This is a genomic window from Nitrosopumilus maritimus SCM1, assembly GCF_000018465.1.
GTDB classification, from domain to species: domain Archaea; phylum Thermoproteota; class Nitrososphaeria; order Nitrososphaerales; family Nitrosopumilaceae; genus Nitrosopumilus; species Nitrosopumilus maritimus.
The window spans coordinates 453843-681145 of the sequence record NC_010085.1 but is presented as its reverse complement, the minus strand read 5'-3'; the positions used below and the strand labels follow the sequence as shown (position 1 = coordinate 681145).

Genomic DNA, 227303 nt, shown 5'->3' with positions numbered 1-227303 from the left:
TTTTAATTTTTGATTCTTTAATTTAATTTGTTGTTCTGTTTTTTCACGTTTCTTTTTAAGTGATTCATAGACTTTTTCTTCTTTTTTGAGTTGTTTTGCTAAGTTTTCTTGAGATTTTAGACGTTCTTTTTCTTCATTAGTTTTTTTGGTTATTGCTTCTTTTTCTTTAGAGATGGTGTTTATCAAAGTAAGACGTTCTTCTTTTGCTTTTATCAAATCTGTCTCTTGAGATTTTATCAAATTCTTGAGTTTTTCAGATTCTGCAAATTTTGCTTTTTCTTCATTGACTTGTGAAACGATAAATTCGTAATCTTTCTTAGTTTTTTCCAAGTCACTTTGTTTTGATTTGATTTCATTTGCAATAGATGCTTGTTCAAGTAAGCGTGATTTTTGTTCTTCAATCATATTTGTGAGCAGGGTTTGTTCAATTTCAACTTGTTTTTCTATTTTCTCTTGTTCTAATTGTGCTTGAGCTAGTTGGCGCTTTTGTTGTGCAAGTTCTTTTGAAATTTTTGTTTTTTCTAGATTAATATTTTTAATAATGTTAGTTCGCTCTTTTTTCACTTTAGCCAATTCTTCTTTTTGAGCAATAATTTCTTCAGAAAGTTTTGTCTGAGATTTAATTTTTAGACGTTCTTCTTGAATTTGTGCTTCTAATGTTGCTTTTTCTTGAGTTACTTTTTGCTCGTATTCTTTTCGATGAGATACTAATTGTGTTAATTTTGAACGGTGCGCATCAATTTCACTTGAAATTGATTTTTGTTTTTGGATTTTTTCTTCTTCTTTTTGAATATCTTTAGAAATTTTTTCAATTTCTGTAGAGTCTAATGAAGAGTTCCATCCTTTTGGCATACTTCCTCTAGACACAGGTTTTTCTTCAGGTGTGGGTTTTACTTCAGGTTGAGGTTTTGGAGGAGGGATTGTTTCTGTATGTTGCGATTCATGAATTGTTGTATACTCTGCAGATTTTGGAGTAATAGGTTCATTTAGTTTTGATTCTAAATATGCAGCATCAGAATGATACAGAGTTTTGTTATTTGAAATCATGTCAAAAATATGCTGTAATCTTCCAGGATCACCATTTCCTGAGTTGATTAGTTCTTGTATTTTTGGCAGAACATCACTGCCAGTAACAGGTTCTGATTCATCTTCGAGACTAAATGAGGATTCTAGTTTTTGTTCAAGATAATTTTGATCAGAATGGTATAGTGGACGATTATTTTTTAGACACTCTAGTATGTGATATAATCTTCCAGGATCACCATTTCCAGAATCAATCAGAGATTGTACATTTTCAATTGTTTGGGAAAGAGTCAATTGTGACATATCAGGCCTTGGTTAATTTTCTCATAGTCTAGTAAAAATAACTTTTTAAAAAAAATTTACCCACGCATAAATTTTAGGTGATTTATTAATCAGAAAATTGTCAACAAATTATGCGTGCAGGGACATCAATGATCTTCATAGGAGGAGGGATGTTTCTAGCAGGATTGGTAATGTTTTATTCAATTGAAATAGGTCAAGTACAACCTGTTTTGAGATTAATTAAAAACATTGGAACATTTGTGGGTCTTTCAGGAATAGGTGTAGGCGTAGCAGGGATTTTGTTATATCTTATTAGTAGAAATCAACCACCAATTCAAGAAAATTTTGATTCAGGAGAATAATTCTCAAAAAAAATACATCACCATAAGATCTTGTGACAACTAAATTATATCATAACAACTACCACTTTTTGTAATGGCTGAAAAAGTGTGGATGGGAGCAATTTTCCTAAAAGATGAGGGAGGATATGAAATTGTATTAAAATCACTAGAGCATTATCGAAAAAGATTACGTACAATTGCACAAAGTCCAGAACTAAAAGATTCTGCTGCCATGTTTGCATCAGTTTTGAATCAACAAGCAATGAAAACAGTTCCAAAAATTGATGAAGTGGTTGAAAAGATCAAAACCAGTATTAACGATATCCAAGCAATGCAAAATCTTAGTAATGAAATTTCATTCTTTGAAAAAGCACTGATGTGTTATGAATCAGATATTGACAAAGCACAAAACACAGGTCACGAATATTTTGTGAATTTAGTAGGGGATTTAGCAGCAGCAAAAAATGATATAGAGATCATAAAAACAGCATTAAAGAAAATAAAAGAATTTTCAGAATAAAATTATAGTCCTTGCAAATACCAATCCAAGTAAGGAGTCAATGCTTTGCATTGTTTCTTTTTTTCAGATTCATCTTCAATATCCACAATTTTCTGAATTTTTCCATCAAGGTATTCTAATGTCAAATTGCTCTTAAATTGAGGCTGAATTTGCTTTAAGACATCAATAATTTCTTCTGATGATGTATTATCAAAGTTTTCTAAAATTTTAGAAACTTGCTCATTTAAAGACATAATTCCAATTCAGATAAAGCCCATTATAATTTTTCTAATCCAAAACATCATCATCATTCCAAGTTAGTCGAAATCTTCCAGTAACTCGGAACATCTGAATTTTTCCACCTTCTCTAAAATGTAGTTTGTAAAAGTTATGAGATGCGTCTTCAATCTCCAAAGTAACATTTTCTTTTTTGGTCTGAAATATTATAGGATCATTTGAAATTTGATTCCAATCATCTTCATCAAAATCAAGATAAAATTTTGTGTATAATAGTCCCATGAATTATTCTAAAATGAACCTGAATAAATAACTAAAGAATATACTATTTATCTGATGGATTTTTTGGCACAATAACTCCTAGAAAACTAATAATTGTTGGAACCAATAATTCAGAGTCCTTATCATTTTGAATTATCGCATAAACTTGGTAGATTAGTTGTTGAATTGTTAAATGCTCGTCTCTATACAATGTTTTTTTAGGATTTTTAATAGCATCCAAAATCGTAAAGCCGTTGTCGGTTTGCAATAACCGTCTCAAAATAGAATTTGAAATGTTTATTTTTTCATCAATGTCCTTATGAGGAAAATCAGTTTCTAATCGTTTGATTTGAATTTTAAGATCATGAAAAGAATTGTTTGTAGTTTGCTCAATGTGCTGTGCTGCTTTGTGAGTGTAATTTTCAGTAAGATGATAGAATTTCATATTACTTTTAGAATTTACCAAGATGATCTCTTTCTCAATAAGAGAGTCACGAGTTTTCTCAAAAGTAGTTTTTGCCATGAATTTTGGAACTATTAGTTTTAGTAATGCATTATGATGCAGATCAGGATTTTCTTTGATATGCTCTAGAATTATCCTTTCACGCTCATACATCATTAAAGTAGGCTCAGATTGACTCATTTCATCTAGGTCAACCTATTATTGGTAGGTCAACTATTAAAAAATTGCGGAATAAGAAAAATCAAGAATATTTGAAAACGTATGAGTGGTTTTACTCTTTATCGATGAATTCGTTTGCACCAGGTGGATCTGGAGCAAGACCTTTTCTCTTTCGAATATCAGAGACTGCAGCAGACAACATTGATTTTGGGACTTCAGTCCATGCTTTGAATGAAGTATTCCATGTTGCACGACCGGCTGTTTGACCTCTCATCTCTTCAGATAGCGTAAAGGTTTCAGAAGCTGGTATCTCTCCAGTAACAATACTTGATGCACCTTTTTGAGCCATATCTAGAACTTTACCACGTTTTCCTGAAAGAACAGTTGCAACATTTCCTACCAAATCAGTTGGTACACGAACTTCAATTGCTAAGGTTGGTTCAAGTACAGCAGTTCCTGCAGTAAGTAATGCCCCCATACATGCTCTACGAGATGCAGGTCCTAATTGAGATAGACCTCTGTGTGCAGTATCCTCATGAGGAACAAAGTGAGTGAATGTGAATTTACAGTCTCTCATTTGCTCTTTACAGAGAGGGCCTTCTTTCATTACTTCATCAAATCCAGAATTAATAGAATCAGTTGATTCTTGTACAAATTGAACACCTTTTGTTCCGTTAATCAAAACATTACCACGAGAATCAAATTTCATAACTCTCTTGATTGTATCAGTATCCCATCCAGCACCTTTGAGCAAATCAGAGACTACTTTCTTGTCTTTCATGTCACTGATTTCACCAGTTCTAAGCATAGTAGCAATTTCAGGCTCGAGTGGCTCTACTTTCATGAAAATCTTGTTGTGTCTGTTTGGGGATTTTGCCATAATTGGTTCACAACCAGCTTTGACAGTTTCTCTGTAGTTAATCAAAGGTTCAGAAGTTACAATCTCGACTTTAGCATCTTGAATACGGTGAGTTGCAACATCCAAGTGCAATACACCCATACCTGCAACAATAGTCTCACCACTCTCCTCATCAATCTTTACGACAAGGTTAGGATCTTCGATTGTTAATTGTTTGAGAACTTCAACTAGTTTAGGTAAATCTTTAGGATGTTTTGGTTCAATTGCAACTTGAACAACAGGTTCTGAAACGTATTTGACACCTTCAAACATTGGAATATCTTTAACAGTAGATAGTGTATTACCTGCTCTAGCTTCAGTTAATCCCAATAATGCAGGAATGTTTCCAGCTCCAAGTTCACCTACTTGTTCTCTTTGGTTTCCCATGAAAAAGTTAACAGATTGAACTCTTCCTTCACGTTTTTCATCTATAATTTGAATAGTTTGTCCATCTTTGATTGTTCCAGAGAACAACCTTCCAATTGCAACAGGTCCTGCTGCAGGATCTAATACCATGTTTACAATCATCATAATTGTTGGACCATCATCACTGCATGAGAGTAACGCTTTACCAACATCAGAATCCAAATCACCTTTCCAAATTTGCGGAATTCTGTATTTCACAGCTTCAGCAGGAGCTGGATGATGTTTTACAACCATTCCAAGTACTGCATCAGCTAAAGGTGCTTTCTCGACTAGGTCTGCAACCTTTTCATTTTCATATGCATCAATAACGTCTTTGAATGTAATTCCTCTCTCTTTCATCAAATCAACATTGATTGCCCATCTGTCTTTTGCAGAACCAAACGTCACGCTAGCATCTTGAATTGAAACTTTCCATTTTTCTTTGTATTCTGGTTCAGCATAAGTATCAATTAATTGGTTAAAGTTTGAAACAACTTCTGCAAGTTGCGCCTGCATTTTTTCAGGAGTTAAACGTAATTCTTTGATGAGTCTGTCTACTTTGTTGATAAACAATACAGGTTTTACTCTCTCTTCAAGAGCCATTCTAGTTACAGTTTCAGTCTGAGTCATGATACCTTCAACTGCATCACAAACAACAACTGCACCATCAATTGCTCTAAGACTACGAATTACCCTTCCACTAAAGTCAACGTGTCCAGGGGTATCAATCATGTTAATGACGTATTCTTTGTCTTTTTGTTGAAAGAGTAAAGTGACGTTTGCTTGATAAATTGTAATTCCTCTTTGTTGTTCTTCTTTATCAAAGTCCATGGCAAGTGCTTTTCCAGCAGCAGATGGCGCAATGATTCCAGAATAAGCTAAAAGGCTGTCACTCATGGTAGTTTTTCCATGGTCAACGTGAGCAATTACACCAAAGTTTCGGATCTGATCCTTATTTTTGATAATTTTCATAACATCGCTAGTTGACTTGAATTTTACCATATTCGCAAACCCTAGGATTCAGCTATTAAACCTTAGCCTTGCAAAAAGATCAATAGATCATTTGGTTGCTTACATTACGAATCTTTTTTGCAGTAACAAAATGGCAATCTTTCTTGTGTTTCTTTTTTGCCTCATAGAGTGCAAGAAATTCGGAGAAAAATATGCAATACAATAGTTGTGGTATCTTACCAGATGGAAGATTAGGATGAATCACGTTAATGCCAACTCTGGCCAAATTTTTAGCAAGTTGTCTGTTGTGAGTATTTTTTTCTTCAAAGATTATCACAGTGTCACTCCTTTTTGCAGAAAATAACTCCATGTGAGAGAACTGTTCTATTCTAGAATAATGCACATCATATCCCAATACCTCATAGAATTTGGCTGCACAAAACATTGCAATAGGAAATGTCAAGAGGTTGCCTAGAACATAGACCTTTTTTGAGAGGTTGGATTTTTTGGCATCAAACTTTGCTTTCTTGAATACTTCCTCAGATTTTGAAATAGAGAGAGGTTTAACAAGGGAGATACAAGTAAGGGCACTTTCCAAAAAGGTGATGCTTCCTGCAGTGAAGACATGATTAGTTGGAGCATCTAGTAAAATTACATCATCAGATGCTTTTGCTAGTCTGCTATCAGATTTTGAAGTGATTGCAATTGATTTTTTTGTTAGTTTAGCAACTTTGATGTTTGTAATTGTATTTCCTGAGATGGAAACAAAATATACTCGTTTTGATTTTACCAAATGTTTGTTCTTGTACAAATCTAACGGATCCATTGCGTGTACCATGCCCTCTGAAAAAGATTCAGCAAGCATTGAAGAGATTAACGAATCCCCACTGCCAGTAAAAATAGTATTTTTTTGAAGAGATTTTGAAATTGGTTTTTGTTTTTTAAAGGATTTTAGAAAATCAACTTGCAGATGAATGTCTTTCTCAAATGCATCAATGGTATTCACAAAGTTGAATGAATTTTCGGCATATATTAGAAAACCTATTCTGATCATGTTTTGATTTTTATTACGACTGTCTTTGGAGAAAAATATGGAAATTTCAGTAGGTCATACTCCTGATTCAGATGATGCATTCATGTTTTATGGAATGTTTACAGGAAAAGTTCCATCACCAGATTTCAAAGTGAATCATGTCATTGAAGATATCGAGAAATTAAATCAGAAAGCTACTGATCCGCAATTAGATGTCACAGCAGTTTCAGTACATGCTTGCGCATACATCCCAGGATACACAATATTGCGTAGTGGTGGAAGTTTTGGAATTGGATATGGTCCAATTGTTACTGCAAGAGGACAGATGACTATTGATGAGATAAAAAAATGTAAAATTGCAATTCCAGGAAAGATGACATCTGCATTTTTGTTGCTACAATTAATGATTGGAAAGTTTGATTATGTTGAAATGAATTTTAGTGATATTCCAGAGGCTGTAAAATCAGGTAAAGTTGATGCAGGATTGGTAATTCATGAGACACAATTATCATATGCACAGGAAGGAAATGTCAAAATTCTAGATGTAGGAGAATGGTGGGATAAAACCACAAATGGATTACCAGTTCCACTAGGAATCAATGTTATGAAAACAGATTTGGGAATGGATACAATCCACAAATTTGACAAGTATCTACAAGCATCAATTGAGTATGGATTAGATAATTTAGAAGATGCAATAGAATATGCAATGCAATACTCTAGGGGAAAACCAAGAGATTTGATTGAAAAATTTGTAAAAATGTATGTCAATAAAGTAACTGTAAACATGGGAGATGCTGGAGAAGAATCAATTCGAAGGGTGTTTGAAATGGCAAAAGAAAAAGATCTTGTTCCAGATTTTGAATTAAGCATCGCCATCAAGTAATTATAGAACAAAAAGAGGAAAAAATTATGGGAGATGGTATTGGTGGTGCGGTCATCAACATTCTTACAAATAACGCATTTGAATTACTAATCAGTCACACTAGAAAAGACAATCAAGAAGAATATGGTAAAGTTGAAAAAATAATCATGAGTAAAATTGACAATCCAGATCAACCACAATACGAAGAAAAAACGAAAGAAGATCTAGAAAGAGCATTAAAAGGAAAATTTGTTTCATGTAATGTGCAATATAGAGACAAAAAGACAGATGCACTCATTTGTAATGTATTTGTGCAAAGACCGCCAGAAGGATTTTAGAAATTTTTAGAAAACAGACACAGCATCATTAACCATACCTAAAAAATGGATAACTGTGAGTTTTACATCCAATTCCTAATATATGATAGATTCAAAATAATATCAGTTGGTGTTAATAGATAAGAAAATTTTTGCAGGAGGCATGATCATGATTATTGTAGGCGTGATAATTGGAGTTACAACAGGTCAAGGACCAACAGGCCATGTAGGAATGACTGAAGAAGAGATTATCGATTTAATGGTAGCAGAAGATGAAAATCAAGCACTACAATTATTGTATGGATTGTTGATTGGTGTAGGATTTTTACTGGTTTTGATAAGTTTTGGGGCAAGACGCAGAAAAGGCAGTGCAAAAAGAACAGAGAAAAAACCTGCAGAATAGTTTAATCTTTTTGTATATCAAAAAATAAAGAAAAGAAATGATTCATGCAGAAATTAGCGTTTATCCAATGGCAACAAAAACTACCAGCGCAAGTTTTTACATTGCAAAAGCAATTGAATCAATTCAAAAAATTGAAAATCTGAAATATGAAATTAATCCAATGGGCACCATTTTAGAATCGGATGACATGGAGACAATCAATAAAGCTACAAAACAAATGACTGAAACAGTGCATAATTTAGGAATTGACAGAGTGGAAGTAATAATAAAAATTGATTCAAGGAAAGACAAACAGCAAAGTGGAGAAGAAAAATTAGAATCTATTAAAAAACATCTAAATTAAAAATTCTTTAAAATTCCAAAATGAGTATTTCGTTGTGCAGGAACACGTCCTATCTCTTTTACCATAGTTGCGAGTTCATCTACTGAAGAGTTAGTTGCTTTTCCTGCAGCGCGATAAATTTCTTCAGAAAAGGCAGTACCAACAAGATCACTACCACCATTAGATAATGCTACTTGAGCAAGTTTCTTACCATATGCTACCCAATAAACAGAAATGTTGTTCAAATAATTTGCAAGCATTAAACGAGACAATGCAATCACTCTCAAGTCATACACAGAAGAACATTCATTATTTACTAAATGTTCTTGTTCTAATTCAGTATTATCAAGGCTAAATTTGAGAGGAATAAGAGTGATAAATCCATTTGTCTTTTTTTGCAAGTCACGAATTTTAATGAGATGATCAACAATGTGCTCAGGTTTTTCTATATGTCCATAAAGCATAGTTACATTACTTTGAATTCCCATGGTATGTGCTTCTTCAATTACATCTAACCATTCTTGTCCAGTACATTTTCCTCGAACAATTTGTTTTCTAATTTCTGGATGAAATAGTTCAGCACCACCACCAGGCATTGAATCAAGTCCAGCATCTTTTAAACGAGATAAAATTTCTTTAGTAGAATTTTTTGTCAGTTTTGATAAATAGAAAATTTCTGCAGCAGTTAATGCTTTAATGTTTAGTTGAGGATGATGTTTTTTGATTATTCTCATCATGTCTTCATAGTATTCTAATGGAAGTTTTGGATGAAATCCTCCAACAATGTGTACTTCAGTTGCTCCCATTTGTTTTGCAATTCCAACTCTTTGTTCAATTTCTTGAGGAGTTAGCGTATATGCATCTTCAGCACCATCTTTTCGGTAAAAGGCACACATTTGACAACTTGCAGCACAGACATTTGTGTAATTCATGTAATAAGATGCTGCAAAAGTTACAGTATCACCAACCAACTCTTTTCTTCGAGCATCAGCAACTGCACCAAGAAGATGTAAATTATCATAATTCATCAAATCCATACCGTCATTGTAGGACAAATCTTCTCCTGCAATTGCTCGATCTAATGCCTTAGAGTCACCTACTAATTGCTCCAACATACCATAAAACAACCTCATCATGATATATTCCTTAGTCAGGCTCAAGAAATAAGTAGGCAAACAGGAATATCAGAATATGGTACTCCCTTTAGTAGATGAACACAAGCCAAAATGCTATCTATGTCATGAAGGATTTGAGAATTTGGAGGATCTTAGAAAACATCAAAATTCAGAACATACAGAATTTTTTGAATCGCATGAAAAAGAGATGAATAAAGAACCTGCTCCAGGGGATGTTACTGTGTTTTGATTTTATTCTGATTAATTGATTTTAGTAAATCTTTAGCAATATCTTTTGAAATACTTGCTAAATCAAATTCTTTGTCGATGGATAATGCTTTCTTAAAATGTTTTAATGCATCTTGAAGTTTTCCAGTTTCTCCTAAAGACAATCCCTTGTATGCCAATGCCATTGCACATTTTTTATCAACTTTTAAAACAGCATCATAACATTCCATTGCTTCATCATATTTTTGAGCAGAATGTAATGCAGTTCCTTTATTTAGTAATGCATCGATGTTTTGAGGAGAAAGCAATAATGCTTTATCATAAGTTCTGACTGCAAGTTTTATTCGGCCCATATTTTGCAGTGTTACACCTTTATCGATTAGAGCTCCAATGTTTGAAGGCTCGCGTTTGAGTACAAGATCATAAAGACTGATTGCATCATGAAAGTCACCTTCTTCAACACATTCATAGGCTTCAGCCAGCATACGATCTATGTTATTCAATATACCAGATAATATTTTGTTAATAATATAGATTCACTATTTGTCAACATTAGATCAAGAAGAATGTCTATCTCGAGGATCAATTTTTAGAGATTTGTTAAAACAATCCATTGCTTCTTCGTATCTACCAAGGCTTCGTAATGTGATACCCTTGTAATTCCACAAATCAGGATCTTCTTGATTCAGAAGAAGTGCTTGTTCAAAAAATCCCAAGGCATCATCAAATTTTCCATCTTCTAAGAGAGCCTTACCATGAAATACAAGTTCTTGGATTTTTTCCACAAATAGTGATATTTTGTATTTGTATTAAATTTGAAAAATCATTGAAGAATACGAGCCTAACAAATTAAACAAATTTACAGAAAATTAATGAAAATTTAAATAAATTTTTCAAGCATAGACTGTGTGGATTTAGATAAAACTGATGAAAAAATTCTCAGAAATTTGATGGTGGATGCACGACTATCAGCAAGGCAATTAGCACTAAAACTTGGAATGTCTACTGTAACAGTTCTATCAAGAATTAAAAAAATGGAAAAAGAGAAGATCATTAACGGGTATTCTGCAATAATTGATCATGAAAAACTTGGATATTCGCTTACTGCAATAATTGAAATCATTGCAAAAAATGACAAAGTTGTAGATATTGAAGAAGAAATATCAAAATTTGAGAATGTTTGTGGAGTTTACGACATTACAGGTTCCACAGATACCATAATCATTGCAAAATTTAAAGAAAGAAATGAGCTGAGTAGATTTGTTAAAAAATTGGCTTCAATCCCTAATGTTGAAAATACAATTACACATGTAGTATTAAATACTGCAAAAGAAGATTTCAGATTATCATAGTGAAAAAACATTGAAGATTGCAAGTATTTTTCTAATATCATTAGTTTTACTGTTAGTTCAAACATCATATGCACAAGAAAAAGAACTAGATATGGAATTAGAGATATCAGATGAAGAAAAAATAATTATTTTTGGAGGATTTTCAATTGCAGTGATTGGATTGTTTTTGTTTTTAGCAAGAGATGTTATTCTTAGAAGAAAAACAACATATGACAAAGAAGAATTAGAATCAAAAAAAGACAAAACAAATGAAAAATATCATTCAGATTGGGGGGATGATTATGAAGAGATTGGAACTAGAAGAAATACTATCAAAGATAAAGAATTCAGAGAAGCTGCACGAAATGATGAACTACCAAACTATTATGAGATTTTAAGAGTGTCACGAGATGCAACACAAGAAGAAATAAAGAAAAGTTTCAGAGAACTTGCAAAAAAGACACATCCAGACAAAACAAAAGAAGATTCAGAAGAAGAGATGTCAAAATTAAACAAAGCATATGAGATTTTATCTGATGAAGAGAGTAGAGAAAGATATGACAAGTATTTTGTAGATTAGACAGATTCCAATTTTACAATAATCATACTAAGTTCTATAGAATTCGGGGTTTGAACACTGTTTGTGAGATTTGTATGAATTTCTAGGTGTTTTATGCTATTTTCAAGAGTAATAGAAGTTGTTATTTTCAATTCACCAAATTCAGTATTTGGGCCAAGCATTTTCTTTGTGAGTAAAGGAACAATTGAAAGATCATTAACAGTTCCTTTCATTTTGTATGCAAATTTATCTGAAAAATATACCCCTCCACGAGTTGTAGGTTCATTTACAGGAACAGAAGAATGAGAAACTTGAACGTGAGTAAGAGGATATGAATTGTTTTTTAGATAAAGTGTAAATTCTAATGAGTCTGATTCAGAAAAATCAATTAAAGATTTTAAGAGATTTTTATCCACGGTCATTTAAAAACAAAAAATTTGCAATTCTATTGAATCTTTCCATATTAGAAAACATTCCATTTTCAGATCAACTTTAAAAAGAAGAGAAAGAACTTTTGGTTATGCAAATATTTGCAAATACTCAAGTTATGAGAAATAATATTTTGGATTTGCTAATAGAAAACAGATTAGAAGATGATTGTTATGTTGAAATGTTAGATTACACCATAGATTTGTTTGAAAGTAGAGGATTGGGTAGAGATTATTACGGATATCACAACATCAACCATGAATTAGAGGTAACGTATTTTTCACTGTTAGCATCAAAACAAGAAAAAATAAAATTCACACATGATGATATAAAATACCTGTATGTTGCAGCATTGTTTCATGACTTTGATCCAGAGAAAAGTGTAGACAAACCACATGAAGAAAGTGTTTTAAAATTTATTGCAACAGATAGAAAGCTTAGTCAATTAATCAAAACAGCAAATATTGATTTAGAAATTATCAAAGTGTTAATTTTAAGAACAACATATCCATGGATGGGGGAATTGAAAAAAAATGCAGAAGAACAAATCAAACAATGTTTTCAAAACTCAGAATTAACAAGAAACAATGTAGAATATCAAAAACACATAATGGATATTGGATGGTATCTTACCGTAGTAGACAGGATTAGTGGGTATGCATTAGGAGACTTTGCAAAGGCTATGGAGATGGCCAAGATGAATGCGCATGCACTTGCATGGAGACCATCATTAATTGTCAGAAGCGCAGTGGCATACTTTGAAGAATTACTAAATAAAGAAACAGATATGGTAAAACCAGTTCTCAAAGTACTTTCAAATGAAATGAGAAAAAACTTTTTTGATACAGTTTTATCATTTATGAGAATTAGACAGCAGGAAATTACAATTCAAGCTGATTGCGCATACAAGAATCTCAAATTGATACCAACTATAGAATGTATGTCAACTAGAAATGAACCAGAATTCATTAATTCATTACACGATATTTTGCTAGAATTACCAAGACCATTACAATTTTTAGATAATTTTGAAAAATCAGTAAAGGATCCAGACACAATCATCACCACATTGAGATTAAATGATGAAAACGGAGAAATTGTAGGATATGCAAAAGGTGGACTATTAGAAAATTATCACCTAAGAGAAGAGATTAGAGATGAAAATTACGGTTTGGGAAATACAGTGTTTTTAGAGCCAATCGCAGTTAAAATGGGGTATTGGGGATTAAAAGGAGGCAGTGAAATGCGTCACATGTTTGTAATGCAGGCACATTCTAAAAAATTCAAGTATCTTACAAGTTTTGCATTAAGAGATGTAATTAATGCCAGAATTGAAAAGGAACAAGCAGAATTTGTGGCCAAGTTTGACCCAGAACGATGGGATTATTATCGAATTAGAATTTAGTTCATCAAATGAATTCAGTAGAAACACAACTAAAAAAAATCATCAGGGGAAAAGTTCATTCAGAAACAGAATTTAGGAAATTTTATTCTGTGGATGCTAGTTCGTATCAAATATTTCCAAAAACAATAGTTATTCCAAAAAATGAAAAGGATGTAATAAACACAATAAAAATTGCAAAAAAATACAAAACCAATGTGACTGTACGTGGTGCAGGTACAGGTTTAGTTGGAAGTGCGTTAAATAATGGAATCATTTTAGATATGAAAAATTTTGATTCAATCAAAATAAAGAAAAATTATGCAATAGTTGGAACAGGGGTAGTAAAAGGAAAATTAGATGAAAAATTAGAGAGATATAGAAAATTTTTTCCACCAAATCCTTCAGTAGGATCATTTTGTTCAATTGGAGGAATGTTAGGAAATAATTCCAGTGGAAGTAGAAGTTTAAAGTATGGAAGTATGATTGACAATGTATTAGAAGTAACAATTATTGATGGCAATGAAAAAAAAATTGTTCTCCCAAAAGATGAAAAATTATCCAATAAAATTCAAAAGAAAATAAAAATTGATGAAAAGAAAATTCCAAAAGTATCTAAAAATTCTTCAGGATACAGAATAGATAAAATTATTTCAAATAAAGATAGTCACAAAATCATTGTTGGTTCTGAAGGAACATTAGGAATTATAATATCAGCAAAATTAAAAATAAAAAATATACCAAAAAAAAGAATTCTTTTTGTTGTAGAGTATAACTCAATTAAAAATGCAATAAATGATTGCTTGACAATAAACAAAACAAATCCATCTGCTATGGAATTTGTTGATAAAATAACATTACAACAAATTAATCATAAATTTCATAAAAATACAAAATGTTTACTTTTTGTAGAATATGATGAAAAAATTAGTCAAAATATGAAAAAATTCAAAATGATAATTTCAGGAAATATTATAAAAAAACTGACAAAAAAACAAGACATCTTCCAATGGTGGAAATATAGAGATTCATCGTTATATTATAGCCTCAAAAACATAAAAAAAGAAAATAGAATCCCCCACGTAATTGAAGATGCAGCAGTACCAATAGAAAAGTTACCAGAATTATTCGACATACTAGATAAGATCAATAAAAAATTCAAAACAAAATCAGTAATCTATGGCCATATTGGAAATGGGAATCTTCATGTAAGATTAATTGGGAAAAGAAAGAAAATAACACAAATTAAAAATATTGCAAAACAATACTTTGATGAAATTATCAATATTGGAGGGACGATAACTGCAGAACATGGAGATGGTTTAGCACGTTCAGAATTTATCAAAAAACAATATGGAAAAATTAACTTTGAGACATTTCAAAAAATAAAAAACCAATTTGACCCAAACAACGTATTAAATCCAGGAAAAATAATTAGTGAAAAAAGTACAATAATCAAAAATTTTGAAAAATTGTAATTATGTTAAACAATTCAGACAACATTACAAAATTAATGGTCAAACATGATTTGAAATGTTAACAAAACATTGTTTTGATTAAAACTAAAACATTACAAACTGATCAAATTTGAAATTACTGATCAAAAATAAAAATAAAAACTAGAGCAAAAACAATAATTATTTAAAAAATACGTATGATTTGTTCATAATTTAATCGAAAAAACATCCAATACGAAAAAAATGGTTCTAAAACACAATAATTAAGATCGGAGGTTTGCCTAATTGTGAAAAAAGTTCAACAAGTTCTTGCTAATAGAACCTCGAGCCTAGTGAGCATATGACAATAGGATATTGCGTAAAGTGCCGAGACAAACGAGAAATCGGTGGCGCTAAACCATACACAATGAAAAATGGTAAACCTGCAATCAAAGGCACATGCCCAACATGTAGTACAGCCATTTTCAGAATCGGTAGAGGATAAATTTCTAATTAGGAATTTAATACTGCCATTCGTCAGTAATGCCATTCCATAGCGAACGCATAGGGGATGGATCTTTTTCTATTTCTTCAGTAATTCTGTTTTTTAATACAAAAAAGAAGTTTTCCAATGCATCAACACCACCATCATCATACAATTCACGTCCAATCTCAGAAATTCGTTTATGTTTTTCAGAAACTTCAGGAGAGTCAGAATTTTGTAAACAGAATGTCATTAAATCGATCAATTCCTCTTCAAGCATGAAATCCATATAGAAGCATGAAATGATTGATCAAAATAAGGTTTTAGGAATAAAAAAGGAGATTATTTGAGACGTCTGTAAATCTCTTTGAATTCTAAGGACATGCTGTACGACAGGTTAAGTAAATGAACAAGTTGATTCATGGATGTCTTATCATGTCCAAGTTGTCTTAGAATGGTTAACGCTTTTTGAGGAGAGCTAGACAATAATGGATTTTGTCCAGACCATGTCTTGAATGCTTCCTCAACATCCAGACTAAAGTTCAAAACAAATTCTTTCCAATTAGGCATTGCCTTAAGAGCTTTTTCAGTTAACAGTACTTGAGACAATTCTCTAAATTCGTTTTTTCTATCAATGTATAACATGTCTAAAGCTTGTTTGATTTTTTCTTCTTGATATTCAGGTACATTTAGCATGTACATTCCTGCAATACTCATACAAGGTTATTCACATAATTCAAGATAAACAGTGTAGTCAATTCTCTGAAAATTTGTTAGAATTTTTAATGTAAATTGAACAGATGTTAAAAAATAAAAAAGAGGATCTTATTGGAATGGGTCAATGAATGGACAGTTGACAATATGATCACTATCCATAGGACGTGCAATACCAATATCGATCAAGCCAGCTTCTCTGTATGCATTCAAGTCATCAATGGTTTCTAACAATTGTGCATTTTCTGGATTAGCCCAACTTGTCATGAAAATTCTCCACATAGGAGAATAATTTTCATCACCGGGAGCTCCGGCAGCAATTCCAGGTTGGAATCCTAACGGACCAGTACTAGTCAAACCATTTTTGAATTGAAATAGATCAACTGCTGCTGAATTTGCAATCAAACTTGCAGATGTTGGAGAACTAACAACACCCATCATTCCTGCAGGGCCACTAGGAGTAGCATCTGTTACAATGTAATAGATTGTTCTACCATCAGGACCCCATCCACGATGAGCTATGAAAGTTACATTCATCTCTTCTGTATCAATATCAAGAACTTGTCCGCCACCATATGGTGTTTCATCAGTCAAAGTTTTGTCTTCCTTTACCATCATCTGTCCATCAGGCCAAACAATTTGAGGCATATTCAAAACTACATCAACAGATGTTAATGTGATTTCACCATTATCTGCAGCTTCCATTACCATGGCATCAGAAGTTAATACTCTAGGTGTTTTGTTTTCATTCCACGTTACATGTACGTGAGAAGTTAGTGCACTGTATACATCTGGTTGTGCAGGAGTGCTAGTGAATACTTCTCCTTGGAAACCATGTACACCATCACCTTCTATTCCGTTGGTAAACATGTAGGTTTTTGAAAGTGCAGTGTCAGGAGCATTCTTTAACAGTGGTGCAAGTTCCACTTTCCATCCTTGGTTTTCTGTAATCAAGTCTGCATGAGTAGGGTCACTTGAATCAGTAATGATGTAGTAAACATCTCCACCATCATAGAAACCTTGATGCATTGGAATTGTAGCTGGAACATTTGCTCTTGATAATCTAAGTACAGAGCCCAAGTCTGCTTCAGTTAAATCTTCGGATTCTTCCATCATGGTTTCTTCCATGTGTTTTTCTTCATGGGTTTTTTCCATGACATCCATCTTTTCTTTTTCAACTGGAGCTACAGGTGTGGTTGCACTGTCTTGATCTGCTTCCCAGCCAGCTCTGCCGCCAGGATAGTTAGAACATAGATCTAGCCCACAAATACCAGTACTAGAACCATATTGAGAGGTTGCAGTACCTTTGCTTTTTTTAGCATCGGCATCTGAGAAATAGTCAGTTCCCAAACCTGTTGTCAACAAGGGTAAAATTGCAAGTAATGCAATGTATCTTAGACTCTTGTTCATTGAATGAAAAATTGAATTTTTGTTTAAAAGAATTTGTCCAAATCATAAATCAACCTACAAGTTCTGAAAAACGATTTTCAACATAATCCCAATTAACAATATTCCACCATTCTTTAACATAATCAGGTCTACGATTTTGATATTTTAGATAGTAAGCATGTTCCCAAACATCCAATCCCAGTAAAGGTATTTTTTGTAATGTCCAAGGACTGGTTTGATTTTCAGTAGAAAGAATTTCTATTTTGCTGTATGTTGAATTAAAAACCAACCAACACCATCCACTACCCTGAATTCCAATTGCAGTGTTAGAAAAAATCTCTTTAAAGTTATCAAAACTATCAAAATAAACATCAATTGCATCCTCAATCTTTCCACCAGGGGAACCATCACCATTAGGAGTCATTATTTCCCAAAATAATCTGTGATTTTCAAAGCCTCCACCAAAGAAATTGATTTTGTTTCTACCAGACTCAGGTATGGCTTTTAGATCAGACAATATTGATGTGATGTATTGAGGGTGAGATGCAGATCCAATTTCTATAAGAGATTTGTTTAGTCCATCAACATACGACTGATGGTGTTTTTGATGGTGAATTTTCATTGTTTCAGTATCAATGTAAGGTTCCAATTCATCATATCCATAAGGCAATCTTGGAAGTTCGTATTGAACCATAAAACAGATCACTATAATCCACATATAATCTTCAAGAAAGAATCAAGTTTTTATCCAAAATTATATTGTTCAAAATATGGTTCATCCAGTAATTACAGAAATTTTTTCAAATGAAGAAAATGTAATTTTGTTTTTTGAACGGATGTCAAATCAAATAAAACAAAAAGAAAGATTAGAAGAATTCTTCAAGTGGCATTTAGAAGTTATTTCAGAAGTAATTAACGAAATAGACAAAACTACAAAAATTGATTTTTCAGAAAAAGATGAATCTGAAAATTGGGCAAAAGAATTTTTGAGAAATTATGATGAAAAAATAAGGACGATGAGAAAAAACAGTAATCAGATATTTGAAAGGTTTCATGAATTAAAAACAGAATTTGACAAAATCATTCCAAAAGAAAATCAATATGGAAAGGAATCAGATGAAATAATGCAAGTATTTCTCAATAAGGAAGAATTACTTATCGGAAAAATTATTTTTGCATACAGAGAATTATGGTTTGTTGCAAATCAGATTAATGATTCAAATTTTAAAATAGGTTCAATTAATGATTATCAAGAGTGGCTCAAAACCAATTATTCAAATCTTAAAAGTGTAAAAATTATACTACAACAAATTCAACACAAGATTTTAGGGTAGAAAAGATGATAAGACTTGAAAGATCAAAAAAAACATGAGGAAATTAGGAACAATTGATTTAGAAGTTTTACATTTAGCAGTTAAAGAAAATGGAACATTTGATGAAACAAATCTAGAAAATTCAGAATTAAAGAGATTGGGGGTTGGAAAGATTCTAGATACGCTAGGGTCATTAAAAGATAGAAAATTTATTTCACTTAACAGTAATGGTTCGTTTTCAATTACTCCGGTTGCAAGAGAAATTCTATGGGGAGAGAAAATTCCAGTTTGGGCCAAAATATTACGACTGCTTCAGATAAAATCATGCAATATTGATCAAATTATTGATATTTTACAAGTGTCAGAAACAGAGATTTTGCAAGAGATAGAAAAATTGAGACAAAACCAATTTGTTCTCATGTCACCTCAAAGACAAGATGAAAAAATTATCAAAGTATATGAGATATTACCTGAAGGAGTAGAAGAAATTGATAAAACAGAAACAGATGGATTTGATAAAATAAAATTTGGTGAAATAAAACCTGAAATTGAAATTCTTAGTTTAATAGATGATGTAGTAAAAGAAATACAAGATTCTCAAATTGAACTAGAAAAGAAGACAAACATTATTGAAAAATTATCAAAACTCAAAACAAAATTAAATGTCTAGTTATTTTGAACGTATTTTGTCTTGAATTTGTGCAAGAATAAGTTGTGCTTTGTCTTTATTTTCAAAGGTTTCAACACTTTCATCCATAATTTCATCGATTTCATAACTCTTGTCTACCAAAACATTTGCAACATGATCATCAAGTGTGCCATTACCAATCAAATAATATGCAAATACAGTATTCTGTTGTCCAATTCTATGCAAACGATCTTCAGCTTGTCTGTGGATTGCAGGACTCCAATCAAGTTCTGCAAAAATAACATATTTTGCTCGAGTTAAATTAATTCCTACATTTCCTGCACGAATTCCTGCAATCATTAATTTTGATTCGCCTTTTTGGAATTTATCTATCTGATCTTGTCTCAGGGTATCAGATTGGCCTCCAATTATCGATACAGGTGAGAATTCTTGAAGACTCTCATGGAGTAATTTGTGAATTACTTTATGATGACAAAAAACTACAACACTTTCCTCAATTTCCATGATATTTTTTACAAAATTGATAACATGAGGTAGTTTTGCCAAGCCTGCAATTTGTCTTTCACTCTGTATTGCTCTATGATATGAAGCTGATTTTGAAAATTCGGATTCAGCCTCTTTTTGCTCTTCTTCTAAGCGTTTCCAAATTTTGTCTAATTCTTCAACATAGTAATCAGTGTCTGCTGCAATGACTTCCTTGTAGCGTACTTTATCTTTGAGTTCTTTTAGCACATCAGATTTTTTGCGTCTAAGCATAACATGTTTTTGGAGTTCGTTTCTAAGTGATGCACGTTTATTTTCCAATACAATTGCCTTACCCTTTTCATTTACATAACAAAAGTATTCACAAAATTCTTTGAAACTTCCAAGGAGTCCAGGTTTCAAAATATCAATGATTGGCCAAATTTCAGAACCACGGTTGTAGATAGGGGTTCCGGAAAGTCCAATTCGATAAGACACTGATGGTAATGCAGCTAATTTTTTTATTGATTTGTATTTTTGAGTTGTTTTAGATCTTAAATTATGGACTTCATCACATACAACAGTTTTGATTCCAACTTTTGCCAAATCATCATATCTTTTGAAAAGTAATTCATAATTTATTACATAAATGTCAGTTTTAGGAAGTTTTTTTTTCTTTCCAGTTCTAATTAAGGTAACAGTAGGAGATTCAGATTCAAGTAATCTTCCATTTCGGCTTTTTTTCTTAAGAAATTTTTCAATTTCTCGTTCCCAATTGTTTAATGTAACTAATGGTGCAACAACTAAAACGGGAAATGTTTGTTTCTCAGTTGCAACATAAGATAATGTTTGTACTGTTTTTCCAAGACCCATTTCATCAGCTAATAATGCATTACCAGAGGATTTCATTAAGAAATCTAAACCTTCTTTTTGGAAGTTTAGTAATTTTCCTCTAAATTGGTCTCCTGTTTTTGCTCGTTTTAGTTTGTGTTTTACTGGAGGCAAAGTAGGTTTGGGAGCATAGGTTTTGACGATTTTTCTTTGCCAAGTGGTTTTTGATAAAATATCAAGAGGATACCTATCAAGGATCAGTTTGATTTGTTTTACACTTTCAGTACTATCAGGAATAATCACTTCGTTGACATTTTCCCCATACCAAGCCTCAGGCACCAATCTAGAGATCATGCTTACAGCACGCTCACCAGTTATCTTCCAGCACCAGATTTTTGAGTATTTGTCAAGAACATACTCCAATGTTCCGATGTTTTCCATGGATGTTTCCATAATTTGTCGATAGAATGTTTTTTTGCCTTATGAATCTTCATGTTTTTCTCGATCATTAAAAAAAGAAACAAAGATCTCCAAGAGTTAAAATATGATAATGTTTTTACCTATTGGAAAAATCATGTTTTTCGATTAGGCTCAAAATTAGACATTAAAAATTTGAGAAAACATTAGTGTTGCATACAAAGTTGAAAAAATTTAGACATAAAATCAGCATATGTTTAAAGTTGATGAAATTTGTAACGAAGTGTGGATTTCAGACAAGACCAAGAACCAGATGTTGAAAAACCCATCATCATTGCAGCAATGCAAGACATGGGAAATGTTGGAAGTATTGTCATTAATTTTATCAATGAATCATTAAGAACTAAAACATTTAGAATTTCTACAACTCCGTTTCCAACATATGTTGTAGATAGAGGTGGATATATTGATCTTCCAGATGAAAGTTGGGAATATAGATACACTGACGATTTAATTATTTTTGGTGGAGGAAAAGGACAACCACAAAGTACTGCGGAATTAAATGCATTGTGTCAAGATGTTATTGATGTTGCAAAAAAATATTCTACAAAATTCATCTATACACTTGGAGGATTTCATACAAATAGACCATACAAAAATAATCCAAAAACATACATCACTACAACATCTAGAGAGTTGACTAAACAGATGGAGGGATTAGGAGTAGATATGACTCCACAAAAATCAATCATTACAGGTTTTAATGGATTAATTTTGGGATTTGCAAAAAAGAACGAAATTCACGGAATTGGCATGTATGGAGAATTAAATGAGCCTGAAATACCTCAGTATCGGGCAGCAATTAGCATAATTAAGACTCTTGAAAAACTGACATACAGAAAGTTTGGAGATACAAGTAAACTAGAAGTTATGGCTCAAGAAATTGAAAGAAAATTCAAGAGTTAATTTAATGGGATTTTCCTATTGGGTGAGGTTCAGTATTTTCATCATGGCAATCACATGAACATAGATAGGTTTTATGATTATTCATACAATCAATGCATTCAAAATGTTTCCTAGTTTCACAAGCAGCACAGATCATCTTATTATAGATATTTCATAGATGAATTTGAATTTTTTCGTAGATTTGTACCTAGTATTCTATTTCACTTCGACTCAATAGATCGTTTGTTAAATCAACATACCCTTGTGGATCTAATTCTTTTACAAATCCACCATCAATGTTAATCAAATAAACAGAGTGTAGATGGGCATTCAAGATATCATCATATTCTATTGGAGGGTTTTTGTAATATTTGTCACAGAGATCTTTGACTTTTTGAACATCTTCTTTCTTTCTAGCATTAGGAGGAAGTAAGAAAATTTTCGGGATGGGTAAAATTCCAGTTGCAGGACTGGCCAAGGAAAATTTAGAACAATGTTGACTATACCTTGCAATTTTGCTCATTATTCTTGCAGTAAAGTAATCTATAGTATCCATTGCATGTTCAGGAGGAGTAAAGCCTGTTTCAATTTCTATAATGGTATTACCACCGCCTTTTTTGGCAAAAATATCACAAACTAAAATTTCAGAAATTTCTTTTTCAACATCTACAGCGTATCCTCTAGAAATTAAATTACTTGCACAAATTAACTCCAAAATAGAATGGTTAATTTTTACCAAGTTTTTCTGATACATTTCAATTAATTGTTGTCGTACATAGTTTAGTTTTGGAAAGTCTTTTTCTTTCAAATTTACAGATAATTTTTCAGTCATATCATACACATCGTTCCGAAATTTTTCTAAATCCATGATTTAAGATAAGATGATTTTGGGGGTTTAAGAATAATCTGCAATCAAATAATCGTTTCAAGCATGAAAAATGTCAAAATTAATCAAATAAAATTGAAAATTAGCGAATTTTTCTTCATACTTTGTCTTAACAACAAAAATCAACACAACTTCAAGTGTACAAAAAAGCAGGAATAGTAGGAATATTCTCAGTTTTAATGATATTTTCCACAATTCAAACATCTGAGGCGGAATTACTAGATTTCGTTATAGACCTCCATGTAGAAAAAGGGGCAATAGTATCAGGCGAAACATTAGTCGTTTCGGGCAAAGTTGTAGACCATGCATACAAACCAATTCGAGGTGCAGAAGTACTAGTTAGAACAGGTTCTGAAACAACAAAAACATTTACTGATCCGTGGGGAGTTTTCAGGGCAGAGTTTGAAAACTTTGAAAGAGTTCCAGGAACGTATACAATTAATGTAATTGCAAATTGGTATGGAATGACAGGATTAGAAACCACTCAAGTTCAAGTTAAAGGTGATGCGTCAGCCGTTTCATTATTACAACAAAAATTAAACACAGAAGAGGCAAAAAAATACCTTAGTGCAAATGAAGAAGATTTTGAGAAAGACCCAATAGGACAAATGCTCTTCAAATACTATCACGGATTATTGCAAGAATTAATTTTAGAAAATAAAGAAGCATTACAACCAAATGAAGAAGAATTGTATGTAGAAGAACAAAGAAGTATTGCAGAGGCATTTAGAGAAGAAGCAATTGACGAATATAAGCCCAGTAATGGGGTTTTTGAAGGACTGAACTATGAATATTATGTAAGTAATTTAAATTCGGAAATACGCGATATGGTAGTTAGCCAGCTAAACTTTACAAAAAATATTTTTGAAGAAGCCCAAATTGTAAAAGCACAAATTATTGCAAATGGAGGAACATATGAAGAAGCTCAGCAAGCATATCTTGAAATGCTGTCAGTTCCAAAAGAAAAACTAGAAGAGTTTAATGATCAAAAATTAAAAGAGTTAGAGAATCCCGAAGTAAGTTCTGAAGAAGAAGAAGTAAGTTCTGAAGAAGAAGAAGTAAGTTCTGAAGAAAAGAACGATTGATAAATTCTACGTGCTTCTTATATTCAAAATTCACCTAAATCACTTATGAAAATAGATATCCCAATACCCTGTCCTAGTTGTGGCGGAAAAATGTATTCAGTTTGCTATGAATCATCATTTTCGCTTTTGAAGAAAAGAAGTTGGCAAGTATGTAAAGAATGCAGTTTTGAAAGAAATTCAGAAGACTTCAAAAAATCAATTTGCTGTGCATAACAGCATGTATTTTTTCTAAACAATTTTTAACCGTATTCAGGAAAAAAGTACGAATTGAAGATATATCATAAACCCACTTGTATTACTTGTAAAAAAACAATATCGGAAATTGAAAGGATGAAAACAGATATTGAAAAACGAGATTTCTTCAAAGAGCCATTTTCCGAATCAGAATTAAAAAAAATTGTAAAAATGACTGGAAAAAAACCATCAGAATTATTGAGAAAGAGAGACAAGATGTACAAAGAACTCGACTTAGAGAATAATAAAAAAACAGATTCTCAAATAATCAAATTGATGGTACAATATCCAGGGTTAATTTTAAGACCAATAATAATATCGAAGAATAAAGCATATGTTGGAAAAGTAGACGCATCCAAAATAAAATAATTCAAGAATTTTCTTTTTTGAATATTCTAATTGCTTCTAAATGAGAACAATTTGCTTTAAGTCCTTTTCCATGATGGAATTTGTAGAAGTTTTTGAATCCAGGACATTCACAAGTATCAGATGTTACAATGTATGATTGTTCGGGATTAGACGATGATTTTACTTGAAAAAGATCATCCTCTAATTTAACAACACCACCTGCTTCAACTAATTTTTTTGCTTTGCGAATAGTGTTTGCACTCATAACTATACAGAGAATATCTCATTTTTTATTCTTTAATTTTTTTAACATGTTTGCCCATTCTTCGTCTTGTGCCATTGCATTCTCATAGAGAAGCTCAAAAGTCCACGCAATAATTTCAGACCATATTGCTTTTAGGGACTCATCATCAGTCCACAAGACACTAGTTTTTACAGCATTCATTGCTAGAATATTTTTAGCATTTTTTGAAGGATTTTGATTCCATTTTTTTATCACACGGTCACAAAATCCCAAGATTTCAGTTTTTGTTAAGACTAATTCATCAGGATCAAACAAATTTTTAGCATTGGTTTTGCCATTCTTTACCATACTTTACCAGTAAGATACAGAATTATAATTTTTTAGAAGAATATTTTCATAAATTCTTAAATAATTTTCTTACGATAGTATAATGACGAGAGACCTGCTTTTCTGCCCAGATTATGCCTAGAGTTCGTTTCACTCTCGTCAAATTCTTTTACGGTTACTTTCAAATGATTATAAACTGATTTTCATATTTGTGATTAGTGAGTATGAAAAGATATGTTGCAACAAGGGCTGCAACAATGTTTGGAGTTTTGATGATTACACTGCTAATCACAATTTCATTAGTTGGTTCAAACATGGACACCATACTAAAACAAGGAATGGTTTTTCAAGTTCGTTCAGAAATCACAGAAAATCCTGCAATCGCAGAGAGTTTTTCATCTGTGGAAGAATTTGAAAAATTCATTCAAAGTCAAATTGATCAAAGAATGAAGGTTATGGGTCTAGATGAACCGTGGTATTCACCTCAAAGAATAGGACTAACAATGTACAAGATTTTATTGTTAGATTTTGGTCATGCTACTTTTCTTACTAGTGATGCAGGATCATCTGATGTAAAGGATATAATATTTGAAAAACTACCAAGAACAATTCTCCTATTTACAACAGCCACAATAATTATTTCAGTAATTGGCATATTCTTAGGAGCATTATCAGCAAGTAAGGTAGGCTCAGTTATAGATAGAATCACATCAAGTTTTGCGATTATCAGTTCAAGTTTTCCAGTTTGGTGGATAGGAATGTTGATGATATTTTTATTTGCCTTCACGTACCAGATATTTCCTGCAAGAGCGACACCAGACATTCCTTCATCGGATCCAGGATACATAGGATCATTGTTGTATCATATGGCATTGCCACTTATCACAATTGTAATGATTGGTTTTGGTTCATGGGCATATTTGGTAAGAAATTTCATGGTAGGAATTATGCAAGAAGATTTCATCATGGCAAAAAAAACAATCGGCATTAAACGAAAAAAGATAATCTATACTCATGCATTAAAAAATGCGGCACCACCAATCGTCACCATTTTAGCTTTAAGTTTATCAGGTTCGTTAGGAGGGGCAATCATCACAGAAGCAGTATTTGACTGGCCAGGAATGGGAAGATTGTACTTTGAAGCAATTACAGTAATGGATTTACCAGTAATAATTGGTGCAACGTACATTCTAACAGTGTTCTTTCTAGTTAGCATATTCATTGCAGATTTGCTTTATGGGTACTTTGATCCAAGAGTGAGGACAGGGCAATGAGCAGTATAACACCTCAGGAAATCAAGCAAGAGTTTCTTAAAAGCAAAATAGGAATTGCAGGGATTACAATTTTGAGCATACTCGTAACAACATCAATTATTGCAATTATTGCAATTCCAGTAGAAACATTTCAAGAATGGAATAATCCAGGAAATTGGATTTCATATCCCAAAGTTGCAGTTCCAATTTGGATAAATATTTTCATGACTGAAAAAATTCCTGAACATAAAATTCTAGAAAATCCACACATTCAAACAAATTCAGAAGGAGAGATTATGTTATCATCCCATAAATTTGGAATAAATTTTGATTATGAATTTTTTCCAAATGATTTTATCTATGTTTTTTCATCAGAGTATTCTGAATCAGTGTTATTACAAATGTCAGTCACAAGACCAGATGGAATAAAATTAGAATTATCATCCACATCATTACCTTATTCACATACTAAAACAGTTCATAGTGAAAGAATTTTTTCAACAGATGAAACAATAAAGAAAAATTTGTTATTGCAATCAGACTTGTTTGATTTCAATTTAGAAAGACTATCAGCTGAAGATATTGTATTTTCAAATACCAAAACAAATGAACCGCTAAAAGGAAATTATATTTTTTCAGTTGACACATATTCTATTAATTCTGAAATTAAAAGCCATGAATCAAAATTGATCATAGGTGGAAAAGCATTTGGAATGATGGGGACAGATGAATTAAGACGAGACCTTGCCATAGGACTGTTATGGGGAACTCCACTTGCTTTGTTTATCGGTTTAGTGGTATCCATTGCATCGGTAATAATGGGATTATTGTATGGGGTGTATGCAGGATTCAAAGGTAAAAAAACAGACGAGGTGATGATGAGATTCAATGATGTAATCTATGCATTACCGGCACTTCCATTTTTGATAATTTTATCAGTCACGATTAGTAACAGTATATTCGTTCTAGTAGGGTTTTTGATGATTTTTGGATGGGTAGGAATTGCAAAGGTTGCAAGAAGTATGTCTTTACAAATCAAGACCAAAGGATATGTGGATGCAGCAAACATGATGGGGCAAAAAAATTCCAAAATTGTACTCAAACACATCTTACCGCAGTTACTCCCATATGCATTTGCGAGCATTGCGATATCAGTACCAGCAGCAATAACTACGGAGGCAGGTTTGAGTTTTCTAGGATTAGGAGACCCATCATTTCCAACATGGGGACATATACTTCATGATGCAAATACATTCGGAGCAGCTGCAAGAGGATTATGGTGGTGGATCATGCCTCCAGGAGTAATGATTGCAATTGCAGGACTTGCATTTGTATTCATAGGAAATGCACTTGATGCAATTGTCAATCCAAAGTTAAAAAGATGATTAGAAATAACTTCGAATTGTGGATATTGCTGAATCATTTAATTTGATTGTGTAAGTTTTTGAATTTGGATCAGTTTCTTTTGTTTGAGCTAGGATTTCAGTAAATTTTGTTTTTTCTTCTTCAGTAGCTCCTGCTTCATGAGTACAAAGATTGAATGCCTTAAGATTGAGATTGTTTTTTAGCAAATGTGCAATGAATTGTTTGTAATCTTCGGGATTTGTCCAATCTTTGTTTTTTTCACCACATGCAGAAATCCATACATCAACAGAATTATGGAAGATTACCTTTTGACTAATTTCATTAAGAGACATTTTTAGAAGTCAGCACGTTGCATTTTAGAGCCACATCGTGGACAAGAGCCACCTTTGTGTTTGTTGTTACATACAAGACATACATAACGTACACCACCAGAGCCACCTTGGGAACCCATTCCAAAGAATCCACCGCCTCCGGCACCAGAGTCACTACCGCCATAACCACCTCTCATACGATTCATGTATCGTCTTCTCAAAATTAATGGAAATGCGATAAAGATTGCAAGTGCAGCTCCCAATCCATATGGGAATGGCAATACCATTTGCAATCCTATGCTGATAGCCAATGATGCAAATAAGAAAATCAAATATGTTTTGTAATTAAACAATTCATAGAAAGTACCTCCAAAAAGGTTATAAAGTTTTGTCAGTTTTTTTGAAATTCCACTAGAATTTTGAATTATTGTTTTATTGAGAGGGGGATAGCATTGCCACTACTATCCCAAGCAAAGACAGATTCATCAGAATACGGAGATTTGACAATTAAAGAAACCAATCCAAAGAAATTATGCAAATCAGTAACAGAAGGTTCTGCTGAGCCACTTGGATGTGAATGCACAATTCCAACATAGCTCATATCAAAAGGCAAGAAAGAGTGTGGAAATCCTGCAAATGTAGGTCCAGTGTAATTAAATGGAGGAATTACTAGTCCATCAATGTTAATTTCACCGTTTTTTGATTTTCCTTTGAGAATTAAGATTCCTTCATTAGGATGTTTCATTTGACAATATGAGAGAATACTATCAAGAACTTCTTTGTTAAGGATAACTTTGCGTTCAAATTTTTTCTTTTTGAACAACATGAATGATATTAGATTTTGAACTAATTTAATTTTAGGACATCAAAACGGTGTATTTTGTATTAGAAAATGACCTCAATTTTTTCTCTATTTCAGTAACAAGTTGGGGTATGCTAGTGTCAATTTCATCAATCTCACCTTGAAACGTTTCAGACTTTAGTTCTAAATCATTTTTCGAATCAGATGTTTTAGCAAATTCAGATTCCAATGAGGTTAATTTTTCAGATCGAAGAGAATCTAAATCATTAGACATTTTTTGATGTTTTTGAAAATATGTTGAAACTTGAGAAATGAATCCATCTAAGGTTTCTACAGTTTCAGTGATTTGTGATAATGTCTTTTCAACATCTTTTACAGATATAGAACCAGATGTGACATTTTTTCGAACATTTTCTAAGATCACAATTATAGAATCTTTATTTTCAGAAGTCAATACATCAAAGGGATTTTCTACTAATTTGGTGAGGATGTTTTTTTGATCTTTTTCTAAAGATGATGTGTACTCATATCTACCAAGAGGTCTAGAAATCTTTGTAAACTGAGAGTTGATTTCATTTTTGATTTTTGCTTTTTCATTTTCAAATAATTCAAGGGATTTTTTTGATTCAAGATATTTTTTATATTCATCAGAGGATTTAATCTCATCAATATTTTTTTCTAAAGAGGAAAGTTGTTCTTTTGTGGATTCTAATTCATTATTTGTGTTGATAATTTTTTGATCTTTTTCTATTTTTTTAGATTTTAGAGTTTCAATTTTTTTTAATGCATTAATAATTTCACTAGAAGTAGATTCCGTGTTTTCAAAATTTTGAAGAACATCATGAATGTTAGAACGATTTTGATTCATAACTTCCAAATTATCTTTTAATTGATTAGCATATTTTTTGGCAAAAATATGAATAACTCTAGTTTGACGTCCCAAAACATCACCCACTTTTTTTAAAATTTGATTCAAAGAATTATCTAGTTTCTTTGCACTTTCAATTGAAGATACATCTGGAAGAGAGACAACACCTCTCTTAATTACATCAATTACCTGTTTTTTTCCTCTAACAACAATAACGGCAAGATGTTTATCAATGTCATCAACATTCAGAGTGTCTTTTTCAAGCATGTTTCCAATTTTGATTAAATCCTCAATTAGAGGAGCAGTACTATTTCGAAGATGTTTTACCTCAGATACTGTTTGGGATTCGCGTAGTTTTTTCAGATCATCTACAATTTTCTCAACATCATCAAGAGAGACATCTTTTGACTGAGGGATCTCTTCTACAACTTTTTCTTCTTGTTTCTTTTTGCCCCATCCAAAGACCATTTGATAATATTGGTTAAAGGGGATTAAAAATGGTTGTACAAAATTTAAAACTCACAAGATTGTGGGTGCCATATGGTTAAATCTGTAAAAAAATCATTTCATACAGGCACAGTCAAAAAAACAATAAAGATCAAAGCATCAAAAGACAAAGTTTGGAGAAAAGTTAGCAATATTGTAGGACTGCCAACATGGTTAGTCGATGTAAAAAAAACAGTTTATCTTTCTAAAAAGAAAAAAGACGTAGGAGCAATAAGATTAATCACATTTGCAGATGGAAACCAAATAGAAGAACATGTGGTAGCATGGAAGACAGGTGAATATTTTACGTATGTAGCAACTGAAGGTTTACCATTAAGGGCATATGTGGCAACAATATCAATTAAACCAAAATCAAAAAATCTTGTAGAATTAACATGGCAATCATATATCAATAGTAAAAAAATGTCAGAAAAGCAATTTACAGACTTCTTATTGTTTATGGGTTCATTTTATGAAGCATCACTTGAAAATCTAAAAACACTGTTAGAAAAATAACACTAGCAGTTTTTTGGGTTAAAATGTAAATACTGTGAATCAGAAAAAGACATTATGAGTGATATGAGGTTTATCCTAATTGGAATAGGTCTAACTTTTGCAGGATTTATTGTGTTAGGCGTATTTGGTGAACAGTATCAAGCTGCAACATTTGAGGAAAATGAATTTGGAACATGTTATGAGTATTTTGAAGATAAACCACCTCAGGAGATTAATTGTTCATTTAAGGTAATGGACCAAACGGTATTTTTTGCACTAGTGATAGGATTACTTGGAGCAGGAGCTATTGCGTTGGTTAAAGGTGCAAGGGGAGATTGGGACAGTAAAGTAAAACCTGAGGATGTTGTAGGTCCTGGTAGTTCACAAAATGAAGATTCAGAAGGAAAACAAGACTAGTAAGTTTTTTTAGATTTTATTTTTTCATATACTTCAGGATCATCTTCTTCCAATCTTTGAAAATATACTTCTTCATATGGCATTTTTATCAATACATCATATCCAAATTTGTTTTTAAGCTTAAGGAATGATTTCTACGTAATCTAGGCTCAGTTAAGAAGACTCGATGATTTGTTTCATGTTATTAACTAGTTCTCCAATTTCTTCTACTCTTTTATTGAATTGTTTATCAGTTAATTCATCAGGTTTATTCAGAGTAATCAAAATTTCAGAATAATCTCCATTTGAAACAACTCTCATAGGAACATCCCATACAGATTCTTCATCAACATATTGATGATCTAAAATTCCAAGAGGTTTATTCTCATTAAATTTCAGTTTAGATTTACCATGAGGCCCAGTAAAAGACCACCAACCATCATCATGAAATTTTGCATCAGGCATCATTTTAGGAGGTAATTGTAAAATTGCATCAAATGCATCACCTGTTTTTTTCTTTACAGTAATAGTAATTGTTCTAGATCTTGGCACGGTTTTAAATTCGATTAATGATTAAAAAGGATATAGTAGTAATGACACTAATCAGATTGAAATCTATTTGTTAAGAAATTCTTTGATTTTTTTCAAATTTTCAACATTTGATTCATGAAACATAACCATAGATTCTGCAAGTGAGTTGGGCAAAACTGTTTTAAGATTATCAACTAGTTCATCCCCACTAGTAATCATATTATCGATGAGTTTGTCTATCTCGTTTTTATCATCAACCATATGAGAAGATTATGTTAATCTTAATTATCTTTTTTTATGAGAGTTGCAGTAGAACGAACTTTGTCTAATTTTTGAATATTCCAAGAAACGATCTCTCTAATCTTTTCAAAATTCTCAGCTTGTAATTTGACTAGCATATCATGAGTTCCAATAGTTTCAAAGACATCTACGACTTGTTCAAGTTCTTTGAGTTTTTCAATAATTTCAGTTTCTGCGCCTAACTCACAATTTAACATAACGTAAGCATCAGTCATGAATCTAACAAATAGTACTCGCTATTTAAAGATGGATAATTTTAGGTAAAGCTTACCACGTTACATGAACCAAGTCCTTGAGATTTCGTCTTGGCTTTGGGAATTTAGTTTGTTTAGGATATCCAATACACAATACAGAAGAAGGCACCAAATCAGTTCCAATTACATCCATTACCTTTTGTTCATCAAACATTCCAATCCAAATCGAACTCAATCCTAAAGCCTGTGCAGCTAATTGAGAATATCCAGCTGCCAAAGTAGCATCTTGAATGGCAAATTTTTTTAAAACATATTCAGGAAAATCAAATTTTACTCTAGAAGGATTTTTACAGAAAACTAACACCACAGGTGCATTAACATAAGGTTGATTGTTACATGCTTCAATTAGTTGTTTTTTCTTTTCAGGACTTTTTACGTAAAAAATTTCAAAGCCTTGATAGTTTCCAGCAGTTGGAGCAGTATCAGCTGCTGCAATAATTTTATCTATTTTTGCAGTTTCAACAGGTTTATCCAAAAATTTTCTTGTTGAACGCCTCTTTGCCATAACTGCAAACAAATCAGTATCTACAACTTCAGTTGGTCCAGATTTTAAAATGAAGTTAATCAATTGATTTCTTACATTAGGATCAGTTGATTCAGGAGTTGTTTCAGGTTCATAGCCCAACGGATAAATTTTTTCTTCTTTTACGTCAGGGGCCATAAAAGAACTAGATAAAATAAGTATTAAAGAATTTGAAATTATTCTGCTTCAAATTTGTCACAGCCAGAAGTACAAGGTTTGTTCATTACACCTTCACATTTTCCTATTGCATCATGCATGATTCTATGGTGACCGCAGATTTTGCATTTTTCTCTAAAATGTAAAATCAATTCTTCAGTTGAAATTTCTGATTGTTGAATCTTTGACTCTAATTCTTTAGTCATAAGGATATTCTTTGAATCAGCCATAAAAATTATGAATACGCCGGAAGAGAGATTCGAACTCCCGCACGCTTGCGCGTAGCCGTTTTCGAGACGGCCGCCTTACCACTTGGCTATTCCGGCAATTAACCTAAAATTTTCTCCATAATAAAGCAAATCAGAACTAGGATTTTTTATCAATGTTAAACAATTCATCATTAAATCTTTTTTTGATTTGGTCTTTAGTTCGATTCCATTCTTCATCAGAAACAGTGTCAGTAAAAATAGAATGAAATTCAAGGAAATCCACATTAACAATAGAAGTAATCTCTTGTTTTTCAGAGTCTGAAAAAGGAAAATAAGAAGTTATTTTAGAAACAGTGTTAGAGTCATATTTTATTTCAAATATTTTATCTTCTAGATGAGGAGGAAAAACAATTTTTGACATTTTATTCAAGCATATCATTCATGCAAATTTGAAATAAAGGTTTTAGTTGAATGGTGTGATGAAATTTCTTTCATGTTAGATCTTAAGGATTGGAGGATGTCATCATACGATTCACCAAACAAATCTTGTAAAACATGTTTTAGATCTTCTGGATTATCATAACAGTCATCTAATGTTAAATTATAGTCTTTTTTCAGGATTGACATTACTTTGTCAAGTTCATCATGACCTAATTCAAGTAATGTATTTTTTAATGCCAAAGTAATCATTGTTTTTTGCATGTTTTCTAATTCATCTTTTGGAGGCAAACAAAAACGATGAGTATTTTGAATTATTTCATCAACATCAAGAGGTTCTCGAAATACAAAAGAAGGATTCAATCGATTCATTTTCATTTCAGATTTTAAGGACATTTTCTCAACAATTAAGAAAACTATTGCATTTGGATTAATTTCTCGAATTTTTTCCAAAGCATACAATCCATCATAAACAGGCATTGAGACATCAAGATATACAACATCGGGTTTTAATTTTTGAAACAAAAATAGTGCCTCTTGACCATTATGTCCCTTACCAACAACCTGGATATTGTGAGTAGTCAAAAGTTCAGAAAATAGATCAAGTGTTTCTTTTTCATCATCTATAACCAATGCACGAATGCTCATTTTTTACACACTGCCATTCCTGATTCGTGCCCATTATACAATACCCGCATAGCATCTACATTGCATTCTGAAATATAAGGAAATTCAGTCAGTATTGTAGGAGCCATTAGGTCTTCTGGATCGGTAGAATGACCTAGTCCCAAAGCATGTCCAAATTCATGTCGTACAATTGTTGCTAATTCAGATGCATCCAAGTTATCAACATCATAAATTGTGATATATGATTTTAATATTTCACCATCTTGTATGACAGATTTGGTGTATCCTGTAAAACCATCAGTATCAATCAAATTTGAAAAATTAATTATGATTTGACCTTCACCATTTTCAGATTGAAAGATATTGAAAGTTGTAGGGACTGTGTAGGCAGTATCAGTTTTTGCAGCTTCTTCCATTGCACCAGCCCAACCTAGAAAATATATAGATTCAGAGCCTGGTGGACCTCGATTAATAATATGATCGTCTATTAGTATAGAGTCTGTAGAATTAATGACTTTTAATACAGCATTGTGTTGTTCAGATGTTAAAATATCTCCATTAATTAGATTAACATTTAATGCATCACCATCTAATATTCTCCAAGACTTTACAGTATCAATTGTGTCACCACGTAAATTTTCAATTAAAAATTTTGTTTTCATAGGAGACTCAAGAACAACAGCATCAGCTACAATATCATCGTGTAGAAAATATGTATTAATCAAAAATGGAGTCATAATTGAAAAAAACACGAATGATGCAAAAAGCACGAGATGTTTAATTGAAATTATTTTTGTATCAAAATTAAGTTTTAAAGAATTTTGATTATGTTTTTTATTATTTTTAAAACTAGAATCATGTGTTAAATCATTTAATGAATCAATTTCAAAGTCATTAATTTGTGAACTAGTTTTTGTTAATTCATTTTGTAAAAATTTGGCTTTTCTTTGAAGTAATTGAAATTGTTGATTTTCAATTTCATCTAGGGCATTGATATAGTCCTTTTTTGCAAAGGTGTTTGCAACCATGGAATTCGTAATGTCATATCAATTAAGAGCAGTTGTATGTAATTTTTAGAACAGACAAAAAGAAGCATAATTGAATCAAATATCAAAGTATGAGCCTAGGGATTTAGTAATTTATCAAAATAATGTCAATAGCGATCAAATTTATCAAAAAATATTCACATATGGAGGATAAATCAAAGTAATGCCCAGAAATGGGAATATGGTCACAGGCATGAAGAGTGTAATAGTAGAAGAAAATCAGGATTTATCATTAGATAATATTGAAAAATCCTTTGAAAAGATCCAAATAGAATTAGAGAAATTTGGACTTTCTGCAAATCAATCTAAAGTCTACATGTTCCTAGGAAAATATGGTACCAAAACAGCATCAGAGATTAATCAGGCACTAAAAATTCCTAGAACAGAAACATATCATATTTTATCCACATTACAAAACAAGGGAATTGTGTCTGCAATGTTCGGACATCCTGTAAAATTTACGGCAATAGAGATTACAAATGCAATGACACAAATAATTAACTCTGAGAAACAAAAAATCAAAAAGTTAGAGAATCAAAAAACATCTTTGATTAAACTTTGGGAAACAATTCCAATTAGAACTAATGAAGAAAAGGTAGAAGAGAAATTCCAAATGCTTCAAGGCGAAAATCAAATTAATTCAAAAATTAATGAAATGATGAATACACAAGAAGAAGTATTAATGATTGGTAATGAAAAAGACTTTGCTAATTTTTATCATACAAATATCTTAGATAACGTTAATGAGTTAAAAAAATTCAAGATACTTACAACATCTACAAAAACAAACTATGTATATGAAAATCTAAACAATGACAACATCAAAGTTTTACCAGAACAAATTGCTAATAATCTATGTTTCATCGTAAAAGATAATGAAGTCTTGTTTTATTTGAAAAACAATTCAAAAAAAGAATCAACAGCTATGTGGACAAATTCAAGTGCCATGAATTATTCAAAAAAATTACTTTTTGAAGAGTTGTGGAAAAAATCAATGGAGTTCAAAAATGAGTAATTTGAAAAAACAAGATACAATTGGGATCATAGCTGCAATTGCAATTACAATAGTTTCTGTCGGATTCGCAATAGCAGGGACTGCACCTACAGATATGCCTCAAAAACAAGCACAAAATATCGAGGTAATTGGATTTGGAGGTATTACGGATGCTAAAGAAAGTATCAAAATTTTGTTAGAGAGTAAATCAATTGATCTAGATACATCAAATGGATTCATTAGAGGAAATGTGGTGTATGAGGGTTTTCAACCACAAATGGGATTAGTGTATTTGGAGATATTTTCACCAACAGGTGACAAAGTCAACAAATCAGAACTACAACTTAGAGATAGAGGAAATGATGTATACGAAGCAGAGTTTACTCAATATTTTGATAAAAGTGACTTTTTGAACAATAATGAAAAAACAGGACAGTATATGATGCGTATTAGTACAGAATACGGCATGTTAGCAAAACAAACACCATTTGATGTAATAATGTCAAGTCAAGAACAACCAAAAATAAACACTGTCGTGATGGAGTCAAATGAAGAAATAGGTTTAGGAGGAATTTTGCATGAAAAAAAGATCAGGACAGGATATGACATAGGAGTCATGGAAAAAGATCTAGAAAATACAATACTTAAGAAATATCTCACTAAAGTTCTCAAAGGATATCATAATGGAGACATTTCAAAAGATGATGTTGAAAAATTAGCAGAGTTTAAGAGCATTGATTGTAATTTTACTGATCAAACATCTCAAAATAAAGACGTCTTACAGTTATCCTGTGAAATAATACCAGAAAACTAATCTTAACATCAAAATACCATTAGAGAATAACAGTAACTCATGGGATTAAATCTAAAAGATTTAGTTGTCAGAGAAAAAACCACACTAGAGGCATTTTCAAACAAAGTAATTGCGATTGATGCATACAATGCTATCTACCAATTTTTAGCAAGTATAAGAGGTCCAGACGGGTTACAATTATCAGATTCAGAAGGCAGAATTACTAGTCATCTCAGTGGGTTACTGTACAGAAATGTAAATTTTCTATCTCTAGGAATAAAACCAGTTTACGTATTTGATGGAAAACCACCATCTCTAAAAACAGCAGAAATTGAGCGTAGAAAACAAATCAAAATGGATGCAACCATAAAATATGAAAAAGCAATTGCAGATGGAAATATGGAAGATGCTAGAAAATATGCTCAACAGACAACAAGTATGAAAGATGGGATGGTAAAAGAATCAAAGCAACTTTTGACATATTTTGGCATACCATACATTGAAGCACCATCAGAGGGGGAAGCAACTGCAGCCCATCTCACAAACACAGGTCAAGCATATGCTTCAGCAAGTCAAGACTTTGACTCAATTTTGTGTGGAGCAAAAAGATTGGTGAGAAATTTTACAAATAGCGGTAGAAGGAAAATCCCAAACAAGAACACATACATCGATATTGTTCCAGAGATTATTGAAACACAAAAAACATTAGACTCACTAGAATTAACACGTGAAGAATTAATTGATGTTGGAATTTTAATTGGGACAGACTTTAATCCAAATGGATTTGAAAGAGTAGGTCCAAAAACCGCACTAAAAATGATCAAACAACATTCAAAGTTGGAAGAGATTCCACAAATTCAAGAGCAGTTAGAAGAAATAGATTATCAAGAAATTAGAAAAATATTTTTGAATCCAGAAGTTGCAGATGTAAAAGAAATTGTTTTTGAGAATGTCAACTATGAAGGAATGAGCAATTATCTTGTAAGAGAAAGAAGTTTTTCTGAAGACAGAGTAAATTCAACATTGAATCGATTGAAAAAGGCATTAGAAAAGAAAAGCCAAAACTTGGATCAGTGGTTTTGAAAATATTTCAATTTAATAACTAGTGTTTACAATTTTAAAAAATGCCACAAACAGAAGCACGAAAAACGCTCAAAGATGCACCAGTAATGTGGAGAAGAATCAACTCGATTGGAGCAATACTTGATTGTAATTCAACATATGCAGTAAATCTAGGATACTCAAAATCCGAGATTTTAGGAAAGACAATCTTTGAACACGTGCCTAAAGAAGAGTGGCAAGACATGAATAATTCACTCAAAACATGGTTTGAGACTGGAAAAGTAACAGATAGAAAAATTATCTTCAAAAGACAAGATGGCAGCACATTTCCAGGGGTATTGCATGCAACCAGTCTATATGATGAAAACAAAAATCTTCTTGGAAGTAATACTGTAATTTTTGATTTGACTCAAATGAATGATGACAAAATAAAAGAATATGAACAATTTTTCAAAGATGCAAATAGCAGATTAGATGAGATTAAAGATAAAGAATACAACGAGTTAGACGAAGAATCAAAATCAGAGTACGATGGACTCAAGGACATGTTTGAAATGTTGTCTACAATTGACTTGAAAAAAATCTAGTTTGATTCTTTGATTGATTTTTGAATCTCATCAAAAGCAGTTTGAACTTCAATAACAGCAGCGCCATCTTCCAGAGTACTAACATCACCAATCTTTTCATTATTTCCAATTGCTTTTAGTAATCGACGCATAATCTTTCCACTTCTTGTCTTTGGCAATTTAGATACAAAGTAGATTTGTTTTGGAGTAGCAATAGCACCAATATCGGTTCTTATTTTTTCAACAAGTTCTTTTTCTAAAACTTTGGTTTCAGTGTTAATGCCTTCTTTTAGTACAACAAATGCAATAATTACTTCACCTTTTACTTCATCAGGAATACCACATGCAGCAGACTCAGCAACATCATCATGCGAGACAATGCAACTTTCAAGTTCTGCAGTTCCAATTCTATGACCTGCAACTTTTAGAACATCATCAGCACGTCCAAGTAACCAAAGATATCCATCTGCATCCTTTAGTGCGTAATCACCAGGATAGTAGCAATTTTCGTATTTTGACCAGTATACTGTCTTGTATTTTTCATCATCACCCCACAATGTCAAAAGCATTCCAGGCCAAGGGTTCTTGACAACAAGATATCCCTTGGTATTAGGCTCAACATCTTTGCCATTTTCATCTACAACAGTGATATTCACACCAGGTATTGGAAGAGTTCCAGAGCCAGGTTTGAGAGGAATTGTTTCAAGGCCAGGAAGTGGGGAAATCAACATTCCTCCCGTTTCAGTTTGCCACCAAGTATCAATGATTGGACATTTTTCTTTACCAATGGTTTTGAAATACCATCTCCAAACTTCAGGATTGATTGGTTCGCCAACTGTTCCAAGCAATCGTAATGTAGAAAGATCAAAGGAATTTGGAATGTCGTCTCCAAACTTCATAAACATTCTAAGAGCAGTTGGGGTGGTGTAGAAAATTGTGGCTTTGTATTTTTGTAAAATATCCCACATCCTTGATGCGTCAGGAAAATCAGGTGCGCCTTCATACATAATTTCAGTTGCGCCATGTAGTAATGGTGCATAAACAACATAGCTGTGTCCAGTTACCCACCCAATATCAGCAGTACAAAAAAACACATCAGAATCTTTAATGTCAAATGCCCATTTGAAAGTAGAATAAAGATGAGTCAAGTATCCGCCAGTACCATGTAAAACACCTTTTGGTTTTCCAGTTGTTCCAGAAGTATACAAAATGTAAAGTGGGTGTGCACTGTCTAATTTTTCTGCAGGGCAATTATCAGATGCATCATTCATTAAATCATTCCAAAGTTTATCTTTACAAGTCATTGGAATTTCATTTTTGGTTCTCTCTACAACAACAACATTTTTTACAAAATCAAAGTCTTCAATTGCCTCATCAACTACTTCTTTTAGTTTTACAATTTTTCCACGACGATAACCACCATCAGCAGTAACTATAACTTTGGATTTTGAATCATCAACTCTATCTCTAATTGATGTTGCACTAAATCCTGAAAAGATAACAGTATGAGTTGCGCCAATTCTAGCACACGCAAGCATTGCAATTGGCAATTCAGGAATCATTGGAAGATACAAAGTAACACGATCACCTTTTTCCACACCAAGAGATTTGAGAATATTTGAGAATTTTTGGACCTCAGTGAGTATCTGGCCATATGTGAGAATTCTAGAGTCACCATTCTCACCCTCCCATAGGATAGCAGGTTTTTCAGATTTTGAGTCCTGGTGTACATCTAATGCATTATGAGAAGCATTAATCGTGCCTCCAACAAACCATTTTGCAAAGGGTGGCTGCCAATCCAAAGTCTCATTCCAAGGAGAAAACCAAGTTAGGTTTTTTGCCTGATCATTCCAAAATGAAACAAAATCTGAATCAGCCTTTATTCTAGTGTCAGTGTCATTATTTCCAAGCCCAATATTGTAGGTATCAGACATCAAAAAGTGTATGAGCTATGATCCTTCTAAATGTTAAAAAAATAATTAAAAAAATTATTGTGCTTCCATTCTAGCAAGCCAATCATTATCGTTGTCGTCTTTTGGAGTCTCTGGTGTCACCTGTTGAGGTGGTTCTGGAAATGCAAATGTTACTTCAGATTCTGTTGGAGGTTCTGGCATAGGGGCTGCACTTACCTCAATTGGTTCTGAAGGTGTTGTAACGGGTTCTGTTGGTGCTTCCGGAAGACTTGTTTGAACTACTTGTTGTGGTTCATTTGTCTCCAGATATGAAACGGCTGATTCTTGGATGTCTGGTGTAGGAGGGGCTGTTATCTCTTGTACTTCCAATCCCAAGTCTGCAATTCTACTCTTAACATTTTCAATTTCTGATACTTCGTGAGTAACATGCTCAATTACCTCAGTTGTGCATGATTTCACGGTTTCAAATGTTTCTTCAGAGATTTCATTGCTCTTGAATTGTACTTTTGCATCAAATGATAACATTTTTGCAGACTTCATTTGTTCATCTAGCTCAGTCAATCTTGCCTCAAGTTTGGCTTTGATTTCACTTTCTGTCTCATCTAATGATACAAGTTTTGACTTGTATTTTTCATGAATTATTTCTGCATCTTCTTTCATGTCATCATTTTCTGAAACAATATCAATCAAGGCCTTTAGACGACGTAGAGTTAGTTGTTTTTCACGAATGAGTCTTTGAGAGTCGAGTCTCCATTTTGGAATGAAAATAACTACATCGCCTTGAACTACTAGTTGCTCATATTGGATTTGCTGTAATCCTTGAGAACCGCAGTCAACGCCAACGGATTGAATACTTCCGTCAATGTCAGTTATTGTTCCTGCGACTTTACCCATGAATGTTCCGTACATGTCTTTGACGTTTTTACCGATTATCTCGATATCGTCTTGGGTCATGTGTGTAACTTTAGAGATTTGTATAACCAGCAAAGTGTAAGAATTCTTTTTAGTTTTAGTAAGATTATTTTTACTAACTCAAAATCCCGTATTTTGTAGAAATTTTAAAATTTAGAGCCTAAGTAGTAGGCACATGATTCAAAGAGAAGAACTTGAACAAATTTTGAATTTTGTATCAAACAGATGGTCAGAAGTTGCTAAAGAAAAAGACAGTAAAATCATGGAGAATTTGCCAAGTGATTTTTGGATGAATTCTGTTGGAGGAAAAACTGCCAATAATGGTTTTTGGGTCACCACTTTGATGTACACTGAAAATGAAGCTGATGCAGCAGCATTCAAAGAAGTGTTACTTAGATGGCAAGCAAAAGGTCAAGAAGGTGACAAAGACAAGGCCCCCGATCTAATTCAAATTGGAAAAAAGAAATAGACTATTAATAATTGAAAAGCCTGACATCAATATTGTCAGAATTTTCAGTTAAAGAAAAAAAGATTCTATCAGATCATTTTTCAAATACTGATGGCAATGTGTTTGCCATAATAACACCACAACAAGTTGATCGTGGTGCATTGATGTCAAGATACAGTAGAACAGACAAAAGTATGAGACGAATTTTTCTTGACGAATTTCTAAATAACAAAAACAGAGGAGAGGAATTTTACAACAGAGTACTTTTAGAATATGGAGATGATTCAGTTGCAGAACTTGGAGAAGCTCAAATTGCAATTGAAGGATTGTCAAACATTGCAGTAAAAAAAATCGAAGATAGAAGAATTGGGTTATCATATTTAGAAAAATCATCAAGATATGTTGCATGGAATAAAAAAGAAAATGGAAAATACAGATTTTATAGAGATCCAGAAATCATGAAATCAAAATTTGCAGACATGTATGAAGATACATGTAATTTTTCATTTGATGTTTATTCAAAAAACATTGAACCAATGATAAATTATGTTAGAGAAAAATATCCAATTGAAAAATATAATTTTAAAGATTCTAGAGATGGAAAAGAAAAATCATTTTCTAAATTGAAAAATGAAAGTGACATAAAATCTGCAAATATGATTTACAGGGGTTCTACTAAAGCTAAAGCATTAGATATTTTGAGAGGATTGCTACCTGCATCAACTTTGACAAATGTTGGAATTACAGGCAATGGACGTGCGTTTGAATATCTACTAACGGTTTTAGGCTCATCAGAGCTCAAAGAAGAGCAAGATTTAGCCTCAAAAATCAAGAAAGAGCTCGATAAAATCATCAAATCGTTTGTTCGAAGAGCAGATGACAAACATGGAAAAGCATTTCAAAAATATCTCAGAGATGTAAAAAATAAATCAAAAACAATTTCTTCAAAACAGATTAAATCAAATCCAAAAAAAGGAACAAGGACAAAGTTAGTAGATTACGAATCAGAGAAAACTGCAATTGATAAAATAATTACCAGTATAATGTATGAACAATCACCAAGTACATCATATCAAGACATTTTACAGCAAGTCAAAAAAATGTCAATGCAAAATAAAGCAAAAATTATTGACGAGTTTGCAAAACTTCGAACAAATAGAAGGCACAGACCATCACGAGCATTTGAGAATATCTATTACACATTTGATTTGTACAATAATTTTGGAATGTTCAGAGATTTTCACAGACATAGAGCATTAACGTTAGAAAGACAACTACTTACAACAGATCATGGATACAACATACCTAATGAAATAAAGATTCTTGGGATTGAAAAGGACTTTAAAGATTGTATGAACAAAACAAAAGAAACATTTGATGAAATTAGAAAAAAATATCCAGAGCAAGGACAATATGTAGTAAATTTTGCATACAATTATCCTTACTTTATGAAATTTAATTTAAGAGAAGCATGTCATTTAATTGAATTAAGAACAGTTCCTCAAGGTCATGTAGACTATAGAAGAGTTGCACAACAAATGTTCCAACAAATTAACAAGGTTCATCCAAATTTGAGTAAAATTATGAAGTTTGTAGATATGAAAGAGTATGATTTAGAGAGATTTGAATCAGAGAAAAGAACTGAAGAAAAAAGAAAGAAGCTAAAATAGAAGAATATTCAAATAATTTCAAAAGTAAATTAAGACATGTCAGAAAAAATTAGAAAAACCCCTGAGGAATGGAAGGATCAACTAACACCGGATCAATACGAAATTTGCATAAATCATGGAACCGAACCGCCATTTTCTGGCAAATACAACAATACAAAACTGGAAGGGAAGTTCAAATGCACTTGTTGCGGAGAAGAATTATTCTCATCAGACGCAAAATTTGATTCAGGTTCAGGATGGCCAAGTTTTTGGGAACCACTTTCAGAAGACAAGATAGAGTACATATCTGACACATCATATGGAATGGTAAGAACCGAAGTTAACTGCAACAAGTGTGGAGCACATTTGGGACATGTTTTTGATGATGGTCCCAAGCCTACAAACCAGAGATATTGTATCAATTCAATTTCATTACAACATGAAAAAGATGAAGAAAGTCAATAATTTCAAAAATTATTAATAAAACACATTTAATGATAAGAAAATCAAATGAAAAAGAAAATGAGCAACAATCATAGTAAAAGGAATGACGTAATTTGAGAATAATATTATGTGGATTTGGCGTTGTTGGCCAAAGTTTAGTAAAATTATTTGAATCCAGAGCAGAAGACCTGTATGCAAAGTATGGACTCAAACCTAGAGTAGTGGGAGTGTTTGACAGTAAAGGGAGTGCAATGGATTCTTCAGGATTAGAGTTAAACAAACTCATCGAAGTTAAGAAAAAATTTGGAACTGTAAAAAATTACGCTGATACAAAAAATACAATGTCAGGTATTGACATGCTCAAAAATGTAGAGGCAGATGTGCTCATTGAAACTACTGCAAGCAACTACAAAGATGCTGAACCTGGAATGACACACATTATCACTGCAATGAAAAAAGGAATGCATGTAATATCAGTAAACAAAGGACCTCTGGCACTAGCATTTCCATCATTAATGGAGCTTGCAACATACAATCGAGTCATGTTCAAATTTAGTGGAACCGTAGGTGGGGGAACACCAATTCTAGATTATGCAAAAAACAGTCTTAGTGGCGAAAGAATCACATCATTTGCAGGCATTCTAAATGGAACTACAAACTATATCCTAACAAACATGGCAACAGGAGTTTCATATGAAGATGCACTAAAAGATGCCCAAGACAAGGGCTACGTAGAGGCAGATGAAGCATTAGATTTAGACGGACTTGACGCTGCAGCCAAATTAGTGATTCTTGCAAATTGGATTATGGGAATGAAAGTTACAATGCCAGACATTAATTGTACTGGAATTCGCAAAGTAACCACAGAAGATATCAAAAAAGCAGAGAAAAACAATTGTGCAGTAAAACTGATTGCATCATGCAATAAAGAATTGATAGTTGCTCCAAAAGAAATTCCAAATGATGATCCATTATGTGTAAATGGTACACTTAATGCAATTGCATTTACATCAGAGCATTCAGGCACACAGACAATTATTGGACGTGGTGCAGGAGGCATGGAGACTGCAAGTTCCATACTAAGAGATTTGCTAGACATTAGACAAGAGATTGCCAGAACTTGAAATCAAATCTAATTTCAAAGAGTGAGACATCTGCACTCTTAAAGACAGTTTCAGAAGAATGGGGAATTGAATTTCCCAAAATCAAAAATCTCAAAGTACATCAAATTTTAGATGATGCACAAATCATAACTGGAAAAGGTATCAAGATTCTAAAAATCAACGATGATTATTTACCATTTTTATCAGAAACAGAGACTCTGGAAAAATTTCCTAGTGTTACAGTAGACATGGGTGCAGTCAAATTCATGTGCAAAGGTGCAAACTTGATGAGACCAGGGATTAGATCATTTACAGAATTTGAAAAAGATAAGCTAGTTTGTATTGTTGAAGAATCCCAACACAAATTTTTGGCAGTAGGAAAATCAGTTGTTTCAAGTGAAGAAGTAGAAAAAATGGACAAGGGCGAAGTTTTGAAAAATCTACATTACATTTCAGATAAATTCTGGGAAACTGGAAAAACGATTTACGATTAATTTTAAAATCTATTTGATTTCTTCGGTAAATTCTTCAGTACCGTCTTTGGTAATGACAAGAACATCTACACCATCACCACTTGCAGAATCTCTAAGTGATGCTGCACGTACTGCACGTTTTGCTAAATCAATTGCCTCATCTTTAGTCATGTTTGGTTTGAATTGAGGATCAAGTACACCTAATGCCATTTCAGCACCAGTGCCAACTGCAGCATATTCATCTGGCAATACAGAACCTAATGGGTCCAAAGTATACATAATTGGTTTATCGACAACACCACCAACAATTACCTGAGTCAATAATGGGAAATATCTTCGCTCATACATCATATTTGACATCATTTTGGCAACAGTATTTGGAGGAACGTCTCTTTTGAGTTCCATTTTTCTAATTTTAGCAAGGGCTGCAATTTGTAGGGATAAAATTTGCATATCAGCTACAAGACCAGCACATGTGGCTCCAACTTTAGGAGTGATAGGAAATGTCTTTTTTGTGGTTTTACTTACAAGAAAGTTTCCAAATGCGATCCTTTTTTCGCTAGCAAAAACTACGCCACCGTCAAAAGTAATTCCAACAGCAGTTGCTCCTGGCATATACATTGACATATTTCAAATAATTTTGCCACATAATAAAGGGCTTTCTACATTCTACGAATAATCTATGGGCAAAATAATTATACTAAAAAAACACGCATGACAACATGACTACAGCAGAGATTAAAGGAAGCATCCTCAACGATGTAGTCTTTATGGGCTTAAGATCTGCAATCGGAGTAATTTTCATACTTCATGGAATGATGAAATTTAATCCAGGCTTTGCAAATGCTTTGCCAAACATGGGTTTACCTCCAGAGATGCAAATTCCAATTGCACTTGCAGAAGTTGTACCAGGTATTTTGTTAATAATTGGAGTTCTCAGTAGATTTTCAGGAGCATTGCTTTCAATTGTTATGATAGGTGCAATATTTCACATCAAAGGAGCACAAAGCATGACAGGGGATGGAGGAGTAGAATTTGATGTTATTTTGCTTGCAGCATCTCTAGTAATTATGATTGCAGGGCCAGGAAGAATATCGCTAGCACAAGCAATTAAAAAAATTCCTAGATGTATTCACTAGGATTTTCCAAAATTATCCATTATTAGACATGCACATTTTGTCATTTTCTTGAGCAAATCAACACGTGCAAATTCATTTGGAGAGTGAATTCTTGAGAACATGTAGGTGCTTCCAATTGCAATACAGGGGGCTTTTAGAATTTCTACAAATGGATACATTGGACCAGTACCAGCATTAGAAACATTGAGAATTGATGTTCCAAAGGATTTGTCAGCTGCATCTTTTACTTGAGAAACAAATGGATTTGAAGAATTTGTTCTAGCGGCGGCTTCACCATGAAAAACTTTGATGCCAATATCAGAGAATCCTTTTGATTTTAGGTGTCTTTTCAAACGCATAACTTGTTTTTTTGGGTCCATTTTAGGAACCAATCTAAAATCAATTTTTACAAGAGATTCTGAGGGAAGTACAGTTTTAGCTCCATCTCCCGTATAGCCAGACACAAATCCTGCAATATTACAAGTAGCCCCTCCAACTAGAGCCTTTTTTGCATCAAGTCCTTTTTTGTTTCCAACAAAAGATTTGATGCCAAATTCTTTTTTGAAATCATTTTCATCAAATGGTTCACTTTGAATCAATTTCAAATCTTGTTTTGATAGTGGAGTTACCTCTTTGTACCAATCTTTAATCAGAATTTTTCCATTAGAGTCACGTAGAGAATGAACTGCTTCAATTAATCTCCAAGCAGGGTTTTTGATCAATACTGCTAAACTAGAGTGAGCATCTCGAGTAGACTCTTTAACAGACAATTCAACAAAAAGCAATCCTTTCATTCCAAGTCCAATGATAGGCCGATTTTTTGCATCAACATAACCAAACTCCCAGATAACACCATCACAGGAAAATTTCTTTTTGTATTTTTTTAGATAGTCTTCAATGTTCGCACTACCAGTTTCCTCTTCACCTTCAATTACAAATTTTATGTTACATGGAACATCACCAGTTGCTTTTAGACAAGCATCAACTGCTTTGATTCGGGTAATTAGTTCACCTTTGTCATCAGTGGCACCGCGTCCAAAGATTTTGTTTCCCTTTCTAGTTCCACTAAATGGTGGAGAATCCCACAAATCAAAGGGTTCTGCAGGTTGAACGTCATAATGATTGTAAAACATCAGAGTCTTGTTTGGGTTTTGTTTTGATTTTACTTCTCCATACACAATAGGAGCAACTCCTTTTTTCAATCTCAAAATTTCAGATTTTACACCAGATTTTTTTAATAATTTTTGAACTAGTTTTGCACATTCTTCAATTCCTTCGTTTTTTGCAGAAACACTAGGCTGTCTGATTAATGTCTGAAGATCTGAAATCAAATCTTCCATGTGATCATCAACATGTTTTAGAGGATTCATTATATCACATTATTTTATCAAAGGGCTTCATGACAGTTGAAATCTCAGGTAGGAGGTCCATCGAAGTCATATGTAGTCCTAATTTCTTTTGAACTACTTTTCCTGCTAATCCGTTAATGAATGCAGCAGCAGCAGCAGATTCTAATGGTTTTCTGTTTTTAGATAAAAGCCCTGCAACCAATCCAGATAGTACATCACCAGTTCCACCAACAGTCATTGCAGGAATTTTTTTCTCATAAAGATAGGTGGTACTTCCATTAGAGATAATATCAGTTGAGCCCTTAAGCAAAACTGTAATTCCAAACTCTTTTGCTTTTTCCTCTACTAGTTTGATTCTCTCATTTTTAGAATTGGAAGGAACTTGCCCAAATAATCTCTTAAATTCACCAGCATGAGGAGTAACGACTACATTCTTGTTTGCTAACAACGGCAAAACTTCTGGAATCAGCGCACTTGCATCAAGGGATAATCGTACATCTCTATCCAAAAGAGATTTTACAAGATGCAAAAGTGCATTTTTTTCTTGAATTGCAAGACCCATTCCAATTGTTGCAGAATCAAGTTTTCGTGGCAATGCACCTAAGAGTTTGTTTACAGCACCACGAGTTAATTTTTGATCAACTAGGGGGATTACAATCAGATTAGGAGAAACAGAGCGAGTAGATGCAACATTGATTTTTGGAACAGATGTGTAAACTAAATCAGTGCCAGAACGTAATGCAGCAATCGAAGACAGTATGGGGGCACCGTGGTAAATGTAACTTCCACCAACAACTAGAACAATACCGTTCTCACCTTTGCGGGATTTTGATTTTCTAGATGGAATGAATTTTTTCACAAGTGCAGTAGTTAGTGTTTTTCGTGCCAATATGATACCTCTAATGAATAGATGAATAAATCTTGTTTTGAGAGTTAGGATGTTTTCTTGCTTGTTTTCTTGGCGGCTTTTTTGACAGTCTTTTTGCTTGTTTTAGAAGTAGGCTTGCTAGTTTTTGAAGAAGATTTCTTTGCATCTCTGCCAAAAAATGCCTTTCTTGCAAAGCAGAGATAGGTTGTATGACCTATGCCTTGAAATGAATGTCTTGTTTTTCCTTCACGGGCTTCGATGGTTCTCAAAATATGTTCAGTTGATTCAATATCAGTGAATTCATTTTCAACTAGAGTCATAGTCAATTTCTCCAATTGGTTCATTGTAGGGCAGATTGCAAAAATAGAACCGCTGCCCTTTAGCATCTCTCGAACTTGAGGAATCACTATCCATGGATCACCAAGATCAATTAGTGCAACATCCATGTCTTTGAGAGGCATCTTCTTTGCAGTTTTCAAATCTTGATTGTGTTGTGTTACATATTTTGAAACTCCAGCTTTTTCGATATTTTTCTCTGCAATCTTCATGAAATTTTCATCAACATCAAATGTGTAGACATGTCCACGTGGTTTTACAATACTTGCAACACAAGATGTAAGTGAGCCACTACCTGTTCCGATTTCTAAAATTTTTTGACCGCTCTCTATTCCAGCTCTTGCAATAATGTAACCAATATCTTTTGGATAGACTATCTGAGTTCCATGTTGGATTTTCATTACATAGTCATACATTGTTGGTTTGAGAAGATAGACATACTTGTCCTTGTTTGTGATTAATCTAGAACCATATTCTTTTCCAATAGCATCAGAGTGTTTGATAACTCCAATATGTGTATGAAGGGAGTCTTTTTTTGATATTTTAACGAGCCATTTTTTTGAATGATTAAAGTAGAACAGAACAGGAGAATTTTGCTTAATTTTATCCATGAATTTTGCTGAGAAATTTTAGATAAGAACCTATGGTTTGAGAAAGCAAACATTACGCTTAAGTTTACAGACAGATGAGAAAAATTATGGATCTTAGTGAAATACACCAAAGAGAGATAGATTCACTTCGAGATGAAAATATAGAATTACGAAAAAAAATTCAAGAACTTGAGGCTAAAATCAAAGAGTTAGAGAGTAAAAATTGAATTTCAACTGTGTATTTCCAGAATGTAATTTCAAACAGAACAACATCGAAGAAGAAGAATTTCTAAAACATTTGAGAGAAGAACACCAAAACGAATTGGCAGATGTTGCAAAAAAAGAAAAAATTCCAATTGCAATGGCAGAAATGATAACTGTATCAAATTCCAAAGTGTTCATCAATTCATGATGAATACAAGGTTGGCATCAGGTGATAATCATGATCATTGTTAAATATCATTTTGACGTATATTATATAACGAGAAAACCGTTGTTCTGCGTCGTAGAGTGATGGTATGGAAAGCGTTTCATGTTAGGTCAACGTCCTAGGAAAAAAATACGCTTTCCGTGTGTCTCGTTGTTATCAACAATCATCATTTTATCACAAATAGTATTTTAATAACTAAAAAAAGAACAATGTGAAATGGCAGAATTAAAAGTTCAAGGTTCTGGAGGATATGTTATTGCAGACCTTACTGATGAGCAAGCTAAAAAAGCAGATCTAGGTGTTGGAAAATTATTTTTGGCTCCAATTGGAAAAATTGAAACTGAAAAAATGCTCAAACACTATTGTAATAATTGTGAAACAGAATTTGATAATCCACCAAAAATTCAGTTAGAAGAAAGTCCTAATGAAGAAGTTGCAGACAATTTGATCTTAATTGAAAGAGGGCAATATGTCTGTGAAAAATGTAGTGGAGTAATAGGTGAATACAGAAAATTCCAAAAGAAAGGCGAAGTAGGAAGCGCCAGACCAAGCGGATAAATCAGTATTCAATAAATACAGTAATTTTTCATTAAACCCATGGCAAATCAAAAATGTGTCTCTTGTGGCATAGGATTTTTCTCTGCAACAGGTTCAGACAAATGCTCTAGATGTGACGGAAAGGAATCACAAGGTAGTCATGGACATGACTCCTGCGGTTGTGGACACAGCCACTAAATCTCTTTTTTCTATAACATGCATATATTACAGATATTCTGAGTGGTTTCATGACAAAGACTTCTGACGAAATGAAAGATCTTGTAGAAGATTTTATCAAAGTAACTAACATCAATTACGAAGATCAAACAGAAAAAGTTAGAGAGAAAAGTAATCTAATTGAATGGCAATTTAGAGTTGGAACAAATGTTATTGTAAGTAAAAATGCAAACAGAACAGATAGAATTCATTTGAATGTAAATATGAGATTTCCACCAGATGATTCAAAATTATTGGTAATGAAAAATCCATCATTTTCAAAAGCAGTTATGGACATCAGTGAAATATGTACAGTTTGTAATGTTGGACATCAATGGGTCAAAGATAAGGAAAACATTGCAGGTTTGGCAATATTTTCACATGTAGATGAGCAAGTTCTAAACAGAGTGTCATTTCATGATGTTTGGGATAATGTAGCAAGGGTTACTGCACACATTCAAAAAATTCTTCGTGCAAATTTTAGTGGTTTTGCAGGACAGTCAAATCCTGCAGATGAAACAACTGAAAAATCAATGTACGGATAAGTTAGTGTTCAAGGATTTTTTCTGCATTTAATCCATCTACAGTCCAAGTAAGACATCTAACACTTCCACCCATAAAACAAACATTTGATGCATCAATACTGATTACTTCCTTACTAGTATGAGATTGAATCAATTCCAACACCATTTGATCTTCGGTTAAACCGTAAACGGGAACGTAGATGAAATCATCTGTTACAAGAGAATTGAGATAATACCCACATGCAGAAGGCCAGTCCCTCCAAAATTCATTCTGATTCACATAAGGAATTTCAATTATCTCAACTCCAGATAATGATGCTTCAAGTTCTCCCAATACCTGACTTCTAAAAGGTTCTTCATATTCATTGACTAGTAATTTATCAGGTTCTGCCCACATCACCATTCCATCTGAATGCCCTGTAATGTCACCCTCTTCTTCAGGAAGATAGGCAATCTCAGTGACTTGTAGTAATTCCTTTAATCTGGAATCAATCGCTAATTCATCATATTGAGGATTATCTTCAAAAACTCTTACAGTAGTTATTGCCTTGTCTTTTCCATTAAAGACAAGATTCCCGCCATCTAAGATTAATTCAGATTTTTTACCAGATAGATTTTTTTGATCATACCAATCTTCAAAACTGTCATTAATCCAGACAGAATCCTCATTTGTCAGATATTGAGGTTTAAAATCAAATTTTACTTCTGTCATGGTATCTACAGTTCCAAAATCACGTATCCAAATATCTGCAACATTTGCCTCAAGTAAAGCATCATCAGGAATCTTTCCTTCAAACAAATGTTTTGTTTCTTTATCTACAAGCAATACTACATTGTCTTTTCCATATATTGTGTTGACAGTTTGTATGTCATAATCTATAATGTCGTGAAAAACTTCTCGATAATACTCTTCATTAATTGATGGTGCAACCATCACTACTAGAGGTTTGGAGTCACTTTGCAAAACTTTAGATTCAGATATACAGTAGGGTTTCAAATATTTTGGTAGGTTATCTGCATACCATAAACAGAGTTTTTCTTGAGTTATCTCTTCAGCAGGCATTCCAATTCTCATCTTAGCCCATTTCCTGTCAAAAATTAATTCAGATTCATGAAAAACACAAGCAGGTTTCAAAGTATCTTTTTGCCAAATCAAAGTACGATCACCATTACATTGTATTTCATGTAATGAAATTTCTAATTGAACTTGTTTTAATGGAGGAGGATGAACAAGAATACCTACAGGTTCAGAAGAAAAAGCATAAGGAATTGATACAAACAGACCAAGAGATACAAAAATTATCAAAAGCTTAGTTTTCATGAATTTCACAACACTTATTGGTTTAAAATATTCTCTATACAATAATTGGTTTGCACGCCAACAACCCAGTGAGAACAGCCAGCATTCGTGTAGTGCACTCACTGGGACATTACATCTTATCAGGTGCAGAAATTCCCAAAAGATTCAATGCTTTTTCAATAGTTATCTTGAATGAATTTACCAAACATAGACGTGAATTTTCTAATTTTTCATCACCTAAATCAAGTACCTTTGATTTTTCATAAAAAGAGTTGAAGGTAACTGCCAAATCATGACAATATCTAGAAATTACTTTTGGAGACAAGTTATTTGCAGCATCACGAACTTGTAAATTGAAAAGGCCAATCATCTTTACTAAATCAATTTCAGATTGTTCTTTGAGTAAAGAGAAATCAACATCAATAGAAGGAGTTCTTCCAGATTTTTCTAAAATTCTAGATGCTCTTGCATGAGTGTATTGAATATATGGTGCAGTGTCACCTTCCAAGCTAAGAGATTTTGTTAAATCAAATGCAATGATTTTGTCTAAATCTTGTTTGATCATCTCATAACGTAATGTTGCAACAGATACAGAATGAGAAATTTTTTCAATCTCAGAGTCATCCATCTCAGGATGTCTCTTCTTGGTTTCTTCAGTTGTTTTTTCTTTTAGTAAATCATAAACAGAATCAGCATTAACATACAATCCTTTTCTGCCAGACATTTGAGCTTGTTTGCCATCAGTTTCTAATCCAAGAATTTTTGCAGTATCAGAACTTAGTGTGACTGATTCATATCCTAGGTGAACATACGCATCAGGAATTGATTTGAATTTTCCCATTAAAGAAGTGATAATTTTTTGTAATCTTGCTTGACGAGAATCTATTACTGTAATTACTTTATCACCAGAGAAATTTTGAGATTCAGAAGCACCATCATTTAGTATAGTTTGCCATAGAACACGAGAGTTTGGTTGTTCTTTTTCATATTTTTCATAATGGAATGGATCATCAAGCAATCCCAATTTCCATGCTGCATATGGAATGTCTTTTGCAATGTATGTGGCAGTGCCATTGCTTCTAACAATCACTTTATCCTCTTCTTTTCCTTCACCTCGAATAACCCAACATCCAGCGTTTTTTCCGTCATTTTCAAATTCTACAAGGTTCATTTCTTTGAGTTTTTCAAAAATTCCATCCCACAAACCTGAACGTATAATCTGAGATTCAAAATTTAGGCAATCATAAGAAACTGCTAGATTCCAGCAGGTCTCAAGTTGGTTAGAGAGTACACGACGTGTGATTTTATCAGCAAATTGAGCAGTTTCAGAAGTTCCATCTTCTAATTCTTTGAGAACATTTTTTCGAATTTCCTCTAAACTAGAATCTTGTTCATATTTCTCGGTGGTTTTAACATAAACATCATCACCACAATAATGATCAAATTTCTTTCCTTGAGGTGGTTCTATCGGATATCCAAAATGTTTGAAACCAACAATAATGTCTGCAACTTGTAATCCAGAATCATCTACATAGTTTAAGACATTAACTTTGTAGTTTGCCTTTTGTAAAATTCTGGAAATGGTGTCACCGATTATGATGTTACGTATATGACCAATATGAAGAGCTTTGTTTGGATTTACACTAGTGTGTTCAACTACAATAGTAGAATTTTTTCCAATATCAACATCTCCAAACTCAGGCAAGTTTGATTCAGATAAAATTAACTGGTTTAATTTTGGCCAGTCAGCATAGAAATTCAGATATCCTGATGGATGAGATTCAGATTTTGAAACGAGAGTACTAACACATTGTGAATATTTCTCAGACAACATTTCTGAAATTTCTTTAGGGCTTTTCTTGAGTTGTTTTGCAAGTAAGAAGGAGACATTAGAACTAACATCACCGAATCCAGGCTTTGCAGGTTCCACAGAGAATTTTACATCAGAAATAGAAAGATCGTCTAGAATTTTGTTAAGATTATTTTCAATTTCATCAAGTATAGATTTGAAAGTCATACTATATCTCAGATAATATGGGTGCTAATTTATCTAATGCTTCAAGTACTCCATCACCTGCATGTGCAGACACAGTCATTGTAGCCTCAGATTTTACATCATCAGATGCGTTGCCTAACGCAACACTTGTCTTTGCTACTTTGAATAAAGGAACATCAGTTGCACTATCACCAATTGCAATAACATCATCTCGAGATATTGAGAATTTTTTCATAATTTCAGTAAACCCAGTGCCTTTATCGATTCCAGGAGAGTTAATGTGGTAAGCATACTGGCTATCAGACAATACAACATCAATATTGTTTTCAGATAGGATTTTTCTTGCTTGATCGAGATCAAATGTTCGTTGCAATACAACCTCAGTCATTCGTGGAAAAACATATTTTTCTTCTACATTTTCCATATTATTTTTCAAAATATTCAGTGCATTTTTGCATTCTTCAAGATTGCCAAGCAAAATATGATCGTTTGAATCAAGAGTGATGCATCCACCATTTTCACCCACAGATACTTTTGTTGTACCTCCAAACACTGAAAGCAAAAACCCTTCAACTGATGATCGCCCAGTTACAAAAATTACATCATGACCCATGTTAACAAGACGCCTTAGTGATTCTAATGCATCAAGATGAATTCGTCCTCCACCATTTTCAGTGATAGTTCCATCAATATCTACAGCAAAAGTTCTTTTTTTCACATCAAATGTTTTTTGTACTGAATAATATTTGCTACGTATAAAACAAAAAGAAATGCGTATTGTTCATTAATGTAGTAATTTTACTCAAAACATGGCAAAAAAGGGAATAATTGCAGAGATTTTTAGTAAAGCAAAATTCGCAGATAAATCAGAGTCATACAAAATTTTCTACAGAAATTTTGAAAGAATAGTTGAAACAACTTTGCCAGAATTCTTGATTCAGTCAGATAATCTACAAACAATACCAATCAGCAGAATAAAGAAAATTAAAAAAAATAATACGATTTTATTTGAAAAGAAACTAGCAAGGAGTGAATAGTATTGGGAATTCCTGAAAAAATTAAAGCCATTCAAGATGAGATGGCGAGAACTCAAATTAACAAAGCTACAGAACACCATCTTGGATTACTAAAAGCAAAAATTGCAAAACTCAAACGAGAACAAGAAGACAATGTTGCAAAAAAATCTGGAATGAAATCAGATGGGTTTGATGTTAGAAGAACAGGTGATGCAACAGTTGTGTTTATCGGATTACCAAGTGTAGGAAAATCAACACTGCTAAACCGACTAACAGGTGCAAAGTCAGCAGTAGGAGCATTTCAATTCACAACTCTAACAGTAGTTCCAGGAATGATGGAATACAGAGGAGCAAAAATTCAGGTACTAGATTTACCAGGAATCATCAAAGGTGCATCAACAGGAAAAGGATTAGGAAAGAGAATACTATCAGTAGCAAGAACCGCAGATTTGGTATTACTGGTTTTAGATGTATTTCAGCCATATCATGAGGATGTACTAGTTAACGAATTAGGAAATATCGGAATTAGATTAAATCAACTCCCACCAAACATTACCATTGAAAAAGCATCAATGGGAGGTATTGCAATTGCACAACAAGTAAAGCTTACAAGAATTACAGAAAAACATTTGAAAGATATCTTACATCTTTATGGAATAGTTAGTGCAAGAGTAGTTGTTAGAGAAGATATTACATCAGAACAACTATCAGACCACATTGCAGGAAACATAAGTTATTCAAAAGCACTTACAATTTTAAACAAAATTGATCTAGTTGATAAAAAATTCCTAGATGATTTGAAAACAAAAATAAAATCAGATGTAATCGAAGTGTCTGCAAATTCAGATATCAATATTGAACAATTAAAAGAAAAAATCTATGAAAAATTAAAGTTCATTAGAATATACATGCGACCAAAAGGAGGAGAAACAGATTTCAAAGAACCATTAATTGCAAGAGAAGGAGATACTGTTGAAGATATTTGTAACAAGTTACATCGAAGAATGAAAAGAGAGTTCAGATATGGAATGGTTTGGGGAAAGAGTGTAAAGTTTGGAGGACAAAGAGTAGGTTTGAGTCATATTTTACAAGACGAAGATGTGTTAACAATTATCAAAACACGCGGAACATAATTAAAAAAGTGTAAACATGGATCAAGATTTTGAACATCGTTGGTGTAAATTTTGCATGACAAAAACAAAACAAGAACTAATTTTCTTACCTGAAATGGCAACATACAAGCGTAGAAGAAAGTACAAATGTACAATTTGTGGAAAAACAAGTTGGTTGCAAGGTAGAAGACCGTCTGCTGAAGGAGTTTATTGAAAAATTTACGATCAAAATTAATTTTTTGTGAAAAAAATTACTTGAGAAATTGTAATCACTTTGTGTAAATTTCTTTAGTTTAACCACTGAAAAAGAATGAAAATGTCGATCAAACCATGGCAGCTAAACGAAAAGCCGCTCCAAAGAGAAAAGCAGCTCCAAAGAGAAAAGCAGCAGCAAAACGCAAAGCAGCTCCAAAGAGAAAAGCAGCTCCAAAGAGAAAGGCCGCTAAAAGAAAGACTGCAGCTAAAAAATCAGCTCCAAAGAGAAAGGCAGCAGCAAAACGCAAAGCCGCTCCAAAGAGAAAAGCAGCAAAAAGAAAGACTGCAGCTAAAAAAGCAGCTCCAAAGAGAAAGGCAGCAGCAAAACGCAAAGCCGCTCCAAAGAGAAAAGCAGCAAAAAGAAAGACTGCAGCTAAAAAAGCAGCTCCAAAGAGAAAGGCAGCAGCAAAACGCAAAGCCGCTCCAAAGAGAAAAGCAGCAAAAAGACGAAGATAAACTCGTCAACAAATTAACAATCGTCACAAGACGAATTGTTTTCCATTTTTCTAAAACAGATTAGTGAAAACTATTCGAAAATATTTTTGAATAAAAAATTTGTAAGAAAAATTTTTAAAAAATTATTTTAAAAAACTAGTAAAGATAACTCATTAGTTTGATTTGTTCTTCAGTGCTAATGATATTTTTCTCAGTTAGTATTTCTAGCAATTCTTTGAACAATGCTTTTTGTTCAGAAGACATTCCACCTGATGGACCTTTTTCGCCTGGTGGACCGGGTGGACCTCTTGGTCCTGCTGGACCTAATGGGCCTTGTTCTCCACGAGGACCTGCTTCACCAATAGAACCGATTGGACCAGTTGGGCCGCGTTCTCCTTGCGGACCTTGAATTCCTTGTGGACCTTGTGGACCTTTTTCTCCTGATGGACCTGTTGGACCGCGTTCTCCTTGAGAACCTTGTGGACCAACTGTACCAATTTCTCCAGGTGGACCTGCTGGACCTGTTAATCCTTTTTCTCCGGGCGGACCTGTTGGACCTTTTTCTCCTTTTTCACCTTGTGGACCAGGAACGCCTGTTAATCCTTTAGCACCAGCTGGACCTTGTGGACCTTGTGGACCTTTTTCTCCGATTGGACCTTCAGTTCCTTTAGGACCTTTTTCTCCGATTGGACCAGGAGGACCGATTGGACCTTTGTCACCAGGAACTCCGGTTGGACCAGATAATCCTTTGTCGCCAAGAGGACCTGCTGGACCGATTGGACCTTTGTCACCAACTGGACCTGCTGGACCTTTTTCTCCGATTGGACCAGGACCACCTTGAATTCCTTTTTCTCCTTGAACTCCTGCTTGTCCGGTTGGACCTTTTTCTCCAGGAGTTCCGACAGGACCAGTTAAACCTTTATCGCCGGGAGGACCAGTTGGACCTTTTTCTCCTTTTTCACCGGGAGGACCTTTTAATCCAGATAATCCTTTGTCGCCGGGAGGACCAGTTGGACCTTTTTCTCCTTTTTCACCGATTGGGCCTTTTAATCCAGTTGGACCTTTTTCTCCGATTGGACCAGTTGCTCCTTTGTCACCTTTATCACCAACGGGACCAGGAATTCCTTTGTCACCTTTATCACCTTTATCTCCAGTAATTCCTTTGTCACCAGTAATTCCTTTATCTCCAGCAATACCTTTGTCACCTGCAGGGCCTTTGTCACCAGTTGGACCTTTGTCACCGGGAGGACCTTGTGGACCGTCAGGACCTTTGTCACCGGGAGGACCAGTTGGGCCGGGAGGACCTTGTGGACCTTTGTCACCAGTTGGACCTTGTAATCCAGGTGCGCCTTTTTCACCAGGGCTACCTCGTACGCCAGGAGTGCTTTGAGTTGATTTTGTTGAACGTGTTTGTTTTGGAGTTTCAAGATTTGATTTAGTTTCAGAAGGTTTTGATTCAGGAGGTTTTGGGGAAGATTTTGGTTTTGATAATGGGACATCAAATACAGAATGTAGTGATGAAAACAGATCAGTTACAACTATCCAAATTGTTTCTAATTCTAAGACAGATGATGGAATTGGGTTTTCAGGAGAACCAATTGTTTCAGAAAATACTCCATCTTTAACTCGTAGATGGAAATTTCCACGCCAAAGAGATGTGAATTGTTTAGATTTAATTTGTGCATCAGAAGGTCGGCTGCCAACGATTGCAATTTGAGCCTCATAGACGCCAGATTGCTTGAATGGTGCCTGACCTTGGATTTCTAATCTAGATTGAGACGACACAACGATTGTTTATACTTCAAGTATTTCTGTATTTAGATCGCATGATTAGAGTAGGAATTGAATTATTTTTTAGGCTCACGAAGGATAGTATTTATCTAGATAAAACAGCATTTTGTGCTAGTGAAGAAACCTTTCGGAAAAAAATCAGAGGAAAAAGAAGAAGAACCTAAAGTAGAGAAAGTGTCCAAAGAGACATCATTAGTAGATGTTGATTACAATCGAAAGAGACTCTTTAAGAAAGGAGTTAATCTCATGGCAGATGAAAAACTCGAAGAGGCCATTACAGTTTTTGAGCAAGCACTAAGAATAGATCCAGATAACGTTGAAACATTACTGAAATTAGGTTATGCAAGGTTCCATCTTGATGATCATCACGAAGCACTAAGAGTATATGATAAAATTTTAGACATTGATGTTACAAATCCAGAGGCTTGGAATCTAAAGGGATTAGTACATTATGAGCAAAAAAATTATTCTAAAGCTCTTGACTCAGTTGAAAAAGCAATTGAAACTGATCCAACATACGGAATGGCTTGGTACAACAAGGCATGTTTCTTATCATTACTAAATCAAGTTCCAGAATCATTGGAATCATTGAAACGTTCAATTGAAATTGATGTAAAGAATGCAAGAAAATCAATTAGAGATAAAGATTTTGTTAATGTCAGAGTTGAAGAAGGATTCAAAAGAATTCAAGAAGTAGTTGTTTTAGAATCAGTTAGACAAGGGTATCACACAATTGGTTCAATAGTATGGACAACATTTCTAGATAAGAAAGATGCAGAAGATGCATTAAGAAAATTATTAGAGAAAGGATTGATTGTTAAAAACGAAAAGAGAGACGGTCTAAGTAGAATTCCAGTCTATGATCTTGCACCAAATGTTGCAGAGAAAATGGGCAAAGAGAAGAAAGGATTGTTTGGAATTACAAGAAAGAAGTTACCAAAGCCAGTAAAGAATCTAAAAGAATTGAGTCAAGCAATTCAAATTGCAAAAGAGGCAATTGAAGAAGAAAATGCAGAAAAGGCAATAGAGATATTTGAAGAATTTATTGATCCAAAAAAATCAGGCGAACACATGATTGAAAATTTCTTTGATGAACATAGAGAAATCAGATTATGGAAAATTAGACTAAAAGATAGAGGAAACGATTACTTTGAAGAGAATAAAGAAAAGATGTTAGTAGTATTTGATAACATTGAAGTTACAATTACCAAAAAACTTAGAAACGAAATTTCTTAACTATTCAGCAGATAGGTCCCAATAGTTTGCATCTTCTTGTTTTGCAGTAGGTTTTTGAAGATTTTTCCATTCTTTGAAAGAACGAACGTATAGTTTTGCGTTTGGCAAGCCTGCAGTTTTGAGTGCATAATATGCCAATCCAGAAAGAGTTCCTACACTTCCACAATAAGTAATGATTTCAGTATTTCCAGATACACCACGATTATCGAGTAAGCGTTTCATGTCCTCTTTTGGACGTAAGATTTTGTCATTTGATGCAAGTGTTCTGTATGGAAGACTAATTGCACCAGGAATGTGTTGTTCAAGGAAGTTCAATCTCTCCCTATTATCAATTAGAATAACATCATCACGTTCTTTTGCAGATTCCAAATAATCAGAAGTAGCCAAAATATCAGATTGAAGATTCATAGAATGTTCTTTACTTTGAATATCAGGTGTGTCAGAATCGCTTTCTAAACCAAGGGATTTCCAGTTACTATAGGTAGTTTCAAGCAAACTTACATCTGAATGTCCAAGGTATTCCAAAGTCCATGCAACTCTAGATGCTAATGCTCCAAAGGTATCATCATAAACTACAACACGAGTTTCATCATCAATTCCCATTGAGTTTACTAATTTTACAACACGTTCAGGACTATCATCAGACAAAAGATTTGCTAAAGGTAGATTTACTGCAGTAGAAATATGATCCTTTTTGTAATCATCTTCTCGCCTTACATCAATTACTCTAACACTTTTGTCTCTTATCTCTGAACGTAAAGAATCTACATCCGTTGTGATGTTACCAGATTCTGTCAAGCAGCACACTCACCTTTTCCAGTTTTAGTATGGTAACTAGTGTCGCTGCCATAATCAAGATAGAAATCAGGATCCTCTTCTTTTGTTGGAGGAATTGTTAATGGGTCAATTGCTTTTTTGATGTCATTGAGGGTTTTAATTTCAGAATCCTCAGTGTTTGTAGCAACTCTATGAATCCAAGACTTTAGAGTGTCATCTGGTTTCTTGTGTTCTTTAAACAACTCTATGATTTTCAAAATTACAGGAAGCACTCTTTTTGCAGGAACTCTGTGACAGATTTGTCCCAGCATTGCATCACCATCAGAACGTCCACCTAACAACATCTGATAATTTGCATACATGTCTTTTCCAAGACGTGCACCACCGCCAAAGAATCCTATAGTTGCAATTCCATGTTGACCACAAGAGTTTGGACATCCACTAATTTTGATAGAAGCATCACGCAAGTCATCATCTTCATCAAGTTTTAGTTCCAAGAATTTTCTTTGGATTTCTTTAGCCAGTCTATGTGAATTTGTTAATGCCAAATTACATGAAGTTGTGCCAGAACATCCAATAGGAGCAGTCATGGTAAGGGCACCTGATTTTGCAAGACCGATTTCAAGCAGTTTAGAATACAAACGGGGCAAATCATCTTCATGAACGTAACGTAATGCAATATTTTGTACAAAGCCAGCACGAGCCTTACCTTCTGCAGAAAAGTCACGAATAATATCTGCTAATGCTTGTAATTGACTTGACGTAATATCTCCAGCTTCAAGTGTGATGTATGCAGTTCTATAATCAGATTGTTTTTGTGTTTCAGTGTTAGTTTTTAGCCATCTTGCATAGCCATCAGGAGTTCCAGTTCCACTCTCGTCACTTACTCTGATTGGGCGTTTAATTTCATCAGGAGTGTGATCAACATCAAGTTGTGTAATTACAGATTGAGTGGCTCTTACTACAGCTCTTTCTTTTAATACAAGATTTTGGAATTTTTCCCAACCCATATCATTTACAAGATAACGCATTCTATTTCTTGCAAGATTTTTTCTATCACCAAGTCTATCAAATATTTTCACTACAGCAATTGAGGTGTAAAGTAAATCTTCTTCAGGAGTAAAGTCTTCTAATTGATGTCCAACAAATGATCTGTTTCCTAATCCACCACCAAGAAATATTTTGAATCCCTTTTGTTTAGTTCCATCTATTTCTCTTATCTGAGGAATTAACCCAACATCAACTATTCTTACCATTCCATGTTTCTCACAACATGTAAAAGTGAATTTGAATTTACGAGGAAGATTTTGACTCATAGGGTTTCTCAAAAAGAATTTTGCAGTAGCACGTGCATATGGAGTTGAATCAAATTCCTCATTTGGACAAACACCGGTCATAGGACTACACATTACATTTCTTACACTATTTCCACATGCCTCTCTTGATGTCATTCCTACATCAGCAAGACCACGGAGAATTTCAGATACATCTTCAAGAATTACCCAGTGTAATTGAACACTTTCTCTGGTTGTGATATGTGCACTTCCAATAGAATACTGTTCACTTAATTGAGATAATTTTTCAATTTGATGAGGGTAAATTTCACCTGCAGGGAGTTTAATTCTAACCATAGCATAGTCATTAGTCATTCTAGTACCATATGCGCCATGTTGGAGTCTAAATCGTCTAAAACTATCTTCATCGTATTTTCCCTGACGGAATAATTTTACAGTTTTTGCAAAATTATCAGCCTCTTCAATTCTTGCCCAATTGATTTTATGTTTAGGAGAATCAGCTGGAGATTGTTTAAGATCAGATACTGTCAATACAACAAAATTCCTTTTTGTTTGGATATAAATTTTTGAGAAATGGAGGTTTTGGGACTCAAACTTTCAAGGCTGACTCAATATTTCCTATATTTTCAGGAAAGATTCGTTTTACAGATATAGAATAATTAGTATATCCTAATTTTTGAGGTGGCAAAGTATTAATGGGTTCTAGACAAGAAATTTTCCATGCAAGAAGCAACTGTAGCAGAACAATCATCAAAAATATTTACTGACGTACGTGAAGTTGAAATTACACAAGCAATAGCAAATGAATTTCACAAAGTTCTAGTTGATAGAGCAGAGTCAGATGTAATCATTATCGGTGCAGGTCCAGCAGGACTTACTGCAAGTAGAGAACTTTCAAACTTGGGTTTCAAAGTTTTAGTTATTGAACAAAACAACTACCTAGGGGGAGGATATTGGTTAGGGGGTTATATGATGAACCCAGTTACAGTTAGAGAACCTGCACAAAAAATTTGGGACGAATTAGGTGTTCCATATCAAAAAGTACAAGATGGTTTGTATTTGACACCAGGTCCACATGCAGTTTCAAAATTAATTGCAGGTGCATGTGATGCAGGTGTAAAATTCTTACAACTAACAAAGTTTGATGACTTGGTTCTAAAGAACGGAAGAGTTGCAGGAATTGTTGTTAACTGGATGCCAGTTTCAGCATTACCACGTAACATTACATGTGTTGATCCAGTTGCATTTGAAGCAAAAATAATCATCGATGCATCAGGACACGATTCTGTTGCAGTAAAAAGACTAGTCGACAGAGGTTTAGCCGAGTGGAAAGGAATGGAACCAATGTTTGTAAATGACGGTGAAGAACATGTTGTTCACAAAACAGGTGAAATTTACCCAGGACTAATCGCAGCAGGAATGTCAGTCACAGAAACTCACGGATTAGCAAGAATGGGACCAACATTTGGTTCAATGTTATACTCTGGAAAGAGAGCAGCAGAGATTGCAGCTGAGAAAATCAAAGAGTTAGAAAGATAAGCAATCAATCCATTGTTTTTCTAGTGAAAACAAGTAAAATTATCATTTATGACGAACCTACAGTTCCAGAAATTCAAATAAACAACATAGAGAAATTTCTTAAAGAAACATTTCATGTGGAGATAGAAATCCGAAAAAACTTTTTTGAAAACACAAATGAAAAATTATTTCAAGAAATTGCCACTACAAGAATTTATGAATTAAAAAAACCATTTTCAAGTCACATTCCAACAGAATCAGAAATACAAATGGAAAAAGAAAATACAGATAATTCACAAAATGAAGAAAAGATTCTTTATGATGGATTTGAATTTCAGAAAAGAATTTCAAAATTTATTCCTGCAGATGAAGGCAATCAAGATATTCTAAACATAATTTTTACAAACAAACTAACATGTACATTTGATGAAAGTGACTTTAGATATCATGCAAGGGCATTAATTGGAACAAATCCCACAATAATTTCAACGACAGGAATAATTGAAGCACCTGCAAAACCTAAAGAGTACTATTTGGAATTAATGACAAACTTTACCAAAGAAAATACAGAAAAAATCAAAGAGAAATACAAGGGAGAATTTTTAGAGTATAACGATCCAAGACTATCAGAAGTTGCAGAGAGTTATCTGTTACAAGCTATTATGTATTATGAAACAGGAGATGCATTTTGCGAAGACAAAGAATGTAGGTTGTATAATGCACACTGGCAAAAAGAACTACTTTACGCACAAACAAACAAGAAATTTTGTAAAAAGCATGAAGAGAGTTTTGAAAAAATAATCAATCAATCATGAACAGATTTAATGTCACTACGAATTTTTTCAGCTGACTTTTTGAGAGAAGAAGATTCAGTATCATCAAGTTTAATTTTTTGTATTTCAGATACCCCATTTTGATTAATTATTACTGGTATACCCATCGCAACATCGTGTTCATCATATTCACCATCAAGAACAACTGAAGCAGGAATAGAGATTTCTTTTTTATTTCGAATAGCATCAACTACATCAAATACATTTTTGGCAATACCAAATTGAGATCTGCTCTTAAAATTTCTCAAAGTTCTCCAATAATTTCGTACATTGTCAGTGATGGTATCACGACTATCAATCATAGAGAAGAGAGGGTTATCACCAACAGAAACACCAGAAAAGATCGGAACCATAGAATCACCATGTTCACCTAAAACAAGGGCATTTGAAACTGAAGATTGTGGAACAGATAATGTTTCAGAAATATAATAACGAAATCTACTTGTATCAAGACTAGATGCAATACCAATTACTTTGAATCTAGAAAAACCAGTTGTTTTTTGAAAAAAGTAAGTTAAAACATCAAGAGGATTTGAAACTAATAAAACAATTGCAGAAGGGCAATATTTTTTAATTTTTTTTGCAATGTTTTTTATCATTGCCACTTGATGATCAATGTTCTCAGCACGGTGTTTGGTATAGATACCAACACTTGCTGCAATAATAACAATATCAGATCCTATTAATTCAGAATAATCATCAGTTCCACGAATAGAAAATTTAGAATTTGCAGGAATTGCACTTGCCACATCTAGAGATTCACCAATGGCTTTCTCTTTAGTAGTGTTTACCAACAATACATCATCTAAGCCATTTGATACACAAAGAAATGCAATAGATGCACCAACCCTACCAGTACCTACAATTGAAATCAAACACATCACATGCTATTCTTTCACTATTAGAGATTCCTAACATCTCTTTTTCGAACACTGTCTCTTTGACGTTTGTCATCATGTTTAGATAATTCGCGTTCAAGTTTTCTACATAACTCATCAGCAATTTTGATTATATCCCAATCAGATTCAGTATAGACAAGATGATTTTTGGAGGCCTTTATTGTAGCAGTAACATCATAATGTGTTCTAGCACCTTCAATATTTTGAGTCTTGACATCAATTTTTGCTTCAATAACATCAGGTAGTACTGGTTGAACTTTCTCAAGAGCGGCACCAAATTTTGAGAAGAGAGTTTGGTTAGCAAGATCATCTTTTGATAATCCAGTAATGTATAATGGAACTTCAGTCATTTCACAACAAGTACCGGTTTTTTGGATTTATGTAACACATAATTTGAAACACTGCCCAAAAAAAGCTCTTTTGCAGAACTTCTTCCACGAGCACCGATAACTACTAAATCAATTCCATTTTTTTTATTATTTGTAAATCTAGCAATATCATATCCAGGATCACCAGATAATTTTTTTGAAATTAATTTAATTCCTTTTTTTGCTGCGCGTAATTTTGCATCATCAAGGATTTGTTTCATTTCTTTTGAAGTATTAAAATCTAAAAAACCTAAAGGGTGAATAGCATAAATTCCAGGCACAGATTTTACAGATAATCCAACGATTACACCCTGAGATTGTCTTGCTAAATGAATGGCCATATCTAAACCACGAATTGAGTTTTTAGAACCATCTAGAGGAACTAAGATTTTTTTTGTTTTTATCACCATATTAATAATTGATTAATAATTAATTTAAAAGGCCTTTTGATTTTCTTGATTGATTTTCAGAAATGATAATTTGAAATCTAATCATATAGTTAACAAACTAAAAAAATATGTGGAAAATACATTTGTAAATCAAATAATGAGTAAAAACGTTCTAACGGTAAAAGTGTCAGAAACATTAGAAGAAGTAGCAAAAAAAATGAAAGAAGAAAATGTAGGATGTGTTATTGTTGTAGATAAAATTGCAACTTTAGGAATAGTAACAGAAAGAGATTTTGTTACAAAAATTGTTGCAGAAAGAAAAACTCCACATACTAAGATTTTTGAAGTAATGTCATCACCACTAATTACAATAAAATCAGAGAGTACAATTTGGGAAGCAGCAGAAATTATGAAAGAAAAATCAATACATAAGCTACCAGTTATAGAAGATGAGGAAATTGTAGGGATCATTACCACCACAGATATTGTAAGAATTTCTAGTGTGGGATCTGATTCTCAAATGCGCAAAATATGTGACCAGATTCTTATGAGAATGAAAGATGATTAATCAAAAAAAGGATATTCACTTAAATTATTGAAATTAAAAGATGAGTTATCATGATGGCAGCAGATGCTGGTTCTACAGTTCTAGAATCAAAAGACGACGGTCCAAAAATGCCAGATAAGAAAAAAACAAAATTTGATGTTGTGATTATTGGTGCAGGTCCTTCTGGTTATACAGCTGGAATTTATTGTTCCAGAGCAGGATATGACACCTTAATTTTATCAGGGATATTACCTGGAGGCCAACTTGTCAATACAACTGAAGTTGAGAACTATCCAGGATTTGAAAACGGAATCATGGGTCCAGATTTAATGATAGAAATGAGAAAACAGTGTCAAAGAATGGGAACAACCATTGTAGATGATGAGGCCGTAGATGTAGATTTTAGGCGAAAACCACTCAAAGTGTTGACAGCATCTGAAGAATATGAAGGCCGGGCAATTATTATTGCAACAGGTGCAAATCCCAGAAAACTTGGATTAGAGGGGGAAGAGACTTTTGGAGGAAAAGGAGTATCTTATTGTGCAACATGTGATGGACCATTCTTTAGAAATCAAGAGTTAGTAGTAGTTGGAGGAGGAGATTCTGCAGTAGAAGAAGCAACTTTTCTTACAAAATTTGCAACAACTGTACATTTGGTTCACAGAAGAGATGAGTTACGTGCAAGCAAAGTAATGCAAGACAGAGCACATAGTAATGAAAAAATAAAATTCCATTGGGATTCAGCAGTAGTTGACATTAAAGGTGATCAAAAAATGCAACAAGCAGTTTTAAAAAATCTAAAAACAAATGAAGAATCAACATTAGATGTAGGAGGCCTCTTTGTCGCAATTGGACACGAACCAAATACAAAATTATTCAAAAATCAAATTGATTTAGATGATGAGGGGTATGTTGTACTGAAAAATAAAACACATACAAATGTTGAAGGTGTTTTTGCTGCAGGTGATGTACATGATAGAAGTTACAGACAGGCAATTACAGCTGCAGGTTATGGTTGTATGGCAGCAATTGATGTAGATAAATATCTAACAGAAAGTGCAGATAATCAAGAATGAAAAATGCACAATGCAAAAAATGCTTAAACAAATTTTTTGAAAAAGAAATCTATACGATTCAGCAATTTCAATACAGAGAAAAACCACCATACAAATGGTCATTAGATTATTTCAAAAAGAATGGAATTGGAGAATGGGATTCATTTTGTGAAAAATGTCTGTTGGAATATTCCAAAGAATCCTTAGAATCTTGGAACAAATCACAAATCTAAACTCTTTATTGGAATAAAAAATACAGATTTTCATGACTGACGAGATAGAAAATAGTCAAAAAACCATGAAGGAACATAGTGATAAACTAGCAAAATTAGGCATGGAATTAAGCAAAATTCAATTTAGCTACAAAGTAGAAGAAAAAACATCAAAAGAATATTGGCAAAAAAGAATCAAGAATTTTGAAGAATATAACAAAAAAGCTTTAGAATATTACAATCAAGTATTCTCATTAATGAAAATTGCAGACAAGGAGGAATCAGAAAGATTTCTTTTACAGATTAGCAAATTCCGACAATTGTCATCATCATTGATAGATATCATGCAAAAAATTGAAGAGAACCCTACAATCATCAACTCTAAAGACAGACAACAAAGTCAATGGAGCAGAGAAATAAAAAACAACATTACAGATCAAAGTGATAAATGTCTACATCATGAAAGAGATATGAATTCATATTTTAGAGATTTTTATGAAAAACACTTGAAAAATATTTTAGAATAACTAGTATGCTAATTCTGACATGTGTTTTGCGTCCTTAAGACAATTTTCAAAACTTTCTTCAGGCATTACATTTTGTTTAGCATAAACACTCTTGAATTTTCGGCCATCATCAGCAAAAATTCCAACAACACATGCATCTCCTTCAATAGGATATTTTTTCATACAAGCATAGACTGCAGCAGATGAAGGGCTAATCAAAAGTTGATCTTTTTCAAAAACATCCTTTACAACAGAGAATGCTTCGTCATTATCAACAGAAACCCAATCATCAACAACATTTTCTCTCTTCAAAAATAAATCAGGTTTTGCAGATTCTTCAAAGTTTCTCCATCCTTGAATGAGGTGGTTTTGTTGGGGTTGACATCCAATAATTTTCACATCAGGGTTTTTTTCTTTAAGAAATGCACCAATACCAGTAATTGTTCCACCAGTACCCACACCAGTAAAGAAATGAGTCACTTTACCCTCAGTTTGTCTCCAAATTTCAGGTCCTGTTCCAATGTAATGACCTTTGAAGTTTGCTTCATTAGCGTATTGATTTGGAGAATAATAGGTATCAGGTCTTGAGGATGCAATAGAAGTTGCAAGTGCGATACTTTGATCAGTTCCCGCACCAACTTTAGGACATAAATCATCACTTGTTTCAAAGACTTTGGCGCCCAAATTTCGAATAATATCTTTAGTTTCATTACTTGCCTTTTCAGGAATAACAATCTCAACTTTGTATCCCAACAAATTTGCAATTCCAGTTAAAGCAATTCCAGTATTTCCAGAAGTTGGTTCTATGATAATGCTCTTACCTTTTGTCAGAATTCCTTTTTCTTCGCCATCTTTTATCATCCAGTATGCAGCTCTGTCTTTTACAGAACCAAATGGATTATGACCTTCCAATTTTGCAAAATAATCCACATTATCATGTGAAAGGGAATCTAATTTTACAAGAGGAGTGTTACCTACACGATTCAAAACATCTGTGTCAGTTACAGTAGTCATAATTTTGGTTATTTCACCTTTTTAATTTGAAATGTAATTACATCTCCATTTTTAGACATGTCAAGTAATTCATGACCTTGTCTTGTTACCCATCTAGAGATATCATCTTCAGCTGCAGGATCATCAGCAGAAACTGTTAATGTTTCACCGACTTGCATCCTTTCAATTTCAATTTTAGTTCTGAATACAGGTTCTGGACAAAATAATCCAGTTGCATCTAATTTTTTTTCTGTTGATTCGGACATTTAACTAACTGAAAAAGGACGTTCTGTCATATTAAAAGCTATTTGAGTTTTTTAGATTAATTATTGCTTACAGTGCCATTTTGAACATGGTTGCAAGATTTCTGTCTTTCATGAAACTTGGATCTTGATTCTGGAAATTGATTTTATGAGAAATTCTCTTCATCAAATAAATTGCAATTTTGTAAAAAAGTGCCCACATGTGACTATTTTGATTGGAATCGTAAATTCTCAATAACAATGTCAAAAGCCATTTTGCATTTGGATAGTGTTCAGAAATATAATCAATCAAATATTCTTTGGAATTATTAATTTTGTATCGCAAATGGTCAAGTGTTTCAGCTTGATGAGCATAACCTGTTTGAGAAATTTCTATTTTCCCATGTTTCATAGCAAATAAAATATCATCTAGATTATTTTCAGAATCAATTACATTGACACATCTTCCAAGTGTTGATAAAACATGGGAATCACTCCCTGCAACTTGAATCATGTTATTATCCAAAGCAAATTTTGTTGCACGAGCATTAGATAGAATATCAACATTATTGCTGTTAAAGACCTCCACCATGTCACATTTTTTGGCACTGTCACGTAGTGCATCAAGTAAACTAAATGGATGAGGAGCAGACGACACTCCACCTTGTTTTCTAACTTCATCTATTACTTCCTCAAGAGAAAGGCCAGGTGAGATCACATCATGAATTCCATAAGCTAAAACATGAGCACCAGTATCAGTGGTGATTTCTTCTGCCGGAAAAACATCGATGTTTTTGAATTTGGAATGATTATTTTTGTATTCTAACAATTGACGGTATCCATCCAGAGTATTATGATTAGTAACAAAAATTGCATCTAATCCCAAACGATATGATCGCTCAAGTTGATCTCGTATAGTGATATCACAATCATAAGGAGGTTCATCATGACCTACATGAAAATTTGAAAAAGAATTATGACAATGTAATTCAGCATTTATTGGCATTTTCAAATGAAATTTTTTGTCTTTAGGTAATAATCTTATGGAATCAAAACAAAAAATTATCTAAAAAGATCTTCATCTTCCGCACGGATTAATTCACTGATTCCTTGTTCACCTTTTGGAAACGAACAATCTCGAATTATTGCTACAGGGGTTTTCAATGTTTTGCCCATAACTAATTCAGATGCTGCTGAGAGTTCATCAGCAATTGCAATTGCAGTAACACGTAAAGTTTTTCCAAATGTATCTTGAGTTCCCTCATAGTCAATTATAGGTGACAATCCTGAAATTCCTATAGCGCAATTTGTTTGTCCCAATCTAAATGGACGACCAAATGTATCAGAAATTATCACTGCAACATCTTTGTTTGTATGTTTGAAAATTTTTTCACGTATGTTTTTGGCAGATTTGTCTGAATCCAATGGCAACAGGGTTGCAAATCCATCTTTTACATTACTCTCATCAATGCCAGCATTAGCACAAATTGTACCATCATTTGTTTCAACAATTAAAATTCCATTTTTCATACGAATGATTCGTTTTGATTCAGATAGAATTAATTCAGTAATACGAGGATCTTTTTGATATTGTGAACTAATTCCTTCAGAAAGCAATGAAGGCTTTACAGTAGACAATTCAACTAGACGTCTCTCTTGTTTTGAAATTATTTTTTGAGCAATTACTATGACATCTCCATCTTGGATTTGATTTGAAGAGATGATCAATTCTGAAAGATCATCTGAAGGTTCAATCTCTTTTTCAATATGAATAGGTATGATTTCCAATTATAATATCTGAAAGAGTGGACTAAAAAATTGTTTATGCAGGAGTTGGAGATTCTAATTCTAATTTGTAATGTTTGTTAATAATATCCAAAATTTTTGAAAGATCCTTTTCTTCCAGAGTTGTGGTTGCCAAATCTTTTACCAAGTCTTGTGCACGATATGCGATTCCCAATCCACAAATATCAAATAATTTTACATCGTTTGCGCCATCTACAACACATACAATATTCTCTTTCTTTTCTCCCCATTCTTCAATTTTAATTCGTGCAGATTTTGATTTGTCTGAATCAACATTGATTTTTACGCCATCCAGTTTTCCGTCTTTGAAAATTAATTCATTGGAATAAACATAATCTAATCCCAATTCGTCTTTTAATCTCTCCATCATCAGTGTAAATCCGCCTGAAACAGCCATCAACTTCCAACCAGCAGCTTTTAATGCTCTACATGCTTCTTTTGCACCAGTCATAATGGGTAATGCATCAGAAACTTCTTGACATGTTTTTTCATCAAGGCCCTTTAGAGCAGCAACTCTAGTTCGAAGTCCTTCTTCCCAGTTAATTTTTCCTTGAATTCCTTGTTTTGTAATTGCCCAAATCTCATCTTGTTTATTGAGTTTCTCTGCAAGGATTGGAAGATATTCTTCATCATACAAAACACCTTCAACATCAAAAATTACTAGCAATTGATTTCTGTTTTGCAAAAATTTGCTAATTATATTAAAGTTAGGAGAATGTATATGTGAAATCATGAATTAGATCTAAAAACATCTTCCTAAACATATTGAAGTCTAAATTATAGTCTAATTTTCTATATTTTTCAGTTTGATAGTAACATCCTCAAAATCAGTGCCATTAAAAATATATGAATTATCATTTAGTATTTCAAAATTAGTTCCAAAGTAATGATTAAGTATGATTCGAAATGTGTTGACAGGAGTAATTTCATCATAAAGAATATCAGGAGAATCAGGCAAATAAATAAAATTGATTATATTCATTCGTTCAAGAAGCATGTTATTGTCAGGATGTTTCCAATTTGTGTCGTCTTCACCCATTAAAAATGCCGAACCATGATCAGATTGTATTACTATTATTGGAGGATTTTCAGAATCGAGTAAATTATTTACAATTTGAGGGATTTTTTTATTAAGAAATTTGACTTGATCAAAATATGCAGACTGTTTTTCAGGTGAATATGCAATTAAATCTAATTCATCAGGAGATAAAATTTCTCCATTAGGACCAAATAAGTAAGGAGGATGGGGCATATACATATGAGAGAAAACAAAAAAAGGTTCCGATACACGTTTATCAATATCTAGTATTTGGTCAAATGCACAAAGTCTTAGTTCAACTAGATCATTTTCAAAGGCTTTTGTATAAACAGGATTTAGCATACTAGTTTTTGTTAACATAATTAGGAATTCAGAATTTAAAAATTGATTATCACCACAAAGTTGTAGATCAGCATGCTTCATGTCTCTTGAAAAACTCCAACTAGAATCAAAATTAACAATTAGATATCCGTTAGATTTTAAAAAGTTCATCAACTTGTTATCATTTCCTAATAAATGAAAATCACGTTGATCATAAACACCATCTTTAATTTCTGCAAGAGGATGGAGATAATCTAAATTCAATGTAGAGGGAACAGATAAATGCGTAACTTGATAATTACTAAAACTATTTTCAGAAACAAAAAACCCATTATTTTTAAAATAATTAAAAAATTCACCATCATTTTGATGCGATAGTTCAAGACTACGATATCCAGGATAGCCATCAAGTACGATGAAATAAATATTTGGAAATGTGTTTATATTATTTGAAATTGTATTTGATTCAATGTTTTGATTGAGATAAAAATAAGAAGGGTTTTCAAAATAATATAATTGAATATTAACTAACACTATAACTACTAAAACTAAAAAAATGGTATTAGTAATTAATGTAGTATTATCTAATATTTTCTTCGTTCGAATTAGTAAAATAGTTCCTAAAATAAACATAGAAAAAAATGGAATTAAAAGAAATCGATGCTTCCCTATATCAAATTCATTTATAGTGAAATGATCAATTTCTAGATAAATATGTCCATAAGAAAAAAATAAAATTAAAACTAGAGATAAAATAAGGGAGGATTTTAAATTATTTTTTACAATAAGATTTATCAAAATCCAAATACTTGTAATGATTCCAAGTACAATAATTAGAGGAATTAGGATTTCGTCAAAATTTAGTACACGTATATTATTATAAAATAATGAAATAACGAAAAAAAATCCAATTAAAAATGGATGAAAAGGGAATTTTGAAATAGGTTCAGAAAACAAAGAGACCATATTTAGGCAAATTAATTATATTTATGATGTTTTGATACAGTACAGATAAAAAATTGAGCAGTAAGCAAAATGAATCTTTTAAAAATCAACACATATTCATGGAAGAAACATTATAAATTTTTTCGGTTTAGTTAAGACTAATACTAATTAACAGCAGTGATATAAGATAATTAATTTGGGTTTTTTTTCTAAAAATGAATCGACCGATCTAAAAGAATTTTCAAATTTAGATATAGCAGAAAAACAAATTGTTTTCTATTCAGAAGACAAAAACTCAACAATTATTTTTGAATCATTTATTGATGAATTAATTAAAAATTATGATGTAAGTATTTGTTATGTTACATCTAGTAAAGAAGAATTAGACATAATTTCAAAAAATAAAAAAATTAAAGCATTTTATGTTGGAGAAGGGGTTGCTAGAACAAAATTTTTCTTAGAACTACAGGCAAATATTTTGATTATGACCATGCCAGATCTAGAAGCATTTCATATTAAAAGATCAAAAATGCATAATGTGCACTACATCTACATGTTTCATTCAATGATCAGTACACATTTAGGATACAGAAAAGAAGCCTTTGATTATTTTGATTCTATTTTTTGTGTAGGAAATTATCAGATTAATGAAATAAAAGAAGCAGAGAAACTATATAATTTAAAAGCAAAAAAATTAGTTCAATTTGGATATACACATTTAGATAATCTACTAAAAATACATTCAAAAAATACAGACATAACTTTAAAACAAAAAGATTCATATCAAATTATAATTGCACCATCATGGGGAAAAGATGGGTTATTTGAAACAGTTTCTGAAAAAATAATCAACATATTATTAAATTCAGGATATAAAGTAATTCTTCGCATTCATCCAATGACACAAAAAAAATCAAAAAAGAAAGTTGAACATATTTTAAAAACATTTTCAAAAAATTCTAATTTTTTCTTAGAGCAAAATATATCGTATTTTGATTCATTTTTACAATCAGATATTATGATTTCAGATTGGTCAGGTGTTGCATTAGAATTTGCATTTGGTTTTGAAAAACCAGTAATGTATATCGATACACCAAAAAAAATGCGCAATCCTAACTTTAAAGATATTTCACAAATACCAATTGAAGAAAGTATTAGGAATAAAATTGGAATAATTGTGCCAACAACAGAGTTAGAAACTATTCCAAAAAAAATTGAAGAGATATACACAAATCAAGAATCAATTAAAAATCAAATAAGAAATAATCGTGATGAAACAGTTTTTAACATTGGAAAATCAGTGATAGTAGGAACTGAATACATAATTAAATTATTAAAAAAAAAATAAAATTGATGATTTTATTGGTATAATAATCAATGAATCAAATACAGAAAATTATTTTATAGTTTTAAAGTGGGAGTTTAACGATTTATCCAATTCAAGAGTTTTTGTTTTAAATCATCTTCAATTAATGGTAAAGTTCCTATCAAATTATTTTTTTCATGGAAATCTTTTTGCAAATCAAATAATTCCCAAGAATTGTTAGAAACATAATAAATTAATTTATAATTAGATGTTTTAATACAAAAAACATTAGAATGCTCAGGAGAAGGGAATGGACCTTCTAATGCACCAGTTTCAGAAAAAGTAAATGGGTTTTCACTAAGATGAGTTGTTTCTCCAGTGAGAAATCCTGCAAAGCTTTTTCCAAAGAGATTCAGATTTTCATCTATTTTACACAATTCAAGGATAGTAGGCATTATATCCAAAGTACTTCTTAATTTGTCAGAAAATTTATTTTTTAGAAGAAGTGACCCTGTGAAAAGATAAAAAGTTCTAATTGTTTCTTCATACGTAAATGAACCATAGCTTCGTTCACCATATCTTTCTCCAACACCAGTACCATGATCTGAAAAGAAAATAATTATTGTGTTTTCCTCTTCTCCAAGAATCTTGATTGTATTGGTGATTTTTTTGGCATAATGCCCAGCTTCATCAATTGTTTGATCATATTTCTTAAGATTGGAATTTACTAAATCATAAAAGGTCTTATCGTTCCAGTCATATTTATCTAAAATTTCAGAAACCGTAAATGTATGGATACGAGTAAAATGTAAAAAAAGAAAAACAGGTTTTCCATTTGCCTTTTGAAATACATCATTAATTAATTTTGGATGAATGTCATTTAGATCATCTTCAAATTCATTATGAACAGTTCGAAGATCATATCCTCTAGGAGACAATAATTTATCATTAAGTAACCCCCGAGCAGTAAAATATCCATAATTTTGAAGAATCTCAGGCAAAATTTGTATGGAATTTTTTAACTTCAATACTTTGTAATAGCCATCTACACCATTCTCTTTACCAAATTGTCCTGAAAAAATTACATTTAGTGAACCAGAAGTGTATGGAAAAACAGTTGAAACATTATTTATAAAAATTCCATCTTTTCTTAAATCTGAAAATTCAAATGAATTTTCTATACGATCCCACCGTGCACCGTCTAATAATACAAAAATAATGTTAGGCTTCAATTCAACTCTCCAAATTAAAAAATTCTTTTAATGAGTTTTGAGCATATAGTTTTTGATAAATTTCAAAATCATTCAAAGTATCCAATTCCAACCATCCACCATTAATTTCAATTGCTTTGATGTTTTGTCCATTATGAATTAGGCCTTGTAACAAATCTGTCATGTATGATTTTGTAAAAGGGATTTTTGGATTGAGAGGATTTGTTCCTAATTTTGATTGTTCTTTTGAATTATGATAAAAAGTCTTTAGAGTAGATAATGCATTATGTTGAAATTTCATCAAACCAATGTATTGACCGTCGATATTATCTAATGAGTTGGGTTTTTGCCCAATATCCATTATATAACCATCTTTTAATCGTAAACTTTCAACATCATCAAGAATATTTGAAAAACGAATTTGCCAGTAATTTTTCCAATTTTTATCTATAACCACTGAAAAATCATCAGGAGAATCAATTAATTTTTTCAAGATGTTTTTTTGATAAATAATATCACCATAAGATACAATTACAGATTCATTCAATTCTTTTTCAGCACAAAAGAGTGTTTCAACCATATTTGTAGAATCATAATATTTATTTTCATAATAACGAATATTTGGGATTTGGATCATATATCCAAGAAATCCTTTAACAATAATAATTTCATCAATTCCACAGTTTTTTGCAGTATTAATTTGGTGTTCTAATAATGATTTACCAAAAATATTCACCATGCATTTTGGACAATTTTGAGTTAATGGTCTTAATCTAGTTCCTTCACCAGCACCTAAAATTATTAATTTTACCAAATTTTATCACAGTATAACATGTTTACAAGTTCAGTTTGATTTGAATTCAAATTCACACGTTCAGGATGCCACATGACTCCCAAAATAGGGGAATTTTCATGATAGAAGCCCTCAATTGTTTGATCAATAGAAGAAAATGCAAATGGAATTAGATTTTTCCCCAAAGAAGATTTATCAATCAAATTATGGTGAAATGAATTTACATTCATTGTATTAGTTTGTAAAAAATTGGAAAATTTTGTATCGATAATATCAACTACATGATTTTTCCCAACATGAATATTAGAATTATCAAAAATTATTTTACCATTGAAGAATTGGTTAATTACTTGCATACCTCTGCAGACTCCCAATAGAGGAATATTATTAGTCATCGCAAAAGTCATAATTTTTTTTTCAGTTTTATCACGTTCAGGATCGTCTCCAATATTATCACCGCCTGAAAGAATCAATCCATTTAAGTCCATTTCTTCTAAAAAGGATTCAACTTCACGGAGTTTATTTGGAATTAATACTGGAAGACAATTTAGTTTTTGAAAAAAGTCAAACCAATCATGACTTAAAGCATCTCGTTTTTCATCATATTCCTGAATAGTTTCAATACGTAAAGTAATGCCAATTTTTTTTACCAATATTTTTAAAGAGAATTTTCATTATAAAACAGTTACAATCGGCTAAAGGGATTATTTTATGTAACCTAAAGATTTTAAGAGTTTTTTTTCTTCAGAATAGTTATCTTCGGTATTTTTTTCCAAAATAATTATTTGATGATGTTTACAGTCAAGTAATACTTTTTGAGTATTTTCTAACTGTTCAAATAAAATATCACCACAACCAATTGCAGCTGGAAGTCCTAATTCAGCACATCTTATAGCAATATGAGATGCAACACCTCCATATTTTGTAATTAATCCAGAAATATTTTTTGTGAATAACCAATCATAACCTGGGTCAGCATTTTCTATCAAAACAATTTTGTTTTCAACATCTAAAAATTTCTTGGAATTTTTTATTGTATATATATCAGCAGTGATTTTTTTAGATGTAATAAAATTTGGTTTAGAAATATAATGTTCATGAACATCAAAGTCATTTTCATGAGTTAAAAGTGGTGGAAGGGATAAATAATTTTTTAATGATTTAGAATTTTTTTCTTTTAAGATATTTTTTGTCCATAATTTACGAATTTCATTTTTGTTTTTGTTTTTGTTTCTAAGAATAAAATCGACACTCAAATTGGAAACATCTTCTCTACTAAATCCATACAATTTACCCAACATTGCAATTAATTCTATCACCGAACTCAAATTTTTGGTAAATTCAAATTTTGTTTTTTCTCTTTGAGAAATTGATTCTTTTATAAAAAACAAGAATTTCTCAGATTCAAAAGGAATGTGTTTTTGAAAAATTTTTTTAAATTTAAATTCATTAAAAGAAATTTTGTCAATTTCATTTTTAAGATATTTTACATTATTGAAAAAATTTTTATCTTTATCGTAACGAGATGCAGTAATATCATAAGTTCCAGGTCGCAAATGGCCATATTTTACAAGAAATTGTTTTCTTGAAAGATCTCCATTTACATAAGAATTTAGGTCATGTTGAATATCAGATAATGGGGTTTGTAAAGTATTCATGAAGTTTTCCAATATTTTTGAGTCTAAATTTCCATTTTTTTCCAATCCTTTCAAAATTATTGAAGAAACAAAGGCTAATCTAGCCATTATTGAGAAATAAAGAGTACCAATATTTCTACAGTCATTCAGCAATTTTTCAAGAGTATTCAAAATTTTCGAAGGTGATTTGACATCAATTAAGCTTTTGAGACTTTTCTCTCGATTCTCTTTTAATTGTCTCATAGCATCAAGTGTAGCATTCAGAATACTAGGAAAGTTATCAATTAAATCTCCAGTGAATTTTTTCAACAATTGATCTATTTGATGAATTTCTTCTTTAGAAAAATTATATTTATGTAATTCATTTAGTCGATTTTTTATTGTCGGATCATAACAAGAAAATAAAATTTCAAATTCAATTTTATCATGAAGATGTGGGAAATTTTGGATTTTATTCATATAATAAGCCATCAATTTGGATTTCAATTTTTTGGGGATTTTTGCAGGAATTAATGAATTGAAACTTGATCTTACATCAACATAGGGTTTTTGGCCAAACTTTACCATAAGAGAATTAGTCTTCACTTTGGTGTAACCTAACATTTCTCTACTTTTACTCCAAGTATTTTTCATAATCAAATAATCATATAATGAATAATCTAACAAATTCGGATTACTGCCAATTATTTCTGCAGGATTCCAATCAGACATATCAGAAAAAATTGTTCTGTTACCAATCAGAGAGGGATTTTTTTGAAGTTTTGAAAAATATTTTTTGTTAGTTTCTATTAATTTTGGAAAATGATTATTAAAATTTTTTATCGTGATGGATTTTGTAGAGGTAAGCGGACGTACTTGAAAAATAATAATTTCTTTATGTATATTAATTCCAAACTCGATATCAAGTAAATCAGTGCCTAAGATTTTCTCTATTTCTTGAACAGATTTGATTAGTTTTTTCCATTTTAATGGAATTTTTACAGAAGCTGAAAATCTAGAAATTTTTATGATATTTCCAACTTCACCTTTTGTAACACTATCAGTATTTGTTCCATCATCAAAATTTATGATATAATAAGGTGAACCAATATTGAGAGATTTTGAAAAAATAACTCCACTTGTAATAATATCAAGGGATTGTTTTTGAATTAAAATTTGATTATTTTTATTGTAATTGCCTTTCTTGTGATAAGAATTAATCACTTTTTGGATTGATTTTTCTAGTTGTTTCTTTGATGAAGAATTTACATTTTGGATACTCAAATAATTTCCAGCTTCAGATTTTTGTATTGAATCCTCACCCATTGCTGAGCTTCTAACAATAACTAATTCAGAGGGGAAGTTGTTAGAAAGTTCACACAAAATTTTCTCTTTATTTTTATCCCATTCATAAATAGAAAAAAACATCATTTCTTCGATAGTGGATTTTTTGAGTTTGTGAAAAAGAAATTTTAGTACATCAGATTTGGAACTAAAAAAATTTTCTAAATTTGAGCAGTCCATATGAAACATCATATTTATAGAAAAATTAATGCTTCCATTAATAAAAATGCAGATTAAGTGAGATCTCTTATTGGGTTCAGGCTAGACATAGAAAAGATGATAAAATATCAAATTATTCTTTTTTCATCATATTTGATAATTTGAATTTTATTTTTAACCAATAAACTTTCAAAGTAATTCCCACACCTACAAGAGCACCAATAATAACATGAATAAACATACTACCTGTACTAGGATCTAAATAAGCATATGCTTCAGATACAAAGAAGGTTTGAAAACTAATCAATATAGTTCCAAGAATTAAAAAAATATGAAAAATTAATCTCATACGCATGTTAAGAAAACCCAGTTATTATATTCTTTTTTTAAATTGACATGAAAAAAATGAATATTTAGAAAATACACATTTCATACATACAAATAACAACAAATCAAACTAGAACATATTTAAATAAAAAATCCATTTTTGATAGGAGTATTTTTGAAGATCAAACGCTAGTAATAAATCACCGGAGTTAGTCGTATAGATATGGATGAATTAGAACACAAATTTGAAGTAGAAATTCAAGAAAGAGAAGGACGACAAAAGCTACCAGACAACGTCAAGGCAGAACTAAAAGCGTCAGGCATGATGGATGATAAAGGAAAACTGAAACTAAAAGGAGTTAGTCCAAAAATGCTCAAAAGAATGAAACAAGAATTTGTAGCTTGTCCAGTTCTAAAGGACGACATTCATTTTATACAGTGCTTTGTTTGCCCAAACTTCCAAAGTAGAGTTACAGGCAAAGTCCTATGCAAAGGCGATTCCCTTTAACAAAAAACAAGAACAATTCACGAAAAGCTCATTAGTTAATTTATTCTGAGAATTTTAGTTTGAGTAAAGAAGATGTGGGGATTACAGTTTCAAAGAATGAGGATTTTAGTGAGTGGTATACTCAAGTTGTACTAAAAGCCAAACTAGCAGATTACGCACCAGTTAAAGGGTTAATCGTGCTCAGACCAGATGGACATTCCATTTGGGAATCATTGAAAAATACATTTGACAAAAAATTTGCAAAAAACGGAATCAGAAATGGATTTCTTCCAGTATTAATTCCTGAATCACTGTTAGGCAAAGAGCAAAAACACTTTGCAGGTTTCAATCCAGAAGTATTTTGGGTAACACATTCAGGAACAAATGAAATTGGAGACAGACTAGCATTAAGACCAACATCTGAGACACTAGCATACACATTATACTCAAAATGGATTCAGAGTTGGAGGGATCTTCCACTAAAGATTAATTTTTGGAATACAGCATTACGTGCAGAAATCAAGGCAACAAAACCATTTCTCAGAACATCAGAATTTTTGTGGCAAGAAGGACATACTGTGCACATAACACAAGAAGAAGCAGAACAAGAAGTAATGAAAATTCTAGACATTTACAAAAATACTGTTGAAGAAGAATTAGCAATTCCAGTTACAACTGGAAAGAAGAGTGAGAAAGAAAAATTCGTTGGTGCAGTATATACAACTACAATGGAATCAATTATGCCAGATGGAAAAGCATTGCAAATGGGCACATCACATTTCCTAGGACAAAATTTTTCAAAACCATTTGAAGTAAAATTTGCTGACAAAGACAATGTAGAACATTTTGCATGGCAAACATCATGGGGAGTGTCTTGGAGATTAATTGGTGCAATGATAATGGCTCACGGAGATGATCAGGGTCTTGTGTTGCCACCCAAAGTTGCACCAACACAAGTAGTGATTGTTCCAATTTACAGAAATGATGAAGGAAGAGACAAAGTATTACCAAAAGTAAAAGAAATTCAAGAAAGTTTAGAGGCAAAAGATATTCGAGTTCAAGTAGACGACAGACAAGGATTGTCACCAGGCTACAAATTCAACGACTGGGAGATGAAAGGGGTTCCAATACGCATAGAGATTGGACCAAAAGATATTGAAAAACAAAGCATTGTTGTTGCAAAAAGATACAATCGTGAAAAGACAAATTTGCAATTTAGTGAGATAGAAAAAGTTGTTGAGGTTTTAGATGAGATACAAAAAAACATGTTAGAAAAGGCACGAGAACAATCAAAAGAAAACACGAAATACGTATCAGATTACACAGAATTCAAATTAAAAATTGAGGAAGGAGGATTCTTCAACGCCCCTTGGTGTGGAAAATTAGAATGCGAAGAGAAGATAAAAGAAGAGACAGGGGCAGATATACGAGTAATTCCATTTGGAAGTGAAGATACTAATTCAAAATGCATGTATTGTGGGGAACAAAGCAAATCAATTCCAATTTTTGCAAGAGGGTATTGATACACCAAATATAATAATACAAAAAAATTAATTTTTTAGTAATGACTACAAATCCAGAACTAACAGAGAGAAAACCTCTACTTGAGCAATTTAGAGAAACTAGAAGTAGAACTTTAGAGTTAGTAAAAACTCTAGAAAAGGATGATTTTGTGGTACAAACTGCATTTTTCATGAGTCCACCAAAATGGCACGTCGGACACGTTAGTTGGATTTATGAAGCAATTATGAGTAAACTAGACAAAAATTATGAATTTTATTCAAAAGAATTTTCAGAATATCTTAATTCCTATTATCAACAATTTGGCGTTCCACATGACAAAGGATTGCGAGGTGTAATTTCTAGACCAACTGTTGATCAGATTTTTCAATATTTCAATACAATCAATCAAAGAGTAGAGAAATTTATTGAAACTCAGTCTTTAGACAAAAATGCAGTTCGATTAATCACAATGGGATTTCATCATGAATGTCAACATCAAGAATTGTTAGTGTATGATTTACAACATCTTCTTGCTGAACAATATAGACCAGTAAAGAAAAATCAAATCCAAAAACAAAACAGTGTTGAACAAAGTTCTGTTCAGATAAACGGGGGATTATACACTATGGGATTCAATGGAAAAAAATTCTGCTACGATATTGAACTTCCAGAACATAAAGTATACCTGAATAATTACAAAATTGATGTGTTTCCAATTACAAACAAGCAATATCTAGAATTTATCGAAGATGGAGGATATGAGACATACAAGTATTGGTTATCAGATGGTTGGGAGAAAGTAAAAGATAACAAATGGAATGCACCAATGTATTGGGAAAAAGTTAATGGTAAATGGAATGTTAGAGACTTTTTAGGAATCCGAGAAATTAACCCAAATGAACCAGTATGCCATGTCAGTTTCTATGAGGCTGATGCATATTGTAAATGGGCAGGAAAAAGATTACCAACAGAAGCAGAATGGGAAAAAGCAGCATGTTGGAATGAATCAAAACAAGAAAAAACCATTTTCCCATGGGGAAATGAACAACCAACAGAGAACAAAGCCAATCTTCTTGAATCATATCACTGGGGATGCACAGAGATTGGAACATATCCAGAAGGAATCAGTTCATCAGGATGTCAGCAAATGATCGGAGACATATGGGAATGGACATCATCAGAATTTACAGGATATCCAGGTTTCAAAACAGGATTTGATGAATATAATGACAAATGGTTTACAAATCAAAAAGTTTTGAGAGGAGGTTCGTTTGGCACACCAAAAATGTCAATACGTGGAAGTTATAGGAATTTCTTTAGATTAGATGAAAGATGGTTGTTTTCAGGTTTTAGATGTGCTGAAGATATTTAGTTTGTAATTAGAGATTTGAAGGAATCATAATTGTAAATGTTGTTGGATTGTTAGATACATTGATTGTGCCTTCATGTTGTTCTATGATATTTTTGCAGCTAGCCAACCCAAGACCCGTACCTTTTTGTTTTAGAGTAAAAAGAGGTTCAAATATTTCTGAGATAGACTCCGAATCAATTCCAGGTCCAGAGTCTTCCACCTGAATCTCAATAAAGTTATCAACACTTTTCATTCTAATTGCAATCTTTCCTTCTCTACGTACTGCATCAACTGCATTTAACAACAAATTCACAAATACAATCTCCATTTTGAGTTTGTCACATCTTATTGTATAGTCTTTTTCAGGATATGAAACCTCAACAGAATCAGGGATAGAAACACGTTTTGCAGCTAGATTAATTATTTCTAGCAAAGATGTTTTTTCTAATGAAATTTTGTTTGTTCTAACATAATCAAGTACATCTTCTACCTGATGATTTATTTGAGTAACAGATTTTTTTATTAATTCTAAACGTTGAATGTCTTTCTCATCAGTTACAGTAGATTTTTGTGAAGTTAGTAAATCTACCACTCCTTTAATTGTAGTCAATGGATTACGTATGTCATGTGAAACTCGGGATGCAAGTTCTCCAATTGAAGCCAATTTTTCTAATCGCCTTTCTTTTTCAGATTGTTTTCTTAAAAGATCAAGAATAATCAATAACACCATTACATGCACTCCAACATTTAGGATTGCAAGACCAATTTGTAAAATTAAAAGATTTTTACTGTAAATTTTATTTTCTTCTAGCATCAGAGATAATAAATAATCTAAAGCACCATTAGTGTCAAATTTTGCAGTATCGAGATTTGTAAATATTAAATCATTAAAACCGAATTTTGGATTTTCTTCTTTTAGAATTTCTCCCACATAATTAGTATAAACAATTAATTTGGTTTGAGCAATATTATGTGCGTTTAAAAATTTAGTTGGAAGGGGGTTTAAGGTCAAATTGTGAGACACTCCCCCATTTTTTAATATGTTAAATTCCTCTTCCATGTGAATTATCGAGTTTTCAGGATCTGCGTATGGAACTCCATTAACATATTTGTGCACTTCAAAGATCAGTACATCTGAATGTTGTTTGAGTTCAGATACAAGAAGTACAGAATTTTCAAAAATGGTATGTTCGTTGACGAAGTGAGATAATGATAAAAAACTAGCAATAATCAAAATAATTTGTATTGAAACGAGAATAGGAATAAGATGCCTTGTGTTCATATTTGATTAAATGATGTCTAAACATTAATTATCAATTGCGATTTACGAACATTATTGACTAATATGCCAACTAAAATTGTAATTGCAGCTGCAGTGATTGTTGTTGGTATTGCCATGAGTATTTATGCAGTAACTGGAATGGATATGAACACCAAGGTGGCAGAAGCAGCTAGGGTAGATGTAGAAAACATCAAACAATACAGCCACTCTTTGGGCAATTCAAATGCACCAATTACAATTATAGAATTTGGAGATTTCCAGTGTCCATTTTGTAGTGAGTGGTATAAAGAAACTGCAATGCCTTTGAAAGAGAAGTATATAGAATCAGGTCAAGTGGAATTGGTGTTTGTGGATTATCCATTTTTAGGAGATGATTCCTATCCTACAGCACATGCAAGTTATTGTGCAGAACAACAAGGGATGTATTGGGAATTTCATGAAATATTATATCTAAACCAAGGAGACACCAATGATGGATGGGCAAGTGCAGATAAAATAAGAGATTTTGCAAGTCAGATTAATTTAGATATGGAAAAATATGATGAATGTATGTCTTCTTCAGAATTTAATCAAAAAATTGATCAAAGTCTAAAGTTAGGAGAGGTACATGAAGTAAACCAAACTCCAACATTTATTGTTGTAAATGAGCGTGGAGAATATCAAAAAATCGAAGGTAAACAACCATTAGTTGTGTTTGAAGAACTAATGCAAAAAATGAAATAATTTTACAAATATTTTAGTGTAGAATCAAACAAAGATTGGGATTAGTTTTGGAGAAAACTTTATGACATAATTTGAAAGTTTGTTGGTATGAACATAGCAGTAATTTTAGGTTCTCTAAGAAAGGATAGAAATGGAGAAAGAGTAGGACGATACATCACGAAGAAAATTCAAGATAGAAGACACAAAGTCTCAGTAGTGGATCCAATGGAGTTGGATTTACCAATTTTAGATAGAATGTATAAAGAAATGGAAAATCCTGAATCTAAATTCCAAAAATTACATGATATGATAATTTCTGCTGATGGATATGTTCCAATTACGCCTGAATACAACCATACAATATCAGCTGCCTTGAAAAATACCCTTGATTATTGTCTTGAAGAATATTTTTTCAAACCTTCTGCCATAGTTTCCTATTCAGTAGGTTCCTTTGGAGGAATTAATGCAGCACAGCATTTACGGCATATTTTTGCAGAATTAGGTTCCCCATCAATTCCATCTTCACTTCAAATTTCTAAAGTACATGAAGCATTTGATGAATCAGGAAATCTCTTGCATCAAGAATATGAAAAAAGAATTGAACGTTTTTTAGACGAATTTGAATGGTATCTTAATGCATTAAAAAATCAGAGAGAGAAAGGAACTCCTTACTGAATCCTGACTTAGTATTTAGGCACAAACTATGGAAAATCTATCAAGTTTTTGAGACCAAAGTTAATGAAAAATATTTTTTATCGTCAAGCCAGGTGTGTTTTAACTCAAATCCAACATCATCAAGAAGATCATGAATTTGAGATAATCTATATTTGTGAGAGTATTCAGTGTGAATCAATTCATCTTTTTGTAATTTTAATTCCAAATCAGATTTTGATATGATTATTGATTGATCAACCAGAGATTTCAAATACATTTCAATTCTCTGATCTTTTTCATTGTAAATAGCATGATGTGAAAAGTTTTGTAAATTAAAATCAGCATCAAGCTCGTCATTAATTCTAGATAAAACATTAAGATTGAACTTTGCAGTTACGCCTTCAGAGTCATTATAAGCAGATTCAAGAATGGTTTTGTCTTTTACAAGATCAAGTCCAATCAAAAACAAATCACCAGGTTTCATAGTAGCATAAACTTTTTCTAAAAATTTGTACCCGTCAATTGGAGAGAAATTACCAAAACTGGAACCCAGGAAAATGATGAGATTGCTTTTATCATCATATGTTTTTAAAAATTCTAAACCACCCTCATAAGTATCGATAATGCCAGTAATTGTAAGATTTTGATAATCATTTAGTAATTCTTCAGAACTTTCTGTAAGAATTTCAGAGATATCTATTGGAAAGTACTCGAGAGTTTTTTGAGATGTCAAAAAGTCCAGGATTAACCGAGTTTTTGTTGAGGAACCACTGCCTAATTCTACCAATCTAAAGTCTTCATCCAAGTAGGAAGACAGTTCACTCTGGAGTTTTTTCAGAATAGAAATTTCAGTTCTAGTAGGATAGTATTCTGGAACAGAACATATTTTTTCAAACAACTCAGAACCTTTCTTGTCATAGAAAAATTTGGGATGAATAGATTTAGAGTTAGTTCCAAGGCCAGATGAGATTTCTTCAGCAAACGTTTTTTCAATTTTTGTGGCATGAGGTTTGAAATATTGTAATCTGGAATCAACAACAAATTTCTTGTATTCTTTGTTTTTTTGTAAGGTATTGTTCAAGTACTAAAATCAGTATTAGAGGGCATAAAAGCCTTAACCCAATTCTTTACGCACAAACTATATCTCTTGATATACTTCTAAATTCAACAGTATTTGTTGGATGAAATTCTCAAAATAGAGCATTTGAAAAAATATTTTACAAAAAAAGGAATGTTTGGAAAAGAATCTGACACAGTAAGAGCAACGGATGACATTTCTTTTTCTGTAAAGAAAGGAGAGGTGTTTGTACTAGCAGGGGAATCCGGTTCAGGAAAATCAACTATTGCAAAATTAATTTTAAGATCAATACAGCCGGATTCAGGAAAAATATTTTTCGAAGGACAAGAAATTGACAACAATCCTGAAAATTTGCAAAAAATCAGAATGGGATGTCAAATGATTCATCAGGATCCATATGATTCGATAAATCCAAGAATGAAGATTGGAGATATTGTTTCAGAGCCACTTGAAATTCACAATATTGGAAATAAAGACAAAAGACGAAGAAGAGTAATCGAAGTTCTTCATGAAGTTAAGCTAGAACCAGCTGAAGAAATAATCAAAAAATATCCACATATGTTGTCAGGAGGTCAAAGACAAAGAGTGGTTTTAGCAAGAGCTCTGTCATTAAAACCAAAAGTCATTTTAGCAGATGAACCAGTCTCAATGCTTGATGTATCAATTAGAGCTGAAATGCTAGAGTTGATGCATGAATTACAAAAAAAATACAACATTTCATTTATCTATATCACACATGATTTGGCAACTGCAAGGTATTTTGGTCAAAGAATAGGAATTTTGTATTTAGGAAAGATTGTAGAAGTAGGACCTATTGATCAAGTGCTTCTTAGCCCAAAACATCCTTACACACAGGCGTTAATTGACGCAATATCAGAGCCAAATCCAGACAATTTACACAAGGATAAAAAAATCAGAATCAACGAACCGTCAGATATCGATATTCTACATGGCTGTAGATTCAGAAACAGATGCCCATATGTTATTGACAAATGTGAAACAGAACCAAAGTTTGAAAAGATAGATGATGAGCACTATTCAGCTTGTCATGTAAAAATCAACTAAGATGTTCTAACAGAAGGCATACGTTTGTCCTTGTAAGTGACAACGTTTGACACACCATTCTTTGGAAATACACCATAGATCAGTTTTGCTTTTTGGACTACAGAGTCTTTTAGTGAAACCATAATGAATTGGCTTTCTTTTGCTCGCTCTTCTAAAATATTTGAGAGTCTTTCAGAGTTTGGAGCATCAAGGTGTGCATCTACTTCATCAAACAAGTAAAATGGGGAAGGTTTGAGTTTTTGTAAAGCAAGTACAAATACAATTGCAGCTAGTGTCTTCTCACCACCACTAATGGATGTAGATTCTCTTTTTGGTTTATTTGGAAATTGTATCAAGTATGAAATTCCAGAATTGAATATATCATCTTCATTTTGTAGTTCTAACCATGCATTTCCACCAGTCATCTTGTTGAAAATTAATTTAATTTCTTTATCGACTTTGTCAAATGCATCCAAGAATGTCTGACGCTTGTCCTTTTCAATGTCTTCAATGAATTTTACAATAGAGTTTCTTTCTTCTTCAAGAGAATTCTTTCTAGTAGACATTGAACGATAACCATAAGATACTTCAAGATAAGTTTCAGGAGCTTTTGCATTTAGTGCATTTAATGAAGCCAATTCTGCAGACAGCCCTTGAACAATAGATTCTACATCAAATGTCTCCATGTCTTTGTCAAAGCCAAATGCAGAGAGAATTTGCTGTAATTTAGTCTCATTTTCAACTAAATCCCTCAAATCACGGTTCAAAGAGTCAGATTGTCTCTCCAAAGTATTGATTTGTTTAGTCAATTCTCTATCTTTCTCAGATAATACTTTGAGTTTGTCATCAAACTCTTTGAGTTGTCCAATAGAAGAACCAGATGTCTCAATAAGTTCTTGTTCTTTTTCTCTTAGTTTTACAAGAACTTCATTCTTTGATTCTTTTTGGACTTCTAGTTCATTAATTTTTGATTGTAATTCTTCTTTTTCCAAACTCAATGAACGTTCTTCATCATGAAGACGGTTAGATTGAGATTTTTCACGATTATCTTGAGTTTCTAATGTTGTTAATTGTGAAGCCTTGTCACGATATTCATTGGTAATGGTGGTGTATAGTTTTTCGACTTCAGCTTTCTTTGCATTGATTCTAGATAATTCATTTGCAATACGTGCTTGTTCTCCACTTGCATAGTTTTCTTCTACAATGGATATACGTTCTAGTAAGGATTCAACATGTGATTCATTTGTAAGAACTTCAGATTCAATGTTTTGATCACGAGAAGTCAAATCAGCAATTCTAGTTGTGATTTGTTCTTTCATGTTTAGTGCAGATTCAATTCTAGGTGTAAGGGTAGAGTAATGTTCATTGGTAGATGCAAGAGATTGTTCAGAAATTGAAAGTCGTTCAGAATTTAATTGAATAGAGTCATCTAATTTTTTAATGGCATTCTTTTTCAGTAGAAGATACTTCTTTACAGCATTAATTGATTGGAATAAACCATCAACATCACTACTCATCGAAATTAATTTTGTAAGTTTTGATATCTTTGAATCAATATCAATAACAACAGTTCCACCTTTTGCTTCAAAATATTCACCATCCATAGTAACTGCCTTGTATCCAGACTGAGAAACATTGTATGCAGATTCTCGGGTTTCAGTGAGAATAATATTTCCAAATAGGAAAGTTTTGAGTTCAGCATAGGCAGGTTTGCAGCGTACAAAGTCTGAAAGGACACCTATTACGCCTGAATCGGTAGGTAGTTTTAGTTTGAATTTAGGGATAGAATCCATAGGAATAATCTTGAGTTTAGATAATTTTCTAGACCTTGCAAACTCTGCAATCCCAAGAAGAGTTGCAAAGTCTTTTACAACTATTGCTTTAATCCAATCAGAACTTACAGCTAAGATAGAACGCTCGTATTGTTTATCCCAAGAAATCATTTCATAAACTAAACCTTCAATGCCAAGTTGTTCTGCATCTTCTTTTAATTTTGCAACAGTATAGTCTTCATGCATGAATCCTTTAACAGTTTTAATTTTTGATTCATAACGAGTTGCAGCTTGATTAGATTTTTCTAAAATTTCCCCCCATTCATCCATATCGGAAACAATTTTAGATTTTTTTGATTGTAGTTTTTGTATTCTAGATTTTAATTCAGTAATTGTAGCGTTATGGTTTTTGATCATAGATTCTAGTTTTGTTTTTGATGAAGTCAGTTCTTCAATACCTTGTTCAAGACCTTGTAGTTTTGCAGTGTTTGATTCAACTTTAATTTTTGATTCTTCTTTTTCGTGTTGTAGTTTAGAGAGTTTTAATTTTGCATCATTAAGTTGAGTTGTTAACTCTTTAATTTTTTGATCAATCTCAGATTTTTTAGCTGCAGCTTGTGATTGTTCATCTAAAATTTTATTTCTTTGAGAGTCGACAATTTCTAAATCAGAATTAATTTTGTTTTTCTTTACATTGGTTTGTTCAATAGATTCTTTAATTTTCAAAATCTGTGTATCTATATCGCTTCGTGCACTATCAACATCTTCAAGTTCTTTTTGAATTTCTGGAATTCGAGATTCAATTTGTTCTATTCTTTTCTTTGATGCAGAGATTGCACTATTGTCAATTTCATATTGTTCCATTGCAGTTGCAATTTCAGTATCAAGTGCAGATTTTGCTTGAGTATAATCATTAGCTTCTGCCATAAGTTTTGATTTTTCAGATTCCAAAGTTCCAATTTCAGTTCTAAGAATACTTCTTTCATCATCAAATGTGGTGATTTCAGCAGTAACTGAGTGTAAAGTTGATTCCTTTGACTCTTTTTGGCTTGAAATCACCTTTAGTTTGTTAGCTGCAGCAATTGCCTTGTATCGATTTAATTCACGCTCAAGAATATCATAGCGCAATTTCTGGTTACGTTCCTCTTCTAATTCATCAATTCGTTTCTTTATTTCACCCATTTTTGCAAGAGCAATTTCTAATCTCCTATCTGCCTCATCAAGTTGTTTTACAGATTCAGCCTTTTTTTCATCAAAATACGAAAGTCCAATCAAATCTTCAATTGTCTTTCTTTTCTCTTCAGATGTAAATTCAGAAATTCTTGTAACGGTTCCTTGTTGCACAGCATTAAGCTGACCTAATCCAGCATTTGCCATATCAAGTAAATCAAGAATATGACTACGGTTTGTTTTCTTTTTGTTTAGATAGTATGTATTTTCTCCATTTGCATCCATTTCCCTTGTAATTTCCACATTGTCAGAATCAACTGGAATCTTTCTATCAGAATTATCAAAATGAACACTAGATCTTGCCATTTTTGGTCCACGTCTATTTCCTTCAATATCATGAATCAGTGATCGTAATTTGTCAACTCTCATAACCTTTGGTTTGTTTTCACCCATTGCAAAAATGATAGCATCTAAGATGTTACTTTTACCAGAACCGTTAGGACCTGAGATCGATACAAGTCCAGGTTCAAATTGCACAGTGGTATTCTTGAATCCAAATGATTTGAAGCCAAAGATCTCGACTTTTTTTACATGAACCAATAAGAATAATGTCTCAATTGGTGAGATAATCGATGTTTAACAAGTTTAGTTGACACTATTGCATAATTTTTCTTGTTTTAGTATGATATTTTTCGTAACGGTTACTCAGAGAAAAATGAAATTTCTGATCGTAATGTGTGCCTACCTATAATTACCAAATACCCATTCTAAAAACATGGTAAAACTAGGAATGATTCAAACCGTTTCATATCAAAATAACCAAAAAGGAATAGACAGAGTTTCACAGATTTTAAGAAAATTAGGCAGGCAGGAAACTGACATTGTTTGTCTTCCCGAACAATGGCTAAAAGAAAATATAATTTCAGACTTTGATACAGAATTTTCAGAATTTAAGGACATATCCAGAGATTTTTCAATGACCATTATTCCAGGGGCATTTTATGAAAATAACAAGAAAAAATCTTCAATAATTGCACCTGTGATTGGTCCTGAAGGAGAATTCATAGGCAGGCAAGAGAAGATACACCCATTTGATTATGAGAGAGATACGGTCACGCCCGGAAAGGAGGCTAAAATCTTCAATACTGCATGCAAATTCGGAGTGGTGATTTGCTATGATATGGTATTTCCACAGGTAGCAAATACTTTGACAAAAAAAGGCGCCCAAGTTTTGTTGTCACCTAGCAGAATTGTAAGAAGAGGGATAGAATCATGGCACATGTATGTTCAAGTCAGGGCATTAGAAAACAGAATCCCAATTCTTGCGGCAAATGTAGAGAATAGAAGATTTGGCGGAGAGAGCCTCATTGTGGATTTAGCTGAAAACAACAAAGTAGTCAATACAAAACTTACTAAACTAAAAAAAGAAAAATCAGTTTCAAAAGAATTCAAACTGGAAAAATATCAAAAAAGCAGAAAAAATAGATTTTCAGATGCAAACAAGTTTAGATGATTATTCGCCAGCTACAAACTTTTCACATGCAGTCTTTGCAGCAACATCAGAAGTTTGTTCAATTGGGTGTTTCATCAGATATGCACTTGCAGGTTTGATTGGTCCACCAACTCCTCTATCAAGTGCAATCTTTGCAAGTCGAATTGCATCAATTACAATACCTGCAGAGTTTGCCTTGTCATCAACATCTAAACGAACCTCCATGTTGTAAGGAATATTTGCCCATTGACGACCTTCAATTCTCATAAACATGAGTTTGGTGTTACCTAAAAATGGAATAAAGTCAGAAGGCCCAACATAGATTTGATCATCATCTAGTCGTTCATCAAGTTGACTCTGTACACTTTCAGTTTTAGAAATTTTCTTGGAGACTAGTCTCTCTTGTTCTTTCATGTTTAAGAAATCAGTGTTTCCGCCTACATTGATTTGGTATGTTTTTTCAATTTTAGTTCCTCTGTCATTACAGAGTTTTGCTAATGTTCTATGCACAATAGTTGCTCCAACTTGACCTTTGATATCATCACCAATACAAGGGATGTTCTTCTCTTCAAATTTTTTTGCCCATTCAGGATCTGATGCAATAAATGAAGGAATACAGTTTACAAAAGCAGTATTAGTATCAAGACAAACTTGAGCCCAGAATTGAGTGACTTTATCTGAACCCACAGGTAAATATGATACAATAATTTCAGCACCAGTCTCTTTGATGATTTTCTTTGCTTCTTCTGCAATTTCATCATCAGTTTTTGCACTTTTGATTGGTTTTACTCTGTTTTCAACCCACAATCCAACACCATCTAAAACTGGACTCTCGAATACTTTGCCATCAGTTTTTGGCATTTCATCTTTTGGAATCCAGTCTACCATGTTTGGGTATTCATAAATTGCTTCATTGATTAGTTTTCCAACTTTGTTTTCTCCAACATCAAATCCACATACAAAGTCAATATCATGAATTCCATATCCTGCTAATTTATCGTGAATAATTCCAATTACTTCTTGAGAAGGGTTTTTTCTATAGTATTCAATTCCTTGAATAAGTCCTGAAAAGCAGTTTCCAATTCCTACTAATCCGACTTTGATTCTTCCTGTCATTCGAAGAGTGGTGATATTGGGCGGGTTTAAAGTTTTCTTAGATAATTGAAAAATAATTCAAAGTTAAGGCAGAATTTTATACTTGACTCCATCGAATTAGAACATGGTTGATCCAGGCCGTCCAGTAAAAGACATAGAGATTGATTCAAACACATCTATTGAAAAAATATTTCAAGAATTATCTCAGTCAGGAGGATTTGAATCAGTAAATCTATCAACAGGTGTTGATATTTTATCTGAAATGATTTCGGACAAACAATGTCTCAAATTCATCTCGTTTGTGGGGGCAGTAGTATCTACAGGATTAAGAGGGATTCTAAAAGACATGCTCAAAAACAAATGGTTTGATGTTGCAATAACAACTTGTGGTGCATTAGATCATGATATTGCAAGACACTTTTCACATTACAAAGAAGGATCATTTACAATGGATGATAATGAACTTGCAGACCAAGATATCCACAGATTAGGCAATGTACTTGTGCCTATGGACAGTTATGGACCACTAATTGAAGAAAAGATGCAGACATTCTTAGAAGAAGAATATCAAAACGGAGTCAAAGAGATGACTACTGCAGAAATTTGTAAAATGATTGGAAAACATTTGGGAGAAGATTCATTTCTTTATTGGGCATACAAAAACCACATCAGTGTTGTAGTTCCAGGAATTATGGATGGAGCAGTAGGAAGTCAAATTTGGTTATTCACACAAAAACATAATGATTTTAAATTAAACATGGCAGGAGATGCAGATTTACTTTCAGGATATATTTTCAAAGCAGAAAAATCAGGAGCATTTATGATTGGAGGGGGAATTTCAAAGCATCATACTTTATGGTGGAACCAATACAGAGAGGGATTAGACTATGCATTTTACATTACAACTGCACAAGAGTTTGATGGCAGTCTTAGTGGAGCATTAGTTAGAGAAGCAATTTCATGGGGCAAAGTTACACAAAAAGCAAAACAATCAACATTACATGCAGAAGTTACGACGATCTTACCATTTATCTACGCAGCACTAGTAACAAAATTACAAAGTTAGACAAAACCTATTATCTAATAAAAACAAAAAATAACCATGTACCCAAAAATAAGAATTAAAGAATTCAAACCACTTAATCTAGAAGGAGGATATCTTATTGACGGATTTCCATCAGCAGGTTTTAGCAGTGCAATTGCATCAGAATCAATGGTGCACACATCGAAATTTAAACTAGCAGGAATTATTGACTCAGACATATTTCCACCAATTAGTGTAATTAAAGATGGAAAACCAAACTACCCATCAAGAATTTTTGTAAATGAAGAATCAAAGGTAAGTGTCTTTTTATCATATCTAACACTTGATCAATCATTACACAAAGTTACAGCCAAAACAATGCTTAATTGGGCACAAAAACACAAAATTGGATTAGTTGTAAGCAGTATTGCAGTAAAATCACCTAATGAAAATGAAGAGTTGATTGGAATTGGCAGTACAGATTCTGCACGAGAAAAAATAAGAAGTGCAGGGTTAAAAGTTTTAGAATTTGGAACAGTACCAGGAATTCCTGGAACGTTGTTAAATGTAGCAAGCATAACAGGACAAGATGTAATTGTAATTATTTTTCATACAAATGGGGAAGGTCCTGATTTTAAATCAAGTGCTAAGTTATGTATGGCAATATCGAAGTTAATTCCAGGATCATCATGTGATATTTCTGCATTACAAAAAGAAGCAGAAAAAGCTGAAACAGTTATCAAAGAAGCTGAAGAAGAATCTAAGCATCTAAAAGATTCTATGTACATGTAAGTTCTATTGATTATGTTTATTTCATAATCAAAATAATGAAAATTGAATTAGATGGAACAATTCTTTGAATTTGCAGTACTAGTAATAGTCATCTCTGCATCAGGAGTAATGGCACCAGGGCCTCTTTTTGCAGCAAACATATCATATGGATTAAGAGAAGGTGCAAAATCAGGCGTTAAAATGGCTACAGGCCATGCAATTGTAGAATTACCATTAGTGATATTGTTAGGAATTGGTGTTTTTTCATTAGAAAGTTTTCCAGAGTTTAGGACAATCATTTCAATTTTAGGTGCAATAACGCTTTTTGTCTTTGCAGCATTACAAATTAGAACAGTTCTCAAAGAAAAAGAACTTTCAATTACAAATCCAAAACAAGGAGCGTTAATTACAGGAGTTTTGTTAAGTGGACTAAATCCATTTTTCATTATTTGGTGGTTAACTATAGGATTCAAGCTAATTTCAGATGCCATGATGATATGGGCATTTTCAGGCATGCTAATCATGTTTGGATTACATATTTGGATGGATTTTGCATGGCTTGGAGGAATTTCATTTTTGGCATCAAAGAGTGTAAAAATTCTTTCAAACAAAAATTACAAAATATTGATGATAGGGTTAAGTGGAATGTTGATTTATTTTGGAATTACGTTTTTGCAAGAAATAAAGTATTAACCACAATCAAGAATTTCTACGTAAGGCTCACATGAATCATTAAACAAATCAATTTTTTCAACAATTACTTCACAAAATTCTGGATCAAGTGTGTCTTGATAAAAATTAATTTCATTTAAAATTGTCATATGTTGAATACCACAAGAAGAATTTGAAGAAAATATTACAAGTACTGAGATTAAAATTCCACTTAGTATTATCAGAGGGATTTTGAATTTATTCTTTTGAGATATCAATTTCCATGGTAGAGACATTTCGTTGCTTACCATCTTGAGAAGTTAGTGAATCAGATGAAATTCTCACATCACTAATCACATAGCCTACAGAGTCCATTCTTTTCACAATCATTTGAGATACATCTACAGCTTGAGTTATTCTTTTACCTCTAGCTTTTATGGTAACAGTTTGTCTTGTTGAAAGTTGTGTTAAAGTTGCAGAAACATAAGTCATGATAGGTTTTGTACCAACAAAAATCACATCACGTTCTTCTGCAGGTTTAGAAGTTTCTGTTTTGTCAGAAGGAGTTTCAGGTGTTGGTTCTGGTTCAGGTGTTGGTTCTGGTTCAGGTGTTGGTTCTGGTTCAGGTGTTGGTTCTGGTTCAGGTGTTGGTTCTGGTTCAGGTGTTGGTTCTGGTTCAGGTGTTGGTTCTGGTTCAGGTGTTGGTTCTGGTTCAGGTGTTGGTTCTGGTTCAGGTGTTGGTTCTGGTTCAGGTGTTGGTTCTGGTTCAGGTGTTGGTTCTGGTTCAGGTGTTGGTTCTGGTTCAGGTGTTGGTTCTGGTTCAGGTGTTGGTTCTGGTTCAGGTGTTGGTTCTGGTTCAGGTGTTGGTTCTGGTTCAGGTGTTGGTTCTGGTTCAGGTGTTGGTTCTGGTTCTGATTTATTCCTAGAGTCAAATTCTGATAAAATATCTTCTGCGTCTTTTGATTTTTTGTTATTACTCAATTCGTTATTCCTTTAATAACAAAATTCTCTCTCGCTTTTATTTAATTATTCAGGTCTTGACCTTTAAGATATTCATCAAATAATTTTTCTAGATCGTCATCATTGTTGATTTTCTTGATTTTTTCAACAAGATCTTTTTCTTCAATCTCATAACAGTTCATTACGTCTTGAGAATCTTTGAAAACTAACATTGCTTTTTCTTTGAAAATACAATGATAGAGTTTTTCTGTTTCCATTTTTTCAGGTTTTATCTTCACACCGTTTTCATCAACAGATACAGGATAATCATCCATGAAAGTAGTGATTAGATTGAGTATTTAGATGAATACACAATATTGTAATAATCTAAAGTTCATCTAACAGTATTGGAAACAAGAATCGTTTTCCACATTGATTTTGACTATTTTTACGCCCAGTGTGAAGAGATAAGATCACCAGAATTAAAATCAAAACCAGTTTGCGTATGTGTATTTTCAGATAGAGGTGGAGATAGTGGAGCAATTGCAACTGCAAACTATACTGCAAGAAAATATGGTGCAAAGTCTGGAATACCAATAGTATTTGCAAAAAAAAGATTAGAAGAGAGAAAAGATGCAGTTTTTCTGCCTGTAGATTTTGATTATTACTCTGAAATGTCTGAAAAAGCAATGAAAATCATGGAAGAGTTTTCAGATGTTTTTGAATATGTAGGAAGAGACGAAGCATACTTGGATGTAACAAAAAGAACAGAGGGGGATTTTCATAAAGCAAGTCACTTGGCTCAACAAATTAAAAATTCCATAAGAGAGAAAACAAAACTGAGTTGTTCAATAGGAATTTCCCCAAATAAATTAATTTCAAAAATTGCATCAGACTTTCAAAAACCTGATGGATTAACAATTGTGTCTCCTGAAAAAGTTGAAGGGTTTTTAGAGTCACTAAAAATACGAGACATTCCAGGAATTGGAAAGAAAACAGAACAAAGGTTTACAGAAATGAATTTAGAGACAATTGGAGATGTAAAGAGACTTGATGTCTTTACTTTGAATAAAGAGTTTGGGAGAAAAAGTGGAACTTACATTTACAATGCAGTAAGAGGAATTGACGATGAACTAGTAAAAGAAAGAGAACCCAGTATTCAACATGGAAAAATTGTGACCCTAAAAAAAGATTCAAAAGATTATGAGTTTCTTTTAGAGAACACATTAGAATTATGTAAAGAAGTTCATGAAATAATCCAAAAAAAAAATCAAATGTTCAAATCAGTTGGAATAAGTTTTGTTCAATCAGATTTATCAAACAAAACAAAATCAAAAATGCTGAGAAACCCTACTATGAGTTTGGAGGAATTAGAAAAAACAGTTGAACAATTACTAAGAGAAGCCCTTGAAAATCAAACAGCAACTATTAGACGCTTGGGAGTCAAAGTCTCAGAGCTTTCAGAAAGTCAAGGACAAAGAGATATCACGAGTTATTTTTAGTTCCATCTCGTTCTTCTTGTTTTTTGAGGCGCCTAGATTCTATTAATATGACTACCAAGATGAACGCAAATAGCCATGGCAGAAACATGATTTCACCTGCAATCTTGTGATATTCCTCCCATGCCACAGGGTCAGTTGTGACTTTGAGGGCATACCAAGATAGAGAAAATATTCTAATCAAGTTTACAGTAATGGTTCCAATGATTCCTAAAACAAAATACATGGATTTTCTTGCTCTAGGAATGTTCATCTTTAGCATGAACGCACCAATTACTAGGGAGAAGATGATAATACTGTGAACGCCAGCAGAGGGCCAGAATACTTGTAGTGCCATTGAACCATGATCTCCACGTAAGAACATGACATTATCTCTTGCAACAGCAGTACCAAGTTCAAGTGCTGTGATTACCCAAACATTTGCTTGTACAAAATATGGAACGATGTATTGCAGAGGACCTAATGTATCATATGGGAAGAATGCATCAAGTGACAAAATAATTGCAGTACCAGTTAAGAAGATAGGTCCTGCAGGTGCAATTCTAATCCATCTCTTACCAAAGAAGATAGACAGTGCAACAACAATGAATATTGCCATAACAACAAAATCCCACATCCATGTCCACGAATAGATTAGTTGAACATCAAATTGTTCTGCAGATTCAACAATGTAATCTCGCAGGCCATACTCTAATGATATAAGATAGGAGATAGTTAGCAGTGCAATAGGGATTACTGCAAGTAATCGTTTTTTTGAAATTACAATCTTTAGACCAACAAGTTCTGCGACAACAAAAACAAGTGCAAAGAGATATCCACCTCTGCCCTCATTCCAGCTCCAAGCTACAGAATCAGGATATGCGATCATTGAAAATAGAATTGGACTTGCAATTATCAAAATTCCAGCAATCAAATTCAAATTTTGCATTACGTTAAACTTGAAAAAGGCAAATAAATAGCTCGACTTTGAAAATTCTCTGAATTCATTTATTCACAATCAAATGGGAAAAAAGATGCTAATCTTCAGCATCTTCGATTTCATCGGCGTCTGGATCTCTCCTACTTGGCCTAATTGGAACATAGATGAATGTCACACAGACAATACATTAGACTTTAAGATACATCCTAAGGTCGAAAACGTTTGCCTAAATGGTAATTTCTAGTGAATCAAAATCAAGGATCAAATTTACATTCAGTTTTTAGGGATTTTACTGTTGTAAAGTAGGTGATCACTAAAACACCAATTGCAATTATTCTCAAAGGTATTTCATAATTTGTTAAAAATGCGGTTGCTGTTGCCCCAACAGACCCAAATGTAGAGATTACAGCAAAACCAATTGGGCCACAACTACATGCCCCGGCTGCTGCTCCAACAAAAGAGCCAATAACACTACTACCCATTTTCCGTGTTGAGCTTTTCAACACGTTAATTCTAAAAACATTCATTGGCAAAACTAATGCAGAGAGTGCTGAAATTGCCACAATAAGTGCAAAACCAAATTCAGTACCAGTTGGCAGATGACTTACAACATAAGGTTCTAAGAAAATATACTCAGATAATATCAGTAACCCAATTAACATTGGAACAAATATTGCAAAAGAAAGTATGATGTATTTTGGATTTGAAAAGACAAACGTGATTGTGTTTGTCATCTATACCATTGGATCCAGAACTTGTTTAAAGACTGAAAATGGTTGTGCACCGCCAATCTGTTGTTGTCCATCAGGACCTACAATAAAGAATCCAGGAGTACCTCGTACATTGTGGTCTCTTGCTTGTTGTGTATTGTATTGAACACGTTTAGAATACTTTCCAGAGTCAAGACAACTTTCAAACAATTCCATATCCAATCCCATTGAAAATGCAAAAGCCTTTAGTCTTTCATTGTTAGCCCAACCACCATCAATTTTGGATTCTTGTGCGTTATACAACATGTCATGGTATTCCCAATACATTCCCTGATCTTCAGCACAGTAAGTTGCTTGAGCTGCAGGACTAGAGTCTCGTCCCAAGAATGCCATGTCAACAAAAACCAAGTTTGCTTTTCCAGTGTCAATATAATCACGAGTTATAGTAGGTTTTGTGTTATGGAACCAGTTGTAACATTGATGACATTGATAATCACCGAATTCAACAATAGTTATTGGAGCATTGGGATCACCCAAGATTGGAGAGCCCATAGCAGTTGAGATAGTTCCATGAGTTCTAGTCATATCCAGATTTACAGTTTCAGCAGGAGTAGCAGACAAAGATGCAGCTACACCGGCAATTATTGCAATAGCAACGACGCCTATAATCACGCCTTTCTTATTCATGTACAGAAGAAATGAGATGAGTTAAAAAAACTTATTCCAAATTTCGAGAGGATTTTCTCTTAAACAAACTAGTAAATTTTGCAATTGCAGTATCAATTGGACAAACTTCACATTGAACTCCAGAAGAATGGCTGTCAAGATGTTTTTCAAATTGCTGTCTAGATTCAAAAACTAGATCACATTTTTCACAATAAACTTTGGTGACATTATTTCTAGAAGGTCTATCCATAACAGAATACAGGGATTAGTGCTTATAAAGATCCTGTTGAAAATCAACATATGAGAAAAATTCTGGACAAATTTGTTACAGGGTTTTTTGTAGTGACATTAGGAATTGCATGGTATTGCAGTACAAAATTCTACATCAAACCAGATAAGCACTCGATAGTAGTTTACGATGTTTTTGGCAAAGAAGTTAAACTGGAAGGAGTTAGAGTTGATTTTAAAACACAAAATGTAGCACAAAGTTACATTTCTGAATACAAGAAAAGGTTTCCCCATTACAATTTTGCAATGGCAATAGAAATTCCAGAAATTAAAAAAAATACAATTCCTAGAATTTTTAAAAAAATTCAGAGATAATGGATTTTCATATGAGTTTCTAGCTCAACTTGGTATTGAGTTACAAATCCACAATGAGAGCATGAAAACATTTCTTGTGGATGAGGAGGTTCTCTTTCAATAACTTTTCCAGACACAGAAGTAATACTGATCATATTATTATTTCCAATAACTGCAAAGTTTCTTCCTTCATCAATTGAATCTAAAAACTCCTTAATTGCAGTAATCACAGTATGTGTATCAATTACCTCATCATCATCCAAAGTTGATAGAGTAAATTGGTTATTTTTTAAAGTAGGAATGGCTGCAACTTGGTCAGAAACATAAACTACAAGTTCATGTTTGATAGACAAAACATCGGTACAGTCAACTGTAAGCATGAATAATTTGAATTAAATCAATATTTTAGTTTAACAATTGTTGAAAATGATTATTATGGTTCAATATTGTGGTTTTTGTAGATGAGAGATTCTGAAACTTTTGGAGTTGAGAAAGGCCATGGCGAAGAAGTGGTTGCATGGTTAAATGAACATGCAAAAACTCAGAAAATAAAACTTGAGGCAAGGCTCTACGGATACAGTGTAGCCACAAAGAATTTTGGCGAGTTTGAAATGTTCTCATGGATTGGAGATGTACAAGTTGCAAGAAAACTGATAATCAAAGCAAGTAAAAGATTCAAAGTCAAAGTTATCGAAGGCGGATACAAGCCAAAGGACAAAGTTCTAAGTATGAAAAGATTTGATTTTGCCAAAGTCAAAAGAGGAGATAAAACAGTAGGGCAATTGAAATTCTCAGCCCCAAGATTTGGCAATAGTCAATGGGAAATTGAAGATGAGGAGCGTCATTAAGATATGAAAAAAATTGGAATTGTAGGATTAGGGATGCTAGGAAATGCAGTAGGGTTACATTTGTTAGAGTCAGGATTCGAGGTTACAGTATTCAATAGAAGTAAAGACAAAACAATTCAAGCAAAGGAAAAAGGTGCAACAGTTGTAGATTCTCCAAAAGAAGTTGCAGAAAAATCAGATTTGGTAATTATTGTAGTAAAAGATGCAGATGCAGTAAAAGAAGTATCATTTGAAAGAGAAGGAATCATCAAAAGTGAAAACAAAAAATTAATTGTTGCAGATATGAGCACCATAGATCCTTCAGAATCCAAAAATATATCAGACAAATTTTTAGAGTTTGGCATACACAAATTAGACATACCAGTTATGGGAGGGCCCAATGTTGCAATTACAGGTGATCTAGTCATGATGGCATCAGGAAATAAAGAAAGTTTTGAAGAGTGCAAGAAAGTATTTGAAAAAATTGCAAACAAAGTCTTTTTCTTAGGTGAGAAAGGAGTTGCGCATTCTATCAAGTTAGCTATGAATCTACAAATTACCATGTTAGCACTTGCACTATCAGAAGGAATTACACTAGTCAAAAAAGCAGATGTTGATCCTAAAATTTTTCTTGAAATTCTAAATTCTACTTATTTTAAAACAGGAATGAGTGAAAACAAAGCATTCAAGATGATAGATGGAAAATATGACCCAACATTTACACTTGAAAATCTCAAAAAAGACATTATCACAATGACTAATGCTGCAAAATCTTTAGGAATCAAATTACCCATGATAGAAAAAGCAGAAGAAGTGTATGGAAATGCAGTAAAAGAAGGATTAGGTGGAATCGATTATACTGGAATTATTGAATATATTAAAAGAATTAATGAATCCAAATAATCAGGAACGAAATTCAACAAAAATTCTATAAGCAATTACGACCATAATAAAACGTGAAATTAAATGACAAAGTAGCAATTGTTACAGGAGCATCAAGTGACATTGGAAAAGGCATTGCCAAGAAATTTGTCGAAGAAGGAGCAAAAGTAATTCTTATTGCAAGAAATCTAGAAGGATTAGAAAATACAAGAAAAGAGATAGGAAATGAAGATTCAACTGCAGCTATGACTTGTGATTTAGTAGATGAATCTCAAACACTACAAGTTGTAAATCAAATTATGGATACATATGGGAAGATAGACATTCTTGTAAACAATGCAGGTGCAATTAATGATCCAATTCATTTTCATGAAATGCAAAATTCAGAGATTCAAAAACTCATCAATGTGAACTTACTAGGAGTTTTCAATATGACAAAAGCTGTTTTGACAAAAATGGCAGATGTCAAAAGCGGTTCAATTGTAAACATTGGCTCCATCTCAAGTGAGAGAGCAATTCCACGAGTGCACTTGGCAGTTTATTCTGCAACAAAAGCAGCAATTCCAATGTTTACAAAGTCAATTGCAGTAGAATATGCAAGAAGAAACATTAGATGTAATTGTGTCAATCCTGGAATAATCAATTCAGGCTCGATAAAGCCATACCTTGATGACCCACAAGCAAGAAAAGTACTAGAGGAAAGATTACCACTTGCAAGGGTCGGAGAGCCAGAAGACGTTGCAAATGCAGTAGCATACTTGGCTTCAGATGAAGCGAGTTGGGTTACTGGCACGATTCTAAATGTTGATGGTGGAAAGACAGCTTCAGAAGGATAGTCCTTTCTCAAGTAATGTTTTTGCTAATAGTTGAGATACTCTAATCGGTTCAGAAATAGAGCCGTGCAATGTTAAATCATCAAGAAGATGTTTTACTTCAGTTAATGTACATCCTTCTTTTCTAACATAGACATCATGAGATGTACTCAGAGTAATTTTTTCACGTTGTCCTAATTTTTCATAATCTTTTAGTTTTGATTCAAATGAATCTGGGAAATGATGTTTTAGAGAGTCTTCAATTCCTAATGAGTCATGATATGAAACTCCGATAATTGGAATTTTCAAGATGCCAAACAATTTTTTGATATCAATAATGTTATACATTGAGACAATTAATCCAGAAATCAAAACATAGCTAATATCAGGTCTCTTCAAATCATCACACATTCTCAATATTGCATCAGTTGCATCATTTCCTTCCAAAGTGGCATTACCAAAAACAAAACCATCAATAACAAAATCTCTTCTCATAACAACTCCTGCAAGAACAGATTTTGTAGAATTTTGTCTAAAACTTTCAGCGATTGCTAATCCACGTAAGCCCTTTTTTTCAAGATGAAGAGATCTCATGATTATTTTTCCTCACATATGCACGATAACTTAATCCAGTAACAAGCATAATGATTCCAGTAACTACAGACCACATTACAAAAGATGAGATTTCAGATTCATCCATGAAAAATAAGGGAGTTTTGAACATCTAAAGTTTAGGATCAGAGATGTTTTTGTCTCTGAAACATCTAAATAGATTTGATACTGACGAAATTCATGCCTGAATGGACATGTCCAGAGTGTGGAAAACGTCTATTTCATGAAAATGAGACCACATTAGAAGTAGAAAAAACAATTCATTCCAAATTCTGTAGAAAAGAAGGGGGAAGCACCCATAGTTACATGCATAGAGACCTAGCACACATGAACTCTTTTGATCCTGAAAGAGAGAACGATTCAAACGGTGTGCCTGTATTGAAAAAATAATTTTTCAGACCTCAAAATTATATCCTAGATGTTATTGATTCAAACCAATTGTCAGACATTTATGATTTAGTAGTAGTTGGAGGAGGTCCTGCAGGATCATCAGCTGCATACACTGCTTCAAAGAATGGATTGAAAGTAATATTAATTGAAAAAGAAGAATCCATTGCAGAATCAGTTAGAACTAGTGGGGTTACATGGATTCAAAATATTGAAGAGTTTGGAATTCCAGAAGATTGTTACAATCCAGTAAAAAATTTTGAATTTTATTCACCAAACAACAAAGTAAGTATTGGAGACACTGTTGCTCGCTCTGCAGTACTTGATGTAAGAAAGACGTATCGATGGTTGGCATCTCAAGCAGAAGCACAAGGTACAGAAATTGTTGTTAATACTACGGTAAAAGATGTAATTAAAGATGAATCAGGAAAAATAATTGGAGTTAAAGCAATACAAAATGAAAAAGAAATTGAATTTTTTGGCAAAGTAGTCATTGATGCAAGTGGTTTTCAATCAACTGTTGCAAAATCTATGGGTTTTGTAAAACAATGGGAAAGATTTGGTGCCGGTGCAGAATATGAAGCAAAGGTAGAGCATGTTAAAGCAGATACATGGTGGTTGATGGTTGGAGAAAAATACTCTCCTGCAGGATATGCATGGATTTTTCCATTAGGAGACAATATTGCAAGGATTGGAGTAGGCATTGGAAAACCAGATTCTCCAGTTGACCCTACTGCAAGACTAAAAGAACTCATTGAAAACAAAGAAGGACCAATTGCAAATTTAGGCAAAATTGAACCTATAGAATTCCATTATGGATTAATTCCAAATGATGGACTTTCAAGAAAGACAGTTTATGATAATTTGATTTTGGTTGGGGATTCAGCAGGACAAGCTAATCCTTTGGTTTTAGAGGGAATACGTTATGCAATAAAATTTGGAAGAATAGCAGGAGATGTTGCATCAAAGGCAATTAAAGCAAATGACACATCAGAAAAAAAATTATCAGAGTATGAAGATAATTGGAAAAAAGCAATTGAATCTAAAATAAAATCTGCAGGAAAAGTGCAAGACAGGTGGATTGGTTTAACAGATAAAGATTGGGACAAAGAATTGGACATTATCAGTGAGTTAAAACCTGAAGAATTCTTGGATTTCATTAAAGCAGACTTTGGATTATCCAATATGCTAAAACTTGCAACCAATCACCCAAAACTTGCAGTACGACAATTGTTCAACTTAGTAAAAGGTAAAAGCTAATCAAGGGACTTTAAAGAAATCAGTTACTATCAAATCATGATATTGTAACTGAACAACATAGACACCATTTTCAAATGGTTGTGAAATCACTTTGTTGAATAATCCACTTGGATCATCTTTAAGGGCAATTTCTTCTACACGTTCTCCACGTTGATTATAGATATCAATAAAGAGATCTTCACTAAATTGAACAGTTTTGAGAATTCGTCCACTAATGACTAGTTCATTTTCAGCATATATTGCCTCAATAGGAGCATTAGGATTTCGTATTGGAAGATAGCGTTCAATGATGGTTCTCAATTCATCAAGATTATTACCCACACTTTGAGCATCTTTGTCATCAAATCCAGCCTTTATCTCAGTAATTACAGAAGCAAATCTAGAATTATTATCAAAGTTCTCACCACCAAATTTTTGTGCAAACGATTCTAATTCTTCAAATTCACGTGCCAAATCAACCATGTCTAAATCTGAAGAATTGTATGTGTACTCAAACTCTTCTTCAATGTGAACAATCTGAGTAGCTTTGGAATCTTTGTATTGTAACATCACAACATATAGTCCTGACTCTGCAGGCGCATTCCATTGAGTGTAAAAGTTTCCTTGTCTAGTATCAGTGAATTCCATATTACTATGAAGAGTACCATCCATGTTGTATACAGTAACATACAAGTTTTCACGATAATCAAATCTAGATTTTTCAGTAGCACCATTTAGAATCCAAATATCTTTTTCATGATCATAAGAAATATCATACATTATACTAGGAGTTTTCAAAACTAGATAATCACTAAGGTAATCTCCAATTTCTGTAACCTTAGATTCAGCATCTACAAAATTACCAATGTCAATTAACTCATAGGCTTCATTCATTAATTGTTTGTATCCATCAACATGATTTGTAAAATCATTATTGTAAAATGTAGAAGTCATATCAGAATAGGTTTGTAGTCTTTCACGGAATTCAATACGTTTGATTTCATCAACATTATATCCAACATCTGAACCATAAGGATCTTCAACATATTTTTCAGATACAAGAGTCCATTCATCAAATAATTCACGAACTAGTATGTCTGCTTGTTCAAGATCATTTTGAATAACTAAATCTCGGACATTATCTATTTTTTCGTTAAGTTTGTCTGTAAATTCAATGTAATTAGGTAAAAATCGATTTTTAGTCAGACTCAGTTCGACTAGATTTTCAAGAGATTTTGCTCTTTGTAAAATGTCACTTGCTCTAATCTTAAAGGCATCTTTATCATAAGAATCCAAATCCTCTTTGATTTGAGGAGCTTTTTCACTTGCCCAACTTAACAAAACTTCAATCCTATCAATTCTAGTAATAGAGGGATTTCCAGATTCCATTTGTTTTGCAGTCTCTAGTATATTCAAAGCATTATCAATCAAGAACAAGTTTTGATAGTCAGCTTGCAATTCTGCTTTTTCTTTCATACTCTTGTATTCAAATTCCAAGACTACCAAGGGGTTACGTTTTTCCCTAAGTTCAGTCATGGTTTGATCAAATTCAGATACCACTGCTAAAATTTCATCAACAGATTGAGCATTTTCAACTGTTTCTAAAAGAGATTTCCAATCAGATGTTAGTCCAGAATCAACATTACTGATTTGAGAAATTTCAATTATTTTTCCTAGTCTAGAAGAAATTTCAATAACCTGAACCATTTGATCAATTTCAGATTCAGATTCTAAGATTTCATCAACAGATGTAGCTAAGACTAGTTTAGATTCTAAATTATCCCATTCAGGTTTTACCAAATTAATAAGATCAGTGTTTTCTTCAGAATCTGAAGATACAAATCTTTCAACATCAGACATGTCTTTTAGGATAATTGATGCTTGGTGTAATTCAGACACACGGGCACTAGATGCAAGTAACTCAGATATAGATTCTTTTTCAGTAAGAGAAGGTTTTACTGATTCCCAATCATTGTTGACAAGTCTATACAGGTCACTTTGTTTTCTAGAAACAATATCAAGATATCTTGATTTTGAAAGAAGGTCGATTAATTCAGTAATATCATCAGAGTAAATTGGAGCAGTTCCTCTTGCAAAAATAAAGCCAATTTCAGTTTTTACAGATTTACTCATAACAGTATCAGATTTTTTCATCAAGTTTAGCAGAGTTTCTTCTAACTCATCAAATGAAGGAGCCCGTGGAGAAACAGTTTTTTCAGGATTTACATTTGTAATGTCAACAAAAATATCAGATAGTAAATTGATTGCAGTTGTTTTATCATTAATTTCATAATAAAATATTGCTTCAAAAACAGTTCTTTCTATAGATTTTGCAATTTCAAAAGAAATTTCATCTTGGTCCAATAGTTCCTGTACAGAATCCAAAGAATTTACAACAGCAGGTCTTATCAAAGGATTAATTTCAAAAATTAATTCATCAACAAAAAATTCATCCCACAAATCCACGTATGTTGATTTTAATTCAGATAGAGTGTCAGGAATTTCATTAGATATAGGATTTGAAATATCAAATGTTTCACTAATCAATGAGGCATGTTCAGATACCAAGGTTTGTGCTAAGAGAACTTTTTGTTCAGTAGTTGATTCAGAGTGAATATCAGAAGACACATTGAATTTAGTAGATTTTGTGTAATCACCATAAAATAATTTAATTTCATATTCACCAGGGAGCCCACATATTCTACCCTTTAATGGAATGACATCAGTAAGAAACACGCCATTTTCTTGTGGAATTAGTTGTTGGATTTGACATAAATCTCCATGAGGGTTTATGATTTGCATTATCAGGAAAGAATCATCAACCAAATTGGCAATCTGTCCATAAACAAATAGGGGTTCACCATGTTCATAATCTCCAAAATTATCAAGAATAGTTATTCTATCAGGACTCTGAGCAAAGGCATACACAGGCATCAGTAAGATCACAAACAAGCACAAAACAATTGGAATTTGCCTCACAAAGTGAAAACCGAGGCTCATTATACTTAAGATTTAGGCAGTAATCATCAGTAATATCTTGTTTTAAAATCAAGCCATGACAGCTACGTCATAGTAGCTGTCAGACTTGAAAAATGGCACGGTATTGATTTGATTCGTCTCCACAGACACACAAATTGAATGAAATTGCTCAACAGTGCACATAGCACAATCTTGACAAATCATGCTGTTAGGTTTCAAACAATGAGCACATTTTGTATGCTCGGTTAGATTTCCACCACATCTTCTACATGATTCATCAGGCATTTCTATTCAAATATTATTTGTAAAATTTGAATATAAGACACACGTAGGAATCATTCATCCAAATCATCAGTAAGACGAAGGTTATAATGTAAAATAAAAAAACAAAATTCATGGACGGGGTCAGAAGAACATTTGATGAGTGGGCTCAAAATGGTAGAGCAGAATTAATGGAAGTTGAGCACGGAAAAAATGTATCAAAATTTTTGAATTCAATATCATTTGATGGACCATTTACTTTTCTTGACGTAGGATGTGGAAATGGATGGGTTGTAAGAAAAATTGCAAAAGAGAATAATTGTAAAAGAGCAATAGGGATTGATAAAAGCAAGAAAATGATCATTCAAGCAAAAAAGAAGATAGTTAGTAAGAAAGAAGGATTTGTTCATACGGACATTGAATCATGGAAGTATGGAGGAAAGTTTGATTATATTTTTTCAATGGAGGCACTTTACTATTCAGACTCTATAGAAGAAGCACTCAAAAAAATATTCAAGATGTTAAAACCAGGAGGCCAGTTTTTCTGTGGTACTGATTTTTACACAGACAATAAAGCAACTGCAAGATGGAAGGATGTTATGAAAATCCAAATGCACCTTCATTCAAAAAAAGAATGGAAAGAATTTTTCAAAAATGCAGGATTCCAAATAAAAACAAAACACATCAAAGATTTGAAGAGTAGAAAAAAGTGGAAGAGAGAATTTGGAACTTTATTTATTATAGGCACAAAAAACTAAGCAATATTCAAATTCAATAAATCAAAAGCATAGTTATGTGAGCTGGAGCACGACACGCTGCTACGGCAGAGGAAACTCCTCCCTCCATACAGGACATGTGATCCGGAGATGGATAATCAGAGATGATTGGCAACGGAGCAGAAAAAAATCCAATATGGCGCACGGTGATGGTGAAAGCCTGAGGTTTCCATAAAAGGAATGAAAAAGCCGACCCACATGGAGCAAAGCCAAACAGAACTGTAAGTTCCTGTACTAAGTTCAGGTAGGCTGCAAAGCGAAATATCGTGAAAACAGAAGGAGGGTTACTCCCAGCACACATTTTTCAATTTTTAATTTCATAATATTCAACTGGATGAGTAAACTGTCTATTGTAATCTACTTCTCTCCAAAACTTTTCTTCATCAATATTTTTTCCTTCAGAAATCCAAACGTTTAGAACTTTTTGCATGTACATTCGGGTTGTATCATCAATCTCAGGACGAGTTCCAGTTTCTTTTTCTACTTGGTCTCTTTCTTCCTTGAATGTCTTTAGCAATCCTTTGAGAGTTTTACCATTAATTTGAGCTGCCTTTTTTGCTTTTGCAGATTGTAATTCTTTACGAAAATTAGATAGAAACCCCATTAGTAAAAACTAGAAAATATTTTTCTAAAATCTAACTCATTTCACGAGCGTTTTCTTTACAAATATCTGCATTACATGGACATGTTGCATCACACAAACATGCTCCTTGCATTGCACAATCACATTCTGAGCCCATTTCAGCGGATGCTGCACATCCACATGCGGCTTCTTCTGCTGCGGTAGGAGTTGCTTCTGGTTGTGGAGGAGGGCTTTGAGTTGAATTTGAAGAATCATCATACATACTTCTTGTTTGTTGATAATCAGAACCATCTGCTAGTTGTGCTTCACCTCTGTTGGTTTGGTAACCACCAGATGAGACACTAGTTTGATAACCTACTAATCTATTTGGGTCAATTCCTTGTTGACCAGTCTTCTCATTCTTGAGAGCACGGTTACTAAACATAAAGAATGCACCGCCAGCAATACCTGCAATGGCTGCCATTCCATAGATAATCATAACAGGGAAATCACCTGTTGATGTAGTAGCATAATCTTCTGGAGGAGTTGGAGTTACACCTGCAATCTCAACACCATCAAAAATATCTAAAGCACCAAATCCAATTGCATACAAGTTACCTTGGTCTGAGGATTGAACACTTCTAACAATATATAGTTGATCAGCCATTACTTCGGCTTCATAGACTCTTTCTACTTGTCTTCCTTCTCTAAGACTACTTTCACCCATAGTCCAACTAGAAACAACATAACCTGCAATCTCATCACTTAGACCAAATGTTCCAGCATCAACGTTGATACCAGTTGGGTCAAACAAAAAGTGCCAGTTTGTTAATGGTTGTTCCAAGATAAAGTCAGCATCAATAAGATTTCTGTGTAAAACTTCTTCAGCTTCAGTTCCTACAAAGAATGCTGCGGCTTCAGGTTCCATTTCAAGTAAAATGTTAATTGGGAAATTTAGTTCATGTCCATCAATTACAACTTCATCAGTTGCAGTGAGTCCTCTCCATCCTAAATCAATCAGGGTTTTTAGAGAGTCTTGAGTAATTACATAGTTTGAAAGAGTTCCTTCAATGATTACTCTGTAATCGACTGATGTGTTGATGTTTCTTGCTTTAAGGTGAATATCATAAGAGACGTTTAAGTCAGTAATTTGGGCTTGACTGCCATCTGCCTTGATTTTGTTATTTAGTTGAGTCATTAAAGATTTGACGCCAGGATCTGAGATATCAGCTTCGCCAATAACTGACCATTCTTGACCTTGTAAGACATCAAATAGCTGTCCACCATTTGGGTACTCGATGAATACTGTTTTTTGGTAATTCATCTTAAATGGTGAAGTCTCATTGTTTGGGTTAATTCTTGCATCCATTTGGGCACCAAAAACAGAACCAGTAGAACCTACGACGATAAGACCAGCAAGTAATACGGTTAAAACGACTGCCCTAGACACGATCTACTGAGCAATTATTTACAGTAATAAACTTATCCAAGACATAGATCGCAATTTTTTGAAAAAGTAATATGGAGTGAACACGGCAGACTTTGCAGTTTTAGGAGAAAATGATATGATTACAGTTTTAGCAGGAGGAACAGGTTCAGTCAAGCTAGTCAGAGGATTAGTTTCTCAAGAATCCAAAGTCAATGTAGTAAGTAATGTAGGTGATAATTATTGGTTATACGGACTCTATGTGTGTCCAGATATTGATACAATTGTGTACGGATTAGCAGATTTACTAGATCCAGAGAAAGGCTGGGGAATCAAGAAGGATACTTTCAACTTTTTACGTCAAATGGAAGTGTTTGGTGAAGAGACATGGTTTAGAGTTGGAGACAGAGATGCTGCAACTCATCTAATTAGAACAAACATGTTAAAGAATGGAAAAAATCTTAGCGACATTACAAAATGGATGTGTGAAAAATTTGCAGTTAGTGCAAATATTATTCCAGTAACGGACAACAGCATTGAAACAAGAATCATTACAGACAAAGGAGAATTACACTTACAAGAGTATTGGGTGAAACATAGGGGAAGAGACCCAGTTGAAGGAATTCAATACATTGGAGCTGACAAAGCCCGTCCAAATCCTGAAGCTGTAAATGCAATTCATGATGCAGACATGGTAATTTTAGCTCCTGGAAATCCCCTAACATCAATTGGACCAATGCTTCAGATTAAAGGAATCAGAAAAGAATTATCAAAAATTAAGAAAAAAGTAGTAGCAATAAGTCCATTAATTGGAGATAATGCAATAAGTGGTCCTGCTGCAAAATACATGCAGGCTGCAGGCATAGAATCAAATGCATATGGATTAGCCAAGATGTATTCAGATGTATGTTCCAACATAATTATAGACACTAAAGACAGAATGCTATCAAAAAAAATTCAAAGTTTAGACATGAAAGTTTTTGAAACTAAAATAACTATGAAAAATAAACAAGCTGAAGATGCACTAGCAAACTTTATCCTAAAACAAGTACACGTATAATTTGAAAATAGCTGCAATAATTCCTGTAAAGACTTTCTCTAATGCAAAAACTCGTTTAGATTTACCTCCACAAAAAGTTGAAGATTTGTGTAAAGTGATGTTAGAAGAAATTCTGCAGACAGTTTCAATCTCACCTCAAATTGACAAAGTTGTAATGGTTACAAAAGAAGAAAAAGCAATTGAGATTGGAAAAAAATTCAAAGTTCATACAATAATTGATGAGAAAGAAGAAAGTGTCAATAGTGCAGTTGCACTTGCAGACAAGTATCTATTAGAAAATAATTTTGATGCATCAATGGTATTTCCTCAAGATATACCATACATCAAAACACAAGATATTGATTTTATGTTAAACTACAAAATGCATCCCAACTTTGCAATAATCGTTCCATCAAGAAGATTTGATGGAACAAACGCACTTGTTAGAATGCCAATAGATTTGATGGAGACTCATTATGATGAAGACAGTTACAAAATTCACATGAGCACTGCAAAAGAACACACACTAAATGTTGCAATGGTGTTTGTCAAGAGAATCATGTGGGATGTAGATAATGCAGAAGATTTGAAATTCCTTTTAGAACAAAAAGAGAAACCTCACGTTGCAGAAAAAATTAAACAAATTTTAGAATCACCGTAAAAAAATTAAAAAAATACTCAAAAAATTGTCATTTTTTATGTACGATCACCAACAGACTTATAAGTGATGGTTTAGAAAATGTTAAATATTATCATAAAACGATTTGGGAGATATAAAAATGGTTAAAGGAGAAAATCAAAAATACAAATGTCCAAGGTGTGGAAAAGGCACACTAGTTACTGATCCAAACACTGGAGAGAATTTTTGCGGAGCATGTGGATTTGTAATTACTGAAAAAGTTGAAGAGTCAGGTCCGGAATGGAGATCCTTTTCAAATGAAGGTGAAAACAAAAGCAGAGCAGGAGTTCCAACATCACTTGCAATGCACGATATGGGATTAGCTACTGTAATCAATCCTCAAAACAGAGATGCAACTGGAAAACCATTAACAGCTTCAATGAAAAGTACTATTGAGAGATTAAGAACTTGGGATAGTAGAAGTCAAGTTCATGAACCAGTTGACAGAAACTTTAGACAAGCATTTAGTGAATTAGATAGACTCAAAGACAAATTAGCAGTAGGTGATGCAGTTATTGAAAAAGCAGCTTACATTTACAGAAAAGCATTAGAGAAAGGACTAGTTAGAGGACGTTCCATTTCAGCTTTAATTGCATCAGCACTTTATGCTGCATGTCGAGACACTGAAACCCCAAGAACACTAAAAGATATTGGACAAGCAAGTAACATCAAAAGAAAAGACATTGCAAGATGTTATAGATTATTGTTAAGAGAATTAAATTTGAAGATGCCAGTAGTAGACCCAATCAAATGTATTTCAAGAATTGCAAGCAAAGCTGGTTTATCAGAGAAAACAAAAAGAAAAGCAACAAAGATTTTGCAAACTGCAGAAGAAAATAAAATTTCAGCAGGTAAAGACCCAATGGGATTAGCAGCTGCTGCACTCTATGTTGCATGTGTAACAAATGGAGAAAATAAAACACAGCGAGATGTAGCAGAAGCTGCAGGAGTCACTGAAGTGACCATCAGAAACAGGTACAAAGGCCTAAAAGTAGCATTAAACCTCTAGAGAAGATTCCTTTTTAGAACAATACCTATGTAAGAACAACATTCCCACAGACAATATTCCAGATGCTAAAAGTAACAATTCCAAAGTAGACATCAATGAATGTGAAAATGCGCTTTCAATAGATATTGAATTTATCTGAGATAGAAAAGTTGCGTAAGAGAATATGAAATAGTTTGTTGCCCAATGAATCAACAAAGATGCAACAAATCCAAATCTAAGATAGACCCATCCTAAAATAATTCCCCCAGCAGCAGCTTGAGCAAATTTTCCTTCAGTCCATGATTCTGCAAATGCAATATGGGCAAACCCAAACAAAATACCAACAAAAACAATCAGTAAAATTGCCTTTTTTGAATCATAAATGTCAAGATTTCTAGGAGACCACAAACATTTGAAAAAATATTTTACAGAGGTTCTTCTAGAATAAAGCGCAAATAGTGGAATTCCAATCAGAATTAAACGGAATCCAATCTCTTCAATTAAAGGTGCAAGGGACACATAAAAAAATTGTATCAAGTCATTGTCGTCAAGAGGAGGAACGGTTACAATTCCAAATTGTTCCTGTACAAAATTAATCAATACAGAAACTAAAACTAGAATAGATAGCCATTTTGTAACACCAACCATATAGTTTGAGGTTGAATCGTATTTTCCAAAAGATATGATAGAGGTAAATGATTTTAGAAATCCAGTTTTAGGACCCAAGATAGCAATTACAAACAAGACAACATAAAATACCCACAAACCAACAAAGACATCACCAATGCTAACATCAGATGCAGTTTGATATACTGAAGTTCCTTCAAATAATACCAAATGAGTTATTGGAAAGTCATAATTGATATCACCACCAATATCGCTTTCAAAAACAACAAAGATGCCAATTGGAAAAGAGACCAAAAGTAATCCAAAGATTACAGAAAGTAATGCAGTAAAAGGAATACCAACAGCTTGAAGTAATTTATTTTGATTTTGCAATTTGTTTTAGTGTAACTCGATACTTTCTTCAGCAAAGCCTAGATCAGTTAGAGTATCTTTGATGGTGTCACGATGATCACCTTGCAAGAAAATGTAGCCTTCTTTGGCAGTTCCACCACACGCATACTTGCTTTTTAGTTCCTTTGCAACAGTTTCTAAATTATTTAGTTTAGGATCCAAGCCTTCAATCATAGTACCTTTTTTCTTAAACCGTCTTGTTTCTAATCGAATTATAATTTTGGTGCTATCTTTGGCAAGTTCACCGCATGCACACAAGTCTTCAGGAAGACCACAAGTATTACAAATTACTGCCATTCGTTCGAATAAATTCAATTATACGCACTATTAAGCCTTGTTTGAAATACAATATTTTTGAAAATAATTGGATTTTTTAGATAGAAAATTCAAGAAAAATAGTGTCAAAAGATCTTACAAAAAAAGCAGCAGAAATGTTACTACAAGGGGCAACGTTACTCAGTGAACCATGTCCATACTGCAAAGGAGTAAGAGTGATGAAAGACGGGCATGCATTATGTATAAGCTGTGGCAGAGAGCCTGAGAAAAAAGAGATTCCAGTAGTGAACCAAAAGGAGATTAAATCATCACTGTCGGAGACACTAGAAAAAAAACTTGCAGTTTTGTCAAAAGAGTTGGAAGAAGAAAAGGATCATACAAAGCAGCAGGAGATACTAAATTCGATTAATTCCCTACTAGAGGCAATGGATAAGATCAAAAACAAACAATAAAGTTTTTATGTCAAAATCCTTGTTTTCGAGTTAAATGGCAGATAAGAAATCAGCACCACTTCCAGCATCAAGTGGAGGTCTCATGAGGTTCTTTGAAGATGAGACAAAAGGATTCAAGATAGATCCAAGAATCGTAGTATCAATTCCTATTAGTTTAATTTCCATATCATGGGCAATCGATATCTTTTTAGCTCCCTGAATAAGAAATGGAAAAAGAATCAGACGATGTTTCAAATATTCACAATAGGTTTTCCCTTACCCTAGTAAATCCATCATCACATTACTTTTCACTAGTGGTATCACTGGGAGTGGCCGCAATAATTTCACTTGCAACACTCTTGGGGTATTTGGACAGTAGTATTGAAGAAGCATGGTATATTGTACCTGCAGTCATGACAGTACTTTTCTTAACACAATTACTTGATACACGATTCACAAAGAAAAAAGAATACTCAAAGTCATTACATTCCTCATTATTTGCAAATATGTTATGGGCTGCAACAGTATTGTTAGGATTACTAGCAAGTTTTGTCTTATCTAAAGAAACATCATTGTTCTTTGTAACTTTTGGAATGTTTCTCTTTGCAAGTTTTAGAATTGGGATTTACACTACAACGCTTGGAGTAAGTCTCAAGAAAGCATGGGCGATTTGTTTTGTTCAACCATTAGCAATGTTTGCAGTTTTAATCCCACAACATTTGTGGAGTCCAATGTTCAGTGACCCAATGACATTGTTTTACGGGATTTCATTTATGATAATTGCTAGTGTGTGGTCAGTACTTACAGACAGAGCAGGAAGACCAGGAATGGAAAGTACTCATAAAACAATTCAAGCATATCTTGCATCACAAAAAAATGATCATACAGAAGCAGAAGAAATCATGGAAGAGCGCTCTAGTGAAACCAAGGTTGCAACTTCACAAATAAGATTGTCAGCTAATGACGGAGGTAAAGAATTCAGAATGGTTCTACCTGAAATTCATCCAGGTCCATATCATCCAGTAGGGGGTAGCAACATACCATATTTGATTTACAAAAATTTGTCATCATCAGCCATGGTGATGCACAGTATATCAGACCATGCACTCAATCTTCCATCAAAAAATGAAGTTGAAAATTATCTAAAGAATCTAGAAAACAGCAAAGTCAAAGAAGAAGGATTGCAGTGTACAGAACCAGTAACAGTCCAAATCAACAAAGCAAGAGTGATTGGATTGCTTTTTGGAAAAAACCCATTACTGTTCTTGTCACTGTCACCACATGGAATGGAAGACATTCCAAACTACATGAAAAATGATATTGAGCAATATGCTAAAAACCGAAATTATTCAAAACCGCTAATTGTTGATTGTCACAATGCAATGGGAGAAGAAATTTCAAGTGAAGATGGGGAAGATATGCTAAAAGCTGCCAAATCCTGTCTAGACACTCTAATCACAAAAGATAGTTTCCCAATTGAATTTGGATATGCAAATTCAGATGACATGGATGTTTGGACTGAAGACTTGGGAATGGGTGGACTAGGAATAGTATGTCTCAAAATCAATGAAAAAAAATACTTTCTTGGATGGGCAGATGCAAATAATATGGAAAATGGAGTTAGAGAGAAGATCATAGATTTGTTTGCAAGAAAAGACCTTCAACTACTTGAGATTTGCACATCAGATACTCATTATGCACCAGTGAAAGCCAGAAATAGAAATGGATACTACCAATTAGGATTGATTACCAGTGCAGATAAACTTGCAAAATGGTTTTTGGAGATTGCAAGCAATGCTGAATCTAACACATCAACTGCAAAGTTTGAGATTTTAGAAAATGAAACAGAAGTTAAAGTGATGGGACAAGGGATCTATGAAGATTATTCAAAGGCATTAGATAACTCATTAAAAATCACTAAAGGGTTTCTAATTGGAGGAGTAATATTCTTCATAACTAGTCTTTTTCTATAGTTTTCATCTGATCAATATTTCCATAAAATTCATCAACAAATGATGAGAATTGAAATATTGGTACAATAGGCACATTTTCAATAAAATCAACTTTATCTTGATACAAAGTAACAATGACAGGAACTGCAATGGCACCTTCTGTTTTTGCCACATATTGCCTTGTTCTCTCAATTTGTTTTTTAACGACAGATGAAAGTGAGGATACACTATAACGCTTCCAGTGTTTGCAATCAATTAGTATCGCAACACCCAATCTAACTCCAACTACATCAATTTCCATTCGAGGTTTTGTTAAAATCATGTTTCTCATTACAGCAAAATTTTTGGAAGAAAGTATTTCTGCAGTTAATCCTTCAAAATCTTTCCAATCTAGAGCAATAGATATCTCATCTACTGGAAATCCCTTTTCAAGTAAAGATATTGCTATCTTTAGTTTGTCCCCTTCTTCAAAATAGTAAAAACTATCCTGTTTTGTTCCAATGTTGTTTTTGATAAATTCATCTAAAATTGATTTTGATTCATCTTCGCTTATTTTAGTTACAGCTGAAAAATCTTTTGGAGAAACACCACCAATAATTATTCCTTTTAGCCCAGTAATCATTTTTGGATTAATTTTCAATTTAAATTCATGAATCATGAAAGGAATTTAGGTTTTAAGAAATAAAGAACAGGGTATTATGATATAGGTTTTATTATGAGCCTCTTAAATTATTGATATGAAAAATATGCTAGTTGTCATACTAGCTCTTTCAATAGTTATTGTTGGAACAAATCAAGTATTTGCAGAAAAAAATGTATTTGTAGATTCTGTAAAATTTATCCAATATTTAGATGAGAATACTGCGTTAGAAGAAGTTCGAAATGGCAACCTTGACATGTATTATTACAGAATATCTTCAGATAGACTGGAAAACAATCAAGATAGAGAAGGATTGCATGTTTTTGATTCTACAGGCGGGTCATATAGTATTCTAGTCAATCCTGCAGAAGCAGAAAAATTTAATCCGTTTTCAATTAAAGAAATCAGGTTTGCTCTAAACTATTTGGTAGACAGAAAATTGATTGTGAATGAATTGATGGGAGGATATGGTTCACCAATAATTTCCTATTACGGACCTTCAGACCCAGAATATCTAACAATTTTGGAAGAATTGGAGAGATTTAATTTCAAATACAACCCTACACTGGCTCAAGAAATTATCACAAGTGCTCTAAAAGAAAAAGGAGCAGTGAAAATTGATGAAAGATGGTACATGGATGAGTCTCCAATTGAAATTAGGATGTTTATCAGAAGTGATGATCCAGTTAGAAAATCAATTGGAGAGATTTTAGCAATAGAATTAGAGAAGGTTGGATTTTCAGTAAAGAAAGATTTTGGGGATTTGAATAAGGCATTTGTTGTAGTATATGGTTCAAATCCATCAGATTTGAAATGGAGTTTGTATACTGAAGGATGGGCACGTTCAGCATTTGTAAGATATGATTCAGTAGGACTAAGTCAAATGTATTCACCATGGTTTTCAAACATGCCAGGTTTTAACGATCCATCCTATTGGAATTATGAAAATGTAAAGATGGACGAAATAACTCAAAAAATCTACACAGGAGATTTTCAAACTTCGGAGGATAGATCAGTGTTGATTCAAGATGCAGTAGTTGAGGGAATTAATGAATCTGTGAGAATTTTTTTGGCAAGTAAAATTGATCAATATGTTGTAAATGAGAAAGTAAGTGGGGTAGTTAATGACTTTGGAGCAGGAGTGCCAAGTAGATTCACACCAATAAATGCACAAAGTCAAAATGATGAACTAGTAATTGGAGTCAAGCAAATCTATCAAGGTGCATGGAATCCAATCATGGGTTTGACTGATAGTTATAGCAGACATATTTGGGGAGTGGTGTCAGATCCTGGAACATTCAAACATCCATTTACAGGAGAAACATTTCCAATTAGAACAAATTGGCAGATAGAAACTGCTGGTCCAAATGGAAATCTAACAGTTCCAACAGATGCAATAATCTGGAATCCAGTAGTACAACAATGGGAAAACATCAAACCAAATACAGTAGCTAAAAGCAAAATTGTTTTTGATTTTAATTTTGGTAATTGGCATAATGGTCAAAAAATCGACATGAATGACATTATGCATTCTCTATATTTTACAATTGAATGGGGAACACAAACAGACGAAAATGATAAAACGTTTGATGCAGAATTTACCCCTAGAGCTGCTCAAAATATTCAAACAATAATTGGGGTAAACCAAATCGATGAGGATACCATTGAAGTTTATGTGGATTATTGGCATTTTGATGAAGGAGAGATAGCTGATTGGGCAGTTATTTGGAATACAATGCCTTGGGAAATATCTGCAGCAATGGAAAAAGCAGTTCAAGACGGCAAAGTATCATTTTCTAGATCAGGAGCAACAAGCAAGAATGTGAATTGGTTATCGTTAATTATTCCAAATGATGCAAATCTTATCAAAGAGTATTTGCAAGAATTCAGAGATTCAAATCACATACCCGTTTCACTAGAGAAAAATAACTCAGAATCAAAGTATTTCCAAGAAAGATTTGATTCATCTATAAAATGGATTGAAGAAAACAATCATGCAGTAATTAGTAATGGGCCATTTTATCTAGAATCATATGCACCAGAATCACGAACAATTACAATAAGTGCATTTGAAAATGATATGTATCCATTTAAGATTGGAAGTTGGTCTGAATTTGAAAATCCAAAATTTCCAATAATTACAGGAATGGAAATGAACAGTATTATCAAGAAGGGTGAAGAATTTTCAATAAAAATCGAGGCTAAGAATACAGATTCAATCTTATATTTTCTAACAAACAATCAAGGAGAAATGGTTTCATCACAATCATTGAATATGCTAGGAGAGAAAATTAGTATCAACATAGATTCAACAAATTCAGAAAAATTACAAACAGGAACTGGTAATGTAAAGATTTTTGCAGTATCAAACTCAGTGCTCAAACCAGATTTTTATGAAACAAGTTTCATTGTAACTGAAATGAAATCAGAGTTACCAAGTAGTTCTTCTGAAGATATAGAATTTTTTGAGAACAAAACAGGTTATGAGATTTGGATAATTCCAATAGTAATAATTGTAGGGGTCATCATTGTGTTAAAGAAACGTCAGAGTAAACCATAATCTTTAAGAATTAATTCAATTTGTTCTTCGTTTTCTAATTTCAAATATTCATCAAATAAATTTTGATTTAATTCATAGAAAGTATGTCCCCACTTGAATTTTTCAAGTAGTTCTAAACCTTGTTCTTTTTGTCCCAAGATGAATAATGATGCAGCCAATGCTTCAACAGTGGTTAATTTGTTTAATTTTGCATAATTTACAGGATTTCCTGCAAGTAATGGTGGAAGTTTTCGTTTTATTCCATTAAATTTTTTTGAAAATGCTTGATCAGCTAGATTCCAAGAGCAATCAATTCCAACAATAGAGTTGATTAGTGATTTGTCTTTAGACATAAGAGTATTTTTTGAGAAAGGATCTAAAACTAATCCTTTAGTTCCGATTTTTTTAATACTTTGAGCAAGACCAAACTTTACCATTTTTGCAGCTGTGCATTTTTTTGGATCATCTTGATAAAACATCAAAACTTGGAGTTTCATTTCAAATAATTTCAGAGTAAATGGTATTTTGAACTTACTCTATTGTTTTGTAAGTTACTTTGTAATAGAACCTGGATACTTGTTCATCTTTGAGTATTTCTACATTCCAATCAGAATCAGGCAAGAATGATTCAGAAGATTCAGGTAGTATGCTGAATTTTTCTAGGCGTACATCAGGGCCACTATACCTTACATTTAGACTCATTCCATCTACTTCAACGACATCATAAATTTGTCCAGGTTTTCTAGTGGATTCACTAACAAGACAATCAGCATCAGGACCAATTATACAAACACCACTCTCAGAAGATACTTTGAGATTTACATTAGAGGCTTCATCTTTAATTGGAGTAAGTAAGGAGCCAGAAACAACTCTAGGAGCAAAGGTTGCATCATCTACAGTTTTTTCTGGAGTAGATACAGAAATTGTTTTGTCAGGAATTCTGTTTTCTTTTTCAATCACTGTTTCTAATTTAGGAGCAAGAGGTTCTTCTACAACGTTAAATCTAATATGTTTTGTTTCAAAGTCAGCATCAATAGTTACTTCATATGTTCCAATTGAAGATAATGTATTCTTGATTGGGAATTCATGAGTAAAAGAACCAGATGGGCTAGGACGAATGGATTTTACTTGTCCAACATGAGTTCCACAAATAAAAGAACCACAAGTAATTTCAGTATCAGACTTTTTAATGATACTTACATCATAGGCTTCAAGATAAATCAATTTGTTTGGTTTTCCAGAAATAATTACGGTATCACCAGGATAATATTCAGATTTATCAGTTGATGCTAATAACGATACAGGTTCATCAATACCAAATGTAAAATCATTAGCAACACTAAATGTTGATGTTACTTGCTTTGTGGAATAAATTGCTTTTACAGTATACATGCCCTCACTAAAGATAGTTGCAGGTAACTCAAACAAGCTTGAAAATTCACCACCTTGTTTTGGGTAAACAGATGCTTCATGAATTTGCTTGTACGGGAATGTTCCATCCAAAACTTTGATAGTTACACGGTCGGGAACTACTAATCCCTCATCACCTTGATCACGAGGAATAACATTTCCAATTACTTTGAGTTTATCTCCTGCTTGGTACAGAGATTTGTCTGTAGTTATAAAAAGAGGGGTGGCAGATAAAGAATCATTTTCAGGATCAGTAGATACTTTGAATAGTAAATCTTTGCTGTATGTATCACCTGCTACTTTGATTTTATAAATACCGAAATTTGAAAATGTAACACCACGTTCACCGTCAGATTTCAGCGTTTGATATCGTTCTGAAACAGGGGTAGTCCAAGACCAAGAGAATCTTTGGTTATCAACAGCTTCGCCATATGTGGTTTTTGTACCATCAGGTCTTGTAACAGAAATAGTTACAGAACGATCACTTGTCGGAATAATACCACTAACAACCACCTGTTCACCTAAACCATAAACATCTTTATCAAGAGATACCACACCTCCGCCTGCTAAGTCATCAACAATATCAAACGAAGTTGTTGAAGTAAGATCAAGATATTGTGCAGTTATAGTGTACGTACCTTCAGAAAATATACCTCTACTAATGTCAGCAGTTACAGAAAATGTTCCACCAGATTCAGGTATTGCAGTGAACTGATATTTTGCAGTCACACTACCTGTGCCGCCAGCAGCTCCCTGATTAACACCCTCAGGAACACCAATAATAGAAAGGGGTTTACCGTTTTCATCTTTAAATGAAATTAACACGGTAGGAGTTTCAAAACTTGTTCGATCTACAGGGTTCTTTATTTGACCACGGATTACGAGTTCTTTATCCAAAGTGAAATCATAAACAAGCTTGTTTGTTGTAACAATTAGTGGATCAGTGATTGGGACAAAGTTTTCAGGTTCTTTTACTACCATGACAGTCTTTTTTGCAGAGCCAATATCTTTAGAAACTTTGATTTTATAATCACCTAATCGAGTATCCACATCAGGAATTGTAAAAGAATACTTGAATTTACCATCACCGTCAATTCGGACAACATCAAGAATTTTTAGAACATTACCACCACCAAGTTGGCTGCCAGTGCCCAAAGCAAGATTCTTTGTTTGTACTATTTCTAAATCAAGGGAAGCAACCCACACATCATTTAGTCTTCCAGTTATGGTTACTACTTCACCAGTTCCATAAACATCCTTATTAGTCCACAGAGATATTGGAACAGTTTCTTTTGCATCTTCTATTACTTCAAATGTTGTGATTACAGATTTGTCAACATATTCACCAATTATTTCATAAGTACCATATACAGGATTTACAGTTGACAAGAAAATACTGGTTTTAAATTGACCATTTACAGGAAACAAATTTCCATTATACACAATTGTACCCTCAGAATTAGTAACAGTGAATTTCATCCCCTGAAATTCAACAATATCGGTAGCAGTACCGGTAATTGAAACCATTTGACCGGGAATGTATTGAGTTTTGTCAGTGTTCAAATTGAGAAAACTGTCTTGTTGTACTTGTTCTTCAGTAATTTCATATCCCACTGAGAATGACGTATTAACAGTTGATCCTGCATAAGATGCATTTATTGTGTAATCGCCTTCATTGATTCCTAAAACTTTTTGCAGCCCCAAAGTTGTTTTAAAATTTTTGTTTAGATCAGGGTACAAAGTTAATGTTTTGTCAAAATTAGGACCACTAATTTTTACAGTAATTACTTCAGGTTGAAAGAATGGTTTCTCAACAAATACTGCTTTAGAAACACTTCCTTCAATTACAGCAGTTTCTCCAAACAAGTAAAATGATTTATCTGAAGAAAGAGAAAGAGAAATTTCATCTTGTTTTTGTTCTTGTACTAGTTTTCCATTAGTAGAACCAGAGGTAGATGTTACAAATTTCCAATCATCAGGATTGTCCAAATCATAACCATCATAGATCCTTTGCCAAGATGTAAAGTCATTTTTAATATCTGAGAGTATTGGAGTCTTATCAATTACAATTCCATTTTCATCTCGTAATTCAACAGATTCATTGATGTCAGTAAACCAAACACTTTGATAAGAAAAAGTTAAAAATTGTCCAGGTTCAATAGTAGTTCCAGAGCCAATTGTCATAGTTTTCTTTAGAACAGTTGTTGACGCAATTTGCCACCCACTCAAATCAATTTCAGAATCAGTAGGATTGTAAAGTTCAACCCACTCAGAAATGGATTTTGAATCATCGCCAGGAGGATTAATATCAACTTCGTTAATCACAACATTTTCTGCGGTTTGAGCATATGCAGGAACAATTACCCCTACAAGTAAGAATATGAAAAATACAATATGCAGAGTCTGATTCATTGCTGTTTCCTCTTTTTTTTGACTAAAAGGGTCATTTTAGAATGGAATTGAGGAAAAGTTGAGCTTGTTGTTAAAGTTGACCTAGAAAATCCGACTTTTAGGTACGATTTCATGCGTATTTTATGGTTTTTTGAGTATTTAGAGAAGACGTAGGATTGATCTGTTAGGCTCGTTTTACATATCAGGTTTGGATTCTCTGCCAATCTTTTACAAGTAATTCTAAACGAGTGACCTCATCAGGTTCCAATTCACAACTATGTGCAATTAAATTTCTAGTTTTATTGAATTGAGAAAGGATTTGCTGCATTGCTTTTTTCCCCCTTAATCGATCTGAAAACAGATCCCATTGAGATTCTATTATTGGAATTAATTCTCCAAAATTCGTATAAGTTAATGGGTCATCAGCAGAACGAATAGCCATTACAGAATCTTTTTCATCCTCTTGAATTTGTTTGACATTATCTTTGATTCCTTTAGGAATACCTTTTTCCCACCAATCTTTCCCATATTTTTCTGTCAAAGTTTCTTTAATTAATCTCCTCACAGAATTTTCTAAGGAAAAATAGACCACGTAAAAATCAGCCATTCTTTTTGCACTTTTTCTAATATCCGAATCAAATAATTCAGGATCTACATTTTCATCTTTTTTGACAGTGTTTATATGACCAATCTCAATCCCACGTTGTTCTAGTTTTGCTAATTCTGTTTCTAGCATAAAATTACGCATTCCATAGTTTCGAATTTTTTCAGAAAATTTTTCACTCATTTAGAATATGTTCCTTCAAACTTTTGAAGATAGCATTAAAAACTTCGATGTCTGTTGTTGCAGGCAAATTAAGATTAATGGTATAGTTTAATCCAATCTTTGAAGATACAGGAGAAGATCTAATGATATCAGGAAGATTTTCTGTTTCTCCATTTTCATTTTTAGTAATTTCACTACCTTCAAAATCTCCCAGAGTACATAATTCAGCAAATGTTGCAGCTACAACAATTACTGTTTTATCGTCTTCACCAACACCAAGAATTGTTCTAAGTTTTGCTGCAACTTGTTCTTTGGTTAATCTATGAGCATATTCATTAGCAGTAAATAACTCACCATATGCTTCTTTTACTCTCTGTGCCATGATTTTTTTCCCCAAACTTTCATCTCTATAATCTCGATAGTGTTGAGTAGGAACATTTCCTTGATCTAAAAATCCCAGATTTTTCATAAAGGGGATCATAGCATTATAACTTGAAGATTTTAGTCCTAACATTGTAGAAACAAAATCTCGATTAAATTTAGTTGGAACGTTGGCAGTTTTTATAGCATTAAACAAATTTGGTAAAAGACCATATCCATTAACATAAGGAGGATAGTTAACCATAATTCTGTAATTAATCTAAACTATAAAAAAGTCACGTAGGTTATTGCATAATTACCTATTATCATCATTAATTATGAAAATAATAATTTTTATAAAATAATTTTTTAATTCCTAAGATTTTTCTATTTCCTTGTTCAAGATATAATGAATAAAGCCATCTGCTAAATTTCACATAACATATCAAATCAAGAACAAACTTTTTCATAATTGTACATTGCAATCCTTTCTCTTAAAGAACAAATCAAAAAAGTCATTCCTGGAGGGAATTCAATCCTTACAATTCTCGACTCGAGAAAATTATCAGGCAGGAATTAACAGATTTGAGGAATTTTGTAAATTTGCCTATGATGGAAGAGACATCAATGAAATCATAAAAGAACTCAAAAGAATTCCATTTGAGCAACGTGATCAAGCCTATTTTGACGTATTACAGGATTTTGTGAATTGGCTTGAAAATCAAAAATTAGCAAGTGCTACAGTCAAAATGTATTATCAAATTGCAACATACTATTGTAGTTACAATGGAATTCGTGCACACCCAATAGACCTTAAACACAATATCAAAAAACCAAAGAAGATCAAAGAAAAATTACACCCATTATCAAAAGACGAAATTCTCAAACTCTTTGAATTTACTCCAAAATCCAGACTGATGTTGTATCTAGTTCTAATTGGAACTGGTATGCGAATTCAAGAGACGGTCTCTTTGAAAAAAGCTGATTTTGATTTTAGTTTAAAGAGAATTAAAATCGAAATTCCTGGAAAATATACAAAGACCAGAGTATCTCACACCACCTTTGTTTCTAAAGAAGCTGAAAAAATGTTAAAACCTCATTTAGAATCATTATCTGAAAATACTCTTGTATTTGCTACAAATTCTTATCCATTTCATGCTAAAATGACAGAGATTGAAGCATTTGCAAGATATAGAAAAAGAGCAGGTCTAACTGAAAAATACACTTCAGTAAATCGTCATAAATTTACACTCCATTCATTTCGTTCCTATTTCTTTACTAGGGCAAGACGAATTCATGATACTGATATTGCTCACGCCATGGTCGGGCATGTCACATACTTGGATATGTATGACAGAAAAGATGATGATGAAAAATTGGAATTATTTCTTAAAGTAGAACCTTCTCTCAAGATTTTTTGATTGGTTAAGAATTGTCAGATTCAATCATGTCATCTTCAAAATTTTGTGGAACATATCCTAAACCGAGTTTAGATTTGGATGAAAGAAAATCTCGCCCAGAAAACAATTCAAAATTATTGCGATATAGAGAATTCAAAGAGGAGATAGGACTAATTAGAAAATCATGTTTTGGGTGAGATTTCAAAAGACCAATTTTCTTTTTGTCATCAAACCATACAACCTTACCTTTAAGGAATTTTCCAGATAAACGCATTGACTCAGATTTATCTTCATAATGTTTTAGGAAAATGCGTAGTGTATCCTCAGACATATCAAATTTTGTTTTAGAATGTTGTCTAGAATCAGAGTTATGTTTTGAAGACAATTGCAGAAAATGCATAATGTTTGAAAGTTTTTGAGAGTCTTTTTCTGAATTTAAAAATACAGTATCCAAGCTTGTGGCAAGATCCGATAGTTCTTTTTTAATTTTTTCATCATATGTTTTATCTAATTTTTGAGTACTAAGTATTCCATAAATTGTTTCCAAACTATCCAAGATAGTTTCAAATGAATCTGCTTTGGCCAAACCATGTTTTATTATTAGAATAGTAAGAATTTGAGATGCAATGTCTTTTGCAAAACGTAAAATATCAAGATCAATATTTTCTTTTAAAAGATGGAGTGTATGAGAAAGTAATTTCAAATAGATTCTCTCATCAACATCAACTAAATTTTTAAATGCATACAAGCCACGTCTTAAAACCTCATTTCGGCTTATGTCAAATTCTTGATTTTTAGAAATTTTTTCAATATCACGTAATAGGGCATCTTCTCTTGGCCCATAAGTCATCGAAAGAGCAAATTTACTATCTTTTTTTACCATGGATAAAATGCTGCTTATTCTTATATAAAGAATAATATAACTAATAATATAACATTGTATGATTATTCTTCACAATAGGCACGATAATACTGCATAGCAACATCAGCAGGGTCATCATGTGGAAATACTTGATAATTAGTAATATGCCCCCATCCAGTACGAAATTTGAGGTCTATAGCAGAAGGAGAAATATCTTTTATTTTTGACTGGTATTCTTCTTGCTCCAATTGAGTACTGCCAATAATTTTATCAAAATCTACAGCATTTTCTTCAGTTCTAATCATATAATGATGAAAATCATCTTTGAAAAGAACAGACAGAGGATTAGAAAGGGTATTATCAATATTATGGGGTTTGAATTTCCAAGCACTTCGAGTAATTACGACTTTAATTTGCTTTTTAGAATAAACAACAATTACTGGTTCATAATCTTCAACAGGCATAAACCCATCATGAGGCCAATGATACCAAATAATTTCATATTTATCAGAATTTGATTCAACTAATACTTCAAGTAAAGGGTTGTCGGGATTTTTTTTGGTAAAGATAATAGGACTAGTAATCAATTTAGTAACTCCTCAATAGTTTTTTCTACATTTTTTGATAGAGATGTTTTTGAATTTTCCAAGTTCTTTATTAGATGGTTAAGTTCAGATTTAGCATCAAGAATTTTTTTCAAATCATTTGCAATTTTGTGTTGTTTAGAAATTGAAATTAATGGGATTTGTATTTTTTCAAGATTACTTAGACTGATGCCACGAATTGTACTTCCGGTGGTGCATTGTCTAATTTGTCTTTGGCCTAATTCAGAATATAGAAATGATGCAAGATATTGAGAAATTATTTTATCTGAATTAATTCTTATACGTATTATATTATCACTAAAGATTACATTAGCATCCTTATTACATAATCCGACATTACCAACAGTACCAGAACGAGTTATTGCAATATCACCTTTTTGTAACAAATATTTTTCAATAGAAAATTCAACCCCAACTTCAGATGCATTTGATAAATCTACTTCAAAGTCTTTGATTTGTTGACCTTTGACCAAAAGGTATTTTGTATCTTTTTTGAGTTTACTGTTCTTAACACCAATAGTAATGTCTGCAATATCTTTTAACATACACATGTTTGTTTGGTTTCCTAAATCACTAGTATTCTGGAAATAATTTTCATCTAGACGTAAATCAGAATTTAGATTTTGATCAAATTTAGAACCTTTGTTTGTTTGTAAAAATTTGTTAAAATCTTCTAAAATTTTTGAGAAATCACTTTCTTTAGCAAGAATTCCTTGTTTGTCATAACCCAAATTTTTTGCATAGGCGGTAAATATCATATAAGAATTGGAGATGATTTTTGGCCCTAATTTTTCTAGAACCAGAATAGTTGTTTTTATGGAGGAATAAGGAAAAAAGGCATAATCAGGCAAGCTGATAATTCCTAGAACTTTGAAATTTGTAGTGATAAATTCTCTTATTTTTCGAGTAGATTTGTTGGAAGTAATACCCTCAGGTAGAATAATAATTAATTTTCCACCTTCTTTTAACAATTCCCAACTTCTTTCAATGAACAACGATTCCATGAACCTATTCCCAGAAATAGTTAGCATTGAAAAATTGGCATAATCCTTGGTTAAACGTAATCCGAAAGGTGGGTGGGTTAAAACAAGATCAAAGGAATTTGTTTGAATGTTGCCAGAAGACATTTTTGCCAAATTCTCAAGAGGTCCAAGACTGTCAGCACAGATAACAGAAGCATTTTTGATGCCATTCAAATAGCAGTTTATTTTAGCGATATTGGCTATTTGTCGGTTGGCATCAACACCAACAACTGAAGCACCAAATTTTCCTGCATTAACAAGAAACGCCCCACTGCCACAAGCCAAATCTAAAACTTTCATTTTAGAATTAATTTTAAACAGATGGCTCATAAACTCAGAAATAGCATCAGGAGTCAAATAAGCACCAGTCGATTTAGACAAAATGCCTTGTGAAAATCCTAATGGCATATTTTTTAATTGAGATTTTGTTAAAGAATATTTTTGAAGTTTAAAGACAATTTTGGAAATCAAATCATGAGGTAATTTAAAATCAAGATCAAAGATAAAATTATTTTCTTTTGAATTGATTTGATGAAGGAGTTCTTCAAGTCTAGAAACAATTTTAAGATAAGAGTCGTTTTTTCTTGCAAAAAATAATGAGGTACCAGAATTTTTTTCATCAAAAATTTTTGCGCCAATTATTTTATGAAGATCATCAACAATTTCTTTTTCAGTAACATGAAGCAATCTTGGATCATTTTGCAGAGATTCAAAAATACCATAGAAAAATGGTTCAGGTTCATTTAATTCCAATTGAGGAGGATTTTTCTTAGTTCGTTTATCTTTTGATAGTGCAGGAATATCAGGAATCTCATTAAATTTGATTTGTTTTGAGGATTTTTCTATTTCGTAGCATATGTCATAATAACCATTTGTAAGAATTACAAAATTATTTCCCAAAACAGAAGACATTTGTTCCAGTGTGTTTTTTGCCTGTTCAAAATTTAGGGTCAGATCAGTTTTGATTTCAACCAAGACAAATGGTCGATCATCTTGATAAATAATGGCATCAGCGATGAATCGTTTTAGCCCTAATTGTACAGGAACATCGAGTCGAATGTTTTTTTCGTCAAACCCATATTCAATACTCAGTTTAGAAATATACTTTTTGCGTATTTCTGATTCAGTTTGTTGGTGTATACTGCCCACACTATTTTAGTCTTTAAACTAATATTTAAACCTGAGGGTTAAATGCGATCAAAAACGTCCATTTCAGATAAAAGATGGATAATTTTTCACAAGATCTGGTTTGAGTGGGTCTCAAGCCAATTGATTTTTGATTCATAGTTTTTGTCAAACCTACAGAGCAAATTCCAGAAAGCCTTTGAATGATTTTGAATTTTCAAATGACATAATTCATGAATGATCACATAGTCAATAATTCTAGGAGGAGTTTTTGTTAACGCCCGATTCAAAGTAATGGTTCCATTTTTCCCAGCACTTCCCCATCTGGATTTCAGGTTTTTTACTACCACTTTTGAGGGTTTTACACCTATTTTTGAGGCTAATTTCCATGTTCTTTTTTGCATATACAAAGGAGTTTTTTGTTTTGTAGAGAGTCTTCTTTTCTCATGGTCAGCAAATTCCAGTTGCCTTTTGAAGATCCATTGTTTTTTTTCTTCCATGATATTTCTAATCTCGTCTTTTGTTTTGGTACTAGGAACACGCAACACTATTTTTTTCTCATCAACTTGAATCTCCGAAGTCTTTCTTCTCGTACTTTTAACTATAGAATAACCAATGGATTTTTTTCCATATCGAATCTTACCATTCATTGTTATTCACTGCCATTTTGTATACTTCAGAAGCTAATTTGTCTCGAGTTTTTTCATCAAATATTTTTTTATCAAGTGTATCAATTACAGCCAATTCAATTTCGTTTTCTTGCGGTTCCTTGTCTCTCCAGTCTTTTACAGATGCAGCCTTTTTGACTTTCTTGAATATCTCTTCAGAATATTTTTTGTTTTGTTTTAAATCTGAATGTTTTTCTTCTAATAGCATGTAAATGGCAAGTTGAAATCGGTCTTTGATTCCTGTTTGTTTTTGTAATTTTTCAGGACCAGATAGTGCCTCTTCAAAGATATCCCTTATTCCTTCAAAGTATTGTGCATCATCTACTCTTCGTTCCTTTTCGTCTTGGATTAATTTTTCCAGTCTTTCTTTGAGTTTTTGATAAAATGCAGGGTTGTCAGGACTCATTTCACGAATTACGAGTGTTGCTCTTTTCTTTATCAGAGCTGCTTTTGCCCTGTTATCGCCTTTGAATTTTGCAATAAATCCCAAAAAGTTGTCATATGTAATTTCTTTGGAACCAGAAATTTCTGAAATTCCTATAGCTCGAATATGCTTGTCGATTATCTTTTGTACTTTCTTGCCATATTCGCTTAGATCAGCCCTGTCACCATAAAACCAGGCACGGATTTTACCCCTAATCTCATACCCTTTCTTCAAGTCTTTTTCATAGGGGACTGCTTCTTTGTCTGGAAGAACAGCTTCTAGTGCCTTTGCAAAACGCTTGAACGCATATTCAAATTCCTCTTGTTCATCTTCATCTTCGAATCTTTTTGCAATCTCGTTATGATCTTTGGAATCTATTCCTTGGATTTTTTCCATGAAATCTTTGTGTCGTACGTCTAACTCTAACAAATCATCATCAACATTATCCAATGCACCTTGAACATCTTGTTCTTCAAACATCTTTAGTGCATTTTGCAAGTCTCTTGTAACTCCCCAAAAGTCGATAATGAATCCCCTATCCTTGTGTTCATCATAAATTCTATTTACTCGAGCTATTGCTTGAAGCAATGCATGTTCTCGTAGAGGTCTATCAAGATACATCACTTGAACAATTGGTGCATCATACCCAACAAGCAACATATCTACAACAATCAAAAATTTTGTGGGATCATCAGGATTTGTAAATTCCTCTGCTTTTTTCAATGCTTCATTTTGTGGAAGATAATAATCTGCCCAACTGAATTCATCAGGACCAACTTCATCTTTTTTAGAATCCATAATAATTCTGGCAGGAAGTTTTGTAAGATCTTCTAGTTCTCGTTTGTATGTTACTGCTGCTGCTCTAGTTGGTGCAACAATCATTGCCTTGTATCCATTTGGAAGAATCTTTTTTGTGTAATGATCTACAATTTTTTCACAAATCTTTCGTATTCTTGCAGGAGATGATGCAATCTTCTTTTTTGTTGCATATTTTCTTCTAATCTCCGCTTGTTGGGCTTTTGGTAAATGACCAAATAAATTATCAAAAATATTGTTAAGTGAGTTACCACCCTCAATTTCAATCTCTGGAAGCAATCCCATATGTTCTACTTTGACTGTTGCGCCATCTTCTTTAGATTCTGTAAAGGAATACTTGTCAATTAATGGTCCAAATCTTCGGTATGTGTTTTTATTTTCTCTATCGAGAGGAGTACCAGTAAATGCAAAAAATACAGCGTTAGGCATGGCCTTACGCATATAACCAGCAGTCCACTTGTATTGAGACCGGTGTGCCTCATCTACAAGTACATAGATCTTTTCTTTTGTCTCTACAAATTTTTCAGGTTTGTCAAATTTTTGGAGGTTTACCATGATTGTTTTTCCCTTTGAATACTGAAGGGTTTTTGCTAATTGACTTCGATTTCGTGGTTTTTCAGGCTCTGGGAATCCACAATTTCTAAAGGTGTCAAAAATCTGCTTGTTAAGTTGCCTCCTATCAGTAATTACCATGATTGTCGGTCTGCTGAATTTGTAATAGAGTTGAGTTGCAAACCATACCATTGAAAGAGATTTTCCTGAACCCTGAGTGTGCCAAATGACACCACCCTTGTCTTCTACTTTTTTATGATGACTTATTCTGTCTACAGACTTTGTAACTACACGGTATTGTTGATGTTTTGCAACTTTTTTTATTTTTTTATGTTCTTCAATTTCATACAGAACAAAATTTTTGAGCATATCAAGCAGTGTTTCTTTTTTTATCATTCCAGCAAGCATAATGTCTTGTGGTGTGGGTTTTCTTCCAACCAACTTTTCTAGTTCCTTTGTCGTGATGTTTGTAAGACTAGTCCATTTTGCATACTTGTTTGGCAGTGCCTTTAATGTTCCATATCTTGCTTGAATAGCGCTAGTTGCCATGATTACGTGATTAAAGAAAAATAATTTTTCATGACCCAAACTGTGAGAGCCATCTCTTTGATATTTTTCCAGATTTTCTTTCCATACTGTCTTCATAAGATCAATAGTTGTTGGTTTTTTGCATTCAATTAGGACTAGGGGAATACCATTTACAAAAATAACAATGTCGCATTCAATTTCAGTTCGATTGCCAAGATGTTTGAATTGGTTGGTGACAAGATACTCGTTTTTGTCTTCTTTAGTTCCAATTTTTTTAGGATCAAAATCAAAGAATTTTACAGTAGGATATTCAATTCCTTTCTTTCCATACTGTTTTATGGTGATGGGTTGTGCAATTGCGTTTTCTCCTGCACGACCGGTTAGTTTGATTCGAATTTTTTCATTTGCATCAATCATCGGCATTCCAATTGGAAAGTTGTCTTCATGAATCTGGGCGATTGCCTGTTCTATTCCATCATCATCAAAGTCGTTTAGTCGTTTTATTGCAGCCCTGAGCCTAGGATATAGCAGTACTTGCCTGTGATCAGGCCTTTCTTTAGGAATGTTTAGCTCATAATTTGGAATGTATGTGTAGCCTAATGCAGTGATTAGCTCTAATGCAGGAAGTTCAACTTGTCGCCCTTCCTCATTATCCTCTATTCTAAAATTCATAATTTAATACGTTACATATTGTCTAGGATAAAAAAATGCCGCAGACAACACATGGAGGAAAATTACTTAAAATTTGACTCTGATTTTACTGGTCAAGAGTTTTTGTATCAAACCTTTCTTGATTTTGTCTAGTCCAGTTTTTTTTGATTCTAGTTCAAAGAGATGAGAATCAATTTGATCAAGAAAATTTACAATTCTCTTTTGTTCTTTTTGTGGGGGAACAAACATGGAAACTTTTTTGAGAGTATCCGAATAGAGATTTTGTTGTTTTGTTCCTTGTGCAATACTGAAAATGATTTTTTCTCCAAAGTACAGATAAAAGTAAAATAAAAATTCAGATGTAATTTCAGATGAAGGTAAAAATGCCATACATGCTTGATTACAAGTAGATTCCATTTTAGTAATTCCACATTTTCCTCTAGTTCCAGCTGCCTCTAATCCGTATGTCGCAATCAAAAATGTCCCTTTAGGAAGTAATTTCAGATTTGTTTGTTTTACTGCTTCAGGAGTAATTTTTTCTAACGTAGAAGTAATTTTGGAACGATTAAGATCCGTACTTGTTATCCAAGGAATATTTCCAGCAAAATATTCTGGAATTTTCCTAGATGGGGTGCTACCAGATTTTAATTTGAATAAATCTTCAATTTTCTTAATTTCCCATTCTTCAGGAATCTCTATCTCTTTTCCAAATAACCATGGAACTTTCTTGAATTTTTTGTGATCTATTCCTTTTGTTAGTAATTTCTGCATCAAGCCTTTTTTCAATTTCTGGGTTGTTTGTATTGTTTTATCGTATGAAGAAAGCAGGTTATCTATAGAATTTAATACTGATACAATTTTCTGTTGTTCTCTAATTTCAGGTAAAGTAATCTTAAATTTTTTAGTTTTTTCAATTCCAAAAAATTGTAATGCAGTACCTGCATCACTACTAATTACTTGTTTTTTAAAATTTTCCCCTTGAATAAAATAATACAAGTATTTGTTGTGAATGATCTTTGTATTACAGCGAAGTAATGTTAGTTGTGGTCCTATGTTTGCATCATCATATTTTGGAGGCACTATTGCAACAGTTCTAGTTATTCCTCCACGATTCAAAAAAAGTACATCTCCAGTTTCTATGTGAGCTTTTTGTAGTTCGTCATGTTTAGTTTTTGAAATATATTTCACTTTTTTACCATCTATGAAATTTTTGGTAATTTCAGTTCCCCTAATGAAAGGAATTCCAGAATCCAAAAATTCTGATTCTTTGGGATAACTTTCACCATAATTCCCATCTTGTATTTTTGTTAAAAGATCTCCCAGATTACAAATTTTCCATGTTTCAGGAATTTCTATTTCTTTTCCAAAAAGTGACTTTACTAGTTTGTATCCTGGTTTAGGCATAGATTCATGAGAATTTGCTGCGTATTAAGCCGTTTTACAAAAAATGCTATATGAGACTCATAACTGGACTTATTGTTGTCAGATCAGAAACTTACTTTTGAACAATTAGAACAACGTCTTTTTGATGCAGCAGACATTTTACGAAAGCATCTAGATGCAAGTGAAAACAGAAAACCGGTACTTACATTATTGTTTCTAAAAAGACTGAATGATATTTTTGAAGAAAATGTTGAAAAACTGATGAAAGATGAAGGGCTCTCAAAGAAAGAAGCAGAAAACAAAAGAAGGCATCCAATATTTTACTTGCCAGAAGACACCAGATGGAACAAATTACAAAATGTTTCTGAAGATGTTGGGTCAAAAATTATAGAAATTTGTAAAAAAATAGAAGATGCGAATCAGAAAAAATTAGGAGGCACCATGATGGTGTCAGAATTTAACATCAAAGAGAAATATCCAGATACTGCTCTAGTAAAATTAATTGATCATTTCAGTACAACAGATGAAGGATACTTTCGTCTTAGAAATTCAGATTTAGAAAATGAGGATATCTTTGGGGATGCATATGAACAGCTTTTGGAAATGTTTGCAAGTGAGACAAAAAAGAAGGGAGGTCAATTCTACACCCCAAGAAAAGTAGTACAATTACTTGTAGAGTTAATGGAGCCAAAATACGATTACAGGATAAATGATCCTACTTGTGGTTCAGGGGGCATGTTAATACACTCAAGACAATATGTGGAAAAATCTCTAAAAAAAGAAAAAAAATCAAGTAAAGAAATCGAAGAATTATTAAAAAATCTCACACTGCACGGGCAGGATAGTAATATCGATACAGTAAACATGTGCAAAATGAACATGGTTATTCATGGGGTTCCGTCATTTTCTATAGAGTGGGGTGATGTCCTAGAGTCTCCAAAATTTGTTAAAGATGGAAAGTTAATCGAGTATGATAGAGTTTTAGCAAATTTTCCATTTAGTGAAAATTGGGAAGCATCTGGAAAAGAAAATGATGGATATGGACGATTCAAGTACGGAATCGCCCCTGCCAAAGACAAAGCAGATTTTGCATTTATCCTTCACATGCTATCTAGTTTAAATGAAAATGGAAAGGCTGCAATTGTTTGTTCACAGGGGGTTCTCTTCAGAGGTAGTTCTGAGCAAAAAATCAGAGAAAATATGATTGCAGGAAACAAGGATGAAAACTTGCAAGGAGATATGATAGAGGCAATAATTGCATTACCTGTTGCATTATTCTATGGAACAGGAATTCCAGCATGTGTCTTAATCTTAAACAAAAACAAACCAAAGGAAAGAAAAAACAAAATTTTGTTCATTTATGCAGCTAATGAATTTCAAGAAGGAAAAGTAAGAAACAAGTTAAGAGACAAAGACATCGAACATATTGTTAAGGCATTCAAGGCATTCAAAGATGAGGATAAGTATTGTCATGTTGCAGAACTCGATGAAATCAGAGAAAATGAGTTCAACCTCAACGTTCCTAGATATGTGGATATTTCAGAAGAAGAAAAAATCATAGACATTCAGGCAACAATAGATGAACTCAAGAAACTGGACAAGGAAAGAGACGAGCTTGAACTAAAAGTCAAACAAGATCTAAAGGAATTAGGATTCAAGGTCTAGATTGGCAAAAGTAAAACCAGGATACAAACTAGTAAAGTCACTTTTTGGAAAATACGAAGAAATTCCTGAAGATTGGAATTATGTAATTTTGGACAAATTGACTCCAAAAAATGAAAAATCATCAATTCGGATGGGACCTTTTGGAAGTAGTTTAAAGACTCATGAATTATTGAATTCTGGAAAAATTAAAACACTTTGGATTGAAAATATTGTGAATGATAAGTTTACTTGGAAATATCAAAAATTCATTACTGAAGAAAAATATGAGAAACTAAAAGGATTTACTGTAAAACCAAACGATGTTCTAATTACAATGATGGGAACATTAGGGAAAACAGCAATTGTCCCTGAAGATATAGGAAGAGCAATTATTTCATCCCATCTTTTAAAAATTTCTCTAGATCACGAGAAACTTCTTCCTAAGTTCTTGTATTATTTTTTGAAATCAAATTTTGTTTATCGTCAGATAATTAAAGAATCAAGGGGGTTGGTTATGGGAGGATTGAATACCGGAATTATCAAAAATCTGTTAATCAAAACTCCAAAAATTTCTGAACAACAAAAAATTCTTTCCATATTGTCTAATGTTGATAATCTAATCTATTCATATGAGAAAATCATAGATCAAACAAAACATCTCAAGATTGGCTTACTACAGCAACTCCTAACAAAAGGAATCAAACATAAGAAATTTAAGAAAGTATTCGACAGATTTGGAAATTATTTTGAAATTCCTGATTCTTGGGAATATGTGAAAATCAAAAAATTAGTTGATGAAAAGAGAATTCTAGAAATTCAAGATGGAAATCATGGAGAATTACATCCTAAATCTTTAGATTTTATTCAAAAAGGAATTCCGTTTGTTACAGCAGATTGTTTGATGAACGATAACATTAACTATGATTTATGTAAATTCCTACCTGAAAAATTTCTAAAAATACTAAGAATCGGATTTGCCAAACAAAAAGATGTTTTACTGTCTCATAAAGGAAGTGTTGGAAATGTGGCAGTTGTTGGAAATAAATTTGATAGAATTATTCTTTCACCTCAAACAACTTACTATCGATTATCCAGTAAAATTATTCCTAAATTTCTATATTATATTTTTCAAAGTTTTGATTTTCAAAAACAACTAAAATCGTTAGCAAAACAATCTACACGAGATTACATAGGAATAACAAATCAACAAAATCTGTTAATTCCATACATATCTTCAATAGAAGAACAAGAAAAAATCATTTCAGTACTTTCTGATGTTGATTCTAACATATCAAATCTTGAATTAAAAAAGAAATCTCTAGAATCTCTCAAAAAAGGACTAATGCAGAAACTTTTGACAGGCAAAATCAGAGTCAAAGTTTAGGCTACTTTCATAAAATCAGTAATTGTAAAAATTACGAAGTGGGTTCTTGTTCATATTCCCATTCCAAATTTTCTTGATAAACTAACTTATGCCATTCTAATTGTTCAGGGCTGAGTTCATCAAGGTTTTGGGTGAATTGTATATTTATTTTATGAATTCTATTAAACAAATCAACTGTCATTTTAATCCACATACGAAAATCCCAATCCGGCGGAATTATGCGTCGTAATTTTAATTGCCCATATTCAAACTGTAATTCTGGATCTTTGGTGATTTTAGCCGCACCTGAGGCCACATCTTTGTAGACATCAAGCAAAGTCATAGATTCAACAGTATCATCAGAAAAATCTTGTGTGGCAGTTCTTCGTCTAAGAAGTTCTTCATCAATTTCATCAATATATGAAGGGGCAGGGTTTTTGTCAGAATCAGAATCATGAAAAGATTTAGTTTGAATTGGTTCTCCACTCAAAGTCATTTTATGTTTGGATTTGCTATGACCTCCAGCACCGCCTTGATTTTCACCCAATGAAAGTTTACAAGTAATGCAACGAAATTCTTTTGAAATTTTGTTTTTTTGTATGTGAAGATTGTTTTTGTATTGTATCCAAGAATCATCAGTTTGATTTGAGATCGAATCATTCTTTGTAGTGGTATTAGATTTCATCAAGACTTTTGCAATGCACTAGTATTTAAAAAATTGAATGTGACATTGTTTTTAATTTTTAAAATGCTAAAAAAATTTTCAGAAAGTTTAGAATTCAAATATGCAATATGAGCAAAATAATCTCAATAGCCTCAAACTAAAAAACTAAAAAAATATTCCAAACTAATAAAAAAATTGCATAAAAATTCTAAAATGAATTTCTGTGTTTCTGCAACTACAAACAATTTTTTAGAATATTTTTACATCAATAGAGAAATCAGGTTTTATTTTTTACAAATAATTTTTTATAAATTATTTGAAATTTTTTATAAATAAAAATAAGTTATAAATTAATTTTTATGTACAGATGTTTGTGCACAAGTATATAATCTGTTTTAACTTATTATGCATAATTTTTTATAAATAAAAATAAGTTATAAATTTCCAAAAATAATTTATAAATTAATTTATGCTATTTTTTGAAAATACTTTTCTGAAAAAATCTTCTCCAAGTTCTTCAAAATAATTTAAAACAAGTTTCTCTACATCAGGTTTGATTGATTCGTATTCTTTTTGATTATATTCAAGCTCTACTTGTCTTTTCTTTAAATTTTTGATTTCTTCTTCGAATTGTTTTTTCTCTGTATTTTCCTTCTTTAGTTGTTTATTTTCAAGTTGTAATCTTTCATCATCATCTATAGTCAAAAATGGCTCTACTTTCAAAAACCATTCAAGTTTCTTTTCATCAGACATTCGGTCATATTGAGACAGATATCCCCCATGACCAGTCATTTTGTGTGCATATCCTTCACGATTTACGTCTGCTGCAGCACTAAAGAAAAAGGACCTAAAAGAATAGAGGGTGATTTTTCTATAATTATTAGAATGATATCGTTCAACATAGCCTGCATTATCACAATATCTTGAAAATGTCTTTGATTCTGCTTTTTCTGTTTTGCTATAATCTTCATGTTTACCCCAGACTAGATCATCATCACTAATTTGACGTAATCTCATCAAACAGTATCGTGCAGCTTCTTTTGTAAGATATGCTGAACGTCCATGTCGAGTCTTTACACCTTCAGGTTGAATCAATACCTTGAGTCTTTTTGTAGATGTGATAATGTCACGCTTTTTTACCTGTAATAGTTCAGCAGGTCTTGCGCCAGTAGAGACTAGTGCGAGATAGAATCCAATCTTTTTAGGACTAGCAAATTTGAAAATATTCTGAATATGTTGAATTTCAAGTGCAAAGGGTTCGTCTTTTAGATCGCGTTTAAAGTCAAGTTCATCCTTTATCTTTTGAGTTATTGAAATCTCTCTATAATCAAAGTATTTTCCTAGCCATGCAAGATACAACTTTACAACGGATGTTTTTACACCATGAGAATAATGCCAATTAATCCAATTTTGAATCAAATCTACAGTAGCAAGAGTCTTTTCAGCATCTTTTAGAACAGATAATTCATCAAAGATATCGTCTTTTGTTCTACCTCCATAATACTCGCTGCAGAATTTTTCAAAGGATTTGATAACTAAAGTATAACCATCTTTTGTCCTCTGGGATTTGTTGGATAGTTTTTCATCCCATGTTTTTAGGCGTTTTTTCTTTAGCAAGAATGATGACATTACGTGGAATTATGGTAAAAGTGTTAAAAGTCTGACTTTTCGGACCGAGTTTGTTGTTAAAGTCCTATATCTTAAAACCATACAAATTTTGGAGATTTTTCCGTTTTAAGCACTACGTAGGAATTATTCCTTAGAAGAATCACAATTAGGGCATTTTTTTTCATGTATTTTAGCACCACAATCTAGGCACAGTCCTTCACCGACATCTTGTTCCATTAATTGCCGTCTCTTTGCAACATAGAATTTGATTCCAAAATACATGATAATTACAATAATTACAGCGTAAGCGGGGCTCATAAATGGAATTAGCCCAATCATAAAAAGCAAAAGACCGGCAATCAAAATAATATCTCGTCGCTCAAATTTCAATAAAACAAGACCTCAAAGAATTGATAAAAACATGCCGGAGCTCAGAGCCATTAGTTTACTTCATATCAAAGTCATTACTCTAACTCTTCCTCATTGCTTCGGCAATATCAGAGTAGAATTGATTTGATAATAAGATAATGGTGGGATCGGCGAGATTTGAACGCGCGACCTCTGCGTCCCAAACGCAGAATCATACCAAGCTAGACCACGATCCCAGTAAATCCTAAAAGTCGCCCAATTTAAGCTTCACAGATAATCATTTTAAAGGCACACAAAGGAGCAAAAATGTGCAAACAGAAGAATACATCAAAGCAGGAAAAATTGCATCCGAAGTAAGAGAGATGGTCAGAGTCAAAGATTGGGTTGGAAAAACAGTTTATGAAATTTGTGAGTGGGTAGAAGATGAAATTAGAAAAAGAGGAGCAAAATGTGCATTTCCAGTTAATACAAGTATCAATGAAGTTGCAGCTCATTATACTGCAGAACCAAATGATCCAATCACCATCAAGGATACAGATTTGATAAAAATTGATCTAGGGGCACAGATTAACGGATACATTGCAGATACTGCAGTAACAGTATGTTACGATCCACAATATGATGGACTAGTACAAGCAGCTGAAGAAGGGTTGGCAAATGCAATGTCAATGATCAAAGCAGGAGTAAAAGCAAGTGACATTGGCAGAACTATAGAAACTACAATAAAACAAATGGGATACAAACCAATTGCAAATCTCAGTGGTCATTCCTTGGAACAGTATACAATTCATGCAGGAAAATCCATTCCAAATATCTGGTCAATTGGAGGATTTTCACTTTCTGAAAATTCTGCATATGCGTGTGAACCTTTTGTCACAACATCAGAGGGAGGAGGATTTGTTAGAAATGGGCAAATAAAAAACATTTTTGCAATAAACTCTAGAAAGAAAACAAAAAATGCAGAAGCAGATAAACTACTGGACTATATCTGGGAGAATTTTAACATGTTACCATTTGCATTAAGATGGATTACAAAAGATAGAGATGAAAAAGAAGCAAAAGACTTGTTAGACATTCTAGTAAAGAAAAAAGCAGTTCAGGCGTATCCAGTTTTAATTGAAGTAAATGAACAAAGAGTGGCTCAAGCAGAACATACGTTTATTCCAACAGAAGATGGGGTTACAGTAACTACTAAAGCATAGTTTATTGTTCTAGGGTTTCACCAAATATTTTATCAATTACAGTAATTCCGTCACAGGAATTACATTTTGATATTTCTGCAAACAAAACATCACCTTCAGAAAATTTTCGTTTCTTTTGCATGTCACATTTTTCACATTTTTCTACAGTGTAAGCTACAGTAATTTTTTCTTTTGAGAACATTATTGAGGAACTCCTATAGTATTTCCAACACCAATAACAACTACAGATTGGCCTTCCTTGGTATTTTCTAGAATTATTTCATAAACTTGTGAGCGAACATCATCTGCTTGGTCTGCAATTTCTTTTGTCATCAGAGTAATAGCTTCTTTTACTGATTGTTTTACTACAATAGAAAATATTGGAATTTGATTGTCAGTTGCTACAGCTTCAATATGGAATTTTTCAGTTCCAATACCACCAATGGCAGCACCAAATCCTCTTGCGATAGATGCAGAGTCTTCACCCTCCATTTTCAATGCAGCATCAATCATAATTACAGCATCAATTTTATTTTTAGAAACAATTGATTGTAATGCATCAGAAGGTCTGCCAACAGTGGAACCAGGTCCTTCTGCTTTTAATAAAAACAGATTTCGATTTTCAAATGTAGTTTGTGCAAGTGCTGTTTGAAATGAAATGATTTCTTTTGGACTATTTAACATCATTTTCCCAACAACCATAGGACCAATTCCATCACCTACGGGTTGCCCTGTTTTAAATACTGGAATGGCTTCTTTCATTGCTTCTGCCTGTTCCATTATAAAAGGAAGAATCATTTGGAGGGGCAAGATTAACGGATAATTGTTTTGTTTTTTTGCAGTCAAAAACATGTGATTGATAATTTTATGTATCATTTGCAATGAAGATGCAATTTCAAGCAAAGTTTGGACTTTAGATAATTCAATTTCATTAATTTCTGAAAAAAGTGATTTAACATGTTCACGAGTGTAATCTTCTCTTGACCTTACAGTATGTTGTACTTTTTCAACAATACCATTAGGATCCATATCAACAGGCATGATGGTAAAATATTCTAAGAATTGATCAATCTTTTTTTCAGGATTATTTTTTGGGCTGAGATGTTTGTTAATGTAAGTGATTAATTCATTTCTAGATTCTTCACGAAATCCATCTAGTTTTTTTATTCCTTTTTTTATTTCACCTGATGTGACATACAGTTGAATTCGTTGACCATAAAAAATGAAAATAACAATTGGTAGAATCCAAATCAACATCATCAGAGGATTAGAATCGTCTTTCATCCCAAACAATTGATCAATATCAAAATTTGTAAAATCCACTAAATTCCCCGATCGTCAGATCTCAATTAAACCATTCGTCTAATAGTAAATAGGGCCAAAAAGTTGTAAAAAATGCCTACAAATACGAAAAAAGATGGCGAGTGCTTTTATTATAGTTAAAATACAAAAAAATCGAATATGCCACAAACCAAACCTATCGTAAGTGTGGAAAATGTAGTAGCATCAGCATCTGTTGATCAAAAGATGGACTTGAATGAAATTACAAGAACATTTCCTGATGTAGAATATCATCCTGATCAATTTCCAGGATTAGTTTTCAGATTAAAGAGTCCAAAAACTGCAACATTGATTTTCACTTCAGGTAAAATGGTATGTACCGGTTCTAAATCAGAAGAGATGGCAAGAAAAGCAGTAAAAACAGTTGTTCAAAAACTTCGAAAAGGTGGAATTAAAGTAAAGAAAGATGCGGTTGTAGAAATTCAAAACATTGTTGCATCAATTAATCTTGGAGGAAAAATCCACTTGGAACAAGCTGCAAGAACATTGCCAAGAAGTATGTATGAACCAGAACAGTTTCCAGGACTTATTCATAGAATGCTAGATCCTAAAACAGTCATTTTGTTATTTTCCTCAGGAAAACTTGTCTGTACAGGAGCAAAGAAAGAGCCAGATGTTTACAGATCAGTAAATAATCTACATGCATTACTAGAAGAAAAAGATCTCATGATTTATGACTAGTCATAAATCAAACATATTTTCATTAATTTTCTAAATTTTAGTTATAAAGGCACACAAATTTTCAATTGCAATCATCCAATTTAGAACAGCATATTGTCAAGAGAGATTTGAAAAAATGAATTAAACTAAAGGAATTATACAAAAATTATTTGATAGGACTGCCAAGTGGAACGTCTTCTTTAACAGTTAACCAAAATGGTTTATCATCAACATCTGCAGCTAAAAGCATCGCATTAGATTCTACTCCAGCCATTTTTTTTGGTTCCAAGTTTGCAAGAACAATCACAGTTTTTCCAACAATATCTTCTGGTTGAAAGTATTGTGCACCACCAATAATTACATCACGCTGATCATCATTTCCCAAATCAATTTTACCTTTGATAATTCTAGATTTTCCTTCAATAGGTTCTGTGTCAATAATCTTTGCGACTCTGATATCGAGTTTTGCAAAATCATCATATGAAACATGCGACATGAAGTGACACAAACTTTGCCTCTTAAATGAATTTTGATTATTGTAATTCTTTTTTATCAATACCACTAGTTTCAATTTCATATCGTAGTGGCGCAGGGAGTTCCATGTACTTTTTGTTTACCAGTTCTATAATTTGATCTTCAGGGACATTGACTTTTTTCAATAATTTTCCGCGTTGGTGTGCATATGCATTTTTCCAAAAGCCTACACCATCAAAGGTTCCTATTTTTGGCATGTATTTCGAGGGTTTCATTTTCTTTCAAAGATTGATTGACTGTGACGGAAGAATGGCAAATGCCATTAGAACTGGAGTTACTGTTCTGGATTTTAGGCATGTTGCCCATCACAGTCTATTTGCAATAAAGTTGGAATCTAATATATTTAATGCGGAATGAGTAATTATGTCGCATGGCCACAATAGAAGTCAAAGTCAAAATCAATGCACCTGTAGAAAAAGTTTGGACAGTGGTTTCAGATATTGACAATGAACCAAAATTTTGGAAGGGAACAAAAGAAGTTAGAAACATTTCAAAAAATGAAAACACCATCAACAGAGAGATAACAATAGCATTTCGGGATCAAAAGTGTATGCAAGAAGTTACCATAGACCCAATGAAACAGATTCATGCAAAATTTACCAAAGGCATCATTAATGGTGAAAAAATAGTATCAGTAATTCCAGAAGGTGATGAAACTACACTGCAAACAGTGTGGGATGTAAAACTAACAGGAATGATGAGTATGTTTACAGGTATGATAAAAAATCACATAAAAAGTGGTACAGAACAAGCCATGCAAAGCATCAAAGAAGAGATAGAGAGATAGTTTATGGAAATAGCATTTGATGTTTTGAATTATTCATTATCAGCAATCCTAATTGGAATATGTGGAGCGTGGTTATTTTTGATAAAATCAATGGTTGATTCATTTAGATTAACACCTTACTTGGATAGATTTGAAAATACATCAAAGGGATTTCCCAAAGTTTCAATAATTTTACCTGCAAGAAACGAAGAAGAGTTTCTTGGAAAATGTTTGGATTCATTAATTGATCAGGATTACAAAGATTATGAAATTATTGTAATTGATGATTCATCAGAAGATTCTACGGGAAAAATAATTTCAGAATATGCAAAGAAAAACTCCAAAGTCATTCATGTTTCTGCAAGAGAAAAACCTGAAGGATGGATGGGAAAAAACTGGGCATGTATGGAAGGATATAGAAAAGCAACAGGAGAACTATTGTTATTTACAGATGCAGACACTACACATAAAAAAAATGTCATATCACTTGCGGTCTCACATCTTTTATCATTTGAACTAGATGCATTATCAACCATACCAAAAATGCTCACATTTGATTTTTGGACAAACATTACCCTTCCAATGATTTCTACGTTTTTGCATACAAGATTCTCTGCACTAAATGTGAACAATCCATCAAAAAAGACAGGTTATTTTTTTGGTAGTTTTTTCATTTTGAAGAAAAGTACGTATGAACAAGTTGGTATGCATGAGGGAGTCAAACACGAAATAATTGAAGATGGGGCACTTGGAAAAAAAGTAAAGGAAGCAGGATACAAAATGAAGATGGTAAGAGGAGAACATCTAGTAGAAGCAGTTTGGGCAAGAGACAAAAGTACCCTTTGGAATGCACTAAAAAGATTGATGATACCTTTGTATCTTCAAAGTGGGAAAATCGCAATAGGAATTTTCTTTGCAGTATTGTTTTTGCTTTTTGTACCATTTCCAATTTTTGCAACATCTATTTTGTTACCTGCAGAAACATTATCATCAAAAATTCTTTGTGCAACGGCGTTTGCAGCATCATTGTTAATTTACATTGGAGCAGTGATTGAAGCCAAAATAGGATTAGAATTAAAATTTAGATATGCAATATTTGCTCCACTTGGAAGCCTTGTAGTTGTGTTAGGATTTTTGAGTGGATTATTGCAAGCTAAAAAAACATCATCAGTTACTTGGAGGGGAAGGAGTTACTCTATGAAAGATCACTCTCAAAGTTCGATTAGCGTATAGCAAGCCTTTTAGATGTAAAATAGGAAATAAAAAATCTCATGGATAAATCAGGAGTGTTTGTAGGAGGAGCAATAGGTGCCGTAATTGTAGTAGCAATTTTTGCAGTTTTGTTTGTATCTCCACCTGAATCAGTAAAACCCGATATCGTAGTAAGTAACGGTCATGGTCCAAGTACTGTAGGAGAAGTCACTCCAGTTTATTCAAAAGATCTATCACTAATTGAGATATTTGAAAAATCAGAACCAGGTGTTGTTAGAGTTAATGTTCAAAGAGAAGAAGTGTCAGATGTAGGAGGAGTGGGTTCAGGTTTTGTGTTTGACAAACAAGGTCACATAATAACAAACGAACATGTAATTGATGATGCAAAAAAAATCATCATAACATTTCTTGACGGTAGATCATATAATGCAGAAATTATTGGAACAGATGAATTTACAGACCTTGCAGTAGTAAAAGTAAATGCAGATTTGGCATTATTGCATCCACTCTCAATTGGGGATTCTTCTAATCTCAAAGTAGGAGAGCCCATTGCAGCAATAGGAAACCCATTTGGGCTATCTGGCTCTATGACATCAGGCATAGTTAGTCAATTAGGTCGACTACTTCCATCAGGTTCTGGATATTCAATTCCAGATGTTATTCAAACAGATGCTGCCATCAATCCAGGAAACTCTGGAGGTCCACTGTTGAATATGAGAGGAGAGATTGTAGGAATTAACACAGCAATTCAATCAGCCACAGGAGAATTTACGGGAGTTGGATTTGCAATCCCATCACAAACAGTTGCAAAGATAGTTCCAACATTAATTGAAGATGGAGATTACAAACACCCATGGATTGGAATTTCTGGAAGAGATATTGATCCTGATTTGGCTAAAGTTCTAGAACTTCCAGATGCAGTAGGATTTTTGGTTGTGACAGTGATAGAAGACAGTCCAGCATCAAAAGCGGGACTGATAGGTTCAGAGAAAACAATCGATGTTGACGGAGTAAATTATCCAATGGGAGGAGATATAATTTTAGCAGTAGATGGAATTGAAGTGAGAAAAATAGACGATATTTTGATTCATCTTCAAAGAGCAAAATCAGTTGGAGATGAGATGGTTTTAGAGGTTTTAAGAGATGGTAGGACTACAGACATCTCAATTATTCTTCAAGAAAGACCAAATGGAAATTAGTGTTATACAAGCATAAATAGTCATAGTCAAGAACCATTTTGTTGAGCAAACTTGTATTAAATTCTGAGAGTTTAAACAATGTTTTAGACAATAAAGAAATCTCTCGTCACAGTATTTTAGAAATTTATCATAATGCAATAAAAAACCCAAATGAACTTTTTTCAACAGCACAAGTTCTAAGAAAAAAACACAAAGGGAATTCTGTAACATTTTCAAAAAAAGCATTCTTCAACATTGTTAATCTCTGTAAAGACAGTTGTTCATACTGTACATACAAAGCAGAGCCCGGAGAAGAGAAACTATCATTAATGTCAAAACAACAAATTACAGAATTACTAGATCTTGCAAAAAAATACAGATGTGTTGAAGCATTGTTTGTAACAGGGGAACAACCAGAACAAAGATACCAAGAAGCAAAAGACTGGCTAAAAGAAAATGGATTCACATCTACATCAGAATATCTAATTCATGCATCAGAAATTGCATTAGAAAAAGGACTTTTCCCGCACACAAATGCAGGAAATTTGAATTTTGAAGAGATGAAAGAACTAAAGAAAACAAATGTTTCAATGGGCCTAATGCTTGAAAACATTAGTGAAAGATTAACAGAAAAAGGAATGCCACATTATTTGGCAGCTAGTAAAAGACCAAAAGCAAGATTAGAAATTTTAGAAAACTCTGGAAAATTACAAATTCCAATGACTACAGGAATTCTTGTAGGAATAGGAGAAACAATAGAAGAAATCATTGATTCATTATTAACAATCAAAGAGTTACACCAGAAATATGGAAACATTCAAGAGGTAATTTTACAAAATTTCCAACCAAAACAAGACACAAGAATGAAAGATGAACCATCTGCAGATGAAAAATATTTCAAAACAATTGTTGCCCTATCTAGAATAATTATGCCAGAGATGAACATACAGATTCCACCAAATCTATCTCCAAAGTCTTATCAGAGTTTTTTGTCTGTAGGAATTAATGATTGGGGAGGAATTTCACCTTTGACTCCTGATTTTGTGAACCCCGAATTTTCTTGGCCAGAAATTAACAAAGTCGATGAAAATTCAAAAAGTGCAGGATTTGATTTGAAATGCAGATTCCCAATATACCCGGAATTCTTTTCTTTTATTAGTAAAGAACTACAAGAGAAGATGAAAGAGATTCAAAATGAGGAAGGGTTGGTAAAAGAGGAGTATTGGAGATGACACTAAACATAGACTCACTTTTTAAAAATGCAGATCCAGTTGTATCAGAAATTCTAAACCGGGCACTATCAGAAAAAGAGATTACATCAAAAGAAGGATTAGAGTTGTACGATACATCAGGTATTGATTTTCACCTAGTAGGATTAGTTGCAGATGAGCTAAGAAAGAGAAGGGTAGGAGATGTTGTATCTTACGTAGTAAACAGGAACATCAATTTTACTAATGTCTGCATAAAACAATGTGGATTTTGTGCATTTAGCAGAGACTTTAGAGAAGAAGAAGGGTATTTTCTTCCAACAGAAGAAATCGTACGCAGAGCAAAGGAAGCACATCAACTAGGAGCAACAGAAGTTTGCGTCCAAGCAGGTCTTCCACCAGACATGGAAGGAGATGTTTATGAAAACATTTGCAGAGAGATCAAAAAAGAGGTTCCAGATATCCACATTCATGGATTCTCACCTGAAGAGATTCTCTATGGCGCAACACGTTCAGGAGTAGAAATAGAAGAATTTCTAAAACGAATGAAGGAAGCAGGAGTAGATACACTCCCAGGAACATCTGCAGAGATTTTAGACCAAGAACTCAGAGACAAGATTTCACCAGGCAGAATAAGTGTAAAAGATTGGGAGAGAGTCATCAAAAATGCCCACAAAATGGGAATAAACACAACATCAACTATGATGTTTGGACATTTGGAATCACAAGAAGACAGAGTCAAACACATTGAGAAATTAAGAGATATTCAAAAAGAGACAGGAGGGTTTACAGAATTTGTTCCACTTAACTTTATTCATACAGAAGCACCAATGTACAAACATCAATTACATGAAGGAATCAAACAAGGAGGTAGTGGAAATGATGTCTTACTCACTCATGCAATTGCAAGAATAATGCTGAATAATCACATCAATAACATACAAATGTCTTGGGTTAAAGAGGGACAAAAAATGTCTCAATTATTGTTAATGTGGGGAGCTAATGACTTTGGAGGAACTTTGATTAACGAGAGTATTTCGACTTCTGCAGGTTCAGAGCACGGACAATTGTTAAAACCAAAAGAAATCAGACGCATGATAAGAGAAATTAAAAGAATTCCAGCAGAAAGGAACACAAAATATGAAATATTGCGAAAATTTGAAGATGACACAGAGCACGAAGACGAATTAGACAAGATTTCAAACACATCACAGTTTGGATCATATACTGAATTGATTAAGATAAACAAATTCAATTATGAAAACCCAAGGAGAAAATAATTGCCTGCCTTAGAAAAGGCATTACAACATTCAAAGAAAAAACAAATCGATGAGTGTGAAATAGTTTCTGTTAAAAAAAATATCACAACAGTAAGAATCACGGATTCAGAAATTGCAGAGATTAAACAAAATTTTGATGAGAGTTTTGGAATAAGAATAATTCATGGCAAAAAAATTGCATCTATTCAAACCACAAAAAAAGAAGATATTGAAAAAGCAATTGATTCAGCATTTTTGACAATCCCAAATCTCAAACCAAGAGAGTTTTGGCAAGGATTACCCACAACTGTTTCAAGTACAAATCTAGAAGGAACGTTTGATGAGAAATTAGATAAAATTTCAGGCTCAGAGATGATGGATATCACACAATCCATGATAAATTCAGCAAATTCTGATAAAATCGATACGATTACAGGTTCATTGAACATAGTTTCAGAGTTATTTGAGATTGAAAATTCCAATGGGCTTTTCTTCAAAGACAAATCAACATACATTTCAGGAATAATTAACGCTGAATCAGAACATGGAATTTTACCAGTATCAGGAATAGGTCATGCAAGTGGCAGAATTTTGGCAAACTTTGCAACAGAGCAAATTGGTGAAGACGCAAAAAAGATGTGCATAGAATCGATAAATCCTAAGAAGATTGATTCAGATACTTATGATATAATTTTTGAACCATATTCAGTAGGAGAATTGCTAGCATTTGTTGTCTCATCAAATTTTGATTTTAAGACATTTTCAGAAAAAAAGAGTTGTTTTTCAAATAATTTTGATGATGAAATTGCAGTTGATGATTTTAACTTAACAGATGACCCACATATGGCAGATGGTGTAGGAACAAAAGTAGTTGATGATGAAGGAGTTATTACACAAAAAAATAATTTGATTGAAAAGGGGGTTTTCAAAAACACGTTTTCAAATTTGTTTGATAGTTACAAAGAAAATAAAAAATCAACAGGAAATGGTGCCAGAATTGGTTCTCCTATGGGCAGAAGTTCGGAACCAATTTCAATTTCAGCCCCGCATAATCTAAAAATTGATTCAGGAAAAACTTCTCAAGAAGATATGATCAAAGATACAAAACACGGAATACTAGTTGGAAGGTTATGGTACACATATGCAGTAAATCCCATCAAAGGAGATTTTTCATGTACTGCAAGAAGTGGAGTTAGAATTATTGAAGATGGAGAAATTAAAAATCCAGGAAAATCAGTTAGAATAATTCACAATCTTCCAACAATGTTGAAAAATATTTCAGAGATTGGAAATAATCAACAAAATGTTATCCAATGGGCATCATTGCCATCTATCACACCATCAATCAAGGCAGAAAAAATCAAAGTAATCACAATTTAAAGAATACATACAAATCATTTGAAAAAGGTCAAGACAAGATAGGTAACATATCCAATTGCCAAACACACACCCATGGCCCTGTTAATTACGCCTGTTTTTAGTCCAATTAACAATGAAATACTAAACAGAATCATAATTGCATAATCAACATAAACATCATCTGAAATCATCACGCCACCAAGTGCAGCACCAACACCCATTATCATCAAAATATTGTAAATATTACTTCCAATGATGTTTCCAACTCCAATATCGCTATGTCCCTTTCTGATTGCAATGATGGATGTGATTAGTTCTGGAAGAGATGTTCCAATTGCAATAACTGTTAGACCAATAATTTTTTCAGACAATCCAAATTCTTTGGCAAGAATTACAGCATTATCAACTGTCAAAAGTGCACCAACATACAAGAGGCCAATTCCAAGTCCAATCAGACCAATAGACTTGAGATATACATTATTGCCACCTTGTTGAATGTCATCTTTATTGTCTTCTCGTCGTTTCATTGCATCCTTAAAAGTATAATATCCAAAGACTCCCAATCCAACAAGCAACAATATTCCATCATAGGTTGATAGTTCGCCATCAATCGAAATTAAAATCAACAAAACAGAAACACCAAGCATTATAGGAATTTCTTTTCGAAGTATAGATTTGTGAATTGAAAGAGGTACCAAGATTGCAGCAATTCCAATCACCATACCAACGTTTGCAATGTTACTTCCAATGATGTTTCCCAAAATAATTGCACTATGTTCCCCAGCAGCTGCAATACTTGCTGCAAGTTCTGGAGTAGAGGTACCATATGCAACAATAGTCATACCAATTACAAGATTACTAATGCGAAATTTTCGTGCAATGGCAACACCACCACTAACTAACCAGTTGCCACCAAAACACAACATCACTAATCCAACAACAGTTAGAACTGCACTGATTACAATTTCCACAAGAAAGTTTGAAGGTTTAGGGGTTTAAAGGGAATCATTCACTAGAATTTTACAATTCAAGCAATTAGAGTTAATTTCTAAAATATCAAAATCTGCTAGGCACAAAATAGTCAAAAAATAAGCCTAGATTCCTATTTCAGTGCACGTTTTAATTGTGAATTAAGAACGTTTGAGAAACTGATGTGTTTTTGGAATTTTGCAATTTCTTTTGATTGGAGAATATAGATTTTCTTTACTAGTTCATCATCCATCGTAACTGTGATTCGACGAGGTAAATTAATCACCAGATAAACCAAGTTCAGAGCGAACTGCATCAATAATTTTCAGATAATCTGCACGGGGTTCTGTACTGACTAAGAATAATTCACTAGAACTTATTGGAATAGTAATCATTGTGACTTTTTCATATTCTGTAATTGATGAAGTCTCATTTCCTATTCTATATGCCAAGTTTGTATACAAGTCTCGTTTTTGTAAAGCATAGTGAATGGACATTTTAACATCATCTTCAGCAAGTAATTTTTCAACATCATCTTTTTGTCCTCCAGCAACAAGTTCACCCTTATTGTTTGCAACACCAGCAAATCTTACTTGAGGATCTAAAGCAAGAATTTTTTGTGTTAGTTCGTCATAATTATTTCCCAAGAAGATACACCAAATCTATTTTTTCTTTCTAAAGATTTCATCTTTTTCTTGTAATGAATCAGTGTACGTATCCATATCTAGCATGAATTCTTCTTCATCAGAGTATGCCGACTCAGCATGTTCACTTATATCAAGACCAACATCTTCTACACGCGCACTAACCCTAATTCCCATAAGATGTTTGATTATCTGCATCAGTATCCATGTTCCACCAAATCCGATTGCGGCTGCAACTGCAACACCTACTGCTTGAATCCATAGTTGGTCAGGATTGCCAAATAGTAATCCATCAACGCCACCAGGGTTAATCATAGTACTTGCAAAGATACCAATTGCAAGAGAACCCACAATACCTGCAACACCGTGGACTGAGCTAACATCAAGTGCATCATCTATGTGTAATTTCTCTTTGAATAACACTACACCAGAGTAAGAGATTACACCGATAGCAATTCCAATTACAAATGCGTGTTCAGCACTGACAAATCCTGATGCAGGAGTAATTCCAGCAAGACCTGCGATTGCACCATTAATGGTAGCAACAACAGATGGTTTTCCTGTTCTTACCCATGAAAGTCCAGCCCAAATCAAAGCTGAAACTGAAGAAGCCATGTGAGTTACAATTACAGTATTACCTGCAACACCACCAGATGCTGCAAGAGCACTACCTGCGTTAAATCCGAACCATCCAAGCCATAGCAAAGATGAACCAAGAACCGCGAGTGGGATACTGTGAGGAATCATAATAGCAGGACCGTAATTTCGTCTCTTTCCTAATACTATTGCAGCAGCTAGAGCTGCCATACCAACACTAGTGTGAATTACAATACCACCAGCAAAGTCTACAACACCTAATTGGGCTAACCAACCGCCACCCCATACCCAGTGTACAAGAGGATAGTAGATCAACATAGACCATGCAGATATGAAAACAATAAAGGAACTAAATTTCATTCTTTCAGCAATTGTTCCTGTAAGGAGTAATGGCGTAATACATGCAAACATCAATTGGAATTTTACAAATAGTACACCAGGAATAGTTGGAGCAAATGGTAATGAATCATCAGAAGGTACACCTTTGAGGAACACCCATTCCATATCTCCGATTAAACCATGTTCTGAAGGACTAAATGATAAACTAAATCCAAATACAAACCACATGACACTCAAAAGTGCCAATCCGAAAAAGATTTGCATGAAAATTGAAGCTGCATTTTTCTTTCTTAGTAAACCAGATTCAAAAAGACCCAATGCAGGGATCATAAGCAATACAAGACTTCCAGCTACAAGCATCCACGCTGTATCTCCAGAATCAAGTACCATTAGACAAAAAAATTAGTTTTTAATTAATAACAATATCCTAATTTGATTGTCAAATGATAATCATTTGGTATACAAAATCAGAAATTATATTTATCAAGTTGAAATTACAATTATCAAATGCTCAAAATAGAAGCTATTCTCGGCGAAAATGATGTAATGGCAATAAGTGAAGAATTAAAGAAGATTGGAATAGGAGGACTCACAGTTACCAAAGTAAGAGGTAGAGGAAAGAGACCAGCCCCAGAAATTCACGCATCAAAAGGAAGTGAAATTTTTGTCCCACAATTTACAGAAAAATATTTCATCACAGCTATTATTCCAGACGCCAGAGAAGACGAAGTAGTAAAGATAATCAAAGATAATGGTAGAATTGGCAAGATTTTTGTCTCACAGGTTTTGCGCGCAGTAGATATTGCAACTGACACAGAGGGCGAAGAGACTGTTATGTGATTTGGTATGAGTATTCGTAAAAACAATCTATTCAAAAGAGAAAAGATGCAACCAATCAAGCCTAAGGATTATCCAAAAGTTGCTGCAATCATTGGAATAATTGTTATACCACCAATATTATTATTCTTCATATGAAGACTTCTAGAAAAATTTTCATTGCAAAAGTGATAATGGCAGGAGTAGGTTTAACTTTAGTTGGATTGTGGTTGTTTTCAGATTATATTTTCTAGAAATTAAAAATCTCCAAAATTGTTTTCGTAAACAATTGTAGGATTCTTTAGTTGTTTTTCCAATGTTGGAATGTATTTCATAATACAATGATTTACAAAATCACTAAATGATTTTATTCTATAATCAGTTCAAAGAGTTTCTTTGTTCTCCTCATAGATTACTTGTAGTTTATGCAAAGTGAATTTTTGTAATGGAACAAGTCTACTACGTTTTGGTAATTGTACTGAAGAGGGTTTTTCGTCTAGGATAAGTTCAAGATCTTGTGTAGCATCATTTGTTTCCATGTCAACGACTTCTTCCATTTCAGATACAAAGATCTTGCCACCATGGGTTGCAGATAACCCAGAGTTTGTAGAAATCATTTCAACAACTTTTCGTGCATCTTTGTCAGGTACCACCATTTCGATTTTTGCTAAAGGAATTGATTTGAGACCAGTAGAACCTACACGTGAACCTTTTGATTCATCATAGATGTTACTGTCTTCTAAATTTCGTTTATCTATAATGTAACTACCAATAATATGTAAATGAGATTTAATCGTCGGAAAATTTTTTCTCCTAATGACAGCCTCAATTTTTTTCATAAATAATTTTCAAAAAAGGGGGTATTTATGACATTAGGCTATTCCCACAGATAATAGCAGATCGTATTCAGATCATATATGATGAATTGATGTTATAGGCGTCAAATACAAGTGTAAAAAAATCAGCTAGAAAGATCAACAAAGCTCAAGTTAAAGACTAATAAAGTAATGTACCGTACCATACGGTATGATGCGAGCAAGACTAACATACGTACCACTAGAAGTGGCAGAGCAATTCGAAGATTTCATAATCAAAAGAGATGAAGAAATTCTAGGAGCAGTAAAAGCAAGAACTAGAGATTACAGTACATTGTCATTACTGAAATTACTGTATCAATTAAGAGGAAATCCAATGACATTCTCAGAATTGTATTCAAAATCAAAGATCAGAATGAAAAAGTCATTTCTGAACTATCTTCACCTATGTGTTGATTACAACTTTGTCAAAAAAGAAGCAGTTGGATCAAATATGATCTATACAATTACAGACAAGGGCCATACAATGCTGAGTCTCTTTATGCAAAAGAACAACTAAACATCAAGTTTAGGACAAATGATCTTGTGGAGTTACAGAAATAGAAATGGTTTCTGTGTGAGACACAAAGTCTAAGCTAGTTCCAACAAAAACATCTGCATAAAAATTACCAGGAGTTTGTGGAATCCAAGACAATCCCAAATTAAGGACTTGATCTGAATCAAGTTGGCCTGTTATCCACTTTAGAGGTTGAACTATTTGATTTTGTTCATCTTTAATTTCAACTAGATAAACAAATTTTTTTGAAAAATTATCATTATTTGTAACATCAGAAGCAATCTGAACTAATTGACCTGGTTTTAGTGAATGTATTTTTTCACCAAATGCATTTTTGAAACTTGTGTCATCAACAAGAAAATCAGAAATAGTATTTTCAGAACTAGTCTTTACGATTAAACTAGATTCAGATTGTTGTGGAAAATAATATGCAGATGGGTAAAAAGTCAGAGAATCAGCATTCCATTCAATTTTGATTTCATCATCAAGTTCATAGAGAGATGCAAATTCTTCTATTGAGGTAATATGTTGATTTGCTAGAATCTTCAAAACGTCGTCTTTTTCATCAAGAGTGTTTTTTTCAAGTTCATCAAATTTTTCTCGAATATTGGCAATTTGTTGACTGATTGTCTTTTTTGAATCAGAGTCAGAATTTTCAAGAATTTGTTTTTCTTCAGCACGTTTGTCTAGTTCGATATCAGTCATAAGGGAGTCATATTTTGCAAGTATTTCTGAGATTTCTGCTTCATAGTGTGTTTGTATGGTTTTGATTTTAGAGTTTAAACTATCTGCCTTTTGTAAAATTCTGTCTTTGTTGAATTTCTGTTCATTTAGCAGATTATGTCGTTCTTCATTAATTCCATTAGCAAGTTTTCCCATATCATGTCGTACCCACATTTCAGCAGTATATTCAGTAGTGCAAACATAATCATCTGCATGAGTTCTGTAAACTAAAACATGTCCTGTTCTACATTCAGTATCAAAATTAGTTTTGCCAAGATCAGACCAAGAAACTTCATCAAGAGGATTTGCTTCAAAATATGCAGGATTTGTTCTAAAATCTTGATAGTATTTTCTCAATTCTTCCCCAGACAAATCATAGTTGAATCTACCATCAGATTCAAAGAGTACTTGTTGATTGTAGTAAGCATTATTGTTCAAAATATTATAAAATGCATTAACAGACACCATTTCAGCTCTTGTTATTTTTGCAGCTTTGACAAATGCGTCTCTTGCTTGTTCAGAATTTCCCCCTTCTAAGATTACTTTTTGCAAAGCTTCTTTTCCAGCATTAATTTTAGAAGCAGTAAATTTTAGAGGATGATCATAAATGCTAGAAGTGTCCTTTGCAGGACTATTTTCTAATGCTCTTTCAAGTATATTATCAAATGTATAGTAACCCCAAAGTTCTTCCCATTTTCTTAAATCGTCTTCCAAACTTTGTAAAATTTCAGCACGCTTTTGTTCTAATTCTGCTTGTCGTTGAGAATCTTCAAAATTTCTTTGTTCAATTTTTGCAATCCATTTTTTACTTTGTTCAATTTTTTTAAGAATGTCTTGGGCAATAGGATTGTTTTGTAGATCTCCTGACAAAGTTGTCTGATCCCCCACAGTTTGAGCATGTGCGGAATTTAGAAAAATCGTGAAAAATACGCCCATTACAAGCATGTATCCTATGCCCCTCATGCACAAAATTTGGAATTTTGATATTTAGCGGGCACTGATGAATCATTAGTAAAATTTTGAGTTTTACGAACAAAGTAAGGGAAGAGTCAGGCCATTTTTGACCTGACAAAACGCTATGGTCTGGCACAGGATTGATGAATGACTCCCATCAATTGTACAACAATACTAAACACAATTTACATAAAAAAGACACGTAGAAATGATTCATACAAATCATCAGGATATGCTAAATACTATTTTACAAAATGAGATCATAGTTAGAACTGTCACCAAGTAACAAACCGTTTTTGGTCTTAAGTTCTAATTATTACAGAAAGATTACTAAATTCTGTCTAACAAAAAGTGTACAAAATACTTAGTCAGTATAGTAATTAGACAGAACAAATCGACGTAAACAGTGCCAAAAGAATTTCCAGAAGCAGAAGTTTTTGAAATAAAGAAAAGAGAGTTAAAGAGTCCTGTAATTTTTGCAGGTTTTGTTGGTGCAGGTTTAGTGGGACCTGTTGCAATTAATCACATAATTGAGAAATTAGAAATGGATGAAATTGCAGTTATGAGATCAAAACATCTTCCACCATCAACAGTATTTATGAGAGGCAGATTACGTCACCCATTTAGATTCTATGCAAACAAAGAAGGTACAATTTGTGCAATTATTTGCGAAATTACACTAAGAATGGAAGGTCTGTATTCGTTGGTTGCATCAATTTTAGATTGGGCCGCGGCAAAGGGATCAAAAGAAATTGTTATTTTAGACGGAGTTGCAAGTACGGAACACGACGATAAAGCGTATTGTGCTGCTGAAGAAGATTTGGTAAGAACCATGGCCGACAAAGACATCAGTATGATTCCACAAGGATTCATCACAGGAATTCCAGGAGGAATACTAAACGAATGTTTGGTAAGAGAAATTCAAGGATTGACATTGTTGGCAAAGGCAAGTAGAGATACCACAGATTCTGGGGCTGCAGCCACATTAATTGAGGCTTTAAATCGATTCTATGATACAGACATAGACACAACGGATCTGCAAGAAGAAAAAGATAGAATTCATTCAGAGTTTAGTGAGTTGTCTCAAAAATATGTAGAACATAGAGAAGAGATAGCTGGAATGTACATGTGATCGAGATAACGGGCAAATTCTTTTATTCACAACAAGAGGGCAACAAACTATGGCTCTAACCTACAAAAAAGCAGGAGTAGACATTTCCAAAATTAAACAAAGCCAGATGGCAATTGGCAAATTAATTTCATCAACTCATAAACTACAAAAAAAAGCAAAGATAGCACATGGGTTTGGTCATTATGCAGGAATTGTAGAAATTCCAGGAGGAAAACTTTTAGCTACACATACTGATGGGGTTGGAACCAAAGTAGTTATTGCAAACATGATGAAAAAATACAACACAATAGGAATTGATTGTGTTGCAATGAATGTTAATGATATAATCTGTATTGGTGCAACACCAATATCATTTGTAGATTACATTGCTGCAAACAAAAATGATGTGCCAATTTTCAAAAAAATTGTAGAAGGGTTGGTGAAAGGTGCAAAAAAATCTGCAATGCCAATTGTAGGAGGAGAGACTGCAATCATGCCAGATGTCATAGAAGGGAAAGGTTTTGCATTTGATCTAGCAGGGATGGTTGTAGGATTAGTAGAGAAAAAACAGATGGTGCTTGGAAACAAAATAAGAGCAGGAGACGTAATAATTGGTGCAAACAGTACAGGAATTCATTCAAACGGGTATTCACTTGCAAGAAAAGCATTATTGAAAAAATATTCAGTTAAAGACAAAGTAAAAGGAGTAGGAACCATTGGGGATGCATTACTAAAACCAACTGAAATCTATACAAAACCAGTTTTAGAGATGGTTGAAAAATGCAAGATTAACGGTCTTGCACATATAACTGGAGGCTCATTTACCAAACTGTTACGACTAAAGAAAATAGGCTACGAAATAGATTCCTTGCCAAAAATCCCACCAATCATGGGTCTCATTGCAGAACAAGGAGTAAAGTCTGAAGAAATGTACAAGACATTCAACATGGGGGTAGGATTTTGTGTGGTGGCACCAAAAGATCAGGCAACAAAAATCAAATCAATATTCAAAAAATACAAGATCTCAAGTCAGGAGATAGGCCAAATTGTTTCTAAGAAAGGTGTTTTTGTAAATTCACAAAAAATTGCATAATTTAACAATAGTAAAATAATTTTCAACCTAGTATCGCCTTATATTACAGATTTCTCCAGAACAATAAGAGAAAGATGGCTGCAGATGCACATTTCATTGAAACAATTATCGGGATTGGCATACTCCTTTTTGCAGCTAAATTAATGGCAGAGCTTTTCTTGAGATTAAAGCTTCCAATTGTATTAGGCGAATTATTAGCAGGAATGATTGTTGGACCATTTGCGTTAGGTCAGTTTTTCATCATAGATGGAAAACAGTTGTTGCACATCAATGATGAGATAAAAATTCTAGGAGAAATGGGCGCAATTGTAATTTTGTTTATGGCAGGATTAGAAATGACACCAAAAGAATTCCTGAAAGGTGGAAAGGCGTCGTTTACCGTTGGGACATTAGGGGTGGTAGTCCCGTTCTTTGCAGGTTTTCTAATTTTTGGATTTTTTGGATTCGAAGCGTTAGAATCGATGTTAATTGCAACAGCGCTCACAGCTACCAGTATTGCAATTTCGATTCAAGTACTTAGTGAATTTGGTAAGCTAAAGGCACCTGAAGCTAGATTGATTATTGGTGCTGCAGTAGTTGATGACATATTAGCGATTGCAGTTTTGTCAGTTGTAATTTCAATAACAGGTTCAGATGCAGGAATTGAAAGCATAGTAATCACAGATGTGATGATAACAATTTTGCAAGTACTAGGATTCTTTGCAATTATGTTAATTGTAGCAGTAATAGTAATTCCCAAAGTCATCACTCCACGTTTATGGAAGGCAAAGGGTAGTGTTGAAGGAATAGCCACAGCGTCGTTCTTTGGTGCTGCAGCGCTTGCAGGCTCAATTGGATTGTCACCGATTGTTGGTGCGTTTGCAGTAGGAATGGCATTGTCGACTACCAAAGTGTTTGAAAAGGTTGAGAATTATATCGGAAAGATTGGATTGATTTTTGCACCGTTATTCTTTGCAATTATTGGAGCGCAGGTAGACCTACGGGCAGTTGATTTGAATATTTTGATGATCAGTGGAGTAATCATTGCAGTTGCAATTGTTACAAAGTTGTTAGGTTGTGGATTGCCAGCAATGTTCTTCTTGAAAAACAAAGCTCAGGGAATGAGAGTGGGTATTGGAATGATTTCAAGAGGAGAAGTAGGATTAATTGTTGCAGGAGTAGGAGTTACTGCAGGAGTATTAACATCAGAAGTATACTCTACAATTGTAATCATGGTTGCAGTCACTACAATAATTACACCAATTTGGTTAAAGATGGAATACAGAAAAGAGCAAAGAAGTGGAAGTGGTGAACCAGAACAAAGCATAGAACAAAAGCCAGAGTAAACCGAGCAAGTCTTAAATTCTACAAAAATTCGTGAAAATTAGTAACATGTCAGCTGATGCAGATAGCCAATCATTCAAAGAAAGGATGGTTGCAGAGATCAAGAAAATTCAAGATGAATTAAATGAATTAAAGAATCTTAAAGTAAGTATTTCCAAAAAACCAGCTAGAAAGACTACAAAGAGAAAGACTGCTGCAAAGAAAAAGACTGTAAAGAGAAAACCAGTTAGAAAGACTACAAAGAGAAAGACTGCTGCAAAGAAAAAGACTGTAAAGAGAAAACCAGCTAGAAAGACTACAAAGAGAAAAGTAGTTAGAAAAGCATCAAAATCAAAAAAGAAAACTAGGCGACGATAGGCTCAAAATTAGCCAAATTATTTAACGAATTTATGTCCAAATCAGTGTGAGTATCCATGAGTAAGTTAGATTCAGTATTCTCAAAGGCATGTAGTGAAATTACTCAGAATTTGCTTACAATCAATGAACCAAGCAAAAAGCAAGTAAAAGAAGAGATAAAGAGAATTTGTGCCAAATACTCACTTGAAAGAATTCCAAGAAATCACGAAATACTTTCAATGGCAAAAGAATCAGAATTTGATAAACTCAGAAAAGTCTTGTTAAAGAAACCTGCAAAAACTGCATCAGGAGTTGCAGTAGTTGCATTAATGCCAAAACCATATGCATGTCCACATGGAAGATGTACATATTGCCCAGGAGGAATTGAATTTAATTCACCAAACAGTTACACAGGAAATGAACCATCAACTCTAAATGCAATTGAAAACGAGTATGATCCAAAATTACAAATCACAACTAAAATTGATAAGCTGATTGCATTTGGACATGACCCATCAAAAATGGAGATAGTAATTGTCGGAGGGACATTTCTCTTTATGCCCAGAGATTACCAAGAAAATTTTATCAAATCATGTTATGATGCGCTAAATGGTACAGACTCTAAAAATTTGGAAGAAGCAAAATCAAACAATGAACATGCATCAATAAGAAATGTAGGATTTACAATTGAAACAAAGCCAGATTTTTGTAAAAAAGAACATGTTGATTGGATGTTAGATTATGGAGTGACAAGAATAGAGATTGGGGTACAGTCACTGCAAGAAAGAGTCTACAATATTATCAACAGAGGTCACAATTACAATGACGTAGTCGAATCATTTCAAATTTCAAAAGATGCAGGTTACAAACTAGTTGCACATATGATGCCAGGACTTCCTACAATGACGCCAGAAGGAGACATTGCAGATTTTAAAAAATTGTTTTCAGATTCACAGTTACGTCCAGATATGCTCAAAATATATCCATCATTAGTTATCGAAAACACCCCAATGTATCAAGAATACAAGGACGGAAAATACACTCCATATTCAGATGAAGATATGATTCAGGTTCTAACAGAAGTAAAGAAAGACATCCCAAAATGGGTCAGAATCATGCGTGTTCAAAGAGAAATATCTCCAAATGAGATTATCGCAGGTCCAAAATCAGGCAATCTAAGACAGATTGTGCATCAAAATTTGACAAAACAAGGACTAAAATGCAAATGTATCAGATGCCGAGAGGCAGGATTAACCAAATCCAACCCAGAGGAAAGAGACATCAAACTAACACGAATCAATTATGATTCATCAGGAGGAAAAGAAGTGTTCTTGTCATTTGAGGATGAAGATGAATCAATTTATGGATTTTTGAGATTAAGAAAACCAAGTGATGATGCACATAGAGATGAAGTCAAAGACACATGTATTGTAAGAGAATTACATGTTTATGGAAAGTCTCTAAAGATTGGAGAAAAAGAAGAAAATGAAATTCAGCATTCAGGATTTGGTAAAAAATTGATGAAAGAAGCTGAGAAAATATCAAAAGAAGAGTTTGATGCAAAGAAGATGTTGGTAATTAGTGCAGTTGGAACAAGAGAGTATTACCAAAAATTAGGGTATTCGTTATATGGGCCATACATGGCAAAAGAGTTGAGTTAGTAAATGTCTGAACAAGAAATTATTGGTAAAGGGACTTGGATTGACAAGTTAGCATATGAATTACTAGAAAGAGAAAAAGCACTTGGTAGAAATACAGATGTTTTAAGAGTCGAAAGCGGTCTTGGTGCATCCGGAATTCCACACATTGGAAGTTTAGGTGATGCAGTAAGAGCATATGGTGTTAAACTTGCGTTAGAGAATTTAGGATACAAATCAGAATTAATTGCATATTCAGATGATCTTGATGGATTAAGAAAAATTCCTGAAGGAATGAAAGATTTTGGATTAGAAGAACATATTGCAAAACCAGTTTCACTCATTCCAGATCCATATGGAGAACATGATTCGTATGGAATGCATATGAGCAGTATACTCTTAGAAGGACTAGACGAAGTTGGAATAAAATATGAATTCAGACGAGCCAAAGACACTTACAAACAAGGATTACTCAAAGACCAAATCCACACAATCCTCCAAAACAGTACAAAGATTGGAGATAAAATTGCAGAACTAGTAGGACAAGAGAAATATCAAAAATATTTGCCATATTTCCCAGTATGTGCTAATTGTAATCGTCTCTACACAGCAGAAGCAATAGAGTACATTGCTGATGAAAAGAAGGTAAAGTACAGATGCCATGATGCAGAAATCGGTGGGAAAATGGTCAAAGGATGTGGTTATGAAGGAGAAGCAGACATTACAAAAGATTTAGGGAAACTAGCCTGGAAAGTAGAGTTTGCTGCAAGATGGTCTGCATTTGATATTAGATTTGAAGCATATGGGAAAGATATCATGGACTCAGTCAAAGTAAATGATTGGGTAGCAGATGAAATTTTACAGTTCCCACATCCTCATCACGTAAAATATGAAATGTTTCTAGATAAAGGTGGAAAAAAGATTTCAAAATCTCTAGGAAATGTGTTGACTGCTCAAAGATGGATGGAGTTTGGCAGTCCAAAATCAATTCTATTGTTACTATACAAAAGAATCACAGGTGCAAGAGAATTAGGGTTAGAAGACATTCCATCATTGATGAGTGAATATAATGAATTAGAAGATATCTTCTTTGGAAGAATCAAAGTAGACAATCCAGCAAAACTCACAAAATCAAAAGGACTGTACGAGTATGTTAATTTGTTAAATCCGCCAAAGCAAGCAAGTACACATGTAAACTATAGATTGTTAATTGAATTAGCAAAGATATTCAAAGAAAACAGAAACGAAAGAGTGATGAAAAAATTACTAGATTATGGAGTTATAAAAAATCCAGAACCAGAAATTGAAAAACTCATAGATCTTGCAGGTAATTATTCAGATGAATTTGATGAACAAGAGAAAACACAAATCGATTTAGATGAAACTTCAAAAAAAGCATTAAAGATTTTGTCTGAAGCATTAGGAGCAGACGAAGAACCAGAAGATATTCAAAATACAATTTACCAAATTGCAAAATCAAATGATGTGCAACCAAAAGATTTCTTCAAAATACTTTATCAGATTATTTTGGGGACATCTAGAGGTCCAAAGATAGGTCCATTCATTTCAGATATTGGAAGAAAGCAAGTAGCAAAAACAATATCAGAGTATACGTAAAAAATGGCCCATTCTGAGCACAACAAATCAAAAAGGAGTGGAGGATTTGCATTAATCATCTTAGGGGCACTATTACTCATCATAGGCCCACAAGAAGCAATTGTTCCTAAAAGCATGAGCATAGCAACATGGGTTGCAGGTCTGTTAATTGGAGGATTGGGATTCTATCTCAAATTCATCAGACACAGAACAAAACAACCATAAAGAAAGATGGGTCTCTTAGAGAAATACGGTGAGAAATGAATTGGGATTGTTTGGGAAAAAGGAAGACGCAGTATCAGAAAATAATGAAGAATCTGTTCTAAAAAAAGAATTAGAAACTGAAGTTGAAAGTCTACAAAATGAGTTTAGAAGAAAACAAGATGAGTTAAATGATATTCAACAAAAAATTGATTCAGTCAAAGAAGAATATGAAACAGCGGTTAGTAATTTGATGTTAGTTAAAAAGGAACTTAATCAAAAAAAAATGGAGTTAGACATTGTTTTACGAGAATACAAAGAAACTAAAGAAAAAATTATAGAATCAGAGAAAATCAAAAATTCAGAATCATTTGAAGAGTTTACAAAAACAGAAGAGAACTTATCAAAGGTAAAACAAGAGTTAGAAGAAATTACAAAAGAATATGAGAAAACTAAAGAAAGTGTTGCATCAGAGCAATCAATGCTATCTCAAATTAGAAAACAGCAAGTCGAAGCAGAAAAGGAACTAGATGAGGCAAATTCACGATTATACAATGCAAAAGAAGAATTAAACAAAAAAGATGAATTTCAAGATACCAATATTCTTACACCAAAAGAAAGAGAATTCATACAAGGAGATAACAAAAGTTCTGCTGGAGTAATAGAGGCTGCAAGTGCTGTTGTAGGCTCGTTAAAATCAAAATTAAACAATGCACATAAAGAATTAGAAGCAATTCAATTGCTTTTAGAAAAAGAAAGAGAAGAGCATGAAGAGACTAAAAAAGAATTAGACAAATTAAAATCAGAAAAATCATAAACTATCAAAATGCTTTTTCCATTTTGATTTAATTTCCTCTTCACCAATACCCATATCATATAGAGGGGAAGTTACTTCTGAAATTTCAGCCACATCAACTAGAACAATTGAGTTGATTGGACTCTTTATGCCATTATTACGATAATAGTTCAAGATTTCATCATAAATAGTGGAATCTTCAAGGATTTTGGCTGAACCTTTGAATAAAAATCCCTTGCGTAACAAAGGATCAATTACATTAATTTCGACATTAGGATTAGTCTGCAAATTTTTCATGGTGTCAGGAGAACGAATGTCTGCAAATGCTAATTGGTTTTTTGACCATCCAATTATGGTTCCCTTAGGAGAAATGTTTGGCATTCCATCGGAAGATACTGTGGCAACATAACCTAATTTTTGTAGATTCAAAAAGTTCTTGATTTCTTCAGTAATTTCAAACAATATTTTTACAAGTTGTTAGGATGTAATTAATTTTTGAGAATTATCGCATAAATTCTGCAGCTTCTATTGAAAAGAAGAAGAATCCTATTCCTCCACCGATTATTCCAATCCAAATAGCGATTTGTTTAATCCTAGACATATGATAAAATTCATTTCAATCTCATTATTGAATCTAATTGAATCACTTAGACAATTATAATTAGAATGACAACAATAAAGCATCATTGGCAAGCATAAAAGACGTAGGTAAATTTTTTGTGTTTATCGTAGGAGGGCTAGTAGCCATTATCGTAGGCTCATTTATGATCAGAGGAACAATGCACATGTGGGATAACCCAGAAGATGCCAATGATGAGAAAAAGGACTAAAAACAAGGATTCTAAACAAATTACAATTGTTACAAGATTCCACAATTAGAAAATCACTTGATCAATACATAAAAAATAGAATTTTAGAAATTAATTCGGAGATAAAACAAACATTTCCAAACATTAAAAAAATTTGGAAGTGTGAAAATGAAATAGATTTTTTGTATGGATACTATATTGGAAAAATTGAAGAGGGTGCATTGCATTATTTACTAAAAGCAACACGTGCATCAGCTGGAGGATATGTTGATTCATTTGAGATAAGAGGAATCATTGAAGAACATAAAAATGAATTACTTGATACAATAAAATCTGCAATAAATCAGTGAACTAGAAATACTACATCATACATGTAAAAATATGGTAGGACCACAAGATGGAGGTTTTGGATTTGATCAATCAAAAAAATATACATCTGTTGAGAACCTAGATGAGATTTGTGTCCAGTGTCAAGCAGGGCAACACAAGAATTGTTTGAAGAAAGCAGGAAAACAAGATGTTTGTGAATGCGAACATTGTCTAATTTACGGATAAATCAATCAAGATTAGAAATTTTTTAAATAATATTATGTTCAAGAATTGTCCTTGTCAAATGAGTATACGTTTCATTGCAAGTTTTGCGGAAAGGACTTTGGAAGTAGTGTAATTGACCTTGCTACTCACATTGGTAAAGACCATAACGAGTCAAAATAATTTCTAATTTGAGGAAAATCAAAATGAAGTGCAGTAATAATATAATTGGATGTTATCATGATAATTCAATTCATATGGATGGAAATGGAAAATGTATGGTTCGAGGCTGTAAATGTGAAAAATACAAACCTTAGAGTTTAGAGCGAATTGAAATTAAAACAAAATTGAAAACAATACCGTGTTAATTATTTTAAAAAAAAGTTCTAAGCTGCAGGAGGAGCAGAATCGCCAGCTTGGGCAGCTAAGAATTTGTCTACTTCATTAATTCCTAATTTGTCTCTGCCAAGAAGATCAAATTTTTGCAATATAGTTTCAAATTTTGTTTCTTCTTGTACTTGTTCGTTGACAAACCATTCTAAAAATGCATATGTGCAATGATCTTTTTCTTTGTGAGAGAGTTCAACCATTTTGTGAATTGCTTTTGTAACAGTTTGTTCACTTTTTAGAGCAGTTTTAACTACACCTTCAAGTGATTTGTAAGAACTTGTTGGTGCTTTTACTGCAGGAATTGTTGCGGTAGCTCCAATGTCATTTAGGTAATGGATTATTTTTAGCATGTGAGTTTTTTCCTCATCAGATTGTGCATAAAAAAAATCAGCACCGCCTTGGTATCCTGTAACTTCACACCATGAAGCCATTGCCAAGTAGCTATTAGAAGCTGCAGCCTCTAAAGCAATTTGATCATTGAGAGCTTTTTTCATTTTTGGAGAAATTCGCATGATTTTCAAAAGTATTGTGTTATTTTCTATTAAAAAAACTTGCTAAGGCTAAGCTTATGGTACAAATTATGATAAGAATTTCATTGCCAAGAAGAATATTGCAAATCCACTAAGGAATACAATTCCTGCAAAACTCAAAATTCTCAACAGAGTTGAAGGTTGAGATTCTTTTGGAAGATACTTTCCAGTAACCAATCTGAAATTAAATATCGCAATAACTGGCGCGACTACAAAAGACAAAACGGTAGCAAAATCGACTAATTCTTTTAGATTTCCTGCAAATTGGAAAATCACAATCAATGAGCCAACCGACAGAACGATCAGAAAAATAACATAAAATGTCTTGAATTTTGTACGTATTGCCTCTTCTTTTTTAGAAAAAATCAATTCTACAGTTCTTTGTAAGGAACGAGAATACCCATCAAACAACGCAATTATGGTTCCAAACATTACAGAAAATGCAGAAGCTGCAATAACGACATAACTCCACTCACCAATAGTCTGAGTATACAATGTTACAACTTTGTGAGCAAAACTAGAATTACTGTTTGGTAATTCTTCACCTGAACCATAGAAAATGAAAGTACCTAATACAACAAACATGACTGCCAAGATACCAGTTATCAGATAAGCCAATCTGAATTCTAACAGTGTTTCTTTTAATTTTGGTCGATAACTAGTTTGTTTTGATCTTTCAAGTGTCCATAAACTATTCCAGCTAGAAAGATCAAGAGGAGCAGGCATCCAACCCATTAATGCTAATAAGAAAAAGATTCCAGTCAAATTCCAAAGTTCTTTTGGAGCAAATCCAGAAACCTCTTCTATTGGACCATTATACAATGCTAACAAAAAGGCTGAAACAGTTGAGACAAGTAAAACAATTGCAATAATCTTAATCAAACTATCAAGAACGTTGTATTTTCCAACAGCTAGAATCCCAACACAAATTGCAAATAAAATAACTACAGTGAACTCTTCAAGAAAATCAATTCCAAACAAATTCTCGAAAAATCCAGCAGTTACAAATCCTACTGCACCAGTTACAAAAAACATTGAACAGATTGTGATTATAAAATACATCCACAGTGCTGGCTTTCCAAGTTTTTTGTATCCATCAATGATACTTGTTTGAGTAGAGTTTGCATAACGAGAACCAAACTCAAAGAAAGGATATTTGAGCACAGTTGCAAGCACAACAAACCCCAAGATCATTAAACCAAAATCAGCGCCAGCACGAGTCGACTGGATTAAGTGTGAGACGCCTATGGCAGTACAAGCAAATAAAATTCCAGGTCCTGCTGTTTTTGAAAAATGAGAAAGTTTTGAACCCATTATTCTATAACACGTTGATATTCCAAGTATCGTCAACCCAAACACCGATAACTTTAGCACCAGTATTCCAAGATGAAATAACTTCAACACCTTTTTTGATTTGGGATTTGTGTTCTTCATCTGAAACTGGGTTACCAGCACAATCATAGTGACCTGACACTACGATTAGTTCGGATTTGTGTGCATTAATTGAAATTCCAACTTTTGTCTTTATGGATTCAAGATCAGAATTGTCTGAAACTTTTTTATCAACACCTGGTTCTGTAATTGCATCAACATAATCAACAGAATAATTTTCTTTGATCCATTTTGCAAGAGGTAGTTGTATTCTACCATCCATACAAGTTACAGATGTTGCAAATGTTCCTTCTGCCATAATTTTTCAAGATTGTAGGAGAATAAAATCATTTTCCATGCAAAAAACACTCAGTTGTATGATCATTGACCATTCCTATTGCCTGCATTAATGCATAACATATTGTAGGTCCAACAAAACTAAATCCATGTTTTTTGAGGTCTTTGCTAAGCTTTTCAGATATTTCAGTTGATGCAGGTAAATCAGATAATTTTTTGAATTTATTTTTGATTGGTTTTCCATTTACAAAACTCCAGAGATATTTGTCAAAAGAACCAAATTCTTCTTGGATTTTGAGAAATTGTTTTGCATTATTTACTGCAGAATTGATTTTGAGTTTGTTTCGAATTATGGATTCGTCTTGCAATAATTTCAATATTCGTTTTTCAGAATATTTTGAAACTTTGAGGACATCAAAATCAGAAAATGCTTTTTTGTAGCCATTTCGACGCTTGAGAATAGTTACCCATGAAAGACCAGCCTGAGCACCCTCCAGGACTAAAAATTCAAATAATTTTTGATCATTATGTTGAGGTCTTCCCCATTCTTTATCATGATAGGTTATGTTTGGCTCCTCTGTAGCCCATTTGCATCGCTTCATAATTTGCTCAAAACTCTAACAAAATATTAGTTATCAAATTATTGAAAAATCATGAAACTAAATCAGCAGCTACTTAGAATCAACAGGAGTTTTCTCATATGTTTTGTAATCTCTGCATCACTTTCTGCAGTGTTTGCTCAAATGTTATCAGGATACGACAATTATCTAAACACAACCTTTACCATAATTTTTGGATATGTTGTTTATTTTGGAATTTTTTCAGGATTGTTCTATTGGGATAACAAAGATCGTTACAAATCTATGAAAAGAGAATTAATCAAAAAAGAGTTACTTGCATTAATTTCATCATTTGGAGTAGGAGAAATTGTTTACCTTGGAATAAGATGGCCAACTTTTTACTATTTTCTAGAAATTGGAATAGAGCCATTCATAGCATCATTAATTTCTGAAATGATTGCTACTGCATGTTATATGGCATCAGTTACGTTATTTCTTAGAAAGACAAAAACGTACTAGTTACTTTGCTAGTTGATTAACTAAATCAGTAGAAGTGATAATTCCAGTAATGTTACCATTATCAGATACTGCAAGTTTTCTTATTTTTTTACTAGCCATTGTTTCTGCAGCAGCAGATATTGGCTCTCCTTGATTAATTGTGATTAATGGAGAAGACATTATTTTCTCAACAGTAGTGTCAAAAGGAAGATTATTTGCAGCAATCTTTGTTGCGTAATCTCTGTCAGTAACAATACCTACAAGATCATCACCATCTTTTACAATGACTGCACCTATTCCTCCTTGTTCCATCATTTTTGCCACCTGCAATGCAGTTGTGTTAGGATTTACGGTAATTAGTGCACGTGTCATAATGTCTTGCACTTTGATTGATGAAGAATTGAAATCTTCGCGACTCACCATTGTCGTATTATGTTATAATATTTAAGATAATCATATCGTAGGAATTAATGATGTTAAATTGCAGCCTTGACATACAATTGATTGGCAGTAACAGAGATTTTTCTCTTAAATGAAACTCTATAGAAAATCAAAATTCCCAACAACTCCAAATATTCTACAAATCCTACAGTGTAAAAATGCATTAACCATCCATCAAGGGATTGATCAATGGATGCAATCGCTGCACTCATTTTAGGAAATTCAGTCAATAATGCTGAAGGTGCTAACAAGAATCCAACAATCCAATCAGTAGGACTCATTTCAGTTGTCATTTCCAAAACTTGTTCTGGAGAATTCATCATTGGAATAGTTTCAAAATTTTGTAACATGTATTGAGAGTGAATTGAGCTACCTTGATCAATTGCTACAATCATCGTACCTAAAATCAAAAGCAAAAATACAGATTCACCAAATACTACAATTCCACGTTTTCCCTTTTGAAATTTGTAGATTTGTCTCTCAAGCATAGAACCAAAGAATCCTAATTTCTGTTTCTTTGCTAAAATTATGACAGACATAGAAATAGCAGTGATAATACCAAAGGAACCTAACCAATCATCAGAAACAAATTCAACAAAAAGTAATCTTGCTGGCAATAGCAATCCAGTCATTATACCAAATACAATTAGTGACTCAAATATTCCTCGCAAATACAGATCCCCCAAGAAGTGTATGTCCTCATAATACAAAAAACTGCAGGATTGCTTTTAACTAAATTAGAAAAAAGTTTCTAGTGCCAACAATAGACAAAAGATTATTTTAAAAATTTAGAAAAAGTGAGAAATTCCAGCATCAGTATGATGCAGGGGTTGCTTTACCAGAAATGAATTTGACATCTCGATTTTTAGAGAGTTCTTCAATTAATGGTACTGTCATTCGACCAACTAGAGTCAATCCATGCTCACCAGCATTCATTGGGAATCCATATTTTGCTCTAACTGCTTCTTGTTTGTTTTGGATATTTGTGCCGGAATTATAGTCAATAGTTAATTCAACCATTGGAGGAGCATCTGGAAGTTTTCTTTCAAGATACATTATCTTGAGTAAGAGATCGACATCAACATTTGAAAGAGTCTGAGTTATTGAATTGGTAAATTCGTTGTATTGGGCTTCTATTTGAGACATTAAAGAAAATAATTTAAAAATTGATTTAACTGATAGGACTGCACTGTCTTGCACAATCAATTTTCTATGAATCTATCAACAAATACATGGCCAAGGATTCTAGATACATCATCAATCGGAACTTCAATTGGGATAGGATCTACATCAGATTTTAAAAATTGTTGAAGTTGTGTTTTTTTGAACCACTGACTATAATATCCAAGACTGTTTCTAAATGCCAATTTTTCTTCATCAAATGAATCTGTATCAATTTGTTTTACCATACTTTTCATTGGATGATAGATTTGTGGAGATGCAAATGCAAAATCATCGCCATTAAATGCAGACAACAACACAAATCCATCTTTTCCTGCTAGTCTGTTCATATTATCAAAAAATTGTTCTCTTTTTGAAATTGGAATGACACCTACAGTATTGTAAACACACATTGGGATTTTGATAGTATCATCATCAAATAATTCATCTATTTTGGTATCAGTGACATCATAGTTTTGAAAGGAGATGTTTTTCAAATTCAACTGAGATTGTTTTGTTTTTGATAGTTTGATCATTGGTTCTGATGCATCAAGACCCCAGTAAGATATAGAATCTCCTAAAATATTGTACAAAGAAAATAATACTCTACCAGTCCCACAGCCAAGATCAATTATGGTGTATTTTTTTTCAGGGTGAATAAAATTTTTGCAAAGATTAGAAATGATTTTAATTTCTTTATCGATAAAATTGGAAATGACAGAATTAGGGTTATTTTCTACGCAATTATCATATTCAGAAGACATGTCATCCCATGCATCACCATACATAACATGGGACTCTAGAGACGGCTTAATGAATTTTGTAAAAGATGAATAAAGTGGTTTAGAACATTGTTGTAACAGGGATTCAATAGAACGAACTAAATTTTTAGAAAAATCCTAATATCTAAAGAAAATTAGATTATTTTGTGGAAACTCATCTCGAAGTAAAATTACGTGTACGCATTAGTGCAAATGATGTTCATTATGCAGGGAATCTGCTAGATGGCGCTCACATAATGAAGCTTTTTGGAGATGTTGCAACAGAATTGACAATTCGTCTTGATGGAGACGAAGGACTTCTAAGAGCATACGAAAATGTTGAATTCCTTGAACCAGTATATGGAGGAGATTTTTTAGAAGTTGTAGGGAAGATTATCAAAGTTGGTAATAGTAGTAGAAAAATAATTTTTGAGGCATTTAAGATAATTTCTTCATCCAATGATCCAAATCAAGAATCAGCTTGTGATTTGCTAGAATCTCCAATTCTAGTAGCAAAAGCTGTTGGAACTTCAGTTGTTACAAAAAACAAGCAGCGAAGAAAAATACAAGAGATGCAATAAGCGGACCCGACCGGATTCGAACCGGCGACCTAACGCTCCGCAAGCGTTCGCACTATCCAAGCTATGCAACGAGTCCGAAAACTTTGGTAAATGTGTGCTTAATTTGGATTGCGATTACAAAGGTTCAGCAAAAATGTACGGTGTTTCGTCAGTTTCATGAAATGTCCACACAGTGGGGAGAGGAATTGTTTGTAGTTTGTGGAGTTTGTTGCTTTCAATTAGAGTTCCCCATCCAGCCTCATTTTTTGGATCAGGGGCATATTTTTGAGAGAGAGTACCTGCAAAAACCCATCCAGATTGTTTCCAAAACTCTTGAGACATAATCTTTTCAATAACACCAGTTGCCAAAGCAACACCACCCATTTGGGCAAGTCCACCAATAAAGAATGCAGGATTGTTCAGATTCAATGATGTATAATCAAAGGTTGTGGCATCAGAACAAAATGGATGAAAATCAAGTGTTGTAACAAGTAATTTTTGAAGATCTACTAATTGTTCATCAAGTTCTATACTGTATGCTTCCATATCCAATACTTTGGCACAAAATGCAATTCTGCCATCACCTGAACCAATATCAACAATTTCAAAATATCCAAGTTCTTTTGTCATCAATGCTGCAACATAAGCAGACATTATCCAGGTTGGAGAAAAAGGAGCATTACTTGAACCGTGTTGAATGCTATTCAACCAATACCGGTTAATATCACCTTCATAGACAATACATTTTGTATCATTAACTACATCTTCGTACGAATTGTAATAGATAGGATTCTTTGTAGCAAATTGATGCAATAATTCTAAATCTTGTTGTTTTATTTGAAATGATTCAGAAGTAGAAATTGGTATGACTTCTTGCATTTGGCTTTTTCCAGAATAGTTTTTTGCAAATTCTTTTTTTAGAGAAACAAGATTTTGTGCTAGTTGTACAATCATGCCAATCCTTTGTCATATTGTTCAACAAACTCTTTAGTGCTTATTTTTTTTCTTAATTCTTCAAACATTTGAGATTCGTTTTCAATTTGTTCCTTAGTTTTTTCATCAGGGTTTGATTGTAATGTCTTGGTCATATCTTGAATTGATTTTGATAGATTTTCTAAAATTTTGGGATGAGTTTCTTTGTTGAATTTTCCGGATATGAGTTGTTCAGTCTTTTTGATATGTTCTAACAACGTCTTATGATTTTCAGAATCCAATTGCTGTTTAAGCATAGAAATCATTGAAGTCACATTCATGACTTGATAGTATGTCTCTATGATTTCAGATATTCCCATATCATCAGATACATTTGAGAGGAAATTTTCAAATTTTTTAGATTCTGCATCAAACATTGATGATATTTCATCAGCAGAAGTCATACTAGAAAAAATATTTCAAATTTTTAAAAATGTTAGGATTATGCTTCTTTTTCGGCTTTATTGACATAGATGTAGTTCATTATCAAACCAGCAATGATACCACCGACGATTGGTCCTACCCAATAGAGCCATTGTACTTCCCATAATCCGGCATCGCCAGAAAGTAATGTTGGAGACAAAGATCTTGCTGGGTTCATGGATGCACCAGTTAATGGGACACCTACTAAGTGAAGTAAGAACACCATGCCACCAATTACAGCGCCATAAACACTCTTTGGAGCTTTCTTGTGAACGGCAGTCATAAAGATTACAACAACTAAGAAGAAGGTCATAATCATTTCAAGTACTAATCCAGACATCAAGCTGCCACCAAGTAATTCACTTGGTCCGCCATGTGCACCCCAGAAAACAGGTTTTCCAATCTCAGGGAACAAAGCAATTAGAGTACCAGTTGCAATGATTGCACCAATTATTTGAAATACAATGTATCCAATTCCGTCTGCAATTCCAATCTTTTTTGTTATCATCATTGGAATAGTCACTGCAGGATTAATGTGAGCACCAGAAACATGTCCAAATGCATATACCATAAATGCAATTGCAGCACCGTGGCCCAAAGATATCATAATAATTCCTTCAATAGTTAATCCATCACCGAAGACCGCTGCTGCAAGAATCACAGATAAAGGACCAAAGAAGACCAATGCAAATGTGGCAATTGCTTCTGCAAGCCAATTTCTAGGACTAACCATATGCAAAAGCCCCGTCAATTTCCATATAAAAGATTCGGACTAGATTAATGATCAAATGAGGTCAAAAAGTAATTAATTACAGAAAATTAGATCATAGAACATGATTGAAGAAGGAGAAAAGGTTCCAAAATTCGAAGTCAGTGATTCCAATGGAAATAAAGTAAAATCATCAGATTTTAAAGGTAAAAAGCATGTCATCTATTTTTATCCAAAAGATTTCACTCCAGGATGTACAACTGAGGCAGATGAATTTGCAAAAGACTACAAAAAATTTCAAAAGGAAGGAATTGAAATTGTGGGAGTCAGTCCTGACGATGTGGATTCACACAAAAAATTCTGTGACAAAATGGGAATCAAATTTCCACTATTAGCAGATGTGGATAAAGAGATTTCAAAATCATTTGGGGTTTGGGGTTTAAAGAAATTCATGGGTAGAGAGTACATGGGAGTTATGAGAAGCACTTTTCTTGTAGATGAAAAAGGAAAAATTTTCAAAATATATCCCAAAGTAAAACCGGCAGGACATTCCAAACAAGTGTTTGAAGATTTTAAAAATTTAGAATAAAATAAAGTAAAAAGGTGAAAGGTCAGAAACCTTTTGGAAGTGTACCTTTTGGTTTTGCAGGTTCTGGTTCTGGTTCCGGTGCGGGTTCAAAACCTTTTGGCAAGCTACCTCGTGTTTGTTTAGCTCTTGCTTCAACTTCAGCTTCAAGTGCTTCTTGGTAAGCTTGTTCACGTTCTGCTTTTTCTTGTTCAATTCTTTGCAAGTAATCTTTTTCGTACTCTTCTAGTTGTTCTTGTCTTGATTTTCCATCTCCACTACTTGCAGTAGTTTGAGGTTGAGGTGCATCACCCATTCCTTTTGGAAGTGTACCTTTTGGTTTTGCAGGTTCTGGAGGTGGTGGAGGTGCTTGTTGTGTTTGTTCTTTAATTTGAACACCATCAAAACTCATGTTAACTCCACTAAAAGTTCCAAATCTTTTGTCAGCAGGATGATATGCCAATCTTGCTCTTGTTGCATAGTATTGGTTTGAACATGCTGTGTAACCAGTGACTGATGCTTTTTGTTGATTCCAATCAGATGTTGGAACTTTACCAACAGGAGCAGTCATTCTAACAAAGTATCTGTTAGGAGCTGGAGAATAACCTGTTACTTTTGCTCTATACTGATGGAAGTCAGTCATTGGAGCATCATAGTATGCAGATTCTAGAGCTTCATTAGGAGTTGCTGGAGGTTGTGCTGTTGTCTCAGCTGGTTTTGGAGATTCCTCTGGTTTAGGAGCTTCTGCTGGTTTTTCACCCATACCTTTTGGCAAGGTTGGTTTTGGTTTTGCAGTTTCAGCTGGTTTTGTCTCAGCTGGTTTAGTTTCTGCAGGTTTTGTCTCAGCAGGTTTCACTTCAGCTGGTTTTGTCTCAGCAGGTTTCACTTCAGCTGGTTTTGTCTCAGCAGGTTTCACTTCAGCTGGTTTTGTCTCAGCAGGTTTGGCATCAATTTCTGATGATAGTTTAGATAGTTTTGCTTCGAGTTCGGCGATCTTTGCTTCAAGATCTTTTTTTGTACTTGCTTTTCGCTTTGCTGCCATTTCTTACAATAGAGAATACATTGTTTATTTACATTTTGTTCGTGAGAGAACCTTTGATGAAAAAAATTCGTAAAATCAATTGATAATATGTAAAAATTATAATTTCAAATAAAATGATTTTTGCCTAATCTGGTTCCCAAAATTGCATTACATACATGCAATTGTTACATCTCCATATTCGCACATGAGTTCCATTTTCAGTATCAGCAGCATATTGTCCATTATCCAATTTAATCACTCTTGGAAGATAACCTAGTTCTCGATTTTCAAGCCATTCGTTTTGTTTACAATTAGGACAGATAGTTTTTGGAGGCATGTAGAGTATAGAATATGATCAAAGAAAAATATTATTATTAAAAATAGAAAATAAAAGATGTTTTTGAATTAGAAACCTTTTGGAAGTGTACCTTTTGGTTTTGGTGGTTCTGGTGTTGGTGCTTGTTGTGCTTGTGCAGCAACGCCTTCAACAGTCATGTTAACTCCACTAAAAGTTCCAAATCTTTTGTCAGCAGGATGATATGCCAATCTTGCTCTTGTTGCATAGTATTGGTTTGAACATGCTGTGTAACCAGTGACTGATGCTTTTTGTTGATTCCAATCAGATGTTGGAACTTTACCAACAGGAGCAGTCATTCTAACAAAGTATCTGTTAGGAGCTGGAGAATAACCTGTTACTTTTGCTCTATACTGATGGAAGTCAGTCATTGGAGCATCATAGTATGCGGCCTCTAAAGCATCTTGTACTGTTGCTGGAGGTTGTGCGGTTGTCTCAGCTGGTTTTGGAGCTTCCTCGGGTTTAGGAGCTTCTGCTGGTTTTTCACCCATACCTTTTGGCAAGGTTGGTTTTGGTTTTGCAGTTTCAGCTGGTTTTGTCTCAGCTGGTTTAGTTTCTGCAGGTTTTGTCTCAGCAGGTTTTGTCTCAGCAGGTTTCACTTCAGCTGGTTTTGTCTCAGCAGGTTTCACTTCAGCTGGTTTTGAAAGCTGAGATGAAAGTGAGTTTAGCTTTGCTTCTAATTCGGCAATCTTGTCTTCAAGATCTTTTTTAGTTTGCTTTTTAGCAGCTGCCATGAACTGGATGGATAATCTGGGGTTTATGAGCATTTGGGTTATTACCATAGACAAGTTTGATCAAGTTTTATAAGCACAAATTGCTAATGGATCACATGGACGACTTTGAGAAAGAGTTTCCAGATTTTGACTGGAAGAACACACCTGCATACAAACACCCAGGTGGAAAAGACTGTCCATGCCCAAAACACGAATACATACGAGAGCAGATCAACTTTACAAAACAAGTAAACGAGAAGGGTAAAGAACCTGCCAAAGTCACGCTCAAATTTTGTCCCGATCATTACAGAGTATACATGGATGAGGTAATTCCAGCAATGCCATTAAAGTACAAAATTCTCACAAAAATCGCACTGAAACTTGGCGCCATTCAAGTTGAGCAACTAAAGTACATGGAGTCAGAATTATGCTTTTACTGTAAATTCGGCTCTGGAGGACATGACAAAAAGACAGAATTGCCTCCAATGTAATTGAGGTTTTACGTAAACATTCTATCAATTTAGATCTAAAGGGATGTCATCATTTGAAAGTGATTTTAAGAGTTAGGATGTACTGGGATTGAAAAATAAAAAGTAGTTCCTAGGAAAGAAACACTTTCAATCCAAATTTTACCACCCATATCTTGAACTAGTTCTTTGGTTCCCATCAATCCTAAAGGACCATCATTTTGCTCAAAAACTTTCTCTTGTTCTTCTTTTGAAATTCCATTTCCGTTATCTTTAACAAAAAATGTAATGTCCTCATCATCATTTACACCAATCTCAATTTGACCATAAGAGCCAACCAAATGATGAGAAGCACGAATTAAATTTGAAAAAATTTCTAAAATTGGTTTTTCATTAGATACAAACTTCACATTTTTGATTGATGAATCTGAAAAATCAATTTCTTTATCAGTCATAAGTGATGAATGTGTTTGAATACATTTTTGGAGAATTTCCTTAGAAGACAGTAGTCTAACAGAGTCTTTGGGTTCAACTGGTTCAGGTTCTGGTGTTGGTTCAGGTTCTGGTGTTGGTTCAGGTTCTGGTGTTGGTTCAGGTTCTGGTGTTGGTTCAGGTTCTGGTGTTGGTTCAGGTTCTGGTGTTGGTTCAGGTTCTGGTGTTGGTTCAGGTTCTGGTGTTGGTTCAGGTTCTGGTGTTGGTTCAGGTTCTGGTGTTGGTTCAGGTTCTGGTGTTGGTTCAGGTTCTGGTGTTGGTTCAGGTTCTGGTGTTGGTTCAGGTTCTGGTGTTGGTTCAGGTTCTGGTGTTGGTTCAGGTTCTGGTGTTGGTTCAGGTTCTGGTGTTGGTTCAGGTTCTGGTGTTGGTTCAGGTTCTGGTGTTGGTTCAGGTTCTGGTGTTGGTTCAGGTTCTGGTGTTGGTTCAGGTTCTGGTGTTGGTTCGGGTTCTGGTGTTGGTTCAATTTTTTGCGTATGAATAAAGTTCTTCAACTTTATTGATAGAGTTCGAAGTTTCCAAATGGCAAATCCCGCAATTGCAGATACCACAATAATCAATGCAATTAACAAGTTTACAAGAATAGATTGTTCGTCATATGCAGTAGATGGTTGTGTTATAGGAATCTCATCATCTATAGTAGAAGGTTGTGCTATAGGAATCTCATCATCTGCAGGAGGGGCGGATTTTTCCAAAATAGTTTCGTCAGTAGCCAATTCTTCTAAATCAGTTTCAACAAGTTCTATTATCCCAGATTCCATATTTTTTGCATAATTGCCTTTGTACCAAGCACCATCCACAATAGACCAAACAGCATAATTATCAGAGACTAAATCACCAGCGTCGTTTAATTCCAAATTTCCCAGAGCGCCATTGTAAGAAGTGATAGTAGATGGAATTTCTAATGCTAAATCATTTGGATTAGTGCTTGCTGCATCTAACATACTCAAGCCCAATATCCATACAGCATCATATGCAGTAAATGCATAAATGTCTGGTAAGTATCCTAATTTTCCAAAAAGTTTTGTTTCAATTTCTTGATAAGCAGTACTTTCAATATCAGCTGAAAACTGAAGCGCTTTAAATGAAACATTTTGTGCAAATTCAACGGCTTTTTCATTTTCAGTTATTTTTTTCTCATTTGCAGTAAAATCAGTTCCAAACCATATCACATCATCAAGTATATCAAATTGAGTTGCGCGAGATAAAAATTCAGCAGATTCACCAAAGCCAATCATACCAACTCTAAAATCGGAGGTAGTTATTTCTGAGGCAGTTATCTCTGCGGTAATTGATTCAGATAATTGTTGTAAAGTTTGTTCATAGAGAGGAGACACAGGATCATAATGTATTATAGAAACATTTCCTGAATAATATTCTTCAATTGCACTTGCAAAATCATTACCCCATGTATCATCACGAACTAAAAGAAACACAGTAGGACTGCCGGCAGATTCTGCAAGAAGGGCAAGTAATCGAGTCTGATGTGTGTCATCAGGAACAAGTCGGAAAATATTATCTTCGATTGCCAAAGATGGTGCAGTTGAAGATGTGCTAATAACCAATAATCCCTCAGAATCAACATAAGATTTCATAAATTCAAGTTCTGCACTTGTGTCAGGTCCAATGAAAACATCTACTCCATCAAGATGCATTCTTTTTACTTGTTCCAGAGTATGTTCAGGATCAATTTTGAGAGAAACTATCTCAGGAACTAAGATTATTTGCTCATTTTCAATGTATTTCAAATATTCATTGAAATCATCAATAGCAATTAGTGCAGCATGTTGACTTTCAAGTCCATATGTTGAGGCATCACCAGAGGTTGAAAATAACAATCCAACACGTAGATTCTCTTGTGTTGAAGTAGCAAGTGTGTATCCTCTATCAAGAAAATTCTCAAGACTTGAGGATTTCACACATATCGAAGAATCACCAGAAGGTTTGGAAACTAGTTCATAACCTTCAGTACAGCTAACTATTTCAGAAGATTGTTCATTATCAGATTGCCCATATACATCAACAAGAGTAAAAGACATTACAAAAAATATCAAAAAACTCAGAAAGACAATATTTTTCATGTAATTTCTAAGATATAGAATCTATTATGTACTTTGAGAGAATTATTTAATAAAAAAATAAAAACAATTCAAGAATTTATTCATGGAATCCAGTTAAGCTTATACTTGAACTGGATTCAGAATTAATGTGCCAATAGAAGACATTCAAGAGTTTATCTCAGAACTTGAAAAAAATGGAGAATTAAAGAGAGTCAAGACACAAGTGGACTCTAATTTAGAAATTGCAGAAATCATGAGAAGAGAGATGTATTCAAACGGACCTGCAATTCTTTTTGAAGATGTAAAAGATTACGATATGCCAGTTTTAGGAAATGCGTTTGGTTCTATGAAAAGATTAGAGATAGGACTTGAAATGACAGACTTTACTGAAATCGGACAACGCATTGCAGATATGACAAAGATGGATGTGCCATCAGGTTTGTTAAACAAAATAAAAAAACTTCCAGAACTCTCAAAGATGACTGCATCGTTTCCTAAATCAGAAGTTAGTGGACCAGTAACTGAAACTACATCTACTGATGCATCATTTGATGATTTGCCAATTTTGAAATCTTGGCCAAATGATGCAGGACGATTCATCACATTAGGACTGGTTGCAACAAAGCATCCAGAAACAGGAGTTAGGAATCTTGGAGTATATAGAATGCAGATTGTAGACAAGACACATGCATTAATGCATTGGCAAAAACACAAGAGAGGAGCTCATCACGGAGATATTTCAAAAGACAAGGGAGAGAAAATTCCAACTGCAATAATTATTGGTGGAGAACCTGCAACAGTATTTTCATCAATTGCTCCAGTGCCAGAAGGACTAGACAAATACTTGTTTGCAGGAATTACACGAAAAGAAGGTATCAAAACTGTAAAATGCAAAACAATTGATTTGGATGTTCCAGCAAATGCAGAAATTGTTTTGGAAGGATACGTAGATCCAGCAGACATCAGAGATGAAGGACCATTTGGAGATCATACAGGATACTATACACCAGTTGAACCATATCCAACTTTCACACTAACAGGAATTATGAGAAGAAAGAATCCAATCTATGTTACAACAGTAGTTGGAAAACCAATTCTAGAGGATGCATATATTGGAAAAGTAATCGAACGCTCATTCTTACCACTAATTCAGATGTTCCATCCAGAAGTAGTTGATTTCAGTATGCCAGCTGCTGGTTGGTTCCAAGGATTTGCAATAATTTCAATCAAAAAGAGATACCCAGGTCAAGCAAAAAAAGTGATGATGGGATTATGGGGAATGGGGCAGTTATCACTAACAAAGATGTTTGTAGTAGTTGATGAAGACATCAATGTTCATGACATCAATGATGTGATTTGGGCAATTACAACAAGAGCAGATGCAGCAAGAGACACTACAATAATCAATAATGCTCCAACAGATACACTGGATCCAGCATCACCACTTGTCAATCTAGGTTCTAAGATGGGAATTGATGCAACACAGAAAACAAAAGAAGAAGGATATGAAAGAGAGATTCAACAACAAGTAAAAGTTGATGAAGAAACAAAAAATCTAGTTGATTCTAAATGGTCTGATTATGGACTATGATACAGAAATAGGATTATAGAAATTATCTCTCTCTTCAACTGAATAACCAATTTGATGAATTGCATCCATGATTATTTTATCAGTAAGTTCAGTTGAGCGTGCGCCAGTACATGAAACTACTTCTTCTCCAATTAGAGTACCACCAAAGTCATCAGCGCCATACTGTAAAGCTAGTTGTGCCATACCGATACCATTTGTCAGCCATGAGGATTGTATGTGAGGTATAAGTCCATCAAAGATTAATCTAGAGATTGCAATCATTTTCAAGAGTTGAATTCCACCAGTACCATATTCAACTAATCCCTCTTCATGCATCAAAGTATTGTTTGGCTCAAAGTTCCAAGGGATAAATGCCATGAATCCTTTGGTTTTTTCTTGTAATTTTACAAGTTTGAAAAAGTGTTCAACAATGTCATTTTTGTTTTCCACATGTCCGTACATCATTGTTGCAGAAGATGGAATTCCAAGTGAATGAGCTTCATTCATGATTCTAATCCAAGCATCACTAGAGATTTTCTTTGGACTAATGATTTCTTTAACAGAGTCAGTCAAGATTTCAGCTCCTGCACCAGGCATTGATTGTAAACCTGCGTCTTTGAGTCGTGATAAAATTTCTTTTGTTGAGGATTTTTCAACTCTTGCAATCATGTCAATTTCTGATGTTGACAATCCATGTACACCAACTTTAGGGAATTTCTCCCTAATCATTCTAAATGCATCTTCATAGTATTCAATTTTCAGATTTGGGTTATGACCACCTTGAATCAAGACCTGTCGGATCTTAAACATGTCCCATGCGGTTTTTACACGTGATTCAATTTGTTCCAAAGTTAAAGTGTAAGAATCATCAGCACCAGGTGATCTGTAAAATGCACAAAACTTACAGTCAGTAATACAGACATTGGTGTAATTCAAAATAATATTATTGACAAAAGATGCTTTCTTTCCAAATTGCTTTCTTGTCAAATGGCCAGATACAAGTCCCATTAGATGAACATCATCAGACTCCAACAATCTCATACAGTCTTCAGGACCAGGTCTTTTTCCATTAAGAGAATTTTCTAAAATATCTTTAATGTCACTTTTTTCTAATTGTTCTGTTGTCTGACTCAATTGCCTTTCATCCTTTAGAAATTCTATTTAATCCTTGATAGAAAAAACTTTGAGGTTTTGTGCTCAAATTTCAATGAATTTGAGATTAATGGTTCACGTTATTTTTAAGTAGGGCACAAAAAGCAGATCCACTCATGGTATCAGGTAACCAAATTAGACTTAATCGAATTCTTAGAAAAGGAAAGATGTTATGTATTCCAATGGACCATGGAATTTCAAATGGTCCTATTGAGGGTCTTGAAGACCCAGCATCAACAATTTACAAATGTGAAGGTCACGGCCTTACAAGTGTAATAATTAACAAAGGAATTATCAAATCATTACCAAAACCACCCAAAGTCGGAGTTTTAGTTCATTTTTCAAGTAGCACTGCATTATCATTATCACCAAATCGAAAAATGCTCACAGGTACTGTAAAAGAAGCAGTTGCATTAGGAGCAGACGGTGTTTCATTACACATCAACATTGGAGGAAAAGAAGAACCTGAAATGTTAGAACAATTAGGATTAACAGCAGATCAATGTCACAGATGGGGAATGCCACTCTTAGCAATGATGTATCCAAGAGGAGAAAACATCAAAGACCCACATGATCCTGAAGTTGTTGCACATGTTGCAAGAATTGGAGCAGAATGTGGAGCAGATATTGTTAAGACATTGTACACAGGAGACATTGATTCATTTTCAAAAGTTGTAAAGAGTACACCAGTTCCAATTGTAATTGCAGGCGGACCAAAAGCAAAAACAGATTTAGATATTCTTCAAATGACTGAAGATGCCATAGCAGCAGGAGCAAAAGGTGTCACATATGGAAGAAACATCTTTGCACATAAAGCACCTGAAAAAATGGTAGAAGCACTAGCCGAAATAATTTTCAGAAAAGGTACAGCAAAGGAAGCAATGAAGAAAATTGAGTAAGAGTAGAGAATTAATTATTGCCCCAAAAGGTTCTCAGGCACAATTATCCAAACTTTTGCCACAATTAGAAGATGAAGGAATCAAAATGATATATCTTGATCCAAAAAAATTAGGAAAGAAAAAAACAAAATTACAAACAGTTTATCCTTCAAACAATGCCAACTATGTGGTTCTTGAAAAAGAAAATGCAACAAAACCAAAGGGCAAAAAAGTTGGAAGAAAGTTTGAAGTGTTATCAAATACAGATATTGAAAATATCTTAACTATTGCAAAAAAAGGTCTAGATTTTGTAGTTGTAGAAGTTAAAGACTGGAAAATAATTCCATTAGAGAACATTATTGCAAAGCTTCACAAGATACATACCAAAATTTTTGCAGTAGCAAGAACACCTGAAGAGGTCAGAAAGATGTTTTCAATTCTAGAAGTAGGAGTAGATGGGGTAATTTTCAACACATCATCAATTAACGAAGTAAGAGAAGCCATGGTTTACTTGGGAACCAGAAGTTTCGATATGAAACCTGCAAAAATTATTGACATTAAAGAAGTAGGAGATGGTGAAAGAGTTTGCGTAGATACTGCATCAATGCTTCACAAAGGAGAAGGAATGTTAATTGGAAGTAGATCAAACTTTTTGTTTTTAGTCCATAATGAATCAGTTGGATCATCATTTACATCACCAAGACCATTTAGAGTCAATGCAGGTGCAGTACACTGCTACACGCTATCTCCAGATGGAACAACCAACTATTTGTCAGAGGTAGAAACAGGCTCAGAAGTATTAATTCTAAATTCTAAAGGAAAGGCAAGGAGAGCAACCGTAGGAAGATCAAAGATTGAGAGAAGACCAATGCTAATGATCAAAGCAAAGGCCGGAGGAGAGATAGGTGGAATAATTGCACAAGATGCAGAGACAATTCGTTTTGTAAAACCAAATGGACAACTAGTATCAGTTACACATCTTAAGAAAGGAGACACAGTAATGGTCCACTCAAAACCTGCAACAGGCAGACATTTTGGTATGGAAGTTTCAGATGAATATATTTTAGAAAAATAAGATGAAGTACAAAACTTGTGTATCAATTGCAGAAAAAACACCTAACAAAGTCAAACAAACATTAAAGATTGCTTTAAAAAAATCAGATTTTGTTGAGATAAGATTTGATTTTCTAAAAATTGAACAAATTCCACAAACATTAGAACTAATCAAAAAAGATTTGAAAAAATCAGTATGTACCTTAAGACCAAAAACTGAAGGAGGTCAATTTCCAGGAAATGAAAAAGAAAGAATTGCAATAATAAAACTGATTGCAGAGTATAATCCGTATTTACTTGATGTAGAGTTTAACACTCTGAAACGAAATTCATCACTAGTAAAATATCTAAAATCAACAAAAACAAAACTACTTGTTTCATGGCATGACTTTAAGAAAACTCCAAGTTCTGCAGAGTTAAAAAAGAAAATGAATCAGATGAGTAAATTCTCAAATTTTGTAAAAATTGTCAGCACAGCAAAATCAACTGATGATTCAACAAGAATGCTTGAGTTATACAGCAAGAAAGGAAAAAACAACCTAATCTCATTTGCAATGGGCGATTTTGGCAGAATTTCAAGGATTTTGTGCCTGTATTTGGGCAGTCCATACACGTATGTCTCTCTAGGAAAGCCAGTTGCACCAGGTCAGTTCAGTGTTGACGAAGTAAATAAAATCACTAACTTGAAAAAATAATCATCATAACAATTAGAGTTTAAATCAATCATATTACGCGATGATATTATGGGAAAGACATTTGCAGTTATTGGAGATCCAATTGATCATTCTTTATCACCAAACATCCACAGTGCAGCATTTAGAGAATTAAATCTAGATTGCTCATACATTGCATATAGAATTCCAAAAGATGAGTTAGGTGAAGGAATTGAAGGTTTGAAAAAAATCCAAATTGCAGGATTCAATGTAACTATTCCTCACAAAATTGAAATGATGAAATATTTGGATAAAATTGACGAGTCTTGTAGTTTGATTGGTGCAGTAAATACTGTTGTAAGCAATGACGGAGTGCTAAAAGGATACAATACAGATATGGATGGTTTTCTAGAGCCATTAAAGAAACGAAATATAGAGATTGAAAACTCCAATGTACTTTTGTTAGGTGCAGGAGGTGCTGCAAGAGCAATTGTAGCTGGGTTTGCAAAAGAAAAAGCAAAAAGCATTACAATTGCAAATAGAACAATAGAAAAAGCAAATAATCTAGTAGAATTTGCAAAAAAAATCAGTCTTGATGCAAATGCCATAACTATAGACCAAGTTGGAGAATCTGCAAAAGATTACAACATTATTGTAAATGCAACATCAATAGGATTGCAAAATGAATCTAGCCCAATATCATTTGAAGGAGTTAATGAAAAAACAGTGGTGTATGATATTGTGTATTTGCCAATGAATACAGATTTTCTAAAAAAAGCAAAAGAAAAAAACGCCACTATAATTTTTGGATATGAGATGCTATTAGGTCAGGCAGTCAGAGCGTTTGAGATTTGGCACGGCATGGAAGCACCTTATAATGCCATGAAAAAAGCATTGTTAGGAGGATTCTGATGGCAAAAGCAAAAGCAACGGTTCATGGTGCAGTTTCAATAGTAAATGCAATCGCAAATCAAAAAGGGGCAACTCTAGGAATAGACCTAAAGGTTGAAGCCATAGTAGAGACAACTCCGGGAAAAGGCATAGTAATTCAATCAGAAAACAAAACACTCAGTTCTAGATTAATCAACAAAACAGTTGAAAAAATTGTTTCAAAAAAAGACCTTGAGAAAAACAAAATAACCATCACATTAGATTCAGAAATTCCTACAGGATATGGATTGAAGAGTTCTAGTGCAATATCTTCTGCAGTCGCATTGGGATGTGCAAAAATTTTCAAATCTAAATTCACTGATCAACAAATTCTACTTGCAGGAGTTGATGCATCAATAGAATCCAAAGTAAGTATTACTGGAGCATATGATGATGCATGCTCATGCTATTATGGTGGATTTAATGTGACAGATAATGCAAAAAAGAAAAGAATGAGTTTTGAAAAAGGCCCTTCAAATTTGATTGCAGTGATATTTATTCCAAAAAATAGAAAACGCGGAAATCTAAAAAAACTCAAAGTGTTATCATCAGTTTTTGATCATGCTTGGGATTTAGCAAAGAAAGCAAACTATTGGGAAGCAATGATAATTAACGGATTGGCTACAGCATCAATTCTTAGCTCAAATCCAGATGTGATAACAGGATTAATTGAACGAGGAGCTTTAGGAGCATCGGTTTCAGGAAACGGTCCAGCAATTGCAGCAATTACAAAGAAAGAAAATGAATCCAATATCAAAAAAGCATTTTCGTCATTAGAAGGAAAAATTATAGTTGCAAAAGTCAGTAACAAAAAGGCTGAAGTACATGAAGTGTAAAGTAGAAAAATCAAAAATTTCAGGACAAATTGTTTGTCCTTCAAACAAGAGCTATACTCATAGAGCAATATTTCTTGCATCACTTGCAGGAAATGGCAGCAAGGTGGAAAATGTACTATTATCAGCAGACACCATGGCAACAGTTGAAGCATGTAAAAAATTTGGAGCATCCATTGAGATTGAAAATTCATCAATAATTGTAAAAAATCCCATAAAATTTGACAAAATCGTGCCTGAAATCAATACTGAAAATTCAGGAACCACAATAAGAATAGCCTCAGGAATCGCTAGTTTGTTTTCAGAAGAGATTACGTTAACAGGGGATGAGAGTCTTCAAAAAAGACCCATGCAGCCTCTCTTAGACGCACTATCAAGTATTGGAGCACAATGCCAATCAACTGATGGAAAACCACCAATCAAAATTACAGGAAAGATTTCAGGTGGAGATGTTACAATTCCAGGAAACTTTTCTAGTCAATTCATTTCTGCATTATTAATCAGTGCGCCATTGACTGAAAAGGGAATCAATCTTTCAATTAAAGATAATCTAGTATCAAAACCATATCTTGATGCCACCATTGCAACTATGAGAAAGTTTGGAGTAAGCGTACAAACATTAATTCCATATAAAAGATACAACATTTCACCTCAAGTTTACAATGCGGCAACATTTACAGTTCCAATTGATTTTTCTAGTCTTGCATTATTGTTATCAGCAGCAGTACTTAATGGAGATGAAACTGTAATCAAAGGAAATATTGGAAATTTACCACAAGGGGATGAAGTCTTTATTGACATACTAGAGCAATTAGGAGTAACTGTAAATATTGGAGAAGATGAAATTAAAATCAAATCTCCTGAAAAACTAAAAGGAGGAAGATTTGATTTGAGTAATTCTCCAGATCTTTTACCACCACTAACAATACTTGCATTAAATTCAGAAAATCCAATTGAGATTGTAAATGTAAAACATGCAAGACTAAAAGAGACAGACAGAATTGCAATAACATCAAGAGAGTTAGTTAAACTTGGAATTAAAGTTCAAGAAAATGAAGATGGTTTGATTTTAGAATCAACAGAGAATCTTACCGGTGCAGAATTAAATTCTGAAAATGACCACAGACTATTCATGGCGTTTTGTATTGCAGGAATGTATGTTGGAAATTGTGTTGTAACAGATCCTGAATCAGTCCAAGTTTCTTATCCAGATTTCGTCGAAGAGATGAATAGGATTGGAGCAAGAATTCAACCAGAATAATTTTTCAAAAAAATCAACTAAAGGGGGTAAAAGGCGCGACCTTGTATAGGGTGAAAAGCATTCTCCACACCCTCAACGCTTTTGCGTAGATAACATGTCTTTTTCGCAAGGCCGCGCAAATTATGCAGTAAAATTTGCACGTTTTTCCATATATTCTATATGTTATTATTATATTTAAGAATATATTGAAAATATTTCATGAAATATCCCATATTTTGTAAATCTCAAATATGTATAAGATTATTCTAAAAAATTATCAAAGACTAGTCTCAAAATTTATCAAAATTCAGAATGAGGAATTATAAGCATCATTTAGCTTTGATAGTATGTTGTCAGGAAGTTCTATTGGTCAGCGCCTTGTGTTGACAAGTTTTGGAGAGAGTCATGGAAAATCTATTGGGGCAGTTTTAGACGGATGTCCTGCAGGATTAGAGATTGATGAAAAAGATATTCAAAAAATGTTAGACCAAAGAAAACCAGGTCAAAATCTAATTTCAACACAAAGAAAAGAAGGAGACGTTGTAGAGATTATCTCAGGAGTGTTTAGAGGACATACAACCGGAGCTCCAATAACAATGGTAATTTGGAATAGTGATCAAAAATCAAAAGATTATGAAAATTTGAAAACAAAACTCAGACCAGGACATTCAGACTATCCTGCTATGATGAAATATAATCAATATAATGACCACCGAGGAGGAGGACGATTTTCAGGAAGATTAACTGCTACACATGTAATGGGCGGTGCGATTGCACGTAAACTTCTCAAAGTTACATTAGGTATTGAAACAAATTCTTACACATCTCAAATTGGAAAAATAAAGATGGAAAGACAATTCAATGAAAAAATGATAAGTTCAATTTACAAAAACGAAGTAAGGTGTCCTGAAACAAAAACTGCAAAAATGATGAGAGCAAGTATTTTGGATGCAAGAAAAAAAGGAGATTCATTAGGAGGAATCATTGAATCAATTACAACAAATGTACCAGTTGGTTTAGGAGAACCAATTTTTAGTTCACTAGAATCAGATTTGAGTAAAGCAATGTTTTCTATTCCATCAGTAAAAGGAGTAGAGTTTGGTTCAGGATTCAAAGGTTCAGAGATGTACGGTTCAGAAAATAATGATTTGTACACCATAAAAAGAGGAAAAATTGTTACAAAGACAAACAATTCAGGCGGAATATTAGGTGGAATCTCAAATGGCATGCCCATTACCATGAGAGTAGCATTCAAGCCCGCATCATCAATTTCACAAAAACAAAGTACTGTTGACATCAAGACCAAAAAAGAAACCACACTTCAAGTGAAAGGAAGACACGATCCATGTGTCGTTCCAAGAGCACCACCAGTAGTTGATTCTCTTGTAGCACTAACAATTGCAGATCATGCACTAATTTCGGGTCAAATCAAGCCTGTTTTGTAAGAAAATGTCAGATATCAACGACTTACGAAATAAGATGGACGAAGTTACACTTCAAATGATAAAGCTGCTCAAAGATAGAACAGACATTGCAAAACAGATTGGAGAAGTAAAGAAAAACATTGGTAAAGGAGTAACTGATGAATCACGTGAAGATAATCTTAGAGAAAAGGTGATTTCACTAGGTCAAGAGATTGGATTAGATGAAAAAATTGCTACAAAGTTTTTGAATTTTCTATTAAATGAATCAATCAAAGTTCAATCATCAAATAAACAGACTCATCTTTCAATATTTCTTAAAGCTAAAGAATTGGAGCAACAAGGAAAAAATATTATCCATATGGAAGTAGGGGAGCCTGACTTTTTACCACCAACAATTGTAAAAGATGCATTAGAGGAAGTGTATGATAAAGGATTTCTAAAATACGGTCAAGCAAAAGGAATGCCAATTTTTAGAGAAGCATTAGCAAAACATGTAAATAAAAAATTCAATGCAAATGTATCTCAAGAAAATATCATAGTTAGTCCAGGTGCCAGATTCTCAATCTTTACAGCAATCACTACACTCCTAAATCCAGGTGATGAAATAGTCGTAATTGAGCCTGCATGGCCAGCCTACAAAGATTGTGCGTTAAATTCAGGAATCAAAGTTAGAACAATAAACACATCTTTTGAAAATAAGTGGGAACCTTCTATAGAACAAATTCAAAATACAATTAACTCAAATACAAAAATGATTGTTCTGAATTATCCAAACAATCCAACAGGAAAAATTCTTCCAGAAAAATTACAAGATCAGATTATTGAAATTGCAAAAAAGAACAACCTCTATGTATTAAGTGACGAGATTTATTCAGAATATGTAAAATCAAGTTGGAAGAGTATCTTGAGTTACAATTATGAAAAAAGTATTGTAACACAATCATTTTCAAAGTCACATGCAATGACAGGATTTAGAATAGGATATGCAATTGCAGATGCAAATGTTATTGAAAAGATGTCAAAATTAGAAGCATTGTGTCTGACAAATGTATCAGAACCAATACAATACATTGCCATGAAGGCATTAGAAGCAGATACATCCAACAATAATAAAACAGTCCAAAGCAGACTGGATGTATTGATTCAAAAAGCAAATGAAATGAATTTAGATATTATAGTTCCAGATGGCGCAATGTACATCTTTGCTAGAGTCAATAAAGAAGGATTTGACGGAGTTCAGTTTGCAAATAACATATTGGAAAGAGGTTTGGCAGTGGCTCCAGGAGAAGGATTTGGAGATTATAAAAATTTCATCAGAATTTCTGCATGCCAAGACGAGAAGACACTAATTGAAGGAATGAATATACTAAAGGAGATTATGAGTGAAGATCAATGAAAAAAGTCACAGTTATTGGTGCAGGAGGGCAAATGGGACAATGGTTTGCCAAATATTTTGCAGATAAAGGATTCGAAGTAACAGGTTTTGATTCAGAAAATAAAATTCCAGGCAAAGGAATCATACAAGCAGAGTCTCTAGTAGGTGCAATTCTCAAAGCAGATTATGTTGTATTATGTACACCTACAAGAAGAACACCAGAGATTATCAGACTAATTGCAAAAGAAATGAAACGAGGTACATATCTCATAGAAATTTCATCTGAAAAATCCAAAGTTGTTTCAGCACTATCAAAAATGCCTGCAAAAATCAATCCAATATGCATACATCCAATGTTTGGACCAGGTGTAAAAACAATCAAAGGTCAAAACATAATTTCAGTTCCAATCAAAGATGCAAAAAAAGAATTGACGGTAACAAAATCACTATTTGAAGGAGCAAACTTTGTTACTATTGATGCAGTAGAGCACGACAAAAAGATTGCAGTTATTTTAGGATTAACTCATTTAATGAATTTAGTTTTTGCAAACATTGTTTCAAAAGACGAAAAAATGTTGCTTACAGAAAAAATGTCAGGTACAACTTTCAGAGTTCAAAAAACATTAGCAGAAAGTATTATGACAGAATCCCCAGAATTAATTGAAACAATCATTGCAAATCCAGAAATTCGTAGAGTAGCAGAAGAGCTTTGGAAAGATATTGGAAGATTACTAACTGATGTTCAAGAATCTAAAACAGAAGAAGTAGTAAATTACATCAAAGACTGTCAAGAGAGATTAGCCAAACACACAGACATCAATGAATCTTACAAGAAATTAACAAAGATGGTCAAAGCCGTTGAAAAATAACGGATATGCGCTCAACAAAGATAGTTACTTCTTTTATCAAAGATAATGAAAAATTATTAATTCTAAAACGAAGTGCTGACGTCAAAACCATGAAAGGTTTGTGGGCAGGCATAAGCGGAATTATAGAAAAAAATGAAGAGCCACTCAAAAGAGCAAAAATCGAGATATTTGAAGAGGTTGGAATTACAGAAGATGAAATAACTTTACTAAAATCAGCTGAAGAGATGAGAGTTAATTCACCACAATATCAAAATCATGAATGGAAGATTTTTCCATTTTTATTTGAAGCAAAAAACCCAACCATCAAACTCAATTGGGAAAATTCTGATTTTAAATGGATTAATGTTGAGGAATTAAAAAATTATGAAACAGTTCCTAGTCTTGACAAAGTATTATTCAATTTGTTGTAGGTTTTCGTTTTCTTTCTCGTATTTTTTTTGTTGAGGCAACATCATGTAAACACATGCACCTCCGCACATAGTACAAGGAACATTATTGCCAGGGTGTTGGCCTGTTCTACTGTGAATTTTAGCAGCTTCTTCAGGATCAATAGACAATGCAAGTTGTTTTTCCCAATCTAGTGTACGTCGAGCTTCAGTCATCTCCATATCCCATTTGATCGCTTTATCACGAATTTTTACAAGATCACCTGCATGTGCTGCAATTCGATATGCAATTAATCCAGCCTTTACTTCTTCAGCGTTTGGTAATGCAAGATGTTCTGAAGGAGTAAGATAACACAAAAGATCAACACCTTCACTTGCAGATACAGCGGCACCAATTGCACTTGCAATATGATCATGTCCAGATGCAACATCTGTTACTAAAGGTCCTAGAACATAATATGGAACATCTCCAATCAAAGACTTTGCCAGTCTAACATTTGCTGCAACTTCGTTTAATGGTACATGGCCTGGACCTTCAACCATCACTTGAACATCTTGTTCATGTGCACGTTTTGTTAGCTGAGAGATGTTAATCATTTCTTGAACTTGTAATTCATCATGAGAGTCCAAAATTGAGCCTGGCCTAAGAGCATCTCCAAGGCTAAAAGTCACATCATATTTTTTTGCCATCTCCACAAGATAATCATAATGAGTCAAGTAGGGATTTTCTTTGTCATGTTTTAACATCCATGCGGCAGTTATGGTGCCTCCTTTACTGACAACACCACCATATCTCTGAACCTTTAGAATTCTTTTTGCAATGTCTTTTGTAATTCCACAGTGAATTGTAGTATAATCAACGCCATCTTTAGCATTGTTTTCAAATGCGTTTAGATAATCATCTTCAGTTAAATTCAATGGGTTTTTGTGTACTTCAACACCATAGTTGTATGCTTCATAAATTGGAACAGTGCCAAAAGTAATTGGAGCAGTTTCTAACAGAGTTTTTCTTATGTGTTTTACATCACCGCCATCACTAAGATCCATCATAGTATCTGCATGATATTTTACAGCAACTTTTGCTTTTTCAATCTCTTCTTCTAGATTTACGTTTAATGTAGAAGTTCCAATGTTTACGTTTACTTTGGTTTTCAAACCCTTACCAATTCCAACATTATGAATTTTTTGAGGTCTACAGTTATTACTTGGAATAATTATAGAGCCCTTTGCAATTTTTGGGATTAACCAATCAAGAGTAACATCCTCATCTTTTGCAACTTGTTTCATCTCATCAGTTGCAACACCGCGTCTTGCTGCAGTCATTTGAGTTGCCATAAAATATTCTAGGCGTTTGCCTGATTTAAACAATCATAACGTTACAGAATTTTATTGATCGCATGAAATTTTTTGCCACTATATTAAGAAAATAGATCGCCTTTAAATGGAATTATGTGGTACAGTATCGTATGAGAACCATTAGAGAATGCAGACATTGTGGAAAAGAGTTCTACAGTATGAAAGATGAATTCTGCTCTTTTAATTGTGTAACTCAATCATCAGAATAAACTAATTTAGATTCAATTCATTTTCAAGAGGTGTCTTTTCGGATTGAATTTTTGAAATTCTATCCAAAATAGGCTGAATTATACGCTCAGAGTCAGGAGAGTTTGCAAAGTTTTGCCTTATCTCAAAAACTCTCTGAGACAATTCAAGTTCTGCATTAATTAGTGAAATGTATTGACGGAGTTTTTGATTTTCGGATTTTGTATAATCTAGTTCAGTCATTATCTTGGAGGACTCCAACTCTCTTCTACAGAATCATCAACATTATCAGATACAAGGTATTGTTTTCCACACTTGAAACATTGCCACAAAAACTTTCCATCTTTTTTTGTTTGGTATTGCATAGGTAGTAAACATACAGTACAGCGTAATTCTTCAGGAGTGGAATCATCAATTATCGGAATTTCAGTCATAGTGTGAAATAAACTTCAAACTATAAAACAAATATCATAATGTTGAATCAAACTAAAAAGAAAAATAGATTAGTGTTCAAAATGTGAAAATGATATGAACATTCTTTCTATTGGCGGTTCTGATCCGTCATCAGGAGCAGGAATTCAAAGCGACATCAGAGTGTTTTCAGCATTAGGAGTACATACATTAACTGTAATAACAGCAATTACAAGTCAGAATACTTCAAAATTTGGAATGGTTGAGCCAGTTTCATCTAAAATATTACAAAAACAATTAGAATCAGTATTTTCAGATTTCAAAATTAATGGAGTTAAAATTGGAATGGTATACAATTCAAAAATTATCAAAATAATACACCAACAATTAAAAAAATTAAAAATTCCAATTGTAGTTGATCCAGTAATAAGATCAACCACCGGAGGAAGTTTAATAGAAAATAATGCAAGGAAAGATTTTCAAAAATACATCGTTCCACTTGCAACAATAATTACACCAAACAAAAAAGAAGCAGAGTTACTTACAAAAATGAAAATTTCAACAAAAAACACGCCTGAAAAAGTGGCAAAAGAGATTCAAAATATGGGAGCAAAAAATGTCACAATTACAGGAATTGAAGAAAAAAAGAAAGTGTCAGATTTTGTTCTAGAAAAAAATTCAAAATATATCATTTCAGGTGAAAAAATCCCAAAAATTAATCACGGCAGTGGATGCATCCACTCAGCTGCAGTAGTGTATTCACTTGCAAAAAAGAAAAGTATCAAAGAATCACTATATTTTGCAAAGAAATTCACATACAAGTCAATAAAAAATGCAAAAAAAATTGGAAAGGGTATTGCCATTACTGATATACAAAGTAAAAATAAGATTGAAGATGAATTATCATCAGCAATAACCAAATTTATAAAATTAAAAGGAATTTACAAAAATATTCCAGAGTGCCAAACAAATTTTGTATTCTCAAAACAAAGACCAAAATCTACAAAAGATGTTTTGGGGATTTCAGGAAGAATTGTAAAAGCTGGAACAAACGTTCTTGTTGCAGGGGATTTAAAGTATGGAGGTTCAAAACATGTGGCAACTGCATTGTTATCAATGAATAAAAAATATCCAGGAATTTGTTCTGCAATTAATTTAAAATATCAAAGTACAACATTATCAAAAATTAAAAAATCAAAGTTAGAAGTTAGCAGTTATGATCGTAGTAAAGAACCAAAACATGTTAAAATTAAAGGTTCTACGATTAGATGGGGAATAAATTCTGCAATAAAAAATTCGAAAAAAATCCCGGATGTGATTTTTCATAAAGGGGATTTTGGAAAAGAGCCAATGATTATTGTTTTTGGTAAAACTCCAGAAAATGTTTTAGAAAAAATATTAAAAATTAAAGGTTAAGATTTTGATATAAAATCAGCCTCGAACATAAATACTCACATACAAAATGATACTTGTGAAAGCAGTAATTTTAGCAGGGGGTTTAGGCACAAGATTGCGTCCGTTAACGCTAAAAACTCCAAAACCCATGCTGCCATTAGGTAAAAAGCCAATTCTAGAACATCTAATTGATTGGAATAAGAGAAATGGTGTAAAGTCAATAGTTTTGTGTGTAAGTTATCGTAAAGAAAAAATTCAAGATTATTTTAAAGATGGAAAAAAATTTGGGGTGAATATAGAATACGCAGTTTCAAAAAAACCACTAGCTACTGCAGGTCAACTCAAAACTGCAGAAGATTTTATCAACGATACTTTTGTTTGTGTGTATGGGGATTCAATTTTTGATTTTAGTCTCAAAAACATGATAAAACAACACAAATCAAAGAAAGCATTTACAACCATGAGTTTGTATGAATACAAAACAAATTTGCAATATGGGGTTATTAATACCACAAAAACAGGCAAAGTAACTAATTGGGAAGAAAAACCAGAGATTAAAGCAAATATCAATATGGGATGTTATGTTATGGAGCCAAATGTTTTGAAATACATTCCAAAAAACAAACCATATGGAATGGATGATGTAATCAAAAAAGCAATGAAAAATAAAAAAATGATTTCAGGTTTTATTACAAAAAAAGGATTCATGGATATTGGAAACAAGGAATCATACAAGCAAGCAAATGAAGAATTTGCAAAAAAATCTAAAAAGAGGAAAAAATGAGCGAGTCTACCATAAGAAAATTAAGAATTGAAGACTTGGATAACGGTTTTCTTACTTCACTTGATTCATTAAGAAAAGCAAGTGATATTGATAAAAATAAAGCAAAAGAAATTTTCAAAAAAATTGATTCAAACCCAGACTACACCATAGCAGTAGCAGAGATAGAGGGAAAGATAGTAGGTTCTACTACTCTTTTAATTGAACAAAAATTCATTCATCAAGGTGGTCTAGTAGGACATATTGAAGATGTAGTGGTGGATAAAAATTTTCAAGGGCAAAAAATTGGTGAAAAAATTATGAAGTATCTTCTGGAAATTGCCAAAAATCAAGGCTGTTACAAGACAATTTTAGATTGTACTGATGATGTAAAGCCATTTTATGAGAAATTAGGATTCAAACAAGTGGCCAATGAACTAAGGTTTGATCACATTTAGAAATATTCTTTTTTTGGACGAGGTTTTCTGACTTTCATCAAACGAATTCCAAAGAAGAATATAGGAATTGACAATCCCATAAACAAGGGCGGTAAAATTAAGACAGTATCTGTAATGTATGGTTCAGCAATATCATCAATCAGAGTCTGACAAAATGCCATTCCACCAAGTAAGACAAGTCCATCTATGATGAGTAACGCACCAATTTTTTTGGAGCCATAATACTTTGACAATATGAACGCAACAGCAGCTAAAATTCCTCCAGGGGCAATAGTAATTGAAATGAATTGGAGGAGTTTTGGATTTGCAAAGTTATCAGGATCTATTGGAAGATCAGAAGTATTTGGATCATCAAACATGAAAATGTAAAGTGAACTTACTACAAGAACAAATAATACAAAAAATGCAATACTTCCAAGACCTAACCAATACTCAAGTTGCATAATTTATCAAAGATGTTAGTTGAATAATAAACTATTCAAAAATCACACAATTCCAACTAGATTAGCCAGTTCCTTTCTGCAAGCAGCACCTAGTTTTTCTGCAGCCTCTTCAGGAGAGATATCATTTAAGAAAATTCCATAACCACGTTCCAAACCAGACCAAGATTTTGTGATTGGGTAAATTTCAATATGCCAATGAATTTGTCTACTATTCTTTTTCTCAGGAGAAAGGTGGAATACTAGATTGTAGGACACATTTTTGATAGTTTGAGACAAACCACCAAGAGTAGCTCTAAGTATCAAGGACAAATCGTTAATTTCTTTTTGAGTAATCTTTGAGAAGCTAGTAGTGTGTTTCTTGGGTGCAATCCAAAACTCATATGGATAGGATGGAGACCAAGGGCAAAATGCAATAAAACCTTCAGTTTGAAGAACTTGCCTAGGACCACCAATTTCCTCATTTACAGTCTGACACATTGGGCATACACCCTTTTCATTTAGAATTTTGTGAGATGCCTCTGCCTCTTCTTCAATAATAGGAGGGATTGTTGAAAAGGTAAGAATATTGAGATGAGGGTGAGAATTTGCACTGCCAGAAAGTTCTCCTTGATCAGCGTAAATTGAAACATATGTTACACCTTTTTGAGTGTAAAGCCATCTCAATCTATCTTGAACTACTACTAAGATGTTTGACCATTGTTCAGTGTCAATGGTTGCAAAAGTATCCTTTGGATTTGGAGATGCAACAACAACGTAATGATATCCATATGCAGGTTCGCTGTAAAATGGTCTATCACTGTAAGAGTTTTCAGTATCAACTGAGACGATTGGATTTTTACTTTCAAAAACTCTGATTGACCATCCTTCAACAAATTCATCATCACTGTCTTGTAGTCTTTGTAGCATTCCATCTTTTGCAACAAGAGACAATACAGAAGGATTTGTCATAGATTCATTTCCAGGAGCAAAAGGAGATTTTTTTGGATCTTTTACTTTGTCTTCTTTTTTTGAGACAATCATGAAACGCTCAGAAACATAGTCTTTGCGCATATCTCCCATAATTGTAATTTGCAGTAAATGTCTGTTAAAACGTTTACTAAGATCTAACTATATCGCAATTTGAAAAATATTTTTGTAAAGATTTTGTAAAAATAATAAAATACGAATTTCATCAAAAAATATTTCTCAACAGAAATGAAAAAAGTGAAACTTAATTGTTATTTTGATCGCAAAATATGTTGCAAGCTTTAAAGGAGAGCATCAGATCTTGGATAAACAGGGAAGATCTTGGATAATTCAGATGTTCACATGATTTACGTTCTATTAGATGGTGTAGGAGACCTTCCACACCCAGATTTAGATGGAAAAACACCATTAGAGGCTGCAAATACTCCAATTTTAGACAAAATTGCCAGTAATGGAGCAATAGGAGAAGTAATTTCAGTTGGAAAAGGAATTGCCCCTGAATCAGATATTGCAGTTTTCAACATGTTAGGATACAAATTCAAGCATGAAGATTATGCAGGTAGAGGAGTTATTGAGGCAATAGGAATCGGTATTGATTTTAAAGATGGAGACCTTGCACTAAGAGGAAATTATTCAACATTAGATGATCAAGAAGTCATCATAGATAGAAGAGCAGGGAGACATATTGAAAAAGAAGATGCGGATGGAATAGCCAGAGAAATTGAGGAGAAGATAAAATTCTCAAACCAAAACACATCTGTTGTCGTATCACCAACAATAGGCCACAGAGTAACAGTTAGAATCAGAAACAGTGCAGAAAAATTATCATCAAAAATTACAAACACAGACCCAGCATACAGCAACATTGGAGGCATGGGAGTTGCAAAAGCTGTTGGAGACTTTTTGAAAATAGAGAAATGTTTACCGTTAGAAGATGTTGAGGATGCAAAAGCTACTGCAAATACTGTAAATGAATTTTCAGATCAAGCAATCAGTATTTGTAAAGAAAGTCAAATCAATAAAAAACGTGAAGAGCAAGGAAAAAAGAAACTTAGTTGCATCTTACTTAGAGATGCAGGAAACAAGTATCCAGATGTGATTCCAATTAATGAAAAATATGGTATGAATTTTTCATGCATTGTAGACATGCCAGTAGAGTTAGGTATTTCAGAAGTACTAAAGATGAAAGCATTTGAAGCTGGAGGACTGACTGATTATGAAGAAAAAGCAAGGGTTGCTGCAAAAGCAATGGAAACACAAAATTCAATCTATGTTCACCTTAAAGGCCCTGATGAATTTGGACATGATGGCGATGCCATAGGTAAGATGAAAAACATAGAAGAGATTGACCAAAGATTCTTCAAAACACTTGTAGAGAATATAGATACAAACAAGGTTGCAATAGTAATTTCTGCAGACCATTCAACTCCATGTATCAACAAAGGACATAGTGATGATCCAGTTCCAGTACTTGTTTCTGGAGATTTTATCAAAAAAGACGGAACAACAAGAATGACTGAAGCCCAAGCAAAGAAAGGAAGTATTGGTCTTCTTCAAGGGGCAGATGTCGTTACAAAATCTCTAGAATTAATTAAATCTCAAACGTAGTTAGTTTATTTTCTTGTTGCATTTCAATTGCTTTAGTTCTAATCATATCCACATCAATTGAATGATAAGTAGAAGGAGACGTTCCTAATTTCTCTAAAACTCTTCGAAGCATTCCAATTCCAATACTAAGCTCATCTTTTTGAGCATGTGCAAATGCAACGGCCATTAAGATAATTCCTTGGACAACTTCTTTTTCTCGTCCAAAGCATTTTTTCCAAACACCTTCAAATGCTTCATGGCTTTCCCAAAATCTTTCATTGTTAAAATAGAAAATTCCATCGGTAATCCCTTTCTCTTTATCAATTTCTTCTTCAAAGACATGACGAATGTTATCAATAGGTCCAATTGGAGATAATTTTTCAATTAATTTATCGAGATCGTCTTTTTCAACTGAAACATCTAATTCAACAAATTTTTTGGCAATTCGGGCAACTCTAATGGAAGCGTTCATGTCAGATGCAAGATCTCTTGCCTTGTAAACAACCTCACGAGAATTTTCTGGGCCATATCTAGTGTTTTTCAAATGAAGCATATATCGTTCCATAGTAAGAATTACCCAAGATTTTCTTAAATTTCTTATCTATTTCAATCAAGGTTTATATGAAATATCTAAAGGATTTTGGATACATGTCCATAATTGAGACCGTTACAGACGTAGATAACACCTTCCTATCTAGAAGAGAGCTCACATGTAATTTTGCAGGATTGGCAGGAAAACTCAAAAAACTTGAAGCAGTAGACATGATTACTAAAGAATTCAAACTTGACGGTAAAGTGGTAATTCCAATGAGATTACAAACTCATGTTGGAAAACCAATTGTTACGGGAACTTTCTTTGTTTATGAAGATGAAGGATTGGCAAAAAAACATGTCAACCCAACAATTTTCTCAAGATTAGAAAAATCAAAAGCAAAACTTGCAGAAGCTGAAGCAGCAGCACAAGAAGCTCCTGCTGAAGAAGCAGCATCTGAAGATGCCCCTGCTGAAGATAAAGCAGTAGAGGCACCTGCAGAAGAATCTAAAGAAGAGGAGAAATCTGAATAATGGCAGGCAAAAAAGGCTCTAGTCCAAATGTCTATGCATATTTCAAAGTAGACGGTGACAAAGTATCAAGAATTAAAAAAGTTTGTTCAAGATGTGGTAAAGGAACCTACATGTCAGAACATAAAGATAGAAACACATGTGGCAAATGTGGTTTAACAGAATTCAAACAATAAAATATTTTAAAATTAATACAATTTCTTTTTACGAATCTTAGAACTCTTTTCTTCTAGTTGTTCAATTTTAGAAACAAATGTAGGATCAAGTTTAATTTTTGAAAGAGCATCTGCAGATAATTTTACAGTGTTTGAATCTAAAGAGATATTTGTTTTAGGAAGATTTTTGTCAATCCAAAATTTTGTCACTTTATCTTCAAGTTTATAGTCACGAAATCCCGCAGGGAATTTTTTTGTTATATGATTTAACAATGTACGATCTTTGAAAACAACTCTAGGTTCAAACAATCTAGTTTCATCACTGTATACATTTTCAAACAAGTTTCCAGATATTTCATCTGAAAGCAATTCCATCTTTGAGATTTTTCGTATCAGTTCTAGAAAATGTAAAAATTCATGTGCTAAAATTGCATGTATGGTGCCTTTGAGACCATATGCAACCAAAGGGGCAGAAATTTGAATTACAACCTGAAATTTTTCTTCAAATACCACAGGGATGGTTCTTGCAAATAGAATTCCATATTCATAAGAATTAGGGTTAGGGGCAGATATCACAAGAGATGGTTCTACATATGCAACAGGATAACGTATTCCCGATGCTTTTTCAATTCTATTAATTCCTTCAACAGTAATTGGAAAACGTTTGATTGTAAGGTCATACACATTATCAGGGATTATTCCTTTAGAATGCGCGTCTTTGAAACGTACCAGCGGATCCAACATCATCCCTCGATAATTTTGAATGTAAAAAGGTTGATTTGGTTAGGATCTAGGTTTTCCAGCTTTTGCCTTCTTTTTTCTTCTTGTTTCTGCTCTTTGATCAGCATGTCTTTGATGTTTACCTTTTTTTCTTATTGGCATGATATTTTGAAATATTCAGAGCTAGTTAATTGTTATCATTTAACTTCAACATCATGAAAATCAAATTCAAGACATTTACACGACATATCAAGAATTTGGCTTATTCCAGGAGAAACATCATCACCAGTAACAAAACGTTTTACAGGTAAACCACCTTCAAATTTGAAAAATAATGTAAAGGAAGTTTCATCAGATTTCTTATATTTTATGGAAAGTATTCTTTTCTCAGATCGTTTTCCAGACTTTTCATAAACTGCAATTGGTTTTTTTGTGAGATTTTTTAATTTTCGTAAAAGTTTTGCGTCAATGATTGAAGATGTAGAAATTCTAGCTTCAACTGAGGAATTAAATTTTAATGGTTTTTTTGGAGAGTCTGCAACAATTTTGAAATTACTAACTTTGATGTGTTCTAGATTTGCAGATTTTGCTCTCAATTTTCTTTTGTGAGGGTTCTGGATCTTGACAAAAAACGGTCTTCCTGTGCCTAGAATCAAGCTTGATTTATCCTCACCACCAATCCAGGTGAATTTAGCAGTGGTGCCACCTAATTTTTTAAAAAGAAATTGAGAAATTTCTCCTTCAACACTATCAAATTCTTTGATGCCATGAAAATCACAAATTCGACACCCCTTACCAGAACAATTTGAACAAGATTTTTGTTTTTGTAAGAAACCTCGTACGGGTTTAACATATCTGCCTGAAAGAGTTAATGATTTGGATCTAATGTCACAAAATTCATCTTTTAGATTTACAGTAAAAACAATCTCAGGATCTAAAGAATCAAAGGATTTCTTTGTTTTTTTAGAAAATAATTTTCCCAGTTCTTTTGTTACATCAGTCTTTATCCCATCAATTCCTTTTAGTTTGTATTTAGAACGAATTACATCATCTCTGTCAATTATTGAAGGCTTTATTGTTGCGCCAACACTAAATGACGAATAAGAGTAATGAGATGCAGAATCAATCATCATATTCAAAAAATAATTCAAATTATCGAATAGATTTTTACAGATATAACATCTTTGAGAAGATTTTGAATTTTTCTTTAATTTTTTCCCAAGGAGTTTATTTGATGAAAGATAAAGCTGTTTTGTGAAAAGTCTTCCAAGGCAATGATCACATAAATCATATTTTTTTAATATCTGATTTGCAATGGGAATAATTTTCTGATAAGTAGTCATTTTAGAATGAAATTTGTTTGTGTTAACCTAATCCCATTCTTCTAAGAGTGCCTTGCATTTGTCTTCCTTTTGAGGCCTTCATCATATTCTTAGAGTTTTTGTAATTTTTCATCAATTCTTTAACTTCACCCTCAGGCCAGCCTGAACCACGTGCAATTCTTTTGATTCGAGATGAATTCAATAGGCCTTCAGGGTCTGCCTTTTCTTGAGTGGTCATACTTTGGATAATGTATCTCCACTTTGTAACTCGGTCCTCCATTTGATTTACTTGATCATCTTTTACCATTCCAGAGAGACCAGGCATGCTTTCAAGAATTCCTTGTAATGAGCCCATTTTAGTAACTTCTTCTAATTGAGAAAGAAAATCTTCCATGTTCATTTTTCCACTAGAAATTCTTTTCATTCTGTCATCATCATTTTCACTTTCCAAACGTTTTGCTAAATCCAATACAGCTTGAACGTCACCCATTCCCAAAAGTCGTCCAACAAATCTTGTTGGAGAGAATTTTTCTAGATCATCAATTCGTTCGCCAGTACCAATGTACATAATTTGTGCACCAGTTGCAGCAGATGCAGCTAATGCGCCACCACCCTTTGCAGAACTATCTAATTTTGTAATTATTACACCACCTACGGGAATTGTTTTATGAAATGCTTCAGCTTGGTTGAAGCATTGTTGCCCAATTGTTCCATCAATTACGAGTAATGCTAAATCAGGATCAGCAACTTTATTGATTCTATCCATCTCTTCAAGTAAGTCTTGTTCTTCCTTGTGACGTCCAGCAGTATCAATTAAGATAACATCTAAAGATTGATCTTTAAAATAATTCAAGCCATTTTTGACTATACTAGGGGAATCTTTGTTGCTTTCTTCACCATATACTTCAACATTAGATTTTTCACACATTGTCTTGAGTTGCACCAATGCACCAGGTCTGTAGGTATCTGCACCAACAACACCAACTTTGTATCCTTGTCCAGTTAGAAATTTAGCAAGTTTTGATGCAACTGTGGTTTTACCACTTCCTTGAATTCCAAGTAAGATGATTTTGTTCTGTTTTCCAGGTTTAAAATCAAACTCAGATTCATTTCCAAGCAGATTTGAAAGTTCGTCATATAGTATTTTTACAATGTGATTCTTCCTAGATAGGCCAGGAGGAGGTGTTTCATTGAGGGCACGCTCTTCCAGGTGTTTTGTGATTTCAAGTACTAATCGCACATTAACATCAGATTGTAATAATGCTCTTTGAACATCCTTTGATAGTTCCTTGATTAGTTCCTCATCTATTCCAGATGATTTTACAATCTTTTTGATTGCATCACCCAAACTACTCTTAAGTCCATCAAGCATTGTAATTCAATTCCGCATCCACTATTTCAAACCTTCCTCTATACCCATCCCATTTTTTTTCACTTTGATTAATCTTGATCGAATTGGAAAACAAAGGACAATCAATAACAAATGTTTCAGACTCGCCACCTTCAAAATTTAGATTAAATCCAAATTTATCGGAAAGTTTTTTCAGAGTTTTAATTTCAGAATCTCCAATTGTTTTTCCTAGCCAAGAATCATCTAATCCATCAGAAGATACAGTAATCATAATAAAAATAAAATTCGCTTGTAGTAAATCACCCATATATTGTTCAGGTTCTAAATTCCACAAAGGTGCAACTACAGTTAACCCATATTTTGAGCAAACTTGTTCAAATTTTTCTTTTTGGAAATTACTTTTGATGCCACCATGCACTAATCCTTCAATGCCATAATCATCTTTTGCAGTTTTTAATAGATTTTCTAATAGAGAAAGTTCGTCATCGGTATCATCAGAAGTGGAATTAATTGTAATTTGTGGAATTTTCATTGATTCTGCTTGTAGTTTTGTCCATTGTATGTTAGGATGATGAAGTAAATGACTTTCGTCAGATTTTGTAAATATACTTAGAAGACATTTAATTTCATGTCCATGTTTTTTTGCCAAGTATATAGCATATGTGCTATCTTTTCCACCTGAAAAGAGAGAAGCAAGTTTCATTTTATAAAAAATCAATCCAACAATTGTTTAAGTTTATTCAAAGGACGCTTCAACACTCATAATCGTCATCATAAATCAGACGGCTTTTCCGATAATCATCAGCATCCGCACTATGTCTTAATGCGCATGATTTTAGTTTTATCCATTACAACCCAGTATTCTACATTTTGTCCGTTTTCCAATTTTCCTTGAACTTCATCATCAATCAATGTAACATCGATTGTTTCAAAAGTTTCAGAATCCATCAACTGAACGGTGTCACCAGTCATAGAGATAATCTGTCCTACTTTTTTGTTAATCATAGGAACATGAATTTGCATACTGACAGGTCCTACATGAGGTCTTTTTTGACCATCAAAAATTCCTTCAGCAACAATTCTTGCTTTTGCTGCACCATGTTTTCCTGGTTTTGAAGTATCATATTCAACAATTCTACAAGGTTCACCACTTGGTTGATCTGAATGTGGCAATAGAATGTAAGAACCGATTTTTAATGAACCAAGATCAGAAGGTTTGCTCATGCAAAAACAGTTTTTGCTCGAATATTTAACTTTTCTACTTTAGTTGTTCTAAAATTGAAAGACTCATTAAATTGGTCATGGATAGACCTTTTCGGTTTGCATCTCGTCTTGTTTGCTCACAGTATTTCTTAACACTTTGATGACTTTTTTCACTTGCAACCTCAATGACAATAATATTTTCAGAGTATGGGAATGTAAATTTAGAAGGATTTTTACAAAAAGTTTCCATGTTTCCTAGTCCTGCACTCTCAATTTGATCTTTTTTTACCAATAAATCAGCAACTTCAGATATATCTTCATCGTCATTATATTCTAAATAATAAACAGACACAAAATTAACATCTCCAATAACTTCATGTTGGAAAAGATCGTCTTTTACATTAAAGACAAAGGAAGTTTTTTCTTGATTATGTTCAACTAGATCATCTGCAATTTTTGAACTGTCTTTGAATTTTGCTAAAATATAGTGATTTGTGGAATCTGCAAAGTAGGGTTTACTTTCAGAGGAAAATGTTCCAGTAACAAAGTATAATCTTTCAATATTTTTTGATTTCATCCAAGATTCTTTCAATTCAACGGATTCATGAGTGTGAAGATAAGGTGCACAAACATAACCAGAATAGGAAAGCTTGAGTTCGGACATGAATCAACAAACACGTTTGTAGGTATTTATGCTTATAGAGAATTCTACGATCTTAACACACGTTCATCTACGATAGTTTTTTAATAGCAGTAAACTTCGTTTTTTTTGTCCCGTGGTAGCTCAGCCTGGTAGAGCTTCCGGCTGTAGTTGTTGGCTTTAGATGGCTGACCGAATAACAGCATATCAGGCATACAGAAACCGGGTTGTCGGTGGTTCAACTCCGCCCCGCGGGACCACAAACTTTTGATTAAAAATAATTGTAAAAATAATAAAAAGATAGACTAGCTTAAGAAAACATAAGATGAAATCTTAAATTAAAAATTCATTGTCTACTCTGTTTTTTTGACTTTTTGTGCTGCTGGGCCTTTTCTGCCTTCACCGACTTCAAACTCGACTTTATCGCCTTCGTTGATGAATCCGTCAACATCTGTTTTGTGAACAAATAGATCGTCTCCACCTTCTCTTTCAATAAAACCAAAGCCCTTAGTACGGTTAAACCATTTTACGGTACCTTGTTCCATTTGGTTTTGAAATAATTTGTTCACTATATTAACTAAGGTATTAAATTAGAAATCTTTTGGAATGTGTCCGTTTTCCTTTAACCATTCGACTTGAGGGAGTGTAAATCTCCAAACAATATCACCTTTTTCAGCTTCATTAAAGTCCCATGGCGCAATAATTACAATATCATTATCTCTTATCCAAACTCTTCTCTTTAGTTTACCACGGATTCTACCTCGTCTTGTGACATTATCAGTACATTTGATTAAGACATTTTCACCACCAAGCATCTTGAGAACTCTGCCAAAAAGTTCCCCTTCTTCAGGAAGACGAATTTCTTTTAATGCACTTTCACTTTTTACTTGGCGCTTACCCATGAAAGTAATTCACATAATGAGCATATAACTGATAGGTTTTTGATTTTTCATAATGAGTTTTATGCGTCAAAAATAGAAAGAATCTGTGGAATTCAGGTGTGTTGATGAGTGTTCCCAATGTTGTATTGAAAGAGAGTATTATCCAAGTAAAAAATTTGGAAAGATTGGAGTTTTGATATTACCCGATGAAAAAGAAAGAATAGAAAAACTAGCAAAAGAAAACAATCTAGATATCAAAATTTTACCAAGAATAGGAGTATCAGAGAGTAGAGATTCTGGGCCATCAAAAATTTTAGCATATCAAATGATGGGTGTTGAAAAAAATGGAAACACTTGTCCATTTCTAGATACAGAAAGTGGAAACAAATCACCTCACAATGGATTTCCATGTAAAATTTACAAAAACAGACCTCTTGCATGTAAAACATATCCTTTGATTGAATCAGACCCAATCACACTTGATGAAAAATGTAAATTTTGTAAAGAACACAAAACAGCAGATGAAAATCTAAATTCTGAAACAGAATCATTGTTGAAAATTAAAGAACAAATGAATACAGAATTGCCATTTATCTGGAGATTTGCTACAGAAATAGGAGAAGAACAAGATAATAATTTGTTTGAGTCAGGTTGGATATTAGAAGAATAATTAATTTTTGAGATAATAGAAACTAGATTAGTTAATAGATAGACACAAGTTCATAATTAAATGCTATTTGTAAATGTCTAGACAAGGGATTTCTGTAATTGCATTTATTTTCTTAGAATATGTGTAAAATTCCTTTAAACTAGATATTTCTTTAATTCCTATAGAATAAGACAAGCCAGCAAAATACTGCGAGATGATTTTTTTGTCAAGATTAGTTTTTTCGGCAGCATAATCTATAATTTCATTCAGATTATCCTGACCCCATTGATATGATAAATGAATAGAATCTAAAAGAGTCTCAATTTTCTTTTGAGGAAGATTTTTTCTTGATGCCAAAACACCAAACACCATGTTTTTGTTTGAGAAAGTATTCCATGCTTTACCCAAATCAAGAACATGTTTTGGTTTTTTGATTAATTTTTTCAAGGCTTGGTCTCCTATCAGAAGTTCAGCATCTCCATTTTTTCCATAACTTACTTTTTGTTTGTATGCATAACGCATCAAGATTTTAAGTAGTATAACAGAGGTAGCAGCTTCTGTTGAAAGTTGAATTGATTTAATTTCTTCAAATGGAACTTTTGAAACCAATACAACACTCATTACAGTTTTTTTTGAACTTATACAATAAGGAAGTAAATTGTAATCACCACGTGCATATTCTATAGAGGAGATAAAACCAACATCAATAATTCCTTGTGATAAACTAGAGTTAAGATTGGTTGGAACATCTCTAATTATTTTTCCATCAAATTTTACCTTATTCTTTTCTAAACCATATACTACAGGAAGCATGTTGATATAATCAACAATGCCTAATCTCATCATGGATTGATGACTGCACGTCCAAGGATTTTACGATCTTTAAGATCCTGTAATGCAGAATTTGCTTCATCAAGAGAATATCTTTTTGAAATAACTGGGTTTATGGTTCCTTTTCTTGCAAGTCCAAGTAGTTCAACCATGTCATTGTAATTTCCAGTGTATGCACCTTGAATGGTAATTGATTTTAGAGGAATTGTAACGAGAGACAATTCTAGTGAGCCACCAAATAATCCAACTAGAACAAGATTTCCTCTTTTTCTTAACACTGCTAAGCCAGTCTTTACAGTTGGTGGAGCATTAACAAAGTCAACAACACTATCTGCACCCTTATCATTACATATTGACATTATTTTTTGAACAGTTTCAGAATCTTTAGAATTTACAGTAAAATGAGCACCCATTTCTTTTGCCGTTGCTAATTTTGCATCATCTAAATCAACACAAATGATTTTTGCATTAGTAATCTCACTAGCAATTTGAACTCCCATCAATCCCAATCCACCAGCTCCTACAATTACAATGAATTCTGGAGAATTTTGATTTGCTTTTTTGATAGCAGTGTATGCAGTTAATCCAGAACATGCAAGTGAAGTTGCAGCATCAGGATCAACACCATCAAGTTTTGCTAAATATTTAGAATTCGGAACTAAAACATAATCAGCATAACCACCATTTTGGAAAAGCCCCATCGATTTTGGAGCATCACATAGATTTTCATTACCAACTTTACATGCAGGGCATTCACCACAGCCCATCCAAGGAAAAACTAGAACATCATCACCTACAGTTACATTTGAAACATTTTCTCCAATCTCTTCAATAGTTCCAACAATTTCATGTCCAGGCGTTACAGGGTATTTTACACCACGATCAGTTACTTTCAAAAATTGACCATCTCCAAGGTCATATCCACCTTCCCACAGATGCAAATCACTATGACAGACACCTTCAGATTTTACTTTAAGTAATACCTGGGTTCCAGATGGTTTTGGGTTTTCAGTTTCAGATATTGTTAGAGGTTCATTTGGACCTGGGATTTTGGCGGATTTCATAAATTTGCTTTTGGTACTAACAATATAAGAGTTGACTGGATATGAGAAAAAAATAGAGCCCTTAGATATTATTGAATAGGAAGAAAATATTCGTGTGAGTGAGTCACCTACACCCAACAGTATTTCTCAAGAACCAGTAAACATTCTATTTAGTCCTCAGTCAGTTGTCAAAAAAGACGTCTGGGAGATTGATTTAATCCAAATTTTGAATTTATTGATAAAAATTCTTGAAAAATCAGGTAAGAAAGACCTCAAAGTAGCAGGAATGGCTGCATTGTCATCTTCATTAATTTATAGAATGAAAGTAGAAAGTATTTTCGCATTACAACGAGCAGCAATGCAGAAAAAACCAATGCATCAAAGGACAGATGTTGATATTGATTTAATTGATATGCCATACAGACATGAATCTACATATCCAGTTTCACTAGACGATTTGTTAGGATTGCTTCAAAACCTTATTGGAACAATTGCAAATCCTCAATCAAGAAGAAATAGACAAGTAGAGATAGAACCAATTGAAGCACCAGACTTTCAGGAGTACTTCATTTCACTTGAAAGTATTATTGGAAAGTATGAAGACTTGGTTATGAAGAAAATTGCTAATACAGGTCATGGATTACTACAAGATATCATTGCAGAATTAGATCCAGTTGATTCAATTAGATGTTTCTTTGCAATATTGTTTTTGGCAAGAGACCAAAAAGTAGATTTGGAACAAGTTGAAGACGATATCAAAATCACAGCCATAAAAGAAGAATTAACAAACTGATCAAAAATGAAGAAAGGATTTCTTTAACTATATTTTGGAGGGATGAACGAATAATTGGCCAAAATTGAGAATATAGATGAAGCAACAGCAAGAGTAGAGGCTGCACTTTATTCAGCAGGTAGACCACTCCGAATAGAAGACATAGTCAGAGCCTCAGGCACAGAATCAAGAACAAAGACGCTAGATATTCTCCAAAACATTATGAAAAAGACAAAATCTGCATTCAAAGCATTAGAAGTAGTCATACTTCCAGACGGTTCCTATGTCATGCAACTCAAACCAGAATATAGTGCTACAGTCAAGAAATACGCATCAAAACCAGTTCTTCCAAATGCCACTCTTAAGACATTATCATACATTGCATATCAACAACCAATATCATCAAAACAACTTGTAGAAGTAAGAGGATCCGGAGTTTATGCACATTTGAAAGAACTCAGACAATTAGATTACATTACTCATCAAAATGTTGGAAGAATCAAAATTTACACCACAACAGAAAAGTTCCAAAAATATTTTGGAATACAAGGAGATGTAGAAGATCTAAAACAGAGATTATTCTCAAAAGTAAGGAAAACAGCAAGTGCAAGACAGACAACTCCTGCACCTCAAATTGTAACAGAAGTAAACTAAGTCAATTTTTTACTTTAAGCCTAATTTTTTGCGTTTTGTATAAATTAGAGTAATTTGGACCAGTTTTCGTGAGAAAATCAGTAGAAAATTTAGCAACCAGTAAAACAACTGGAGGAAGAAGACATCCACTTAGAATTAGAAGAAAGTATGAAACTGATAGATATCCAAATGAAGCAGTAACAGGAGCTCAAGTTACAGTAACAAGAACAGTTCGTGGAAAGAATAGAAAGACAGCTGTTAAGACAATTGATTTTGTTAATCTTGCAACAGGAGATGCAAAAGTAAAGAAAGCAAAAATTCTCAAAGTGTTAGACAATACAACAAACAATGATTACAAAAGACGTGGCATTATTACAAAAGGTGCAATACTAGAAACACAAGAAGGTAAATGCAAAGTAGTTTCTAAACCAGGACAAAACGGAATCGTTAACGCAATTTTAGTAAAGGAATAAAATGAAAGATTACGAACACATCGTAATCTGGTTGGATTATTTCAACAAGAATTTAAAAAAATCAAAAGGTAGAAGACTAGGATTAGAAAAATGTGTTTTCGATCCTTCATTAAAAGAATTGACAGATGCTGCAAAAGCTGCAGGATTTGAAATTACAGAATCAGATGACAAAGTAAGATTTCCAAAAAGACCATTTGTTAGGTCAGGGTATGTTGTTTTGCCAAAAGGATCCTCCAAGACAAAAATTCTTAACAAAATTTCCGAAAAACTTGTTGCAAAAAGGTCCAAACAATCAAAATAAAATCAAATCTAGCTCTTAGCTAAAGTAAAGTTGACAGAAGTCTATGATAAGAATATCATGATTAGTGTTTTTAATTGCAGGAGGTAGGCGAAATAATGCACCTAGCCGGTAGTGGTAGGGTAATCATTCAACTATCTAACAAATTGGTTGAAGGACAAATACTCTGCGACGAGAAGGGAACTAGAGTTGCGAAAGTAATGGAATTAATTGGTCCAGTAAGGAGACCATTTGCATCCGCAACTCCGTTAACAAACAACATCAAAAGATACATTGGCAAAAGTGTTTTCGCAACAGAACATTCTCCTGACAATTCAAAGAAAAAATTTAGGAGAAGAAAAAAATGAACGCACTAGAAGAACAAAACTGTCCTGAATGTCAAGCAACAGTAGTTAATGACATGCAGAATGGTGAATTAATCTGCTCTGGTTGCGGTGTAGTAGTCGCAGATCAAGTAGCAGATTATGGTCCAGAAACAATTAGTTCGAATCTTGAAGACAAGATGAAATTAGCAAGAGCAACCGGACAAACAACATATTCCCAACACGATTTGGGAATTACGACTGAGATAGCAATTAGTACAAAGGACTTTAGTGGAAAAACAATCAACCACGAAGTTGCAAACCAAATGCACAATCTCAGAAAGTGGCAACAAAGAGTAAGAGTATCCTCACCAAAAGAGAGACGACTTGCAAATGTTTTAACAAAAATGGGAGAAACATGTGACGGTCTAGGTCTTTCAAAAAATGTGTTGGAGACTGCTTCTATGATATACAGAAACTTGGACGGACATGTTGATGTGAAGGGAAAATCAGTAGTAAGCATTACAGCAGCTACAATTTACATGGCATGCAAACAATGTGATGTAGTAAGATCACTAGAAGAAATTATTCGTGGAATTTGTCCACCAAAAGACGTAAAATCAAAAACAAAACTTGCAGCAAGATACTACAGAACCATGGTTATGGAAATGGGACAACTAACTGCTCCAGTAGTAACTATGGACAAATACATCTCAAAGATAGCAAACATGACACAAACTGAGGTTAGAGTAGAGAGACTAGCCTTGGAAATTGCAGAAAAAACAAAAGACAGTAGTATTGCTGATGGAAAGGCTCCAAATGGAATTGCTGCAGCATACCTGTATGTGTCATCAGTCCTGCTTGGTCAAAACGTACTCCAAAGAGACGTTTCAAGCATTGCAGGAGTAACTGAAGTTACTATCAGAAATAGATGTAAAGAGATTCTAACAAATTACAAACTCAAAATTACTTTGAGACCATCTCTGGCCAAATATTAACACCCCCCCCCCCTCTTTTCATTTTATTATCAAAAACACACGTTAGGATCAGCTAAATTTCGTCTGTATTATATATAGAAACAAAACATTTTGCAACATGGCAGTTCTTGAGATTAAAGACCTTCATGTAACAAGAGAAGGAAAAGAAATACTCAAAGGAGTTAATTTGAAAACAGGTCCTGGAGAAGTTCATGCCATTATGGGACCTAACGGTTCAGGAAAAAGTACGCTAGCTTACACATTACTTGCACATCCAAAATACGAAGTTACACAAGGAGATATTTTGTTAGATGGTGAGAGCATTTTAGAATTAACTGCAGATGAAAGAGCAAAGAAAGGATTATTCTTAGGATTCCAATACCCAACAGAAGTTTCTGGTGTAGGTTTCTCTCACTTTCTTAGAACAGCTTACAATTCTCTAAGTAAAGCACTTGAAGGTGATGATAGAGAAGTGTTCATCACAGTAAGAGAATTTCAAAAATATCTTAAAGAAAATCTAGAAAAAGTTGGACTAAAAGAAGAGTTCCTTTCAAGATACCTTAACGAGGGTTTCTCTGGAGGAGAAAAAAAGAGAGCAGAAGTTTTACAGATGGCAGTATTAAAACCAAAAATTTCAATTTTAGATGAACCAGATTCTGGTTTAGATATTGACGCAGTTCAAGCAGTTGCAAAAGCAATCAGTCAAGTTTCAGGTAAAGATGCAACAGTAATTGTCATTACACACTATGCAAGAATTCTAAAATTCTTAGACAAACTTGATTATGTTCACGTATTTGCAAGAGGTCAAGTTCTCAAAACAGGAGATGCATCTCTTGCAGACAAACTCGAATCAGAAGGATATGATTGGGTTTTAGAACAAACTGCATAAATCAAATTTTAGAAATTTCACAACAGAAAATCTAGTTTTTGTTTAAATAGGGTTTTCAAATTGTACAGAACATGTCAGAAGATAATGAACAATATTATTTCAATTTCTCATTTTTCAAAGTTGATCCTAAATGGAGATGGATGGCAGATTTGGCAAAAGAAGAATCTGCAAAAGAAGTTGAAAATATTTTAAAAAATTCAGGAATAAAATACAGAGCATATTCTAATTTAGGATTAAGAGATGATGCAGACTTTCTATTATGGTTTGTTGGAAGTTCATTAGAAGAAATTCAAAAGGCGATAGAAAAATTATACAAAACAGTTTTTGGAAAATACATCATTCCATCTAGGACATATCTATCATGTTCAAGACCATCAATCTATGTTAAAGGACAAGGGAAAGAACATGGATTCGTTACAGGAATGGATCCAAAGAAACACGTCATAGTTTATCCATTTACAAAAACTCGTGAATGGTATCTCTTACCTCAAGAAAAAAGACAAGAGATAATGGATGAACATATTGAAGTGAGTAAAAAATACCCACAAGTAATTCTAAACACAACATACTCTTTTGGAATACATGATGAAGATTTCATGCTAGCATTTGAGGTAGACAATGTTAGAGACTTTCAAGATTTGATAATGGATTTGAGAGAAACTCAAGTTTCAACATACGTAAAAAATGACATTCCTATGATTGTATGTATCAAAAAGGACATTGTGCCATTAATTTCCAGTCTAGGTTAGAATTTCAAAGGTGCAAATTGCGGATAAACATAAATGAAGAAATTTCAAATATCTCTTAAAATCAAGGTGTAAAAGATGAAATACAAAAAACTAGGCAAAAGTGGAATCGAAGTTTCAGAGATAGGTTTTGGTGCATGGAGTATTGCATTAGATTGGTGGGGAAAGAAAGTTGAAGAAGATGAAGCAAAAAGAATGCTAAAAAAAGCATATGATTTGGGAATTAATTATTTTGAAACAGCAGACATGTATGGTAAAGGGAAAAGTGAGAGACTAATTGGTGAAGTATTCAAAGGAATGAGAGATGAGGTAGTAATTTCAACAAAATATGGTTACGATTTTTCAGATGTTGAACAAATTGGACATGCAGAATTACCACAGGACTACAGTCCAGAATATACAAGAAAAGCAGTTGATGCATGTTTAGAAAGATTACAAACAGACTATCTTGATTCATTAGGATTGCATAATCCAAAATTACATCATGTTAGAAATGATGAAACCTTTAACACCATTGATGAATTAATGGATGAAGGAAAAATCAGAGCAGCCCAAGTTGCACTTGGTCCAGCAATTGGATGGACTCAAGAAGGACTAGAAGCAATGGATAGAAAAAGTGTATCATCAATTCAAACAGTTTACAATATTTTAGAACAAACTCCAGGTAATGAGTTAATTCAGAAAGCAGAGCAACAAGACGTAGGAATTCTTGTTAGAGTTCCAGACGCATCAGGGATTTTAACTGGAAAAGTAAAGGCAGATACAGTAATTCCAGCAAATGACCACAGAAAAGATAGAAAAGTAGAATGGAGAAAATCAGCACTAGAAAAAGTAGAACAATTCAGACCAATTGCAGAAAGAAACGGATTAAACATTACAGAATTTGCAATTAAATTCATCTTGTCAAAAAACAAAATTGCATCAGTATTACCAACTGTTGTAAGTGAAGAAGAGATTGAAATGTTTGCAGCAATTTCTGATGGAAAATATTTGAGTTCTTCAGATATGAAAGAAATTGATGACTTGTACAACACATGGCCTGAATACGAACTAAAGGCAACACCACAAGTAAACTAGTGTACAAATGGATTTTCCAATAGATTCTCAAAAAACTCTAGAAGTTATAGAAAGAATGAAGCTTGCCAAAATAGGCGAATATAAAAAATGGGAAGTAATTATCAAAAAAATAAAAAAAGATGGTCCTTTGAATCAAGGAGAATTAGAATACTATACCAACCTGACAAGAATTTACAAGGATTCAGCAATCACAAGTAGAAGTAAGATTTACCATACTAAACTATCAGAACATGATGAAAAACCACCTTGCAAAGAATGCGGTAAAAATTCATCATTCTACTGTAACATGAATGACCAGTATTTTTGCACAATTCATGTCGTAGGACATGATGAAAATGAGATTTAGGAAGCAGGAACTGTTTCTTCTAATGAGAAAGAATTCTCAACAAAATATTCAACACGTGTTTTTTTGAATTCACGAGAACTAAAGAGAATTCTGTAGTCATCAACATGGATTTGATCCTGAATAGTTTTTGCCATTTCATTTGCTTCATCATGGGTTTTACAATGAATCATAGAAAAGACATTGTAAGGCCAATCAGGGTATGTAGGTCTCTCATAGCAATGACTTACTTGAGGAAATGCACCTAGTTGTGCTCCAACATCAGTAATCTTATCTTCAGGTACCTTCCAAACAATCATTCCGTTTGCAGTAAATCCAACTTGTCTATGTCTTAAGATAGCAGCAAATCTTCTCATCACACCAATCTCTTCATAATGTTTCATCTTTTCAAATAATTCATTTTCAGTCATTCCAAGATTATTTGCAGCTTTGACAAAGGGTTCATCGATAACATCCATATCTTTTTGTAATTCACGGATGAAGTCTTTGTCTTCTTCAGTTGGTTCAAATTTTACATTCTTGATTTCTTTCTTTTCTTCAGTTGGAGCAACATCATGTTTTTTTTCATCAACCATGTCAAGTTTTACACCAATTTTGAATAACTGTAAGGTAGGAAGCATTCGTACTTTTTTGATTCCTTTTAAGACATTGAATTTATCAAGTTCTGTTTTCAAATCAGATCCAGGAGGAACAGCCAAAGTAAACCAAAGATTGAATTGATGATCACGTTCATAGTTATGACTAACACCAGGGTGACGATTAATTTGACTTGCAACATATTCCAATTTGTCATGTTCAATCTCCATTGCAACCAATGAACTAGTGTAACCCAGTTTTCTAGTATCAAAAATTGCACTAAGTTGTCTCAACACACCGATTTCTTTTAGTTGATTAAGACGTTCTTTTACAATTTCAGGAGTAGTATTGAATTTTTTTGCAATTGCATCAAATGGTCTAGTGACAAGAGGAAATGTCCACTGGATTTCATTTAGAAGTTCTTTGTCTAATTCATCCATAGAGGTCATATGACAAACACACTCTCATTCAATTAAAAATGTAGCTGGATGCATAAACAGGATTTTAATACATAAATAGAAATCGAAAGGTTTTTGATCGATGATAGTAGACCTGAACCTTCAAGGAAAATCAGTGATTGTGATTGGAGGTGGTAATGAGGCACAAAAAAGAATCAATTCTCTGATAAAAGAAAAGTGCAATATCATAGTAATTAGTAATAAAGTAACTCCACAAATTAGCAGACTTGTAAAATCAAAGAAAATTCAATTAAAAAAACAAAATATTCAAGATACAAAATTCATTTCTAAACTCAAACCAGACATCATCATTACAACTACTGATGACAAAAAACTTAATCAAAAAATCATCAATATAGGAAAAAAGAAAAAAATTATCACATATAGTTCAGATAATCCAGATGAGAGTGACTTTTCAAATCCAGCTATAATTGATTTTGAAAAAATGATTCAGATTGCAATTTTTACTGGAGGTCGAAGTCCTGCAATGTCAAAAAAACTCAAAAGAAAATCTGAAGAACTCTTTAGAAAAATTATCACAAAAGAAGACATTGGTCAAATTAAAATTCAAAAGATCGCAAGAGGTGCTGCAAAAGAGAAGATTCCCACTCCAACAGAACGAAAAGCATGTCTTCGCAGTATCATGGCTGATAATGAGATTGATCAGTTAATAAAAGACAGTCAAATGAAAAAAGCTGAAAAAAGAGCCATTACAATAGTGAGGAATTGGAAATGAGTCAAAACATCATTAATGCACGTGTAACTTTTCGTAATTCACCAATCCATATTTTAGAACGATTTACAATAAAAGATATTGAAGAGGCATATGACCAATTCAAAAAACATTCAGGATTGGATGAGTGTGTCATAATTCAAACATGCAATAGAATTGAATTATTTGGAAAATCAAAGAGTCAAGAAGTAGACAAGATAAAGAAGACATGGGCATCACTAGCAGGATTAGAAGAGCAAGTTTTTGATGAAAACATGGAAGTTGAAGAGAACCAAAATGCTTTGCACCATTTATTGAAATTAACATCAGGTTTGGATTCTATGGTACTAGGAGAAGAACAAATTTTGGGTCAAATTAAAAATTCTATCACATCTGCAAGAGAAAGAAAAGCATCAGGTCAGCATCTTAACACATTATTTGACAAAGCAATCAGAATAGGAACTAGAATCAGAAACAATAGTGGGATTGGTAAAGGGGGAATTTCAGTTGGTTCAATGGCAGTAAAGCTTGCAGAAGAAAACATTGATGAATTAAAAACAAAAAAGACATTATTGATTGGAACTGGAGAAGTATCCACATTAGTTGCAAAATCATTACAGAGAAGAGGTTATGCATTTGATGTTACCAGTAGAACACTTAGCAGATCAGAAACATTTTGTGAAACAATGGGAGGAACCCCAGTTAAATTTGAAGAAATTCTTTCAGGATTTGACAATTATGATGTAATTTTTGTTGCAACAACCGCACCATATTTTCTTGTAACATATGAACGAATTACAGAAGCAATGAAAGATAAAAACAAAGGCATGATGATTTTGGATTTATCAAATCCAAGAACAGTAGATGAGAAGGTTGCAACCATAGGTGGAATAAAACTGATGAATCTTGATCAAATTGCAGAAATGGTTGAAAAGAACATGAATGCTAGATTAAACAAGGTCAAAACCGTTGAAAGTATAATTAACGAAGAAGTATCTGTATTAGAAGCCTCGATGAAAAGACTAGAAGCAGAACCATTAGTAAAAGATGTATTCAAGAATATTGAATCACTTAGAGAAAAAGAGTTACAAAAAGCACTTCAGATGTTAGATGAAAAAGATGAGAAAAGAATCAAAATTATTGATGAATTAACCAAAGCAGTAGTAGAGAGTATTGTTTCAACACCAATGAACAATATCAGAAAAGCATCCGAGCAAGGTAATCCAGAGGTAGTTGACTTGGCAAGCAAGCTCTTTGACTATAAAAAACAAGAACAGGCTGACTAAGATTATATTTTACCAAAAGAGAATTCGGAATATGTCATTTCCTACTAGACGTCTAAGAAGACTAAGAACATCAGAGAAGATGAGAGAATTAGTTCAAGAGACTAGACTGTCTCCAAGTGATTTGATTTGTCCAATTTTTGTTCAAGAGGACATAAAAACTAGAATCAAAATTGAATCAATGCCATCAATTGAAAGACTTCCTTTAGACGATGTCACAGACGAAGTTGGAACTATTAGTGATTTAGGAATTCCTGCAATCATGTTATTTGGAATTCCTAGTAACAAAGATGAAACAGGTTCATCAGCATTTGACGATAACGGGATTGTACAAAAGGCAATTTCTCAAGTTAGAGAGAATTTTGGAGACAAAATAGTAATTATGGCAGATACCTGTCTATGTCAATTTACATCTACAGGACATTGTGGAGTTATTTCTAACAATAAAGTCGATAATGATGCAAGTCTTGAACTTTTAGCAAAAACAGCAGTAAGCCAAGCAAAAGCTGGAATGGATACATCATCACCATCAGCAATGATGGACGGTCAAGTTGCAGCAATAAGAAATGCATTAGATGATGAAGGTTTCTCAGATGTTTCAATAATGTCTCATGCTGCAAAACATCGTTCAAATTTTTATTCACCTTTTAGAGATGCAGCAGCATGTGCTCCAGAATTCGGAGATAGAAAAACATACCAAATGCCTTACACCAACGCAAGAGAAGCAATGATGGAAGTTGAAACTGACATTAATGAAGGAGTAGACATTGTTATGATAAAACCAGCATTATCTTATTTGGATTTGATATCTGAAACAAGAAGAAGATTCAATATTCCAGTAGCTGCATACAGCGTTTCTGGAGAATATGCATTGGTAAAAGCAGCTTCACAATTAGGATATGTAAATGAAAATGAGGTCACTGATGAGATCTTGTCTTCCATTAAAAGAGCAGGGGCAGACATGATTGTTACTTATTTTGCAAAATCTGCTGCAAAATTCATGCAAGAATCATGAGAAACGACGAGCGTTACGAGATTCAAAGGGCATTTGATTTACTCCCACACGTAATTGGGGCAAGTTGGGCATCAGTTGAATTTAGGATGAAAGGAATCAAAAAACCAACAAGAGAAGAGTTTCGTGAGAAAACTCTACAATATCTAAAGATGGTAGAGCCAGTCTTTGAATCATATCCACAAGATGAAGAGTTTGATGCAATTCGCAAGTATATTGATTTTAGAAAAAATGAAGAATATGAGAAGATAATTTCAGGTTTGAATAAAGAGATAGAGAAGAGATACGACAGATACGTCGATTATGGTTAAACTTCTTGTTTTAGTTGTTTTATATACTCTTTTAGAATTCTCGTTCTTCTTTTTGCTTCTATTTTACCAGATTTTGTATTCATTAGAGATTCAAGTTTGAGTAATTTTTGGAAGAAGTGATCAACAGTCCAGGTCTTATCATCAGGAATTCTATTTTTACAAAACGGGTCATCAATATTGTAAAAGGGTCTCTTCAAAGAACCACCTGTAGCAAAAACTCTAGCAATTCCAATTGCACCTAAAGCATCAAGTCTATCAGAATCTTGTAAAATTTTACCCTCAATGGTTTTGGGGATTTTCTTTTGAGAAAAACTATGATCACGAATGGCGTCTGAAATTATAGTAATTTCATGTTCATCAAAATCATATTTTTTTAAAATTTGTTTTGATTTTTTTGCACTTTCAATAGAAGACATCTTGGAACGTTTGTCAGATTTTGGGTAAGAGACAATATCATGTAGAAGTGCAGCACTCAAAACAAGTTTTTCATTTGCTTTTTCTTTTTTACAAATTTTCTGACCATTTTTGTAAACTCTCATAATATGTTCAAAGTCATGAGCAGGATCATTTTCCATTATTTTTTTTACATCTTTTTTGAGTAATTCGAGAACTTTCATTTAGAATCTCCATATTTTTGGTTTAACGAATTTAATTTTTCTCTGAGTAATTAATACTGTCCAATTAATAGACGCAAAGAGAACAATCACTCCAATTCCCACACCATCAATTAGTAAGATTCCAGTTAGACGGTCTTCAAAGATTTCTAAGAATGGTTGCAAAACGGCATTGCCAAAATAAATCATTATGATGTAAGAAATAGTTCTACCAAACCAAAATCCAATATAGATTCCAATACTTTTTGCACGCATTAACCCGTATGTGATGAATAACATATTGCTTGGTAGAGGTGTTGCACCAAAGAGGAACGATGCAAGGAGATAACCATATTTTTTGTGATTAAGATAATCACCAATTATGTCAAGATTGGATTTTTGTTCTTCTCCAACAAATTTTCTAAATAATCCACTGATCTTTTTGAGAAAAAATCTACCGATGGTAGCACCAGTAGCACCAACCATTGCAAGAAATACAATATTCAGACTAGGATCAAGAAGATAAAATGATGTTAAAACAATCCAGCTTGGAGGCATCAAAATTGGAGATGCATTTACGAGAATCAGCACAAGAAAAATTCCAAAATAGGAAAATTCTGCAAAAAATTCGAAAATATCTACCATCTTTCAAAGAATATGCAGTGTTTTTTGCTTCTAAACCCTTGGATTATGGTTTAGTCACAAAAAAATTCTATTGTGATCTAAAAAATTAAAAAAATTACATCTTTTTCAAAAGAATGATCAGGTATTGTAACAAATTGGATCAATCATGCAATATCTTTATAAGCAAATTATGCCTATTGTTAGGCATGTCTGAGATGGTTTGGAAATGTTTTAGATGCAATCTAACTTTCAAGGACGAAAGTTTGGCAGAAATGCACAAACAAATTTCAGAACATTCTGTGAGTAAAGTCAAAGCATTAGTTGCTTAATTTCAAAAATTTACAATTTTATGTAAAATTTAGTGCAGAGAGTGGGATTTGAACCCACGAACTCCTGAGAGAAGGGATTTCCTATTTGGAAGATCTTGAGTCCCTCTCGGTTGACCGGGCTTCGATATCTCTGCAATGAGAATGGATAAAGAGCAGTATTTTTCGATTACTATTTTGAAAAATTTCAAAATGATCTATCAATTTGAAGAAATTTTAACAAAGCTTATAATCGTGCGTAATAGATTCAAAAATACATGGCAGAATTCATACCAATTTCACAAGTAAAGAAAATGCGAAGTGGAATAAATGCTAAAGCCGAAGTAAAAAGCAAAGGAGACCCAAGAACTGTTAATCTGAAAAGTGGAGGTACAGTAGATGTCTGCGATGCAGTTATTGCTGATGGTGAAACTGAAGATGACCAAATGAAATTGACATTGTGGGGAGATGATATCAAAGCAGTAAATGTTGGAGATGTTGTCGTAATCACAAATGGATATACCAATGAGTTCAAAGGTGAAGTATCCCTAACAAAAGGCAAATTTGGTCAGATGGAAGTAAATCCTCAATAATTTCTTTTATTATCATATTTGTTTTTCAGATCTACTAA

Annotated in this window: 270 protein-coding genes, 5 tRNA genes and 1 other RNA gene (2 of these 276 cut by a window edge); 137 read left to right on the top strand and 139 right to left on the bottom strand. The window is 33.2% G+C overall.

Annotated elements, in window-relative coordinates; all coding sequences use genetic code 11:
- On the bottom strand, positions 1 to 1326 hold the 5' portion of the coding sequence (locus NMAR_RS04025; protein WP_012215137.1) for a coiled-coil domain-containing protein. Its footprint begins 156 nt before the window's first position; only the first 1326 of its 1482 coding nucleotides appear in the window; its start codon is at positions 1324 to 1326; its stop codon lies off the left edge, out of view.
- Between the two features lie 128 nt (positions 1327 to 1454).
- Between NMAR_RS04025 and NMAR_RS04020 the strand changes: the two genes are divergently transcribed.
- Positions 1455 to 1667, top strand: coding sequence for a hypothetical protein (locus NMAR_RS04020; protein ID WP_012215136.1), 213 nt, complete (start codon positions 1455 to 1457; stop codon positions 1665 to 1667).
- A 73-nt stretch (positions 1668 to 1740) separates the two neighbouring features.
- Complete coding sequence (locus NMAR_RS04015) at positions 1741 to 2166, top strand: hypothetical protein (protein ID WP_012215135.1); 426 nt, start codon at positions 1741 to 1743, stop codon at positions 2164 to 2166.
- A 2-nt stretch (positions 2167 to 2168) separates the two neighbouring features.
- On the opposite strand, the gene NMAR_RS04010 is transcribed toward NMAR_RS04015, so the two are convergent.
- The 5 genes from NMAR_RS04010 to NMAR_RS03990 all read right to left on the bottom strand — a co-directional run bounded on the left by NMAR_RS04010 (position 2169) and on the right by NMAR_RS03990 (position 6525).
- Complete coding sequence (locus NMAR_RS04010) at positions 2169 to 2399, bottom strand: hypothetical protein (RefSeq protein WP_012215134.1); 231 nt, start codon at positions 2397 to 2399, stop codon at positions 2169 to 2171.
- Positions 2400 to 2433: 34 nt separating this feature from the next.
- Positions 2434 to 2664 carry a hypothetical protein gene (locus tag NMAR_RS04005; protein ID WP_012215133.1) on the bottom strand — a complete coding sequence of 77 codons (231 nt, stop codon included), beginning with the start codon at positions 2662 to 2664 and terminating at the stop codon, positions 2434 to 2436.
- A gap of 43 nt (positions 2665 to 2707) precedes the next feature.
- The gene (locus tag NMAR_RS04000) at positions 2708 to 3286 is read right to left on the bottom strand and encodes a hypothetical protein (RefSeq protein WP_012215132.1); all 579 of its coding nucleotides are present in this window, start codon (positions 3284 to 3286) and stop codon (positions 2708 to 2710) included.
- Positions 3287 to 3377: 91 nt separating this feature from the next.
- On the bottom strand, positions 3378 to 5570 hold the full coding sequence (locus tag NMAR_RS03995) for an elongation factor EF-2 (RefSeq protein ID WP_012215131.1): 2193 nt from the start codon (positions 5568 to 5570) through the stop codon (positions 3378 to 3380).
- A 49-nt stretch (positions 5571 to 5619) separates the two neighbouring features.
- Complete coding sequence (locus tag NMAR_RS03990; protein ID WP_148680086.1) at positions 5620 to 6525, bottom strand: sugar isomerase; 906 nt, start codon at positions 6523 to 6525, stop codon at positions 5620 to 5622.
- 85 nt (positions 6526 to 6610) lie between these two features.
- Here NMAR_RS03990 and NMAR_RS03985 point away from each other — a divergent pair, with 85 nt between their 5' ends.
- From NMAR_RS03985 to NMAR_RS03970, 4 genes are all read left to right on the top strand, one after another.
- Positions 6611 to 7438, top strand: coding sequence for an MqnA/MqnD/SBP family protein (locus NMAR_RS03985; RefSeq protein ID WP_012215129.1), 828 nt, complete (start codon positions 6611 to 6613; stop codon positions 7436 to 7438).
- A 26-nt stretch (positions 7439 to 7464) separates the two neighbouring features.
- Positions 7465 to 7755: a hypothetical protein gene (locus tag NMAR_RS03980; RefSeq protein ID WP_012215128.1), complete on the top strand. Its 291-nt coding sequence runs from the start codon at positions 7465 to 7467 to the stop codon at positions 7753 to 7755.
- Between the two features lie 148 nt (positions 7756 to 7903).
- Complete coding sequence (locus tag NMAR_RS03975; protein ID WP_012215127.1) at positions 7904 to 8137, top strand: cytochrome c-type biogenesis protein; 234 nt, start codon at positions 7904 to 7906, stop codon at positions 8135 to 8137.
- 37 nt (positions 8138 to 8174) lie between these two features.
- Entirely contained in the window at positions 8175 to 8480 is a 306-nt protein-coding gene (locus NMAR_RS03970; RefSeq protein WP_012215126.1) for an MTH1187 family thiamine-binding protein, read from the top strand.
- Here the strand turns inward: NMAR_RS03970 and NMAR_RS03965 are convergent.
- A complete protein-coding gene (locus NMAR_RS03965) occupies positions 8477 to 9574 on the bottom strand; it encodes a radical SAM protein (RefSeq protein WP_012215125.1) in 1098 nt (365 codons plus the stop codon). The genes NMAR_RS03970 and NMAR_RS03965 overlap by 4 nt on opposite strands.
- A 76-nt stretch (positions 9575 to 9650) precedes the next feature.
- Here NMAR_RS03965 and NMAR_RS09705 point away from each other — a divergent pair, with 76 nt between their 5' ends.
- Positions 9651 to 9824, top strand: a complete 174-nt coding sequence (locus NMAR_RS09705) for a hypothetical protein (protein ID WP_012215124.1) — start codon at positions 9651 to 9653, stop codon at positions 9822 to 9824.
- On the opposite strand, the gene NMAR_RS03960 is transcribed toward NMAR_RS09705, so the two are convergent.
- The gene (locus tag NMAR_RS03960; protein ID WP_148680085.1) at positions 9811 to 10305 is read right to left on the bottom strand and encodes a tetratricopeptide repeat protein; all 495 of its coding nucleotides are present in this window, start codon (positions 10303 to 10305) and stop codon (positions 9811 to 9813) included. The two genes, NMAR_RS09705 and NMAR_RS03960, sit on opposite strands and share 14 nt — an antisense overlap.
- Before the next feature lie 54 nt (positions 10306 to 10359).
- Positions 10360 to 10587: a tetratricopeptide repeat protein gene (locus NMAR_RS03955; RefSeq protein ID WP_012215122.1), complete on the bottom strand. Its 228-nt coding sequence runs from the start codon at positions 10585 to 10587 to the stop codon at positions 10360 to 10362.
- Positions 10588 to 10710: 123 nt separating this feature from the next.
- Here NMAR_RS03955 and NMAR_RS03950 point away from each other — a divergent pair, with 123 nt between their 5' ends.
- Positions 10711 to 11154, top strand: a complete 444-nt coding sequence (locus NMAR_RS03950) for an Lrp/AsnC family transcriptional regulator (protein WP_012215121.1) — start codon at positions 10711 to 10713, stop codon at positions 11152 to 11154.
- 10 nt (positions 11155 to 11164) lie between these two features.
- Positions 11165 to 11713: a DnaJ domain-containing protein gene (locus NMAR_RS03945; protein WP_012215120.1), complete on the top strand. Its 549-nt coding sequence runs from the start codon at positions 11165 to 11167 to the stop codon at positions 11711 to 11713.
- On the opposite strand, the gene NMAR_RS03940 is transcribed toward NMAR_RS03945, so the two are convergent.
- Complete coding sequence (locus NMAR_RS03940; protein WP_012215119.1) at positions 11710 to 12114, bottom strand: hypothetical protein; 405 nt, start codon at positions 12112 to 12114, stop codon at positions 11710 to 11712. The two genes, NMAR_RS03945 and NMAR_RS03940, sit on opposite strands and share 4 nt — an antisense overlap.
- A 98-nt stretch (positions 12115 to 12212) precedes the next feature.
- On the opposite strand from NMAR_RS03940, the gene NMAR_RS03935 reads away from it, so the two are divergent.
- The 3 genes from NMAR_RS03935 (at position 12213) to NMAR_RS09700 (ending at position 15443) form a co-directional block, all read left to right on the top strand.
- On the top strand, positions 12213 to 13526 hold the full coding sequence (locus NMAR_RS03935) for a hypothetical protein (protein ID WP_012215118.1): 1314 nt from the start codon (positions 12213 to 12215) through the stop codon (positions 13524 to 13526).
- An 8-nt stretch (positions 13527 to 13534) separates the two neighbouring features.
- Positions 13535 to 14980 (top strand): FAD-binding oxidoreductase, encoded by a 1446-nt coding sequence (locus NMAR_RS03930; protein ID WP_012215117.1) that lies wholly within the window; start codon positions 13535 to 13537, stop codon positions 14978 to 14980.
- Between the two features lie 319 nt (positions 14981 to 15299).
- Positions 15300 to 15443, top strand: a complete 144-nt coding sequence (locus tag NMAR_RS09700; RefSeq protein WP_012215116.1) for a DUF5679 domain-containing protein — start codon at positions 15300 to 15302, stop codon at positions 15441 to 15443.
- 16 nt (positions 15444 to 15459) lie between these two features.
- Here the strand turns inward: NMAR_RS09700 and NMAR_RS03925 are convergent, their stop codons facing one another.
- From NMAR_RS03925 to NMAR_RS03910, 4 genes are all read right to left on the bottom strand, one after another.
- A complete protein-coding gene (locus NMAR_RS03925) occupies positions 15460 to 15711 on the bottom strand; it encodes a hypothetical protein (RefSeq protein WP_012215115.1) in 252 nt (83 codons plus the stop codon).
- Between the two features lie 53 nt (positions 15712 to 15764).
- Positions 15765 to 16139 carry a hypothetical protein gene (locus NMAR_RS03920; RefSeq protein WP_012215114.1) on the bottom strand — a complete coding sequence of 125 codons (375 nt, stop codon included), beginning with the start codon at positions 16137 to 16139 and terminating at the stop codon, positions 15765 to 15767.
- Positions 16140 to 16247: 108 nt separating this feature from the next.
- On the bottom strand, positions 16248 to 17546 hold the full coding sequence (locus tag NMAR_RS03915; RefSeq protein WP_012215113.1) for a DUF7482 domain-containing protein: 1299 nt from the start codon (positions 17544 to 17546) through the stop codon (positions 16248 to 16250).
- Between the two features lie 49 nt (positions 17547 to 17595).
- Complete coding sequence (locus NMAR_RS03910; RefSeq protein ID WP_012215112.1) at positions 17596 to 18219, bottom strand: superoxide dismutase; 624 nt, start codon at positions 18217 to 18219, stop codon at positions 17596 to 17598.
- Positions 18220 to 18295: 76 nt separating this feature from the next.
- On the opposite strand from NMAR_RS03910, the gene NMAR_RS03905 reads away from it, so the two are divergent.
- Entirely contained in the window at positions 18296 to 18859 is a 564-nt protein-coding gene (locus NMAR_RS03905; protein WP_012215111.1) for a hypothetical protein, read from the top strand.
- Positions 18860 to 18893: 34 nt separating this feature from the next.
- A complete protein-coding gene (locus tag NMAR_RS03900) occupies positions 18894 to 19508 on the top strand; it encodes a hypothetical protein (protein ID WP_012215110.1) in 615 nt (204 codons plus the stop codon).
- On the opposite strand, the gene NMAR_RS03895 is transcribed toward NMAR_RS03900, so the two are convergent.
- Positions 19509 to 21233, bottom strand: coding sequence for a DEAD/DEAH box helicase (locus NMAR_RS03895; protein WP_012215109.1), 1725 nt, complete (start codon positions 21231 to 21233; stop codon positions 19509 to 19511).
- Between the two features lie 306 nt (positions 21234 to 21539).
- Between NMAR_RS03895 and NMAR_RS03890 the strand changes: the two genes are divergently transcribed.
- Entirely contained in the window at positions 21540 to 22163 is a 624-nt protein-coding gene (locus NMAR_RS03890) for a PAC2 family protein (RefSeq protein WP_420835139.1), read from the top strand.
- A gap of 187 nt (positions 22164 to 22350) precedes the next feature.
- On the opposite strand, the gene NMAR_RS03885 is transcribed toward NMAR_RS03890, so the two are convergent.
- Positions 22351 to 23010, bottom strand: coding sequence for a hypothetical protein (locus tag NMAR_RS03885; RefSeq protein WP_012215107.1), 660 nt, complete (start codon positions 23008 to 23010; stop codon positions 22351 to 22353).
- Between the two features lie 155 nt (positions 23011 to 23165).
- On the opposite strand from NMAR_RS03885, the gene NMAR_RS03880 reads away from it, so the two are divergent.
- The gene (locus NMAR_RS03880; RefSeq protein WP_012215106.1) at positions 23166 to 24113 is read left to right on the top strand and encodes a peptidase associated/transthyretin-like domain-containing protein; all 948 of its coding nucleotides are present in this window, start codon (positions 23166 to 23168) and stop codon (positions 24111 to 24113) included.
- A gap of 267 nt (positions 24114 to 24380) precedes the next feature.
- Entirely contained in the window at positions 24381 to 24716 is a 336-nt protein-coding gene (locus tag NMAR_RS03870) for an arsenate reductase family protein (RefSeq protein WP_148680084.1), read from the top strand.
- Position 24717: 1 nt separating this feature from the next.
- Here the strand turns inward: NMAR_RS03870 and NMAR_RS03865 are convergent, their stop codons facing one another.
- Together NMAR_RS03865 and NMAR_RS03860 are read right to left on the bottom strand one after the other, a co-directional pair.
- Positions 24718 to 24960 carry a hypothetical protein gene (locus NMAR_RS03865; protein WP_012215104.1) on the bottom strand — a complete coding sequence of 81 codons (243 nt, stop codon included), beginning with the start codon at positions 24958 to 24960 and terminating at the stop codon, positions 24718 to 24720.
- Positions 24961 to 24978: 18 nt separating this feature from the next.
- A complete protein-coding gene (locus NMAR_RS03860) occupies positions 24979 to 25287 on the bottom strand; it encodes a hypothetical protein (protein ID WP_012215103.1) in 309 nt (102 codons plus the stop codon).
- A 203-nt stretch (positions 25288 to 25490) separates the two neighbouring features.
- Here NMAR_RS03860 and NMAR_RS03855 point away from each other — a divergent pair, with 203 nt between their 5' ends.
- Positions 25491 to 26540 carry an ABC transporter permease gene (locus NMAR_RS03855; protein ID WP_012215102.1) on the top strand — a complete coding sequence of 350 codons (1050 nt, stop codon included), beginning with the start codon at positions 25491 to 25493 and terminating at the stop codon, positions 26538 to 26540.
- The gene (locus NMAR_RS03850) at positions 26537 to 27904 is read left to right on the top strand and encodes an ABC transporter permease (RefSeq protein WP_012215101.1); all 1368 of its coding nucleotides are present in this window, start codon (positions 26537 to 26539) and stop codon (positions 27902 to 27904) included. Before NMAR_RS03855 ends, NMAR_RS03850 begins: the two co-directional genes overlap by 4 nt.
- Here NMAR_RS03850 and NMAR_RS03845 read toward each other — a convergent pair whose 3' ends face one another.
- The 4 genes from NMAR_RS03845 to NMAR_RS03830 all read right to left on the bottom strand — a co-directional run bounded on the left by NMAR_RS03845 (position 27905) and on the right by NMAR_RS03830 (position 30333).
- Positions 27905 to 28216 (bottom strand): hypothetical protein, encoded by a 312-nt coding sequence (locus NMAR_RS03845; RefSeq protein ID WP_012215100.1) that lies wholly within the window; start codon positions 28214 to 28216, stop codon positions 27905 to 27907.
- Positions 28217 to 28218: 2 nt separating this feature from the next.
- Complete coding sequence (locus tag NMAR_RS03840) at positions 28219 to 28548, bottom strand: hypothetical protein (RefSeq protein WP_238523199.1); 330 nt, start codon at positions 28546 to 28548, stop codon at positions 28219 to 28221.
- 71 nt (positions 28549 to 28619) lie between these two features.
- A complete protein-coding gene (locus tag NMAR_RS03835) occupies positions 28620 to 29021 on the bottom strand; it encodes a Mov34/MPN/PAD-1 family protein (RefSeq protein WP_012215098.1) in 402 nt (133 codons plus the stop codon).
- 31 nt (positions 29022 to 29052) lie between these two features.
- Positions 29053 to 30333, bottom strand: coding sequence for a coiled-coil domain-containing protein (locus tag NMAR_RS03830; RefSeq protein ID WP_012215097.1), 1281 nt, complete (start codon positions 30331 to 30333; stop codon positions 29053 to 29055).
- A 72-nt stretch (positions 30334 to 30405) separates the two neighbouring features.
- Between NMAR_RS03830 and NMAR_RS03825 the strand changes: the two genes are divergently transcribed.
- Positions 30406 to 30867, top strand: a complete 462-nt coding sequence (locus NMAR_RS03825) for an SRPBCC family protein (RefSeq protein WP_012215096.1) — start codon at positions 30406 to 30408, stop codon at positions 30865 to 30867.
- 63 nt (positions 30868 to 30930) lie between these two features.
- Complete coding sequence (locus tag NMAR_RS03820) at positions 30931 to 31263, top strand: hypothetical protein (protein WP_148680299.1); 333 nt, start codon at positions 30931 to 30933, stop codon at positions 31261 to 31263.
- A gap of 153 nt (positions 31264 to 31416) precedes the next feature.
- Here the strand turns inward: NMAR_RS03820 and NMAR_RS03815 are convergent, their stop codons facing one another.
- The 9 genes from NMAR_RS03815 to NMAR_RS03780 all read right to left on the bottom strand — a co-directional run bounded on the left by NMAR_RS03815 (position 31417) and on the right by NMAR_RS03780 (position 35308).
- A complete protein-coding gene (locus tag NMAR_RS03815) occupies positions 31417 to 31794 on the bottom strand; it encodes a hypothetical protein (RefSeq protein WP_012215094.1) in 378 nt (125 codons plus the stop codon).
- 63 nt (positions 31795 to 31857) lie between these two features.
- On the bottom strand, positions 31858 to 32034 hold the full coding sequence (locus tag NMAR_RS09695; RefSeq protein WP_187146564.1) for a hypothetical protein: 177 nt from the start codon (positions 32032 to 32034) through the stop codon (positions 31858 to 31860).
- Between the two features lie 20 nt (positions 32035 to 32054).
- Entirely contained in the window at positions 32055 to 32288 is a 234-nt protein-coding gene (locus NMAR_RS03810; RefSeq protein ID WP_012215093.1) for an Lrp/AsnC ligand binding domain-containing protein, read from the bottom strand.
- 52 nt (positions 32289 to 32340) lie between these two features.
- A complete protein-coding gene (locus tag NMAR_RS03805) occupies positions 32341 to 32988 on the bottom strand; it encodes a nitroreductase family protein (RefSeq protein WP_012215092.1) in 648 nt (215 codons plus the stop codon).
- A 38-nt stretch (positions 32989 to 33026) separates the two neighbouring features.
- Positions 33027 to 33212: a hypothetical protein gene (locus NMAR_RS03800; protein ID WP_148680082.1), complete on the bottom strand. Its 186-nt coding sequence runs from the start codon at positions 33210 to 33212 to the stop codon at positions 33027 to 33029.
- Positions 33213 to 33250: 38 nt separating this feature from the next.
- A tRNA-Ser gene (locus NMAR_RS03795) sits at positions 33251 to 33332 on the bottom strand.
- Positions 33333 to 33372: 40 nt separating this feature from the next.
- Positions 33373 to 33636 carry a hypothetical protein gene (locus NMAR_RS03790; protein WP_148680298.1) on the bottom strand — a complete coding sequence of 88 codons (264 nt, stop codon included), beginning with the start codon at positions 33634 to 33636 and terminating at the stop codon, positions 33373 to 33375.
- Between the two features lie 14 nt (positions 33637 to 33650).
- A complete protein-coding gene (locus NMAR_RS03785; protein WP_012215090.1) occupies positions 33651 to 34301 on the bottom strand; it encodes a response regulator in 651 nt (216 codons plus the stop codon).
- Entirely contained in the window at positions 34298 to 35308 is a 1011-nt protein-coding gene (locus NMAR_RS03780; RefSeq protein ID WP_012215089.1) for a matrixin family metalloprotease, read from the bottom strand. Before NMAR_RS03780 ends, NMAR_RS03785 begins: the two co-directional genes overlap by 4 nt.
- A 211-nt stretch (positions 35309 to 35519) precedes the next feature.
- Here NMAR_RS03780 and NMAR_RS03775 point away from each other — a divergent pair, with 211 nt between their 5' ends.
- From NMAR_RS03775 to NMAR_RS03760, 4 genes are read left to right on the top strand one after another with little or no spacing between them, the layout of a single operon-like run.
- Positions 35520 to 36341, top strand: coding sequence for a TrmB family transcriptional regulator (locus NMAR_RS03775; RefSeq protein ID WP_148680081.1), 822 nt, complete (start codon positions 35520 to 35522; stop codon positions 36339 to 36341).
- Positions 36334 to 37134, top strand: a complete 801-nt coding sequence (locus NMAR_RS03770; RefSeq protein WP_012215087.1) for a hypothetical protein — start codon at positions 36334 to 36336, stop codon at positions 37132 to 37134. The genes NMAR_RS03775 and NMAR_RS03770 overlap by 8 nt, the downstream gene beginning before the upstream one ends.
- Positions 37135 to 37173: 39 nt before the next feature.
- Positions 37174 to 38196 carry a flap endonuclease-1 gene (fen, locus tag NMAR_RS03765; protein ID WP_012215086.1) on the top strand — a complete coding sequence of 341 codons (1023 nt, stop codon included), beginning with the start codon at positions 37174 to 37176 and terminating at the stop codon, positions 38194 to 38196.
- Between the two features lie 41 nt (positions 38197 to 38237).
- Positions 38238 to 38762, top strand: coding sequence for a PAS domain-containing protein (locus tag NMAR_RS03760; protein WP_012215085.1), 525 nt, complete (start codon positions 38238 to 38240; stop codon positions 38760 to 38762).
- Here NMAR_RS03760 and acs read toward each other — a convergent pair.
- Positions 38759 to 40675, bottom strand: a complete 1917-nt coding sequence (acs, locus tag NMAR_RS03755; RefSeq protein WP_012215084.1) for an acetate--CoA ligase — start codon at positions 40673 to 40675, stop codon at positions 38759 to 38761. The two genes, NMAR_RS03760 and acs, sit on opposite strands and share 4 nt — an antisense overlap.
- Before the next feature lie 54 nt (positions 40676 to 40729).
- Positions 40730 to 41608 (bottom strand): CdvA-like protein, encoded by an 879-nt coding sequence (locus tag NMAR_RS03750; RefSeq protein ID WP_012215083.1) that lies wholly within the window; start codon positions 41606 to 41608, stop codon positions 40730 to 40732.
- A gap of 133 nt (positions 41609 to 41741) precedes the next feature.
- Between NMAR_RS03750 and NMAR_RS03745 the strand changes: the two genes are divergently transcribed.
- The 5 genes from NMAR_RS03745 to NMAR_RS03725 all read left to right on the top strand — a co-directional run bounded on the left by NMAR_RS03745 (position 41742) and on the right by NMAR_RS03725 (position 45704).
- On the top strand, positions 41742 to 42035 hold the full coding sequence (locus NMAR_RS03745; RefSeq protein ID WP_012215082.1) for a hypothetical protein: 294 nt from the start codon (positions 41742 to 41744) through the stop codon (positions 42033 to 42035).
- 32 nt (positions 42036 to 42067) lie between these two features.
- The gene (locus NMAR_RS03740; RefSeq protein WP_148680080.1) at positions 42068 to 43684 is read left to right on the top strand and encodes an FAD-dependent thymidylate synthase; all 1617 of its coding nucleotides are present in this window, start codon (positions 42068 to 42070) and stop codon (positions 43682 to 43684) included.
- Between the two features lie 36 nt (positions 43685 to 43720).
- Entirely contained in the window at positions 43721 to 44128 is a 408-nt protein-coding gene (gene msrB, locus NMAR_RS03735; protein ID WP_012215080.1) for a peptide-methionine (R)-S-oxide reductase MsrB, read from the top strand.
- 92 nt (positions 44129 to 44220) lie between these two features.
- Positions 44221 to 45231 (top strand): homoserine dehydrogenase, encoded by a 1011-nt coding sequence (locus NMAR_RS03730; RefSeq protein ID WP_012215079.1) that lies wholly within the window; start codon positions 44221 to 44223, stop codon positions 45229 to 45231.
- Positions 45228 to 45704 (top strand): PUA domain-containing protein, encoded by a 477-nt coding sequence (locus NMAR_RS03725; protein ID WP_012215078.1) that lies wholly within the window; start codon positions 45228 to 45230, stop codon positions 45702 to 45704. Before NMAR_RS03730 ends, NMAR_RS03725 begins: the two co-directional genes overlap by 4 nt.
- A 9-nt stretch (positions 45705 to 45713) precedes the next feature.
- On the opposite strand, the gene NMAR_RS03720 is transcribed toward NMAR_RS03725, so the two are convergent.
- The gene (locus NMAR_RS03720; protein ID WP_012215077.1) at positions 45714 to 46310 is read right to left on the bottom strand and encodes an Ntn hydrolase family protein; all 597 of its coding nucleotides are present in this window, start codon (positions 46308 to 46310) and stop codon (positions 45714 to 45716) included.
- Positions 46311 to 46405: 95 nt separating this feature from the next.
- On the opposite strand from NMAR_RS03720, the gene NMAR_RS03715 reads away from it, so the two are divergent.
- Positions 46406 to 46822: a DoxX family protein gene (locus tag NMAR_RS03715; RefSeq protein WP_012215076.1), complete on the top strand. Its 417-nt coding sequence runs from the start codon at positions 46406 to 46408 to the stop codon at positions 46820 to 46822.
- Here the strand turns inward: NMAR_RS03715 and NMAR_RS03710 are convergent.
- Genes NMAR_RS03710 through NMAR_RS03700 form a run of 3 tightly spaced genes read right to left on the bottom strand, consistent with a single transcriptional unit; the run spans position 46819 to position 49965 of the window.
- On the bottom strand, positions 46819 to 48171 hold the full coding sequence (locus tag NMAR_RS03710; RefSeq protein ID WP_012215075.1) for a M20/M25/M40 family metallo-hydrolase: 1353 nt from the start codon (positions 48169 to 48171) through the stop codon (positions 46819 to 46821). The two genes, NMAR_RS03715 and NMAR_RS03710, sit on opposite strands and share 4 nt — an antisense overlap.
- A gap of 4 nt (positions 48172 to 48175) precedes the next feature.
- Complete coding sequence (locus NMAR_RS03705; RefSeq protein WP_012215074.1) at positions 48176 to 49039, bottom strand: NAD(P)H-hydrate dehydratase; 864 nt, start codon at positions 49037 to 49039, stop codon at positions 48176 to 48178.
- A 44-nt stretch (positions 49040 to 49083) separates the two neighbouring features.
- Positions 49084 to 49965: a tRNA (adenine-N1)-methyltransferase gene (locus tag NMAR_RS03700; RefSeq protein ID WP_012215073.1), complete on the bottom strand. Its 882-nt coding sequence runs from the start codon at positions 49963 to 49965 to the stop codon at positions 49084 to 49086.
- A 202-nt stretch (positions 49966 to 50167) separates the two neighbouring features.
- On the opposite strand from NMAR_RS03700, the gene NMAR_RS03695 reads away from it, so the two are divergent.
- From NMAR_RS03695 to NMAR_RS03685, 4 genes are all read left to right on the top strand, one after another.
- Positions 50168 to 50356 carry a hypothetical protein gene (locus NMAR_RS03695; RefSeq protein WP_148680079.1) on the top strand — a complete coding sequence of 63 codons (189 nt, stop codon included), beginning with the start codon at positions 50168 to 50170 and terminating at the stop codon, positions 50354 to 50356.
- A gap of 234 nt (positions 50357 to 50590) precedes the next feature.
- Entirely contained in the window at positions 50591 to 50932 is a 342-nt protein-coding gene (locus tag NMAR_RS03690; protein ID WP_012215072.1) for a hypothetical protein, read from the top strand.
- Between the two features lie 39 nt (positions 50933 to 50971).
- Complete coding sequence (locus NMAR_RS09690; protein WP_187146563.1) at positions 50972 to 51109, top strand: hypothetical protein; 138 nt, start codon at positions 50972 to 50974, stop codon at positions 51107 to 51109.
- Positions 51110 to 51159: 50 nt separating this feature from the next.
- On the top strand, positions 51160 to 51672 hold the full coding sequence (locus NMAR_RS03685; RefSeq protein ID WP_012215071.1) for a hypothetical protein: 513 nt from the start codon (positions 51160 to 51162) through the stop codon (positions 51670 to 51672).
- Position 51673: 1 nt separating this feature from the next.
- Here the strand turns inward: NMAR_RS03685 and NMAR_RS03680 are convergent, their stop codons facing one another.
- From NMAR_RS03680 to NMAR_RS03670, 3 genes are all read right to left on the bottom strand, one after another.
- The gene (locus NMAR_RS03680) at positions 51674 to 52972 is read right to left on the bottom strand and encodes an agmatine deiminase family protein (protein ID WP_012215070.1); all 1299 of its coding nucleotides are present in this window, start codon (positions 52970 to 52972) and stop codon (positions 51674 to 51676) included.
- Between the two features lie 109 nt (positions 52973 to 53081).
- Positions 53082 to 54968 carry an arginine--tRNA ligase gene (locus tag NMAR_RS03675; protein ID WP_012215069.1) on the bottom strand — a complete coding sequence of 629 codons (1887 nt, stop codon included), beginning with the start codon at positions 54966 to 54968 and terminating at the stop codon, positions 53082 to 53084.
- A gap of 1 nt (position 54969) precedes the next feature.
- Complete coding sequence (locus NMAR_RS03670) at positions 54970 to 55665, bottom strand: phosphoglycolate phosphatase (RefSeq protein WP_012215068.1); 696 nt, start codon at positions 55663 to 55665, stop codon at positions 54970 to 54972.
- A 91-nt stretch (positions 55666 to 55756) separates the two neighbouring features.
- Between NMAR_RS03670 and NMAR_RS03665 the strand changes: the two genes are divergently transcribed.
- The 4 genes from NMAR_RS03665 (at position 55757) to NMAR_RS03655 (ending at position 57786) form a co-directional block, all read left to right on the top strand.
- The gene (locus NMAR_RS03665) at positions 55757 to 55984 is read left to right on the top strand and encodes a DUF504 domain-containing protein (RefSeq protein WP_148680078.1); all 228 of its coding nucleotides are present in this window, start codon (positions 55757 to 55759) and stop codon (positions 55982 to 55984) included.
- Positions 55985 to 55986: 2 nt separating this feature from the next.
- Positions 55987 to 57096 carry an OBG GTPase family GTP-binding protein gene (locus NMAR_RS03660; protein WP_012215067.1) on the top strand — a complete coding sequence of 370 codons (1110 nt, stop codon included), beginning with the start codon at positions 55987 to 55989 and terminating at the stop codon, positions 57094 to 57096.
- A 55-nt stretch (positions 57097 to 57151) separates the two neighbouring features.
- Positions 57152 to 57289 (top strand): hypothetical protein, encoded by a 138-nt coding sequence (locus NMAR_RS09685; RefSeq protein WP_187146586.1) that lies wholly within the window; start codon positions 57152 to 57154, stop codon positions 57287 to 57289.
- A gap of 116 nt (positions 57290 to 57405) precedes the next feature.
- A complete protein-coding gene (locus tag NMAR_RS03655; protein WP_012215066.1) occupies positions 57406 to 57786 on the top strand; it encodes a hypothetical protein in 381 nt (126 codons plus the stop codon).
- Between the two features lie 135 nt (positions 57787 to 57921).
- Here the strand turns inward: NMAR_RS03655 and NMAR_RS03650 are convergent, their stop codons facing one another.
- Positions 57922 to 59550: a collagen-like domain-containing protein gene (locus NMAR_RS03650; protein ID WP_012215065.1), complete on the bottom strand. Its 1629-nt coding sequence runs from the start codon at positions 59548 to 59550 to the stop codon at positions 57922 to 57924.
- 120 nt (positions 59551 to 59670) lie between these two features.
- On the opposite strand from NMAR_RS03650, the gene NMAR_RS03645 reads away from it, so the two are divergent.
- On the top strand, positions 59671 to 60792 hold the full coding sequence (locus NMAR_RS03645) for a tetratricopeptide repeat protein (RefSeq protein WP_148680077.1): 1122 nt from the start codon (positions 59671 to 59673) through the stop codon (positions 60790 to 60792).
- Here NMAR_RS03645 and NMAR_RS03640 read toward each other — a convergent pair whose 3' ends face one another.
- The gene (locus tag NMAR_RS03640; RefSeq protein WP_012215063.1) at positions 60793 to 61590 is read right to left on the bottom strand and encodes a sulfurtransferase; all 798 of its coding nucleotides are present in this window, start codon (positions 61588 to 61590) and stop codon (positions 60793 to 60795) included. It lies immediately after the preceding gene.
- The gene (locus NMAR_RS03635; RefSeq protein ID WP_012215062.1) at positions 61587 to 63395 is read right to left on the bottom strand and encodes a nitrite/sulfite reductase; all 1809 of its coding nucleotides are present in this window, start codon (positions 63393 to 63395) and stop codon (positions 61587 to 61589) included. The genes NMAR_RS03640 and NMAR_RS03635 overlap by 4 nt, the downstream gene beginning before the upstream one ends.
- Positions 63396 to 63584: 189 nt before the next feature.
- On the opposite strand from NMAR_RS03635, the gene NMAR_RS03630 reads away from it, so the two are divergent.
- Positions 63585 to 64403: a sulfide-dependent adenosine diphosphate thiazole synthase gene (locus tag NMAR_RS03630; protein WP_012215061.1), complete on the top strand. Its 819-nt coding sequence runs from the start codon at positions 63585 to 63587 to the stop codon at positions 64401 to 64403.
- Between the two features lie 23 nt (positions 64404 to 64426).
- Entirely contained in the window at positions 64427 to 65197 is a 771-nt protein-coding gene (locus tag NMAR_RS03625) for a DUF6775 family putative metallopeptidase (protein ID WP_012215060.1), read from the top strand.
- Here NMAR_RS03625 and NMAR_RS03620 read toward each other — a convergent pair.
- From NMAR_RS03620 to NMAR_RS03610, 3 genes are read right to left on the bottom strand one after another with little or no spacing between them, the layout of a single operon-like run.
- The gene (locus NMAR_RS03620; protein ID WP_148680296.1) at positions 65188 to 66096 is read right to left on the bottom strand and encodes a malate dehydrogenase; all 909 of its coding nucleotides are present in this window, start codon (positions 66094 to 66096) and stop codon (positions 65188 to 65190) included. The two genes, NMAR_RS03625 and NMAR_RS03620, sit on opposite strands and share 10 nt — an antisense overlap.
- A gap of 20 nt (positions 66097 to 66116) precedes the next feature.
- The gene (locus NMAR_RS03615; protein WP_012215058.1) at positions 66117 to 66464 is read right to left on the bottom strand and encodes an HPF/RaiA family ribosome-associated protein; all 348 of its coding nucleotides are present in this window, start codon (positions 66462 to 66464) and stop codon (positions 66117 to 66119) included.
- On the bottom strand, positions 66461 to 66892 hold the full coding sequence (locus NMAR_RS03610) for a universal stress protein (RefSeq protein WP_012215057.1): 432 nt from the start codon (positions 66890 to 66892) through the stop codon (positions 66461 to 66463). The genes NMAR_RS03615 and NMAR_RS03610 overlap by 4 nt, the downstream gene beginning before the upstream one ends.
- 109 nt (positions 66893 to 67001) lie before the next feature.
- Here NMAR_RS03610 and NMAR_RS03605 point away from each other — a divergent pair, with 109 nt between their 5' ends.
- The 4 genes from NMAR_RS03605 to NMAR_RS03590 are packed head-to-tail and all read left to right on the top strand — an operon-like array spanning position 67002 to position 69212.
- Complete coding sequence (locus tag NMAR_RS03605) at positions 67002 to 67439, top strand: CBS domain-containing protein (RefSeq protein WP_148680295.1); 438 nt, start codon at positions 67002 to 67004, stop codon at positions 67437 to 67439.
- A gap of 50 nt (positions 67440 to 67489) precedes the next feature.
- Positions 67490 to 68494: a thioredoxin-disulfide reductase gene (gene trxB / locus NMAR_RS03600; RefSeq protein ID WP_012215055.1), complete on the top strand. Its 1005-nt coding sequence runs from the start codon at positions 67490 to 67492 to the stop codon at positions 68492 to 68494.
- A complete protein-coding gene (locus NMAR_RS03595) occupies positions 68491 to 68706 on the top strand; it encodes a hypothetical protein (RefSeq protein WP_148680076.1) in 216 nt (71 codons plus the stop codon). Before trxB ends, NMAR_RS03595 begins: the two co-directional genes overlap by 4 nt.
- A gap of 32 nt (positions 68707 to 68738) precedes the next feature.
- Positions 68739 to 69212 (top strand): hypothetical protein, encoded by a 474-nt coding sequence (locus tag NMAR_RS03590; protein WP_012215054.1) that lies wholly within the window; start codon positions 68739 to 68741, stop codon positions 69210 to 69212.
- Here NMAR_RS03590 and NMAR_RS03585 read toward each other — a convergent pair whose 3' ends face one another.
- From NMAR_RS03585 to NMAR_RS03560, 6 genes are all read right to left on the bottom strand, one after another.
- The gene (locus NMAR_RS03585; RefSeq protein WP_012215053.1) at positions 69213 to 70205 is read right to left on the bottom strand and encodes a cysteine synthase family protein; all 993 of its coding nucleotides are present in this window, start codon (positions 70203 to 70205) and stop codon (positions 69213 to 69215) included.
- Positions 70206 to 70213: 8 nt separating this feature from the next.
- The gene (locus NMAR_RS03580; RefSeq protein ID WP_012215052.1) at positions 70214 to 70450 is read right to left on the bottom strand and encodes a sulfurtransferase TusA family protein; all 237 of its coding nucleotides are present in this window, start codon (positions 70448 to 70450) and stop codon (positions 70214 to 70216) included.
- Between the two features lie 67 nt (positions 70451 to 70517).
- Positions 70518 to 71432 (bottom strand): PHP-associated domain-containing protein, encoded by a 915-nt coding sequence (locus NMAR_RS03575; RefSeq protein ID WP_012215051.1) that lies wholly within the window; start codon positions 71430 to 71432, stop codon positions 70518 to 70520.
- A 56-nt stretch (positions 71433 to 71488) separates the two neighbouring features.
- Positions 71489 to 72214: a coenzyme F420-0:L-glutamate ligase gene (cofE, locus tag NMAR_RS03570; protein WP_012215050.1), complete on the bottom strand. Its 726-nt coding sequence runs from the start codon at positions 72212 to 72214 to the stop codon at positions 71489 to 71491.
- 34 nt (positions 72215 to 72248) lie between these two features.
- Positions 72249 to 72899, bottom strand: coding sequence for a phosphoserine phosphatase SerB (gene serB, locus NMAR_RS03565; RefSeq protein ID WP_187146562.1), 651 nt, complete (start codon positions 72897 to 72899; stop codon positions 72249 to 72251).
- Between the two features lie 117 nt (positions 72900 to 73016).
- Positions 73017 to 74549, bottom strand: coding sequence for an alkaline phosphatase family protein (locus NMAR_RS03560; protein WP_187146561.1), 1533 nt, complete (start codon positions 74547 to 74549; stop codon positions 73017 to 73019).
- A 184-nt stretch (positions 74550 to 74733) separates the two neighbouring features.
- Between NMAR_RS03560 and NMAR_RS03555 the strand changes: the two genes are divergently transcribed.
- On the top strand, positions 74734 to 75885 hold the full coding sequence (locus NMAR_RS03555) for a CDP-glycerol--poly(glycerophosphate) glycerophosphotransferase (RefSeq protein WP_012215047.1): 1152 nt from the start codon (positions 74734 to 74736) through the stop codon (positions 75883 to 75885).
- A gap of 74 nt (positions 75886 to 75959) precedes the next feature.
- Here the strand turns inward: NMAR_RS03555 and NMAR_RS03550 are convergent, their stop codons facing one another.
- From NMAR_RS03550 to NMAR_RS03530, 5 genes are all read right to left on the bottom strand, one after another.
- A complete protein-coding gene (locus NMAR_RS03550; protein WP_012215046.1) occupies positions 75960 to 77075 on the bottom strand; it encodes a sulfatase family protein in 1116 nt (371 codons plus the stop codon).
- A 1-nt stretch (position 77076) separates the two neighbouring features.
- On the bottom strand, positions 77077 to 77868 hold the full coding sequence (locus NMAR_RS03545) for a phosphocholine cytidylyltransferase family protein (RefSeq protein WP_012215045.1): 792 nt from the start codon (positions 77866 to 77868) through the stop codon (positions 77077 to 77079).
- Entirely contained in the window at positions 77862 to 78500 is a 639-nt protein-coding gene (locus NMAR_RS03540) for a gamma-glutamyl-gamma-aminobutyrate hydrolase family protein (protein ID WP_012215044.1), read from the bottom strand. The genes NMAR_RS03545 and NMAR_RS03540 overlap by 7 nt, the downstream gene beginning before the upstream one ends.
- Before the next feature lie 51 nt (positions 78501 to 78551).
- Positions 78552 to 80987, bottom strand: coding sequence for a PEP-utilizing enzyme (locus tag NMAR_RS03535; protein ID WP_187146560.1), 2436 nt, complete (start codon positions 80985 to 80987; stop codon positions 78552 to 78554).
- Positions 80988 to 81099: 112 nt separating this feature from the next.
- The gene (locus NMAR_RS03530; protein WP_202965520.1) at positions 81100 to 81315 is read right to left on the bottom strand and encodes a hypothetical protein; all 216 of its coding nucleotides are present in this window, start codon (positions 81313 to 81315) and stop codon (positions 81100 to 81102) included.
- Between the two features lie 201 nt (positions 81316 to 81516).
- Between NMAR_RS03530 and NMAR_RS03525 the strand changes: the two genes are divergently transcribed.
- The 3 genes from NMAR_RS03525 to egtB are packed head-to-tail and all read left to right on the top strand — an operon-like array spanning position 81517 to position 84655.
- The gene (locus tag NMAR_RS03525; protein WP_012215042.1) at positions 81517 to 81801 is read left to right on the top strand and encodes a hypothetical protein; all 285 of its coding nucleotides are present in this window, start codon (positions 81517 to 81519) and stop codon (positions 81799 to 81801) included.
- 59 nt (positions 81802 to 81860) lie between these two features.
- Entirely contained in the window at positions 81861 to 83303 is a 1443-nt protein-coding gene (gene proS / locus NMAR_RS03520) for a proline--tRNA ligase (RefSeq protein WP_012215041.1), read from the top strand.
- A gap of 41 nt (positions 83304 to 83344) precedes the next feature.
- Entirely contained in the window at positions 83345 to 84655 is a 1311-nt protein-coding gene (gene egtB / locus NMAR_RS03515; RefSeq protein WP_012215040.1) for an ergothioneine biosynthesis protein EgtB, read from the top strand.
- A 7-nt stretch (positions 84656 to 84662) separates the two neighbouring features.
- Here the strand turns inward: egtB and NMAR_RS03510 are convergent, their stop codons facing one another.
- Complete coding sequence (locus tag NMAR_RS03510) at positions 84663 to 85868, bottom strand: two-component system sensor histidine kinase NtrB (RefSeq protein WP_187146559.1); 1206 nt, start codon at positions 85866 to 85868, stop codon at positions 84663 to 84665.
- 111 nt (positions 85869 to 85979) lie between these two features.
- Here NMAR_RS03510 and NMAR_RS03505 point away from each other — a divergent pair, with 111 nt between their 5' ends.
- Both NMAR_RS03505 and NMAR_RS03500 read left to right on the top strand, forming a co-directional pair.
- Positions 85980 to 86639 (top strand): DsbA family protein, encoded by a 660-nt coding sequence (locus tag NMAR_RS03505; protein ID WP_012215038.1) that lies wholly within the window; start codon positions 85980 to 85982, stop codon positions 86637 to 86639.
- Positions 86640 to 86726: 87 nt separating this feature from the next.
- Positions 86727 to 87293 carry an NADPH-dependent FMN reductase gene (locus NMAR_RS03500; protein WP_012215037.1) on the top strand — a complete coding sequence of 189 codons (567 nt, stop codon included), beginning with the start codon at positions 86727 to 86729 and terminating at the stop codon, positions 87291 to 87293.
- 40 nt (positions 87294 to 87333) lie between these two features.
- Here NMAR_RS03500 and egtD read toward each other — a convergent pair whose 3' ends face one another.
- Entirely contained in the window at positions 87334 to 88353 is a 1020-nt protein-coding gene (egtD, locus tag NMAR_RS03495) for an L-histidine N(alpha)-methyltransferase (RefSeq protein WP_012215036.1), read from the bottom strand.
- Positions 88354 to 88449: 96 nt separating this feature from the next.
- Between egtD and NMAR_RS03490 the strand changes: the two genes are divergently transcribed.
- Positions 88450 to 89415 (top strand): ABC transporter ATP-binding protein, encoded by a 966-nt coding sequence (locus NMAR_RS03490; RefSeq protein WP_148680072.1) that lies wholly within the window; start codon positions 88450 to 88452, stop codon positions 89413 to 89415.
- On the opposite strand, the gene NMAR_RS03485 is transcribed toward NMAR_RS03490, so the two are convergent.
- A complete protein-coding gene (locus NMAR_RS03485; RefSeq protein ID WP_012215034.1) occupies positions 89412 to 92936 on the bottom strand; it encodes a chromosome segregation SMC family protein in 3525 nt (1174 codons plus the stop codon). The two genes, NMAR_RS03490 and NMAR_RS03485, sit on opposite strands and share 4 nt — an antisense overlap.
- Positions 92937 to 93111: 175 nt before the next feature.
- Between NMAR_RS03485 and NMAR_RS03480 the strand changes: the two genes are divergently transcribed.
- On the top strand, positions 93112 to 93849 hold the full coding sequence (locus NMAR_RS03480) for a carbon-nitrogen hydrolase family protein (protein WP_012215033.1): 738 nt from the start codon (positions 93112 to 93114) through the stop codon (positions 93847 to 93849).
- Here the strand turns inward: NMAR_RS03480 and NMAR_RS03475 are convergent, their stop codons facing one another.
- Complete coding sequence (locus NMAR_RS03475; protein WP_012215032.1) at positions 93850 to 94944, bottom strand: inositol-3-phosphate synthase; 1095 nt, start codon at positions 94942 to 94944, stop codon at positions 93850 to 93852.
- 103 nt (positions 94945 to 95047) lie between these two features.
- Between NMAR_RS03475 and NMAR_RS03470 the strand changes: the two genes are divergently transcribed.
- The 3 genes from NMAR_RS03470 to NMAR_RS03460 are packed head-to-tail and all read left to right on the top strand — an operon-like array spanning position 95048 to position 97411.
- Complete coding sequence (locus tag NMAR_RS03470) at positions 95048 to 95989, top strand: deoxyhypusine synthase (RefSeq protein ID WP_012215031.1); 942 nt, start codon at positions 95048 to 95050, stop codon at positions 95987 to 95989.
- A 36-nt stretch (positions 95990 to 96025) separates the two neighbouring features.
- Positions 96026 to 96739, top strand: coding sequence for a proteasome assembly chaperone family protein (locus tag NMAR_RS03465; RefSeq protein WP_012215030.1), 714 nt, complete (start codon positions 96026 to 96028; stop codon positions 96737 to 96739).
- Positions 96740 to 96790: 51 nt separating this feature from the next.
- The gene (locus NMAR_RS03460; RefSeq protein WP_012215029.1) at positions 96791 to 97411 is read left to right on the top strand and encodes a LysE family transporter; all 621 of its coding nucleotides are present in this window, start codon (positions 96791 to 96793) and stop codon (positions 97409 to 97411) included.
- On the opposite strand, the gene NMAR_RS10005 is transcribed toward NMAR_RS03460, so the two are convergent.
- The 3 genes from NMAR_RS10005 to NMAR_RS03445 all read right to left on the bottom strand — a co-directional run bounded on the left by NMAR_RS10005 (position 97408) and on the right by NMAR_RS03445 (position 98643).
- Entirely contained in the window at positions 97408 to 97539 is a 132-nt protein-coding gene (locus tag NMAR_RS10005; RefSeq protein WP_274377697.1) for a hypothetical protein, read from the bottom strand. The genes NMAR_RS03460 and NMAR_RS10005 overlap by 4 nt on opposite strands.
- Before the next feature lie 88 nt (positions 97540 to 97627).
- Positions 97628 to 98350: an AlbA family DNA/RNA-binding protein gene (locus NMAR_RS03450; RefSeq protein ID WP_148680071.1), complete on the bottom strand. Its 723-nt coding sequence runs from the start codon at positions 98348 to 98350 to the stop codon at positions 97628 to 97630.
- A 41-nt stretch (positions 98351 to 98391) separates the two neighbouring features.
- Positions 98392 to 98643 carry a hypothetical protein gene (locus tag NMAR_RS03445; RefSeq protein ID WP_012215026.1) on the bottom strand — a complete coding sequence of 84 codons (252 nt, stop codon included), beginning with the start codon at positions 98641 to 98643 and terminating at the stop codon, positions 98392 to 98394.
- A gap of 72 nt (positions 98644 to 98715) precedes the next feature.
- Here NMAR_RS03445 and dinB point away from each other — a divergent pair, with 72 nt between their 5' ends.
- Positions 98716 to 99810, top strand: a complete 1095-nt coding sequence (dinB, locus tag NMAR_RS03440) for a DNA polymerase IV (RefSeq protein WP_012215025.1) — start codon at positions 98716 to 98718, stop codon at positions 99808 to 99810.
- Here dinB and artG read toward each other — a convergent pair.
- The 4 genes from artG to NMAR_RS03420 all read right to left on the bottom strand — a co-directional run bounded on the left by artG (position 99794) and on the right by NMAR_RS03420 (position 102352).
- Complete coding sequence (gene artG / locus NMAR_RS03435; RefSeq protein ID WP_012215024.1) at positions 99794 to 100735, bottom strand: thaumarchaeosortase; 942 nt, start codon at positions 100733 to 100735, stop codon at positions 99794 to 99796. The two genes, dinB and artG, sit on opposite strands and share 17 nt — an antisense overlap.
- A gap of 245 nt (positions 100736 to 100980) precedes the next feature.
- On the bottom strand, positions 100981 to 101460 hold the full coding sequence (locus tag NMAR_RS03430) for a hypothetical protein (protein ID WP_012215023.1): 480 nt from the start codon (positions 101458 to 101460) through the stop codon (positions 100981 to 100983).
- A complete protein-coding gene (locus NMAR_RS03425; RefSeq protein WP_012215022.1) occupies positions 101461 to 102123 on the bottom strand; it encodes a DsbA family protein in 663 nt (220 codons plus the stop codon).
- A gap of 31 nt (positions 102124 to 102154) precedes the next feature.
- Complete coding sequence (locus tag NMAR_RS03420; RefSeq protein ID WP_148680070.1) at positions 102155 to 102352, bottom strand: hypothetical protein; 198 nt, start codon at positions 102350 to 102352, stop codon at positions 102155 to 102157.
- A 92-nt stretch (positions 102353 to 102444) separates the two neighbouring features.
- On the opposite strand from NMAR_RS03420, the gene NMAR_RS03415 reads away from it, so the two are divergent.
- The gene (locus tag NMAR_RS03415; RefSeq protein WP_238523196.1) at positions 102445 to 102705 is read left to right on the top strand and encodes a hypothetical protein; all 261 of its coding nucleotides are present in this window, start codon (positions 102445 to 102447) and stop codon (positions 102703 to 102705) included.
- Here the strand turns inward: NMAR_RS03415 and NMAR_RS03410 are convergent.
- A complete protein-coding gene (locus tag NMAR_RS03410) occupies positions 102696 to 103064 on the bottom strand; it encodes a C2H2-type zinc finger protein (RefSeq protein ID WP_012215020.1) in 369 nt (122 codons plus the stop codon). The two genes, NMAR_RS03415 and NMAR_RS03410, sit on opposite strands and share 10 nt — an antisense overlap.
- An 81-nt stretch (positions 103065 to 103145) precedes the next feature.
- Here NMAR_RS03410 and NMAR_RS03405 point away from each other — a divergent pair, with 81 nt between their 5' ends.
- From NMAR_RS03405 to NMAR_RS03395, 3 genes are read left to right on the top strand one after another with little or no spacing between them, the layout of a single operon-like run.
- Positions 103146 to 103532, top strand: coding sequence for a hypothetical protein (locus tag NMAR_RS03405; protein ID WP_012215019.1), 387 nt, complete (start codon positions 103146 to 103148; stop codon positions 103530 to 103532).
- A 3-nt stretch (positions 103533 to 103535) separates the two neighbouring features.
- Positions 103536 to 104414 carry an NAD(P)-dependent oxidoreductase gene (locus tag NMAR_RS03400; RefSeq protein ID WP_012215018.1) on the top strand — a complete coding sequence of 293 codons (879 nt, stop codon included), beginning with the start codon at positions 103536 to 103538 and terminating at the stop codon, positions 104412 to 104414.
- A 53-nt stretch (positions 104415 to 104467) separates the two neighbouring features.
- Positions 104468 to 105229 carry an SDR family NAD(P)-dependent oxidoreductase gene (locus NMAR_RS03395; protein ID WP_012215017.1) on the top strand — a complete coding sequence of 254 codons (762 nt, stop codon included), beginning with the start codon at positions 104468 to 104470 and terminating at the stop codon, positions 105227 to 105229.
- Here NMAR_RS03395 and NMAR_RS03390 read toward each other — a convergent pair.
- Both NMAR_RS03390 and NMAR_RS10000 read right to left on the bottom strand, forming a co-directional pair.
- Positions 105218 to 105799 (bottom strand): endonuclease dU, encoded by a 582-nt coding sequence (locus tag NMAR_RS03390; protein ID WP_012215016.1) that lies wholly within the window; start codon positions 105797 to 105799, stop codon positions 105218 to 105220. The two genes, NMAR_RS03395 and NMAR_RS03390, sit on opposite strands and share 12 nt — an antisense overlap.
- Positions 105780 to 105905 (bottom strand): hypothetical protein, encoded by a 126-nt coding sequence (locus NMAR_RS10000; RefSeq protein WP_274377696.1) that lies wholly within the window; start codon positions 105903 to 105905, stop codon positions 105780 to 105782. The genes NMAR_RS03390 and NMAR_RS10000 overlap by 20 nt, the downstream gene beginning before the upstream one ends.
- A gap of 92 nt (positions 105906 to 105997) precedes the next feature.
- On the opposite strand from NMAR_RS10000, the gene NMAR_RS03385 reads away from it, so the two are divergent.
- Positions 105998 to 106207, top strand: coding sequence for a hypothetical protein (locus NMAR_RS03385; RefSeq protein ID WP_012215015.1), 210 nt, complete (start codon positions 105998 to 106000; stop codon positions 106205 to 106207).
- A gap of 48 nt (positions 106208 to 106255) precedes the next feature.
- Positions 106256 to 107464: an NAD(P)/FAD-dependent oxidoreductase gene (locus NMAR_RS03380; RefSeq protein WP_012215014.1), complete on the top strand. Its 1209-nt coding sequence runs from the start codon at positions 106256 to 106258 to the stop codon at positions 107462 to 107464.
- On the opposite strand, the gene NMAR_RS03375 is transcribed toward NMAR_RS03380, so the two are convergent.
- Complete coding sequence (locus tag NMAR_RS03375) at positions 107465 to 110377, bottom strand: hypothetical protein (protein ID WP_012215013.1); 2913 nt, start codon at positions 110375 to 110377, stop codon at positions 107465 to 107467.
- A 440-nt stretch (positions 110378 to 110817) separates the two neighbouring features.
- On the opposite strand from NMAR_RS03375, the gene NMAR_RS03370 reads away from it, so the two are divergent.
- Complete coding sequence (locus NMAR_RS03370) at positions 110818 to 111441, top strand: class I SAM-dependent methyltransferase (RefSeq protein ID WP_012215012.1); 624 nt, start codon at positions 110818 to 110820, stop codon at positions 111439 to 111441.
- A gap of 37 nt (positions 111442 to 111478) precedes the next feature.
- Positions 111479 to 111758: RNase P RNA component (gene rnpB, locus NMAR_RS03365), an RNA gene on the top strand.
- A 5-nt stretch (positions 111759 to 111763) separates the two neighbouring features.
- On the opposite strand, the gene NMAR_RS03360 is transcribed toward rnpB, so the two are convergent.
- Positions 111764 to 112063, bottom strand: a complete 300-nt coding sequence (locus NMAR_RS03360; protein WP_012215011.1) for a hypothetical protein — start codon at positions 112061 to 112063, stop codon at positions 111764 to 111766.
- 31 nt (positions 112064 to 112094) lie between these two features.
- The gene (locus NMAR_RS03355) at positions 112095 to 113471 is read right to left on the bottom strand and encodes a hypothetical protein (RefSeq protein ID WP_012215010.1); all 1377 of its coding nucleotides are present in this window, start codon (positions 113469 to 113471) and stop codon (positions 112095 to 112097) included.
- Positions 113472 to 113586: 115 nt separating this feature from the next.
- On the opposite strand from NMAR_RS03355, the gene cofD reads away from it, so the two are divergent.
- From cofD to NMAR_RS03340, 3 genes are all read left to right on the top strand, one after another.
- Positions 113587 to 114507 carry a 2-phospho-L-lactate transferase gene (cofD, locus tag NMAR_RS03350; protein WP_148680293.1) on the top strand — a complete coding sequence of 307 codons (921 nt, stop codon included), beginning with the start codon at positions 113587 to 113589 and terminating at the stop codon, positions 114505 to 114507.
- A gap of 1 nt (position 114508) precedes the next feature.
- Positions 114509 to 115147: a 2-phospho-L-lactate guanylyltransferase gene (gene cofC / locus NMAR_RS03345; protein ID WP_012215008.1), complete on the top strand. Its 639-nt coding sequence runs from the start codon at positions 114509 to 114511 to the stop codon at positions 115145 to 115147.
- 118 nt (positions 115148 to 115265) lie between these two features.
- Positions 115266 to 116174: a transcription initiation factor IIB gene (locus NMAR_RS03340; RefSeq protein ID WP_012215007.1), complete on the top strand. Its 909-nt coding sequence runs from the start codon at positions 115266 to 115268 to the stop codon at positions 116172 to 116174.
- Here the strand turns inward: NMAR_RS03340 and NMAR_RS03335 are convergent.
- Both NMAR_RS03335 and yciH read right to left on the bottom strand, forming a co-directional pair.
- A complete protein-coding gene (locus tag NMAR_RS03335) occupies positions 116163 to 117152 on the bottom strand; it encodes a CPBP family intramembrane glutamic endopeptidase (RefSeq protein ID WP_012215006.1) in 990 nt (329 codons plus the stop codon). The genes NMAR_RS03340 and NMAR_RS03335 overlap by 12 nt on opposite strands.
- A 6-nt stretch (positions 117153 to 117158) precedes the next feature.
- Positions 117159 to 117467, bottom strand: a complete 309-nt coding sequence (yciH, locus tag NMAR_RS03330) for a translation initiation factor (RefSeq protein WP_012215005.1) — start codon at positions 117465 to 117467, stop codon at positions 117159 to 117161.
- A 101-nt stretch (positions 117468 to 117568) separates the two neighbouring features.
- Between yciH and NMAR_RS03325 the strand changes: the two genes are divergently transcribed.
- Genes NMAR_RS03325 through NMAR_RS03315 form a run of 3 tightly spaced genes read left to right on the top strand, consistent with a single transcriptional unit; the run spans position 117569 to position 119850 of the window.
- On the top strand, positions 117569 to 117898 hold the full coding sequence (locus NMAR_RS03325; protein WP_012215004.1) for an Sjogren's syndrome/scleroderma autoantigen 1 family protein: 330 nt from the start codon (positions 117569 to 117571) through the stop codon (positions 117896 to 117898).
- A gap of 34 nt (positions 117899 to 117932) precedes the next feature.
- Positions 117933 to 118097 (top strand): preprotein translocase subunit Sec61beta, encoded by a 165-nt coding sequence (locus tag NMAR_RS03320; RefSeq protein WP_148680069.1) that lies wholly within the window; start codon positions 117933 to 117935, stop codon positions 118095 to 118097.
- A gap of 7 nt (positions 118098 to 118104) precedes the next feature.
- Entirely contained in the window at positions 118105 to 119850 is a 1746-nt protein-coding gene (locus NMAR_RS03315) for a DUF2070 family protein (protein WP_012215003.1), read from the top strand.
- Here the strand turns inward: NMAR_RS03315 and NMAR_RS03310 are convergent.
- Positions 119834 to 120487, bottom strand: coding sequence for a hypothetical protein (locus NMAR_RS03310; RefSeq protein ID WP_012215002.1), 654 nt, complete (start codon positions 120485 to 120487; stop codon positions 119834 to 119836). The two genes, NMAR_RS03315 and NMAR_RS03310, sit on opposite strands and share 17 nt — an antisense overlap.
- 79 nt (positions 120488 to 120566) lie before the next feature.
- Here NMAR_RS03310 and NMAR_RS03305 point away from each other — a divergent pair, with 79 nt between their 5' ends.
- The gene (locus tag NMAR_RS03305; protein ID WP_012215001.1) at positions 120567 to 123029 is read left to right on the top strand and encodes an ABC transporter substrate-binding protein; all 2463 of its coding nucleotides are present in this window, start codon (positions 120567 to 120569) and stop codon (positions 123027 to 123029) included.
- Here the strand turns inward: NMAR_RS03305 and NMAR_RS03300 are convergent.
- From NMAR_RS03300 to NMAR_RS03285, 4 genes are all read right to left on the bottom strand, one after another.
- Complete coding sequence (locus NMAR_RS03300; RefSeq protein ID WP_012215000.1) at positions 123014 to 123505, bottom strand: DUF367 family protein; 492 nt, start codon at positions 123503 to 123505, stop codon at positions 123014 to 123016. The genes NMAR_RS03305 and NMAR_RS03300 overlap by 16 nt on opposite strands.
- 34 nt (positions 123506 to 123539) lie before the next feature.
- On the bottom strand, positions 123540 to 126830 hold the full coding sequence (locus NMAR_RS03295; protein WP_012214999.1) for a lamin tail domain-containing protein: 3291 nt from the start codon (positions 126828 to 126830) through the stop codon (positions 123540 to 123542).
- Positions 126831 to 127011: 181 nt separating this feature from the next.
- On the bottom strand, positions 127012 to 127596 hold the full coding sequence (locus tag NMAR_RS03290) for a Swt1 family HEPN domain-containing protein (RefSeq protein ID WP_012214998.1): 585 nt from the start codon (positions 127594 to 127596) through the stop codon (positions 127012 to 127014).
- Complete coding sequence (locus NMAR_RS03285; protein ID WP_012214997.1) at positions 127589 to 128200, bottom strand: DUF5343 domain-containing protein; 612 nt, start codon at positions 128198 to 128200, stop codon at positions 127589 to 127591. The genes NMAR_RS03290 and NMAR_RS03285 overlap by 8 nt, the downstream gene beginning before the upstream one ends.
- 214 nt (positions 128201 to 128414) lie before the next feature.
- Between NMAR_RS03285 and NMAR_RS03280 the strand changes: the two genes are divergently transcribed.
- Entirely contained in the window at positions 128415 to 129356 is a 942-nt protein-coding gene (locus NMAR_RS03280; RefSeq protein ID WP_012214996.1) for a tyrosine-type recombinase/integrase, read from the top strand.
- A gap of 4 nt (positions 129357 to 129360) precedes the next feature.
- Here the strand turns inward: NMAR_RS03280 and NMAR_RS03275 are convergent, their stop codons facing one another.
- The 6 genes from NMAR_RS03275 to NMAR_RS03250 all read right to left on the bottom strand — a co-directional run bounded on the left by NMAR_RS03275 (position 129361) and on the right by NMAR_RS03250 (position 137992).
- Entirely contained in the window at positions 129361 to 130218 is an 858-nt protein-coding gene (locus NMAR_RS03275; RefSeq protein WP_012214995.1) for a hypothetical protein, read from the bottom strand.
- Between the two features lie 62 nt (positions 130219 to 130280).
- Complete coding sequence (locus tag NMAR_RS03270) at positions 130281 to 130784, bottom strand: hypothetical protein (protein ID WP_012214994.1); 504 nt, start codon at positions 130782 to 130784, stop codon at positions 130281 to 130283.
- Positions 130781 to 132973, bottom strand: coding sequence for an N-6 DNA methylase (locus NMAR_RS03265; protein WP_012214993.1), 2193 nt, complete (start codon positions 132971 to 132973; stop codon positions 130781 to 130783). Before NMAR_RS03265 ends, NMAR_RS03270 begins: the two co-directional genes overlap by 4 nt.
- An 86-nt stretch (positions 132974 to 133059) precedes the next feature.
- Entirely contained in the window at positions 133060 to 133599 is a 540-nt protein-coding gene (locus NMAR_RS03260) for a M48 family metallopeptidase (protein WP_012214992.1), read from the bottom strand.
- Positions 133589 to 136609 carry a type I restriction endonuclease subunit R gene (locus tag NMAR_RS03255; protein ID WP_012214991.1) on the bottom strand — a complete coding sequence of 1007 codons (3021 nt, stop codon included), beginning with the start codon at positions 136607 to 136609 and terminating at the stop codon, positions 133589 to 133591. Before NMAR_RS03255 ends, NMAR_RS03260 begins: the two co-directional genes overlap by 11 nt.
- Positions 136610 to 136675: 66 nt before the next feature.
- Positions 136676 to 137992, bottom strand: a complete 1317-nt coding sequence (locus NMAR_RS03250) for a restriction endonuclease subunit S (protein ID WP_012214990.1) — start codon at positions 137990 to 137992, stop codon at positions 136676 to 136678.
- A gap of 75 nt (positions 137993 to 138067) precedes the next feature.
- Here NMAR_RS03250 and NMAR_RS03245 point away from each other — a divergent pair, with 75 nt between their 5' ends.
- Positions 138068 to 139636 carry a type I restriction-modification system subunit M gene (locus NMAR_RS03245; protein WP_148680068.1) on the top strand — a complete coding sequence of 523 codons (1569 nt, stop codon included), beginning with the start codon at positions 138068 to 138070 and terminating at the stop codon, positions 139634 to 139636.
- A 1-nt stretch (position 139637) separates the two neighbouring features.
- Entirely contained in the window at positions 139638 to 140999 is a 1362-nt protein-coding gene (locus tag NMAR_RS03240) for a restriction endonuclease subunit S (RefSeq protein WP_012214988.1), read from the top strand.
- 31 nt (positions 141000 to 141030) lie between these two features.
- Here the strand turns inward: NMAR_RS03240 and NMAR_RS03235 are convergent, their stop codons facing one another.
- From NMAR_RS03235 to NMAR_RS03220, 4 genes are all read right to left on the bottom strand, one after another.
- On the bottom strand, positions 141031 to 141663 hold the full coding sequence (locus NMAR_RS03235; RefSeq protein WP_012214987.1) for a hypothetical protein: 633 nt from the start codon (positions 141661 to 141663) through the stop codon (positions 141031 to 141033).
- A 441-nt stretch (positions 141664 to 142104) separates the two neighbouring features.
- Positions 142105 to 143271, bottom strand: a complete 1167-nt coding sequence (locus NMAR_RS03230) for a tyrosine-type recombinase/integrase (RefSeq protein WP_012214986.1) — start codon at positions 143269 to 143271, stop codon at positions 142105 to 142107.
- A 123-nt stretch (positions 143272 to 143394) separates the two neighbouring features.
- Complete coding sequence (locus NMAR_RS09680; protein WP_012214985.1) at positions 143395 to 143640, bottom strand: hypothetical protein; 246 nt, start codon at positions 143638 to 143640, stop codon at positions 143395 to 143397.
- A gap of 138 nt (positions 143641 to 143778) precedes the next feature.
- Positions 143779 to 143855: transfer RNA gene (locus tag NMAR_RS03220), tRNA-Pro, on the bottom strand.
- 72 nt (positions 143856 to 143927) lie between these two features.
- Between NMAR_RS03220 and map the strand changes: the two genes are divergently transcribed.
- The gene (map, locus tag NMAR_RS03215; protein WP_012214984.1) at positions 143928 to 144821 is read left to right on the top strand and encodes a type II methionyl aminopeptidase; all 894 of its coding nucleotides are present in this window, start codon (positions 143928 to 143930) and stop codon (positions 144819 to 144821) included.
- Position 144822: 1 nt separating this feature from the next.
- Here map and NMAR_RS03210 read toward each other — a convergent pair whose 3' ends face one another.
- Positions 144823 to 145002, bottom strand: a complete 180-nt coding sequence (locus NMAR_RS03210) for a hypothetical protein (protein WP_012214983.1) — start codon at positions 145000 to 145002, stop codon at positions 144823 to 144825.
- Positions 145002 to 146123 carry a DUF1512 domain-containing protein gene (locus NMAR_RS03205; protein ID WP_012214982.1) on the bottom strand — a complete coding sequence of 374 codons (1122 nt, stop codon included), beginning with the start codon at positions 146121 to 146123 and terminating at the stop codon, positions 145002 to 145004. The genes NMAR_RS03210 and NMAR_RS03205 overlap by 1 nt, the downstream gene beginning before the upstream one ends.
- Positions 146124 to 146261: 138 nt before the next feature.
- Between NMAR_RS03205 and NMAR_RS03200 the strand changes: the two genes are divergently transcribed.
- Positions 146262 to 146822 (top strand): TATA-box-binding protein, encoded by a 561-nt coding sequence (locus NMAR_RS03200; RefSeq protein WP_012214981.1) that lies wholly within the window; start codon positions 146262 to 146264, stop codon positions 146820 to 146822.
- A gap of 145 nt (positions 146823 to 146967) precedes the next feature.
- On the opposite strand, the gene NMAR_RS03195 is transcribed toward NMAR_RS03200, so the two are convergent.
- Positions 146968 to 147297: a tRNA-binding protein gene (locus NMAR_RS03195; protein ID WP_148680067.1), complete on the bottom strand. Its 330-nt coding sequence runs from the start codon at positions 147295 to 147297 to the stop codon at positions 146968 to 146970.
- 37 nt (positions 147298 to 147334) lie between these two features.
- Positions 147335 to 147532, bottom strand: coding sequence for a hypothetical protein (locus NMAR_RS03190; protein WP_148680066.1), 198 nt, complete (start codon positions 147530 to 147532; stop codon positions 147335 to 147337).
- A gap of 173 nt (positions 147533 to 147705) precedes the next feature.
- Between NMAR_RS03190 and NMAR_RS03185 the strand changes: the two genes are divergently transcribed.
- From NMAR_RS03185 to NMAR_RS03160, 6 genes are read left to right on the top strand one after another with little or no spacing between them, the layout of a single operon-like run.
- Entirely contained in the window at positions 147706 to 148122 is a 417-nt protein-coding gene (locus NMAR_RS03185) for a type II toxin-antitoxin system RatA family toxin (RefSeq protein ID WP_012214979.1), read from the top strand.
- Positions 148123 to 148125: 3 nt separating this feature from the next.
- Positions 148126 to 149334, top strand: coding sequence for a glycosyltransferase family 2 protein (locus NMAR_RS03180; RefSeq protein ID WP_012214978.1), 1209 nt, complete (start codon positions 148126 to 148128; stop codon positions 149332 to 149334).
- 38 nt (positions 149335 to 149372) lie between these two features.
- Complete coding sequence (locus NMAR_RS03175) at positions 149373 to 150512, top strand: S1C family serine protease (RefSeq protein WP_012214977.1); 1140 nt, start codon at positions 149373 to 149375, stop codon at positions 150510 to 150512.
- A 41-nt stretch (positions 150513 to 150553) separates the two neighbouring features.
- On the top strand, positions 150554 to 151723 hold the full coding sequence (cofG, locus tag NMAR_RS03170; protein WP_148680065.1) for a 7,8-didemethyl-8-hydroxy-5-deazariboflavin synthase subunit CofG: 1170 nt from the start codon (positions 150554 to 150556) through the stop codon (positions 151721 to 151723).
- Positions 151720 to 152979, top strand: a complete 1260-nt coding sequence (cofH, locus tag NMAR_RS03165) for a 5-amino-6-(D-ribitylamino)uracil--L-tyrosine 4-hydroxyphenyl transferase CofH (protein WP_012214975.1) — start codon at positions 151720 to 151722, stop codon at positions 152977 to 152979. The genes cofG and cofH overlap by 4 nt, the downstream gene beginning before the upstream one ends.
- Positions 152980 to 154338: a TldD/PmbA family protein gene (locus tag NMAR_RS03160; RefSeq protein WP_012214974.1), complete on the top strand. Its 1359-nt coding sequence runs from the start codon at positions 152980 to 152982 to the stop codon at positions 154336 to 154338.
- 14 nt (positions 154339 to 154352) lie between these two features.
- On the opposite strand, the gene NMAR_RS03155 is transcribed toward NMAR_RS03160, so the two are convergent.
- The 3 genes from NMAR_RS03155 to NMAR_RS03145 form a co-directional block, all read right to left on the bottom strand.
- Positions 154353 to 155288, bottom strand: a complete 936-nt coding sequence (locus NMAR_RS03155; protein ID WP_148680064.1) for a calcium/sodium antiporter — start codon at positions 155286 to 155288, stop codon at positions 154353 to 154355.
- 276 nt (positions 155289 to 155564) lie between these two features.
- On the bottom strand, positions 155565 to 155933 hold the full coding sequence (locus tag NMAR_RS03150; RefSeq protein ID WP_012214972.1) for a DUF6659 family protein: 369 nt from the start codon (positions 155931 to 155933) through the stop codon (positions 155565 to 155567).
- A gap of 15 nt (positions 155934 to 155948) precedes the next feature.
- Entirely contained in the window at positions 155949 to 157256 is a 1308-nt protein-coding gene (locus NMAR_RS03145; protein ID WP_012214971.1) for an ammonium transporter, read from the bottom strand.
- 117 nt (positions 157257 to 157373) lie between these two features.
- On the opposite strand from NMAR_RS03145, the gene NMAR_RS03140 reads away from it, so the two are divergent.
- Positions 157374 to 157706: a P-II family nitrogen regulator gene (locus NMAR_RS03140; RefSeq protein ID WP_012214970.1), complete on the top strand. Its 333-nt coding sequence runs from the start codon at positions 157374 to 157376 to the stop codon at positions 157704 to 157706.
- Between the two features lie 6 nt (positions 157707 to 157712).
- Complete coding sequence (locus NMAR_RS09995) at positions 157713 to 157841, top strand: hypothetical protein (protein ID WP_274377695.1); 129 nt, start codon at positions 157713 to 157715, stop codon at positions 157839 to 157841.
- A 224-nt stretch (positions 157842 to 158065) separates the two neighbouring features.
- Here NMAR_RS09995 and NMAR_RS03135 read toward each other — a convergent pair whose 3' ends face one another.
- Positions 158066 to 158521, bottom strand: a complete 456-nt coding sequence (locus NMAR_RS03135) for a P-II family nitrogen regulator (RefSeq protein ID WP_012214969.1) — start codon at positions 158519 to 158521, stop codon at positions 158066 to 158068.
- A 187-nt stretch (positions 158522 to 158708) separates the two neighbouring features.
- Here NMAR_RS03135 and NMAR_RS03130 point away from each other — a divergent pair, with 187 nt between their 5' ends.
- On the top strand, positions 158709 to 159056 hold the full coding sequence (locus tag NMAR_RS03130) for a helix-turn-helix domain-containing protein (protein ID WP_012214968.1): 348 nt from the start codon (positions 158709 to 158711) through the stop codon (positions 159054 to 159056).
- A 9-nt stretch (positions 159057 to 159065) separates the two neighbouring features.
- Here the strand turns inward: NMAR_RS03130 and NMAR_RS03125 are convergent, their stop codons facing one another.
- Positions 159066 to 160739, bottom strand: coding sequence for a hypothetical protein (locus NMAR_RS03125; RefSeq protein ID WP_148680063.1), 1674 nt, complete (start codon positions 160737 to 160739; stop codon positions 159066 to 159068).
- A gap of 397 nt (positions 160740 to 161136) precedes the next feature.
- On the opposite strand from NMAR_RS03125, the gene NMAR_RS03120 reads away from it, so the two are divergent.
- The 8 genes from NMAR_RS03120 (at position 161137) to NMAR_RS03085 (ending at position 168844) form a co-directional block, all read left to right on the top strand.
- Positions 161137 to 161862, top strand: coding sequence for a proteasome assembly chaperone family protein (locus NMAR_RS03120; RefSeq protein WP_012214966.1), 726 nt, complete (start codon positions 161137 to 161139; stop codon positions 161860 to 161862).
- A 49-nt stretch (positions 161863 to 161911) separates the two neighbouring features.
- Positions 161912 to 162934 carry a phosphoribosylformylglycinamidine cyclo-ligase gene (purM, locus tag NMAR_RS03115; RefSeq protein WP_012214965.1) on the top strand — a complete coding sequence of 341 codons (1023 nt, stop codon included), beginning with the start codon at positions 161912 to 161914 and terminating at the stop codon, positions 162932 to 162934.
- Between the two features lie 74 nt (positions 162935 to 163008).
- Positions 163009 to 164259, top strand: a complete 1251-nt coding sequence (locus NMAR_RS03110; RefSeq protein WP_012214964.1) for a cation:proton antiporter — start codon at positions 163009 to 163011, stop codon at positions 164257 to 164259.
- Between the two features lie 46 nt (positions 164260 to 164305).
- On the top strand, positions 164306 to 164614 hold the full coding sequence (locus NMAR_RS03105; protein WP_012214963.1) for a hypothetical protein: 309 nt from the start codon (positions 164306 to 164308) through the stop codon (positions 164612 to 164614).
- A gap of 56 nt (positions 164615 to 164670) precedes the next feature.
- Positions 164671 to 166254, top strand: coding sequence for an elongator complex protein 3 (locus NMAR_RS03100; RefSeq protein WP_012214962.1), 1584 nt, complete (start codon positions 164671 to 164673; stop codon positions 166252 to 166254).
- Between the two features lie 3 nt (positions 166255 to 166257).
- A complete protein-coding gene (gene lysS, locus NMAR_RS03095) occupies positions 166258 to 167847 on the top strand; it encodes a lysine--tRNA ligase (protein ID WP_012214961.1) in 1590 nt (529 codons plus the stop codon).
- Positions 167848 to 167850: 3 nt separating this feature from the next.
- Positions 167851 to 168051 carry a hypothetical protein gene (locus tag NMAR_RS03090; protein ID WP_148680062.1) on the top strand — a complete coding sequence of 67 codons (201 nt, stop codon included), beginning with the start codon at positions 167851 to 167853 and terminating at the stop codon, positions 168049 to 168051.
- A 28-nt stretch (positions 168052 to 168079) separates the two neighbouring features.
- Positions 168080 to 168844, top strand: coding sequence for a coiled-coil domain-containing protein (locus NMAR_RS03085; protein WP_238523195.1), 765 nt, complete (start codon positions 168080 to 168082; stop codon positions 168842 to 168844).
- Here NMAR_RS03085 and NMAR_RS03080 read toward each other — a convergent pair.
- Complete coding sequence (locus NMAR_RS03080; RefSeq protein WP_012214959.1) at positions 168839 to 169285, bottom strand: pyridoxamine 5'-phosphate oxidase family protein; 447 nt, start codon at positions 169283 to 169285, stop codon at positions 168839 to 168841. The two genes, NMAR_RS03085 and NMAR_RS03080, sit on opposite strands and share 6 nt — an antisense overlap.
- A gap of 224 nt (positions 169286 to 169509) precedes the next feature.
- On the opposite strand from NMAR_RS03080, the gene NMAR_RS09675 reads away from it, so the two are divergent.
- Genes NMAR_RS09675 through NMAR_RS09670 form a run of 3 tightly spaced genes read left to right on the top strand, consistent with a single transcriptional unit; the run spans position 169510 to position 170187 of the window.
- Positions 169510 to 169653: a hypothetical protein gene (locus NMAR_RS09675; protein WP_187146557.1), complete on the top strand. Its 144-nt coding sequence runs from the start codon at positions 169510 to 169512 to the stop codon at positions 169651 to 169653.
- Between the two features lie 26 nt (positions 169654 to 169679).
- Complete coding sequence (locus NMAR_RS03075; protein ID WP_012214958.1) at positions 169680 to 169982, top strand: hypothetical protein; 303 nt, start codon at positions 169680 to 169682, stop codon at positions 169980 to 169982.
- A gap of 31 nt (positions 169983 to 170013) precedes the next feature.
- Positions 170014 to 170187: a hypothetical protein gene (locus tag NMAR_RS09670; RefSeq protein ID WP_012214957.1), complete on the top strand. Its 174-nt coding sequence runs from the start codon at positions 170014 to 170016 to the stop codon at positions 170185 to 170187.
- Positions 170188 to 170549: 362 nt separating this feature from the next.
- Here the strand turns inward: NMAR_RS09670 and NMAR_RS03070 are convergent, their stop codons facing one another.
- The 4 genes from NMAR_RS03070 to NMAR_RS03055 all read right to left on the bottom strand — a co-directional run bounded on the left by NMAR_RS03070 (position 170550) and on the right by NMAR_RS03055 (position 173353).
- A complete protein-coding gene (locus NMAR_RS03070; RefSeq protein ID WP_012214956.1) occupies positions 170550 to 171065 on the bottom strand; it encodes a ferritin in 516 nt (171 codons plus the stop codon).
- 66 nt (positions 171066 to 171131) lie between these two features.
- Entirely contained in the window at positions 171132 to 172397 is a 1266-nt protein-coding gene (locus NMAR_RS03065; RefSeq protein ID WP_012214955.1) for an NRAMP family divalent metal transporter, read from the bottom strand.
- Between the two features lie 4 nt (positions 172398 to 172401).
- Positions 172402 to 172773, bottom strand: coding sequence for a carbonic anhydrase (locus NMAR_RS03060; RefSeq protein ID WP_012214954.1), 372 nt, complete (start codon positions 172771 to 172773; stop codon positions 172402 to 172404).
- A gap of 28 nt (positions 172774 to 172801) precedes the next feature.
- The gene (locus NMAR_RS03055; protein WP_012214953.1) at positions 172802 to 173353 is read right to left on the bottom strand and encodes a DNA-3-methyladenine glycosylase I; all 552 of its coding nucleotides are present in this window, start codon (positions 173351 to 173353) and stop codon (positions 172802 to 172804) included.
- A gap of 51 nt (positions 173354 to 173404) precedes the next feature.
- Between NMAR_RS03055 and NMAR_RS03050 the strand changes: the two genes are divergently transcribed.
- A complete protein-coding gene (locus NMAR_RS03050; RefSeq protein WP_012214952.1) occupies positions 173405 to 173830 on the top strand; it encodes a hypothetical protein in 426 nt (141 codons plus the stop codon).
- Here NMAR_RS03050 and NMAR_RS03045 read toward each other — a convergent pair whose 3' ends face one another.
- From NMAR_RS03045 to NMAR_RS03030, 4 genes are all read right to left on the bottom strand, one after another.
- Positions 173831 to 174232: a CBS domain-containing protein gene (locus NMAR_RS03045; RefSeq protein ID WP_012214951.1), complete on the bottom strand. Its 402-nt coding sequence runs from the start codon at positions 174230 to 174232 to the stop codon at positions 173831 to 173833.
- Between the two features lie 53 nt (positions 174233 to 174285).
- Positions 174286 to 174882, bottom strand: coding sequence for a hypothetical protein (locus NMAR_RS03040; RefSeq protein WP_148680060.1), 597 nt, complete (start codon positions 174880 to 174882; stop codon positions 174286 to 174288).
- Between the two features lie 181 nt (positions 174883 to 175063).
- Positions 175064 to 175396 carry a hypothetical protein gene (locus NMAR_RS03035; RefSeq protein ID WP_012214949.1) on the bottom strand — a complete coding sequence of 111 codons (333 nt, stop codon included), beginning with the start codon at positions 175394 to 175396 and terminating at the stop codon, positions 175064 to 175066.
- Between the two features lie 56 nt (positions 175397 to 175452).
- Positions 175453 to 176199, bottom strand: a complete 747-nt coding sequence (locus NMAR_RS03030; RefSeq protein ID WP_012214948.1) for a class I SAM-dependent methyltransferase — start codon at positions 176197 to 176199, stop codon at positions 175453 to 175455.
- A 140-nt stretch (positions 176200 to 176339) separates the two neighbouring features.
- Between NMAR_RS03030 and kal the strand changes: the two genes are divergently transcribed.
- Positions 176340 to 176753, top strand: a complete 414-nt coding sequence (gene kal / locus NMAR_RS03025) for a 3-aminobutyryl-CoA ammonia lyase (protein WP_012214947.1) — start codon at positions 176340 to 176342, stop codon at positions 176751 to 176753.
- A 1-nt stretch (position 176754) separates the two neighbouring features.
- Here kal and NMAR_RS03020 read toward each other — a convergent pair.
- From NMAR_RS03020 to NMAR_RS03005, 4 genes are all read right to left on the bottom strand, one after another.
- A tRNA-Arg gene (locus tag NMAR_RS03020) sits at positions 176755 to 176829 on the bottom strand.
- A 38-nt stretch (positions 176830 to 176867) separates the two neighbouring features.
- Positions 176868 to 177686 carry a class I SAM-dependent methyltransferase gene (locus NMAR_RS03015; protein WP_012214946.1) on the bottom strand — a complete coding sequence of 273 codons (819 nt, stop codon included), beginning with the start codon at positions 177684 to 177686 and terminating at the stop codon, positions 176868 to 176870.
- Positions 177683 to 178108, bottom strand: coding sequence for a hypothetical protein (locus NMAR_RS03010; protein WP_012214945.1), 426 nt, complete (start codon positions 178106 to 178108; stop codon positions 177683 to 177685). The genes NMAR_RS03015 and NMAR_RS03010 overlap by 4 nt, the downstream gene beginning before the upstream one ends.
- Before the next feature lie 38 nt (positions 178109 to 178146).
- Positions 178147 to 178860, bottom strand: a complete 714-nt coding sequence (locus NMAR_RS03005; RefSeq protein WP_012214944.1) for an MIP/aquaporin family protein — start codon at positions 178858 to 178860, stop codon at positions 178147 to 178149.
- A 100-nt stretch (positions 178861 to 178960) separates the two neighbouring features.
- Between NMAR_RS03005 and bcp the strand changes: the two genes are divergently transcribed.
- Positions 178961 to 179425 (top strand): thioredoxin-dependent thiol peroxidase, encoded by a 465-nt coding sequence (gene bcp / locus NMAR_RS03000; protein ID WP_012214943.1) that lies wholly within the window; start codon positions 178961 to 178963, stop codon positions 179423 to 179425.
- A gap of 22 nt (positions 179426 to 179447) precedes the next feature.
- Here the strand turns inward: bcp and NMAR_RS09930 are convergent, their stop codons facing one another.
- The 3 genes from NMAR_RS09930 to NMAR_RS09925 form a co-directional block, all read right to left on the bottom strand.
- Complete coding sequence (locus NMAR_RS09930; protein ID WP_012214942.1) at positions 179448 to 180443, bottom strand: hypothetical protein; 996 nt, start codon at positions 180441 to 180443, stop codon at positions 179448 to 179450.
- Between the two features lie 124 nt (positions 180444 to 180567).
- Positions 180568 to 180759 (bottom strand): hypothetical protein, encoded by a 192-nt coding sequence (locus tag NMAR_RS02990; RefSeq protein WP_148680059.1) that lies wholly within the window; start codon positions 180757 to 180759, stop codon positions 180568 to 180570.
- A gap of 68 nt (positions 180760 to 180827) precedes the next feature.
- Positions 180828 to 181511 carry a trans-sialidase gene (locus NMAR_RS09925; protein WP_238523194.1) on the bottom strand — a complete coding sequence of 228 codons (684 nt, stop codon included), beginning with the start codon at positions 181509 to 181511 and terminating at the stop codon, positions 180828 to 180830.
- Between the two features lie 95 nt (positions 181512 to 181606).
- Between NMAR_RS09925 and NMAR_RS02980 the strand changes: the two genes are divergently transcribed.
- Positions 181607 to 181981, top strand: a complete 375-nt coding sequence (locus NMAR_RS02980; RefSeq protein ID WP_148680058.1) for a hypothetical protein — start codon at positions 181607 to 181609, stop codon at positions 181979 to 181981.
- 65 nt (positions 181982 to 182046) lie between these two features.
- Here NMAR_RS02980 and NMAR_RS02975 read toward each other — a convergent pair whose 3' ends face one another.
- Positions 182047 to 184485 carry an ABC transporter substrate-binding protein gene (locus NMAR_RS02975; RefSeq protein WP_187146556.1) on the bottom strand — a complete coding sequence of 813 codons (2439 nt, stop codon included), beginning with the start codon at positions 184483 to 184485 and terminating at the stop codon, positions 182047 to 182049.
- Between the two features lie 169 nt (positions 184486 to 184654).
- Between NMAR_RS02975 and NMAR_RS02970 the strand changes: the two genes are divergently transcribed.
- Positions 184655 to 186097 (top strand): menaquinone biosynthesis decarboxylase, encoded by a 1443-nt coding sequence (locus NMAR_RS02970; protein ID WP_012214938.1) that lies wholly within the window; start codon positions 184655 to 184657, stop codon positions 186095 to 186097.
- Here the strand turns inward: NMAR_RS02970 and mqnC are convergent.
- Positions 186092 to 187210 carry a cyclic dehypoxanthinyl futalosine synthase gene (gene mqnC / locus NMAR_RS02965; RefSeq protein WP_012214937.1) on the bottom strand — a complete coding sequence of 373 codons (1119 nt, stop codon included), beginning with the start codon at positions 187208 to 187210 and terminating at the stop codon, positions 186092 to 186094. The two genes, NMAR_RS02970 and mqnC, sit on opposite strands and share 6 nt — an antisense overlap.
- A gap of 134 nt (positions 187211 to 187344) precedes the next feature.
- On the opposite strand from mqnC, the gene NMAR_RS02960 reads away from it, so the two are divergent.
- From NMAR_RS02960 to NMAR_RS02915, 10 genes are all read left to right on the top strand, one after another.
- Positions 187345 to 188127: a 2-amino-3,7-dideoxy-D-threo-hept-6-ulosonate synthase gene (locus tag NMAR_RS02960; RefSeq protein ID WP_012214936.1), complete on the top strand. Its 783-nt coding sequence runs from the start codon at positions 187345 to 187347 to the stop codon at positions 188125 to 188127.
- Entirely contained in the window at positions 188120 to 189181 is a 1062-nt protein-coding gene (locus tag NMAR_RS02955; protein WP_012214935.1) for a 3-dehydroquinate synthase II domain-containing protein, read from the top strand. Before NMAR_RS02960 ends, NMAR_RS02955 begins: the two co-directional genes overlap by 8 nt.
- A 1-nt stretch (position 189182) precedes the next feature.
- Positions 189183 to 189854: a type I 3-dehydroquinate dehydratase gene (gene aroD / locus NMAR_RS02950; protein WP_012214934.1), complete on the top strand. Its 672-nt coding sequence runs from the start codon at positions 189183 to 189185 to the stop codon at positions 189852 to 189854.
- A gap of 48 nt (positions 189855 to 189902) precedes the next feature.
- On the top strand, positions 189903 to 190724 hold the full coding sequence (gene aroE / locus NMAR_RS02945; RefSeq protein WP_012214933.1) for a shikimate dehydrogenase: 822 nt from the start codon (positions 189903 to 189905) through the stop codon (positions 190722 to 190724).
- Positions 190724 to 191578, top strand: a complete 855-nt coding sequence (locus NMAR_RS02940; RefSeq protein WP_012214932.1) for a shikimate kinase — start codon at positions 190724 to 190726, stop codon at positions 191576 to 191578. Before aroE ends, NMAR_RS02940 begins: the two co-directional genes overlap by 1 nt.
- A complete protein-coding gene (gene aroA, locus NMAR_RS02935) occupies positions 191568 to 192836 on the top strand; it encodes a 3-phosphoshikimate 1-carboxyvinyltransferase (protein ID WP_012214931.1) in 1269 nt (422 codons plus the stop codon). Before NMAR_RS02940 ends, aroA begins: the two co-directional genes overlap by 11 nt.
- A gap of 326 nt (positions 192837 to 193162) precedes the next feature.
- Positions 193163 to 194260: a chorismate synthase gene (gene aroC, locus NMAR_RS02930; RefSeq protein ID WP_012214930.1), complete on the top strand. Its 1098-nt coding sequence runs from the start codon at positions 193163 to 193165 to the stop codon at positions 194258 to 194260.
- 4 nt (positions 194261 to 194264) lie between these two features.
- Complete coding sequence (locus tag NMAR_RS02925; RefSeq protein WP_012214929.1) at positions 194265 to 195635, top strand: aminotransferase class I/II-fold pyridoxal phosphate-dependent enzyme; 1371 nt, start codon at positions 194265 to 194267, stop codon at positions 195633 to 195635.
- On the top strand, positions 195632 to 196483 hold the full coding sequence (locus NMAR_RS02920; RefSeq protein WP_012214928.1) for a prephenate dehydrogenase/arogenate dehydrogenase family protein: 852 nt from the start codon (positions 195632 to 195634) through the stop codon (positions 196481 to 196483). Before NMAR_RS02925 ends, NMAR_RS02920 begins: the two co-directional genes overlap by 4 nt.
- A gap of 5 nt (positions 196484 to 196488) precedes the next feature.
- Positions 196489 to 196893: an NUDIX domain-containing protein gene (locus NMAR_RS02915; RefSeq protein ID WP_012214927.1), complete on the top strand. Its 405-nt coding sequence runs from the start codon at positions 196489 to 196491 to the stop codon at positions 196891 to 196893.
- Here the strand turns inward: NMAR_RS02915 and thiC are convergent.
- The 3 genes from thiC to NMAR_RS02900 form a co-directional block, all read right to left on the bottom strand.
- Positions 196876 to 198204 (bottom strand): phosphomethylpyrimidine synthase ThiC, encoded by a 1329-nt coding sequence (gene thiC / locus NMAR_RS02910; RefSeq protein ID WP_012214926.1) that lies wholly within the window; start codon positions 198202 to 198204, stop codon positions 196876 to 196878. The genes NMAR_RS02915 and thiC overlap by 18 nt on opposite strands.
- Positions 198205 to 198435: 231 nt before the next feature.
- Positions 198436 to 198654, bottom strand: a complete 219-nt coding sequence (locus NMAR_RS02905) for a hypothetical protein (protein WP_148680057.1) — start codon at positions 198652 to 198654, stop codon at positions 198436 to 198438.
- On the bottom strand, positions 198654 to 198845 hold the full coding sequence (locus NMAR_RS02900) for a hypothetical protein (RefSeq protein ID WP_148680056.1): 192 nt from the start codon (positions 198843 to 198845) through the stop codon (positions 198654 to 198656). Before NMAR_RS02900 ends, NMAR_RS02905 begins: the two co-directional genes overlap by 1 nt.
- Before the next feature lie 94 nt (positions 198846 to 198939).
- On the opposite strand from NMAR_RS02900, the gene thiD reads away from it, so the two are divergent.
- The 3 genes from thiD to NMAR_RS02885 are packed head-to-tail and all read left to right on the top strand — an operon-like array spanning position 198940 to position 201435.
- Entirely contained in the window at positions 198940 to 200238 is a 1299-nt protein-coding gene (gene thiD / locus NMAR_RS02895; RefSeq protein ID WP_012214925.1) for a bifunctional hydroxymethylpyrimidine kinase/phosphomethylpyrimidine kinase, read from the top strand.
- Positions 200239 to 200293: 55 nt separating this feature from the next.
- Positions 200294 to 201001 carry a nucleotidyltransferase family protein gene (locus NMAR_RS02890; RefSeq protein ID WP_148680055.1) on the top strand — a complete coding sequence of 236 codons (708 nt, stop codon included), beginning with the start codon at positions 200294 to 200296 and terminating at the stop codon, positions 200999 to 201001.
- The gene (locus NMAR_RS02885) at positions 200998 to 201435 is read left to right on the top strand and encodes a GNAT family N-acetyltransferase (RefSeq protein WP_012214923.1); all 438 of its coding nucleotides are present in this window, start codon (positions 200998 to 201000) and stop codon (positions 201433 to 201435) included. The genes NMAR_RS02890 and NMAR_RS02885 overlap by 4 nt, the downstream gene beginning before the upstream one ends.
- On the opposite strand, the gene NMAR_RS02880 is transcribed toward NMAR_RS02885, so the two are convergent.
- A complete protein-coding gene (locus NMAR_RS02880) occupies positions 201432 to 201878 on the bottom strand; it encodes a hypothetical protein (RefSeq protein ID WP_012214922.1) in 447 nt (148 codons plus the stop codon). The two genes, NMAR_RS02885 and NMAR_RS02880, sit on opposite strands and share 4 nt — an antisense overlap.
- A gap of 42 nt (positions 201879 to 201920) precedes the next feature.
- The gene (locus NMAR_RS02875; protein WP_012214921.1) at positions 201921 to 202937 is read right to left on the bottom strand and encodes a galactose-1-phosphate uridylyltransferase; all 1017 of its coding nucleotides are present in this window, start codon (positions 202935 to 202937) and stop codon (positions 201921 to 201923) included.
- 228 nt (positions 202938 to 203165) lie between these two features.
- On the opposite strand from NMAR_RS02875, the gene NMAR_RS02870 reads away from it, so the two are divergent.
- Positions 203166 to 204452 carry a BPG-independent phosphoglycerate mutase family protein gene (locus NMAR_RS02870; RefSeq protein WP_012214920.1) on the top strand — a complete coding sequence of 429 codons (1287 nt, stop codon included), beginning with the start codon at positions 203166 to 203168 and terminating at the stop codon, positions 204450 to 204452.
- Here the strand turns inward: NMAR_RS02870 and NMAR_RS02865 are convergent.
- A complete protein-coding gene (locus NMAR_RS02865) occupies positions 204436 to 204996 on the bottom strand; it encodes a DUF309 domain-containing protein (protein ID WP_012214919.1) in 561 nt (186 codons plus the stop codon). The genes NMAR_RS02870 and NMAR_RS02865 overlap by 17 nt on opposite strands.
- 83 nt (positions 204997 to 205079) lie before the next feature.
- Between NMAR_RS02865 and NMAR_RS02860 the strand changes: the two genes are divergently transcribed.
- The gene (locus NMAR_RS02860) at positions 205080 to 205496 is read left to right on the top strand and encodes an eS24 family ribosomal protein (protein WP_148680054.1); all 417 of its coding nucleotides are present in this window, start codon (positions 205080 to 205082) and stop codon (positions 205494 to 205496) included.
- Positions 205496 to 205669: a 30S ribosomal protein S27ae gene (locus tag NMAR_RS02855; protein ID WP_012214917.1), complete on the top strand. Its 174-nt coding sequence runs from the start codon at positions 205496 to 205498 to the stop codon at positions 205667 to 205669. Before NMAR_RS02860 ends, NMAR_RS02855 begins: the two co-directional genes overlap by 1 nt.
- 12 nt (positions 205670 to 205681) lie before the next feature.
- On the opposite strand, the gene NMAR_RS02850 is transcribed toward NMAR_RS02855, so the two are convergent.
- The 6 genes from NMAR_RS02850 to NMAR_RS02825 all read right to left on the bottom strand — a co-directional run bounded on the left by NMAR_RS02850 (position 205682) and on the right by NMAR_RS02825 (position 210908).
- The gene (locus tag NMAR_RS02850) at positions 205682 to 206392 is read right to left on the bottom strand and encodes a hypothetical protein (protein WP_012214916.1); all 711 of its coding nucleotides are present in this window, start codon (positions 206390 to 206392) and stop codon (positions 205682 to 205684) included.
- Positions 206393 to 206565: 173 nt separating this feature from the next.
- On the bottom strand, positions 206566 to 207711 hold the full coding sequence (locus NMAR_RS02845) for a tRNA pseudouridine(54/55) synthase Pus10 (RefSeq protein ID WP_012214915.1): 1146 nt from the start codon (positions 207709 to 207711) through the stop codon (positions 206566 to 206568).
- A gap of 22 nt (positions 207712 to 207733) precedes the next feature.
- Positions 207734 to 209062: a signal recognition particle receptor subunit alpha gene (locus tag NMAR_RS02840; RefSeq protein WP_012214914.1), complete on the bottom strand. Its 1329-nt coding sequence runs from the start codon at positions 209060 to 209062 to the stop codon at positions 207734 to 207736.
- Positions 209055 to 209744, bottom strand: a complete 690-nt coding sequence (locus NMAR_RS02835; RefSeq protein WP_012214913.1) for a diphthine--ammonia ligase — start codon at positions 209742 to 209744, stop codon at positions 209055 to 209057. Before NMAR_RS02835 ends, NMAR_RS02840 begins: the two co-directional genes overlap by 8 nt.
- A 110-nt stretch (positions 209745 to 209854) precedes the next feature.
- Positions 209855 to 210265 carry a translation initiation factor IF-5A gene (locus tag NMAR_RS02830; protein ID WP_012214912.1) on the bottom strand — a complete coding sequence of 137 codons (411 nt, stop codon included), beginning with the start codon at positions 210263 to 210265 and terminating at the stop codon, positions 209855 to 209857.
- Positions 210266 to 210299: 34 nt separating this feature from the next.
- Positions 210300 to 210908 (bottom strand): hypothetical protein, encoded by a 609-nt coding sequence (locus tag NMAR_RS02825; RefSeq protein WP_012214911.1) that lies wholly within the window; start codon positions 210906 to 210908, stop codon positions 210300 to 210302.
- 109 nt (positions 210909 to 211017) lie between these two features.
- Here NMAR_RS02825 and NMAR_RS02820 point away from each other — a divergent pair.
- Positions 211018 to 211144: transfer RNA gene (locus tag NMAR_RS02820), tRNA-Tyr, on the top strand.
- 93 nt (positions 211145 to 211237) lie between these two features.
- Here NMAR_RS02820 and NMAR_RS02815 read toward each other — a convergent pair.
- Positions 211238 to 211429, bottom strand: coding sequence for a cold-shock protein (locus NMAR_RS02815; RefSeq protein WP_012214910.1), 192 nt, complete (start codon positions 211427 to 211429; stop codon positions 211238 to 211240).
- Between the two features lie 45 nt (positions 211430 to 211474).
- On the bottom strand, positions 211475 to 211786 hold the full coding sequence (locus NMAR_RS02810) for a translation initiation factor eIF-1A (RefSeq protein WP_012214909.1): 312 nt from the start codon (positions 211784 to 211786) through the stop codon (positions 211475 to 211477).
- Positions 211787 to 211871: 85 nt separating this feature from the next.
- Between NMAR_RS02810 and NMAR_RS02805 the strand changes: the two genes are divergently transcribed.
- On the top strand, positions 211872 to 212435 hold the full coding sequence (locus NMAR_RS02805; RefSeq protein WP_012214908.1) for a YkgJ family cysteine cluster protein: 564 nt from the start codon (positions 211872 to 211874) through the stop codon (positions 212433 to 212435).
- A 63-nt stretch (positions 212436 to 212498) separates the two neighbouring features.
- Here the strand turns inward: NMAR_RS02805 and NMAR_RS02800 are convergent, their stop codons facing one another.
- Positions 212499 to 213260, bottom strand: coding sequence for a menaquinone biosynthetic enzyme MqnA/MqnD family protein (locus tag NMAR_RS02800; RefSeq protein ID WP_012214907.1), 762 nt, complete (start codon positions 213258 to 213260; stop codon positions 212499 to 212501).
- Complete coding sequence (locus NMAR_RS02795; protein WP_012214906.1) at positions 213257 to 214309, bottom strand: alcohol dehydrogenase; 1053 nt, start codon at positions 214307 to 214309, stop codon at positions 213257 to 213259. The genes NMAR_RS02800 and NMAR_RS02795 overlap by 4 nt, the downstream gene beginning before the upstream one ends.
- Before the next feature lie 94 nt (positions 214310 to 214403).
- Here NMAR_RS02795 and NMAR_RS02790 point away from each other — a divergent pair, with 94 nt between their 5' ends.
- The 10 genes from NMAR_RS02790 to NMAR_RS02745 all read left to right on the top strand — a co-directional run bounded on the left by NMAR_RS02790 (position 214404) and on the right by NMAR_RS02745 (position 220801).
- On the top strand, positions 214404 to 215081 hold the full coding sequence (locus NMAR_RS02790; protein ID WP_012214905.1) for a chromosome segregation protein ScpA: 678 nt from the start codon (positions 214404 to 214406) through the stop codon (positions 215079 to 215081).
- 54 nt (positions 215082 to 215135) lie between these two features.
- Positions 215136 to 215714 (top strand): SMC-Scp complex subunit ScpB, encoded by a 579-nt coding sequence (gene scpB, locus NMAR_RS02785; protein ID WP_012214904.1) that lies wholly within the window; start codon positions 215136 to 215138, stop codon positions 215712 to 215714.
- Positions 215715 to 215782: 68 nt separating this feature from the next.
- Positions 215783 to 216166: a 30S ribosomal protein S8e gene (locus NMAR_RS02780; protein ID WP_012214903.1), complete on the top strand. Its 384-nt coding sequence runs from the start codon at positions 215783 to 215785 to the stop codon at positions 216164 to 216166.
- A gap of 1 nt (position 216167) precedes the next feature.
- Positions 216168 to 216467 (top strand): signal recognition particle subunit SRP19/SEC65 family protein, encoded by a 300-nt coding sequence (locus NMAR_RS02775; protein ID WP_012214902.1) that lies wholly within the window; start codon positions 216168 to 216170, stop codon positions 216465 to 216467.
- 74 nt (positions 216468 to 216541) lie between these two features.
- Positions 216542 to 216811 (top strand): H/ACA ribonucleoprotein complex subunit GAR1, encoded by a 270-nt coding sequence (locus tag NMAR_RS02770; RefSeq protein ID WP_148680053.1) that lies wholly within the window; start codon positions 216542 to 216544, stop codon positions 216809 to 216811.
- Positions 216808 to 217764: a transcription initiation factor IIB gene (locus NMAR_RS02765; RefSeq protein WP_012214900.1), complete on the top strand. Its 957-nt coding sequence runs from the start codon at positions 216808 to 216810 to the stop codon at positions 217762 to 217764. Before NMAR_RS02770 ends, NMAR_RS02765 begins: the two co-directional genes overlap by 4 nt.
- 97 nt (positions 217765 to 217861) lie before the next feature.
- On the top strand, positions 217862 to 218632 hold the full coding sequence (gene sufC / locus NMAR_RS02760; RefSeq protein WP_012214899.1) for a Fe-S cluster assembly ATPase SufC: 771 nt from the start codon (positions 217862 to 217864) through the stop codon (positions 218630 to 218632).
- A gap of 71 nt (positions 218633 to 218703) precedes the next feature.
- The gene (locus NMAR_RS02755; RefSeq protein WP_012214898.1) at positions 218704 to 219381 is read left to right on the top strand and encodes a chlorite dismutase family protein; all 678 of its coding nucleotides are present in this window, start codon (positions 218704 to 218706) and stop codon (positions 219379 to 219381) included.
- Between the two features lie 75 nt (positions 219382 to 219456).
- Complete coding sequence (locus tag NMAR_RS02750) at positions 219457 to 220455, top strand: aldo/keto reductase (RefSeq protein ID WP_012214897.1); 999 nt, start codon at positions 219457 to 219459, stop codon at positions 220453 to 220455.
- Between the two features lie 7 nt (positions 220456 to 220462).
- Complete coding sequence (locus tag NMAR_RS02745; protein ID WP_012214896.1) at positions 220463 to 220801, top strand: hypothetical protein; 339 nt, start codon at positions 220463 to 220465, stop codon at positions 220799 to 220801.
- On the opposite strand, the gene ahbA is transcribed toward NMAR_RS02745, so the two are convergent.
- Positions 220798 to 221814 (bottom strand): siroheme decarboxylase subunit alpha, encoded by a 1017-nt coding sequence (gene ahbA / locus NMAR_RS02740; RefSeq protein WP_148680287.1) that lies wholly within the window; start codon positions 221812 to 221814, stop codon positions 220798 to 220800. The two genes, NMAR_RS02745 and ahbA, sit on opposite strands and share 4 nt — an antisense overlap.
- A 100-nt stretch (positions 221815 to 221914) precedes the next feature.
- On the opposite strand from ahbA, the gene NMAR_RS02735 reads away from it, so the two are divergent.
- Genes NMAR_RS02735 through NMAR_RS02720 form a run of 4 tightly spaced genes read left to right on the top strand, consistent with a single transcriptional unit; the run spans position 221915 to position 225150 of the window.
- Positions 221915 to 222568: a precorrin-2 dehydrogenase/sirohydrochlorin ferrochelatase family protein gene (locus NMAR_RS02735; RefSeq protein WP_012214894.1), complete on the top strand. Its 654-nt coding sequence runs from the start codon at positions 221915 to 221917 to the stop codon at positions 222566 to 222568.
- Positions 222565 to 223830 carry a glutamyl-tRNA reductase gene (gene hemA, locus NMAR_RS02730; RefSeq protein ID WP_012214893.1) on the top strand — a complete coding sequence of 422 codons (1266 nt, stop codon included), beginning with the start codon at positions 222565 to 222567 and terminating at the stop codon, positions 223828 to 223830. The genes NMAR_RS02735 and hemA overlap by 4 nt, the downstream gene beginning before the upstream one ends.
- A 31-nt stretch (positions 223831 to 223861) precedes the next feature.
- Positions 223862 to 224842 (top strand): porphobilinogen synthase, encoded by a 981-nt coding sequence (gene hemB / locus NMAR_RS02725; RefSeq protein WP_012214892.1) that lies wholly within the window; start codon positions 223862 to 223864, stop codon positions 224840 to 224842.
- Positions 224839 to 225150, top strand: a complete 312-nt coding sequence (locus NMAR_RS02720) for a hypothetical protein (RefSeq protein ID WP_012214891.1) — start codon at positions 224839 to 224841, stop codon at positions 225148 to 225150. Before hemB ends, NMAR_RS02720 begins: the two co-directional genes overlap by 4 nt.
- Here the strand turns inward: NMAR_RS02720 and NMAR_RS02715 are convergent.
- Together NMAR_RS02715 and NMAR_RS02710 are read right to left on the bottom strand one after the other, a co-directional pair.
- Positions 225147 to 225767 (bottom strand): HD domain-containing protein, encoded by a 621-nt coding sequence (locus tag NMAR_RS02715; RefSeq protein WP_012214890.1) that lies wholly within the window; start codon positions 225765 to 225767, stop codon positions 225147 to 225149. The two genes, NMAR_RS02720 and NMAR_RS02715, sit on opposite strands and share 4 nt — an antisense overlap.
- Positions 225768 to 226388 carry a hypothetical protein gene (locus tag NMAR_RS02710; protein WP_012214889.1) on the bottom strand — a complete coding sequence of 207 codons (621 nt, stop codon included), beginning with the start codon at positions 226386 to 226388 and terminating at the stop codon, positions 225768 to 225770.
- 185 nt (positions 226389 to 226573) lie between these two features.
- On the opposite strand from NMAR_RS02710, the gene NMAR_RS09990 reads away from it, so the two are divergent.
- Positions 226574 to 226696, top strand: a complete 123-nt coding sequence (locus NMAR_RS09990) for a hypothetical protein (RefSeq protein ID WP_274377693.1) — start codon at positions 226574 to 226576, stop codon at positions 226694 to 226696.
- A 33-nt stretch (positions 226697 to 226729) separates the two neighbouring features.
- Here the strand turns inward: NMAR_RS09990 and NMAR_RS02705 are convergent.
- Positions 226730 to 226830: transfer RNA gene (locus NMAR_RS02705), tRNA-Leu, on the bottom strand.
- A gap of 120 nt (positions 226831 to 226950) precedes the next feature.
- On the opposite strand from NMAR_RS02705, the gene NMAR_RS02700 reads away from it, so the two are divergent.
- On the top strand, positions 226951 to 227265 hold the full coding sequence (locus NMAR_RS02700) for a single stranded DNA-binding domain-containing protein (RefSeq protein WP_012214888.1): 315 nt from the start codon (positions 226951 to 226953) through the stop codon (positions 227263 to 227265).
- Here NMAR_RS02700 and NMAR_RS02695 read toward each other — a convergent pair.
- A protein-coding gene (locus NMAR_RS02695; protein WP_012214887.1) for a hypothetical protein crosses the window boundary here: on the bottom strand, positions 227259 to 227303 show its end. 561 nt of this gene lie beyond the right edge of the window; 45 of the gene's 606 nt are visible here — the last part of the coding sequence; its start codon lies off the right edge, out of view; its stop codon occupies positions 227259 to 227261. The two genes, NMAR_RS02700 and NMAR_RS02695, sit on opposite strands and share 7 nt — an antisense overlap.

Bases quoted from the DNA above. Each gene is read 5' to 3' on its own strand.
- NMAR_RS04020 (WP_012215136.1), top strand. From the start codon at position 1,455: ATGATCTTCATAGGAGGAGGGATGTTTCTAGCAGGATTGGTAATGTTT.
- NMAR_RS04015 (WP_012215135.1), top strand. From the start codon at position 1,741: ATGGCTGAAAAAGTGTGGATGGGAGCAATTTTCCTAAAAGATGAGGGA.
- NMAR_RS04010 (WP_012215134.1), bottom strand. From the start codon at position 2,399: ATGTCTTTAAATGAGCAAGTTTCTAAAATTTTAGAAAACTTTGATAAT.
- NMAR_RS04005 (WP_012215133.1), bottom strand. From the start codon at position 2,664: ATGGGACTATTATACACAAAATTTTATCTTGATTTTGATGAAGATGAT.
- NMAR_RS04000 (WP_012215132.1), bottom strand. From the start codon at position 3,286: ATGAGTCAATCTGAGCCTACTTTAATGATGTATGAGCGTGAAAGGATA.
- NMAR_RS03995 (WP_012215131.1), bottom strand. From the start codon at position 5,570: ATGGTAAAATTCAAGTCAACTAGCGATGTTATGAAAATTATCAAAAAT.
- NMAR_RS03985 (WP_012215129.1), top strand. From the start codon at position 6,611: ATGGAAATTTCAGTAGGTCATACTCCTGATTCAGATGATGCATTCATG.
- NMAR_RS03980 (WP_012215128.1), top strand. From the start codon at position 7,465: ATGGGAGATGGTATTGGTGGTGCGGTCATCAACATTCTTACAAATAAC.
- NMAR_RS03975 (WP_012215127.1), top strand. From the start codon at position 7,904: ATGATTATTGTAGGCGTGATAATTGGAGTTACAACAGGTCAAGGACCA.
- NMAR_RS03970 (WP_012215126.1), top strand. From the start codon at position 8,175: ATGATTCATGCAGAAATTAGCGTTTATCCAATGGCAACAAAAACTACC.
- NMAR_RS03965 (WP_012215125.1), bottom strand. From the start codon at position 9,574: ATGTTGGAGCAATTAGTAGGTGACTCTAAGGCATTAGATCGAGCAATT.
- NMAR_RS09705 (WP_012215124.1), top strand. From the start codon at position 9,651: ATGGTACTCCCTTTAGTAGATGAACACAAGCCAAAATGCTATCTATGT.
- NMAR_RS03940 (WP_012215119.1), bottom strand. From the start codon at position 12,114: ATGACCGTGGATAAAAATCTCTTAAAATCTTTAATTGATTTTTCTGAA.
- NMAR_RS03935 (WP_012215118.1), top strand. From the start codon at position 12,213: ATGCAAATATTTGCAAATACTCAAGTTATGAGAAATAATATTTTGGAT.
- NMAR_RS03930 (WP_012215117.1), top strand. From the start codon at position 13,535: ATGAATTCAGTAGAAACACAACTAAAAAAAATCATCAGGGGAAAAGTT.
- NMAR_RS09700 (WP_012215116.1), top strand. From the start codon at position 15,300: ATGACAATAGGATATTGCGTAAAGTGCCGAGACAAACGAGAAATCGGT.
- NMAR_RS03925 (WP_012215115.1), bottom strand. From the start codon at position 15,711: ATGGATTTCATGCTTGAAGAGGAATTGATCGATTTAATGACATTCTGT.
- NMAR_RS03920 (WP_012215114.1), bottom strand. From the start codon at position 16,139: ATGAGTATTGCAGGAATGTACATGCTAAATGTACCTGAATATCAAGAA.
- NMAR_RS03915 (WP_012215113.1), bottom strand. From the start codon at position 17,546: ATGAACAAGAGTCTAAGATACATTGCATTACTTGCAATTTTACCCTTG.
- NMAR_RS03910 (WP_012215112.1), bottom strand. From the start codon at position 18,219: ATGGTTCAATACGAACTTCCAAGATTGCCTTATGGATATGATGAATTG.
- NMAR_RS03905 (WP_012215111.1), top strand. From the start codon at position 18,296: ATGGTTCATCCAGTAATTACAGAAATTTTTTCAAATGAAGAAAATGTA.
- NMAR_RS03900 (WP_012215110.1), top strand. From the start codon at position 18,894: ATGAGGAAATTAGGAACAATTGATTTAGAAGTTTTACATTTAGCAGTT.
- NMAR_RS03895 (WP_012215109.1), bottom strand. From the start codon at position 21,233: ATGGAAACATCCATGGAAAACATCGGAACATTGGAGTATGTTCTTGAC.
- NMAR_RS03890 (WP_420835139.1), top strand. From the start codon at position 21,540: ATGCAAGACATGGGAAATGTTGGAAGTATTGTCATTAATTTTATCAAT.
- NMAR_RS03885 (WP_012215107.1), bottom strand. From the start codon at position 23,010: ATGGATTTAGAAAAATTTCGGAACGATGTGTATGATATGACTGAAAAA.
- NMAR_RS03865 (WP_012215104.1), bottom strand. From the start codon at position 24,960: ATGAGTGCAAACACTATTCGCAAAGCAAAAAAATTAGTTGAAGCAGGT.
- NMAR_RS03860 (WP_012215103.1), bottom strand. From the start codon at position 25,287: ATGGTAAAGAATGGCAAAACCAATGCTAAAAATTTGTTTGATCCTGAT.
- NMAR_RS03855 (WP_012215102.1), top strand. From the start codon at position 25,491: ATGAAAAGATATGTTGCAACAAGGGCTGCAACAATGTTTGGAGTTTTG.
- NMAR_RS03850 (WP_012215101.1), top strand. From the start codon at position 26,537: ATGAGCAGTATAACACCTCAGGAAATCAAGCAAGAGTTTCTTAAAAGC.
- NMAR_RS03845 (WP_012215100.1), bottom strand. From the start codon at position 28,216: ATGTCTCTTAATGAAATTAGTCAAAAGGTAATCTTCCATAATTCTGTT.
- NMAR_RS03835 (WP_012215098.1), bottom strand. From the start codon at position 29,021: ATGTTGTTCAAAAAGAAAAAATTTGAACGCAAAGTTATCCTTAACAAA.
- NMAR_RS03830 (WP_012215097.1), bottom strand. From the start codon at position 30,333: ATGGTCTTTGGATGGGGCAAAAAGAAACAAGAAGAAAAAGTTGTAGAA.
- NMAR_RS03825 (WP_012215096.1), top strand. From the start codon at position 30,406: ATGGTTAAATCTGTAAAAAAATCATTTCATACAGGCACAGTCAAAAAA.
- NMAR_RS03820 (WP_148680299.1), top strand. From the start codon at position 30,931: ATGAGGTTTATCCTAATTGGAATAGGTCTAACTTTTGCAGGATTTATT.
- NMAR_RS09695 (WP_187146564.1), bottom strand. From the start codon at position 32,034: ATGGTTGATGATAAAAACGAGATAGACAAACTCATCGATAATATGATT.
- NMAR_RS03810 (WP_012215093.1), bottom strand. From the start codon at position 32,288: ATGACTGATGCTTACGTTATGTTAAATTGTGAGTTAGGCGCAGAAACT.
- NMAR_RS03805 (WP_012215092.1), bottom strand. From the start codon at position 32,988: ATGGCCCCTGACGTAAAAGAAGAAAAAATTTATCCGTTGGGCTATGAA.
- NMAR_RS03800 (WP_148680082.1), bottom strand. From the start codon at position 33,212: ATGACTAAAGAATTAGAGTCAAAGATTCAACAATCAGAAATTTCAACT.
- NMAR_RS03790 (WP_148680298.1), bottom strand. From the start codon at position 33,636: ATGTCAAAAATTGTTTTTCCTCCTCATCTAGAAGATAAAATATTTGAA.
- NMAR_RS03785 (WP_012215090.1), bottom strand. From the start codon at position 34,301: ATGAGCATTCGTGCATTGGTTATAGATGATGAAAAAGAAACACTTGAT.
- NMAR_RS03780 (WP_012215089.1), bottom strand. From the start codon at position 35,308: ATGGTTGCAAACACCTTTGCAAAAAAGGACTATATCAATGCCCTAGAT.
- NMAR_RS03775 (WP_148680081.1), top strand. From the start codon at position 35,520: ATGAAGAGTGTAATAGTAGAAGAAAATCAGGATTTATCATTAGATAAT.
- NMAR_RS03770 (WP_012215087.1), top strand. From the start codon at position 36,334: ATGAGTAATTTGAAAAAACAAGATACAATTGGGATCATAGCTGCAATT.
- fen (WP_012215086.1), top strand. From the start codon at position 37,174: ATGGGATTAAATCTAAAAGATTTAGTTGTCAGAGAAAAAACCACACTA.
- NMAR_RS03760 (WP_012215085.1), top strand. From the start codon at position 38,238: ATGCCACAAACAGAAGCACGAAAAACGCTCAAAGATGCACCAGTAATG.
- acs (WP_012215084.1), bottom strand. From the start codon at position 40,675: ATGTCTGATACCTACAATATTGGGCTTGGAAATAATGACACTGACACT.
- NMAR_RS03750 (WP_012215083.1), bottom strand. From the start codon at position 41,608: ATGACCCAAGACGATATCGAGATAATCGGTAAAAACGTCAAAGACATG.
- NMAR_RS03745 (WP_012215082.1), top strand. From the start codon at position 41,742: ATGATTCAAAGAGAAGAACTTGAACAAATTTTGAATTTTGTATCAAAC.
- msrB (WP_012215080.1), top strand. From the start codon at position 43,721: ATGTCAGAAAAAATTAGAAAAACCCCTGAGGAATGGAAGGATCAACTA.
- NMAR_RS03720 (WP_012215077.1), bottom strand. From the start codon at position 46,310: ATGTCAATGTATATGCCAGGAGCAACTGCTGTTGGAATTACTTTTGAC.
- NMAR_RS03715 (WP_012215076.1), top strand. From the start codon at position 46,406: ATGACTACAGCAGAGATTAAAGGAAGCATCCTCAACGATGTAGTCTTT.
- NMAR_RS03710 (WP_012215075.1), bottom strand. From the start codon at position 48,171: ATGAATCCTCTAAAACATGTTGATGATCACATGGAAGATTTGATTTCA.
- NMAR_RS03700 (WP_012215073.1), bottom strand. From the start codon at position 49,965: ATGGATAAAATTAAGCAAAATTCTCCTGTTCTGTTCTACTTTAATCAT.
- NMAR_RS03690 (WP_012215072.1), top strand. From the start codon at position 50,591: ATGGCAGAATTAAAAGTTCAAGGTTCTGGAGGATATGTTATTGCAGAC.
- NMAR_RS09690 (WP_187146563.1), top strand. From the start codon at position 50,972: ATGGCAAATCAAAAATGTGTCTCTTGTGGCATAGGATTTTTCTCTGCA.
- NMAR_RS03685 (WP_012215071.1), top strand. From the start codon at position 51,160: ATGACAAAGACTTCTGACGAAATGAAAGATCTTGTAGAAGATTTTATC.
- NMAR_RS03680 (WP_012215070.1), bottom strand. From the start codon at position 52,972: ATGAAAACTAAGCTTTTGATAATTTTTGTATCTCTTGGTCTGTTTGTA.
- NMAR_RS03675 (WP_012215069.1), bottom strand. From the start codon at position 54,968: ATGACTTTCAAATCTATACTTGATGAAATTGAAAATAATCTTAACAAA.
- NMAR_RS03665 (WP_148680078.1), top strand. From the start codon at position 55,757: ATGGCAAAAAAGGGAATAATTGCAGAGATTTTTAGTAAAGCAAAATTC.
- NMAR_RS09685 (WP_187146586.1), top strand. From the start codon at position 57,152: ATGACAAAAACAAAACAAGAACTAATTTTCTTACCTGAAATGGCAACA.
- NMAR_RS03655 (WP_012215066.1), top strand. From the start codon at position 57,406: ATGGCAGCTAAACGAAAAGCCGCTCCAAAGAGAAAAGCAGCTCCAAAG.
- NMAR_RS03630 (WP_012215061.1), top strand. From the start codon at position 63,585: ATGCAAGAAGCAACTGTAGCAGAACAATCATCAAAAATATTTACTGAC.
- NMAR_RS03620 (WP_148680296.1), bottom strand. From the start codon at position 66,096: ATGTGTTTGATTTCAATTGTAGGTACTGGTAGGGTTGGTGCATCTATT.
- NMAR_RS03615 (WP_012215058.1), bottom strand. From the start codon at position 66,464: ATGACTGAAGTTCCATTATACATTACTGGATTATCAAAAGATGATCTT.
- NMAR_RS03610 (WP_012215057.1), bottom strand. From the start codon at position 66,892: ATGGTGATAAAAACAAAAAAAATCTTAGTTCCTCTAGATGGTTCTAAA.
- trxB (WP_012215055.1), top strand. From the start codon at position 67,490: ATGATGGCAGCAGATGCTGGTTCTACAGTTCTAGAATCAAAAGACGAC.
- NMAR_RS03595 (WP_148680076.1), top strand. From the start codon at position 68,491: ATGAAAAATGCACAATGCAAAAAATGCTTAAACAAATTTTTTGAAAAA.
- NMAR_RS03590 (WP_012215054.1), top strand. From the start codon at position 68,739: ATGACTGACGAGATAGAAAATAGTCAAAAAACCATGAAGGAACATAGT.
- NMAR_RS03585 (WP_012215053.1), bottom strand. From the start codon at position 70,205: ATGACTACTGTAACTGACACAGATGTTTTGAATCGTGTAGGTAACACT.
- NMAR_RS03580 (WP_012215052.1), bottom strand. From the start codon at position 70,450: ATGTCCGAATCAACAGAAAAAAAATTAGATGCAACTGGATTATTTTGT.
- NMAR_RS03575 (WP_012215051.1), bottom strand. From the start codon at position 71,432: ATGCCAATAAATGCTGAATTACATTGTCATAATTCTTTTTCAAATTTT.
- NMAR_RS03535 (WP_187146560.1), bottom strand. From the start codon at position 80,987: ATGGACTGCTCAAATTTAGAAAATTTTTTTAGTTCCAAATCTGATGTA.
- NMAR_RS03530 (WP_202965520.1), bottom strand. From the start codon at position 81,315: ATGAGATTAATTTTTCATATTTTTTTAATTCTTGGAACTATATTGATT.
- NMAR_RS03525 (WP_012215042.1), top strand. From the start codon at position 81,517: ATGGATGAATTAGAACACAAATTTGAAGTAGAAATTCAAGAAAGAGAA.
- egtB (WP_012215040.1), top strand. From the start codon at position 83,345: ATGACTACAAATCCAGAACTAACAGAGAGAAAACCTCTACTTGAGCAA.
- NMAR_RS03505 (WP_012215038.1), top strand. From the start codon at position 85,980: ATGCCAACTAAAATTGTAATTGCAGCTGCAGTGATTGTTGTTGGTATT.
- NMAR_RS03500 (WP_012215037.1), top strand. From the start codon at position 86,727: ATGAACATAGCAGTAATTTTAGGTTCTCTAAGAAAGGATAGAAATGGA.
- NMAR_RS03480 (WP_012215033.1), top strand. From the start codon at position 93,112: ATGGTAAAACTAGGAATGATTCAAACCGTTTCATATCAAAATAACCAA.
- NMAR_RS03475 (WP_012215032.1), bottom strand. From the start codon at position 94,944: ATGACAGGAAGAATCAAAGTCGGATTAGTAGGAATTGGAAACTGCTTT.
- NMAR_RS03470 (WP_012215031.1), top strand. From the start codon at position 95,048: ATGGTTGATCCAGGCCGTCCAGTAAAAGACATAGAGATTGATTCAAAC.
- NMAR_RS03465 (WP_012215030.1), top strand. From the start codon at position 96,026: ATGTACCCAAAAATAAGAATTAAAGAATTCAAACCACTTAATCTAGAA.
- NMAR_RS03460 (WP_012215029.1), top strand. From the start codon at position 96,791: ATGGAACAATTCTTTGAATTTGCAGTACTAGTAATAGTCATCTCTGCA.
- NMAR_RS10005 (WP_274377697.1), bottom strand. From the start codon at position 97,539: ATGACAATTTTAAATGAAATTAATTTTTATCAAGACACACTTGATCCA.
- NMAR_RS03445 (WP_012215026.1), bottom strand. From the start codon at position 98,643: ATGGATGATTATCCTGTATCTGTTGATGAAAACGGTGTGAAGATAAAA.
- artG (WP_012215024.1), bottom strand. From the start codon at position 100,735: ATGCAAAATTTGAATTTGATTGCTGGAATTTTGATAATTGCAAGTCCA.
- NMAR_RS03430 (WP_012215023.1), bottom strand. From the start codon at position 101,460: ATGACAAACACAATCACGTTTGTCTTTTCAAATCCAAAATACATCATA.
- NMAR_RS03425 (WP_012215022.1), bottom strand. From the start codon at position 102,123: ATGAATAAGAAAGGCGTGATTATAGGCGTCGTTGCTATTGCAATAATT.
- NMAR_RS03420 (WP_148680070.1), bottom strand. From the start codon at position 102,352: ATGGATAGACCTTCTAGAAATAATGTCACCAAAGTTTATTGTGAAAAA.
- NMAR_RS03410 (WP_012215020.1), bottom strand. From the start codon at position 103,064: ATGCTTACAGTTGACTGTACCGATGTTTTGTCTATCAAACATGAACTT.
- NMAR_RS03405 (WP_012215019.1), top strand. From the start codon at position 103,146: ATGAGAGATTCTGAAACTTTTGGAGTTGAGAAAGGCCATGGCGAAGAA.
- NMAR_RS03400 (WP_012215018.1), top strand. From the start codon at position 103,536: ATGAAAAAAATTGGAATTGTAGGATTAGGGATGCTAGGAAATGCAGTA.
- NMAR_RS03390 (WP_012215016.1), bottom strand. From the start codon at position 105,799: ATGAGATCTCTTCATCTTGAAAAAAAGGGCTTACGTGGATTAGCAATC.
- NMAR_RS10000 (WP_274377696.1), bottom strand. From the start codon at position 105,905: ATGGATGAATCTGAAATCTCATCTTTTGTAATGTGGTCTGTAGTTACT.
- NMAR_RS03385 (WP_012215015.1), top strand. From the start codon at position 105,998: ATGCCTGAATGGACATGTCCAGAGTGTGGAAAACGTCTATTTCATGAA.
- NMAR_RS03375 (WP_012215013.1), bottom strand. From the start codon at position 110,377: ATGCCTGTGTATGCCTTTGCTCAGAGTCCTGATAGAATAACTATTCTT.
- NMAR_RS03370 (WP_012215012.1), top strand. From the start codon at position 110,818: ATGGACGGGGTCAGAAGAACATTTGATGAGTGGGCTCAAAATGGTAGA.
- NMAR_RS03360 (WP_012215011.1), bottom strand. From the start codon at position 112,063: ATGGGGTTTCTATCTAATTTTCGTAAAGAATTACAATCTGCAAAAGCA.
- cofD (WP_148680293.1), top strand. From the start codon at position 113,587: ATGATTACAGTTTTAGCAGGAGGAACAGGTTCAGTCAAGCTAGTCAGA.
- NMAR_RS03340 (WP_012215007.1), top strand. From the start codon at position 115,266: ATGGTTAAAGGAGAAAATCAAAAATACAAATGTCCAAGGTGTGGAAAA.
- yciH (WP_012215005.1), bottom strand. From the start codon at position 117,467: ATGGCAGTAATTTGTAATACTTGTGGTCTTCCTGAAGACTTGTGTGCA.
- NMAR_RS03320 (WP_148680069.1), top strand. From the start codon at position 117,933: ATGGCAGATAAGAAATCAGCACCACTTCCAGCATCAAGTGGAGGTCTC.
- NMAR_RS03315 (WP_012215003.1), top strand. From the start codon at position 118,105: ATGGAAAAAGAATCAGACGATGTTTCAAATATTCACAATAGGTTTTCC.
- NMAR_RS03310 (WP_012215002.1), bottom strand. From the start codon at position 120,487: ATGATTCATGAATTTAAATTGAAAATTAATCCAAAAATGATTACTGGG.
- NMAR_RS03305 (WP_012215001.1), top strand. From the start codon at position 120,567: ATGAAAAATATGCTAGTTGTCATACTAGCTCTTTCAATAGTTATTGTT.
- NMAR_RS03300 (WP_012215000.1), bottom strand. From the start codon at position 123,505: ATGAAACTCCAAGTTTTGATGTTTTATCAAGATGATCCAAAAAAATGC.
- NMAR_RS03295 (WP_012214999.1), bottom strand. From the start codon at position 126,830: ATGAATCAGACTCTGCATATTGTATTTTTCATATTCTTACTTGTAGGG.
- NMAR_RS03290 (WP_012214998.1), bottom strand. From the start codon at position 127,596: ATGAGTGAAAAATTTTCTGAAAAAATTCGAAACTATGGAATGCGTAAT.
- NMAR_RS03285 (WP_012214997.1), bottom strand. From the start codon at position 128,200: ATGGTTAACTATCCTCCTTATGTTAATGGATATGGTCTTTTACCAAAT.
- NMAR_RS03275 (WP_012214995.1), bottom strand. From the start codon at position 130,218: ATGGTAAAAAAAGATAGTAAATTTGCTCTTTCGATGACTTATGGGCCA.
- NMAR_RS03260 (WP_012214992.1), bottom strand. From the start codon at position 133,599: ATGAATGGTAAGATTCGATATGGAAAAAAATCCATTGGTTATTCTATA.
- NMAR_RS03255 (WP_012214991.1), bottom strand. From the start codon at position 136,609: ATGAATTTTAGAATAGAGGATAATGAGGAAGGGCGACAAGTTGAACTT.
- NMAR_RS03250 (WP_012214990.1), bottom strand. From the start codon at position 137,992: ATGCCTAAACCAGGATACAAACTAGTAAAGTCACTTTTTGGAAAAGAA.
- NMAR_RS03235 (WP_012214987.1), bottom strand. From the start codon at position 141,663: ATGAAATCTAATACCACTACAAAGAATGATTCGATCTCAAATCAAACT.
- NMAR_RS03230 (WP_012214986.1), bottom strand. From the start codon at position 143,271: ATGTCATCATTCTTGCTAAAGAAAAAACGCCTAAAAACATGGGATGAA.
- NMAR_RS03210 (WP_012214983.1), bottom strand. From the start codon at position 145,002: ATGTTCTCAAAAGAAAAAATTACTGTAGCTTACACTGTAGAAAAATGT.
- NMAR_RS03200 (WP_012214981.1), top strand. From the start codon at position 146,262: ATGCCACAAACCAAACCTATCGTAAGTGTGGAAAATGTAGTAGCATCA.
- NMAR_RS03195 (WP_148680067.1), bottom strand. From the start codon at position 147,297: ATGTCGCATGTTTCATATGATGATTTTGCAAAACTCGATATCAGAGTC.
- NMAR_RS03190 (WP_148680066.1), bottom strand. From the start codon at position 147,532: ATGCCAAAAATAGGAACCTTTGATGGTGTAGGCTTTTGGAAAAATGCA.
- NMAR_RS03185 (WP_012214979.1), top strand. From the start codon at position 147,706: ATGGCCACAATAGAAGTCAAAGTCAAAATCAATGCACCTGTAGAAAAA.
- NMAR_RS03180 (WP_012214978.1), top strand. From the start codon at position 148,126: ATGGAAATAGCATTTGATGTTTTGAATTATTCATTATCAGCAATCCTA.
- NMAR_RS03175 (WP_012214977.1), top strand. From the start codon at position 149,373: ATGGATAAATCAGGAGTGTTTGTAGGAGGAGCAATAGGTGCCGTAATT.
- cofH (WP_012214975.1), top strand. From the start codon at position 151,720: ATGACACTAAACATAGACTCACTTTTTAAAAATGCAGATCCAGTTGTA.
- NMAR_RS03145 (WP_012214971.1), bottom strand. From the start codon at position 157,256: ATGGTACTTGATTCTGGAGATACAGCGTGGATGCTTGTAGCTGGAAGT.
- NMAR_RS03140 (WP_012214970.1), top strand. From the start codon at position 157,374: ATGCTCAAAATAGAAGCTATTCTCGGCGAAAATGATGTAATGGCAATA.
- NMAR_RS09995 (WP_274377695.1), top strand. From the start codon at position 157,713: ATGAGTATTCGTAAAAACAATCTATTCAAAAGAGAAAAGATGCAACCA.
- NMAR_RS03135 (WP_012214969.1), bottom strand. From the start codon at position 158,521: ATGAAAAAAATTGAGGCTGTCATTAGGAGAAAAAATTTTCCGACGATT.
- NMAR_RS03130 (WP_012214968.1), top strand. From the start codon at position 158,709: ATGATGCGAGCAAGACTAACATACGTACCACTAGAAGTGGCAGAGCAA.
- NMAR_RS03125 (WP_148680063.1), bottom strand. From the start codon at position 160,739: ATGAGGGGCATAGGATACATGCTTGTAATGGGCGTATTTTTCACGATT.
- purM (WP_012214965.1), top strand. From the start codon at position 161,912: ATGGCTCTAACCTACAAAAAAGCAGGAGTAGACATTTCCAAAATTAAA.
- NMAR_RS03110 (WP_012214964.1), top strand. From the start codon at position 163,009: ATGGCTGCAGATGCACATTTCATTGAAACAATTATCGGGATTGGCATA.
- NMAR_RS03105 (WP_012214963.1), top strand. From the start codon at position 164,306: ATGTCAGCTGATGCAGATAGCCAATCATTCAAAGAAAGGATGGTTGCA.
- NMAR_RS03100 (WP_012214962.1), top strand. From the start codon at position 164,671: ATGAGTAAGTTAGATTCAGTATTCTCAAAGGCATGTAGTGAAATTACT.
- lysS (WP_012214961.1), top strand. From the start codon at position 166,258: ATGTCTGAACAAGAAATTATTGGTAAAGGGACTTGGATTGACAAGTTA.
- NMAR_RS03090 (WP_148680062.1), top strand. From the start codon at position 167,851: ATGGCCCATTCTGAGCACAACAAATCAAAAAGGAGTGGAGGATTTGCA.
- NMAR_RS09670 (WP_012214957.1), top strand. From the start codon at position 170,014: ATGGTAGGACCACAAGATGGAGGTTTTGGATTTGATCAATCAAAAAAA.
- NMAR_RS03070 (WP_012214956.1), bottom strand. From the start codon at position 171,065: ATGCGAATTTCTCCAAAAATGAAAAAAGCTCTCAATGATCAAATTGCT.
- NMAR_RS03065 (WP_012214955.1), bottom strand. From the start codon at position 172,397: ATGGGTTCAAAACTTTCTCATTTTTCAAAAACAGCAGGACCTGGAATT.
- NMAR_RS03060 (WP_012214954.1), bottom strand. From the start codon at position 172,773: ATGGCAGAAGGAACATTTGCAACATCTGTAACTTGTATGGATGGTAGA.
- NMAR_RS03055 (WP_012214953.1), bottom strand. From the start codon at position 173,353: ATGAAGCGATGCAAATGGGCTACAGAGGAGCCAAACATAACCTATCAT.
- NMAR_RS03050 (WP_012214952.1), top strand. From the start codon at position 173,405: ATGAAACTAAATCAGCAGCTACTTAGAATCAACAGGAGTTTTCTCATA.
- NMAR_RS03045 (WP_012214951.1), bottom strand. From the start codon at position 174,232: ATGGTGAGTCGCGAAGATTTCAATTCTTCATCAATCAAAGTGCAAGAC.
- NMAR_RS03040 (WP_148680060.1), bottom strand. From the start codon at position 174,882: ATGACTGGATTGCTATTGCCAGCAAGATTACTTTTTGTTGAATTTGTT.
- NMAR_RS03035 (WP_012214949.1), bottom strand. From the start codon at position 175,396: ATGTCTCAAATAGAAGCCCAATACAACGAATTTACCAATTCAATAACT.
- NMAR_RS03030 (WP_012214948.1), bottom strand. From the start codon at position 176,199: ATGTATGGTGATGCATGGGATGACATGTCTTCTGAATATGATAATTGC.
- NMAR_RS03015 (WP_012214946.1), bottom strand. From the start codon at position 177,686: ATGATTGTACAACTAGCACAAAATCTTGTTTCTCTAAAAAAAGAATTT.
- NMAR_RS03010 (WP_012214945.1), bottom strand. From the start codon at position 178,108: ATGACTTCTGCTGATGAAATATCATCAATGTTTGATGCAGAATCTAAA.
- NMAR_RS03005 (WP_012214944.1), bottom strand. From the start codon at position 178,860: ATGGTTAGTCCTAGAAATTGGCTTGCAGAAGCAATTGCCACATTTGCA.
- bcp (WP_012214943.1), top strand. From the start codon at position 178,961: ATGATTGAAGAAGGAGAAAAGGTTCCAAAATTCGAAGTCAGTGATTCC.
- NMAR_RS09930 (WP_012214942.1), bottom strand. From the start codon at position 180,443: ATGGCAGCAAAGCGAAAAGCAAGTACAAAAAAAGATCTTGAAGCAAAG.
- NMAR_RS02990 (WP_148680059.1), bottom strand. From the start codon at position 180,759: ATGCCTCCAAAAACTATCTGTCCTAATTGTAAACAAAACGAATGGCTT.
- NMAR_RS09925 (WP_238523194.1), bottom strand. From the start codon at position 181,511: ATGGCAGCTGCTAAAAAGCAAACTAAAAAAGATCTTGAAGACAAGATT.
- NMAR_RS02980 (WP_148680058.1), top strand. From the start codon at position 181,607: ATGGACGACTTTGAGAAAGAGTTTCCAGATTTTGACTGGAAGAACACA.
- NMAR_RS02975 (WP_187146556.1), bottom strand. From the start codon at position 184,485: ATGTCTTTTACTCTTGTTGATGTATATGGGCAATCTGATAATGAACAA.
- NMAR_RS02960 (WP_012214936.1), top strand. From the start codon at position 187,345: ATGGTATCAGGTAACCAAATTAGACTTAATCGAATTCTTAGAAAAGGA.
- aroD (WP_012214934.1), top strand. From the start codon at position 189,183: ATGAAGTACAAAACTTGTGTATCAATTGCAGAAAAAACACCTAACAAA.
- aroE (WP_012214933.1), top strand. From the start codon at position 189,903: ATGGGAAAGACATTTGCAGTTATTGGAGATCCAATTGATCATTCTTTA.
- NMAR_RS02940 (WP_012214932.1), top strand. From the start codon at position 190,724: ATGGCAAAAGCAAAAGCAACGGTTCATGGTGCAGTTTCAATAGTAAAT.
- aroA (WP_012214931.1), top strand. From the start codon at position 191,568: ATGAAGTGTAAAGTAGAAAAATCAAAAATTTCAGGACAAATTGTTTGT.
- aroC (WP_012214930.1), top strand. From the start codon at position 193,163: ATGTTGTCAGGAAGTTCTATTGGTCAGCGCCTTGTGTTGACAAGTTTT.
- NMAR_RS02925 (WP_012214929.1), top strand. From the start codon at position 194,265: ATGTCAGATATCAACGACTTACGAAATAAGATGGACGAAGTTACACTT.
- NMAR_RS02920 (WP_012214928.1), top strand. From the start codon at position 195,632: ATGAAAAAAGTCACAGTTATTGGTGCAGGAGGGCAAATGGGACAATGG.
- NMAR_RS02915 (WP_012214927.1), top strand. From the start codon at position 196,489: ATGCGCTCAACAAAGATAGTTACTTCTTTTATCAAAGATAATGAAAAA.
- thiC (WP_012214926.1), bottom strand. From the start codon at position 198,204: ATGGCAACTCAAATGACTGCAGCAAGACGCGGTGTTGCAACTGATGAG.
- NMAR_RS02905 (WP_148680057.1), bottom strand. From the start codon at position 198,654: ATGACTGAACTAGATTATACAAAATCCGAAAATCAAAAACTCCGTCAA.
- NMAR_RS02900 (WP_148680056.1), bottom strand. From the start codon at position 198,845: ATGACTGAAATTCCGATAATTGATGATTCCACTCCTGAAGAATTACGC.
- thiD (WP_012214925.1), top strand. From the start codon at position 198,940: ATGAACATTCTTTCTATTGGCGGTTCTGATCCGTCATCAGGAGCAGGA.
- NMAR_RS02885 (WP_012214923.1), top strand. From the start codon at position 200,998: ATGAGCGAGTCTACCATAAGAAAATTAAGAATTGAAGACTTGGATAAC.
- NMAR_RS02880 (WP_012214922.1), bottom strand. From the start codon at position 201,878: ATGCAACTTGAGTATTGGTTAGGTCTTGGAAGTATTGCATTTTTTGTA.
- NMAR_RS02875 (WP_012214921.1), bottom strand. From the start codon at position 202,937: ATGGGAGATATGCGCAAAGACTATGTTTCTGAGCGTTTCATGATTGTC.
- NMAR_RS02865 (WP_012214919.1), bottom strand. From the start codon at position 204,996: ATGGAACGATATATGCTTCATTTGAAAAACACTAGATATGGCCCAGAA.
- NMAR_RS02860 (WP_148680054.1), top strand. From the start codon at position 205,080: ATGTCCATAATTGAGACCGTTACAGACGTAGATAACACCTTCCTATCT.
- NMAR_RS02855 (WP_012214917.1), top strand. From the start codon at position 205,496: ATGGCAGGCAAAAAAGGCTCTAGTCCAAATGTCTATGCATATTTCAAA.
- NMAR_RS02850 (WP_012214916.1), bottom strand. From the start codon at position 206,392: ATGTTGGATCCGCTGGTACGTTTCAAAGACGCGCATTCTAAAGGAATA.
- NMAR_RS02845 (WP_012214915.1), bottom strand. From the start codon at position 207,711: ATGACTACTTATCAGAAAATTATTCCCATTGCAAATCAGATATTAAAA.
- NMAR_RS02840 (WP_012214914.1), bottom strand. From the start codon at position 209,062: ATGCTTGATGGACTTAAGAGTAGTTTGGGTGATGCAATCAAAAAGATT.
- NMAR_RS02835 (WP_012214913.1), bottom strand. From the start codon at position 209,744: ATGAAACTTGCTTCTCTCTTTTCAGGTGGAAAAGATAGCACATATGCT.
- NMAR_RS02830 (WP_012214912.1), bottom strand. From the start codon at position 210,265: ATGAGCAAACCTTCTGATCTTGGTTCATTAAAAATCGGTTCTTACATT.
- NMAR_RS02825 (WP_012214911.1), bottom strand. From the start codon at position 210,908: ATGTCCGAACTCAAGCTTTCCTATTCTGGTTATGTTTGTGCACCTTAT.
- NMAR_RS02815 (WP_012214910.1), bottom strand. From the start codon at position 211,429: ATGGAACAAGGTACCGTAAAATGGTTTAACCGTACTAAGGGCTTTGGT.
- NMAR_RS02810 (WP_012214909.1), bottom strand. From the start codon at position 211,786: ATGGGTAAGCGCCAAGTAAAAAGTGAAAGTGCATTAAAAGAAATTCGT.
- NMAR_RS02800 (WP_012214907.1), bottom strand. From the start codon at position 213,260: ATGATGAGATTAGGCATTGTTGATTATATCAACATGCTTCCTGTAGTA.
- NMAR_RS02795 (WP_012214906.1), bottom strand. From the start codon at position 214,309: ATGAAATCCGCCAAAATCCCAGGTCCAAATGAACCTCTAACAATATCT.
- NMAR_RS02775 (WP_012214902.1), top strand. From the start codon at position 216,168: ATGAAAGATTACGAACACATCGTAATCTGGTTGGATTATTTCAACAAG.
- NMAR_RS02765 (WP_012214900.1), top strand. From the start codon at position 216,808: ATGAACGCACTAGAAGAACAAAACTGTCCTGAATGTCAAGCAACAGTA.
- sufC (WP_012214899.1), top strand. From the start codon at position 217,862: ATGGCAGTTCTTGAGATTAAAGACCTTCATGTAACAAGAGAAGGAAAA.
- NMAR_RS02755 (WP_012214898.1), top strand. From the start codon at position 218,704: ATGTCAGAAGATAATGAACAATATTATTTCAATTTCTCATTTTTCAAA.
- NMAR_RS02750 (WP_012214897.1), top strand. From the start codon at position 219,457: ATGAAATACAAAAAACTAGGCAAAAGTGGAATCGAAGTTTCAGAGATA.
- NMAR_RS02745 (WP_012214896.1), top strand. From the start codon at position 220,463: ATGGATTTTCCAATAGATTCTCAAAAAACTCTAGAAGTTATAGAAAGA.
- ahbA (WP_148680287.1), bottom strand. From the start codon at position 221,814: ATGGATGAATTAGACAAAGAACTTCTAAATGAAATCCAGTGGACATTT.
- NMAR_RS02735 (WP_012214894.1), top strand. From the start codon at position 221,915: ATGATAGTAGACCTGAACCTTCAAGGAAAATCAGTGATTGTGATTGGA.
- hemA (WP_012214893.1), top strand. From the start codon at position 222,565: ATGAGTCAAAACATCATTAATGCACGTGTAACTTTTCGTAATTCACCA.
- hemB (WP_012214892.1), top strand. From the start codon at position 223,862: ATGTCATTTCCTACTAGACGTCTAAGAAGACTAAGAACATCAGAGAAG.
- NMAR_RS02720 (WP_012214891.1), top strand. From the start codon at position 224,839: ATGAGAAACGACGAGCGTTACGAGATTCAAAGGGCATTTGATTTACTC.
- NMAR_RS02715 (WP_012214890.1), bottom strand. From the start codon at position 225,767: ATGAAAGTTCTCGAATTACTCAAAAAAGATGTAAAAAAAATAATGGAA.
- NMAR_RS02710 (WP_012214889.1), bottom strand. From the start codon at position 226,388: ATGGTAGATATTTTCGAATTTTTTGCAGAATTTTCCTATTTTGGAATT.
- NMAR_RS09990 (WP_274377693.1), top strand. From the start codon at position 226,574: ATGTCTGAGATGGTTTGGAAATGTTTTAGATGCAATCTAACTTTCAAG.
- NMAR_RS02700 (WP_012214888.1), top strand. From the start codon at position 226,951: ATGGCAGAATTCATACCAATTTCACAAGTAAAGAAAATGCGAAGTGGA.